This is a genomic window from Suttonella sp. R2A3 (assembly GCF_021513215.1).
Taxonomy (GTDB): domain Bacteria; phylum Pseudomonadota; class Gammaproteobacteria; order Cardiobacteriales; family Cardiobacteriaceae; genus JAHUUI01.
The window spans coordinates 1695001-1925686 of record NZ_CP090975.1 but is presented as its reverse complement, the minus strand read 5'-3'; the positions used below and the strand labels follow the sequence as shown (position 1 = coordinate 1925686).

General features: G+C 48.9%; 209 protein-coding genes, 14 tRNA genes, 2 rRNA genes, 2 pseudogenes and 1 riboswitch (2 of these 228 running past the window's edge). Of the genes and pseudogenes, 82 read left to right on the top strand and 145 right to left on the bottom strand.

Translation table 11 applies throughout. The features are described from left to right. The 3 genes in view from L0B52_RS09280 to ectA are tightly spaced (at most 38 nt apart) and all read right to left on the bottom strand, a layout consistent with a single transcriptional unit that may run on beyond the window. Positions 1-280: the 5' portion of an ectoine synthase gene (locus L0B52_RS09280; protein WP_235064435.1), read on the bottom strand. Its footprint begins 113 nt before the window's first position; only the first 280 of its 393 coding nucleotides appear in the window; its start codon is at positions 278-280; its stop codon lies beyond the left edge, outside the window. A gap of 9 nt (positions 281-289) precedes the next feature. Further along, positions 290-1540 (bottom strand): diaminobutyrate--2-oxoglutarate transaminase, encoded by a 1251-nt coding sequence (ectB, locus tag L0B52_RS09275; protein ID WP_235064434.1) that lies wholly within the window; start codon positions 1538-1540, stop codon positions 290-292. Positions 1541-1578: 38 nt separating this feature from the next. Further along, positions 1579-2079: a diaminobutyrate acetyltransferase gene (ectA, locus tag L0B52_RS09270; RefSeq protein WP_235064433.1), complete on the bottom strand. Its 501-nt coding sequence runs from the start codon at positions 2077-2079 to the stop codon at positions 1579-1581. 114 nt (positions 2080-2193) lie between these two features. On the opposite strand from ectA, the gene L0B52_RS09265 reads away from it, so the two are divergent. Then, on the top strand, positions 2194-2661 hold the full coding sequence (locus L0B52_RS09265) for a MarR family winged helix-turn-helix transcriptional regulator (RefSeq protein WP_235064432.1): 468 nt from the start codon (positions 2194-2196) through the stop codon (positions 2659-2661). A gap of 14 nt (positions 2662-2675) precedes the next feature. On the opposite strand, the gene L0B52_RS09260 is transcribed toward L0B52_RS09265, so the two are convergent. Genes L0B52_RS09260 through L0B52_RS09235 form a run of 6 tightly spaced genes read right to left on the bottom strand, consistent with a single transcriptional unit; the run spans position 2676 to position 8932 of the window. Further along, entirely contained in the window at positions 2676-3566 is an 891-nt protein-coding gene (locus L0B52_RS09260; protein ID WP_235064431.1) for an ROK family protein, read from the bottom strand. 2 nt (positions 3567-3568) lie between these two features. Continuing rightward, positions 3569-4381, bottom strand: coding sequence for a MurR/RpiR family transcriptional regulator (locus L0B52_RS09255; protein WP_235064430.1), 813 nt, complete (start codon positions 4379-4381; stop codon positions 3569-3571). Between the two features lie 46 nt (positions 4382-4427). Next, entirely contained in the window at positions 4428-6275 is a 1848-nt protein-coding gene (locus tag L0B52_RS09250; RefSeq protein ID WP_235064429.1) for a TRAP transporter large permease subunit, read from the bottom strand. Between the two features lie 57 nt (positions 6276-6332). Next, positions 6333-7313: a sialic acid TRAP transporter substrate-binding protein SiaP gene (locus tag L0B52_RS09245; protein ID WP_235064428.1), complete on the bottom strand. Its 981-nt coding sequence runs from the start codon at positions 7311-7313 to the stop codon at positions 6333-6335. A 24-nt stretch (positions 7314-7337) separates the two neighbouring features. Continuing rightward, positions 7338-8231: an N-acetylneuraminate lyase gene (locus L0B52_RS09240; RefSeq protein ID WP_235064427.1), complete on the bottom strand. Its 894-nt coding sequence runs from the start codon at positions 8229-8231 to the stop codon at positions 7338-7340. Between the two features lie 14 nt (positions 8232-8245). After that, positions 8246-8932 (bottom strand): N-acetylmannosamine-6-phosphate 2-epimerase, encoded by a 687-nt coding sequence (locus L0B52_RS09235; protein WP_235064426.1) that lies wholly within the window; start codon positions 8930-8932, stop codon positions 8246-8248. Positions 8933-9177: 245 nt separating this feature from the next. Here L0B52_RS09235 and L0B52_RS09230 point away from each other — a divergent pair, with 245 nt between their 5' ends. Then, positions 9178-10197 carry an SIS domain-containing protein gene (locus tag L0B52_RS09230; RefSeq protein WP_235064425.1) on the top strand — a complete coding sequence of 340 codons (1020 nt, stop codon included), beginning with the start codon at positions 9178-9180 and terminating at the stop codon, positions 10195-10197. 18 nt (positions 10198-10215) lie between these two features. Here the strand turns inward: L0B52_RS09230 and L0B52_RS09225 are convergent, their stop codons facing one another. From L0B52_RS09225 to L0B52_RS09210, 4 genes and pseudogenes are all read right to left on the bottom strand, one after another. Beyond that, entirely contained in the window at positions 10216-10542 is a 327-nt protein-coding gene (locus tag L0B52_RS09225) for a YqcC family protein (protein WP_235064424.1), read from the bottom strand. A gap of 83 nt (positions 10543-10625) precedes the next feature. Then, positions 10626-11861 (bottom strand): annotated as a pseudogene (gene icd / locus L0B52_RS09220) (isocitrate dehydrogenase (NADP(+))); the annotation flags it as partial. A 91-nt stretch (positions 11862-11952) separates the two neighbouring features. After that, positions 11953-13491, bottom strand: coding sequence for a DUF4139 domain-containing protein (locus L0B52_RS09215; RefSeq protein WP_235064422.1), 1539 nt, complete (start codon positions 13489-13491; stop codon positions 11953-11955). Between the two features lie 10 nt (positions 13492-13501). Further along, on the bottom strand, positions 13502-14449 hold the full coding sequence (locus tag L0B52_RS09210) for a D-2-hydroxyacid dehydrogenase (protein ID WP_235064421.1): 948 nt from the start codon (positions 14447-14449) through the stop codon (positions 13502-13504). Between the two features lie 483 nt (positions 14450-14932). Between L0B52_RS09210 and fumC the strand changes: the two genes are divergently transcribed. After that, positions 14933-16321 (top strand): class II fumarate hydratase, encoded by a 1389-nt coding sequence (fumC, locus tag L0B52_RS09205; protein WP_235064420.1) that lies wholly within the window; start codon positions 14933-14935, stop codon positions 16319-16321. Between the two features lie 102 nt (positions 16322-16423). Here fumC and L0B52_RS09200 read toward each other — a convergent pair whose 3' ends face one another. The 6 genes from L0B52_RS09200 to L0B52_RS09175 form a co-directional block, all read right to left on the bottom strand. Beyond that, positions 16424-17845 carry a hypothetical protein gene (locus L0B52_RS09200; RefSeq protein WP_235064419.1) on the bottom strand — a complete coding sequence of 474 codons (1422 nt, stop codon included), beginning with the start codon at positions 17843-17845 and terminating at the stop codon, positions 16424-16426. An 87-nt stretch (positions 17846-17932) separates the two neighbouring features. Beyond that, a complete protein-coding gene (gene truD, locus L0B52_RS09195) occupies positions 17933-18916 on the bottom strand; it encodes a tRNA pseudouridine(13) synthase TruD (protein ID WP_235064418.1) in 984 nt (327 codons plus the stop codon). After that, positions 18913-21108 (bottom strand): 3-hydroxyacyl-CoA dehydrogenase family protein, encoded by a 2196-nt coding sequence (locus tag L0B52_RS09190; RefSeq protein WP_235064417.1) that lies wholly within the window; start codon positions 21106-21108, stop codon positions 18913-18915. Before L0B52_RS09190 ends, truD begins: the two co-directional genes overlap by 4 nt. Beyond that, complete coding sequence (locus tag L0B52_RS09185) at positions 21090-23135, bottom strand: 3-hydroxyacyl-CoA dehydrogenase NAD-binding domain-containing protein (RefSeq protein ID WP_235064416.1); 2046 nt, start codon at positions 23133-23135, stop codon at positions 21090-21092. The genes L0B52_RS09190 and L0B52_RS09185 overlap by 19 nt, the downstream gene beginning before the upstream one ends. Positions 23136-23141: 6 nt before the next feature. Then, complete coding sequence (locus L0B52_RS09180) at positions 23142-24854, bottom strand: proline--tRNA ligase (protein ID WP_235064415.1); 1713 nt, start codon at positions 24852-24854, stop codon at positions 23142-23144. 18 nt (positions 24855-24872) lie between these two features. Continuing rightward, a complete protein-coding gene (locus tag L0B52_RS09175; protein ID WP_235064414.1) occupies positions 24873-25367 on the bottom strand; it encodes a hypothetical protein in 495 nt (164 codons plus the stop codon). A gap of 125 nt (positions 25368-25492) precedes the next feature. Between L0B52_RS09175 and L0B52_RS09170 the strand changes: the two genes are divergently transcribed. Beyond that, a complete protein-coding gene (locus L0B52_RS09170) occupies positions 25493-26473 on the top strand; it encodes a malate dehydrogenase (RefSeq protein WP_235064413.1) in 981 nt (326 codons plus the stop codon). 64 nt (positions 26474-26537) lie between these two features. Here the strand turns inward: L0B52_RS09170 and ruvB are convergent, their stop codons facing one another. The 8 genes from ruvB to typA form a co-directional block, all read right to left on the bottom strand. Then, entirely contained in the window at positions 26538-27545 is a 1008-nt protein-coding gene (gene ruvB, locus L0B52_RS09165) for a Holliday junction branch migration DNA helicase RuvB (protein WP_409202349.1), read from the bottom strand. Beyond that, on the bottom strand, positions 27545-28156 hold the full coding sequence (ruvA, locus tag L0B52_RS09160) for a Holliday junction branch migration protein RuvA (protein ID WP_235064411.1): 612 nt from the start codon (positions 28154-28156) through the stop codon (positions 27545-27547). The genes ruvB and ruvA overlap by 1 nt, the downstream gene beginning before the upstream one ends. Further along, complete coding sequence (ruvC, locus tag L0B52_RS09155) at positions 28156-28680, bottom strand: crossover junction endodeoxyribonuclease RuvC (protein ID WP_235064410.1); 525 nt, start codon at positions 28678-28680, stop codon at positions 28156-28158. Before ruvC ends, ruvA begins: the two co-directional genes overlap by 1 nt. Positions 28681-28682: 2 nt before the next feature. Further along, positions 28683-29417 (bottom strand): YebC/PmpR family DNA-binding transcriptional regulator, encoded by a 735-nt coding sequence (locus tag L0B52_RS09150; RefSeq protein WP_235064409.1) that lies wholly within the window; start codon positions 29415-29417, stop codon positions 28683-28685. 185 nt (positions 29418-29602) lie between these two features. Next, positions 29603-29899 carry an integration host factor subunit alpha gene (locus tag L0B52_RS09145; RefSeq protein ID WP_235064408.1) on the bottom strand — a complete coding sequence of 99 codons (297 nt, stop codon included), beginning with the start codon at positions 29897-29899 and terminating at the stop codon, positions 29603-29605. Positions 29900-29904: 5 nt separating this feature from the next. Next, entirely contained in the window at positions 29905-32265 is a 2361-nt protein-coding gene (gene pheT / locus L0B52_RS09140; protein WP_235064407.1) for a phenylalanine--tRNA ligase subunit beta, read from the bottom strand. 9 nt (positions 32266-32274) lie between these two features. Further along, positions 32275-33315, bottom strand: a complete 1041-nt coding sequence (gene pheS, locus L0B52_RS09135; protein ID WP_409202348.1) for a phenylalanine--tRNA ligase subunit alpha — start codon at positions 33313-33315, stop codon at positions 32275-32277. A 133-nt stretch (positions 33316-33448) separates the two neighbouring features. Beyond that, complete coding sequence (gene typA / locus L0B52_RS09130) at positions 33449-35266, bottom strand: translational GTPase TypA (protein ID WP_235064406.1); 1818 nt, start codon at positions 35264-35266, stop codon at positions 33449-33451. A gap of 145 nt (positions 35267-35411) precedes the next feature. Between typA and L0B52_RS09125 the strand changes: the two genes are divergently transcribed. Beyond that, positions 35412-36500 (top strand): patatin-like phospholipase family protein, encoded by a 1089-nt coding sequence (locus L0B52_RS09125; protein ID WP_235064405.1) that lies wholly within the window; start codon positions 35412-35414, stop codon positions 36498-36500. 2 nt (positions 36501-36502) lie between these two features. Here the strand turns inward: L0B52_RS09125 and L0B52_RS09120 are convergent, their stop codons facing one another. Beyond that, entirely contained in the window at positions 36503-38530 is a 2028-nt protein-coding gene (locus L0B52_RS09120; protein ID WP_235064404.1) for a hypothetical protein, read from the bottom strand. Positions 38531-38693: 163 nt separating this feature from the next. On the opposite strand from L0B52_RS09120, the gene L0B52_RS09115 reads away from it, so the two are divergent. Both L0B52_RS09115 and L0B52_RS09110 read left to right on the top strand, forming a co-directional pair. Continuing rightward, entirely contained in the window at positions 38694-39365 is a 672-nt protein-coding gene (locus L0B52_RS09115; RefSeq protein ID WP_235064403.1) for an energy-coupling factor ABC transporter permease, read from the top strand. Continuing rightward, entirely contained in the window at positions 39359-39703 is a 345-nt protein-coding gene (locus tag L0B52_RS09110; RefSeq protein ID WP_409202347.1) for a GlpM family protein, read from the top strand. Before L0B52_RS09115 ends, L0B52_RS09110 begins: the two co-directional genes overlap by 7 nt. A gap of 22 nt (positions 39704-39725) precedes the next feature. Here L0B52_RS09110 and scpB read toward each other — a convergent pair whose 3' ends face one another. The 4 genes and pseudogenes from scpB to rplM form a co-directional block, all read right to left on the bottom strand. Beyond that, positions 39726-40226, bottom strand: coding sequence for an SMC-Scp complex subunit ScpB (scpB, locus tag L0B52_RS09105; RefSeq protein ID WP_235064401.1), 501 nt, complete (start codon positions 40224-40226; stop codon positions 39726-39728). Continuing rightward, positions 40223-41011 (bottom strand): ScpA family protein, encoded by a 789-nt coding sequence (locus L0B52_RS09100; protein WP_235064400.1) that lies wholly within the window; start codon positions 41009-41011, stop codon positions 40223-40225. The genes scpB and L0B52_RS09100 overlap by 4 nt, the downstream gene beginning before the upstream one ends. 71 nt (positions 41012-41082) lie before the next feature. Continuing rightward, complete coding sequence (gene rpsI / locus L0B52_RS09095; RefSeq protein WP_235065486.1) at positions 41083-41475, bottom strand: 30S ribosomal protein S9; 393 nt, start codon at positions 41473-41475, stop codon at positions 41083-41085. Positions 41476-41481: 6 nt separating this feature from the next. Further along, positions 41482-41912, bottom strand: a pseudogene (gene rplM / locus L0B52_RS09090) (50S ribosomal protein L13). A 275-nt stretch (positions 41913-42187) separates the two neighbouring features. Here rplM and L0B52_RS09085 point away from each other — a divergent pair. From L0B52_RS09085 to L0B52_RS09065, 5 genes are all read left to right on the top strand, one after another. Beyond that, positions 42188-42754, top strand: a complete 567-nt coding sequence (locus tag L0B52_RS09085) for an inner membrane-spanning protein YciB (protein ID WP_235064399.1) — start codon at positions 42188-42190, stop codon at positions 42752-42754. Beyond that, complete coding sequence (locus L0B52_RS09080) at positions 42751-43362, top strand: NAD(P)H-dependent oxidoreductase (protein ID WP_235064398.1); 612 nt, start codon at positions 42751-42753, stop codon at positions 43360-43362. The genes L0B52_RS09085 and L0B52_RS09080 overlap by 4 nt, the downstream gene beginning before the upstream one ends. Further along, the gene (locus tag L0B52_RS09075) at positions 43355-45298 is read left to right on the top strand and encodes a monovalent cation:proton antiporter-2 (CPA2) family protein (protein ID WP_235064397.1); all 1944 of its coding nucleotides are present in this window, start codon (positions 43355-43357) and stop codon (positions 45296-45298) included. The genes L0B52_RS09080 and L0B52_RS09075 overlap by 8 nt, the downstream gene beginning before the upstream one ends. Positions 45299-45404: 106 nt before the next feature. Further along, positions 45405-45479 (top strand) — tRNA-Gly (locus L0B52_RS09070). A gap of 48 nt (positions 45480-45527) precedes the next feature. Beyond that, positions 45528-45601, top strand: a tRNA-Cys gene (locus L0B52_RS09065). Between the two features lie 43 nt (positions 45602-45644). Here the strand turns inward: L0B52_RS09065 and L0B52_RS09060 are convergent. After that, positions 45645-46562 (bottom strand): fructosamine kinase family protein, encoded by a 918-nt coding sequence (locus L0B52_RS09060; protein ID WP_235064396.1) that lies wholly within the window; start codon positions 46560-46562, stop codon positions 45645-45647. Continuing rightward, positions 46525-47607, bottom strand: coding sequence for an endonuclease/exonuclease/phosphatase family protein (locus tag L0B52_RS09055; protein ID WP_235064395.1), 1083 nt, complete (start codon positions 47605-47607; stop codon positions 46525-46527). Before L0B52_RS09055 ends, L0B52_RS09060 begins: the two co-directional genes overlap by 38 nt. 217 nt (positions 47608-47824) lie before the next feature. Between L0B52_RS09055 and L0B52_RS09050 the strand changes: the two genes are divergently transcribed. Both L0B52_RS09050 and glpK read left to right on the top strand, forming a co-directional pair. Beyond that, a complete protein-coding gene (locus L0B52_RS09050; protein WP_235064394.1) occupies positions 47825-49408 on the top strand; it encodes a glycerol-3-phosphate dehydrogenase/oxidase in 1584 nt (527 codons plus the stop codon). 5 nt (positions 49409-49413) lie between these two features. Continuing rightward, entirely contained in the window at positions 49414-50910 is a 1497-nt protein-coding gene (glpK, locus tag L0B52_RS09045) for a glycerol kinase GlpK (RefSeq protein ID WP_235064393.1), read from the top strand. 434 nt (positions 50911-51344) lie between these two features. Here the strand turns inward: glpK and L0B52_RS09040 are convergent, their stop codons facing one another. Next, the gene (locus L0B52_RS09040) at positions 51345-52532 is read right to left on the bottom strand and encodes a DNA methyltransferase (RefSeq protein ID WP_235064392.1); all 1188 of its coding nucleotides are present in this window, start codon (positions 52530-52532) and stop codon (positions 51345-51347) included. Then, the gene (locus L0B52_RS09035) at positions 52525-53319 is read right to left on the bottom strand and encodes an ApaLI family restriction endonuclease (RefSeq protein ID WP_409202346.1); all 795 of its coding nucleotides are present in this window, start codon (positions 53317-53319) and stop codon (positions 52525-52527) included. The genes L0B52_RS09040 and L0B52_RS09035 overlap by 8 nt, the downstream gene beginning before the upstream one ends. A 181-nt stretch (positions 53320-53500) precedes the next feature. Here L0B52_RS09035 and L0B52_RS09720 point away from each other — a divergent pair, with 181 nt between their 5' ends. Both L0B52_RS09720 and L0B52_RS09030 read left to right on the top strand, forming a co-directional pair. Next, entirely contained in the window at positions 53501-53797 is a 297-nt protein-coding gene (locus L0B52_RS09720; protein WP_409202345.1) for a phage integrase N-terminal SAM-like domain-containing protein, read from the top strand. Between the two features lie 4 nt (positions 53798-53801). Further along, positions 53802-54053 carry a hypothetical protein gene (locus L0B52_RS09030; protein ID WP_235064390.1) on the top strand — a complete coding sequence of 84 codons (252 nt, stop codon included), beginning with the start codon at positions 53802-53804 and terminating at the stop codon, positions 54051-54053. Between the two features lie 143 nt (positions 54054-54196). Here L0B52_RS09030 and L0B52_RS09025 read toward each other — a convergent pair whose 3' ends face one another. Beyond that, positions 54197-54619: a hypothetical protein gene (locus L0B52_RS09025; protein WP_235064389.1), complete on the bottom strand. Its 423-nt coding sequence runs from the start codon at positions 54617-54619 to the stop codon at positions 54197-54199. 81 nt (positions 54620-54700) lie between these two features. Next, positions 54701-54976: a hypothetical protein gene (locus tag L0B52_RS09020; RefSeq protein ID WP_235064388.1), complete on the bottom strand. Its 276-nt coding sequence runs from the start codon at positions 54974-54976 to the stop codon at positions 54701-54703. Between the two features lie 35 nt (positions 54977-55011). On the opposite strand from L0B52_RS09020, the gene L0B52_RS09715 reads away from it, so the two are divergent. Then, positions 55012-55302: a hypothetical protein gene (locus tag L0B52_RS09715; protein ID WP_409202294.1), complete on the top strand. Its 291-nt coding sequence runs from the start codon at positions 55012-55014 to the stop codon at positions 55300-55302. 578 nt (positions 55303-55880) lie between these two features. On the opposite strand, the gene L0B52_RS09015 is transcribed toward L0B52_RS09715, so the two are convergent. The 7 genes from L0B52_RS09015 to gltX form a co-directional block, all read right to left on the bottom strand. After that, positions 55881-55956, bottom strand: a tRNA-Asn gene (locus L0B52_RS09015). A gap of 86 nt (positions 55957-56042) precedes the next feature. Beyond that, positions 56043-57260 carry a pyridoxal phosphate-dependent aminotransferase gene (locus L0B52_RS09010; protein WP_235064387.1) on the bottom strand — a complete coding sequence of 406 codons (1218 nt, stop codon included), beginning with the start codon at positions 57258-57260 and terminating at the stop codon, positions 56043-56045. A gap of 8 nt (positions 57261-57268) precedes the next feature. Continuing rightward, positions 57269-57784: a hypothetical protein gene (locus L0B52_RS09005; protein WP_235064386.1), complete on the bottom strand. Its 516-nt coding sequence runs from the start codon at positions 57782-57784 to the stop codon at positions 57269-57271. Positions 57785-57960: 176 nt separating this feature from the next. Beyond that, a tRNA-Glu gene (locus L0B52_RS09000) sits at positions 57961-58036 on the bottom strand. 38 nt (positions 58037-58074) lie between these two features. After that, positions 58075-58149: transfer RNA gene (locus L0B52_RS08995), tRNA-Glu, on the bottom strand. A 14-nt stretch (positions 58150-58163) separates the two neighbouring features. Continuing rightward, positions 58164-58239, bottom strand: a tRNA-Ala gene (locus tag L0B52_RS08990). Between the two features lie 81 nt (positions 58240-58320). Further along, complete coding sequence (gene gltX, locus L0B52_RS08985) at positions 58321-59724, bottom strand: glutamate--tRNA ligase (protein ID WP_235064385.1); 1404 nt, start codon at positions 59722-59724, stop codon at positions 58321-58323. A 69-nt stretch (positions 59725-59793) separates the two neighbouring features. Between gltX and L0B52_RS08980 the strand changes: the two genes are divergently transcribed. The 5 genes from L0B52_RS08980 (at position 59794) to L0B52_RS08960 (ending at position 65388) form a co-directional block, all read left to right on the top strand. Continuing rightward, a complete protein-coding gene (locus tag L0B52_RS08980) occupies positions 59794-60897 on the top strand; it encodes a succinylglutamate desuccinylase/aspartoacylase family protein (RefSeq protein WP_235064384.1) in 1104 nt (367 codons plus the stop codon). A gap of 181 nt (positions 60898-61078) precedes the next feature. Next, complete coding sequence (gene glnA / locus L0B52_RS08975) at positions 61079-62488, top strand: glutamate--ammonia ligase (protein WP_235064383.1); 1410 nt, start codon at positions 61079-61081, stop codon at positions 62486-62488. A 70-nt stretch (positions 62489-62558) separates the two neighbouring features. After that, a complete protein-coding gene (locus L0B52_RS08970; RefSeq protein ID WP_235064382.1) occupies positions 62559-63590 on the top strand; it encodes a nitrogen regulation protein NR(II) in 1032 nt (343 codons plus the stop codon). Beyond that, positions 63583-64992, top strand: a complete 1410-nt coding sequence (gene ntrC / locus L0B52_RS08965) for a nitrogen regulation protein NR(I) (RefSeq protein ID WP_235064381.1) — start codon at positions 63583-63585, stop codon at positions 64990-64992. The genes L0B52_RS08970 and ntrC overlap by 8 nt, the downstream gene beginning before the upstream one ends. A gap of 87 nt (positions 64993-65079) precedes the next feature. After that, on the top strand, positions 65080-65388 hold the full coding sequence (locus tag L0B52_RS08960; protein WP_235064380.1) for a chorismate mutase: 309 nt from the start codon (positions 65080-65082) through the stop codon (positions 65386-65388). Here the strand turns inward: L0B52_RS08960 and L0B52_RS08955 are convergent. The 5 genes from L0B52_RS08955 to L0B52_RS08935 form a co-directional block, all read right to left on the bottom strand. Beyond that, entirely contained in the window at positions 65385-65693 is a 309-nt protein-coding gene (locus L0B52_RS08955) for an antibiotic biosynthesis monooxygenase (RefSeq protein WP_235064379.1), read from the bottom strand. The two genes, L0B52_RS08960 and L0B52_RS08955, sit on opposite strands and share 4 nt — an antisense overlap. A gap of 124 nt (positions 65694-65817) precedes the next feature. Continuing rightward, entirely contained in the window at positions 65818-67593 is a 1776-nt protein-coding gene (locus L0B52_RS08950) for a sodium:solute symporter family protein (protein WP_235064378.1), read from the bottom strand. Between the two features lie 5 nt (positions 67594-67598). Further along, positions 67599-67862 (bottom strand): DUF4212 domain-containing protein, encoded by a 264-nt coding sequence (locus tag L0B52_RS08945; protein WP_235064377.1) that lies wholly within the window; start codon positions 67860-67862, stop codon positions 67599-67601. Between the two features lie 248 nt (positions 67863-68110). Continuing rightward, entirely contained in the window at positions 68111-68689 is a 579-nt protein-coding gene (locus L0B52_RS08940; RefSeq protein WP_235064376.1) for a BON domain-containing protein, read from the bottom strand. A 101-nt stretch (positions 68690-68790) separates the two neighbouring features. Then, the gene (locus tag L0B52_RS08935; protein WP_235064375.1) at positions 68791-70170 is read right to left on the bottom strand and encodes a DegQ family serine endoprotease; all 1380 of its coding nucleotides are present in this window, start codon (positions 70168-70170) and stop codon (positions 68791-68793) included. 111 nt (positions 70171-70281) lie between these two features. Between L0B52_RS08935 and L0B52_RS08930 the strand changes: the two genes are divergently transcribed. The 5 genes from L0B52_RS08930 to L0B52_RS08910 all read left to right on the top strand — a co-directional run bounded on the left by L0B52_RS08930 (position 70282) and on the right by L0B52_RS08910 (position 72814). After that, positions 70282-70971, top strand: coding sequence for a response regulator transcription factor (locus tag L0B52_RS08930; RefSeq protein WP_235064374.1), 690 nt, complete (start codon positions 70282-70284; stop codon positions 70969-70971). Next, complete coding sequence (locus tag L0B52_RS08925; RefSeq protein WP_235064373.1) at positions 70949-72424, top strand: HAMP domain-containing sensor histidine kinase; 1476 nt, start codon at positions 70949-70951, stop codon at positions 72422-72424. Before L0B52_RS08930 ends, L0B52_RS08925 begins: the two co-directional genes overlap by 23 nt. 92 nt (positions 72425-72516) lie before the next feature. Next, a tRNA-Val gene (locus tag L0B52_RS08920) sits at positions 72517-72592 on the top strand. A 4-nt stretch (positions 72593-72596) separates the two neighbouring features. Then, positions 72597-72673 (top strand) — tRNA-Asp (locus tag L0B52_RS08915). A 64-nt stretch (positions 72674-72737) separates the two neighbouring features. After that, positions 72738-72814 (top strand) — tRNA-Asp (locus tag L0B52_RS08910). 444 nt (positions 72815-73258) lie between these two features. Here L0B52_RS08910 and L0B52_RS08905 read toward each other — a convergent pair. From L0B52_RS08905 to L0B52_RS08870, 8 genes are all read right to left on the bottom strand, one after another. Further along, on the bottom strand, positions 73259-73756 hold the full coding sequence (locus tag L0B52_RS08905) for an FxsA family protein (protein ID WP_235064372.1): 498 nt from the start codon (positions 73754-73756) through the stop codon (positions 73259-73261). A gap of 74 nt (positions 73757-73830) precedes the next feature. After that, positions 73831-74970 (bottom strand): ABC transporter permease, encoded by a 1140-nt coding sequence (locus tag L0B52_RS08900; protein WP_235064371.1) that lies wholly within the window; start codon positions 74968-74970, stop codon positions 73831-73833. After that, positions 74967-75893, bottom strand: coding sequence for an ABC transporter ATP-binding protein (locus L0B52_RS08895; protein WP_235064370.1), 927 nt, complete (start codon positions 75891-75893; stop codon positions 74967-74969). Before L0B52_RS08895 ends, L0B52_RS08900 begins: the two co-directional genes overlap by 4 nt. Continuing rightward, entirely contained in the window at positions 75886-76824 is a 939-nt protein-coding gene (locus tag L0B52_RS08890; protein ID WP_235064369.1) for an HlyD family secretion protein, read from the bottom strand. Before L0B52_RS08890 ends, L0B52_RS08895 begins: the two co-directional genes overlap by 8 nt. A 49-nt stretch (positions 76825-76873) precedes the next feature. Beyond that, positions 76874-77668: a ChbG/HpnK family deacetylase gene (locus L0B52_RS08885; RefSeq protein WP_235064368.1), complete on the bottom strand. Its 795-nt coding sequence runs from the start codon at positions 77666-77668 to the stop codon at positions 76874-76876. Continuing rightward, on the bottom strand, positions 77658-78044 hold the full coding sequence (locus L0B52_RS08880) for a GtrA family protein (RefSeq protein WP_235064367.1): 387 nt from the start codon (positions 78042-78044) through the stop codon (positions 77658-77660). Before L0B52_RS08880 ends, L0B52_RS08885 begins: the two co-directional genes overlap by 11 nt. Positions 78045-78047: 3 nt before the next feature. Beyond that, positions 78048-79040 carry a glycosyltransferase family 2 protein gene (locus tag L0B52_RS08875; protein ID WP_235064366.1) on the bottom strand — a complete coding sequence of 331 codons (993 nt, stop codon included), beginning with the start codon at positions 79038-79040 and terminating at the stop codon, positions 78048-78050. Then, complete coding sequence (locus tag L0B52_RS08870) at positions 79030-80679, bottom strand: glycosyltransferase family 39 protein (protein WP_235064365.1); 1650 nt, start codon at positions 80677-80679, stop codon at positions 79030-79032. Before L0B52_RS08870 ends, L0B52_RS08875 begins: the two co-directional genes overlap by 11 nt. 156 nt (positions 80680-80835) lie before the next feature. Here L0B52_RS08870 and L0B52_RS08865 point away from each other — a divergent pair, with 156 nt between their 5' ends. The 5 genes from L0B52_RS08865 to L0B52_RS08845 all read left to right on the top strand — a co-directional run bounded on the left by L0B52_RS08865 (position 80836) and on the right by L0B52_RS08845 (position 85458). Continuing rightward, on the top strand, positions 80836-81867 hold the full coding sequence (locus L0B52_RS08865) for an ABC transporter substrate-binding protein (RefSeq protein ID WP_235064364.1): 1032 nt from the start codon (positions 80836-80838) through the stop codon (positions 81865-81867). 34 nt (positions 81868-81901) lie between these two features. Continuing rightward, positions 81902-82762: a proline/glycine betaine ABC transporter permease gene (locus L0B52_RS08860; RefSeq protein WP_235064363.1), complete on the top strand. Its 861-nt coding sequence runs from the start codon at positions 81902-81904 to the stop codon at positions 82760-82762. 7 nt (positions 82763-82769) lie between these two features. Then, the gene (locus tag L0B52_RS08855; protein WP_235064362.1) at positions 82770-83978 is read left to right on the top strand and encodes a glycine betaine/L-proline ABC transporter ATP-binding protein; all 1209 of its coding nucleotides are present in this window, start codon (positions 82770-82772) and stop codon (positions 83976-83978) included. 115 nt (positions 83979-84093) lie between these two features. Further along, the gene (locus L0B52_RS08850) at positions 84094-84765 is read left to right on the top strand and encodes a Crp/Fnr family transcriptional regulator (RefSeq protein WP_235064361.1); all 672 of its coding nucleotides are present in this window, start codon (positions 84094-84096) and stop codon (positions 84763-84765) included. Positions 84766-84843: 78 nt separating this feature from the next. Then, on the top strand, positions 84844-85458 hold the full coding sequence (locus L0B52_RS08845; RefSeq protein WP_235064360.1) for a YceI family protein: 615 nt from the start codon (positions 84844-84846) through the stop codon (positions 85456-85458). A 58-nt stretch (positions 85459-85516) separates the two neighbouring features. On the opposite strand, the gene L0B52_RS08840 is transcribed toward L0B52_RS08845, so the two are convergent. Continuing rightward, positions 85517-87034 (bottom strand): sodium:alanine symporter family protein, encoded by a 1518-nt coding sequence (locus L0B52_RS08840; protein WP_235064359.1) that lies wholly within the window; start codon positions 87032-87034, stop codon positions 85517-85519. 215 nt (positions 87035-87249) lie between these two features. Between L0B52_RS08840 and L0B52_RS08835 the strand changes: the two genes are divergently transcribed. Genes L0B52_RS08835 through L0B52_RS08825 form a run of 3 tightly spaced genes read left to right on the top strand, consistent with a single transcriptional unit; the run spans position 87250 to position 89961 of the window. Further along, entirely contained in the window at positions 87250-88209 is a 960-nt protein-coding gene (locus L0B52_RS08835) for an ABC transporter substrate-binding protein (protein ID WP_235064358.1), read from the top strand. A 60-nt stretch (positions 88210-88269) separates the two neighbouring features. Further along, positions 88270-89163, top strand: a complete 894-nt coding sequence (locus L0B52_RS08830; protein WP_409202344.1) for an ABC transporter permease — start codon at positions 88270-88272, stop codon at positions 89161-89163. Positions 89164-89166: 3 nt separating this feature from the next. After that, positions 89167-89961 carry an ABC transporter ATP-binding protein gene (locus L0B52_RS08825; RefSeq protein ID WP_235064356.1) on the top strand — a complete coding sequence of 265 codons (795 nt, stop codon included), beginning with the start codon at positions 89167-89169 and terminating at the stop codon, positions 89959-89961. A gap of 75 nt (positions 89962-90036) precedes the next feature. Here L0B52_RS08825 and ilvC read toward each other — a convergent pair whose 3' ends face one another. From ilvC to metK, 14 genes are all read right to left on the bottom strand, one after another. Continuing rightward, on the bottom strand, positions 90037-91050 hold the full coding sequence (ilvC, locus tag L0B52_RS08820; RefSeq protein WP_235064355.1) for a ketol-acid reductoisomerase: 1014 nt from the start codon (positions 91048-91050) through the stop codon (positions 90037-90039). Positions 91051-91069: 19 nt separating this feature from the next. Next, entirely contained in the window at positions 91070-91576 is a 507-nt protein-coding gene (gene ilvN, locus L0B52_RS08815; protein WP_235064354.1) for an acetolactate synthase small subunit, read from the bottom strand. Beyond that, positions 91573-93324, bottom strand: a complete 1752-nt coding sequence (gene ilvB, locus L0B52_RS08810) for a biosynthetic-type acetolactate synthase large subunit (RefSeq protein WP_235064353.1) — start codon at positions 93322-93324, stop codon at positions 91573-91575. Before ilvB ends, ilvN begins: the two co-directional genes overlap by 4 nt. A 262-nt stretch (positions 93325-93586) precedes the next feature. Beyond that, positions 93587-98374, bottom strand: a complete 4788-nt coding sequence (locus tag L0B52_RS08805) for an NAD-glutamate dehydrogenase (protein WP_235064352.1) — start codon at positions 98372-98374, stop codon at positions 93587-93589. 236 nt (positions 98375-98610) lie between these two features. After that, positions 98611-99207, bottom strand: a complete 597-nt coding sequence (locus L0B52_RS08800; RefSeq protein ID WP_235064351.1) for a tol-pal system YbgF family protein — start codon at positions 99205-99207, stop codon at positions 98611-98613. 9 nt (positions 99208-99216) lie between these two features. Continuing rightward, on the bottom strand, positions 99217-99741 hold the full coding sequence (pal, locus tag L0B52_RS08795; protein WP_235064350.1) for a peptidoglycan-associated lipoprotein Pal: 525 nt from the start codon (positions 99739-99741) through the stop codon (positions 99217-99219). Positions 99742-99798: 57 nt separating this feature from the next. Continuing rightward, positions 99799-101058: a Tol-Pal system beta propeller repeat protein TolB gene (gene tolB, locus L0B52_RS08790; protein WP_235064349.1), complete on the bottom strand. Its 1260-nt coding sequence runs from the start codon at positions 101056-101058 to the stop codon at positions 99799-99801. Positions 101059-101143: 85 nt separating this feature from the next. Further along, the gene (tolA, locus tag L0B52_RS08785; RefSeq protein WP_235064348.1) at positions 101144-102169 is read right to left on the bottom strand and encodes a cell envelope integrity protein TolA; all 1026 of its coding nucleotides are present in this window, start codon (positions 102167-102169) and stop codon (positions 101144-101146) included. Next, positions 102169-102627, bottom strand: coding sequence for a biopolymer transporter ExbD (locus tag L0B52_RS08780; RefSeq protein WP_235064347.1), 459 nt, complete (start codon positions 102625-102627; stop codon positions 102169-102171). Before L0B52_RS08780 ends, tolA begins: the two co-directional genes overlap by 1 nt. Next, a complete protein-coding gene (gene tolQ / locus L0B52_RS08775) occupies positions 102624-103256 on the bottom strand; it encodes a protein TolQ (RefSeq protein ID WP_235065485.1) in 633 nt (210 codons plus the stop codon). Before tolQ ends, L0B52_RS08780 begins: the two co-directional genes overlap by 4 nt. Before the next feature lie 438 nt (positions 103257-103694). Continuing rightward, positions 103695-104666 carry an ArsA family ATPase gene (locus tag L0B52_RS08770; protein ID WP_235064346.1) on the bottom strand — a complete coding sequence of 324 codons (972 nt, stop codon included), beginning with the start codon at positions 104664-104666 and terminating at the stop codon, positions 103695-103697. Further along, on the bottom strand, positions 104666-104947 hold the full coding sequence (locus L0B52_RS08765) for a cory-CC-star protein (RefSeq protein WP_235064345.1): 282 nt from the start codon (positions 104945-104947) through the stop codon (positions 104666-104668). Before L0B52_RS08765 ends, L0B52_RS08770 begins: the two co-directional genes overlap by 1 nt. A gap of 87 nt (positions 104948-105034) precedes the next feature. Beyond that, positions 105035-106711 carry a carbon starvation protein A gene (locus L0B52_RS08760; protein ID WP_409202343.1) on the bottom strand — a complete coding sequence of 559 codons (1677 nt, stop codon included), beginning with the start codon at positions 106709-106711 and terminating at the stop codon, positions 105035-105037. 94 nt (positions 106712-106805) lie between these two features. Continuing rightward, complete coding sequence (metK, locus tag L0B52_RS08755; protein ID WP_235064343.1) at positions 106806-107948, bottom strand: methionine adenosyltransferase; 1143 nt, start codon at positions 107946-107948, stop codon at positions 106806-106808. A gap of 99 nt (positions 107949-108047) precedes the next feature. Then, positions 108048-108147: riboswitch (TPP riboswitch) on the top strand. On the opposite strand from metK, the gene L0B52_RS08750 reads away from it, so the two are divergent. The 4 genes from L0B52_RS08750 (at position 108131) to acpS (ending at position 111650) form a co-directional block, all read left to right on the top strand. After that, positions 108131-109099 carry a thiamine ABC transporter substrate binding subunit gene (locus L0B52_RS08750; protein WP_235064342.1) on the top strand — a complete coding sequence of 323 codons (969 nt, stop codon included), beginning with the start codon at positions 108131-108133 and terminating at the stop codon, positions 109097-109099. (Overlaps the previous riboswitch by 17 nt.) Before the next feature lie 57 nt (positions 109100-109156). After that, positions 109157-110659 (top strand): ABC transporter permease subunit, encoded by a 1503-nt coding sequence (locus L0B52_RS08745; RefSeq protein WP_235064341.1) that lies wholly within the window; start codon positions 109157-109159, stop codon positions 110657-110659. Beyond that, the gene (locus L0B52_RS08740; RefSeq protein WP_235064340.1) at positions 110656-111285 is read left to right on the top strand and encodes an ATP-binding cassette domain-containing protein; all 630 of its coding nucleotides are present in this window, start codon (positions 110656-110658) and stop codon (positions 111283-111285) included. Before L0B52_RS08745 ends, L0B52_RS08740 begins: the two co-directional genes overlap by 4 nt. After that, complete coding sequence (acpS, locus tag L0B52_RS08735) at positions 111282-111650, top strand: holo-ACP synthase (RefSeq protein WP_235064339.1); 369 nt, start codon at positions 111282-111284, stop codon at positions 111648-111650. Before L0B52_RS08740 ends, acpS begins: the two co-directional genes overlap by 4 nt. A gap of 68 nt (positions 111651-111718) precedes the next feature. Here acpS and L0B52_RS08730 read toward each other — a convergent pair whose 3' ends face one another. The 5 genes from L0B52_RS08730 to L0B52_RS08710 form a co-directional block, all read right to left on the bottom strand. Next, positions 111719-112180: a peptidylprolyl isomerase gene (locus tag L0B52_RS08730; RefSeq protein WP_235064338.1), complete on the bottom strand. Its 462-nt coding sequence runs from the start codon at positions 112178-112180 to the stop codon at positions 111719-111721. Between the two features lie 162 nt (positions 112181-112342). Beyond that, positions 112343-113635 carry an amino-acid N-acetyltransferase gene (argA, locus tag L0B52_RS08725; RefSeq protein WP_235064337.1) on the bottom strand — a complete coding sequence of 431 codons (1293 nt, stop codon included), beginning with the start codon at positions 113633-113635 and terminating at the stop codon, positions 112343-112345. A gap of 23 nt (positions 113636-113658) precedes the next feature. Further along, positions 113659-115008 (bottom strand): thymidine phosphorylase, encoded by a 1350-nt coding sequence (gene deoA / locus L0B52_RS08720; protein ID WP_235064336.1) that lies wholly within the window; start codon positions 115006-115008, stop codon positions 113659-113661. 9 nt (positions 115009-115017) lie between these two features. Next, entirely contained in the window at positions 115018-115761 is a 744-nt protein-coding gene (gene deoC, locus L0B52_RS08715) for a deoxyribose-phosphate aldolase (RefSeq protein WP_235064335.1), read from the bottom strand. 38 nt (positions 115762-115799) lie between these two features. Then, complete coding sequence (locus L0B52_RS08710; RefSeq protein ID WP_235064334.1) at positions 115800-117131, bottom strand: NupC/NupG family nucleoside CNT transporter; 1332 nt, start codon at positions 117129-117131, stop codon at positions 115800-115802. 82 nt (positions 117132-117213) lie between these two features. Between L0B52_RS08710 and cdd the strand changes: the two genes are divergently transcribed. Genes cdd through L0B52_RS08695 form a run of 3 tightly spaced genes read left to right on the top strand, consistent with a single transcriptional unit; the run spans position 117214 to position 119131 of the window. Then, positions 117214-118041: a cytidine deaminase gene (cdd, locus tag L0B52_RS08705; RefSeq protein WP_235064333.1), complete on the top strand. Its 828-nt coding sequence runs from the start codon at positions 117214-117216 to the stop codon at positions 118039-118041. After that, positions 118038-118301 (top strand): hypothetical protein, encoded by a 264-nt coding sequence (locus L0B52_RS08700; RefSeq protein ID WP_235064332.1) that lies wholly within the window; start codon positions 118038-118040, stop codon positions 118299-118301. The genes cdd and L0B52_RS08700 overlap by 4 nt, the downstream gene beginning before the upstream one ends. Positions 118302-118309: 8 nt before the next feature. Continuing rightward, a complete protein-coding gene (locus L0B52_RS08695; protein WP_235064331.1) occupies positions 118310-119131 on the top strand; it encodes a pyruvate, water dikinase regulatory protein in 822 nt (273 codons plus the stop codon). Between the two features lie 21 nt (positions 119132-119152). On the opposite strand, the gene L0B52_RS08690 is transcribed toward L0B52_RS08695, so the two are convergent. Beyond that, entirely contained in the window at positions 119153-121861 is a 2709-nt protein-coding gene (locus L0B52_RS08690) for a copper-translocating P-type ATPase (RefSeq protein WP_235064330.1), read from the bottom strand. Between the two features lie 104 nt (positions 121862-121965). Here L0B52_RS08690 and cueR point away from each other — a divergent pair, with 104 nt between their 5' ends. Continuing rightward, positions 121966-122364, top strand: coding sequence for a Cu(I)-responsive transcriptional regulator (cueR, locus tag L0B52_RS08685; RefSeq protein ID WP_235064329.1), 399 nt, complete (start codon positions 121966-121968; stop codon positions 122362-122364). Between the two features lie 55 nt (positions 122365-122419). Further along, positions 122420-123109 (top strand): hypothetical protein, encoded by a 690-nt coding sequence (locus tag L0B52_RS08680; protein ID WP_235064328.1) that lies wholly within the window; start codon positions 122420-122422, stop codon positions 123107-123109. 18 nt (positions 123110-123127) lie between these two features. Here L0B52_RS08680 and L0B52_RS08675 read toward each other — a convergent pair whose 3' ends face one another. The 12 genes from L0B52_RS08675 to L0B52_RS08620 form a co-directional block, all read right to left on the bottom strand. After that, positions 123128-124114 (bottom strand): alpha/beta fold hydrolase, encoded by a 987-nt coding sequence (locus tag L0B52_RS08675; protein WP_235064327.1) that lies wholly within the window; start codon positions 124112-124114, stop codon positions 123128-123130. Positions 124115-124203: 89 nt separating this feature from the next. Beyond that, a complete protein-coding gene (locus L0B52_RS08670) occupies positions 124204-125163 on the bottom strand; it encodes a KamA family radical SAM protein (protein WP_235064326.1) in 960 nt (319 codons plus the stop codon). A gap of 2 nt (positions 125164-125165) precedes the next feature. Then, the gene (locus L0B52_RS08665; RefSeq protein WP_235064325.1) at positions 125166-126605 is read right to left on the bottom strand and encodes a hypothetical protein; all 1440 of its coding nucleotides are present in this window, start codon (positions 126603-126605) and stop codon (positions 125166-125168) included. Further along, positions 126602-127516 (bottom strand): hypothetical protein, encoded by a 915-nt coding sequence (locus tag L0B52_RS08660; RefSeq protein WP_235064324.1) that lies wholly within the window; start codon positions 127514-127516, stop codon positions 126602-126604. The genes L0B52_RS08665 and L0B52_RS08660 overlap by 4 nt, the downstream gene beginning before the upstream one ends. Beyond that, positions 127516-128229 carry a DUF3108 domain-containing protein gene (locus L0B52_RS08655; RefSeq protein ID WP_235064323.1) on the bottom strand — a complete coding sequence of 238 codons (714 nt, stop codon included), beginning with the start codon at positions 128227-128229 and terminating at the stop codon, positions 127516-127518. Before L0B52_RS08655 ends, L0B52_RS08660 begins: the two co-directional genes overlap by 1 nt. Beyond that, positions 128198-128830 (bottom strand): uracil phosphoribosyltransferase, encoded by a 633-nt coding sequence (upp, locus tag L0B52_RS08650; RefSeq protein ID WP_235064322.1) that lies wholly within the window; start codon positions 128828-128830, stop codon positions 128198-128200. The genes L0B52_RS08655 and upp overlap by 32 nt, the downstream gene beginning before the upstream one ends. Next, positions 128827-129630 carry an indole-3-glycerol phosphate synthase TrpC gene (gene trpC / locus L0B52_RS08645; protein ID WP_235064321.1) on the bottom strand — a complete coding sequence of 268 codons (804 nt, stop codon included), beginning with the start codon at positions 129628-129630 and terminating at the stop codon, positions 128827-128829. Before trpC ends, upp begins: the two co-directional genes overlap by 4 nt. Positions 129631-129633: 3 nt before the next feature. Then, positions 129634-130659, bottom strand: a complete 1026-nt coding sequence (trpD, locus tag L0B52_RS08640; RefSeq protein WP_235064320.1) for an anthranilate phosphoribosyltransferase — start codon at positions 130657-130659, stop codon at positions 129634-129636. Between the two features lies 1 nt (position 130660). Beyond that, on the bottom strand, positions 130661-131236 hold the full coding sequence (locus tag L0B52_RS08635; protein ID WP_235064319.1) for a pseudouridine synthase: 576 nt from the start codon (positions 131234-131236) through the stop codon (positions 130661-130663). Continuing rightward, the gene (locus L0B52_RS08630; RefSeq protein ID WP_235064318.1) at positions 131223-131972 is read right to left on the bottom strand and encodes a ThiF family adenylyltransferase; all 750 of its coding nucleotides are present in this window, start codon (positions 131970-131972) and stop codon (positions 131223-131225) included. Before L0B52_RS08630 ends, L0B52_RS08635 begins: the two co-directional genes overlap by 14 nt. Positions 131973-131987: 15 nt before the next feature. Next, on the bottom strand, positions 131988-132740 hold the full coding sequence (locus L0B52_RS08625) for a TatD family hydrolase (protein ID WP_235064317.1): 753 nt from the start codon (positions 132738-132740) through the stop codon (positions 131988-131990). A 60-nt stretch (positions 132741-132800) separates the two neighbouring features. Beyond that, complete coding sequence (locus L0B52_RS08620; RefSeq protein ID WP_235064316.1) at positions 132801-133574, bottom strand: methyltransferase domain-containing protein; 774 nt, start codon at positions 133572-133574, stop codon at positions 132801-132803. 131 nt (positions 133575-133705) lie between these two features. On the opposite strand from L0B52_RS08620, the gene L0B52_RS08615 reads away from it, so the two are divergent. Both L0B52_RS08615 and tig read left to right on the top strand, forming a co-directional pair. Next, positions 133706-133790 (top strand) — tRNA-Leu (locus L0B52_RS08615). Between the two features lie 66 nt (positions 133791-133856). Beyond that, a complete protein-coding gene (gene tig, locus L0B52_RS08610; RefSeq protein ID WP_235064315.1) occupies positions 133857-135176 on the top strand; it encodes a trigger factor in 1320 nt (439 codons plus the stop codon). 275 nt (positions 135177-135451) lie between these two features. Here the strand turns inward: tig and L0B52_RS08605 are convergent. Together L0B52_RS08605 and L0B52_RS08600 are read right to left on the bottom strand one after the other, a co-directional pair. After that, a tRNA-Leu gene (locus tag L0B52_RS08605) sits at positions 135452-135538 on the bottom strand. 7 nt (positions 135539-135545) lie between these two features. After that, positions 135546-135621: transfer RNA gene (locus tag L0B52_RS08600), tRNA-Thr, on the bottom strand. A 97-nt stretch (positions 135622-135718) separates the two neighbouring features. Here L0B52_RS08600 and ttcA point away from each other — a divergent pair. Continuing rightward, positions 135719-136630, top strand: coding sequence for a tRNA 2-thiocytidine(32) synthetase TtcA (gene ttcA / locus L0B52_RS08595; protein ID WP_235064314.1), 912 nt, complete (start codon positions 135719-135721; stop codon positions 136628-136630). 67 nt (positions 136631-136697) lie between these two features. Further along, positions 136698-136774 (top strand) — tRNA-Arg (locus L0B52_RS08590). Between the two features lie 63 nt (positions 136775-136837). On the opposite strand, the gene gpmA is transcribed toward L0B52_RS08590, so the two are convergent. Beyond that, positions 136838-137587 (bottom strand): 2,3-diphosphoglycerate-dependent phosphoglycerate mutase, encoded by a 750-nt coding sequence (gene gpmA / locus L0B52_RS08585; RefSeq protein WP_235064313.1) that lies wholly within the window; start codon positions 137585-137587, stop codon positions 136838-136840. Between the two features lie 220 nt (positions 137588-137807). Here gpmA and L0B52_RS08580 point away from each other — a divergent pair, with 220 nt between their 5' ends. The 17 genes from L0B52_RS08580 to L0B52_RS08500 all read left to right on the top strand — a co-directional run bounded on the left by L0B52_RS08580 (position 137808) and on the right by L0B52_RS08500 (position 153634). Continuing rightward, positions 137808-139613, top strand: a complete 1806-nt coding sequence (locus tag L0B52_RS08580) for an alkaline phosphatase (protein WP_235064312.1) — start codon at positions 137808-137810, stop codon at positions 139611-139613. Between the two features lie 56 nt (positions 139614-139669). Next, positions 139670-140065: a hypothetical protein gene (locus tag L0B52_RS08575; protein WP_409202342.1), complete on the top strand. Its 396-nt coding sequence runs from the start codon at positions 139670-139672 to the stop codon at positions 140063-140065. Continuing rightward, positions 140066-140755 (top strand): ABC transporter ATP-binding protein, encoded by a 690-nt coding sequence (locus L0B52_RS08570; RefSeq protein WP_235064310.1) that lies wholly within the window; start codon positions 140066-140068, stop codon positions 140753-140755. After that, positions 140752-141957: an ABC transporter permease gene (locus L0B52_RS08565; RefSeq protein ID WP_235064309.1), complete on the top strand. Its 1206-nt coding sequence runs from the start codon at positions 140752-140754 to the stop codon at positions 141955-141957. Before L0B52_RS08570 ends, L0B52_RS08565 begins: the two co-directional genes overlap by 4 nt. A 186-nt stretch (positions 141958-142143) precedes the next feature. Next, positions 142144-143250, top strand: a complete 1107-nt coding sequence (locus tag L0B52_RS08560) for a high-affinity branched-chain amino acid ABC transporter substrate-binding protein (RefSeq protein ID WP_409202341.1) — start codon at positions 142144-142146, stop codon at positions 143248-143250. Positions 143251-143387: 137 nt separating this feature from the next. Beyond that, positions 143388-144302 (top strand): high-affinity branched-chain amino acid ABC transporter permease LivH, encoded by a 915-nt coding sequence (livH, locus tag L0B52_RS08555; protein WP_235064307.1) that lies wholly within the window; start codon positions 143388-143390, stop codon positions 144300-144302. Next, positions 144302-145525, top strand: coding sequence for a high-affinity branched-chain amino acid ABC transporter permease LivM (gene livM, locus L0B52_RS08550; RefSeq protein ID WP_235064306.1), 1224 nt, complete (start codon positions 144302-144304; stop codon positions 145523-145525). The genes livH and livM overlap by 1 nt, the downstream gene beginning before the upstream one ends. Beyond that, positions 145522-146289, top strand: a complete 768-nt coding sequence (livG, locus tag L0B52_RS08545) for a high-affinity branched-chain amino acid ABC transporter ATP-binding protein LivG (RefSeq protein WP_235064305.1) — start codon at positions 145522-145524, stop codon at positions 146287-146289. The genes livM and livG overlap by 4 nt, the downstream gene beginning before the upstream one ends. Continuing rightward, positions 146289-146990 carry an ABC transporter ATP-binding protein gene (locus L0B52_RS08540; protein ID WP_235064304.1) on the top strand — a complete coding sequence of 234 codons (702 nt, stop codon included), beginning with the start codon at positions 146289-146291 and terminating at the stop codon, positions 146988-146990. The genes livG and L0B52_RS08540 overlap by 1 nt, the downstream gene beginning before the upstream one ends. Positions 146991-147073: 83 nt before the next feature. Beyond that, positions 147074-148282 carry a tryptophan synthase subunit beta gene (trpB, locus tag L0B52_RS08535; RefSeq protein WP_235064303.1) on the top strand — a complete coding sequence of 403 codons (1209 nt, stop codon included), beginning with the start codon at positions 147074-147076 and terminating at the stop codon, positions 148280-148282. Positions 148283-148365: 83 nt separating this feature from the next. Continuing rightward, positions 148366-149079: a purine-nucleoside phosphorylase gene (gene deoD, locus L0B52_RS08530; RefSeq protein WP_235064302.1), complete on the top strand. Its 714-nt coding sequence runs from the start codon at positions 148366-148368 to the stop codon at positions 149077-149079. A gap of 160 nt (positions 149080-149239) precedes the next feature. Continuing rightward, positions 149240-150574, top strand: coding sequence for a hypothetical protein (locus L0B52_RS08525; RefSeq protein WP_235064301.1), 1335 nt, complete (start codon positions 149240-149242; stop codon positions 150572-150574). Positions 150575-150621: 47 nt separating this feature from the next. Continuing rightward, positions 150622-150948, top strand: coding sequence for a DUF4298 domain-containing protein (locus L0B52_RS08520; RefSeq protein WP_235064300.1), 327 nt, complete (start codon positions 150622-150624; stop codon positions 150946-150948). A gap of 87 nt (positions 150949-151035) precedes the next feature. Beyond that, entirely contained in the window at positions 151036-151443 is a 408-nt protein-coding gene (locus L0B52_RS08515) for a rhodanese-like domain-containing protein (RefSeq protein ID WP_235064299.1), read from the top strand. Positions 151444-151454: 11 nt separating this feature from the next. Continuing rightward, positions 151455-151712 (top strand): glutaredoxin 3, encoded by a 258-nt coding sequence (grxC, locus tag L0B52_RS08510; protein ID WP_235064298.1) that lies wholly within the window; start codon positions 151455-151457, stop codon positions 151710-151712. Between the two features lie 3 nt (positions 151713-151715). Beyond that, positions 151716-152960 (top strand): lipoprotein-releasing ABC transporter permease subunit, encoded by a 1245-nt coding sequence (locus L0B52_RS08505; protein WP_235064297.1) that lies wholly within the window; start codon positions 151716-151718, stop codon positions 152958-152960. Between the two features lie 2 nt (positions 152961-152962). Further along, a complete protein-coding gene (locus L0B52_RS08500) occupies positions 152963-153634 on the top strand; it encodes an ABC transporter ATP-binding protein (protein ID WP_235064296.1) in 672 nt (223 codons plus the stop codon). Positions 153635-153657: 23 nt separating this feature from the next. On the opposite strand, the gene L0B52_RS08495 is transcribed toward L0B52_RS08500, so the two are convergent. Next, on the bottom strand, positions 153658-154065 hold the full coding sequence (locus L0B52_RS08495) for a CrcB family protein (RefSeq protein ID WP_235064295.1): 408 nt from the start codon (positions 154063-154065) through the stop codon (positions 153658-153660). Next, positions 154062-154745 (bottom strand): N-acetylmuramoyl-L-alanine amidase, encoded by a 684-nt coding sequence (locus L0B52_RS08490; RefSeq protein ID WP_235064294.1) that lies wholly within the window; start codon positions 154743-154745, stop codon positions 154062-154064. The genes L0B52_RS08495 and L0B52_RS08490 overlap by 4 nt, the downstream gene beginning before the upstream one ends. 64 nt (positions 154746-154809) lie before the next feature. Between L0B52_RS08490 and L0B52_RS08485 the strand changes: the two genes are divergently transcribed. Next, entirely contained in the window at positions 154810-155400 is a 591-nt protein-coding gene (locus L0B52_RS08485) for a hypothetical protein (RefSeq protein ID WP_311195336.1), read from the top strand. Next, the gene (locus tag L0B52_RS09650; protein WP_311195335.1) at positions 155340-155888 is read left to right on the top strand and encodes a hypothetical protein; all 549 of its coding nucleotides are present in this window, start codon (positions 155340-155342) and stop codon (positions 155886-155888) included. Before L0B52_RS08485 ends, L0B52_RS09650 begins: the two co-directional genes overlap by 61 nt. A gap of 15 nt (positions 155889-155903) precedes the next feature. On the opposite strand, the gene rraA is transcribed toward L0B52_RS09650, so the two are convergent. The 7 genes from rraA to L0B52_RS08450 form a co-directional block, all read right to left on the bottom strand. Beyond that, on the bottom strand, positions 155904-156398 hold the full coding sequence (gene rraA, locus L0B52_RS08480) for a ribonuclease E activity regulator RraA (protein WP_235064293.1): 495 nt from the start codon (positions 156396-156398) through the stop codon (positions 155904-155906). After that, on the bottom strand, positions 156395-158134 hold the full coding sequence (gene aceK, locus L0B52_RS08475; RefSeq protein ID WP_235064292.1) for a bifunctional isocitrate dehydrogenase kinase/phosphatase: 1740 nt from the start codon (positions 158132-158134) through the stop codon (positions 156395-156397). Before aceK ends, rraA begins: the two co-directional genes overlap by 4 nt. Positions 158135-158319: 185 nt before the next feature. Then, a complete protein-coding gene (aceA, locus tag L0B52_RS08470; protein ID WP_235064291.1) occupies positions 158320-159636 on the bottom strand; it encodes an isocitrate lyase in 1317 nt (438 codons plus the stop codon). Between the two features lie 233 nt (positions 159637-159869). Then, positions 159870-160349 carry a paraquat-inducible protein A gene (locus L0B52_RS08465; protein WP_235064290.1) on the bottom strand — a complete coding sequence of 160 codons (480 nt, stop codon included), beginning with the start codon at positions 160347-160349 and terminating at the stop codon, positions 159870-159872. Next, positions 160346-160783: a DUF1249 domain-containing protein gene (locus L0B52_RS08460; RefSeq protein WP_235064289.1), complete on the bottom strand. Its 438-nt coding sequence runs from the start codon at positions 160781-160783 to the stop codon at positions 160346-160348. Before L0B52_RS08460 ends, L0B52_RS08465 begins: the two co-directional genes overlap by 4 nt. A gap of 72 nt (positions 160784-160855) precedes the next feature. After that, positions 160856-162136 (bottom strand): HlyC/CorC family transporter, encoded by a 1281-nt coding sequence (locus L0B52_RS08455; protein ID WP_235064288.1) that lies wholly within the window; start codon positions 162134-162136, stop codon positions 160856-160858. Between the two features lie 9 nt (positions 162137-162145). Further along, positions 162146-162928, bottom strand: coding sequence for an inner membrane protein YpjD (locus tag L0B52_RS08450; RefSeq protein WP_235064287.1), 783 nt, complete (start codon positions 162926-162928; stop codon positions 162146-162148). Positions 162929-163072: 144 nt separating this feature from the next. Here L0B52_RS08450 and ffh point away from each other — a divergent pair, with 144 nt between their 5' ends. From ffh to L0B52_RS08435, 3 genes are all read left to right on the top strand, one after another. Continuing rightward, a complete protein-coding gene (ffh, locus tag L0B52_RS08445) occupies positions 163073-164431 on the top strand; it encodes a signal recognition particle protein (RefSeq protein WP_235064286.1) in 1359 nt (452 codons plus the stop codon). Positions 164432-164434: 3 nt separating this feature from the next. Further along, positions 164435-165196 (top strand): ABC transporter permease, encoded by a 762-nt coding sequence (locus L0B52_RS08440; protein WP_235064285.1) that lies wholly within the window; start codon positions 164435-164437, stop codon positions 165194-165196. 95 nt (positions 165197-165291) lie between these two features. Continuing rightward, the gene (locus L0B52_RS08435; protein WP_235064284.1) at positions 165292-165834 is read left to right on the top strand and encodes a metallophosphoesterase family protein; all 543 of its coding nucleotides are present in this window, start codon (positions 165292-165294) and stop codon (positions 165832-165834) included. On the opposite strand, the gene L0B52_RS08430 is transcribed toward L0B52_RS08435, so the two are convergent. The 6 genes from L0B52_RS08430 to rplU all read right to left on the bottom strand — a co-directional run bounded on the left by L0B52_RS08430 (position 165835) and on the right by rplU (position 170677). Beyond that, positions 165835-166797: an AEC family transporter gene (locus L0B52_RS08430; RefSeq protein ID WP_235064283.1), complete on the bottom strand. Its 963-nt coding sequence runs from the start codon at positions 166795-166797 to the stop codon at positions 165835-165837. It abuts the gene before it with no gap. After that, on the bottom strand, positions 166782-167771 hold the full coding sequence (locus tag L0B52_RS08425) for a YeiH family protein (protein ID WP_235064282.1): 990 nt from the start codon (positions 167769-167771) through the stop codon (positions 166782-166784). The genes L0B52_RS08430 and L0B52_RS08425 overlap by 16 nt, the downstream gene beginning before the upstream one ends. Further along, the gene (gene proB / locus L0B52_RS08420; RefSeq protein ID WP_409202340.1) at positions 167768-168892 is read right to left on the bottom strand and encodes a glutamate 5-kinase; all 1125 of its coding nucleotides are present in this window, start codon (positions 168890-168892) and stop codon (positions 167768-167770) included. Before proB ends, L0B52_RS08425 begins: the two co-directional genes overlap by 4 nt. Then, the gene (gene cgtA / locus L0B52_RS08415; RefSeq protein WP_235064280.1) at positions 168879-169907 is read right to left on the bottom strand and encodes an Obg family GTPase CgtA; all 1029 of its coding nucleotides are present in this window, start codon (positions 169905-169907) and stop codon (positions 168879-168881) included. The genes proB and cgtA overlap by 14 nt, the downstream gene beginning before the upstream one ends. 170 nt (positions 169908-170077) lie before the next feature. Further along, complete coding sequence (gene rpmA, locus L0B52_RS08410; RefSeq protein WP_235064279.1) at positions 170078-170341, bottom strand: 50S ribosomal protein L27; 264 nt, start codon at positions 170339-170341, stop codon at positions 170078-170080. Between the two features lie 15 nt (positions 170342-170356). Then, positions 170357-170677 (bottom strand): 50S ribosomal protein L21, encoded by a 321-nt coding sequence (gene rplU / locus L0B52_RS08405; protein ID WP_235064278.1) that lies wholly within the window; start codon positions 170675-170677, stop codon positions 170357-170359. 272 nt (positions 170678-170949) lie between these two features. Here rplU and L0B52_RS08400 point away from each other — a divergent pair, with 272 nt between their 5' ends. Then, entirely contained in the window at positions 170950-172068 is a 1119-nt protein-coding gene (locus L0B52_RS08400; protein WP_235064277.1) for an aminotransferase class V-fold PLP-dependent enzyme, read from the top strand. Positions 172069-172342: 274 nt separating this feature from the next. Here L0B52_RS08400 and lysM read toward each other — a convergent pair whose 3' ends face one another. The 12 genes from lysM to hrpA form a co-directional block, all read right to left on the bottom strand. After that, positions 172343-172807 carry a peptidoglycan-binding protein LysM gene (lysM, locus tag L0B52_RS08395; protein WP_235064276.1) on the bottom strand — a complete coding sequence of 155 codons (465 nt, stop codon included), beginning with the start codon at positions 172805-172807 and terminating at the stop codon, positions 172343-172345. A gap of 81 nt (positions 172808-172888) precedes the next feature. Continuing rightward, positions 172889-174730, bottom strand: a complete 1842-nt coding sequence (gene rpoD / locus L0B52_RS08390) for an RNA polymerase sigma factor RpoD (RefSeq protein ID WP_235064275.1) — start codon at positions 174728-174730, stop codon at positions 172889-172891. Positions 174731-174781: 51 nt separating this feature from the next. Beyond that, the gene (gene dnaG / locus L0B52_RS08385) at positions 174782-176479 is read right to left on the bottom strand and encodes a DNA primase (protein WP_235064274.1); all 1698 of its coding nucleotides are present in this window, start codon (positions 176477-176479) and stop codon (positions 174782-174784) included. 75 nt (positions 176480-176554) lie between these two features. Beyond that, on the bottom strand, positions 176555-177004 hold the full coding sequence (locus tag L0B52_RS08380) for a GatB/YqeY domain-containing protein (RefSeq protein ID WP_235064273.1): 450 nt from the start codon (positions 177002-177004) through the stop codon (positions 176555-176557). 5 nt (positions 177005-177009) lie between these two features. After that, entirely contained in the window at positions 177010-177225 is a 216-nt protein-coding gene (gene rpsU, locus L0B52_RS08375) for a 30S ribosomal protein S21 (protein ID WP_235064272.1), read from the bottom strand. A 179-nt stretch (positions 177226-177404) separates the two neighbouring features. After that, complete coding sequence (locus tag L0B52_RS08370) at positions 177405-177950, bottom strand: gamma carbonic anhydrase family protein (RefSeq protein WP_235064271.1); 546 nt, start codon at positions 177948-177950, stop codon at positions 177405-177407. After that, entirely contained in the window at positions 177940-178686 is a 747-nt protein-coding gene (gene nadE, locus L0B52_RS08365) for an NAD(+) synthase (RefSeq protein ID WP_235064270.1), read from the bottom strand. Before nadE ends, L0B52_RS08370 begins: the two co-directional genes overlap by 11 nt. Before the next feature lie 192 nt (positions 178687-178878). After that, complete coding sequence (locus L0B52_RS08360) at positions 178879-180069, bottom strand: acetyl-CoA C-acyltransferase (RefSeq protein ID WP_235064269.1); 1191 nt, start codon at positions 180067-180069, stop codon at positions 178879-178881. A gap of 13 nt (positions 180070-180082) precedes the next feature. After that, positions 180083-182458 carry a 3-hydroxyacyl-CoA dehydrogenase/enoyl-CoA hydratase family protein gene (locus L0B52_RS08355; RefSeq protein WP_235064268.1) on the bottom strand — a complete coding sequence of 792 codons (2376 nt, stop codon included), beginning with the start codon at positions 182456-182458 and terminating at the stop codon, positions 180083-180085. 51 nt (positions 182459-182509) lie between these two features. Beyond that, entirely contained in the window at positions 182510-184978 is a 2469-nt protein-coding gene (locus tag L0B52_RS08350; protein ID WP_235064267.1) for an acyl-CoA dehydrogenase, read from the bottom strand. A gap of 26 nt (positions 184979-185004) precedes the next feature. Further along, positions 185005-185652, bottom strand: coding sequence for a TetR/AcrR family transcriptional regulator (locus L0B52_RS08345; protein ID WP_235064266.1), 648 nt, complete (start codon positions 185650-185652; stop codon positions 185005-185007). An 846-nt stretch (positions 185653-186498) separates the two neighbouring features. Then, positions 186499-190491, bottom strand: a complete 3993-nt coding sequence (gene hrpA / locus L0B52_RS08340; RefSeq protein ID WP_235064265.1) for an ATP-dependent RNA helicase HrpA — start codon at positions 190489-190491, stop codon at positions 186499-186501. A gap of 88 nt (positions 190492-190579) precedes the next feature. Here hrpA and L0B52_RS08335 point away from each other — a divergent pair, with 88 nt between their 5' ends. Together L0B52_RS08335 and L0B52_RS08330 are read left to right on the top strand one after the other, a co-directional pair. Then, positions 190580-191539, top strand: coding sequence for a DnaJ C-terminal domain-containing protein (locus L0B52_RS08335; RefSeq protein ID WP_235064264.1), 960 nt, complete (start codon positions 190580-190582; stop codon positions 191537-191539). A 9-nt stretch (positions 191540-191548) separates the two neighbouring features. Beyond that, positions 191549-191809, top strand: a complete 261-nt coding sequence (locus L0B52_RS08330; RefSeq protein WP_235064263.1) for a chaperone modulator CbpM — start codon at positions 191549-191551, stop codon at positions 191807-191809. On the opposite strand, the gene L0B52_RS08325 is transcribed toward L0B52_RS08330, so the two are convergent. The 9 genes from L0B52_RS08325 to rpsT all read right to left on the bottom strand — a co-directional run bounded on the left by L0B52_RS08325 (position 191810) and on the right by rpsT (position 202717). Next, entirely contained in the window at positions 191810-193099 is a 1290-nt protein-coding gene (locus L0B52_RS08325) for a valine--pyruvate transaminase (protein WP_235064262.1), read from the bottom strand. Positions 193100-193153: 54 nt separating this feature from the next. After that, positions 193154-194512: an L-serine ammonia-lyase gene (locus tag L0B52_RS08320; protein ID WP_235064261.1), complete on the bottom strand. Its 1359-nt coding sequence runs from the start codon at positions 194510-194512 to the stop codon at positions 193154-193156. Positions 194513-194635: 123 nt separating this feature from the next. Further along, positions 194636-195019: an MAPEG family protein gene (locus L0B52_RS08315; protein ID WP_235064260.1), complete on the bottom strand. Its 384-nt coding sequence runs from the start codon at positions 195017-195019 to the stop codon at positions 194636-194638. A 15-nt stretch (positions 195020-195034) separates the two neighbouring features. Continuing rightward, positions 195035-196819: an SLC13 family permease gene (locus tag L0B52_RS08310; protein WP_235064259.1), complete on the bottom strand. Its 1785-nt coding sequence runs from the start codon at positions 196817-196819 to the stop codon at positions 195035-195037. Positions 196820-196910: 91 nt separating this feature from the next. After that, the gene (locus L0B52_RS08305) at positions 196911-199028 is read right to left on the bottom strand and encodes a TRAP transporter permease (RefSeq protein WP_235064258.1); all 2118 of its coding nucleotides are present in this window, start codon (positions 199026-199028) and stop codon (positions 196911-196913) included. A gap of 192 nt (positions 199029-199220) precedes the next feature. Beyond that, entirely contained in the window at positions 199221-200222 is a 1002-nt protein-coding gene (locus tag L0B52_RS08300; RefSeq protein ID WP_235064257.1) for a TAXI family TRAP transporter solute-binding subunit, read from the bottom strand. Positions 200223-200271: 49 nt separating this feature from the next. Further along, the gene (lhgO, locus tag L0B52_RS08295; RefSeq protein ID WP_235064256.1) at positions 200272-201477 is read right to left on the bottom strand and encodes an L-2-hydroxyglutarate oxidase; all 1206 of its coding nucleotides are present in this window, start codon (positions 201475-201477) and stop codon (positions 200272-200274) included. Positions 201478-201513: 36 nt separating this feature from the next. After that, positions 201514-202341, bottom strand: a complete 828-nt coding sequence (locus tag L0B52_RS08290) for a universal stress protein (RefSeq protein WP_235064255.1) — start codon at positions 202339-202341, stop codon at positions 201514-201516. 112 nt (positions 202342-202453) lie between these two features. Further along, complete coding sequence (gene rpsT, locus L0B52_RS08285) at positions 202454-202717, bottom strand: 30S ribosomal protein S20 (protein WP_235064254.1); 264 nt, start codon at positions 202715-202717, stop codon at positions 202454-202456. A 206-nt stretch (positions 202718-202923) separates the two neighbouring features. On the opposite strand from rpsT, the gene hemL reads away from it, so the two are divergent. The 8 genes from hemL (at position 202924) to recG (ending at position 211095) form a co-directional block, all read left to right on the top strand. Next, entirely contained in the window at positions 202924-204210 is a 1287-nt protein-coding gene (gene hemL / locus L0B52_RS08280) for a glutamate-1-semialdehyde 2,1-aminomutase (protein WP_235064253.1), read from the top strand. Then, positions 204210-204854, top strand: a complete 645-nt coding sequence (gene pdxH, locus L0B52_RS08275) for a pyridoxamine 5'-phosphate oxidase (protein WP_235064252.1) — start codon at positions 204210-204212, stop codon at positions 204852-204854. Before hemL ends, pdxH begins: the two co-directional genes overlap by 1 nt. Positions 204855-204866: 12 nt before the next feature. After that, complete coding sequence (locus L0B52_RS08270) at positions 204867-205757, top strand: metFprotein (RefSeq protein ID WP_235064251.1); 891 nt, start codon at positions 204867-204869, stop codon at positions 205755-205757. Further along, the gene (locus L0B52_RS08265; protein ID WP_235064250.1) at positions 205747-206145 is read left to right on the top strand and encodes a hypothetical protein; all 399 of its coding nucleotides are present in this window, start codon (positions 205747-205749) and stop codon (positions 206143-206145) included. Before L0B52_RS08270 ends, L0B52_RS08265 begins: the two co-directional genes overlap by 11 nt. A gap of 76 nt (positions 206146-206221) precedes the next feature. Then, on the top strand, positions 206222-206449 hold the full coding sequence (gene rpoZ / locus L0B52_RS08260; protein ID WP_235064249.1) for a DNA-directed RNA polymerase subunit omega: 228 nt from the start codon (positions 206222-206224) through the stop codon (positions 206447-206449). 9 nt (positions 206450-206458) lie between these two features. Then, entirely contained in the window at positions 206459-208636 is a 2178-nt protein-coding gene (locus L0B52_RS08255; RefSeq protein WP_235064248.1) for a bifunctional (p)ppGpp synthetase/guanosine-3',5'-bis(diphosphate) 3'-pyrophosphohydrolase, read from the top strand. An 18-nt stretch (positions 208637-208654) separates the two neighbouring features. After that, complete coding sequence (locus L0B52_RS08250; protein ID WP_235064247.1) at positions 208655-209035, top strand: RidA family protein; 381 nt, start codon at positions 208655-208657, stop codon at positions 209033-209035. After that, the gene (recG, locus tag L0B52_RS08245) at positions 209035-211095 is read left to right on the top strand and encodes an ATP-dependent DNA helicase RecG (protein WP_235064246.1); all 2061 of its coding nucleotides are present in this window, start codon (positions 209035-209037) and stop codon (positions 211093-211095) included. Before L0B52_RS08250 ends, recG begins: the two co-directional genes overlap by 1 nt. A gap of 551 nt (positions 211096-211646) precedes the next feature. On the opposite strand, the gene L0B52_RS08240 is transcribed toward recG, so the two are convergent. The 6 genes from L0B52_RS08240 to tal all read right to left on the bottom strand — a co-directional run bounded on the left by L0B52_RS08240 (position 211647) and on the right by tal (position 219832). Continuing rightward, on the bottom strand, positions 211647-212546 hold the full coding sequence (locus tag L0B52_RS08240; protein ID WP_235064245.1) for an SDH family Clp fold serine proteinase: 900 nt from the start codon (positions 212544-212546) through the stop codon (positions 211647-211649). Between the two features lie 259 nt (positions 212547-212805). Beyond that, a complete protein-coding gene (gene pgsA / locus L0B52_RS08235) occupies positions 212806-213366 on the bottom strand; it encodes a CDP-diacylglycerol--glycerol-3-phosphate 3-phosphatidyltransferase (protein WP_235064244.1) in 561 nt (186 codons plus the stop codon). A 4-nt stretch (positions 213367-213370) separates the two neighbouring features. Beyond that, complete coding sequence (gene uvrC, locus L0B52_RS08230) at positions 213371-215197, bottom strand: excinuclease ABC subunit UvrC (RefSeq protein WP_235064243.1); 1827 nt, start codon at positions 215195-215197, stop codon at positions 213371-213373. Positions 215198-215206: 9 nt separating this feature from the next. Beyond that, positions 215207-215962 carry a 3-deoxy-manno-octulosonate cytidylyltransferase gene (kdsB, locus tag L0B52_RS08225; RefSeq protein WP_235064242.1) on the bottom strand — a complete coding sequence of 252 codons (756 nt, stop codon included), beginning with the start codon at positions 215960-215962 and terminating at the stop codon, positions 215207-215209. Between the two features lie 2 nt (positions 215963-215964). After that, a complete protein-coding gene (locus L0B52_RS08220) occupies positions 215965-216144 on the bottom strand; it encodes a Trm112 family protein (RefSeq protein ID WP_235064241.1) in 180 nt (59 codons plus the stop codon). Further along, positions 216137-219832, bottom strand: a complete 3696-nt coding sequence (tal, locus tag L0B52_RS08215; protein WP_235064240.1) for a transaldolase — start codon at positions 219830-219832, stop codon at positions 216137-216139. Before tal ends, L0B52_RS08220 begins: the two co-directional genes overlap by 8 nt. 294 nt (positions 219833-220126) lie before the next feature. Between tal and L0B52_RS08210 the strand changes: the two genes are divergently transcribed. Next, entirely contained in the window at positions 220127-220900 is a 774-nt protein-coding gene (locus L0B52_RS08210) for a cell division protein ZapD (RefSeq protein WP_235064239.1), read from the top strand. A gap of 33 nt (positions 220901-220933) precedes the next feature. Here the strand turns inward: L0B52_RS08210 and L0B52_RS08205 are convergent, their stop codons facing one another. From L0B52_RS08205 to L0B52_RS08165, 9 genes are all read right to left on the bottom strand, one after another. Next, the gene (locus tag L0B52_RS08205) at positions 220934-221602 is read right to left on the bottom strand and encodes a ComF family protein (protein ID WP_235064238.1); all 669 of its coding nucleotides are present in this window, start codon (positions 221600-221602) and stop codon (positions 220934-220936) included. Continuing rightward, complete coding sequence (gene glmS / locus L0B52_RS08200) at positions 221599-223437, bottom strand: glutamine--fructose-6-phosphate transaminase (isomerizing) (protein WP_235064237.1); 1839 nt, start codon at positions 223435-223437, stop codon at positions 221599-221601. Before glmS ends, L0B52_RS08205 begins: the two co-directional genes overlap by 4 nt. A 51-nt stretch (positions 223438-223488) precedes the next feature. Next, positions 223489-224361 (bottom strand): UTP--glucose-1-phosphate uridylyltransferase GalU, encoded by an 873-nt coding sequence (gene galU, locus L0B52_RS08195; RefSeq protein ID WP_235064236.1) that lies wholly within the window; start codon positions 224359-224361, stop codon positions 223489-223491. A 17-nt stretch (positions 224362-224378) separates the two neighbouring features. Then, positions 224379-225746: a DNA repair protein RadA gene (gene radA / locus L0B52_RS08190; RefSeq protein ID WP_235064235.1), complete on the bottom strand. Its 1368-nt coding sequence runs from the start codon at positions 225744-225746 to the stop codon at positions 224379-224381. Next, entirely contained in the window at positions 225739-226812 is a 1074-nt protein-coding gene (alr, locus tag L0B52_RS08185; RefSeq protein WP_235064234.1) for an alanine racemase, read from the bottom strand. Before alr ends, radA begins: the two co-directional genes overlap by 8 nt. Positions 226813-226817: 5 nt before the next feature. After that, complete coding sequence (gene dnaB, locus L0B52_RS08180) at positions 226818-228194, bottom strand: replicative DNA helicase (protein WP_235064233.1); 1377 nt, start codon at positions 228192-228194, stop codon at positions 226818-226820. Positions 228195-228321: 127 nt separating this feature from the next. Continuing rightward, positions 228322-228411 (bottom strand) — tRNA-Ser (locus L0B52_RS08175). Positions 228412-228660: 249 nt separating this feature from the next. Then, positions 228661-228776, bottom strand: a 5S ribosomal RNA gene (rrf, locus tag L0B52_RS08170). A 110-nt stretch (positions 228777-228886) separates the two neighbouring features. Beyond that, positions 228887-230686: ribosomal RNA gene (locus L0B52_RS08165) — 23S ribosomal RNA — on the bottom strand (it continues 1072 nt past the right edge of the window).

Below are 230686 nucleotides of genomic sequence, written 5' to 3'. Positions count from 1 at the left end.
TATCATACTGATCCATGATATAGAGCGTGCCCGCTTCGATGGGGTGCACTTCGCCATTGGCCACGGATTCAAGCTCACCGTTGCCACTCATGCAATAAACCGCTTGAAGATGGTGTTTGTAATGAACGTACATTTCGACACCGGCATAAACGGTGGTGATATGAAACGAGTAGCCCATTCCATCTTCTTTGAGTAGCATACGTACGCTGTCCCAGGTTTTTGTGCCAGAATGAACCTCACGACTCGTTCCTTCACATTCTTTTAACGTACGTACAATCATGTTTTCTCCTTAATCTAATACTTTCGCAAACGCTTGATCAAGAATATCCAGCCCTTCGTTGAGGACTTCGTCTTCAATCGTTAAAGGCGCTAAGAATTTCACCACGTGATCATCCGAGCCGCTGGTTTCAATAATCAATTTTTCTTCAAATGCTTTTTTACTCACCTCTGCAGCTAATTCACGCTGTTCCATAAAGGCGATACCTTGCATCATACCACGTCCACGATGTTGTAATTGATCAGGATAACGATCAACAATCGCAGCAAAACGGTCGTGAAGAATTTGCGCTTTACGGCGAGTTTCTTGCTGGAATGCATCGTCCTGCCAATACAGCTCTAACGCGCGTTTTGCAGTCACAAAGGCATGGTTATTACCACGGAATGTCCCGGTGTGCTCACCCGGGCTCCACACATCTAAGCCTTCGCCAATCAGCACAATCGCCATCGGCAAGCCATAGGCAGATAATGATTTAGACAGTGTGATCAAATCCGGCTTAATACCGAATTTTTCAAACGAGAAGAACCAGCCAGAGCGACCACAGCCTGCTTGGATGTCATCGACAATCAACAGAATGTCGTTTTCAGCACAAATGCGGTTGAGTTCTTTAAGCCATTCGCCACGTGCCGCGTTTAAGCCCCCTTCGCCTTGGATACACTCAACGATCACCGCCGCTGGTTTTTCCAGACCTGAACTGCCATCAGCGAGCATACTCTCTAAATACGCCAATGAATCCCAATCTTCTTCATGGAAGCGGTCGTACGGCATAAAAGTCACGCCAGTTTGTGGCATATTGCTTGCGGCGGTCCATTTTGGATTGGCAGAGACCGTTGCCGCACCCATAGTCGCGCCATGAAAACCGTTAGTAAACGACACAATATGCTGGCGACCGGTGACTTTACGCGCTAATTTCAGCGCTGCTTCAACCGCATTGGTGCCGGTTGGGCCGACAAACTGGAAACGATAGCTCATCTCACGCGGCTGTAAAATAATCTCATCAAACGAACGGATAAACGCTTCTTTGGCCACCGTATGCATATCCAAACCGTGGGTCACACCGTCTTCATTGATGTAATCAATCAGTGCTGGTTTAATTTTGTCGTTGTTGTGGCCGTAGTTTAATGTGCCGGCGCCGCCCAGAAAATCGATATAACGATTGCCGTCAACATCAAATAACTCTGCGTTTTTTGCACGCTTAAAAATAACATCAAAATGGCGGCAGTAGCCGCGAACATTCGACTCTAATTCTTTAAAAATACCCATAATATATCCTTAGTGTTGAAAATAAATGTGTGCGATCTTTAGAACGGGCCGATGATCAATAATTCCTCAGTATCATGACGGCCAGCGAAATGCTTATCGCGTTCAAAAAATGGTTTGTGATTGAGTTCTGTATTCAGACGGTCGGCAAGCTTGCGAAACGTTGCCCAAGATGCCTCGTTATCCGGCGTAATCGTGGTATGCAAATGCGTTGCGCCGCGTTGTTTCCCGCGAGCTATTGCCTCATCGAGAATCCGACTGGCAAGGCCTTGCCCGCGTGCCGATTTTGATACAGCAATCTGCCAAACAAAGAGTGTTTTCGGCTGTTCGGGCAAATGATACGCCGAAACAAAACCGACCACTTCGCCATCGCGCTCAGCGAGCACCGCTGAATCAGCAAAATGAGAACATTGCAGCAAATTGCAGTAGAGAGAGTTTTCATCGAGTGGCTTACACGCCGCGATGAGATCATGAACCGCCGCCCCATCTTCAACAGTGGGTTGGCGAAAGAGAATATCACCCTTGGTTGGGATATTTGACATACCCACCTCCGGTTGCGTTTATGAATTCGACAACAGTATAACAACTCAATAAGAATTTACAACACTAAATAGTTTCCTTACAATAGCTGTTATGGATAAAATTTTGCTCTCACTATGAATCGCCCGCAAACGCTGTCTAACGAAGAAACATTGCGTCGCTGTAGCACCTTATTAATTGCGCTGCGACGCATCACCCGCGCGAGTGATATTTATTCGAAAAAGCTCAGCCAACAAACAGGGCTCACCATGCCACAGATTATTCTCATGCAAGCGATCGATTTTGCGCCAGAGTGTTCTGCCGGTGAACTCTCGAATATGATTGCCCTGTCGCAGGCAACGGTAACCAATATCGTACGTCGTTTGGAATCGCGCGGTTTATTAGAGCGCGAGCGCGGCAGCGATGATAAACGAAAAGTGTTTTTACGCCTCACCAAGCAAGGCAAAACCATGCTCGATGGCGCGCCGCAAACCTTACAACAATCGTTTATTGATGCGTTTGATGCGTTGGATACCTGGGAGCAACAAATGCTGGTCAGCTCAGCGCAACGTATTGCGCAGATGATGGAATCGCCTGATCGATAGCTAAATAGGCTTTGCTAATCGTGGGTATCCGCTTGGCTTTGTAAAAACCAGCGAAGTGCGCCGATTTGCCCCGCGCGATTGCCTAACGCAGCACAACGAACAATCTCCGGCATAAACAGCGCTGAAGAGACCCGCGCAGCTAATAGACTCTGTATGCGTGGCTCTAGAATGTGGCTTTGCGCCGCCACTGCCCCACCAATAATAATCGCTTGCGGGCTGAGCAGATGAACCGCTGCCAATAGACCAGTAGTTAGCGCATCCAGCATGTGGGTTAACGCCGCCTCAGCCTGCGCCTCGCCTGCTTCAATACGCTTAAAAAACGCCTGACCATCAATCAGCTCACCGCTGCGCACTTGATAATCGCGCAGCATCGCTCGAGTTGACGCGTCTTCTTCGAGGCGACGACCGCCTGCGAGTGGAATATGACCGATTTCACCCGCGCTAAACTGATGACCGCGCCACAGCTCGCCGTTTAATAAAATCGCCCCACCTAAGCCTGTGCCAAGGGTGAGACACAGCGCAGAATCACAGCCTTGCGCGGCGCCTAACCACGCCTCGCCTAACGCCATCGCGTTAACATCGTTTTCTACCGCACACGGCAGCGCACACGCCCGCTCAACTTCTATCTTCAACGCTGTGCCGCTATAGCCGGGAATCGAAGGCCCAGCGAACACCACCTCACCACGAAACGGATCAATCACGCCCGCAGAGGAAATCGCCACGCCATCTAAGCGGTGCGTTTGTGCCACACGCTGGCACAGCGCAATCACTTGTTCGCTTATCTGCTGCTTACCGCCAACAATGGCTGTTTCTTCGCTAGGAAATACGGCTATTTCGCTGCCGTCTTCACGATAGAGCGCAGACTTTACCGTCGTGCCCCCGATATCGATACTCAATACCTGCATGGTTATCCTTTGCTTTGTTGCAACGCGTCGTAGGTCCGCTGCCAGATCGTCTCGCGCGCCGTTTTGTTACGGTTCATATAATCAGCATAAAGTATATCAAGCACCACCAATACAGGAAACTGCGGCGAAATCATCCGTCCGTATTCGAGATTGTTTTTCACTGCAAACAGCAGCACTTCATCAAACATCTTGGCAAACTGACGCCCTTCATTCGCGGTAAATAGCACGGTGGTCGCGCCTTCTTCAGCCGCAGCCTGCAAGGCATCGACGACAATCTGCGTACGCCCACTGATGCTGATGCCTATCACCAGACAGTCTTTATCGACGGTCACCACGTTCATACGCATCATGTCATCGTCAGTAATCGCCTCACAAACCAGACCAATGCGCATAAAGCGAAGCTTCATCTCGCGCGCGACCATTCCTGAGCTGCCTTTGCCGTACACATACACCCGTTTTTTATTTAATAGGTGCTCGGTTAGACGACGAATTTGCGCCATATCGACAATCGAATACGTTTTATTTAATAGCTCTTGATAGCTCGCGAGCACGGGTTGAACAAAATCCTCACGGGTTTGTTTATTAGGTCGACTATAAGCATAAACAAACTCGCGAAAGCCACGAAAGCCGCATTTTTGCGCAAAGCGGGTTAATGAGGCTTCTGAGGTGTTAAGTTGTTGCGCAACCGCTTTACTGGAGGGATCATCAAAGACAATGCCAGCGAGAAATTGTGCGGCGATATTGCGTTCGTTGCGTGTAAATTGCGCCATCCGCGCTTCGATTAATGGCTCAATACTGCGTTCAAATTGCATCATAAACCTCTGAGGTAAGCTTAAGTAAGGGATTGTGACGCAACATCACTTAATTGGCGAGTAATAAGTTCGGCAAAAATGTGACGATTTGCGGGAAGAGCGTGATCAAAATCAGCGCAACGAAGATCGGCACTAAAAACGGCAACACCCCTCTGGCCACCGTACTCACCGGCATATTGCCCACACGCGCGACCACGAACAGCGCCATTCCCATCGGCGGGGTTAAGATACCGATCATCATATTCAGCGTGGTCATCACCCCGAAGAAAATCAGATCGATATTAAAATGCTGCGCAATCGGGATTAACATCGGCAGCACCAAAAATTGCAATGCTAAGGCATCGATAAACATACCCAAAAACAGCAGCAATAAATTAATCATCAGCAGTACAATAAGCGCCGATGAGGCAACGCTCATAAACCCTTCAGCGATTTTAATCGCTACTTGTTCACGTGCGATCATATCACCAAAGAAGGTTACCGCCATCACCATCAGCACGGTCACACCACTGATCGCCATCGCCTCAACGCAGCTCTTAAACAGCTTTTCCCAGCTAAGCTCGCGGTACAGCATCCCTAAAACAATCGAATACAGCGCCGCAACGCCTGCGGCTTCAGTGGCAGTAAAATAGCCCGAGAAAATCCCACCAATGATGATAATCGGTGTTAATAGCGCCCAGAATGCGCCTTTAAATGCTTCGATACGTGCCGCACAGTTGGCTTTTTCGGCGCGTGGATAACCGCGGCGATGACAAATCCATGCGTTCATTATCATTAGCGCAACGGTTAATAGGACACCCGGGATAAACCCGGCAAGAAATAGCTCGGCAATTGATTGATTAGCGATGACACCGTAGATAATCATCGCGATACTCGGCGGTACTAACGGACCAATAATGCACGATGCCGCAGTAATCCCCCCACAAAGATCATCGTCATAACCTTCATCACGCATCGCTTTAATCTCAAGCTGCCCTAGACCACCAGCATCCGCTAACGCTGACCCAGACATCCCAGAAAACACCAGACTAGCAGAAATATTCACATGCCCCATGCCACCGGTGTAATGCCCGAGCATGGTACGTGCGAAGTTAAAAATGCGGGTGGTGATACCAGAACTGTTCATTAATATGCCGGTTAAGATAAAAAACGGCACACTGAGCAGGCTAAAGCTATTGATGCTATCAACGAGCTTTTTCGCAGCGAAATCGCCGACAATCCAACTGGTCATCGAGAAAAAGAGTACGGTGGCGATAAATAAAGACCACCCCACCGGCACCCCCAAAAACATGATCACCAACCACACACCCAAAGCGATATAGACCGCCGATTGATCGAGATCGACGTATTGACTAATGTTGAGCACAGCAAACCAACTTGGCACAAGAACCCAAATCGCCAGCAAGACCAGCACGGAAATACCATACGCTACTGCCGGAATCAGGGTGATTTTTTGCTGATAATTCTCACGCTGCGCTTGGATAAATCGCCAGAGCATCAAGATGGAACCCAGTGGCAACGCCAAATAGAGCCATTTATCCGATATATCGAGTGAGACGATGGTAAAAGAGGCTTTTTTGACCAGCACAAAACCATAATAGGTAAAGAACATGATCGAAATAAAGATCAACACTTGCACTAGGCTAAATACCCAGCGACGAATATGTTCTGAAAAAAAATGACAGACAAAATCAACCAGCACATGCTGCTGATTACGGATACCGATGGAGATCCCCAGCATCCCGACATAAACAAAAATCAAGCGTGCGGCTTCTTCGGACCAGATCAACGGCATATCGAGCAATTGTCTGGCGACGATTTGCGCGATTAATATCACAAACATCAGCAAAAATAACGAACCGCCGAGCCATTCTTCCAGTTTGTCTAAAACACGCATGATTGATCTCCACAAGATGGGTGGGCTATCTCGCCCACCCCATAAGGATGTTACGGCTTAGTGCAATGCATCAATTTCCGCAATCGCTTGTTTGCCCGCATCACCGTTTTTTTCGATAAACTCAGCATAATAAGGCTGCATCGCTTCTTTAAAGGCTGCTTGATCAGGATAGGTAATGGTCACGCCTTTTTCTTCAAAAAAGCTGATCAGCTCTTTCTCGCCATCAACAAAAAGTTGCGTATGGTAATCCGCAGCCTCTTGCGCGGCTTCTTTAACCACCGTTTGCAGCTCTTCAGGAAGCTTTTCTAAGGTTTCGTTACTCGCCAGATACAGCACATCATTCAAGATATGATTGGTCATTGCCAGGTAATCCTGAACTTCATAAAATTTCTGCGCTTGGATAGTTGATAGCGGGTTCTCTTGGCCATCAACCGAATTGGTTTGCAGCGCGAGATACACTTCAGAAAATGCCATTGGCGTTGGTGCAGCGCCGATAAATTTAGCGTATGCGAGGTTCGTTGCCGCATTAGGCACGCGCAGCTTCAAGCCTTTCATGTCTTCGATGGTGTTAATCGCACGATTTGAGGTTGTTTGACGGGTGCCGTTATACGCCTGCGAGAGAATCGTCATTCCGCGTTCGTCGTGGATCTTTTGTTGCAAGTCTTTGCCAAATGGCGTGTCGAACAGTGCTTTTTGTGCGGTTGGGTAATCGGCAATCATATAAGGCAGCGCAAATACTTCAGCCACTGGATAATAAATCTGGAAACGCGCACTTTCAGCGAAGGTAAAATCGAGCGCACCGCCGCCGGTTTGCTCCATCATCGAGCGATCATCGCCAAGCTGTGCATTTGGATAGAGCGTCACTTCGATTCGCCCATCAGAATTTTCTTGCACTTCTTTAGCAAAGAGCTCTGCGGCTTTGTATTCATTCGACGTTGTGCCGGCATTCATGCCGAATTTAAGATTGTATTCTGCGGCCAGCGCACTCATGCTAGCAAGGCCAATTAAGGTGGCAAGGGTGAGTTTATTAAGGCTCATGGTTATCTCCTTTAGGTGAAAAATCTAGGCAAGAAATTGTTGGTAAATCTCTTTGGCGCGCACGATTTGTGCCTCTGTGGCACTAGCCATTGGTTTGCGTGATAAAAATGGGCCCTGATTACAACCGGCAAGCACCAATAATTGCTTGATCGTTGGGTACAGGCCATTGTCTAAAATCGCGCTGATCAAATCGTTGCTTTGCTGTTGTATGCGCCGTGCTGCAGCAAAATCGCCAGCTTGGGCAAGATCCATAATCTCTCGTGCACGAACACCATTGACGTTATACGTTGACCCAATTGCCCCATCGACTTGATTGACCATCGCTGGTAGAAGCATTTCATCAAAACCGGAATAGATCAGATGATCTGGGTAGGCGCTGCGCAAGCGCTCGAGCAAGTAAAAATCTGCCGCAGTGAACTTGACGCCAATGATTCGTTCGTGGGCAAAAAGCTCAGCGAATTGCGCTAAGCCGATCTCAACCCCGGTTAAAAATGGAATCGAGTACACAATCATCGGTGCATCAACCGCCTCTAGAATGTCAAAGTAGTATTGCTTGACCTCAGCAAAGCTGAATTTGTAGTAAAAAGGCGTCACGGCTGAGAGCGCGTCATAGCCAAGATCTTTCGCATAGGCAGCCAAATCAATCGCCTCATAGAGGTTTGGTCCGCCGATTTGCGCGATCAACTTACCCTTATCGCCCGCCTCATCTTTGGCAATGGCAAAAATTTGCTTTTTAGTCGCCACATCGAGCATGAAGTTTTCGCCCGTTGAGCCACCGACATAGAGACCATCAACCTGCATCTGATCAAGGTTATGACGGACTACTTGTCTGAGACCAGCCTCATTAACCTGACCATCGGCATCAAAAGGTACCAATAACGCTGAAAATAAACCGGAAAGAGAAGATTTTTTAGCCATTAAGAACTCCATAATTAAAGCTGTGTCGCGGCGACAAATTGTTCAGTAATCCACTGAGGCCGAGTAATCGCCGATCCTACCACCACGCTAAATACCCCCAGCTCTAGCACACGTCGCACTTTCTCAGGGGTATTGATGTTACCTTCGGCAATGATCGGCGTTTTGAGGGTCGCCAGCGCTTTACGAATCAACGCAAAATCATCAGCTTCAATCAACTGTCCACGGCTTTCGGCGGTATAGCCGACTAACGTGGTGCCAATAAAATCAAAGCCTAACTTTTCAGCCTGTTGCATTTCGTCAATCGTCGCGCAGTCAGCCATTAATAACACCCGAGGATACTTCTCGCGAATCGCAAGGATAAACGCTTCTAATGTTTGTCCTTGTGGGCGAAGCGTGTTGCGCGCATCCAAGGCGATAATCTCCGGAATAACGCCCATCAGTTCATCGACCTCATCCATCGTCGCAGTGATAAACACCTCGCTATCGGGGTAATCGCGTTTCACAATGCCAATAATCGGTAGGTCGGTGTGTTTGCGGATTTCTGAGATATCAGCGGCAGAGTTCGCGCGAATCCCTGCAGCACCACCCTGCTCCGCAGCTAGAGCCATTCGACCCATAATAAAAGAGGAATGTAGTGGCTCATGAGGCAACGCCTGGCAAGAAACAATCAATTTGCCTTGTAACGCAGCGATACTCGTCATGAAACACTCCAAAATTCGTAGGCAAATACGCCTGTTGCAGGAAGGCTCTAGCATAAAATAATTTGAAATCAATTTCAAATTATTTTATTATTTCGGTAAATTATTTCTATTTATTGTACTACCTCACTAGGTTTAAAACAGGTGGCGGATAAAAACCAGAAAATTGTTAATTAGTGGCAACAACACGGTGTGTTGCACAGAGTTCGTTACAATAGGCATAAAATGATGATAGAGTTGAGGATGTTATGAACGAAACTTTTATGGCACGAGAAATTCGTGAAACCGCATCAGTTGTCGCGCGTCACGAAACGCATAACGACATTGCTGTTTTTGGTGAGGCGCTGCGTAACGCACCACCCGAGTTACTGCTCACCATTGCGCGCGGCACCTCCGATCATGCCGCGGAATACCTTGGCTATTTACTCATGCGTTATTGCGGTATTCCTGCGCTTTCGGTGCCCTTATCATTAAATACGATTTATCATACGCGCTGGCAGTTGCGTAACGCGCTAGCGCTCACTATCTCGCAGTCTGGTGGTAGCCCGGATTTGATCGATAGCATCAACAACCTACACGCCGCCGGATTAAACAGCGTAGCTTTGGTGAACACAATTCCCTCACCACTCGCTGAGGCGAGTAATCATGTGCTCGATATTGCCGCAGGGGTCGAACATAGCGTGGCCGCAACCAAGAGCTTCGTCGCCACCTTATCCGTTGGCCTGCGCGCGTTTAATTATTTATTTGATGATCCGCAACTCACCGAGGCTTTTAAAACGCTACCTGAAAAACTCGATGCGGCATGCGCACTTGACTGGTCAAAAGCAGTTGACACTTTAGCGGAGGTCGATCGTTTGTATGTGATTGGTCGCGGTGCTGGGCTGGCAATCGCCAAAGAAGCAGCGCTGAAATGCAAAGAAACATGCCTTATTCAAGGGGAGGCGTTTAGCGGTGCGGAAGTGAAGCACGGCCCGATGGCGTTAATGAATCCTAAGCAAGTGGTGCTCATTTTTGCACCACCCGATGACAGTCAAGCAGGACTGATTGAAACGGCGCGGCAGTTCCGTGAGATGGGCGCGAAAGTATTACTTGCAGCCGATGACTCGGTCAGCGAACGCGACTTACCACTGATTGATGCCGGGCATCCCGCACTTCAAGGGTTAACCAGCATTCAAAGCTTTTATATGATGGTTGAGGAACTTTCTGCAGTGCGCGGTATCAACACCGACCAACCACCCAACTTAAAAAAACGCACCGAAACGCGTTAAGCGCGATTAGTATTAGTACTAACGGTTAATCGTCTGGTCTAGCTGGGCGATTAGCTGAAGTAGTGCTTCGGTATTTTCTGTACAACCTCGCCAGGCTTCTTCGGCCATCGGCAACAAACCACTCTGTGTTGGTAAGGCTTCTTCCATCAGCACTAAACTGCGCATTCTTGGGATATAAAGCCATTGCAGCCACTCGCTAAAACACAAAGTATCGACACAAAACGCTTCCTTAGACGCTAAGGCTTGGGCGCTTGGTGGCGTGTCTTGCCACCAGTCCAGGTGGCGCAGCTGTGCTTCAAGCAATATTAACAACTGCTGCATCTGTTCGTGACGTGATTCAGACATAAAGCGCATCCTGTTTAATAATAAAAAAGCCCTGCAAGATACAGGGCTTTATAACGTCGCATTTCAAATGCGTGTTAGGCGTTGATTTTCGCAATCAATGCATCAGCGAACGCGCTGGTTGAGACTTCTGTTGCGCCATCCATCAGACGGGCGAAGTCGTATGTGACCGTTTTATCAGCAATGACTTTCGGATACGCGTCGTTGATTAAGTCTGCCGCTTCTTGCCAGCCCATGTATTCAAGCATCATCACGCCAGAAAGCAATAGCGAACTTGGGTTAACCTTGTTCATACCCGCATATTTTGGCGCTGTACCATGAGTCGCTTCAAACACAGCCACACCGTCACCAATATTTGCGCCAGGTGCGATACCAATCCCGCCAACTTGTGCCGCTAAGGCGTCAGATAAGTAGTCACCGTTGAGGTTCAAGGTCGCGATCACATCGTACTCTGAAGGACGCAACAACAACATTTGGAACATCGCATCAGCAATACGGTCTTTAACCACGATCTTGCCTGCTGGTGCTTTACCGTCATACTCATCCCACAGCTCGTCTTCGGTGATGATTTGATCACGGAATTCTTCCTTAGCGATTTCATAACCCCAGTTACGGAACGCGCCTTCGGTGAATTTCATGATGTTGCCTTTGTGCACTAAAGTCACGCTAGGCTTGTTGTGCTCAATCGCGTATTCGATCGCTTGACGCACCAAACGCTTGGTACCAAACGCTGATACCGGCTTAACCCCCAAACCAGCATCTTCGAAAAATGCTGCTTTGAATTCTTCACGCAGGAATTTGGCCAACTTTTTGTTCTCATCCGTGCCGGCTTTGTATTCAATGCCTGAGTAGACGTCTTCGGTGTTCTCACGGAAGATCACAACATCAATTTCTTCAGGTTTACGCATTGGTGAAGGAACGCCATCGTAATAACGCACTGGGCGTACACAGGCATACAAATCCAATTGCTGACGCAGCGCCACATTCAACGAACGGAAGCCACCGCCGACTGGCGTAGTCAAAGGGCCTTTAATCGATACAACTAATTCTTTTAACGCATCAACGGTTTCTTTCGGGAAGTAATCGCCATCGTATAAACCAGCGGCTTTTTCGCCCATATAGAGCTCACACCAATGAATTTTACGCTCGCTACCGTAGGCTTTTTCGATCGCTGCGTTCCATACACGCAAAGAAGCAGCAGTGATATCCGGACCGATACCATCACCTTCGACATAACCAACGATTGGGTTATTCGGTACACTCAATTTACCGCTTTCATAGCGAATCAACTCGCCGCCTTCAGGGCGTTGAATATGTTGCATGTTGTCTCCTTAGGTATTTGTGCAAAATCGGCGGTTATTATAATCACCGCCACTTAATAATACAATTCAGCAAGGCTTACCATTCAGTCGCTTATAACCCTTGCAAGCTCTTTTCTTTAGGGTATTCCACCTCAAACCCGCTCTCAACCGTCCAGGTCTCCCCTGCGCCGAGATCTTTTTGCCAAAGCATCAAGCCCTTAACCTCTTCCACATCACGCTGATCGGGTTGTGGTGAAAAATGCGCTTCAACGCTCACGATTTCTTGAGTAGAAACCGGTACACGACTATAAAGGCGAACCGGCTTGTCTTTCTGACCACGGTTGCTTAACTCAAAGGTCACTTCTTTCGCGATGGCATTCGATTTTGAGATAAACCCGCGACTGTCGGTATATTCAGGTGGGGTGATTTGTTTGACCTCAATCTCTGGATCAAAGCCAAAACTGTTGCGTTGTTCGTATCCTGCGCTAATCAGTTCATCTTGATAGAGCTCAGCAACCCGCACACCATCACGATATAAGCTCATCTGCCCAGGAATAAGCGATGGTCCTTCAGGCATCGTCCATTTTGCCATCAACAGCGCCTTGTCTGTGTAATACATCCAATCATAGAATGCAGAATAGACTTCTGCTTCAGCCTTATACTGCCAGTACGGCACTTGCTGCTGATTCTGACTACTGGTCAAGGTGTACGTTCCTGGCAGATCAATACGGTAATCAACGCCTTGTTGTACAGCCACAGCGGTTCGTGTGCGACTTTCCATGACCGCATCAGCGGCCATCATTGCCTTAGGTTGTGGTGCCGGGGTGGCATAATTGACACCCGCTTCTTCAGGATCGTAGGCACTAACCGTCCAAGGATACATCCCGGGCTCATCAGCATAGCCCGGTGGTGTGATCGCCAAACTCAAGCTCACCTCTTGCCAATCAACCCCGCTTTGTTGGGTAATTTCAGCGATCGCATCAATATCAATTTTGTTTGCTTCGCTATCAAGCGACCAATGACTGCGCGGCTGCCATGAGGCTTGGTGGGTTTGCTCCTGCCAGCTCATTTCTATCTCGCCAGCCTGCTCTGAAAATACATCAAACACCAAAGCTTGCGCCACCTGCAATTCATTACCGACCCATTCCTGCTCGGCTTCTAAACGCGCCAACTGACGATAAAGGTCTTCCCGTTGCCCGACTAACGCGCTGTGCGTTTTGGTGAGCGCATCAATATTTGCGTTAACCTCCGCAAGCACCCCCTCATTCTCCAAACTTGCCGCAAGCTTTGAACTCATCTGTTCATTCATATTGATGGCGTGCTTAACATCATTGAGCTGTTTCTGCACTTCTGTAATACGCTGGGTCAGATCCGAATCCTCACTTGACCAATTAGCCGCGAGTGAGACTTGTCGCAGTGTTGCACCGCTTATCTTTGGTCGAATCGAAGAAATATCACTGCTTAATGGGTTGCTGACAACAATTTGATGTCTGCCTGGTTTATCAATCGATACTGAAAGATGGCGGCTAATCATCGCGCTGTCATAATAGAGCACCGCCTTATCGACATCCGCTTCCAGCGAATATTCTTCAGCGAAAGCGCCAACTGAATAGATAGCCATCAGTGCTACGGCTAATTTTTTCTTCATCATAGATCGTTCCTTAAGGTTGGTATGAATGAATAAATTGCGTGACCTGCTCGCGAAGCATTTCCCATAATCGCGTTTGCGCGCCGAGCCCGGCCCAGGCATTATGCGGAGTAAACACCACTCGAGGATGATCCGCTATCGCGAGTAGTGGTTCATCTTCGCTTGGTGGCTCTTGGCTAAACACATCACTCGCATAACCGAATAACTGTTTATTCTCTAACGCTTCCACCACTGCTTGACTATCCACCACCCCACCGCGAGCAAGGTTAATCACCAGTGGTTTACGCTGCATTTTGCCGATCGTTTGCGCGTTGATTAACCCTTTGGTTTCCTCATTAAGTGGACAATGCAAACTCAACACATCGCTGCGTGCTAACACCTCATCAAACGCGCTATATTGGGCGTTACGCGGCGCACACCCCGGCCGTTCAGCAAGTAAAACGGTCATCGCAAAAGCGCGCGCAATCCCCGCAACTCGCCGGCCAATCTCACCCGCGCCAATGATCCCTAAGGTTTTACCTTGCAGGTCATAAAGCGCAACATCGTTTAAGCAAAATCCACCTTCTTCACGCCAACGCCCTGTATTGACCGCATCGTTGTAATAGCGCAGCGCCCGCATAGCAGAGAGCATTAACATAAACGTATGCTCAGGGACGCTCCCTTGCGCGTAGCCGGCCACATTACTTATTTCAATATTCTTCGTGGCACAGGCCTTGGCATCAACATTATCGACCCCGGTAGCTGTGACCTGGATCATTTTGAGCTTCGGTAATTGATCAATAATCGATGCTGTGATCACCACCTTATTGATCACAGCAATCTCAGCGTCTTGTAGGCGCTCAATGATTAGCGCTTCGTCCTGCTCTGTGGCCCCATAGCTTTGCCAATCGCTCACCCCATCAGGTGGTATTAAGCTCACCTCAGGGGAAAACGTTGCCGCATCTAGAAACACCGCGCGCATAATCACTCCTTCTCTGACTCAGAGTCTCAATGTAAAGTCATAACCCCAGCAACACAAGATAAACCCGCTTAATTAACCAATAAGTAAGGTCATCATACGCCCATTTTTACTTCGATAAAAAACCTTGCGAAAACAAAATGTCAGAATTTTATTGGTTTTATGCTGCAACGCAGCATAAAGATTGCCTTCTAACGCCTTATTTCTTTACCTAAAAAAACCATGGGGTTAAGTGGATAATATGCTTAGTTACGATAGCAAAAACTTTTCTCACTTTATTATTGACGCAACGCAACATTATCCCTATAATAAAAATCGACATCATCGATGTTATCTCCTCTATATCCTCCTTTGGTGGTTATTGGCCGGGTTTCCAACCCGGCTTTTTTTTGCCCAAATCCACGACATTTAATCACCTTTCACCCCCTTCTAGCGCCCTAGTTCGTTATAATGACCTTAAGTTTTTAAACGATAACGAGGTTAGATATGAGTACACGTACCGAACACGACACTATGGGCGAGATCCAGGTTGCCGAAGACGCTTATTGGGGCGCACAAACCCAGCGTAGCTTTGAGAATTTCAAAATAGGTGGCGAAACCCTGCCACAAGCGCTGATTGATGCGATGGCATTGGTGAAAAAAGCCGCTGCAACAACCAACGCTTCTTTAGGTCGCATTGAAGCCGAACAAGCCAAACTGATTGTCGCTGCCGCAGATGATGTGCTCGCTGGCAAACTCAATGGACAGTTTCCATTAGTGGTTTGGCAGACCGGCTCAGGTACGCAATCAAATATGAACATGAACGAAGTGCTCGCTAATCGCGCCAATGAAATTGCCGGTACCGGCCGCGGTGCGTATCAACCGATCCACCCAAATGATCATGTGAACCACGCGCAATCAACCAACGATTCGTTCCCTACCGCGATTCACGTGGCCGCTGCGCGCCAAATCAACAGCCTGTTGATTCCAGCAGTCTCAGCACTTCGCGATACCTTAAAAGCGAAATCAGACGAGTTTGCCGATATTGTTAAGATCGGCCGCACGCACCTACAAGACGCCACCCCACTCACCTTGGGCCAAGAGTTTTCAGGGTATGTCAGCCAGCTTGATCATGGACTCGATCGCTTGCAAGATGCGCTAAAAGGCTTATATGAACTGCCCTTAGGTGGTACAGCGGTTGGCACAGGTTTAAATAGCCACCCAGAATACGCCGATAAAGCGGCAACGGAACTCAGCAATATCACCGATCTGCCGTTTGTGAGTGCACCGAATAAATTTGAAGCACTTGCCGGTCGTGATGCTGCTGTTTATGCCTCAGGTGCACTCAAAACACTTGCTGCCAGCTTAAACAAAATCGCCAACGATATTCGCTGGCTCGCCAGCGGCCCACGTTGTGGCTTTGGCGAAATTACCATTCCAGAAAACGAACCAGGCTCATCAATCATGCCAGGTAAGGTTAACCCAACTCAATGTGAAGCGCTGACTATGGCGTGTTGTCAGGTAGTGGGTAATGACACCACCATCACCATGGCTGGTGCCTCAGGCAACTTCGAGCTCAACGTATATAAGCCTGTGATTGCCTATAATTTATTGCAATCAATTCGCCTGTTGGGTGATGCGTGTAATAGCTTTAACGAGCATTGCGCAATCGGCATTGAGCCGGTGCGCGAAAAAATCGACTTCTTCTTGCACCATTCTTTGATGCTGGTTACCGCACTTAACCGCCACATTGGCTACGAGAACGCAGCGAAAGTGGCGAAAACAGCGTATAAAAAAGACCAATCGTTGAAAGAAACTGCGGTTGAGTTAGGCTTACTCACTGCTGAAGAGTTCGATAAATACGTGCAACCACAAGATATGGTGCATCCAAAATAAGCGAATACTATCAGCAACACAAACGCCCGGTTTGACCGGGCGTTTTTTATGACGATGCTTTGATAAAAGGCTACGAGGATTTATCCTCAAGCCAAGCACGTATTAGAAACTATCTTTAAGCGCCTGTACGATGTGGCTATCTGGGTGATTAGAAAACTCAGCCAACAGTCGATCAGCGAGTTGTTTTGCCACATCATCCTGCCCTTTCAGCTGCAGTGCTTTAACTACTGAGGCATAAATCTTAACCAGCTGTGGGTGATCAGGCTGACGCTTACGGAAATCTTTCGCCAATGCCAATACCGTATCGGGTTGATTATGCGCCAAAGCCATGTCCACCAACCCAGATACATCATCAGCCGGAATTCGTGCATTATGTTCTTGAGCAATCACAAACAGATCTTCATCAACCAGCTGATAAAATCGTTCCCGTCCCTGGGCCGCCAAATGGATAATGTTGGCCTGTAGCGCATGATACTTTTGCGATTCACCGGCTACTTGATACCAAGCGTATAAACGCTCATACGCCGGAAAGTAAGCCGCAGCACGATCATCATGCCCCACATAAGGCGCCAAAAAAGCAAAGGCCTCAGCAAAACGACGCTCAGCCCGCGCACCATCCGCGCTTTTTAACGCTTGCACAAATACCTGCTTTTCTTCGGCGCTTAAATCGCGTGTATCGGCGTTATACAATAGGCGAGCATTCTGGGCTTTTAATCCTTCATCGACCTTTTCTGCGTTTGCGCTCGCAAAGAACCCGGCATAAACAACGCCGAACATCAGTAAATAATTATTTAATACCGCGCTCATCAGCATCGTCAAAAGCAGCGAACCAGCAGTGATTGTGCTCCAAAGATTTTGCACTACCCCGGCTACAATACTGACCGCAAACACCAGCAGGATCATCTTAATAAATTCATTTTTCCCTAACACACCAACCTTGGCACGCCACTGGGCAGGGGAAATCATCGCGCTGATACTGCGCTGCTCAATAAACACCAGCATTGAGGCATAGATCATATAAAACACCGCTGCAATACCTATGATCATCACGCCCATCATCAGCACGCCCGTAATTGTGCTACCTAAAATACCTACGAGTACCCGAGAGAGCATATAAACCACGCTAAATAACACCACCATCATCAACACAATGATGATCGAACCAGCGATATATTTCAGCACCCCCAGCCAGCCAATTCGCGCCACAGGCTCTAAGTGGTTAGCAGTCAAATCCCCTTCGCTAATCCGCACCGCGCTGTCTAAGGCACGCGCCATAACGAAAAGGCTCACCAAGGTGGTTAAAAAAAGCATCAGTACAAACTGACTGCCATAGTTATTAAAAATAAACAGCAGCTCATTATCATTAGGATAATTCTGTAATTCGTTCATCAAGGCACGTGAGATTTGATTGAACATCAGAAACTGAATCACGAAGGTCGCCAAAGCACCACCGAGCCAATAAACCATCGAGCCACGTTGTAATAAATACTGCCAGGTGCTTTTTAGTTTTTCGATTGCTGTCATTGCGCGTACTCCGCGAAAAAGCATCATTTTGAATGATTAACTGAATGAAGGCAAAATTTTTGCACAACCATCGCACAAACCACATCCTTAGGGTGAACTGGCATCGATCACCTGATCGAAAACGTCTTCCAATAAAGCAGTGGCAAAACTGCCACGTGGTAAGTTGAAGCTGAGCTGCAAGGTGTGCTCATCAAGCCATTGCCAACTAAGGTTCTGTGCGCGCACGGTGAGCGCACGACAATCCTGATCGCTAAAGCGCTGAAGATAGCTAACAGCGGCCTCATAGTCCGTATACGCCAACGCGCGCACCTGCTGCGCTGCACCTTCGTATTGTGCTTTGCTTTTTCCTGGCAATACGCCCGCTGGAACAATATCGCCTTCTGCTAGGCGCGTACGCAACGCCTCATCAACTTCCTCGACCATAAAGAAGCTGTTCGAGCCACACAGCATCGCATAATCGCCTACCAGCAAACTATGCGCCGTATTTTGTGTGAGACGCGTTTGTAATTCGGCATTAAACAGCAACGCACGTAATGTGGATAAGGTTTGCGCGCGTTCATCGCGTTTTTTAGGCAACTGCTCACGTGCCACCCACTTCATCGCCCGCTCAATATTGTTATGTCCGAAGCGTTGTGCACCAAAAGCATTAGCAAACCCAAGTTCAGCCGTGCGTGCAAGCTTTTCTTCCATAGCATCACGATCACCGACCACATCGCGCAAAACCAATGTAAAATCATTACTACGGTGGGTACCAATGCGTAATTTTTTCTGATGCAGCTTGCGCTCAACAATGCGCCACTGCTCACCCTGATCGGGTAATCCCTCTGCGTCTTTTGCCGGCAAGCACAGCCATTGTCGGGTGCGCGCATGGCGGTCTTTCAACCCACTGTGACTGATGAGTTTACCCGGGCATTCGAGTAATCGCGCCCATTCCCGCTTGAGAAAAGCGGTGTTCATGCCGGTTTTTTCCACGTAGCACCATAAATGCTCACCTTCACCGGTCAGGGGAAAATCCAGCACTTCAGCAACATAAAAATCCTCAGGGGTTTGTTTGATTGTGGCTCGGTTCATTCTAGTGAGTCATCCTTCGCGATTAAGCGCGCAAAATAAAGTAATTCTTCCTTAAGCAGCATGCGTAAAGAAACGGTGACATTCTGTCTTTGTCCTGAGAGCATACGCAATAAGCCACGATAAAGCTCAGGCTGCTCACTGCTTAACGCCCGCTGCATGAGTACGTCAACTTCCTGGTGGGCCAAAGTGTATTGTGCTTGGCGAGGCGTGCGCGGTTGGCGAGAGGTCAGCCAGCCATCGGCCAACTCCTTGCTCATTTTAGCCAACGCCGCAGGGTTGGCCACCACACGATCGTGAACGCGCAAAATACCCACACTGCGTGCAACATGAATATCGCTAGGCGGATGCGCGGTCACTGATTGACTGAGCACACTATGGATCTGCTCAAGATAGTGCGCCTGCCCTAAATACGGCAAACGCCGCAACCATTCAAACCACACCACACCAAGTGGTGGCAAACGATACATCGGTGCGCTCAATTTCCAGCGCACCCCAGCCTCACACAATACCTGATCGGCTTGCATCAATATAGCCGCACCAAAATCACCCAGGGTTCCGGATATCGATATCATCACCGCATGTGGATGCGTACGCAGCGCCATCAGCACTTCGTGTAACCGTTCGACCGTCTGTTCTTGTTGGTGAGCCTCACCACCGAGTGCTAAATCACTTTCCAAGCCAAATTGCTCACCGTGGTGATAAATCACCAAATACCACTGAGCAAGACGTGCTTCCTGGCAGGCGCTAAGCAATTCAGCAAGTGTTTCTTCATCAAGCGCAACGACCACAGAGTTTGGTTGCCAAATAAGCATGCGTTCGTGATACACCCAAGCGCTACTGTGGGTTTTCCGCCATAGCAAGCGCGCATCGTCGCTAAAAGCATTGTCGCGCACATCGGTTGTTACCTGCCGTCGGCTGCGCCGCGTCCAATGGCGTAACACCGGATAATCAATCGCGCCCTCGCGGTACGCGCGCTCTGTATCGGCTAAAACCTTCGCTGGTGAAAACGCCTGCAATAAGTGATACGGCGTATTTTGCCAAGAAAAACCATGGGTTAAGATATCATCTAGCGCCTGCCCTGACTGCCCACTGGTCTGGCTCACCCAAGCCATAATCTGCCAACAATCACGTAGCAAGGCGCAAACAAACTGCGCCTGAGCACACTCTAGCGCACACATTGCCGACCAATCACGCTGTTCAAAGCTAAGCAATAACGCATCATTGACACTAGCTTGCGCTAACTCATTGCCCGCTAAATCGAGCAGATAATAAGGCCGATGGCGGTAGTCATAAAAGCCTAAATAATGCGCTCGCCCTTCGCGCCCGGCAGCAAGTAACGCGCTAAGCCAACTTGGTAAAGCAATACGCTCAGCAAAATACTCTTTGTCTGCGCTTGGAATATTCAAGCTAAATTGTTGCCAGCGTGCTAAACCAATATAATCGATCATATAGCACACCCCACCAGTGGTGCGACCAATCAACATTTTGGTCAACGCCTCAACGTTCGCCCAATCAAGTTGCGCGCGCTCGGCGTGATAAAACACTGCATTCATCAGCATCATCACCAAGCGCGTGCTGACATAGTCCGGCGTATCGGGCACGCTCAGAACATGCAAGCCAAAGCGTTCGGTAAAATAACCACAGACTTGATCATGCAGGCGCTGCTCGCTGCGCTCCGTGCGCACCACTTCTAATAATCGTTGAAACCGTGGAGGGCGAAAAAAATGGGCGCCTAACAAACGTGAGCGCAGCCAAGCCGGTAACGCTTGTGAGACCGCCTTCATCGAAAGCCCTGCCGAATGCGATAAGACGACGACATCACGCGCCAACACCGGCGCAAGACGTGAGAGTAACCCCTGTTTGACCACTAAATCATCATCCAAGCACTCGATGATTAAATCATGCTCGCTAAGCAGCGCGCGATGATCGCGATAATTGCGCGCTTCAATCCAGTTCCCAGCTTCCACCCCGGTAAATGGCGAGGGTCGCATACGGTAAAGCTGCTCAATTGCCTGCTGCGCATAAAAATTAGGATCTTCAGGGTGCGGCTTATCATACAGGCGCACATGAATACCGGCGTTGGCGAACAACGCGGCAATTTGTGCGCCAAATTCGGTCGCGCCTAAAATCGCTGGACGGTAGAAGAACGCTTCTACCGTGGCTGTTTTTGCACTTACGCTTTGTCTGACCACCAAGGATCCGGGCTAAAACGTTCCCCATGTTCGGAAACTAAAGCCTCAAGGCGCTTGACCACCTCAGCGTGGCCAATCGTACGCGCAACGTTCATCGGCCCACCTCTAAATGGCGCAAAGCCGGTACCAAATACACAGCCTGCATCAACCAAATCTTCGTCTTCAACCACGCCTTCACGCAAGCACCAGGCACACGCATTCAAAAACGCCATAATCATGCGCTCTTGCAGTTTGTCTAAGGTTGCTTGATCAGCACTAACGGCATCTTTTTGTGCTTTGCCATCGACATATTCATAAAAGCCCTTACCGCTCTTACGGCCCAGATGACCGGCTGCAACCAAGCGATCGAGCTGACTTTCGCCTTCATAATCGATAAACGCACTCATCGTTCCAGCAATCGCCTGACAGACATCCAAACCAACGCTATCAGCGAGCTCAATCGGCCCCATCGGCATGCCGTAATCGAGCGCTGCTTTATCGATCGCTTCTTTAGCAACCCCTTCTTCAAGGCAAGCTAGGGCTTCAAATAAATACGGCACCAGCACGCGGTTGACTAAAAAGCCTGGCGAAGATTTGACCGGCAACGGCAAACGGCTGATCTCACCAACGTACTTGGTGGCCTTATCGAGCGTTGCTTGCGAATTTGCTGATTGATGGACAATCTCCACCAATGGCATTTTCGCTACCGGGTTAAAGAAGTGAATACCGAGTAGACGCTCAGGAGCGCTGATCCCAGCGGCAATATCTTCAAGCTTCAAACTAGAGGTGTTGGTCGCGATAATCGCTTCAGGTTTGGCTTTAGTGAGCACATCGTTGAACACGCTTTGTTTGACTTCGAGTTTTTCAACAATCGCCTCGATCACCAAATCAGCCTTATCCAAACCCCAACCGTCTTTATCTAAACGCAGGCGCATTTTTGCTTCACGGTTCGCATCTTTATCGCGCAGTTTTTTGTCAAAGAGCTTATGCGCACGTTTTGCCGCTTTTTCAAGCTGCTCTTCAGATAAGTCGCTAAGAGTGGTAAAAATGCCTTGCATCGCAGACCACGCGGCAATATCGCCACCCATTGTGCCGCCGCCGATCACATGCAAGTGACCAATCTTCTCAGCATCATTTTTCGCAAACCCTTTCAGGCGCTCTTGTAAGAAATACAGGCGAATCAGCGCATCAGATTGTGGGGTTTGACGCAAGGCAACAAACGAATCAATTTCCGCATTCGCCATTTCCTGAAAACTGCCGCCATGCTCACGCCAGAGATCGATCATCGCATACGGCGCTGGATAGTGTTCTTTTTGCACTTTTCCAGCCACATTATCTTCGATTTTCTTAGCGAGCAATTTGCGCACAGGCCCGATTGAGAGCACTTTCGACTGCCAGTTGCTTACCTGACGTGGTCCTTTTTTAATTAAGCTCAGTCCTGAGGCTTCTAACGCAGCTTTATCGGCAACCACTTTATCAACCAAACCGGCATTAAGCGCTTTAGCGCCACGCAGATTGTAGCCTTGCAGCATCAATAGCATCGCTTTGATTGGTGATAACAGACGCACCAAACGTGCGGTACCAGCAAAACCAGGATGCAAACCAAGTTTCACTTCCGGCACACCCAGCTTGGCCGCTTTGGTAATGACGCGGTAATCACAACACAGCGCCAATTCAAGCCCGCCACCTAAGCAAAATCCATCGATCAGCGCGACTTTGGCCAGCGCTAAGCGTTCAAAACGCAAGAAATAATCGTGCACTTCTTTAACCAGCGCTTTGAGTTGCTCCGGCGATTTGGTTTCTTGGATGGTGGAAATATCCGCACCCGCGATAAAGCCGTTGTCTTTACCCGATTTAAGCAGCAAACCACGATAAGATGAGGCGACTTGCTCTAATTTATTAATCACTTGTGCAAGCTCACGCAGCACCTCAGCATTCAAGCTATTCGTGCTGCTATCAGCACGGTCCAGAGTAAGGTGAAGCACCTCGTTATCAGCGTTTAACCGCCAATGCTGTAAACTCGGTTCAAACGTTAAAGATTCACTCATACTGACCTACTCCTGATTATTCATATTCACGACACGGGCAAGAATCTCATTAAGCGACACACGCTCGGATTCGGCTGCGCCACGTGTCTTAAACTCGACTTCCGCCTCTGCTAAGGTTTTATCAGAAATGACAATCCGTGCCGGAATGCCAATTAAATCCATATCGGCAAACATAAAGCCTGGTCGTTTACCGCGATCATCGAGCAAGGCGTCCACACCTGCATCGCATAATTGCTGATAGAGCTTTTCTGCTGCCTCAGCAACCGCTGGTGATTTATGTCCGTTAATCGGTAACACAGCCACCGTAAATGGCGCCAGCGCCTGTGGCCAAATGATGCCGTTATCATCGTGGTTTTGCTCAATCGCTGCCGCCACAATACGCGACACACCAATCCCATAGCAACCCATCAATGGCGTCACCGGTTTGCCGTTCTCACCGAGCACATCAAGGCCCATCGAAGCCGAATATTTATCGCCAAGCTGGAAAATATGTCCTACTTCAATACCGCGCTTAATCGACAGCTTGCTTTGCCCGTCAGGTGCAAGATCACCCGCAACCACATTACGAATATCAGCGACTTCGGCCACCGCGACATCGCGTTGCCAGTTAATATTGAAGTAGTGGTAATCGTCTTCATTGGCCCCTGCCGCAAAATCAGCAATTAACGCTGCATCGCGATCAACAATTACCGGGATATCCAGCCCAACCGGACCGAGTGAGCCAAAGCCTGCACCAACCAGCGCACGTACTTTTTCTTCGCTCGCCATGGTAAGCGGTTCAGCGACTGCCGGAAGCTGCTCTGCCTTGATCGCGTTTAGTTCATGATCACCACGCACCACTAACGCTACCACACCGCCTTCAACGCCATCAACCATCAGCGTTTTAATCGTGCGCTCGATCGGTATATCGTGCGCCGAGACCAAATCAGCAATCGTTTTTACTTGTGGGGTTGCGCGTTTTTCCATCGCTGCAGTTGGCGCAGGGCGTTCAGTCTGTGGCGCAGCGGCTTCGGCTTTCTCCATATTCGCGGCGTAGTGACCATCATCAGAAAAGACAATATCGTCTTCACCGGTGGCAGCGAGCACATGGAACTCATGCGATCCCGTTCCACCAATCGAGCCATTATCGGCAAGTACGGCACGAAAATCTAAACCTAAGCGGGTAAAAATACGGCTGTAGGCATCGTGCATTGCGTCATAGGTGCGCTGCATACAGGCTTGATCAACGTGAAACGAATACGCGTCTTTCATCAAGAATTCACGACCGCGCATGATGCCAAAGCGTGGACGGATTTCATCACGAAACTTCCACTGCACTTGATACACATTAAGCGGCAGTTGTTTATAACTGCTGACATCACGACGCACCAAATCGGTCACCACTTCTTCATGCGTTGGACCCAAACAATAATCGCGCTTATGACGGTCGACAAAACGCAGTAATTCCGGACCATAATCTTGCCAGCGTCCGGATTCTTGCCATAGGTCACCTGGTTGAACACCTGGCATGAGCAGCTCTAGCGCGCCGGCGCGGTCCATTTCCTCGCGCACAACAGTCTCTACCTTGCGCAACACTTTCAACCCAAGCGGCAGCCAAGAATACACGCCGACCGCCGTTTGGCGAATCATGCCTGCGCGCAACATTAATTGATGGCTCACCACTTCCGCTTCGGCTGGTACTTCTTTCTGAGTGCTCAGCCAATAATTCGCTAATCGCATACTTCTATTCCGTCTTAATTACTTACACACTTGCGCAGCAGTTTGTTCAGCGTTCTTTAAGCGTTGGGCCTTAACGTCCTGCGAAACCGGCACCAAATTACCCTGCGCATCGGTTTCGTAAACGACTTCGTTATTCTTAATCGTGGCAATGTCATGTTGGGCTTGTTCGCAACGCTCTGCACGGGTAATACTCCCTTCTGGCAGCGGTTTATCGCTGTCTGCTGCGCTCACTACTGAATCGTTTTCTTCGCTAGGCTCTGTGGATTGTGATTCCGGGCGCAGCGGGTGCATCGCTGCTTCATAGCTCGCACGCAAAGCGCTTTCGTCTTGGATCTCTAGACCATGTTTATCAATCATCACCACCCCGTTCATATTACGCGGCGGCATTTTTGAATAATGGGTGATGCCGTTTTCGACCCATTTATAAATCACAACCTGACCCATATCGCCATTTTGTGCTGATGCCACACCATAAGCGAATAACAGCCCTAATAACAGCATTTTTCGGGTCATGGTCCACTCCTTTTTGATTCTACACATAGGAAAACTCGCTTCATTCTACCTGAATTTGTGATTATTTTTGCTTTAAGTTTATCTGTTATACTTAACATCTTAATTTCAAAAACACAGGAGCTTCTATGACATCCCCCGTTCGTGTAACCATCACAGGCGCTGCCGGTAACATCGGCTACGCTATGGCATTTCGTATTGCCGCTGGCGATATGCTGGGACCAAATCAGCCAATTATTTTGCAATTGCTTGAAATTACCCCGGCCTTGGACGCGCTAAAAGGGGTAGTCATGGAGCTCAATGACTGCGCATTCCCACTCCTGCAAGACATCGTTGCCACAGACGACGCGAATGTCGCTTTTAAAGACTGTGATTATGCGATGTTGGTCGGTGCGCGTCCTCGTGGCCCTGGCATGGAACGTAAAGATTTGCTCGAAGCCAACGGTGCCATTTTTGGCCCGCAAGGTAAAGCGTTAAACGACCACGCCTCACGTGATGTTAAAGTGTTGGTTGTCGGTAACCCAGCCAACACCAATGCGTTAATTGCACAAGCTGCCGCCCCAGATCTTAATCCTAAAAACTTCACCGCGATGACGCGTTTGGATCATAACCGTGCGCTGAGCCAATTAGCGGAAAAAACCGACAGCCACTCAACTGATATCAAACACATGACGATTTGGGGCAACCACTCGGCCACCCAATACCCGGATATCAGCCAAGCAAGCGTTAAAGGCCAAGCGGCGACTGATATCGTCGCGCAAGATTGGTACGAAAATACCTTTATCCCGGATGTACAACAGCGTGGCGCGGCGATCATCAAAGCACGTGGCGCATCATCAGCCGCCTCTGCCGCTTCTTCAGCCATCGACCACATGCGCACTTGGGCGCTCGGTACTGAAGGTGATGATTGGGTGAGCATGGCTGTACCAGCAGACGGTTCTTACGGTATCGAGCCAGGCATCATTTACTCTTACCCTTGCCGCTGCAAAAATGGCAGTTATGAAATCGTGCAAGGCCTTGAGATTAGCGACTTTAGCCGTGAGCGCATGAATGCAACCGAACAAGAGTTACGCGAAGAACGCGCTGCGGTAGAAAAACTGCTCGGTTAATCACCAAACTCGTTAAAAAAGCCCGCTCAGGCGGGCTTTTTTATTGTCTAGAAATCAAAGAATATTATTCTGGTATCTCGACACCTAAATGGGTATATGCCCGCTCGGTTGCCACACGGCCTCGTGGTGTCCGTTGAATAAAACCATGTTGGATAAGATACGGCTCGACCACATCTTCTAGCGTACCGCGCTCTTCACCAACGCTCGCTGATAGCGTATCTAAACCAACCGGGCCACCAGCAAAATGATGGACAATCCGCTCAAGTAACCGACGGTCAAGTTCATCAAAACCCAGCGCGTCAATCGCCAACAACGCTAACGCTTCATCAGCCATCGTTTTACTAACCACACCTTGCCCACGCACTTCGGCATAATCGCGCACCCGACGCAAAAGACGATTAGCAATCCGTGGCGTGCCACGAGAGCGCTTACCGATTTCAGCCGCACCGGCTTCTTCCATATTGACCCCAAGCAGTGAGGCAGCGCGCAATACAATACGGGTCAGTTCATCGGGGTGGTAGAACTTGAGGTTCTGTGTAATCCCAAAACGGTCACGTAATGGTGCGGTGAGCAAACCACTGCGTGTGGTCGCACCGACCAAGGTAAATGGTGGTAAATCGAGTTTAACCGAACGTGCGGCCGGCCCTTCACCAATCAAGATATCAATTTGATAGTCTTCCATCGCCGGATAGAGCACTTCTTCAACCGCTGGCGAAAGACGGTGAATTTCATCAATAAAGAGCACATCGTGCGGTTCTAGATTGGTGAGAATCGCCGCTAGATCACCGGCCTTGTCAAGCACTGGCCCTGAGGTTTGGCGCAGGCTAACGCCGAGCTCAGCCGCAATAATGCCAGCAAGCGTCGTTTTTCCCAAACCGGGCGGGCCAAATAACAACACATGATCGAGCGCATCGTGACGGGCTAATGCCGCTTCGATAAAAATCGACATCTGCGCTTTCAGGTCATCTTGGCCCACATAATCGGCGAGTTTTTTCGGCCGCACCGCGCGCTCAATCGCTTGCTCTTCCTGACCTTGTCCTTCACCAGCAATCAATCTATCCGATTCAATCATCATAGTCCTCGTGGCACATGCGATTTCAACACCTCACGCAGCAGTTGGTCGGTACTGTGCACACCATCACCTAAAGCACGACGCGCTTGATCGACCATTTTCGCTGCTGCTGCTGGTTTGTAGCCGAGTGCGACCAGCGCTTCTTCGGTTTCAACCGCCGCATCATGGCCTGGTTGATCAACACTTGTATCCTCACCCACGCCAGCAAAGGTTTTACCGACCCGATCGTGCAGCTCGATCAACAAGCGTTCAGCGGTTTTTTTGCCCACACCGGGTAATTTGACTAACGCCGCGCTGTTTTGTTCACGTACCAGACGCACGAAGCTGTCCACACTAAAGCCAGACAAAATCAGCAGCGCCATTTTCGGGCCAATTCCGCTCACACGGATCAGCTCACGAAACAGCTGTCTTTGCGCTAAATCAATAAATCCAAACAGGTAATGTCCGTCTTCACGCACATTATGGTGAATAAACAGCGCACTTTCTGAGCCCTGACTGACTTGTTCAATCACAGACACTGGCACACTCACTTCATAGCCGACACCGCCGGTTTCAACAATCAAGGTATTGCCTTGTTTGACCAACACCTGACCCCGTAAATAACCTATCATCAGCCCTCCCAAGCGCTACTAACACCACCACGTTGCCGTCGATGTTGGGTTTGTAAATGATGGGCATGCGTCAGTGCAACCGCTAAAGCATCTGCGGCATCGCTTTGAATCGCCCCACTACAGTTAAGCAAGATTTTCACCATATGTTGCACCTGCAATTTATCCGCGCCACCCTGTCCGACCACCGCCTGCTTGATGCTTTTTGCCGCATATTCGCTCACCGGTAACTCAGCCAACACCGCCGCACAAATCGCCACCCCACGTGCTTGCCCGAGCTTGAGTGCGGAATTGGGGTTTTTATGCACAAAAATCGACTCAATGGCAAATTCCTGCGGCTGGTATTGCGCCACCAATTCACCGATCGCTTGATGGATCATCATCAAACGCACCGGCATCTCTTCTTTGGCCAAGCGCACACAGCCGCTATCGATATAGCGCACGGTATTACCACACAGATCAACAATCCCATAACCGGTAATTTGCGAACCCGGGTCAATACCAAGAATGCGGCGTGTGTTGTTCATCGTTAGGCGTTAAAATCCTCAGGAAAATCAGCGTTGGTATACACATTTTGCGTATCATCTAATTCTTCAAGACGATCGATCAAACGCAACACTTTCTCCGCGTCTTCAGCGGAAACTGGCGATAAATTCTCCGCACGCATCGTCACTTCGCTATCATCCGGCTCAAATCCTGCAGCAACCAGAGTTTCATAAGTCTCAGCATAAGCCTCGGGGGTGGTTAACACTTCTGCGCTGCCTTCATCGAACACCACATCATCAGCACCCCCTTCAAGGGCCGCTTCAAGGATCAGTTCTTCATCAGCAACGTCAGCGAAAAACAGCACACCACGTTCTTCAAACTGAAACGCCACCGAACCAGACGTACCTAAATTTCCGCCCGCCTTACTAAAAGCATGACGCACTTCGCCCACCGTACGGTTGCGGTTATCGCTCAAGCAATCAACCATGATCGCCACACCGCCCGGACCATAACCTTCGTAGCGGATTTCTTCCATTTGCTGCCCATCAAGCTCACCGGCACCACGCTTCACTGCGCGATCCATGGTGTCTTTAGGCATATTTTCGGCTTGGGCTTTGGTGATCGCCAAGCGCAAACGTGGATTGCTGTCGGGGTCTGAACCGCCGGCACGTGCAGCGACCGTGAGCTCACGAATCAAGCGGGTAAATACTTTGCCGCGTTTCGCATCCTCTTTGGCTTTTTTATGTTTAATATTTGCCCATTTACTGTGGCCTGCCATACATTCATTCTCCGAAATTCTAAACTGATCAATCGATGGATCGAGAGGGTGATAGCCTCGCAATCCAGCCCAATGGTGCTTTGGGGGTTGATTATAATACATTGGGCATCCACACGAAATCGCTAAGCAATTTTGCATGGATGCCCAAGCTGTGGCGTCATGCCGTATGAAGCGAGTGCGAACCCTTAAGCGCGTGGTTTACTCTCAGCCACACGTACTTTGAGTTTTTGCCCTGCTTTAAAGCTCACCACGTGACGCGCGGTAATAGGAATTTCTTCACCGGTTTTCGGGTTGCGTCCAGGACGCTGATTTTTCTCGCGTAGTTCGAAGTTACCAAACCCTGATAACTTCACTGCTTCCCCTTCAGCGAGGCAAATACGGATTTCTTCAAACAAATCATCAACGATCTGTTTTGCCTCAGGGCGCTCAACGCCAATTTGCATGATAATGGATTCAACGATATCCGCTTTTGTTAGTGTCATTCTACTTACCTTAATTCTGCGTTAAACGAGCGCTTGAATTGCGCAACAAGGTTGGCAATGATACGCTCAACTTCTTCATCTTGCAAGGTTTTATCCTTATCTTGTAGGACAATAGCCAGTGCTAAACTTTTCTTATTTTCGCCCAGTCTTTCGCCTTCATATTGGTCAAAAAAGAACTGGTCGGCGAGTAATTCACCCACTGAATCATTCACCACTTTTGCAATAGCTGCCGCAGCAACTGATTGATCAAGCACTAACGCTAAATCGCGACGTACCGATGGGTATTTATTCAATGCCTGGAAACGGCTTACCTCTGGATCTATCAGTGCTGCCGTATTAAGCTCAAATACCCAAATATCGCTGCCTTTAATCCCTAGGCTGCGGCGGAGCGCTGGGTGCAATGCACCAATACAGCCCACATACTGTCCATCAATAAACACATCTGCCCCTTTACCCGGGTGCAAATAATGCTGCTTAGTAGGCTGATAGTCGCCACGTCCATCGAGCAAGTTTTCAACCACCGCCTTAACATCATAAAAATCAATCGCGCGCGGCTCAACCGACCACTGCTCAGGGGCCTCACGACCACTCATCACCCCAGCAACGCGGGTTTCCTGCACACAATCAACCGCTTTTTCGCCTTGCGGGATAAAGACTTTACCGGTTTCAAACAAACGCAGGTCTTGCTGCTGGCGGTTGCGGTTATACGCTAAAGCATTAACCAGCCCCGGCAATAGGCTCAAGCGCATTTCAGCAAGCGTGGCGCTGATTGGGTTCTGCAGTGGGATAATCGGTGCATCGGGGAAAAATGCCTGATGACTGTCTTGATCAATAAAGCTATAGGTGATCGCTTCATAAAAACCAGCACGCAGCAATTTTTCAGTATGCGAGCTTAAGTTATTCTGTGCTTCACGCGGACGATAATCGAGCACTGGCACAACTGCTTCAACTTGATCATATCCATTAACACGCACCACTTCTTCGATCAAATCTTCTTCAATCGCCAAATCAAAGCGCCACGTCGGTGGCGTAACCGACCAACCGAACTGAACGTCGGCCACCTGACAACCTAAGCGCCGTAAAATATCAACAACTTGCGCGTCGTCATAGCTGCGACCGATGCGTTTGCCAATCGCCTCACGGCGCAGAGCAATTTTTTCTCGTTGCGGTAAGTGCTCAGCGTGCTGATCAGTAACTACCTCATACACCTCACCACCGCAAATCTCGCTAATCAACTGCGTCGCTAGCGCCATCGCCGCTTGCTGAATTGTATAATCAACCCCGCGCTCAAAACGCTGCGCACTGTCGCTGGCAAGCGCAAAGCGGCGCGCTTTACCGGCAATCACCAGCGGATCAAACCATGCGGCTTCTAAAACGATATCGCGGGTTGTCTCTGAGCAGGCACTATTAGCCCCACCCATAACGCCAGCAACCGCCAACGGTTTTTGCTCATCAGCAATCAGCAACACATCGTCTGCCAATTCAGCGCGCTGCTCGTTAAGTAATTCAAGTGTCTCGCCTGCTTTGGCAAAACGCACCACAATATTACCGTCGATTTTCGCCGCATCAAACGCATGCATCGGCGCACCAAGGCTCATCATGACATAATTTGTTACATCAACCACCGGATCATGTGGGCGAACACCCAAGCGGCGTAGGCGTTCTTGTAGCCACAGTGGCGTTTCAACCGTTAGATCAATGCCTTTAATTTGACGGGCAAGATAGACAGGGCACGCCTGTGGTACTTCATTGTGCACACTAATACTCGCCGGATTTACCCCATCAACGAGTTGTGCCAAGGTTAAATCCGCTTCTTGCTCAAGCAGCACTGCCGCCTCACGCGCCAAGCCACGCATCGAAAATCCATCGGCGCGGTTGGGGGTTAAATCAATATCTAAGATTGTGTCATTAAGGCGTAAATAGTCACGAATATCCTCACCAACGGGTGCATCAGCCGGCAAAATCATCAAGCCGCTGTGGTCTTCACTGATACCCAACTCCCGTGCTGAACAAAGCATGCCATGAGAGGCCACACCGCGCAGTTTGGATTTTTTAATTTTAAAATCACCAGGCAAATTGGCACCAATAAGTGCAGTTGGCACTTTTGCCCCTTCGGCAACATTTGGCGCGCCGCAAACAATTTGTAACAGTTCTTCTTCGCCAACATCAACCTGCGCCACGCGCAATTTATCGGCATCGGGATGCGCTTCAAGCGAACGCACTTCACCAATAACAATCTTATTAAAGGCTGGTGCGGCAGCAATAACCTCATCAACCTCTAAACCTGCCATAGTTAAGCGGTGTGCTAAAGTTTCTGCGTCACAGCTAATGCCGTATTCGGCCAACCAATCGATACTTAATCGCATACTGCTCTCCTAACGCGTTTCAGCAAATTGACGTAGAAAGCGTACGTCGTTATCAAAAAACATGCGCAGATCGTTCACACCATAGCGCAACATCGCCAAGCGTTCGATTCCCATGCCAAAGGCATAGCCTTGATAGCGCGATGCATCGATGCCGACGTTCGCGAGCACATTGGGATGCACCATGCCACAACCGAGCACTTCCAACCACTGATCAACCACGCCATCGGCGTTAGCAAAACCAATATCGACTTCAGCAGAAGGTTCGGTAAACGGGAAAAACGACGGACGAAAACGTACCGCCAAATCATCACGCTCAAAAAACGCGCGTAGAAAGTGAATCAGTGCGCCTTTTAAATCGGCAAAGGTGGTGTGTTCATCAATCACCATCCCTTCGACCTGATGAAACATCGGCGTGTGGGTTAGGTCTGAGTCGCTGCGATACACCCGTCCTGGCGCGATAAAACGTAACGGCAGTGCCTCATTTTCCAAGGTGCGAATCTGCACATTTGAAGTATGGGTACGCAGCACAGTTTGTGCGTCAAAATAAAAGGTATCTTGCATCGCGCGCGCCGGATGGTGCGCAGGGATATTCAACGCTTCAAAATTATGAAAATCATCTTCGATTTCTGGCCCTTCTTTCACCGCAAAGCCTAAACGGTCAAACCAGTCTTCAATGCGACGGCGGGTGAGCGTCACCGGATGCAAGCCACCGAGTGCGCTTTGTCTTCCTGGTAAGGTGACATCGATTTTTTCTGCTGCCAATTGCGCCGCCATTGCCGCTTCTTGTAGGGCTGTTTGTCGCGCAGTCAACGCCTGTTGTAGCTCAGTCTTGGCATCGTTGATCACTTTACCAAACAGCGGGCGCTCTGCAGGATCGGCTTTACCGAGCATCTGCATATGCTGCGCAAAAACGCCTTTTTTTGATAAATATTGATTTTTAACCGAATCCAGCTGCTCTAGCGTTTCTGCTGATTCTAAAGCCTGTAATGCTTCCTGTAATGTTTGCGCCAGCGCTTGCTCGAGCGTCGACAAAGAAGAATCGCTCACGATAATACCCAATGAACCGAAGAAAACCCTGCATCATAGCAAAATGACTATATTTTGCCTACCTAAAACCACGCAACACAGGCTAAGCCGCGCACTGTATTTCACAAAACAATACGCGACTAACACCTTGTATCAGTTATTTATTCGCGCGCTTACGTTCGTGCTCTTTGAGGAATTTTTTACGGATGCGGATTGATTTCGGGGTCACTTCAACCAATTCATCATCGTCGATGAATTCCAACGCTTGTTCGAGCGTGTTGCGAATCGGTGGCGTGAGGATTAAGTTCTCATCACTACCGGCTGCACGCATATTGGTCAGCTGCTTGGCCTTCAATGGATTAACGGTGAGATCGTTATCACGACTATGGATACCGATCACCATCCCTTCATAGACTTCCTCGCCATGACCAAGAAACAAGCGGCCGCGGTCTTGCAAGTTATACAGTGCATACGCCAGTGCCTTACCTTCTGCCATCGCAATCAACACCCCATTATGGCGCGTTTTCCCTAAGCCTTGTTTTTTCGGCGCGTAGTGGTCAAAGGTTTGGAATTTCAGCCCTGAACCAGAAGTTAGCGTCATGAACTCGGTTTGAAAACCAATCAAACCACGCGTCGGGATAATGTATTCCAAGCGCATACGCCCCTTACCATCGGGCACCATATTTTTCAGCTCAGCTTTACGCTCACCCATGCGCTCCATGACCCCACCTTGGTGGACTTCATCGATATCAAGCACCACAAATTCATAAGGTTCGTGCACTTCGCCATCGACTTCTTTGAAAATAACTTCCGGACGTGACACCCCAAGCTCGTAGCCCTCACGACGCATCGTTTCAATCAAAATCGATAAATGCAGCTCACCACGACCGGAGACTTTAAACTTATCCGGATCATCCATGTCTTGCACGCGCAACGCCACGTTATGAATCAACTCACGGTCAAGGCGCTCTTTGATTTGTCGGCTGGTAACGAATTTCCCTTCACGGCCAGCAAATGGTGAGGTATTGACCTGGAAGGTCATACTCATCGTCGGCTCATCAACACTCAAGCTTGGTAACGCTTCAACATGATTCGGGTCACACAGCGTATCGGAAATATAGAGCGGATCAATCCCGGTAAAGGAAATGATATCGCCTGCTGCGGCGCTATCGACTTCCACCTTCTCCAAACCGAGAAACTTAAAAATCTGCAGCACACGAGCGTTGCGCGTATCGCCTTCACGACCAACCACTTTCACCGGTGTGTTGGTTTTAATCGAACCACGCTCAATACGCCCTACCCCGATAACTCCGGTATAACTGGAGTAATCGAGTGAAGAAACCTGCATGCGAAACGGTTTTTCGCGATCAACTTGTGGTGGGTTCACATGCTCAACAATCGCCTCAAATAATGGCGTCATATCGCCTTCACGAATGTCTGCGTTATCGCCGGCATAACCGTTTAATCCGGAAGCATAAATGATTGGGAAATCAAGCTGCTCATCGGTTGCACCCAAGCGATCAAACAGATCAAAGGTTTCATCGAGCACCCAATCAGCGCGCGCACCTGGACGGTCGATTTTGTTGATCACCACAATCGGCTTCAAACCCAAATCAAACGCTTTTTGCGTCACAAAACGGGTTTGCGGCATCGGGCCATCCATCGCGTCAACCAACAGCAATACACAATCAACCATCGACAACACGCGTTCCACTTCACCACCGAAATCGGCGTGTCCCGGGGTATCGACAATATTAATTTGGTAATCCTGCCAACGAATCGCGGTATTTTTTGCCATGATTGTGATGCCGCGTTCGCGCTCAAGATCCATAGAGTCCATCATGCGTTCATAGACTTCCGCGCGTTCGGCCAAGGTATCGGATTGGCGAAACAACTGGTCAACCAAGGTGGTTTTACCGTGGTCAACGTGCGCCACAATGGCGATGTTGCGGATTTTAGAAACGTCGTTATTCATGCTCACAGGGCACACTCATGATAAAAAAAGGGCGCATATTATAACGATCTATTGCCTGATTGCCTACCAATAGTGTAAAAATATCGCGGTTCATTGCGCTTATTGATTCCTTTATACTAGCCTGACATCTCTATTAAAAACCACCATGGCAAACAAAGCACTGTATCTATCGGGCGGGGGTGCACGCGGCGCGTATCAAGTTGGGGTCTTAAAAGCGATTGATGAAATCCTTGGCTCTGAGCGCTCCCCCTTTGAGCTCATTTGCGGCACATCCGCTGGCGCCTTTAACGCCGCTGCGTTGGCAATGGACGCGGACAGTATGGCGCTTGCCACCGAGCATCTAGAATTTGTGTGGGCGAATTTTACTCCAGAGCAAGTCTTTCACACCCACTTTGGTCAGTTACTGCAAACCAACCTGCGCTTTTTAGGTGCGCTTATTTTTGGCGCACATGAAAATATCGCCCCCAAAGCACTGCTCAATAACCGTCCACTCAAGCTTTTGATGGCCAGACACATTGATTTCAGTAAAATTAAAAAAAACCTTGATGCTGGGCATATCAAAGCTTTTAGTATTACCGCCACCGACTACGCAAGCGGCAAATCAACCAGTTTTTTCCAAAGCCAACAACCCATCGACAACTGGCAACGCGCCAAACGCTGCGGCATCGCCCAGACCATTACCCTCAATCATTTGATGGCCTCAGCGGCGATTCCTTTTGTTTTTCCGGCGGTGCGCCTGAATGAGTCCTATTTTGGCGATGGTGCGATTCGCCAGTTTGCCCCGCTATCGACCCCCTTACACCTTGGTGCTGATCGCATTCTCACGATTGGTCTTCGCCATCCAACCGCCCGCGGCCGCACCCTAAATGAATACCCTCAGCCAGGTTTACTTACCGAATTTTTACTCGACACCCTGTTTATTGACGCGCTTGACAGCGACATCGAGCGCGCCGAACACATCAATCAATTATTGGATTTGCGTCCCGATCTCCCCCTACGTCGCATAGAAACGCTACGTATCCAGCCCAGCTGTGATTTTACCGCACTGGCACAGGACTATTTAAAAGATGCACCTTTGGTACTGCGCTATTTGATTCGCTTAACCGGTGGCAAACAAAGCCACGGCCTGCTGAGTTATTTATTATTTTATCAACCGTTCACCCGCAAACTTATCGAGCTCGGCTACCAAGACACTATGGCACAACACGAAGAAATTGAGGTATTTTTTCGTTAACCCTACTGCACTACAGCGCCTTCTGAGTTTGCAGCCGCTTTTAAGCGCGCCAGCAGATCTTCCCAGCCCACTTCATTGCCATAGCCGATGATATTAAGGTGCGGCAAAGCGCGTCCTTTAACCAAATAAAAACCGCCATCGTCACGGTTCTCGACCCCTTCAATGAACAACACCCCGTTATCTAAAATGGCGTGTATGCCTAATTTTTCATAAGGGAATTGATTAAGCACCTCAACAAATTTAGAAACCATCGCCGCACCACCACCGGCTTGTGACAGGTATTGTACCGCTTCGTGGCTGACTTTACGCTCACCCGGATCATCCAGCGGCGTCTCCAACGAGGCTTCAAAGCCAATCGGGCGCCAATCAACCAACACAACATCACCAATATACCCACTCAAACGACCACGAATTTCACCCACGTCAAACGCGCGGGTTAAGCGTTGTAAATCAATACGCTCTACATCCATATCAAAATACATCAGCGGCTGTGGTGAGCCGATTTCAGCGATTTGTAAATCGTTGAGCGAAAGCAAACCATCAAAAATATTAATATACACCGGTTCTTGTAGATAGAGATTTCGCGCACTCAAGCGCACGTCATTAAAGGATCCGGAAATATCGCCACGAAAATGTGGCCAACCCAGATATTTTGATAATGCTTCAACATCGATCGGTTCAATCTTTGCACGCAAACGGTACTCTTCTAAGCCGGCAGGTTGCAAGTCTTCCACCACCAACGCACCATCCATAATCGGCACACGCCAGGGACGCAATAAATGCCAACCTTCGTCATCCCAGAGCACATTTAACTCTGAGCTCCCCACCGGAACGCCGCGCCAGTGCCCACTCGCTATGCGCAGCGATGAAGGCATCGCGCGCGCGTCTTTGCCTAATTGCCCATCTAATCCCTTTAGCGCGAATCGATCTTGCCCATCAACTAACGAAACTTGATTGAGTAGCGCTGATAAGCTCTGCAGCTTGCCACGCCGCCAATCGAGCGAGACAAAAAACGACCCTTCTGCCGTTGCCTCAGCTAATAATGAATCGCTGACAAACGGTTGTATATAACGGCTAAATAACGCAGCCGCATCCCCATTGGCGCGTTTAACCCGCAGCTCAGTGAGCGCTTTCTCATCCAGATCATAAGCTAAAGAAAACTCTGCCTGTAAGCCACTATGATCTAGGCGCACGTCTTCAAGCTCGAGCCGATTATCAGCCCATTGCCATCGGCCATCAATCGCCAGCAGTGCGTCAGAGAAATTAAAGTACAAAGGGTTGATTAGCATTTCACCCTGGGTAAATCGCGCGCGCAGTGTTCCTGAAAAAGTATCCTGTTTACTGCGGCCGTCGATATAAAGTGTTGTGGTTACCTTTTCAACACCATACAAACCATCTTGTGAGCTTGCACTCAATGCACGCACGCCAATTTCCCCCCAAACACGCCACTGCCCGGCGCGACGCGTTAACTGAACATCAGGTACTAACGTCCCGTTTATTGGTGGGAACTCAAGCCCAGCCGCTGCCAGCCAATCATTGACCCACGCGGCCGGTAAGCGCGCACGAAGATCTGCATCCGCGTTGTTACCTGCATATTCGCCGGTTATATCTAAAGACTCACCTTTGCCACGAATATGCAGCACCAAATCCTCTGGCCAAGGGCTCGTTCCATCGAGCAAATGGACAATCTCAAACGCATCGGTTGATAACTGGAGGATTGACTCACGCCAGGTGGCACGTAAAGACAACTCATCAACCTGTAGGTTTGACTTATCGTAGCTCCCTGCCCCTTCAAGGGTAATACCCTTGAGCGTTTCATTCGCGCGCCTCAGCTGATCAAGCCCGCCAGTTAGCCGCCAATCGCGCCAGTTATCGCTCTCTAACACCAACTTCGCGTCTTGCAATGTACTACCGGCAACTTTACCGTCACCAACGTACAAGGTGATGGTGACTGCGTGCGCGGCAGTCATAAGCAAAATGAACACTAAGGTGAGCCAATATTTCATGCCCATAGTATATAGAAACATCATCAAACAGTTCAGGCAAGAAACCCAGCTTGAATCGTTTGACAGGATAATGAATGCACACAGTCAATCGATGATCGTGAGCCAGCCATGACACTTTCATCGTAATGGCTCGCAATCACCATAGGGCATCGTTATAATCAACGGAAACTTTTCGACTGCGCAAGATATGAATATTGATCCTTCGTTGATAAGCACACCGCTGCTCTACACTTTACTCACCATTTGGCTGGGGATAACGGTGTATGCTGCATTTAGCGTGCGCTGGTCAGTATTACGCGAACATCCTTACACCATCCATATTTTCTTCACCGTGTGCCTCGCACTAACGCTGCTTGCGATGATGCGGGTTGGTGTTAAACCGGGATTGAGTATTCATTTATTAGGGCTCACCGCAACCACGCTACTCATGGGCTGGCGATTAGCGCTACTTGCTGGCATGGTCGCACAATGTTTGTTGGTGATACTTGGCTATGAACCTTTGGTTGCCCTAGGTATTAATGGCCTGTGTCAGGTTTTAGCCCCGGTTGCCATCAGCTATGGACTGGCACATTTATTACACCGGTTCCTACCACATAACCCCTTTATTTTCACCCTTGGTGCCGGCTTCTTTGGTGGTTGTTTTGCTTTAGCTGCGGCACTATGGTCATCAGCGCTGTTGATGCTCGCCCTTGGTGTATATGACTGGCAAACGCTCTGGCATAAATACCTCATGTTCAGCTTTGTCGCTGTTTATCCTGAGGGATTTGTCAATGGCGTATTCATTACCTCAATGGTGGCTTTTTATCCGCGTCTGATCAGCGCGTTTGACCCACAAAGTTATTTTGGAGATTCCTGGTGAGCTTAGCGTTAAAAGCGCTTCTTGGCGCTCTGGCTGTGGTGGTTATTCAGCTCTTTAGCCAAAGCCGTTGGTTCTATCTTGCCGGCCTGGTTCCGCTCTTTCCCACCTTTGCCCTGATCAGCCATTATCTGGTCGGCAGTCAACGTGGGCCGCTCGATTTACGGACCACCGCACTATTTGGCCTATTCGCCCTCATCCCTTATGCGGTGTATTTGCTGGGTGTTTTGTTCCTCTCGACCCGCCTATCGCTTATTTGGACGCTTGGGCTGTCCTCATTGCTGTGGGTTGTCGCAGCTGCCATTTTAATTCTTCTTTGGCCACTGATCGTCGGTACTTAGCTTCAGCTTGTAGCAGGATGATTTATTCTGTCGGTTGGGGTAAATCATCAGCCGATTGTAGCGAGAAATCTTGTAAGAATTGCGTGGTGGTTGCCAACAGATCCGGGCGACCCGGCACTTCTTTTTGCCCGACCACGTGTACCCACTGCGCATCAAATAACTGACGATAGACCCCGCTACTGGTGGTCACGCCACGTACCGCATCAATTTCTGCGCGCGTGACCGGCTGGTGGTAAGCAATATAAGCAAGCGTCTCCCAAAAAGCCCGCGAATAGCGCACTGGTTGCACCTCCGCTAGCGCCGCAGCATCAGGAAAATAGGCCTCACGTAGCTGTAATCGCCAGCCGCCCTTAACCAATTTAAGTTCCATAGCGCTATCACTGTAACGCGACTCAAGCGCTTCTAGTACGCCACGAATCACTGACAGATCCGCAGCGAGTGCGTCAGCAAGCGTTTTTTCACTTAATGGTTCATCACGGGTAAACAGTAGCGCTTCAATGCGTTGTGCTAAAGGCAGACTCATGAAGCACCCACCCGAGCACGTAATGCTACCGGGGCAAACAGTACTTCTTGCTGCCATTGGATGGCTTGGCGTTTATCGAGCTCTAACATCGCCATTAGTGATACAGCTTGCCCACCACGCCCTTCTTCCTGGGTATAAAAACTGCTCAGGCTATGCCAGCCTGGGTCGCTAGTTAGCGCAGCGTTCATTGCATCCATCCGCGCGGGCAGCGACCATTGCTCTTCGACCACATCGTGTGCGCGACGGTTATTTTGTCGCTGACGCAGGCGAGACAATCCCGAAAGTAACAACGCTCTATCGGCTGGTGGCGCGATACGATGCTCAATAAGCACAGGCGCACTATGATCGCTCAACAGCGTACCATCACCAACACGTGGACAAGCAGCAAGCGCTTCAGCAGCGTTTGCATTAGCGGCATAGGCGAGTAGCTGTGCGGCGAGATCGGCACGAGGATCATCCTCAACCGCATCTTCTTCACTGACTGGTGGCATCGGCAGCATCATGCGCGCCTTAATCTCGGTCAGCGTTGCTGCCATCAACAGGTATTCCGCCACGGTTTCGATTTGTTGCGCCTTCATCGCGCTCACATACACTAAATATTGCTCGGTAACCAGCGCAACGGGAATATCCAGGATATCAATATTGTGTTTACGAATTAGATACAGCAGTAAATCCAGTGGTCCTTCAAATGCCTCAAGCAACACACGCAGCGCATCCGGTGGGATATATAAATCCTTCGGCATGTGTTCAAGCGGTTCACCAAAAACGAGGACTAACTGTTTCATCGCAATATCGTTGCTTCAGATAAACAAAAAGCCGGTGCATGACCGGCTTTTGTGTTCGGCGAGGCGAAAAATTAACGCTTCGAGAACTGAGTTGCGCGACGGGCTTTGTGCAAGCCGACTTTTTTACGCTCAACTTTACGCGCATCACGAGTCAGGAAGCCTGCTTTACGTAATGGACCACGTAGATCTTCGTTGTAAGCACGCAGCGCACGGGCGATACCGTGGCGAATCGCGCCTGCTTGACCTGAGTTACCACCGCCTTCAACAGTGATGTAGAAATCAAAGTTTTCTAACATATCAACAGTTTCGAGTGGTTGACGCACGACCATACGTGCGGTTTCGCGACCAAAATACTCATCTAATGGTTTTTGGTTAACGATGATGTTACCGCTACCACGGCGCAAGAATACACGCGCTGATGAGGTTTTACGGCGTCCGGTTGCGTAGTATTGTTCTGTCATAATCGGTCCTTAAATCTCAAGTGCGATAGGTTGTTGCGCGCTGTGCGGATGTTCGCTGCCAGCAAAGATTTTTAGCTTTTTAAGCTGTGCGCGACCCAATGGTCCACGTGGCAACATGCCTTTAACCGCAAGCTCAATGATTTTCGCAGGGTTCTTCGCCTGCATTTCATTGAAGTTTGCGCTTTTTAAGTTGCCGATATAACCAGTGTGGCGGTAATACATTTTGTCGGTACGTTTTTTACCGGTCACAGCAATTTTCTCAGCATTAACCACGATGATGTAATCACCGGTGTCAATATTTGGTGTGTACTCCGGCTTATGTTTGCCGCGTAAACGTTTAGCCACTTCGCTGGCCAAGCGACCGAGGGTTTTCCTTCGGCATCAACCACGTACCAGTCTTGTGTAATAGTACTGGGCGTGGCGGTGAAAGTTTTAGACATGTCTGTCTCTCCGAACACGAAAATTAAGGCGGGCAACTATACCGAAAACAACAAAAAAGGGCAAGAAATTTATGCTTTTCTTACCTTTGTCACTTTCTTACGTTCTCGCCACGTTGTTGGAACGATTTACTGGGGACGGCTATGATAACCGCTTTGCTTGAATAATGAAAGTCGTTAGAATAAAGAAATCAAAGGGTTTCAGCTTTCTTAAACCAGACAGACGCTTATCAGCACACAAGCCACCACCCACCATTTAGATTAAGGATTAATTCAATATGCAGGATTTTTTGCCAGTCGTCGCGTTTATAGGCGCCTATGTCATCTCACGATTGGTCGGTTATGGCGAAGAAGCGATGTATATTGCCACCGTCGCTTTAATGGTTGCCATTGTGGCGCAAATTGCTTGGCTTAAAGCCCGCAGCAAACCGATTGAAAAACGCCTGTGGCTAACCGCACTCGTCATTCTTGTCTTGGGCGCGATTACCTTGATCTTCCACAACCCGCATTTTGTGCAATTAAAACCGACGATTTTAAATGTGGTGATCGCAGCGGTATTTCTTGGCAGCCAGTGGATCGGTAAGGGCAATTTAACCAAAAAAATGCTGCACAGCGCCTTTCACATGCCCGAGCATTTATGGACGCGCTTAAATTTAGCGTGGGTCGCTTTTTTTCTGATCGAAGGTGCGATCAACGCCTGGGTGGTGTTTAACTTCTCACATGATTTCTGGGTTGGCTTTAAGTTTTGGGGCTTAATCGGGCTCACGCTCATCTTTTTAATCGCGCAGTTTGTCGTTTTACGGCGTTATTTACGCAGCGATGATGATTCACGAGCCTCAAAATGAACAACATCCTATGCCTCTTCGCCCACCCCGCCCTACACGTCTCGCGCGTGCATGCGCGCTGGAAAAAAGTCGCACAGGAGTGTGAGCATGTCACCTTGCATGATCTTTATGCGCGCTACCCCGATGAATTTATTGATGTACTGCACGAACAGGACTTATTACGCAAACACGACGTCATTTTGATGCAGTTTCCGCTGTATTGGTTTTCTTCACCAGCAATTATCAAGCATTGGCAGGATGTGGTGCTCGAATACGGGTTTGCTTTTGGCGAAGGCGAGCGTGCCTTAAAAGATAAAGTCTTTGGTGTGGTTACCTCCACCGGTGGCCGCGACTATATCTATCAGCGCGGACAAGGCTATCGTTTTGCGGTGCGTGATTACTTATTGCCGATTGAGAGCATGGCGAAGATTTGCGAAATGCGCTATATCCCGCCGTTTGTCATTCATGATAGTCACCGTATCGACGATGATGCGTTTAACTTACACACCCGCAATTACCGTTTCTATCTCGACAGCCTGGCTCAAGTTGAGCAATATTACGATAACTGGCGGGATGCGGTGAATGTGAACAGCAAGCTGTTTGAGCAAAAAGGAGCAAGTGATGAATGAGATGCTGTTCAAATTTGCCGTCATCCTGCTCGCTTCGATCGTCGTTGTACCGCTGGCAAAACTCTTTAAGCTCGGTTCTGTCTTAGGCTATTTACTCGCTGGTGTGGTGATTGGCCCATTCTTGTTGGGATTACTTGGCACAGGTGATCAACAAACATTACTGCATTTTTCTGAATTTGGCGTCGTGATGATGCTCTTCATCATCGGTCTCGAGATTAAGCCGTCATTTTTATGGCGCATGCGTACTTCAATTATGGGCCTCGGCGGCCTGCAGATGTTGCTATCGGCCTTAGCCATTGCCGCGATTGCGATGCTTTTTGGTCAGCCTTGGCGTTCTGCGTTGGTCATCGGTATGGTCTTAGGGCTTTCTTCCACCGCGATTGTCATCCAAACCCTGAGCGAAAAAGGCCTGTTAAACGGGCGCGCTGGACGCTCTGTGTTTTCCGTGTTGTTATTCCAGGATATCGCAGTTATCCCTATTTTGGCGGTGATGCCATTTCTAGCCATGAGTGGGCCACTTAATGGCGGGAAAGACTTCACAGACAAAGGCCCGCTGGTTTATTGGATGTCGCAGCAGCCAAACACTGTGCAGTTCTTGCTGATTATCATCGCCATTTCGGCAGTCATTGTCCTCGGACGACTCCTTTCAGCCTCAATCTTTCGCTGGATTGCCAAAATGGATATCCGCGACATCTTCACCGCGACCGTCTTATTCTTTGTGATTGCTGTCGCGCTGTTGATGGAAGCTGTTGGCCTTTCTGCCGCCTTGGGGACCTTTATCGCCGGCGTCATGCTTGCTGAGAGTGAATACCGCCACGAAGTTGAGCTGAGTATCGAGCCGTTTAAAAGTATCTTACTCGGACTCTTCTTTATCTCGGTCGGGGCAAGCCTCGATTTCAACCTGTTTATGGATTCGCCATTTGTTATCGCCACCTTAGTCTTTGCGTTAATCGGCGTTAAATGGGTTATCTTGTATTTTCTTGCCAAAGCGTTTCGTCATACCCAGTCACAGCGCCTGCTGTTTTCTTCGGTGTTAGCACAAGGCGGCGAATTCGCCTTTGTCCTGTTTACCTTCGCTGCTGATAATTATGTGCTCGATCAAGCACTCACCGATTTATTGGTTTTGGTAGTGATTGTCTCAATGCTCCTTACGCCGCTGATGATGCTGTTGCTTGAATTTATCGAGCGCTCTAAGCGCCTAGAAAGCCAGCCGATGACGCGTGAACCTGAAACGGTCGATGAGCATAATCAGGTGATTGTCGCCGGTTACGGACGCTTTAACCAAATCATTGCTCGCTTACTTAACGCAAATGGACACCAATGCACGATTATCGACAATAATCCAGAAGTCATCGACTTAGTTAAGCGTTTTGGGCAAAAGGTCTTTTATGGCGATGTGACGCGCCATGATCTGCTCAAAGCAGCCGGTGCGGACGAGGCAAAGCTGTTGATTATCGGGCTTAAGGATCGTGAACAGATTGATCTGCTGATTACTGTGGCACGCAAATTTTTTCCGCACTTAAAGATTATTGTTCGTGCTTTTGACCGCGTTCACGCCTACCATCTCATCGATCAAAAAGTCGATTATTTCCAGCGCGAGCAGGTTAGCTCAGCGTTAGAATTGGGCGAAAAAGCGCTGATTGAGTTGGGTTATCACCCCTACACCGCCTATCGACAAGCACGCATTTTTAAAACCTACGATGAACGCATGCTTGAAGAGCTTTATGCCACCTGGCAGGAAAACCCACACAAAGACATCAAACACAAGCCTGGTGAGCAATACATCAGCCACAGCCGTGAATTGCATGCCACACTTGAGAAAGTTATGCGCAACGACCGTTTTAACCGCAAACTGACGGTGGAGCACGATCACGCTTGGGAGCCTGTACCTGATGAACGCCTTGATAACGATGAACCGCAACACGACGACGAATAGCGGCCAATAAAACAACCATAATTGCAGCAAAAACATCGTTTAGTAAAAAAAGTCCGTAAAAGAGTTGACCCGTGTGAAAAAGAATCTATAATACGCACCTCACCAAGCGGGAATAGCTCAGTGGTAGAGCACAACCTTGCCAAGGTTGGGGTCGCGAGTTCGAATCTCGTTTCCCGCTCCAATTTCCGAAAAGCTCCTCATCGGAGCTTTTTTTGTCCAGACCGAAAACGGCTGGGTGGCAGAGTGGTTATGCAGCGGATTGCAAATCCGTGGACGCCGGTTCGATTCCGACCCCAGCCTCCATTTCCAGATGATCCTATCAAAATAACTCAGTGGCTTTCACGCCTCACCTGATCGCCTCATTAATCGCCGCGACTTGATCCGTGACCGATGATAGATAGCCTCCACCAAAAATATTTAAGTGATTGAGCAGGTGGTATAAATTATAAATACGTGCACGCAGGCCAAATCCTGGCGCAATGCTCTGAATCTGTTGATAGCCTTGATAAAACACCTCAGGAAACCCGCCAAATAATTGTGTCATCGCGATATCTGCTTCACCATGACCATAATAGACCGCTGGATCAATTAACACCCCTTCGCCTTGTGCATTAATCATCACATTACCCGACCACAAATCACCATGGATGAGCTGCGGTCGCGCGGGAGGCTGTAACAGCCGATCGAGGGTTTCAATAATCGATTCGATGTCATTCATTAGACGCGATGAGAGATAGCTTTGCGCTTGCTGCAATTGTGGCTTTAGGCGCATTTCCGCAAAAAAGCTCACCCAATCATCACACCAAGCATTGCGCTGTTGGTTTGCACCGATTGTATTATCCTCATGCCAACCAAATTGTGCCGCAGTGGTTGATTGATGCATTCGCGCTAACTGCTCACCAAAGTCAAACCAAGTCTGCTCATTAGCTTGACCACGAGTAATCTCAGTCAAAATCAAAAAAGCTTGCGTGTTATCGCGGCCTATGGCGAGCGGTTCAGCAACCGCTATGTACTTGCTTTGCGCCAGTGCGGCCAGCCCTTGGGCCTCTTGAAAGAAGTTATCGTATTCACGCGGATGATTGCGTTTCACAAAATAGCATTGTCCATTCTTCAGGCGACAGATCGCACTGTCATGAATACACCCTCCACCAACCCGCTGAAAGGTATACTCCGGCTGTTTCTCCCCACTGAGCGCTGCTAGCGCCTCATCAAGACTTGCAAAGGGATTATGTATGATGGACTCGATGGGTGATATCGGCATCATCGACTTGCTCTTTGACTTCTTCGGCGCGCGCTTTGTCTTGCGCATCCGACTGACCAATCACATTCTCATTTTCTGCTTGCGGGTGATACTGCACACGGACATAAATCGGAAAATGGTCAGAACCAATATTCGGTAAGCGTCTTATGTCACAAAGATAAAAATCATCACTGAGGAAAATATGATCCAGCGGCCAGCGCATTAGCGGCACTGATGCATGAAATGTGCTGAATTGGCCACGACCAATGCGAGGATCCAGCAGCCCACTGATGCGTTTAAACAAACGCGTTGACGCCGCCCAAGCGACATCGTTCAAATCGCCAAAGACTAACGCAGGTTCATCACGTGATTTTACTTCCTCGCCAACCAGGATCAATTCCGCATCACGCTCATCCGAACAGGGATTTTCCGTCGGACTCGGCGGCGCTGGATGTAAACAATACAAGCGTAGGCGATCGCCACTAGGCAACTCAGCATAAGCAACAATCGAGGGAATGTCATCCTCAACACGAAAGCGAATCTCGCCTTCTTTGAGCGGTAAGCGCGAGTAAAGGTGCATACCATAAAGGTTATCGAGCGGCTGAGCAATGCGATACGGATAGCTATCGTGGATGACGCTTAATTGTTCGCCCCACCAATCATCGCTTTCAAGGGTCAGGACAATATCCGGCTGATATTGATCGATGAGCGCTAACAGCTTGCCACTATCACGATTTGGCGTTAATACATTACTGCTTAACAGAGAGAGCGTTTGTTCGGGCTTATCCTGCTTAGCCTTTGCCACTTCTCGCCGCCAAAACGGCAAATACGGCACAATCCAGCTGATTTGATACGCTAAAGCCACCAGTGCAAGTACCAACAGACTATTGAGCAACCACGTGCGTTCATCAACAAACCATAGCGCAACGAATATAGCGACCATCAGCGCGACACTAATCTGCACCCGAGGAAAATCAAATCCGCGTACCGTCCAATGCCCTAAACGCAAAAGCGGCACCACGGTGGCAATAATCAATAAGGATAAAACGATTATCAACAAGACAGTCATCAAACAGCGCCTGGCTCAAATATTCATCATCAAGAATCAACGAACGATCGACAACCCAGTCAGCAGTGACACATTCAGCAGCACGTCGTTGTTCTATATGCGCCCTATCATAGCACTATCACAACCCATGATCGCAATACAGGTCAAAATCGTACTTGCTTTTTATACACCGCTTTGACTAAGGTGCTTAGTCATCAGCCTTAAATATTGATACAACATGAATAGACAAGCAATGCTCGAGCGAGTCAATCGCGAACGACACTGGGATGTGATTGTGATAGGTGGTGGCGCTAGTGGACTGGGCGCGGCGCTTGATGCGACCACCCGTGGATTTAAAACGCTACTCTTAGAATCCCATGATTTCGCCAAAGCCACCTCAAGCCGCAGTACCAAGCTGGTTCATGGCGGCGTACGTTACTTAGCGCAAGGACAAATCGATTTAGTGTTTGAAGCACTCCGTGAACGCGGACTACTGGCAAAAAACGCCGCACATTTGGTGAATAATCAGAGCTTTGTGATTCCCAACTATCGTTGGTGGGAAGGCTATTATTACCAAATCGGCCTCACCATTTACGATTGGATGGCGCGCAAATGGCGCCTAGGTAAAACCCAGCGCATAAATAAGAACAACACGCTGCAAAAGCTCCCGACCCTCAACCCAAATAAGCTCTATAGCAGTATTGTCTATCATGATGGTCAGTTTGATGATGCCCGCCTAGCGGTGAATTTAGCACAAAGCATTGTTGAGCACGATGGTTGTGCGCTGAATTATATGAAGGTAGTCAATTTGCGTTACGACGCACAAGGTCGTGTTAACGGCGTGGTTGCCGAAGACCAAATTGCTGGTCATAGCTATGAGCTGACCAGCCAAGCGGTGATTAACGCCACAGGGGTATTCACCAACTCCATTATCGCGATGGATCAACCAAACAGCCGTGATTATGTTGTACCCAGCCAAGGGATTCATTTAGTTTTTGATCGCGCATTTCTACCGGGTGAAGATGCACTGATGATCCCCAAAACCAGCGATGGCCGTGTATTATTTGCCATCCCTTGGCACGATAAAATTGTGGTGGGCACAACCGATACTCTGGTTGACAAAGCGCAGTGGGAGCCAAAGCCTTTAGCCGAAGAAGTTGATTTTATTCTGAGCAATATGGGGCAATACCTGAGCAAAAAGCCTAGCAAAGACGACGTCCTATCGGTATTTGCTGGTCTGCGTCCGCTTGCCGCACCCAAAGATAAAAGTAAAAGCACCAAGGAAGTCTCGCGTAGTCATAAAGTCTGGGTATCCAAGAGTGGCTTGGTAACGATTGCTGGCGGCAAATGGACCACTTACCGAAAAATGGCTGAAGATACGATTAACCAAGCAATCAAAGTAACCGCGTTAGACAACAAACCCTGTCAAACAGAACATCTCTCAATCCATGGTAATACGCAAAACCACGATGATAGTGTGTTAGCCATCTACGGCAGCGATAAAGCAGCGATTCATGCGCTCGCAGAAGAGCACCCACCTTACGCACAACGCATCCACGCAGACTATCCTTATTTAATAGCGCAAGTGATCTGGGCGGTGCGCGAAGAAATGGCGATGACGGTGGAAGATGTGCTGGCAAGACGTTTGCGGTTATTGTTTTTAGATGCCCGTGCCGCTATCGCCTGTGCACATAAAGTGGCGACTGTTATGGCTGATGAGCTTGGCCATAACGCGCAGTGGATTGAGCAACAAACCAGCGAATTTATTACCTTAGCCCAAGGCTATTTATTGGCTGATGATAAACACACAAGCACTGGGTAATCACTATGAATCAAAAAATGATACTCGCCCTTGATCAAGGCACCACGTCTTCGCGAGCGATTGTGTTTAATCATCGTGGCGAGATGATTCAGATGGCACAAAGGCCCTTCGAACAAATTTTCCCCAAACCGGGTTGGGTGGAACACGACGCGAATGAAATCTGGTCGTCACAAATTGCCGTTGCTGCAGAAGCGCTCGCTAAGGCAGGGATTAACGGTGAGGAAATTGCCGCCCTTGGCATCACAAACCAGCGCGAGACCACGATTGTTTGGGATAAAGAAACCGGTGAACCCATTCACAATGCGATTGTTTGGCAAGACCGTCGCACCGCCAGCTATTGCGACAGCTTAAAAGAGCAAGGCTATGGGTCAACAATTAAAGAAAAAACAGGGTTAGTGCTTGATGCGTATTTTTCCGGCACCAAGCTTAAATGGCTGCTCGATAATGTGCCAGGGGCGCGTGACAAAGCGAGTGCAGGGCAATTATGTTTTGGTACGGTTGATACATGGCTGGTATGGAAGCTCACCCAAGGTAAGGTTTTTATTACCGATGTAACGAATGCTAGCCGCACCCTACTGTTTAATATCCACACACTTGATTGGGATGACGATTTACTGGCCTTATTCGATATCCCTCGCAATATGCTACCTGAGGTCAAAGAAAGTAGCGAGGTTTATGGTCAAACCTCCACCCGCTTATTGCCTAGCAACATCCCGATTGCCGGCATAGCTGGCGATCAACAAGCCGCCCTCTTTGGTCAAATGTGTATTGAACCCGGCATGGTTAAAACCACCTACGGCACCGGCTGTTTTATGCTGATGAACACCGGCCATGAAGCGGTTTATTCCAAAAACAATCTCCTGACCACTGTAGCGTGGAAAATTAATGGCCAAACCAACTATGCGCTTGAAGGGAGCGTATTTGTTGGCGGTGCTGCCGTACAATGGCTACGCGATGGTGCACGGATTGTGCGCACCGCTGAAGGGATTAACAGCTTGGCAAAAACAGTGGAAGATAATGGTGGTGTCTACTTTGTGCCCGCGTTAACCGGCTTAGGTGCGCCGTATTGGGATCAATATGCGCGTGGCACAATTATCGGCATTACGCGTGGGACAACCGACGGACATCTCGCGCGCGCTACGCTTGAAGGCATTGCCTACCAAGTTTATGACGTGATCAAAGCGATGGAAGCCGATGCAAACAAAAAAAGCGTTGCCCTGCGTGTTGATGGTGGCGCAACCGCCAGCGATTTATTAATGCAGTTTCAGGCTGATATTTTAGGTTGTGACACGATACGGCCAAAAAACCTCGAAACCACCGCTTTAGGTGCTGCGTATCTCGCGGGCTTAGCGGTTGGTTTCTGGGACAGCATCGAAGAGATCAGCGCCCAATGGCAAATGGATCAAACTTTTATACCAGCAATGCCCCAACAAGAGACGAACCAACTTCTACACTATTGGCATAAAGCGGTGAAATGTGCGCAAGATTGGATTGAAGAATAGTAACAGCAGGGAATAATGGATTTATTGCAGGAACAAATCCTTCAGGAAGCACCAAAATCAAACTAATGGCAGATTATCATTGCTATCCAATATGGGGAGCAATGAGTGACAATAAACGCAATTTATTTATGAAGTTCAATCCTAAGCTCTTGCTATAGTTATCACACATATCCTGGATCAATATCTGCGTAATCTCTTGATTTGGCCATAGTAGCAGCAACACTGGCAGGCGTTATGATGCAGGTAGCATTATCTTAAATTTTAAGAGCCTTAGACTCTGTAAATGGTTCACTTTTTTTGTCCTTTTGCATTTAATTATGCGGCTACCATGCTGGCACAGGTATTGGTATCTACTCTTCCTTCATTTCTATCTTGTACACTCATAACACCTCAAACACCGGCGCAGCTTTGCTGCGTCCGAGTGCTTTGACTTGTTAGCTCTTTTTTACGATACCTGCTATCTGTAGGGCTGGTGAAAGAATAACTTCCAGACCTTTTATATCTATGTCAGTTTCGAATAGATCTTCGTTTAATGACGTTTTAATCAAGATAGAACGTTTTGATTTCTTAGTTTTCATAGCTTTTGATAGTAAAGAGGCAGCCTCTTCTAAAGTTTCGTTAGGCTTTTGGACTCGCACCAAAATAGGAGAGTTCTCGTATTGCTCTACGAGAATTGCATCTATTCCTTTATTTCTCTGAACTGCGTTAAATTCAATTCCCTTCAAAAGATTTAAAGCAGAAGAGTCAGCATTAACATATGAATTTCTACCCTTTTTTAAGAGGTTGGACTCAGTTTTTATCGGGTTTTCTAAGCGCTCATTGCTGAGCTCGACAGCATCGATTGACTCATCTATACCTATATAGTTTCGATTTAAGAGTTTTGACGCAACACAGGTAGTTCCACTCCCACAAAAGGGATCTAAAACAAGATCGCCATCCTCAGTAACTAATTTGATAATTTGCTGTAAAAGCAATAATGGCTTTTGAGTTGGATAACCGACTCTCTCTTTTGCTTTCGGGTTCAAATAAGGAATATCCCAAACATCATTCAGTGGAACTCCTTTTTTCTTATCGCCATTCTTGACGTTCCCAAAACTATCTTTGTCATAAACAGATTTGTTATGCTCATCCCTAGTGCGTCGTTGAAGAATCTGATCGATATTGGTTGTTTCTGAGTAGGATGTATAAATCGTATTAAACTTAAAGTTTTTTGTTTTCGAGTAAAAATAGATATTTTGATGGCTTGGCAAAAGACCTTTTTTCGAGTTTGACCATCTTTTGTATGTCCAAATAATTTCTGACTGGAAGTTGGTTACCCCAAAGACCTGATCTAAAATAGCTCGAACTATATGCTCACCGCTCTTATCGCAATGCACAAATATTGAACCTGTATCTTTTAGCAAGGAGTGCATTATTTCAATGCGCTCTTTTAAAAACTCAGCATAGCCCTTGTCGCTTCCCCAGCTATCGTCGAAACTAAACTCTTTGGTTCGCTCACGATTCATTAAGGTATGTTTTCTTTCTGTAAAAAACGGTGGGTCAAGATAAATGAGATCTATAGAGCTTTCCTCTATAGATCTCATTTCATCTAAGCAGTCACCGTTGAGAATTGTATTAATCATTAGTTACTTCTTGGTCTCGTTTATTTGCAATTTCAACCAAAATTGCTTTTAGGTCGTACCCACTAACAGCTTTTAAGTAATCCCAAGCTTCATCACCTGCATAGTACTCACCATCTACTCCTGCGTAGATGGTTTTTAGTGTTTCCTGAATTTTAATTGCCTGCTCTCTTTGAGGATAGTAAAACATCACCCGAACTGGCTTATAACCATGAGATTTAATCGCTTTAACTCTGGTATGCTCTTTAGTGATGTGATCTCCATCAGTTGTTGCATCTCGCCACTTCAATTCGACCGCATCATTCCCATTGAGGAAGTCTATTTCGAATGTCTTTGGCTTGGTTCCAATGGTGTTTTCAACCAGTGTCTTACCACCCTGACTGTTTGAGAAGAACATACATAAAGTTGCTGCCTCTTCCAGGAAAGACCCAGCATACTTATAGAGAAAACGACCTGTATTCTGATATTCATCAATCAAAACACCTTCATCATGAGGAATTCCTAAAACTCGGTATATAAGGTAATGAGAGTTGTCATCGCCTTTCATTTCTTCTTTTCGTGCAACAATTTTACTTTTTAAGTTTCCAGCATATTCGTCTGCAAGCTTGCATATCTTTTCTTTGAGTAGAGCCAAGCAATCGTCATTGGCGATTGCTTGATTAATTATTTCTCTTTCATGAGCATATACAGCATCAATAAGCTCTGACTTTTTCTTCTTCTTGATATCGATACCCAATGATGTGCAATATTCATCAAGTTCCTTTTTGTTTAGTTTTTCAACTTTCAAAATACTTCCTAAGTTAATTTGGTATTCGATCTGAGGAGCTCACAATTTATTATATACACCAATAGTATTTTATATCAAATAAATATTATATCTAAACAAGCAGAATAAAAATTTTTATATATCGTTTATGTGATATAAGAGTATAAAAGTTAAGGCTTACCACAAAATATTGGTGTAATAAAGTATATATGGCAAAAAACTCTTTGAACAAGTCAAAGATAAAATACGTGTCAAACACTATAGCATCAACACAGAAAAAACCTATGCACATTGGATTTATCATTATGTACTTTTTCATAACAAGAAGCATCCCAAAGACATGGGCAAACCAGAAATAGAAGCTTTTCTGACAAGTTTAGCCAAGCAAAGCATGGCAGCAACCACACAAAATCAAGCGCTTAACGCCATTATGTTTTTGTACAATGACATACTCGGCATATCCATGAAAGAAGCAAACAGAAACCATACTGAGAGGAGATGATTGCATGGCTTGTTTACCATCTTCAGAATATATTAATGAAATAATACAGATGCTTATAGATAGGAAAGAGTCACGTGAATCTATTTCCGCTTGGGCTATTTCAATTATTGATGATGACTTTGTTAGAGTTACCAATAAAACAGCTTGGGAAATTATACAAAATCTAGGCGCAGTAGATTTAATGGTGAGTGATGACGAATATTTTTATGATCTCGAAGATTTTAAAATATGGCAGGAAGAGCTTTTTAATGGTTAGATATATCAAATAGTAGCGCTGTAATCCAAAGGGTTCCTCGCTTATGTATGACGAGTTAAATTAGCAGCTAACGCTGCCAACACAGGCGAGCGTTAGCGAATCCAGCCCAGCAGATTTTTGCTGGGCGATTGTCGTTGGCCTTGTTAGAAATATTTAGGAAAATCGCCTTTCTCGAATTTAGGCATAACATCTTTAATTTCATTAATTCTTGAAGGGGTACAAAAGCCCTCAGCTTTCTTGCTTTGCAAATGATGAAAATCAACACCATTTAGTTCATGTATAAAATCGCTTTGCCCATACATTTTGGTCATCTGTGAAAGAACTAGCTTTTTGTCAAATTTAATACCACAAGTAATGGCTGCACCAGCTCTTGACCACACATACTGCAAATTAGCATCCCAACCCATAGCGTCTACCCCTGTAAAGCCATTTTTGTAATGATATTCATATGCTTCAGATGTAATAGAATATTGTGTCATTCCTCCTTTGCCTGAATACCCCTGGGGCGCACAACCTGATATAGCTACAACAGCAGAGATTATTGCTATCGATATAGTTTTATTCATATTACTTCTCCTATTTTTTGATTTCTAACGCCCGACTAACTTGCTATTTTACATCCATTGGTTGAGGTGCTTGTTATATTTTTACCTTGCTAATTCATAGGTGAAAATTGTTTCAACCTTAATTGTGAACTTTAGAATTAACTCATCCCAATGGTCAGGTGCCCCTAAAATATCCACATGACTTTCAGCATGCCTACGCAAGGCATTTTGGAAAGCTTCGATATCAACATTTGCGCCCAAATCAGAAACCAGATTATGCATGGCGATTGAAAAACGTTCTTGATCCAAAGGGTGAGTTGTATGCCAAGTTGGAATACCTGCCCAACTTTTAATTATTTCATAAATTTTATCTTCCATAGCTACTCCTTACTTTATTGAAGAACAAACAAAACATGGCAGCAACCACACAAAACCAAGCATTTAACGCCATTATGTTTTTGTACAATGACGTACTCGGCATATCCATGAAAGATGCAAACATCCGAGCACTCAGAAAAAACAACGAGAGCGTATACCTGTCGTGCTTACAAGAGTTACTCACACTGCGGATTTTGCACTTAGACTTTGCTTATAAAAATATCCGTATCATGGACAGCGAAAGTATTGATGATAGGCTGGTGCCTATACCCGACTTCACCTTGACGAAAGCGTGCACATTAAGACACAAACATACAAACGAATAGCGCATTAAAGACACCCAAAACTGGTAAATTATATTCATATAATGAGTTTAAAGTGGCTTTTCCAGAGCAAATTAGTAGGTAAGAATATGAAAAGCGAGAATATAGACAAAATCATTTACCTGATTAATAATCTAGATAATTGTTTGAACAAACTGTCAATTTATGACATTTCTGAGTTTAAAAAAGTAAAAAATATACTAAACATTAGAGATCCTAATGTGGCAGTTTTAAAAAAGAATTTGAATTCTGGGTTTAGACGCTTATACGAGATGGGAATATATAATGACGATGTTTCTTTCATATCCGAAGAAATTTATCAAGCTTTAAAGTAGTATCCTCCCCCACTTTTAATCGAACAATTAAATAGTAAATCTCACCCCCTTCTTCCTTAAGTAGTAAGAAATAAGATTGATAAAAAATCACGTGAAGAAGCCACTGGGTCACTATTATCCCGTATGCTATTGGCTATCCAAACTATGGAACAGCACAAATTGTTTTTAGTTTCTGATCGCGCTGTTCATTCTATGATGAAATTTTAGGCAAAAAAAAAGCTGCTATAAAAGCAGCTTTTTTGGAATTGGCTCCCGGAGACGGGCTCGAACCGCCGACCCAGTGATTAACAGTCACTTGCTCTACCGACTGAGCTATCCGGGAATCTCGTAAGAGGCGCGCATTGTAGCCGCCCCCGAGGTTATCGTCAAGCCAAAGCCTACAGAAAACCTCTTTTTTTATTCAGCTGATTATTTTTGCTGATAATTTTGTAGAAAATCTGCCAATCGTCCCAGCGCCATGCGCAAATCAGATTGATGCGGTAAAAACACCAAACGGAAATGATCCGGCTCTGGCCAGTTAAATGCCCGGCCATGGACTAATAACATATGCTTTTCACGCAACAAATCCAAAATAAATTGCTCATCGCTACGGATATTGAATTTGTCCGTATCAATTTTGACAAAATGATAAATCGCACCCTGCGCCGGTACCGTGCTTAACCCATCAATCTCACCAATCAGTGTTTGTGCCACACAGCGCTGCTCGTATAGCCTGCCACCAGGAGCCACCAGATCATTAATGCTTTGATAACCACCCAATGCAGTCTGGATTGCGTATTGCGCCGGCACATTGGCGCACAGGCGCATTGACGACAACATCTCCAGCCCTTGGATAAAACCACGTGCTGGTGCTTTATTGCCGCTTAAAATCATCCAGCCGGCGCGAAACCCAGCAGCACGGTAGTTCTTTGATAGTCCATTAAAGGTCACACATAGCGTGTCTTCAACCAAGGTTGCCGTGGGAATATGCTTGGCGCCATCGTAGACAATCTTGTCGTAGATTTCGTCAGAAAAGATCACCAGGCCATGTTGTTCAGCGAGCGCTACTAACTCGCGTAAGATCGCTTCGCTATAGACTGCACCGGTGGGATTATTCGGATTAATCAGAACAATCGCTTTAGTGCTATCGTTAATTTTTGCACGAATATCATCGATATCAGGCTGCCAACCATTACCTTCATCGCAGTAATAGTGCACCGCACGACCACCGCCTAGATGCGCAGCTGCCGTCCATAGAGGATAGTCCGGCATCGGCACCAAGACCTCATCACCGCTATTAAGCAGCGCCTGCATTACCATAACAATCAGCTCTGATACCCCATTACCGATGATAATATCGTCCACACTAACCTGTGGGATACCTAAGCGTTGGGTTTCGTGCATGATTGCCTTACGCGCGGCAAAAACACCTTTCGACTCACTATAGCCTTGAGCCTTATACAGGTTGGCAATCAAGTCCTCACGCATTTCATCGGGCGCGTCAAAACCAAATGGCGCAGGGTTGCCGATATTAAGCTTGAGGATGTTATAACCTTGACGTTCGAGGCGATTCGCCTCATCGAGCACTGGACCACGAATGTCATAGCAAACGTTTTCCAGCTTATGGGATTTATGAATTGGGCGCATGTTATTCCTTAAAAACGATAACCTACCGTCGCCATTGCGCCGGCAGCAGCAAAGAATTGTACTTCAACAAACACGCTTTGACGATAAGTGAGCCCAAGAGCAGGTAAGATAGCTGGTGCTACCCCGAGGTTATTAAAAGGAATTTTATCTTTATATTCATCTTTATAACCATGCAAAAAACCGGCTGACAAGCTGCCTCGCAACCGCCAATCACCTTCATCGATAAACCACCAATCTTTACCGAGATAAACGTATTGCGAGGGCTGACCAAAGGAATTATCAAACAAGGCCGCGCCAACAAACCAATCATCGGTGCGTACATAATCGACGCTAATCAAGCGCTGATGGTTATTGTGCTCAGGTTTCGGATCGTAATGAACGCTATAGATACTGGTGCGCAGACGAAAATCGCCATTTTGCCAGCCGCTAGATTCCAATAAATTCGGGAAAGCATTTTTTGAAAACCACTGTTCCGCTTGGGCCACAGAAGCCATCGCTAAACACAAACACAGTAAATAACGCATCGCACTCATCCTGAAATAAAAATGCATGATACTGTTTTGTAATGCGATAAGTAAAGAACAAGCTAACCAAAAATTAAGTTATCGTGAGCAACTGACGAGATAGTTAGTCAGGCATTAGAGAAGAAGCCTTATCGAATGATCAGTGATAAAGCAACTCAGTCACGCCGATGAAAAAATGGCGTCCCCAAGGGGATTCGAACCCCTGTTACCGCCGTGAAAGGGCGATGTCCTAGGCCTCTAGACGATGGGGACTTAGAGAAAGTCGTCGATCATCACACAGCGAGGATAAATGGCGTCCCCTAGGGGATTCGAACCCCTGTTACCGCCGTGAAAGGGCGATGTCCTAACCGCTAGACGAAGGGGACGCAGTATAACCTCTTGGTGGAGCTAAGCGGGATCGAACCGCTGACCTCCTGCATGCCATGCAGGCGCTCTCCCAGCTGAGCTATAGCCCCGTCGCTGTGTGCGAGGCGCGCATTTTAGCAAAAATGCGCCCAAGGTCAAACATTTATTGTGAAAAAAAAACGTTATTTGATTTAGCCTTTGTTTTCATTGATGTAATCAACAGCCTGCTGCAACCGCTTAACCACGCTATCACGCCCAGGCAAACACAGCGTTACCGCCAAATCTGGCGATGGTGCGCCGCCTGTGACCGCCAGTCTCGCCGGCTGACCGACTTTACCGAAGCCCACTTCATTATCCGTAACACACGCTTCAATCGCCCCATGAATGCTCGCTTCATCATAGTTTGCAAGTGCCTGTAAGCGCTCAGCTAAATCATTAAGCAAGTTAGCCGTTGCTTCGCCCTTAAACGCTTTTTGTGCGGCTTTTTCTGGGTATTCACTCGGGGCCTGCCCAAGCCAGCGCATATTCTCTGCCATTTCTTTGAGCGTCTTCGCCCGCTCTTGATAATGTGGAATAGCAGCCAGTATCGTTGCTTCATCCAAAGCGATATCTGCAGCTTTTAAGTGCGCTTGCAGGGGTTGAATGAGGTTTTCAGCCGTATGGCTCTTAAGATAATGTTGGTTCAACCAGCGCAGTTTTTCGGTATTAAACGCGGCGGCTGCACTGTGCACGTTAGCAATATCAAAATACTGCAGCATCTCTTCACGGCTAAAAATCTCTTGGTCACCATGCGACCACCCCAGACGCAGCAAATAATTGAGCACCGCTTCTGGTAAATAGCCTTCGTTGCGATAATCCAGCACATTGGTTGCCCCGTGGCGTTTCGATAGGCGTTTACCATCATCGCCAAGAATCATCGGTACATGGGCAAACTCCGGCACACGATAGCCGAGCGCATGGTATAGGTTGATTTGTCGCGGGGTATTATTGATGTGGTCATCGCCACGAATCACCAAGCTAATCTCTTGCTCAGCATCATCAACCACCACACAGAAATTATACGTTGGCGAGCCATCGCTACGTCGAATAATAAAATCATCCATCTCGCTATTGCTGATGCTGATCCGCCCGCGCACTTTATCGTCAAACACCACACTACCTTCTTGTGGATTCTTAAAACGCACCACAGGATCCACACCAGGCACTGGTTCGCCACCGTTGCGGTATTTACCGTTATAACGCGGCTTTTCACCGCGCGCTTTCTGCGCCTCGCGCATCGCGTCTAACTCTTCTGGCGTACACCAGCAATAATAGGCCAAGCCATCAGCAAGCATTTGCTCGATAATTCCGTCATAATGGGCAAAGCGTTGGCTTTGATAGACGACCTCACCATCATGCTCTAAACCCAGCCAAGACAAACCATCAAGAATAACCTGGGTTGAGGATTGGGTTGAGCGGGTTTGATCGGTGTCTTCGATACGCAGACGAAACGTCCCTTGATGCTGACGCGCGTGCAGCCAGCAATACAACGCCGTGCGCACCCCACCAATATGTAAATCCCCCGTTGGACTTGGCGCAAATCGAGTTGTGGTCATATTCCTTAATTCCTTGTTAATCGCGTACAATAAAGCGCGTATTGTACCGCAATCATAGGAGCACGTACCATGTGGCAAGAGACCATCGACCTACCATCGGCCTCACCCGGTAGCTATACCCGCCTTACTACCTGGCGTTATGGTAAAGAAGGCGGGCAGAAAGTGTATATTCAGGCTGCATTACACGCCGATGAATGGCCGGGATTGTTGATGCTGCACCATCTCCACGCCCAGCTTGAACAGGCAACCATTCGCGGCGAAATCGTGATTGTGCCGTATGCTAACCCCATCGGTATGCGCCAGTTTCTTGGTGGCTACCAGCTCGGACGTTTTGATTTTGACTACAGCGGTAATTTTAACCGTGGTTATCTCAACCTTGGCGAAGCTGCCCTGCCCTACCTTGATCGTGACGCCCTTGCCGCACAAGATACTGCCGCGCAAACACAAACCATCCGCAGTGCTTTTAAACAAGCACTCGATGCCTGGCAACCGCAGCTTGAAAGCGAACACCTGCGCAAAACCTTACAGCTGCTTAGCTATGACGCTGATGTGGTGATTGATGTGCACTGTGATGCTGCTGCTTGCGCACACGCCTTTACCAATGAGCGCCATCAAGAGACCGGTGAGGCGCTCGCACAAAGCCTCAACCTTGATGTATTGCTACTTGAAGACGACCCTGGTGTGATTGCCTTTGATGAGGCGTCAGCCAGTCCTTGGTGGCGTCTTGAGCGCGCATTGGACCTCAAGCTGCCCTACGCCTGTTTTTCAACTACCTTAGAACTGCGTGGCGAACGTGATGTATCAGAAACGCTAGCACAACAAGACGCTGAAGGTGTGATGCGCTTTTTACAACACATCGGTATTGTCGATGGCCCTACGCTTGCAGATAACAACACAAAAGTTGGCACGCCGCTCGCTGGCGTTGGACGCATTTTAGCCCCCCATAGTGGCTTGTTGGATTTTAAGGTAGCTGCTGGTGCACGGGTTTGCCAAGGCGATGTGGTCGCTAATCTGATTGATCTTGATGATCCTAACGCTACACCAACGCCGCTGACAGCAACGACTGACGGCATTGTCTACGCCTTGGGTCGTAATCATTTGGTGCGACCTGGTCATGTTGTGGTGCAAATTGCCGGCCAAAAAGCGATCAGCGCGGGCACACTCGCCTATTGACGCACTATATTGGTGCGATATATGATGCAAGCTGTATTATTTTGGTGCGGTTGATCAATCCACCACAATAAAACCATTGCTTTTTCAAGCCATTATATTTTGGCACATTTGCTGCTAATAAAGGGCAAGGCGCAGCCATAGGCTGAACCGTTTTACTGACATTGCAACCCAAGGAGCACCCATGACCCCTGACAACATCATCAAACGCATCGAGGAAGAAGAAATTCGTTTTGTCGATATGCGCTTTACCGACACTAAAGGTAAAGAACAGCATGTGTCGATCCTCGCTAAAGATGTCGATGAGGACTTTTTTGAAGAAGGCAAAATGTTTGACGGCTCGTCTATCGCTGGCTGGAAAGGCATTAACGAATCGGACATGATTCTCATGCCAGATCCTGAAACCGCCTTTGTTGACCCGTTCAGCGAACACAAAACGCTGGTTATCACCTGTGACATCATCGAACCAGACACCTTGCAAGGCTATGTGCGCGACCCTCGCTCACTCGCCAAACGCGCTGAAGCGTATTTACAATCTACCGGCATCGCTGATACGGCATTGTTTGGTCCTGAAAATGAATTCTTTATCTTTGATGGGGTTAAATACAAAACCAGCATCAATAAAACCAGTGTAGAAATTCTTTCCGAAGAAGGCTTTTGGAATAGCGACGCCGATTTTGACGGCACAAACCGTGGCCACCGTCCAGGACTTAAAGGCGGTTATTTCCCAGTTGCGCCTGTAGATTCACTGAACGACATCCGTGCGGATATGTGTTTGGTGCTTGAAGAGGTTGGGCAAACCGTTGAAGTACACCACCACGAAGTCGCCACAGCAGGTCAGTGTGAAATTGGGGTCAAATTTAACACCCTCACCCGTAAAGCTGATGAAGTTCAGCAGTTAAAATACGTTATTCATAACGTCGCTGACGTTTACGGCAAAACCGCGACCTTTATGCCTAAGCCATTGGTTGGCGATAACGGCTCAGGGATGCACGTGCATATGTCGCTCGCTAAAGACGGCAACAACCTGTTTAGCGGCGATGGCTACGGCGGTCTTTCTGAAACTGCGTTGTATTATATCGGTGGGGTCATCAAACACGCTCGCGCTTTGAACGCGTTTACCAACCCATCTATTAACAGCTACAAGCGCCTCGTGCCACACTTTGAAGCGCCAGTGATGCTCGCGTATTCTGCTCGTAACCGTTCGGCCTCGATTCGTGTTCCTTATATTTTCAATCCGAAAGGACGCCGTATTGAAGTACGCTTCCCGGATTCTACCGCTAACCCATACCTCGCTTTTGCTGCGTTGTTGATGGCTGGCCTAGACGGGATCAAGAACAAGATTCATCCAGGCGAGGCGATGGATAAAGATTTGTATGATCTTCCACCGGAAGAAGCCGATAACATCCCACAGGTTGCGTTTTCTCTTGAACAAGCCCTTGATGCTTTGGAAGCTGATTGTGACTTCTTGAAAGCCGGTGATGTCTTTAGCGAAGACCTGCTTGCTGGTTACATCGCGCTCAAACGCGAAGAAGTGGAAAAAATGCGCTTGCAAGTACACCCACTGGAATTCGAACTCTACTACAGCTGTTAAACAGCGATCACCGCACGCCCCGCCACACAGCGCGGGGCCTGCCCTTCTTTCTTAGCCACGGGAATCAGCGATGTCCTTTAGCGACCATCTACATGTTGCCCTCATCGTTGTCGATGACCAAACCCGTGTGCTTGATTTGAACGCCAGTGCCGAAGATCTGATTGGTAGCAGCATTTCCCATACCAGACATCAATCATTAAGCGAACACATCAAACATCCTGAAGGCTGGCCATCACTGCTTGAATTCGCCCGCCACCAGCACCAAAGCGTCATCGAACGCAACACAAGATTGGTTTTCCCTACCCAACACAAGCGCCACCGCGCAGATATTGCCTTGCGCCAAATCGACGAACAACAGTTTTTGATTGAGCTGCACCTGTTTGCCCGCGCTGATGGCATCATCCGCAGCCGAACGCTACAAATGCAGGCCGAGCATAACCAACTGCTGCTACGTAATCTTGCTCATGAAATCCGTAATCCTTTAGCCGGCATAAAAGGCGCAGCGCAGCGCGTTCGTGAACGAATTGATCCTGATAATCAGCGTTATATTGACATTATCATTACCCAAACTGACCGGCTAAACGCCCTGCTGAAAACGATGTCTGCTGAGGGCAAAACAGAAACACGTCCAGAGAACATTCATCGGGTGATTGAAGACGCGATTGCAGGGTTTAGCAGCGCCAGCGAACACCAAAATATCCATATCAGCAGGCACTACGACCCGAGCATCCCGGAAATTGCCATTGATGCTGGTCAAATCCATCAAGTGATACTCAACCTGCTCAGTAACGCGGCTAAAGCGAGCGATTACGACGGCAATATTTATCTTGGTACAGAAATCGTGCACCAATACACGATTGGCGAACGACGTCACCGCCATGCGGTGGCCATCCGTGTCCATGATCAAGGCTGCGGCATTCCTGAGTCACTTCATACCGCCATTTTTCAGCCAATGATCAGCCACTTTAACCAAGGGAGCGGCTTAGGACTCGCGATTGTGCAACATATCGTGCACCAACATCATGGCTGCCTGGAGCTCGACAGCGAGCCAGGAAAAACGTGTCTTTCGGTGATTTTACCTTTGGAGGTCTCAGATGAGTGAGCGTATTTGGGTCATTGATGATGACGATGCGATTCGCTTTATTATCGAAGACAGCCTACAAGACTGGGGCTATAAAACCCGTGCCTTTAGCAACGCTTTAGAAGCGCTCGATGCGATTGCACAGAGCCACAGTGCACCAGCGCTGATTATCAGCGATATCCGCATGCCTGGGCTTAGTGGTCTGGAATTACTTGAGCACGCGCATCGACGCTTTCCTGATCTACCCTTTATCATCACCACCGCTTACTCTGATCTCGATATCACGGTTAATGCCTACCAGCAAGGCGCGTTTGATTATCTCCCAAAACCCTTTGACCTTGAAGAACTCAAACGTCTGAGCAAACAAGCGCTACGGCCGAGCACAAAACAACCCGTCCCGCAACGACAAGAACCACAAGCGCTGAGCCGTGACATTATCGGCAATAGTCCCGCCATGCAACAGCTTTATCGCGCGATCGGGCGACTGGCAAAAACCACAGTCAATGTCCTGATCAGCGGCGAAACCGGCACAGGTAAGGAGCTGATCGCTCGAGCACTCCATAAACACAGTCCGGTAGCCAATGGTCCTTTTGTCGCGCTGAATATGGCGGCGATCCCACCAGAGCTTGCTGAAGCCGAACTTTTTGGTCACGAAAAAGGCGCATTTACTGGCGCGACCAGCACCCGCCAAGGTCGTTTTGCCCAAGCTGAGGGCGGCACCCTATTTTTAGATGAAATCGGCGACATGCCGCTGCCACTGCAAGCCAAATTATTGCGCGCACTCGCTGAGGGCAACTACTACAGCATTGGTGGGCAAACCCTGAAAACGGCTAACGTCCGCATCATCGCAGCGAGCCATAAGAATCTTAGCGAACAGGCCGATGCTGGCGCCTTTCGCGCTGACCTCTATCATCGTCTAAACGTGATTCATCTCCATCTCCCGCCCTTACGTGAACGCAGCGAAGACATCCCCGCCCTGCTCGAGTTTCATCTTGATCGTGCTGCTAAGGCGCATAATATGACGCGTAAGCAGCTTGATCGTAGCGCTTTAAGCGCACTGCAACACTACAGCTGGCCCGGTAACATCCGTGAACTGGAAAACCTCTGCCATCAGCTGACAATTCTAAGCGCCACAGAAACCATTAATGTGGCTGATTTTCAATTAGGTGAGCACACGACAAGCACTGGCCAATCTGATCCTGATACTACCGATTGGCGCACAGCACTTGTGCATGTGGTTCGCGAGACCTTGCGTGATCATCCCGGTAATACCTATCAAACGCTGCTTAAACAATTTGATGACACATTAATCCACACCACTTTGCAGCATACCGATCACCACATCAGCCATGCAGCCTCTCTGTTAGGGATTGGCCGCAACACACTGACACGCAAACGTAAAGATGCTTCTCAGCAATCCTAATGGCTGATTGTCCGCATTAAGAACTGCTCTGGTATCGCCTGTCGTTTCGCTATAGAATGTGTGCCAAATAATTAACACCAATCACTTATGACTGCCGCATTTATCCCTTCAGATGAATTACTCGCCTTGCGCGAACGTATTGATGCCCACGATCAAGAGCTCGCACACATGATGTGTCAACGTTTAGAGCTCATCATACAGGCAGCCCCCCTCAAACCACGGTTTGAAGATGTGCGCTTAGAAGACCGCATCGAGGAAATTATCGAGAAAATTACGCCTATCGCGGATCAATATGGGATTGATCGCGCTTATTTAGAAACGCTTTATCGCCTGATGATGGATGAGTCGATTGCACGCGAAGCAAAACGCTGGCAACAGATTAATGATGCACGCTAAATAAGCGCATCAAAACATTCCAAATGGGGTTTTTCCACATACATATGTCGATTGTTCGCACCACTACGATGAGACTTTTTGAAATGCTCTGAGCGTGTCCAGGCAAGGAATTTATCTTTATTTTCCCAAACAGCATAAGACGAAAATAATACATATTCACTAGGCTTGTCGCTATCTAAACGAAAAAATTTAAACTCAAGAAAGCCATCTACATCTGCCACGCGCACCTGTGCTTCTTGCCAAACATCTACGTAAGCCTCGGCATATTGTGGCTTAATCTTAAATCGGTTCATTGTAACGTACATAGCCTTTCCTTCAATAATAGATAAAAGTCATGGCATAATTTTATCATCTTTACCGTAAACAAAACCATTATCTTTTACAAAAAAGGGCCTGCTTAGCAGGCCCTTAATCGATTGTGGTGAATGTTTAGTGGTGCATATGGACAGCTTGTCCAGCGCCGCGTGGGTAACGCACGCTTTCCACTAAGTCTTGGATTTCTTTTGGTGGTGCTTTAGTTATGCTGGAAACGGCAAACGCTACAGCAAAGTTAATTGCGGCACCAATCGCACCAAAGGACGTTGGTGCAATACCAAAGAGCCAGTTTTCTGGTACGTTCTCAAATACATTCGTCTCAGGGATGAAGAACCAACCCAAGTAGAGGAAAATGTATAAGCAGGTTACGGTCAAACCGGCGGCCATCCCAAGCGTAGCACCGGTGCTATTGATTCGCTTAGAGAAGATACCCATCATCAAGGCTGGGAATATTGACGCACCAGCGATACCAAAGGCTAGCGCAACAACCTGTGCCGCAAACCCTGGTGGGTGAATACCCAATAATGTTGCCACAACAATAGCCACCGTCATCGAGATTCGCGCGGCACGTAGTTCGCCTTTCTCAGTAATATCTGGCTTGAGGGTATTTTTAATCAAGTCATGCGAAATTGCTGAGGAGATAGCGAGCAACAAGCCTGCCGCTGTAGAAAGCGCCGCGGCTAAACCACCGGCTGCAATCAGACCAATAACCCAAGATGGCAAATTAGCAATTTCCGGGTTAGCGAGTACCAAAATGTCTTTATTCACATTGAGCTCATTACCTGCCCAACCACGCGCCTCAGCCGTCGCTTTAAAGCTTTCTGAAGTGTCGTCGTAATATTGGATATCACCGTCACCATTCTTATCTTCAAAGGTGACCAGTCCAGTCACTTCCCAAGATTTCATCCATTCCGGACGCTCTGAATAATGGATCGGTTTTTCAGCGGTACCATTAGGATAGATGGTATCAACCAAGTTGATACGTGCCATCGAACCAACAGCTGGTGCTGTGGTATACAGCAAGGCGATAAACACCAACGCCCAACCCGCAGAAATACGCGCATCAGATACTTTTGGTACGGTAAAGAAGCGGATAATAACGTGTGGCAAACCTGCGGTACCAATCATCAGCGATAAGGTAAAGAGCATCATATTGAGCTTATTATCAATATCAGCAGTATACGAGCCAAACCCAAGATCTGTGATGACTTCATTGAGCTTTTGCAACACCGGCAAACCAGACTCAGTATGGGTACTAAAAAGACCCAATGCCGGAACCGGGTTACCGGTTAACTGGATGGAGATAAAGATCGCTGGAATGGTAAAGGCAATAATCAATACCACATATTGCGCAACCTGGGTGTAGGTAATCCCTTTCATGCCACCAAGTACCGCATAAAACAGTACAACCACCGCAGCAATGATCAAGCCATGCGTATTTTCCACTTCTAAGAAGCGTGAAAATGCCACGCCTGCGCCAGTCATCTGACCGATAACGTAAGTCGTTGAGGCGATAACCAAACACAATACCGCGAGCAAACGTGCGTTGCGACTATAGTAGCGTTCACCGATAAAATCAGGCACGGTAAATTTACCAAACTTACGCATATAAGGGGCAAGCAATAAAGCCAGCAGTACATAACCGCCGGTCCAGCCCATCAAAAATGCTGATGAGGCATAACCACCCATCGCCAGCAAACCTGCCATGGAAATGAACGACGCCGCACTCATCCAGTCAGCAGCGGTTGCCATCCCATTTAATACCGGGTGAACACCACCACCAGCCACATAGAACTCTTTAGTTGAACCAGCACGTGCCCAAATAGCGATCGCAAAGTACAAGGCAAATGAGCCACCAACAAAAATTAGATTAATTGCAAATTGACTCATATGACTTACTCCTCACCAACGCCAAATTTCTTATCCAGCTTATTCATACGCCAGGAATAGAAGAAAATAATGACAATGAAGGTCAAGATTGAGCCTTGCTGGGCAAACCAAAAGCCTAAATCTGTCCCGCCAATTTTAATACCGGACAACCATGGTCGAAAACCCATAGCAAACCCGTATGAACAGAGGGCCCACACTACCAGGCATGAAAGGATAATGCGCACATTAGCCTTCCAATAGCCACTAAGATCATGTTGATTTTCTGACATATAATCTCCTTAAAAATCATGAAGATAAATAACGGATATGCTATACTCCACTGCGGAAAACATTAACTGACCATTAAATAAAGCATAACATATATTAAGCATAGCATACTTTTTGGTTGCTGCAATCGTTTCGTTTGAAAAATTTTATGCGCTATGCTATTCGCTACTACCTTGTTTAGAGTCTAATAACCACGCATAAAAAAAGCAGGCAAAACCATTTGCCCGCTTTCTTGTGGATCTGTTTTCGCTTATCTTATTTCAAATAAGGTGGCGATTTGTCTGACGCCCGAAACACGTCTTGCACGTTCAGCAACCGCTTGCGCTTCTGCCTCGCTGACAATCCCCATCAAGAAACTCACCCCGTGTTCAGTCACGACTTTGACACGCGATGGGTCAAACCCTGGCACATTGACATCAAAGAGCACCGTTTTGACTTTTAAGGTTTGTTTGGCGTCATAGCTACGCTCCATAAACGTACTCGCACGACCGACGATGATTTGGTTAATCACTTCCTTAACTCCTAGATGGCGTGCGGCAAGCTGTCCGATTGCATCAGCAGTTGCTTGAGAATTCGCTTCACCGGTAAGCAGAATACGGCCATTGTAACCCGTCACATTGACATGACTATTATCATAAAGCTCGGCCTGCTTCCCGATGCTGTTGCGAATTTTCAATTCCAGGGCATTATCATCGACAATCGTCCCAGCGGTTCGCCGATCATGAACCACACCCGCGGTGGTTGCGGCGCCACCAACAAACAATACACCACAACCTTGCAAAACCAAGGCTACCAATACTGTTATAAGAACCCGATACGTCCGTTTCATGTGCGTTCCTAATTAATGAGATACTTTAATTATATAGTGCATAGCGCTGACATGCCATCACCGATAAACATTGCTCAGCGATCCACCCTGCCATCGTCACTTTATTCTTTGGTTTCCATAGGAATATAGAGCGTTTGCTCACCACGCTTAATTAGCAAAGCAACCACCTGGCCTTTAGCGCTTTTTAACCCATCATAAGCCGCGTCGCTATCGCTAACAACCTGACTACCGAGGGCAAGTAGCACATCATTAGCACGTACGCCTGCCTTATACGCCGCGCTATCCTGTTCAACGGAACGCACCAACACGCCATCTTCAACATTAAGCTGTTGCCTTTCCTGCTCGGTTAAGGCCCGCAAATTCAAACCATACGCTGATTGCCCACGGCTATCTGAGGCGTTTGCTGTACTCATATTTTCTAAATTCCCAATCGTGACCGCTAATGATTGCTTTTCTCCATCGCGCAGCACCGTCAACTCTGCCTCTTCACCGATCGGGGTTAAAGCGACTAATGGTGGTAAATCGTCGTATTTATGAATACTTTTCCCGTTATAGTTAAGGATCACATCGCCGGCGCGCAAACCTGCGGCTTTGGCCGGTGAATCAGGCTGAATTGCGGTAATTAAAGCACCTTGCGGGTTATCCATCGCAAATGATTGCGCCAATTCCTGATCAATCCCTTGAATGGCCACCCCAAGCCAACCACGCTGAACCGTGCCCCCATCACGCAACTGATCGACCACATTTTTCGCCACATTGATCGGAATCGAAAACGCCAGCCCATTAAACGCCCCACTGCGGCTATAAATCTGCGAATTAATGCCAATCACTTCTCCAGCGCTATTATAGAGTGGCCCTCCGGAATTCCCCGGATTCACCGCTGCGTCACTTTGAATAAAGGGCACATATGCGCCATTGGGCAAGCTACGGGAAACCGCACTGACAATCCCTTTGGTCGCGGTATGAGTAAAACCAAACGGTGAACCAATCGCCAACACCCAATCGCCCACTTGAACGGCATCGGAATCCCCTAAGCTCGCAACAGGCAAGCCCTCACCATCGATTTTTAACAACGCAATATCGGTGCGCTGATCAACCCCAACTACCTCAGCATCGTATTCATGGCGGTCTAAGAGCATGACTTTCACACTTTCAGCCTCATCAACCACATGTGCATTGGTCAAGATATAACCCTCTTTATCAATAATAAAGCCAGAGCCTTGCCCTGTGCGTCGATGCTCAGGAATGTTTTCAGGCATGGCAAACGGTGCACCAAAAAATCGCTCAAACAACTCCGGCGGGAATCCCGGTGGGATTTCTTGAGCCCTCGGTGAACGTGCCACATTGGTTTGCACTTCCACACTCACCACCGCATCTTTAGTTTGAGCAAAGAGCGCTGCAAAATCTGGGGCGCTATCTGCGAGCGCATTCACAGCAAACGCAGAAAACGCAAGCCCAATCGTTACTAAGGTTTTATTCATTTATTCGCCCGTTTGTTTTAAGATGACTTAGAGATTTTACAAAATGATGACCTGCGATTAGCTGAAGATAAGATTAAACCTTATTCAGTGAGCAGATTAAAAGGAGCCCTTATGCACGTACTAATCATCGAAGACGATAAAGATGTTGCCGCCTATATTGCCAAAGGTTTGAGCGAAAGTGGCTATGTTGCCGACAGCGCACACACTGGCACAGAAGGCTTAGAGATGGCACAAAACGGCCAATACGATATTTTGATCGTTGACCGCATGTTGCCCGAGCTCGAGGGTTTGGAAGTGATTTCTAAGCTACGCGCAGAAGGCCTTAGCGTGCCGGTATTAATTCTCTCAGCACTCGGTGAAGTGGACGACCGCGTGGAAGGACTTGCTGCTGGTGGTGATGATTACCTGGTTAAACCTTATGCATTTTCTGAGCTGCTCGCACGCGTTCAGGCGTTAACCCGTCGTCGTAGCAGCGACATTCAAGATCAAATGGTTCTTGAAGTGGCCGATTTACGCCTCGACCGTTTAAAGCGCAAAGTGACGCGCGACGGTAAAAAAATCAACTTACAACCGCGCGAATTTCGCCTGTTGGAATACCTGATGAGCAACGCAGGGCAAGTCGTCACCCGCACCATGCTCTTGGAAAAAGTGTGGGAATACCATTTTGATCCACAAACCAATGTGATCGACGTCCATATCTCACGCTTGCGTAGCAAAATCGATAAGGATTTCGACACGCCTTTGATTCATACTGAACGTGGTGCCGGCTATAGCTTGTATGATCCGACCAGTTATCAGTAAGTTTCTTAACGACTTAACCCGAGTAGCGAAAACCACTGCGTTTCGCTACTCGTTACTTTTTACCATCGCCTTTAGTATCCTAACCGGTATCTCGATGGTGATGATTTATCAAACGGCAGCACAAGAAATCGCCGAACAGGTTGATGCGCGCCTCTACACCGAATCATCACGCCTCAAACGAGAGATCGAATACCGTCATAATGTCGAATTTGGTCAACCTTCAGTGGGCGTTACCGAGCGCGTCGCCACTGAACCAGCAATGTCATATTGTGTGGCGCGCTTAGACAAACTCGATGCCGATCTGATTCCACAAGACAAAAATCGCTTTGTGATGTTGAACAGTAATTTCAGCGATCTTTGCGATTTTCATCGTGAATCTGTGCGTAAAAATGCCGATATTATGCGGATCATCATCACCCCTGTGGTTGATGATTATGCGCTCATTTTGAGTTACGACACCCGCAGCCAGCGCCGTTTATTGGTCAGTATGCTCAATATTGTGTATTTAGTTACCGGCTTACTGTTGATTGTGTCCTTCATTGGCTCATTTTTGATTGCGCGTAATATCATCAACTCCATCGCGCGTATCAGTCATACGGCGCGCTTAATTGTCGATGGCGACTTTTCCGAACGCATCCGCACCTCAAGCAACGATTCAGACGAACTCAACCAACTCGCGGGCAATCTCAACCATATGCTTGACCGCATCGAAAACCTGATTACCAGCCAGCGACAGGTCACCAACAATATCGCCCATGACCTGCGCAGCCCACTCAATCGCCTACGCAACCGCATGGAAGTGGCGTTAATGGATAAAAACGTCTCCTGTGATGAGTTACGCGATGTCATTGGCCAATCCGTGGATGATGCCGAAAATCTACTAAAAACCTTTAACGCCCTGCTCAATATTGCCCAGGTTGAATCGCGTGCTCGTGATGACTTCGCTGAAACGGATGTCAGCCAGATTTGTACCGATTTAGCCGAGCTCTATGAAGTGATGAGCGAAGAAGGCGAACATAGCTTTAGCAGCGATATCGCGCATGGTCTGAGCGTGATGGGTAACCGTCAATTACTCGCACAAGCGATCATCAACCTGCTCGATAACGCGGTGAAATACACCCCAGAAGGTGGCCACATTACCCTCAACGCTGCGCGAAACGACAAACAGATCGTCATCAGCGTCAGCGACAATGGTATGGGTATTCCTGATGGTAAACGTGAGGAAGTGTTAAAACGCTTTGTCCGCTTGGATAGCGCCCGTAGTACGCCCGGCAATGGTTTGGGCTTGTCATTGGTCAGTGCTGTCATTGCCTTACATGGGGGCACGATCAACTTACTCGATAACCAACCAGGGCTTCGCATCGAACTGTGGCTGCCAACCATCGAACGATACACACGACGCCACAAAAAAAGCAGCGTTTTAGCCTCCAAGAATGGCAAAAAGAAAACCTAGCAATTCATCTTGTTAGCAAAAAAAGCGTCTTTTTTTAAAAAAAGTTTGCTACAAGGGGAAAACCGCCTATAATGCTGCTCCTCACATGACGCGGGTGCTTAGCTCAGTTGGTAGAGCATCGCCCTTACAAGGCGAGGGTCAAAGGTTCGAGTCCTTTAGCACCCACCACCGCGGAGCGGTAGTTCAGTTGGTTAGAATACCTGCCTGTCACGCAGGGGGTCGCGGGTTCGAGTCCCGTCCGTTCCGCCATTTTTGTATAAAAAGCACTTCACCGAGGTGCTTTTTATTTTTTGTCTGTGATGAATAATACCGGGGAGCGGTAGTTCAGTTGGTTAGAATACCTGCCTGTCACGCAGGGGGTCGCGGGTTCGAGTCCCGTCCGTTCCGCCACTTATATCAAAGCACCTTTTATGGTGCTTTTTCTGTGATATGACAGTCACTATCGCTGCGGAGCAGTAGTTCAGTTGGTTAGACTTGGCTTAATATGGCTGCCTGTCACACAAGGGTTGCGGGTTCGAGTCCCGTCCGTTCCGCCATTTCTTATGCAAAAGCTTTCTTGAACTATTTTTACTGCGTTATTACAGTCTATATCGCTACAGAGTAGCAGTTCCGTTGGTTAGACTTGACTTAATATGGCTTCCTGTCACACAGGGGTCACGGGTTCGAGTCCCGTCCGTTCCGCCATTTTCTGATGTCACCAGACTACGAAGTCTTGTCGTTACAACGCATCAACAGATACGCCCTCTTAGCGTCATAACGTATAGCTGTTGTACCCCATACATAAAAAAGCACCAACGATGGTGCTTTCAAGGTTAACAGTGTTTGCTTGGGTGTTTAAGAATCTTTGCGTTTTGTATGATCTGTGGTGACTGTCCCCTCAATCACCCGATCGCCATATTGCGCTTGAGATTGAGCCTCGCGGCGCACTTCGCCCTCATAAACGTGTCCACCACTGCCTTGTTGCCAATTAAAACGGCCAGCCAACACTTCAGGACGAAAGATTTTCATCATCACACCACCAAAAATCTTACGTAAAGTCGGCAGTAAACACACCACCGCCAACGCATCGCTAATAAACCCAGGAATAAAGAGTAAGGTAGCGCCCATCATTTGGAACAAACCATCGCGCATTTCCGGGGCATTCATTGATTTTTGTCCTTCTTGCATACGCTGCATGAACTGCAAGCGGGTACGTTTTAATAGATATGATCCAGCGATCATTCCGAGCAGCAATAAAGCAAAGGTTGCCATCGCACCAATCGCACTCGCCACCATAATCATCACCACAAGCTCGGCAATTCCCCAAAATAAAAATAAATATAAAAATGGCACAAATGACTCCCATCAATGGTATGTAGTAAAAGATATGGAGGCTAACTCAAGAAAAACAAGACGAAAAAGTGACACTACCCTAATGTAACTTTGTAGCGCCACATCGCGATAAGCCCAGCAACCAACCAAAAAATAGCGATAGCAAGAAACGCCATACTGAGCATAGAAAAATCGGCATTTTTCAACATCACCCCGCGCACAATGCGTAAGAAATGGGTTAGTGGTAATGCTTCACCGATATACTGCGCCCAAACCGGCATCCCACGAAACGGAAACATAAAGCCCGAAAGCAGAATCGATGGCAAAAAGAAAAAGAACGTCATCTGCAGCGCCTGTAACTGTGAGGTAGCAATCGTGCTAAAGGCAAAACCCAGGGTTAAATTCGCTAAAAGAAACAGCAACAAACCACTCAATAAGATCCATACTTGGCCTACAAACGGCACCCCAAATAACCCTAATCCTACGCCTAGAATTAACAGCGTTTGCAACGCCCCTACCCCAAGATACGGGAGGATTTTTCCAAGCATGACTTCAAGTGGGCGTGCCGGCATAGCCAATAAATTCTCCATAGTGCCCCGCTCATGTTCGCGTGTCATCGTAATCGCGGTAATCATCACTCCGGTCATGGTTAAAATCACGCCAAGTAACCCTGGCACAATATGATGGCTAGTAACCCCCCGCGGATTAAACGCACTATGCACCACTACATCCACCGGAGCAACATTAACAGTAATGCCGCGCGGGTCTCTATTGTACGCAGCTAGTGCCTGCTCGATAATATATGGGAAATGCGCACTCGCCGTACTGGATGCTGAAGGATCACTAGCATCGGCTTCCAATAATAACTGCGGACGCTCACCACGTACTAAGGCACGACTAAACCCCGTGGGAATCGACAACACAAAATTCACTTCTCCCGATTGTAGTAATGCGGTGGTTTTTGTCGCATCTAATTCCTCAGCAACCACCGCAAAATAGCCTGATTGTTCCATCGCAGCGACCATGCTTCGCGTTATGTCGCTGCGCTCTTCAAAATGCACTGCCGTGGGTAAATGTTTCGGTTGGAGATTGATCGCATAACCAAATAGAATCAATTGCATCACTGGAATACCGAGCAACATCGCAAAGGTCATCCGATCACGACGCATCTGCAACACCTCTTTGCGCATAATCGCGCCAATTCGTAACAAAATACTCCACCACGCAGTAATCATCGCTGATCTCCACCGCTTTGCATCTCTAGCGCAATAAAGGCATCATCGAGTGTTGGCGCTTCCACCTGCCAAGTAAAATCCTCTGAAAAAGCAGCGAGCGCCGCATCTAATCGAGCGGCATCCTGTCCTACCACATGCAATCGCCCACCATAAAATAACGCACTATCGACTTCATCAAGACGTTGTAAAGCCGCTACAGCACCACGTTGCCCACCACCGACTTGCGTACTGCGGCCTGCCAAACCTGAATGATGAATAATCTCTGCCACGCTACCTTGGGTAAGTAAACGTCCATGCGCCAGATACACGATATGATCACAGCGCTCCGCCTCATCCATGTAATGCGTGGATACCAATACTGTCATCCCACGTTGTGAAAAGGCGTGAATTTCTTGCCAAAATTCGCGCCGCGCTTGTGGGTCAACACCAGCAGTTGGTTCATCAAGCAGCAAAAGTTTTGGCTGGTGTAAGGTCACAGCGGCCAACGCCAAACGCTGTTTCCAACCACCAGATAACCCTGCAGTCAATTCATACTGACGTTGCGTTAACCCTAAATCCTCAATCGCCTGATCCACAGCCTGACGCGGCCGTGCAAGGCCGTATAATCGCGCAACAAACTCAAGATTCTCGCGCACGCTCAAATCCGTCCAGAAACTGAAATGCTGGGTCATATAACCGGTATGGTTCTTGATCGCTCGTGACTCGTGACGAATATCAAAACCCAAGCACTGCCCTTCGCCACGATCGGCTTCGAGCAGTCCGCAAATCATCCGGATACAAGTGGTTTTTCCCGATCCATTTGGCCCCAGAAAGCCCCATACACTCCCCTTCGGTTGTGCAATACTCACATCATCAACCGCCGTTTTACCCGCAAAGTGTTTGCTCAGTCCGCGGACATCAATCGCTAATGCCATCTCACTCATAAGAAACACTCACCGGCAACCCCGGTGGGAGTGTTGCATCATTAAGGCGAGCCGCCACACGAAAAACCAATTTATTGCGCGTGGTGTTGCTATAAATCACCGGTGGGGTAAACGTTGCCTGATCGCTAATTAAACTGATACGTGCTCGCTGTGGCGGCGCGCCATCACTAGTAACGTTAATTTCTTGACCCACCCTGATATCAGGAAGGCTTTTCTGCGGCAGATAAAACACCACTTTACGTGCGTCCTCAGGCAATACTTTTAGCAAAGCCTCTCCGTCACGGACATACTCGCCGGGATGCCGATACACCGCTTCAACCCGACCCGAAAACTGGCTGATAATCTGTCGATCTGCTAACGCTTCTTCGGCTTGTTTCACAGCCACAGCAGTCGCTTGCATCTGTGCGTTTGCCGCATCGATTTGTTCGCTACGTGCCGGAAGCTCGGCGCTATCCAGCTGGGCGTCTAACGCGGCGATTTGTGCGCTTAGCGCTTGCACACGACTTTCTGCCGTCTCTGCCTGCGCGCGTGAGACAGCCTGTGCATCCGCCAAACGCCGATAGCGCTCAGCATCAGTTTTTGCCTGTGCTAATTCAGCTTCGATGGCGCGACGTTGTGCACGAATCGTTGCCAATTCCGGTGGACGCCGACCACTTTGTAAATTACGCCATTGTGCCCGGCTGGTTTCATACTGCGCTCGCGCCATCTCTAGCGCTAATTGCTGATTGGTGTCATCGAGTTGTGCGACGATTACTCCATCGCTGAGCGTCTCACCTTCTACGGCTAACAGGCGTTCTAAACGCCCTGATTGTGGAGATATAATGATGCGGTAATCGCCTTCGATGTAGCCATTAAAGCGCCCATCATCTTTTTGCTGCTCACAGCCAAGCAGCACACATAGCGTCGTGAATATCAGCAGCCATCGGCTCATAGCGACTCCCTGTATCAACAGGCTTTATCATAACGCTAATAACAATAAATCAATAGGATAATTCATCCCATCCGCAAGGTTCAATAGATTGTTCACGTAACAAATGGCGAAACCTGTCACTAGTCAACCACGCATATTCTCGCTCACGGGCTACGCGAATTTCATCATGCCAAGAGTTATCAGCCACCGCCGGATGACACATAATCAGCCCACCACAGGCAGGCATCTTGCCCAGCCAATGCCGCCAAAGCGCTTCCAAACGCAATTCGTCACCCTGAAAATCATAAACCCCTGCAAATACACTGTTATGCTCAATGCCGTGTGTTTGGCTATAACGCTGAATGGCTGGACCACCGAGACCGTGGATGATGTGCGCTTTAACCCCTGCACCAGTGATCGGCTTGGTATGACGCAAGGCAATGTTATTTTTTGGATAACGGTGGGCAAGTACCGCAAACAACGCTTCTCGAATCCCAGGGAATTGATGAACGTGCTGGTGTCCATCGATGAATCGCGGCGCATCATCAACCAAACGCTCAAAACCATCGAGCTGTTCATTGATTGATTGTTCGAGAAACGCAACCGGCAGGCGACGCAACCAGGCATCACGTATCAACTGCTTGAGCGAACACTTTTCCGTTAACAGTCCGGTAAAATCCAAGTGCAAACCGATATCCACCCGTGCAGCACGCAGCGCTTGTCGTTCAGCATCAGACAACGCACCTAAGCTCATCAAACTGGTGCTACGCACAATCCCGCCTTCAGCCAAATCGATCACCGCGCGGTTCACGGCTGGAGAGAGCCCTAAATCATCAACATTGATGATGACGCGCTTAATGGTCATGGCGAAACGCCCAGAATTTAGCAAGCACAAACGATAACAAAGTGACAATAGCGGTGGCGACAAACCATACCCACAGATAAGCAGCCTCGCCGAATAGATGTAAACCAAGTATAAAAAGCAATTGATTGAGCACAAACCCAGAAACAGCCGCCAAGAGCCAGCGTATCAAGCTCGCCCACCAACGCGTATCCATTCCTCGGAAGGTGAGTAAAAAATGGCCGAAAAAGCTCACCAAAAATGCCACACAAAATGCGCCGATATTTGCCCATACTGGTGGCCACGACAGGCCATCAACCAACCCCCACAGGCAAAGCACATGGGTCAGCGCTGCGCTCACACCGACCACGGCAAACCAGGATATTTGCTGCGCCCACATCAGCTAGTGCTCGTCTTTAGGTCGCCGTGAACTGTCATAGACTTCATCAACAACATACAGCGGGCGTTGTTTGACTTCTTCATAAATACGCCCGACATACTCACCAATCACCCCGATACAGATCAATTGCAAACCGGCAGAAAACATAATCCCTGCCGAAAGCGTTGTCCAACCAGCCACATCTCGGCCAGTAAATAACGTATCAAAGACGATAAACAGGCCATAAATAAAGGCAAGCAGCGAGACGACAATACCCATCCGCGAAATCCAGCGTAGTGGTTTGAGCGAAAAAGAGGTGATACCGACCATCGCGAGGTCAAATAAATCACGGTATTGAAATTTACTGCTTCCGTCCTGGCGTGGCGCTGCATTAAACGGCAGATACACCGTATCAAAACCCACCCAGGCATATAAACCTTTCATAAAGCGCTGGCGCTCTGGCAGCGCAAGCAGTGCATCAACCACTTTACGACGCATCAGGCGGAAATCCCCAGCATTAGCTTTTAACTGATAGCGCTGCGCGTCTTGCATAAAACGGTAAAAGCGCTTTTTGAGCCAGCGCGCAAAAAGGCGTTCCTGATCGCGCACCACTTGAACAGCCGCAACCACATCCGCACCACGCTCGTAATGGGTGATCATCTGCTCGAGCATACTCACCGGATGCTGACCGTCAGCATCCATCATAACCACTGCCTCACCTTGCGCTGCCTGCAATCCCGCGCTCAAGGCGGCTTCTTTACCAAAATTACGCGAAAAGCGCACCAACTTTAACCTGACAGTCTCAGGCAGAGTCTCTTGTAGGTCTTCAAAAGCCTCAAGCAACGCGTCTTTACTGCCATCATCGACAATCACAATCTCATGCTGGCCCTGATAGCGTTCTAACAGCGGGTAAAGCTGAGGCACAAACAGCTTTAGCGCCTCAGCATCGTTATACGCCGGGATGACGATACTGTAGGTATAGCTCAGCGCGTGTTGATTGACGGGTTCAGTTTTCATCCATCCCCACCTTTTGGTTCTTGATCTGCTCGACAGGCTCTAATGATAACGGTTTTTCACCTTCTTCAAGTGGTTTATGCAGTAGATCGGGTTGTGGTGGTGCCCAAAACACCACAACCTCAAGTTCTGGCTTTTGTAGGTAACGCCAACCTTGCGCCTGGTAGCGAATTGTTTCTTTAATAATCGGATAGCCTGCGCGTATCAACTCATGCATCACCGAGTATTGGCACCACAACACCCGACGTCTTGCCGCCACAGGGTTACCGTCATCATCGAGTGTATGACACAAAACCACACCATAACCATCACGCCAGCCTTCCTCCGGGTTAACTTGAGCCGCATCGCCTGCTGGGAATCCAGGCACGGCACGCGGATGACTGTCCATAAAAAAGGCGAGTGACGCTGTTTCCTGCCAGGTACCACCACTCCAAGTTAGTTCGGCATCCGGGTAGCGCTCATGAAAACGCGCCTCAATCGCCGCCACCATTTCCTCACGTGCCATGGTATATTTTGCGCTACCGGTCGCTGAGAGTATTAAGGTATAGAGCGTCATCACGCCGAACAACACCGCAGCAAATAGAGCCAAGCATCGTGCCAGTTTAGCTAATGAAAAATTCAGCGGTACGCTTGGTAATAACCACATCGCTAAAGCAATCGGTAAGGCAAACCAAATCGGGATCGCCCAATGCGTGGTTAAATACACACGACCAAAAATATGGAATAGCGAGGTAATCACAGCCGGCATCGCGATCATCAGTAATAACGCTCGCCATGGGATCTGCCAACGAATGGTTTGCTTAGTGGATTGGCCAATCATCCGGCGCAGCAAATAAAACGCGCCCCAAGCAAAAATCCAATAATAAATACTCGATAAATAAAACGACAACACTTTATCTAAGCGAACTCGATCATCGATTTTGGTAAATAAATACTCACTGAATGGGAAATCATTGCGCCATTCCCACACGATATGCGGCATGAGCACTAAGAAAAATACAATAAACGCCAGATACGGCGAATAACTGCGATACCAGCGACGATACGTTGGCTCGAGCACACTGATCGCGAAAAAGCTCGCTAGCAATATCCCTGAATAGTATTTCGCCAACATCGATACCGCACCCAACACGCCAAGCAATAATGTAAACAACCAACGCTCACGGTTAGTACGGCTATGTAAGGTGGCAAAAAACGCATACGCCGTCCATGGCCATAGCGATAATAAAATCGTATCGGCGTTATATTTTGCCGCGAGATGACTATACGGTGTACCGAGTAAGGCAAATAGCAGAACCAGCAGAGAGAAAAGTGCTTTGCGCCGCGCTGGCAAACCAGGCGGTAACCAAAGGCGGCCTAGAGCGACAATGCCTAGCGCACCGACCCCGGCATTAAGATAGGATAATAGGTAATAGCTCCATGTTTCCACAGGAAACACAGAAAACCACAATTTGGCAACCCAGGCGAGAAAAGGTGGGTGTTTGAACGTTCCCCAAACCCATACTTGTCCCCAAGCATAGCCTTCGACCATATCGCCGTATTTATCCATCCCCGGACGGTGTAACTCAGAAATCACCACCCACAGCACAATAAAACCTAGCCACATAAGCCAGAAAAACGTTTTGGGGTTAACTTTTTGCATCAATCCATCTATTGGTTACAACCATAAACGCATCTATTTATAGAACATAATAACCGCGCCATGATACAGCGCAAAACCAACGTTTGCAGAAAATCCGCAAAAAAAATACCAATCAACTGTGTTAATATAAACAAAGTATTAACCGGAGGTTAACTTATGTTCCCCACTATACGTTCCCTACTGCTCGGCACACTCGCCAGTTTCAGCATCTTTTCCTATGCCAACGAACCCCAGTGTGATATAGATCGCCCGATTGTTTTTGCCGGGTTTGATTGGGACTCAATCACCTTTCATAACAGCGTGGCCCGCTATATTTTAGAGCATGGCTATGGCTGCGCGACCGATGAAATCCCTGGATCAACGATTCCTTTATTTAACGGCATGAGTCGTGGCAACATTGATATTGCGATGGAAATCTGGCTGCAGTCAGTCGACGAACTATGGCGGGAAATGGAGGCCGATGGCATCGCTAAAACAATCGGTATTAACGTTGATGATGCCAAACAAGCCTTTTTCATTCCACGCTATTTAGTCGAAGGTGAGAATGCACCAGCACCTGATCTAAAAAGCGTCGCCGATTTACCGCGCTATGCCCAGTTATTTGCTGATCAGGAAGATCCTGATAAAGGTCGATTTTATAACTGCATACTCGGCTGGTCGTGTGAAAAAACCAACACCGCTAAGCTCTATGCTTACGGACTCGATAAAGATTTTGTTAATTTCCGCCCAGGCTCAGGTAACGCTGTCGCATCAGCGGTTGAATCGGCGATTTTGCGGCAAAAACCTATCCTCTTTTATTATTGGACTCCTTCATGGCTGATTGGTAAATTTAGCGATGAACTGATCATCCTCGAAGAACCCGCCTACGATGAAGCCATCTGGTCAAACCTTTTAGCGGCAACCGATAAAGACGCTGACCTCACCAAAGTCGAGTCAGCAACCGCCTATCCTGATTCTCAATTAGCGATTGGCGTCACCACCGCATTTGCGCAAAGCGCGCCGCAAACGATTGAATTTTTATCACGCTATCACACCAGCAGCGAGATTGTGTCTGAAGCGCTGGCAGATATGCGCAATAATGATACCCGCGATGAAGCCATTGCTAAGCGCTTCTTAGAGAAGTACCCCGATCTCTGGATACAATGGGTCTCGCCAGAAGTCGCAACGCGGATCAATGAGTCGCTATAACGCTTTACCAACCCTGCTTTAAGGGGAACCAACGATGGACAATTTTTTCTTCAACATTGGCGATAGCATTCGCGACTCGGTCAATGACGCGATCCGTTATCTGGTGATTAACTACGCCGATGGTTTTGAACAATTCTCGGGTTTTTTTATCACCATCTTGGTCACTATTGAACGTGCGCTGCGCTGGTTTCCCGAACCATTACTGATTGCCTTGATTATGGCGCTGGCCTTTATTGCCAGTCGTCGCTGGCTGCTGTGTTTGGGCGTTGGCTTGGGGATGTATCTGATTGGTTGCCTGGGGTTGTGGGATCAATCGCTACAAACCATTGCCATCATGCTGGTGTCGATGCTGATTGCAATTGTCATTGGCCTACCGCTCGGTATCCTCACCGCACGCAGCAATCGTTTTCGCACCGTACTCTCGCCCGTTCTGGATTTAATGCAAACCATCCCCAGTTTTGTGTATTTGATCCCCGCGGCGATGTTATTTGGCCTCGGGAAAATGCCAGCCATTCTCGCAACCGTTATTTATGCCACCCCACCACTGATCCGTTTGGTCGATTTAGGGATTCGTGGTGTCGATAAAGAAGTGGTTGAAGCGAGTCGTGCCTTTGGTGCCACACGTTGGCAAGTGCTCACCCGTGTGCAAATCCCGCTTGCGCTCCCATCGATCATGCAGGGGATCAACCAAACGATGATGATGGCTTTAGCAATGGTAGTGGTAGCTTCGATGATTGGCGCACGCGGCCTGGGCGAAACGGTTCTTTTGGGCTTACAGCGTAATGATGCCGGTCAAGGCCTGCTTGGCGGTATCGCCATTGTCATCCTCGCTATTGTCTTCGATCGGATTACCCAAGCTGCTGGTCGTCGTGCACAAGCACACCATCAATCATGAGGACATCATGAGCGTTATCGAAGTTCGTCATATCTCAAAAATCTTTGGTGCTAATCCGCGGCAAGCGTTGCGTTTAGTCGAGAATGGCACCGACAAAAAAACCTTATTAGAAGACCACCAGCATGCGCTAGGGCTTTATGATATTAATCTGACTATCGAAGCAGGTGAAATCTTTGTGATTATGGGGCTATCCGGCTCCGGAAAATCCACCTTGATTCGCCATTTTAACCGCCTAATTGACCCGACTGCTGGGCAAATTATCATCAACGGTCAAGACGTGACGGCAATGAGCACGCGCGAACTCATCGAATTTCGCCGCCACACGATGAGTATGGTATTCCAGCATTTTGGGCTCATGCCACACCGCAGCGTGCTCGATAATGTGGCTTACGGGCGGAGCGTACGCGGGGAGGATAAAAAAAGTGCCACAATAGAGGCGGAAAAATGGTTAGCTTTGGTGGGCCTGGCCGGTTTTGAAGCACAATACCCCAAACAATTATCTGGTGGGCAACAGCAACGCGTTGGCTTAGCACGGGCTTTAGCCACGGAAACAGATATTTTACTGATGGATGAGGCGTTTTCGGCACTTGATCCGCTGATTCGCTCACAAATGCAAGAGCAGCTGCTGAGCCTACAAGCACAACTTAAAAGAACGATCGTGTTTATCACCCACGACTTAGCCGAAGCATTACGTATTGGTTCGCGGATCGCCATCCTTCGTGATGGTCAGGTCGAACAAGTCGGCACCCCGGAAGATATTTTATTGCGCCCAGCTAATAATCATATCGAGGAATTTGTCAAAGACGTCAACCGCGCGAGTGTGCTTAATGCTCAGGCAGTGATGCGTCGCCCTTCGCTGTATTTCGATGACGAAAGCGTTGATGAGGCTTTAGCCATTATGCGCGACCACAGCCAGGATTGGGCGTGGGTCAAAACGGGGGATCATTGGGAAGGATTGATTACTGTGGCATTGATTGAACGTGCACGCCAAGCAAACCCACACGCCAGCCTAGCAGATATCGCGCAAAAGCCTCAATCTGTGGATGCCAATCGTAGCATTGAGCACTTACTGCCAATTGCTGTGGGCAACCAATATCCGGTGCCAGTGGTCGATGATGACGGACAGCTTAGCGGCGTCGTGCGACCAGAAGAAGTGATTTCATTACTTGAGAGCGCCTCGCCTGGCATAGCTAACGAAAAACCCGAATCAATATAGTATAATTAAACCAATTAGAAAAATAGCTTAACCTGTCTGCGTGATAGGATTGCTGTTTATTCGCTAAATAAACCTACAGCGCACACTATCGCGCAACGACTTTTTACGGATTATTATGCCAATTAGCCTTGCTCGTGAAATCGCCAAACATTATCTTTTTTCTGCGCTCAGCGACGAAGAACGCGACATCTTGCTCAAAGACGCGAGCAAAAAAAACCTTGCTGCCAACAGCTTAATTTTTCAAAAAGGCGACGCAGCGAGTACGTTTTATTTCATTATTAAAGGCGAAGTACGGATTTATTTTGCGACCCCTGATGGACGCGAAAAAACCATTCGCACCTTTTCCAAGCAACAAAGCTTTGCTGATGCGGTTATGTTTATGCACCACGATCAATATCCTGCTAACGCGGCAACCATTAGCGATTGTGAGCTGTTAGCGATCCGCATCGATACCTTTCGGCGTATTTTAGAAGATCGCCCGCGCTTGTATTCAGCGATTATCGGTCACCTCATTCAACATATCCAGATATTAAGCGGACAAGTTGAGATGCTCAGCGTCATGGATAGCAAGCAGCGCTTATTGCGACATATCAAGCAATTATTACCACCTAATTGGCAGAATAAAGCAACCTACCCCATTTCAATGAGCAAGAAAGACCTCGCCAATCATCTGGCCATGCGTCCAGAAACACTCTCGCGCACCTTGCGCCAAATCGAGGATGATGGCATTTTGATTTGGGGCAAAGATGGTGTGACCCTTATTGCGTGGCCACCACACGAACAATAAATTTTTACTCACCATATGCATTTGTGATTAAATAGACAATGAGATTAATTCTCATTAATTCATTGCTTGGAGTTTCTTATGAAAAAAATGCTTGCCGGCAGTATGGCACTGTGCACCATGGGTTCAGCACTTGCAGCTCAATGTGACTTTACCCCATCGCCTGATCAGTTCGCTTACGGTTTTACCGGCTACGGATTCCCTGATAAATCGTACGTGGTAGAAAATAACACCTTTAGCGATTTTGAACTTGCTTCTGAGTCAGGCAAGCTCCTTGGCGCAACCATCAACATTAAAACGGCTTCAGTGGATACTTCCGCTGATCCTGGCAACTGGGATAAAAGCGGCGAATGGCCAGAAGCGACGATCTTAGTGCGCAACCAAAACATCGCTACCGGGTTATTTGGTAACTTTGTTGATGGTGAAAGCATCAAAGCCGAAATTGCTGAGATTGATGGTGAGAAAGTTGTTCTCGCTGTGACCATGAATGGTGTCACGCAGAATATCGATATGCCTTATACCGTCGCTGACGGTGTGTTCAATGCCAAAGGCACTCTGGACCTCGTAGATTTTGATACTGCTGAGGCGATGGAAAAATTTGCCGCCATTTGCTCTGCTGCATGGCATCAAGGCAAAACCTGGACCGATGTTGATATTTATTTTAGCGTTCCAGTCGCTGAAAGCGCCTGCGAATAATTTTTATCACCAGCAAAAAAAGCCCCAGCGTTTGCCGGGGCTTTTTTATTGTTAGCATTTAAGGGTTATTACGCTTAATGCGTTCTTCCCAGAAGGTGGCATTTTTAATCCCTAATTTTTCAGGATCAAAAGTGAAGTGCTTCACGCCCGCTTTCTTCTGTTCTTCATAGTCTTTTAACGCACGCATCGTTGGGCGAGCTAAGAAGAACAGCGCAAGAATACCCACGATATTGAGCCATGCCATCGCGCCAACACCAATATCACCAACGTTCCAGATATAGCCAGAATTATTAATCGCGCCATAAGCGACCATAAACATAATGACTAATTTGACGATCAGTAACGCTGGGCCTTCCATGCCAATTTTAGCACTCAGGTAGGCAACGTTTACTTCAGCGATGTAGTAATACGCCAAGATGGTTGTAAAGGCAAAGAAGAAGACAGCGAGCGCAACGAAGATCTCACCCATGCCGCCATAGACTTGTGACAAGGCCATTTGGGTAAATGCTGGTGAACTGATCACCGTTGCTGCATCAACATTTTGTACCAGGAATTGTCCATCAGGCAGTGTGCCTTGGATATTATATTGCCCAGTCAAAAGGATCATTAACGCGGTTGCAGTACACACAAACAGAGTATCAACATACACTGAGAACGCTTGCACCAACCCTTGCTGACTTGGATGCTCCACCTCAGCAGCACCAGCGGCGTGTGGCCCAGTACCTTGACCAGCTTCGTTAGAATAAATACCGCGTTTAACCCCCCAACCAATAGCCGCACCAAATCCGGCCTGTGCGGTAAACGCATCAGAGAAAATCAAGCTGATCATCTCTGGTACCTTATCAAGGTTAATAAACACAATAATAAGCGCAAGAATGATGTAGCCTAAAGCCATAAATGGCACGACGACTTGCGTAAAGTTTGCAATACGTTTGATCCCACCGAAAATGATAAAACCAAGAACCAAGAGAATGATTGCTACGGCAACTAAGGTATTAACACCCACTTCACCGGCTAAGGAAGTATTAACCAGATCCCCAGGACCAAAGACTTCTGTTACCGCATTAGCAACCCCATTCGCTTGTACCCCTGGTAAAAACAGTCCACAGGCGAGAATCGATGCAATCGCGAAAACGATACCATAAAACTTCCAAAATGGACCTTTTAAGCAGCGCTCAAAATAATACGCAGGACCACCACGATATTGCCCGGTTTCTGTATCGGTGACTTTATAAATCTGCGCGAGCGTTGACTCAACATAGGCGGTGCTTGCGCCAAGGAAGGCAACAAGCCACATCCAGAAAATCGCCCCAGGACCACCAAAACCGATCGCTGCAGCAACACCGGCAATATTACCCATACCAACGCGTCCGGAAAGTGATACCGCGAGCGCCTGGAAGGATGAAATCCCTTCCTGTGAACCATGATCTTTAAACAATAAACGCCACATTTCGCCAAAATGACGAACTTGCGCAAAGCGGGTTAAGATAGAGAAAAAGAGCCCTGCCCCAAGACAGAGATAAACCAGAGCAGGGCTCCAGATAATGCCATTAAGGCTTGCGATAAAACTTTCCATACAATCCTCGTTAGTAACAAAAGCATAAGTGAATATCATTAATTCACAGTAACAATATAGCATAGCTTTTTTACCAAAAAGCAATATTTTCTTGATTATTACCACCGATTATTATCGTTTCTACTTGAGTTTTTTACAAAAAGCGTGCTTAGCTTCGCAGCGTTCTATGCTAAGATTATTTTTCCTAACCTAACCTTAAGGAGCACATCATGGGAATGAATAAAAAATTATGGTTAACCGCCGCTGCAGGCATATTGGCAAGCGCGACGACGCTGGCGGATGCTCCTTTGGTGGCCATTACTCAAATTGTGGCACATCCTGCATTAGACGCTGTCCATGAAGGTGTGGTTGATGAACTCAGCGAACAAGGCTACACCGCTGATGACAATATTCGTTATATGCATGAAAGCGCACAAGGCGATACCGCCATTGCCGCACAAATTGCCAAGAAATTTGCGGGTGAAGACCCGGCGGTGATTGTCGCGATTGCCACCCCTTCAGCACAATCTGTTGCTGCTGCAGTCCGTGGGATTCCTGTAGTTTTTACAGCCGTGACCGATCCTGTTGAAGCTAAATTGGTGGATAATCTGGACAAACCTGGTAAAAACATTACCGGGGTAACAGATGCCATTGCCCTTGATAAGCAAATTGCGATGATCCAACAAATTGTCCCAGAAGCTAAAAATATCGGCACCGTGTTTAATCCTGGCGAGGCCAATTCTGTGGCAACAAACACCAAGATTAAAGCGTTTTTTGAAGATAAAGGCCTAACCTTAGTTGAAGCACCAGCCACCAAATCTTCAGAAGTCCTTGCTGCAGCTCGTTCATTAGTCGGCAAAGCGGATGCGATTTACATCACCCTTGATAATACGGTGGTGAGCGCGATGGAAGGTGTTGTTCAAGTGGGCGAACAAAACAAACTACCGGTGTTTGCTGCTGACACCAGCTCTGTAGAACGCGGTGCGATTGCAGCCCTTGGTTTTGATTATTACGACGTTGGCCGCGCAACCGGTAAACAAGTTGCCGATATCCTCAAAGGTGCAAACCCTGGCGATATCCCAGTCGGTCACTTAGAAGAACTCAACCTATTCATTAATCCGGGTGCTGCTGCAAAAATGGGCGTAGACCTGCCGCAAGAAGTATTAGATAGCGCCGCAGAAATTGTCGGTGAATAATCTGATTTTTAATCTCCAGGGCGCTTCGGCGCCCTTCAATTTTTGGTTTAATACACTATGCTGTTGAGTGAAATTGCGTTTTACGGTGCCATAGAAACCGGCTTTATCTATGGATTAGTTGCCTTTGGCATTTACCTGTCGTTTCGTGTGCTGGATTTCCCTGATCTCACCGTAGATGGCAGCTTTCCCCTTGGCGCAGCAGTTGCCGCCGTGTGCATCATGAATGGCTGGAATCCTTGGCTAGCTACATTAACCGCAATTGTTGCCGGTATGCTGGCAGGTGCTGTCACCGCATTTCTAAACGTCAAATTGGGCATTTTGAACCTGCTGGCCTCAATTTTAGTGATGACCGCGCTCTATTCAGTCAACCTGCGCGTTATGGGACGACCAAACGTCGCTTTATTGGGTGAAGACACTATTCTCACCCCCTGGGAAGCACTGCCAGTGCCGTATTTTATTGTGCCGGTCATTTTATTTGCTATCGTCGCGCTGGCTGCTTTTGCCTTTATGTGGTGGTTTATGAAATCAGAGATCGGACTTGCGATGCGTGCAACAGGCGCCAACCCCAGTATGGCACGCGCGCAAGGGATTGCCACGAGTGCAATGATCATGCTCGGCGTTGCTGTCGCCAATGGTTTGGTTGGCTTGGCGGGTGCGCTATTTGCACAAAGCCAAGGATCAGCGGATGTCACCATGGGCGTCGGGGTGATTGTTATTGGTTTGGCCTCATTGATTGGTGGTGAAGCGCTACTGACGCCAAAAACAGTCGTTCGTGCGCTCATTGGCTGTATTCTTGGCGCGATTGTTTATCGTCTGGCGATTGCCTTAGCGCTTAACGCGGACTTTATCGGTCTCAAAGCACAAGATCTCAACTTGATCACCGCAGCCTTGGTCACCTTGGCTATTGTCCTTCCTGGGATGAAACGCAAACTAAAACTACGGACCCGTGGGTAAGCTATGATTGATGCGCAAAACCTCTTTAAAACGTTCAACCCCGGCACCCCATTAGAAAATCCTGTATTACGTGGTTTATCACTGCATTTACAGCAAGGCGAATTTGTCAGTGTGATTGGTTCCAATGGCGCGGGTAAGTCTACCTTACTCAACAGCCTAGCAGGTGAAGTGATCGTCGATTCGGGCAAGATTGAGATCGACGGCCAGGATCTGACTAAATTACCCACACACAAACGTGCGGCCAATGTCGCGCGCGTCTTCCAAGACCCACTCGCTGGCACCTGCGCGAATTTAACCATTGAGGAAAACCTCGCCTTAGCGTTTAAGCGCGGTGATAAACGCTTTTTATCGCCAGCGGTTAAGCGCAGCTATATTGGGCGATTTAAAGACAGCCTCGCGCAACTCGAACTTGGCTTGGAGAGCCGTTTACACGACCGCATGGGTTTGCTTTCTGGTGGTCAGCGTCAAGCGGTGAGCTTGCTGATGGCGAGCCTTCGTCCCTCGAGTATTTTATTGCTTGACGAACATACCGCGGCCCTTGATCCAAAAACAGCGGCATTTGTGCTGAAATTAACCGAAGACATCATCACCGAGCGTAAAATGACCACTTTGATGGTCACCCACAGTATGCGCCAGGCCCTGGATATCGGCACACGTACCATCATGCTCCACCAAGGACAAGTGGTATTTGATATCAGCGGTGAAGAGCGCGAAGGCTTAGAAGTCGCCGATCTGTTGCGCCTGTTTGAGCGCCAACGCGGCGAAGAAGTCACCGACGACGCCCTGCTGCTGTCTTAAAGCGATTATTTATTTAACGCATCAAAAAACGCCCGATCAGAAAACTGAGCGGGCGTTTTTTGATGCGCGTTTGGCTTAGTTTTTCTCTTGATCGACCAAGCGATTGGCTTTAATCCACGGCATCATCTCGCGCAATTTGCCACCGACCACTTCAATCGGGTGCTCTGCGTTCAAGCGACGGCGTGACGTCATTGATGGTGCACCAACCTGATATTCAGAAATAAACTGCTTGGCGTATTCACCATTTTGGATATTCTCTAAACACTCACGCATCGCCCATTTGCTTTCTTCGTTAATCACGCGTGGGCCGGTGACGTATTCACCAAATTCCGCGTTGTTAGAAATCGAGTAATTCATGTTGGCAATACCGCCCTCATAAATCAAATCAACGATCAGTTTTAATTCGTGCAAGCACTCGAAATACGCCATCTCTGGCGCATAACCGGCTTCAACCAAGGTTTCAAAGCCCGCTTTAATCAGCTCAACCGTGCCGCCGCATAATACCGCCTGCTCGCCGAACAAATCGGTTTCGGTTTCTTCACGGAAAGTGGTTTCGATGATCCCAGCTTTACCGCCACCATTAGCAACCGCATAGGCAAGCGCCACATCGCGAGCTTTGCCACTTTCATCTTGATGAATCGCGATCAAATGGGGCACACCGCCACCGCCTTGATAGGTCGAACGCACCGTATGACCTGGTGCTTTAGGAGCGACCATAATCACATCTAAATCCGCACGCGGCTGTACTTGACCATAGTGCACATTAAAGCCATGCGCAAAAGCCAGAGCAGCGCCTTGTTTAATATCCCCTTCAATTTGCTGATACACCGCAGCGATCGACTCATCCGGTAACAAGATCATCACCACATCAGCGCCTTTTGCCGCTTCGTTAACTTCTTTAACCGCTAAACCTGCGTTTTCGGCTTTTTTCCAGCTCGCGCCATTTTTGCGCAAACCAACGACCACATCAACGCCAGATTCATGCAAGTTATTGGCGTGTGCGTGCCCTTGCGAACCGTAGCCGATAATCGCTACTTTCTTACCTTGTAATACCGACATATCGGCGTCTTTATCGTAAAAAACCTTCATCCTAACTCCTAATAAACAATTACATATCTAAACATTTGCCCGAACCAGTAACCGCCACGCCAGTGACGCCAGTACGTGCTAATTCACGAATGATGCTTTGATCAAGCATCGCCAAAAATGCATCTAATTTGCGCGGTGAACCGGTCAGCTCAACAACCAGTGTGGTCGGACAAATATCGACCACTTTGCCACGAAAGGTATCGGCAAGCTGCATGAACGTGCTGCGGTTTTTATCATCGGCGATGATTTTCACCATCATCATTTCCCGATCAATCAACTCGTGCTCTTGGATTTCCACCAGCTTAATCACATCAATGAGCTTATTGAGCTGCTTGTTAATCTGTTCCATGATTTGGCTGTCGCAGTGCGTAACCAAGGTCAGTCTTGAGATAGAAACGTTTTGAGTTGGGGCAACGTTTAAGCTTTCGATATTAAAGCCACGCGCTGAGAATAGACCCACCACACGTGACAGGGCACCAGCTTCGTTGGCCATCAACACCGAAACGACATGTCTGCGTGCATTCATACCAACACCATCCCTTCATTAAATACCGATTTCATTTTATCGCGTCCAGCAAGCAGCATATCGGCTTGCCCACCCCCTGACGGAATCATTGGGAAGACGTTCTCGCGCGGATCCGTTTTGATATTCACAAAAACCGTTTCGTCTTTCATCGCGATCACTTCACGCAGCTTGTCTTCTAATTCGCTGGCGTGTTCGATGTTGATCCCGCGATGCCCATAGCCTTCAGCAAGCTTGGCAAAATCTGGCAAAGCGTCCATATAGCTCATCGAATAACGACGGTCGTAGAAAAACTCCTGCCACTGACGCACCATCCCCAGATACCCATTGTTTAAACAGATAATTTTGGTCGGGATGTTATATTGCAACGCGGTGGTCATTTCTTGCAGCATCATTTGAATACTGCCTTCGCCGGTAATACAGTACACATCCTCATCAGGACGTGCCAGTTTAGCGCCTAATGCAGCCGGGTAACCAAAGCCCATCGTGCCCAGTCCACCCGAATTAATCCAGCGCCGCGGTTCATGAAATCCGTAATATTGCGCTGCCCACATTTGGTGTTGGCCAACATCAGAGGTAATAATTGCCTTCCCTCCGGTCAACTCATAGAGCGTTTTGATCACCCGTTGTGGCTTAATCACTTCATCGGTCTGTTCAAAATCGAGGCATTCAATCGCACGCCATTGATCGATCTGTGACCACCAAGGCGCTACCTGCGCCTCATCAAAAGTTTTGTCTTCGGTTAAGCGCAACATCTCACTCAACACTGATTTTACCGAGCCAACGATTGGAATATCAACCTGCACATTTTTCGCAATCGATGATGGATCGATATCGATATGGATGATCTGCGCTTTCGGGCAGAATTTTTCCAACAGTCCGGTAACGCGGTCATCAAAACGCGCACCAATGGCAAACAACACATCGCAGTGATGCATCGCCATATTCGCTTCATACGTGCCATGCATGCCGAGCATGCCAACAAACTGGGGATCATTGGCTGGATAAGCACCTAAACCCATTAAGGTATTAGTCACTGGAAGATGAAGCCGGCGCGCCAGCGTAGTCATCTCATCGCTGGCATTATCAATCACCACGCCACCACCGGAATAGAGCATTGGGCGCTTGGCGCGCTTAAGCAATTTCAGCGCTTTTTTAATTTGTCCGATATGCCCATCAACGGTTGGTTGATACGAGGGAATATGCACCTCATCGCTATAGAAAAATGGTGTTTCAGCGGCTGTGACATCTTTAGGCACATCAATCAACACCGGTCCGGGGCGTCCGGTGCTTGCGATATAAAAGGCTTTTTTAATCGTTTCCGCAAGCTTGCGCACATCTTTAACCAAATAGCTGTGCTTGACGCAAGGGCGGGTAATCCCCACCGCATCGACTTCCTGAAACGCATCGTTACCAATTAATGATGAAGGGACTTGGCCCGAAAACACCACCATCGGAATAGAATCCGCATAAGCGGTAGCAATCCCGGTTACCGCATTGGTCAGCCCGGGACCAGAGGTCATTAAAGCAACACCAACTTTTCCGCTAGCGCGTGCATAACCATCGGCCGCATGCACTGCGCCCTGCTCATGGCGCGCCAACACATGCACGATATCGTTTTGTTTGAACAACACATCATAAATATGCAGCACCGCCCCACCAGGATAGCCAAAAATATACTCTGTCCCTTCAGCTTTTAATGCTTCAATGATGATTTCCGCACCATTTAAGCGGTGTTTTCGTGTTGCCATAATGTCTTAACCCCCGAAACCGACCGTAAAACCTTTAACATTACTTTGAGATCTGTGAGTGGTCAAGCTTAAAACGCGAAAAGTACCGAAAAACTTATGTTTCTCTGGCCATGGTTATTTTTTAGCGTCAGTTCCTGCAGTGTTTACACACAGAAACTGATGTATTCTTAATCTTGAACACGCTTAGCTACGCGCTGAACCGATCATGCAGTTACATGGCCCGATTCAGCGCTAGCCAAGCGGTTTGCGTGTTTTTACAGCATCAATGAACTTCGGCTAGTGCTGCAATTTCACCCAGCACAACAGACAAGGTCGCCAGATCAACATCACGTTGTTCTAACTCATTGATTGCCTGCGCTAAACGCTCAATATCATCATGGCGCGAAGCAGCCCATTCATCGATGCCAGGAGCATCTTCAGCAAGCAAGTTTTGCGCGATGCTACGCAACGTAGCATAGAAGCTGTTGAGCTGCGCGGTGCGTGCTCGACGTGCCCAATAGTCATCTGCTGGCAATTGGTTGATTTGTTTTAACAACCAGCCACCTTGCAAGCGTTGTTGCACCGCAAAATAAACTTCAGCGACCTGATTAATATCGCGTTCACTCTGCTCAGTGATCAACACCACATCAAGTGCGGCAAAGCTCAATGGCAAGGTTGCCAGCGCACGCGCATCACTTTCAGTAAGACCTAAGTTAAGCAATTTCTCGCTTTCGCTATCAATCCGTTTGGCAAATTTCTGCGCTAAGAAGCCATCGTCACCAGTCAACGCTTCTACCGCGCCACTAAAGCGCTCTACCATCACTTCAACATCGATCGGTGTATTTAAGTTGCGCAAGAACCAGAACATCGCACGCTCAAGTAACTGGCGTACGGTTAATTCCAGCTCAATCTGCTTATTGGCATCGATCTTATTGTCCATCGCTTCAATCATGCGCCAATAACGACGCACACCGAAGACTTCACGCGCCAAGGCGTAGCTGCTGGCAATTGAGGCCACACTTTCGCCGGTTTCTTCAACCGCACGGAAAACAAAGCTAATCCCCATGCGGTTGACCAGACTGTTAGTGAGATAGGTACAAATAATCTCTCTGTGCAGGCGGTGATCCGGCATGCTATCGCTAAAGCGCTCATGTAAGGTTTGTGGGAAGTAGCGTGGTAATTCACGGCGGAAATACACATTATCCGGCAGGTCAGATTCGAGTAAGTGGTCATAAACCCACATCTTCGAATACGACAGCATCACCGCCAGCTCTGGGTTGGTTAACCCTTGACCGGCTTTCTTACGCTGCTCGACTTCGGCGTCTTCAGGTAAGAATTCGATCGCACGATCCAATCGACCTTCGCGCTCAAGCTGATGCATGATGCGTACATAATCACCGATTTTCTCCGGACGATACGCGCTCACTTCAATAGTCTGCGGCTGCATATAGTTTTGACGCAACACCAAATCGCCCACTTCTTCGGTCATACTGGCGAGCAACTCATTACGCTGTTTTTGCGTCATATCGCCTTGCTCAACGATCTTATTGAGTAAGATCTTAATATTGACCTCGTGGTCAGAGCAGTTCACACCGCCTGAGTTATCGATCGCATCGGTATAGAGGCGTCCACCAGCAAGCGCGTATTCAATACGCCCACGTTGGGTCATCCCAAGGTTACCGCCTTCACCGATAACCTTCGCGCGAATATCACGGCCATCAACGCGTAGGTTATCGTTTGCACGATCACCCACTTCACCATGGCTTTCTTCGCTGTGTTTCACATACGTGCCAATACCACCATTCCAAATCAAATCGACCGGCGCTTTGAGTAGCTGATGAATCAGCTCGGTTGGGGTTAATTTATCTTCTTCAATCGCAAAGACTTCTTTCATCTCTGGGGTGATCGCAATCGATTTCTCAGTACGTGAAAACACCCCGCCGCCTTGACTGATCAAGCTCGCATCATAATCGGCCCAATTCGAGCGTGGCAAGTTAAACAAGCGATCGCGTTCTTCCCATGAACGCGCTGCATCAGGAGCAGGATCGATAAAGATATGTAAGTGGTTAAACGCTGCCTGCAAGCGGATTTTGCGTGAGCGCAACATGCCGTTACCAAACACGTCGCCGCTCATATCGCCAATACCGACCACATTAATCTCATCGCGTTCCTGGATATCTTTACCCAGCATACGGAAGTGGCGTTTTACCGATTCCCAAGCGCCGCGGGCAGTAATGCCCATCGCTTTATGGTCATAGCCCACTGAACCACCAGAAGCAAAGGCGTCATCCAGCCAGAAGCCGTATTCTGCTGCCACGCCATTGGCAATATCCGAGAAGCTCGCGGTGCCTTTATCCGCCGCGACCACCAAATACGGATCATCTTCGTCATGGCGCACCGTATCCGCTGGTGGCACAACTTTGCCTTCAACCAGGTTATCGGTGATATCGAGCATACCGCGAATAAAGGTGCGATAACATGCCTTCCCTTCTTCCATAAACGCGTCACGCCCTTCAGTTGGCGTTTTAACGATGAACCCACCTTTTGAACCAACCGGTACAATCACCGCATTTTTCACCATCTGTGCCTTAACTAGGCCTAAGATTTCGGTACGGAAGTCTTCCATACGATCCGACCAGCGCAGACCACCACGAGCGACTTTACCACCACGAAGATGCACGGCTTCAACGCGTGGAGAATAGACAAAGATCTCAAACATCGGCCGTGGTTTTGGTAGATCTTCGATTTCAGAAGCAGCAAATTTGAACGACAGGCGGTCTTTACGCGCGCCGTTTTCATCACGCTGATAGAAGTTTGTACGCAGCATTGCGTTAATCAGGTTTAAGAACCAACGCAGAATGCGGTCTTCATCAAGACTGCTGACCTGTTGTAGTTGTGCTTCAATGTCTGCACGCTGCGCCGCAACCGCCTTATCACGACCATCATCCTTCTTAGGATCCATCCGTGTGTGGAACAGTCCGATCAACGCTACCGCGATATCCGGGTTTTGATTGAGCGTTTGTTGCACGTATTCAGCAGAGAATGGTGCTCGCGCCTGCAACATATAGCGCGATAAGGCACGTAATACCACCACATCATCGACATCTAATTCGGTGGTCAACACCAGTTCATTAAAGCGATCACTTTCAACCGATCCGCGCCAAACGCGATGGAAGCCTTCTTCAAATTGCTCACGAACGACTTGCATATCTACCGCTTGTGCTTGACGCAACACCAAATCGTATTCTTGCATCCACAGCGAGCCGCCATCGCCGGTTTTAAATGAAAACGGATGGGCATTCGATACCGCCACACCAAAATTCTCCAGCATCGGCAGAACCTGCGAGAGCATGCTTGGCTCGTTAATCCCATAAAGCTTTAGATGCAGCTGATCGCTGCGCTCACCGGCTGATTGATAGAGATAGATATCTAGGTTTTGCGTTTCATTGAGCGCTGCTAAGCGTTTGGTGTCATGAATCGCGGTACGCGTTGAGTAGATATCACGATAAGCCGCCGGGATACCGTCGCTAAAGCGCTGCAATAAGCGCTTACCTTCCACTTCGCCAAGCGATTCAATCACTCCCCGCTCATAATTATCACGCCAATCACGCATCGCCATGATTAACTGCTTTTCTAACGCCGCACGATCAAATGATTTAATTTTGCCCGGCGTGGTACGCACATGCACATGCAAACGCGCATGATGGATATCGTTAAATTGGGTGTTAAATTCACACGACGCCCCACCAAAAGCCTCAAGCAAAATATTTTGAATTTTAACGCGCAGCGCAGTATTAAATTTCTCACGTGGCACATAAACCAGACATGACACAAAGCGCTGATAATGGTCAACACGCGTAAATAAACGCAGGCGCTTTTTATCTTGCAAATGCAGGATACCCATTGCCATCGGATAGAGCTCATCAATGGTCGCTTGAAAGAGATCATCACGCGGTAGCGTATTTAAAATATGCAGCATTTTTTTATACGCATGGCCATTTTCCGGGAGTTCCGCACGATCCAATACCTGGTTGGCTTTTTCGCGTAACAAAGGAATATGATCCACCGATAACTGATACGCCGAAGCGGTCAAAAGCCCGATAAAGCGGTATTCACCAATCACATTACCATCAGCATCAAAGCGTTGGATGCCTAAGAAATCCATATACGCTTTGCGGTGAATCGTTGACAGGTGGCTCGATTTTGAGAGTAATAGACCCTGTGGTTCGAGCACCATCGCTTTGAGATTAGATGGCAGCTCAGCAAAGCTCTTTGACGGACGGTCTTCATCAACCCCATCGAGCATCCCCAAGCCGGTACCGCCAACCACATGTAGCTCAACGTCGTCTTTACCTTGTGTTATGCGGTATTCACGGAAACCGAGGAAGGTAAAATTACCATCCAACATCCAATCGACAAACGCGACCATTTCATCTTGACTAAACGGACAACCTGGCAGATTTGCAGCAGCCAATTCATCACGCACCTTTGAAAGCTGCGACTGCATCGGCTGCCAATCGTCGGTGACCTTATCAAGCAACTGAATTTGTTCTAACAATGCGGTTTTGATTTGCGTTTGCTCGGCTCTCTCTTCCTGGCGATCGACCTCACAATAAATCACCGATAGGTAGCGGGCATCACTGCTGTGGGCGATATCAACATCCTGAATCTCACCGGCGTCATCACGGGTTAATTCAACGATGGTATGAAGCAAGCGATGCATCACCAGCCCTTCTGCCTCCAAGCACATTTGCAAGGTATCGACTAAAAATGGGCGATCACGCATCACCAACTCAATCACGGTATGCGGGGTGTGGAAATGATCTTCCTCAACGGTGGGATTAAACACACGCACCTGTGGCGCCTGACCATCATAACGCTGAAGCAGCGTAAAATGCGTAAGCAAATTGCCGGCCAAATCCGCATCGCTCATTTGCTCTGCTTCATCAGCGGGCAATTGGGTGAGATACGCACGCGCAAAGGCATTTAAGGCATCTTGTTGTGATGCTGAAACAAATTTCCCGGCTAGAGTAACAATCTCGCTAAAGCGTTTATCGTTTAACGTACTCATGGCTTCTCCTCTTTGTAATTATTCAATCATTCTACGGCAACGCTATTGTATTTGATTATGCTGTACAAGCTGTGCCAGCGACAATAAACGTGCGTTAAGTGTATTGATTGCCATCAAAGCTGGTTAGACTTTTGAAGGCATGAACTATCAGTGACTAACTTATCCCAAATCTGTAGGTAAGGTTCAACCCTCCCTTACGCATGCAAGGGAAGGTCTAAATAGTGGTGGTTTAATGCTTACTGACCGGCAATCGCACTCACGCCATCGCGTGCTAACACATCAGCATCCGCGCTGCGTCCTGAGGCACGTAACGATTCAATAAGCTTTTCTAGCACCATCGGTGCACGCTCGCTTTGCGGCATATCACGCAAATATTGACCGTAATAACGACTGGCCATTTGGTAGTTGCGCTGGGTGTAATGCGCATCAGCCAACCAGTAACGTGCTTCTACAGCACGCTCACCACGTCCATTTGATTGAAACGTCTCTAACACACGAATCGCACGATCAACATCACCGGCTTTGTATAATTCCACACCTTGATCAAGCCCATCTTTGCTTGAAGGTGGCGGAGCATAGCCATCAATCGCTGAATCATCGTACACCCCGCTACGACGCTCGGAAGGGATGGCGGTGACACCCGTAGGCACATTAATCCCCCCACGAGCGACTTTTTCACCGATGGCTTTTTGTTGTGTTTCCAGGGTAATCACACGATTTTGTAGATCTTGTAGCAAGGTCGTATTGGCTTGTAATTGCGTTTGCATATCGCCCGTCGCACAACCGGTAATAAGCAAAGTACTGGTGAGTCCAATCATTAATTTCTTCATCATCACACCCACTTAATAAACAATCACAACACGACGGTTACGCGCATAACTGTTTTCATCAGAACCCCAAACGGCCGGGCGCTCTTCACCATAGCTCAAAACGCGCATTTGGTTCGCATTGACGCCATTTTGCGCAAATACATCCTTAACCGAATACGCACGACGCTCACCTAAACCAATATTATATTCACGTGTGCCGCGTTCATCAGTGTGGCCTTCAAGAACCACGGCAGTTTGTGGGTTATTTTTCAAATACGCCGCATGTTGGGCAATCACATTATGCGAGCGGTTATCGATGCTGCTGCTATCAAAGGAGAAATAAATCACGCGGTCTTTCTCAGTCGCCGCTGGGCCACCAACGACATTCACGCCATAAGTTGGGTCATCGTAGAAATTGCCGTAGCTGCCGCCGCTGCCATTACCATAAGAATCGCCCTGACCACCGTAGGGATTTCCATTACCCATAGCGCCATTTTGGCCACCCTCAACTTGATACGGTTTACTACAGCCAGCGAGCACCAATGCAAATGCGGCCATAAACCAAATTGTCTTTTTTTCATCATAATCTAGTCCTTAAATCAAAATATCAGCAAATTAATTACGAGTATCCGGGCCCCAGGCTGGATCACGCAGACGACCTGCAGGATCCGCCAAGGTTAACGCTTCACCGCCCTTGTGATTAATCATCTTCAGTACGGAACGCCCGCCTTCTCGGGTAGCATAAACAATCATCTGGCCATTCGGTGCAAAGCTTGCGCCTTCATCTAAACGCCCTGAAGTCAACGCCTCAAAACGCCCGCTGGCAAGATCATATAAACCAATTTGATAACCACCGCCGGTTTGACGGGTGAGCACCAACGAATTGCCATCAGGTGAAATATCGCCATTGGCGGCAAATCCATTACCAACCACTACACGCTCGGCAGCGCCGCCATTGCGACTGATGCGATAAATTTGCGGACGCCCTGCACGATCCGAGGTGAAATACACATAACGTCCATCAGGTGAAAAAGCCGGTTCTGTATCGATCCCGGCATGCGTGGTTAAACGCATTTTGTTGCCACTGGCTAAATCGATGACATAGATATCGGGGTTATTATTGCTTGATTGTGAAAAAGCGATCGACCTGCCATCGGGAGAAAACGCAGGTGAAGAGCTGATGTCATCGCTTTGCACTAGCACACGTTTTGAACCACCGCTGATATCTTGTACAACAATCTGTGAACGGTTATCAGCGTACGTCATATAGGCAATATTTCGCCCATCTGGCGACCAGGTAGGCGAGAGAATGGGCTGATTACTACTCACTACCTCACGACGATTCGCCCCATCCATATCAGAAACCATCAGGCTATAGCGTCGAATATCGCCTTTATCTTGCTCCAAGATATAGGCGATTTTTGTCGCAAATGCGCCACGCTTACCCGTGAGTTCTTCAAGAATACGGTCGGCGATTTCATGGGCGAGCTGTCGGTCGTTATCGGCTTTAACTCGATCATTGAGCAACACCTCACGCCCAGTCACATCGCTTAATACAAACTGCGCCTCATGACTGCCTTGCATGCGGCCTAAGCTCAGGTAATCGATGTTTTTCTGACGAAACGCGTCATAATCGATTTCTTGAGGCGAATTGGGCCGCATATTCAGCGAACTGGGATCAATAGGCTGCAGCACCCCACTTTTATATAAGTCGGTGGAAATAATATAATCAATTTTTGCACCGTTATCGTCTGTAAACGGCAGGACAGCAATCGGCTGCGCGGCGCGTTGTGCACCACTCACATTAACCACCACCTGCGCTTGCAGCGGCAGGCTCATTACACACGCCGCTGCTAAAAGCCATTGTCGCATCATTTTCACTCTTCTCTCCTCATCCGTGACAGTCCCTATATGATAATGGCCTGTCGACTATAAATCATTGGATTACCGATATTTCAGGTTACGGATTAAATTTAAACAAAATCCCTTCCTTAATCACGTCATCACGTAGCGGCCGATAATCTGGTAGCGGCAAAGGTGAGGCATCGCGGACCGCGTTACGTGCCGCGATATCAAATTGTTGATAGCCACTAGAGCGTTTTACCTGCACATCTAACACGTTACCTTGTGCGTTCACATAAATCACCAGCTCTGCGTGTAAATTTGTTGGTGTATTATCGGGCAATCGATAATGGCGCTTAGTCACACGCTCAATTAACGTTTCATAAGCACTTAATGCACTATCATACACCGAACCATCGCGTGCATCTGCATCGGCTTGCAAGCTGGATTGCAAACCCTCTAAACTCGGTTCATCGGCATTCATCGCCGCGAGTTTTTCTTCTAGTTGTCGTGCTTCTTCGGCTTTCTTACGCGCAGCTTCTTCCTCTGCCTTTTTGCGTGCTGCCTCTTCAGCGGCTTTTTTCTTAGCTTCTTCTTCAGCCTTTTGACGTGCCGCTTCTTCAGCAGCTTTTTTCTTAGCTTCCTCTTCGGCCTTTTGACGCGCTGCTTCTTCGGCAGCCTTTTGTTTAGCTTCTTCTTCAGCTTTCTTCTTCGCCGCTTCTTCTGCGGCTTTTTTAGCCGCCGCAGCTTCAGCAGCTTGTTCTTTAGCGGCCTGCTCTTGCGCTTTTTGACGCGCTGCTTCTTCTGCTGCTTCACGCTTTGCCGCTTCTTCCGCTTCTTTCTGTCGACGCGCTTCTTCCTCTGCGCGACGCTTCGCCTCTTCTTCAGCACGAATAGCGGCTAAGCGCGCATCTTCTTCGGCTTGTTTTTTCGCTTCGATTTGATCAATGGTGCGTTGAAGCGTGGCGCCATCAACAAGTTGTGCCTGAATTGGCTCACCAGCAGGGTTATTCTGACCCGTAGACGGGTTAAGCATCTCGCGCCCGACCCAAAACACCGCCAGCAACAACGCAACGCCAGTAAGCAACATCAGCCAACCAGCAAGATTTTCGAGTAAATAACGAAAAAAGCGCCGCGAAGACATTAAGGCACCTCGTTTTCTAACGGATCCGTCGATAAGCCCACATTCGGGGCGCCACCTGCTTGTAAGTAGCTAATACCTGAAACAATATCGGCGTAGCGCGCACCTTGATCCCCACGTACCAATACCGGTAATGCCGGGTATTGTTTGAGTGCTTGTGCGGTAATCTCGGTAATCGCTTCTTTACCCAACGGCGCTGCCGGATCATCGGCCCAACTCAAAAACATCTGCCCAGAGTTATCAACTGTAAGCACCAACGGCAACACATCCAAATCGGCATCGTCAGGCATTTCGAGCACATCGGCTGGCGCATCAGGCAAATCAATTTCTATCGCCTGATTGATCAACGGTGCGGCGATCATAAAAATAACCAGCAACACCAACATCACATCAATATAAGGCACAACATTCATATCCGCTTTAACGCGGCGATTGCGGTTACGGCGGCGCAATTTCATCATGGCTTTGCTTTCATTTTGCTTTTTGCAGCCAAGATTTGCCGCTGCAAAATATTCGAAAATTCCTCGATAAACGCCTCGTACTCAACCGATAGACGATCCGAGTGACCAATAAAGAAATTGTACGCTAATACTGAAGGAATCGCCGCCAACAAACCAATCGCCGTAGCAATCAGCGCTTCGGCAATACCAGGAGCCACGCTGGCAATACTCGCCTGTTGCGTACCCCCTAAGGCAATAAACGAATTCATGATCCCATAAACCGTACCCAACAGCCCGATATACGGTGCGGAAGAGCCGAAGGTCGCGAGCATATTGAGGTGATTTTCCTGAGTTCGGCATTCGCGGTTCATCGCCGCTTCCATCGCGCGACGACAATTTTCAACAATCGCATCCGGCGATTCCAAATGGGTTTGTTTGAATTGTTTGAATTCACGAAACCCTTCAATAAAAATCCGCTCGACGCTTTCTGGGTCGCGCTCGAGATAGTGTTCATAGAGCTGTTGTAAATCACGACTGCGCCAGAACTGCTCATCAAACTGTTTTGATTTTGATTTTAGCCGTTCAAACTGCACCCATTTTTTGCCGGTCATAAACAACGTCAGCAAAAACATCACAAATAACAGCGCCATTAATACCTGCACAAAAATACTGGCATTGGCAATCAAATGAGGAATAGACAAACCGCTTTGCAAAGTGCTCTCCCAATCATGCTAAATGCTGCCCATTATATAGGAAGCATCGCTTAATGTGTGATGAGAGACACGCAATGAATTTACTCATTAAACGATATTTAGATGAGGGTTTTCAAACAGTCGCGTATCTGAAATACTTCACAAAACAGCAAAAGAATCTTCTACGCAAAACTTCCCTTGGCAAAACACCTTATTGAACCGCAACTTAGCTCATTGCTTAAAAAACAAGGTGTTTAGTATGAAGTAATCACTTAAACCTTAGTATTAAAAAAAGCGCCCAAAGAGCGCTTGATTATTGAGCATAATCTATTCTCTTGGCGCTTAATAAAAATGATTACCACTCATTCAGACCCATCTTAGAAGCGATATCGCCTGTTAGCTGACCCTTTGTGACCAAAAACCAGCTAACGCCTGCACACCACGTACATCATTGCTATGCAGGTGGACGTGCATTTTCTCGATATCGGCAAAATGTGCATCAATGTCCTGCAAAATCTGGCGCTGACGGTCCGCACGTTGCTGCCAAAATGCGTCATTTTGTTCGCTATCAATCACTTGATTAATAAACAACCCTGCACAGGGCAAATCCACCGAGGCAAGCTGTTGCACAGCGCGTTGCGTTTCGAGTAGCGGTAAATGCTCGGGAATCAGCACCAAGACAATTGCTGTTTGCGAGGGATCGTGCAAAATATCGCGTGCCTCGGCAAATAACGCACGCCGCTTCTCGAGCACACGCACCGCACTCCCCCAGCGGTCTTCATGGGCACTCTGCAGTGGGTTCGGAAAATCTAACGCTTCTGCCGCACCGCGTAACTTGCTTTGACGACGTTGCTGGGCAAGTAGTCCATCAGTCCACGCCTGCATCATTTCTGGCAAGCTCAATAGACGCAAAGTATGCCCCGTCGGTGCGGTATCAAAAATAATTTTGTCATAGCCTTCAGCGCGTGCATGAATCAGCTCGCGACAGATCGCTTCAAGCATCGCAGCTTCTTCCGCACCAGGGGCATGGTGCGAGAGCTTTAGAAACTCACGCAACTTGGGCATCATATCTGGGTTGGTATAAGCCGCAAGGGTACGCTCAATCTGCGCGAAATGCTGATGAATTAAACGATTGGGATCAAGCTCGATCGCCGTAAGATAATCATCAATAGTCGTGGCTTCATGCGATAATTTTGTCGCAAACGCATCACCCAAACTGTGCGCCGGATCGGTGGAAATAATCAGCGTTTTGCGCTTTTGTTGTGCAAAATGCACCGCCAAAGCCGCTGCGCTAGTGGTTTTACCCACCCCGCCTTTGCCGCCGACAAAAATCACCGAATGGGCATCAAGGGTTTGCAGGAGTCCCATTAGCAACATCCAAAATGATCAAATGGGGATTTTTCAATCCCCATACGGGTATGCCAGTCGTGGAACTGCTCAAGAAAGATCGGTTGTAATTCCAAAGCATAAAAAGCCACAGGATTAGGTACCCCTAAACTTTCAGCAAACAGCATCATCATGAATAAATCTTCTTCATCTCGCGCGGCTCGAGCAAGCGTTTGACGGTAAGGGGCATAATAGAACTCATGCAACCCATCAGAAAACGCTTGCCATTTCTCTCGCCACGCTTCAAAACTAGGTTTACTCATATAATCAGCCTTACCATTTCCAAAACTGACCTAAATTGATCCCTCCCTGCACCATTCATCAGAAAGGTGCAGGAAGGCGATCAAACATCAAGCGGCGTTATTGGCTTTTTTTGGCCACTCTTTGCGCAGCACTGAAGCACATTCTAGTGAAACCAGTATCGCGGCTACGAGAATAATCACATCGAGCACCAACAGTAGCCACTGCTCTTTAGCGTAGAAGCTTCCGAGCTGGGTGACTAAAGCCAACATGGTCATCAATAACAAGAAGACCATTGGCAACAAGGTGTACCAACTCTTAATACCACGACGCAGCAACATCACTGATACGATCAACAAAGTCAAACCTGCCATCAACTGGTTGGTTGTGCCAAACAATGGCCAGATGGTTAAACCACCAGCGCCATCGCTACCGCCAGTACCAAAGACTAACAAGACACAGATAATGACTGCAGCTAAGGTAGCAATCACACCGTTATTGAGCACAGGCAAGCGATAAATCTCACCAAATTCTTGAACGATATAGCGTTGTAAACGCACCCCAGTATCCATAGTAGTACCTGCAAAGAGCGCCGCCATAACCGTGAGCATAGTGACAGATAATTCTTTATCTAAGCCCACACCTTGGTTCATGATTTCCGCGCCACCTTGGATAAACGCACCCACGCTACCTTTACCAAAGGCGCTATAGACAGCTTCCCAATCAGCGAGCGCAGCAAAACCAGCAGTAGCAGCAATGATCGCACTTAATGCCAACATCCCTTCGCCTACGGCACCAAAATACCCGACAAAGCGAATATCGGTTTCTTTGTTAATTTGTTTGGCTGTGGTACCTGCCGATACTAAGCCGTGGAAGCCGGAAATAGCCCCACAAGCAATCGTCACAAACAACAGCGGCACAATCGAAGGCGTCCCATCTGGCAGGTTCTGATTGACCGCAGGAGCAACCACATCTGGTGCAAAGAGAAGAATAGAGACATACAACACACCCAGACCGACAAATAACTGCAGACCGTTAATATAATCACGCGGCTGAAGGAGCATCCAAACCGGTAACAGTGAGGCAATCGCTGCGTAGGTGAATAGAATAATGATCCACCAGCCAATATCACTCATGCCAAGCATTTCGCTAGGTAAAGTAATCGGCACTTTTGGCCCTAACCAGATTAAGAAATACAGCGCGACCACGCCAACAATTGACACTAGCGGTAGTGAAAGCTTATAACGATAAATCGCCTGGCCAATCATAAAGGCAACAATGAGCGCACCCCAAACAGGCACAACCGCTGATGGCGTGCTCACCATCATCCGTGCGATAACCGTACCAAAAGCGGTGTTTACCATCAGCAACAACAGGAAGATAACAATCATCAGCAAGGCACGCGCGCGCCCACCAACCACGTTACCAACAACCGCGCCCATCGATTGCCCACGATTACGCACACTCGCCCAAATCGCCGCCATATCATGAACACCAGCCATAAAGATGGTGCCTAAAATGACCCACAAAAAGGCCGGCAACCAACCCCAGATGACCGCAATCGCCGGACCGATAATCGGTGCAGCACCCGCTACAGAAGTAAAGTGGTGTCCCCACAATACGTATTTATTGGTCGGCACATAGTCCACACCATCTTGCATGGCATGCGCCGGCGTTTCAAAAGTCGGATCTAATTTAAAGATTTTATTGGCAATAAAACGTGAGTAAAAGAAAAACCCTCCCGCCATACCTGCAAGGCCGACTAACAAGAGCACTACACTATTCATCATCATCTCCCTATCTTAAAGTAATATGTATTGAATATAAACTCAGCTTATTATGCCGTAAAAATGCGATCTTTCAATCTTTTGTGAAACGCGGTTATGTTAACGCCTCCGCGCGGTCGGTTTTCTCCCAGCTAAATTCAGGCAATTCGCGACCAAAATGGCCATAAGCTGCGGTAGGTTGATAAATCGGTCGTACCAGATCGAGCATGTCGATGATCCCGTACGGGGTGAGATCAAAATTCGCACGCACCCGTTTGATGATTTCTTCATCCGCGATATGGCCAGTGCCAAAGGTATTGACCCAAATTGAGGTTGGCTCGGCAACCCCAATCGCATAAGAAATTTGCACCTCACAGCGATCAGCCAAACCAGCGGCAACCACATTTTTCGCCACATAGCGTGCCGCATAGGCCGCACTACGATCCACTTTCGATGGGTCTTTACCAGAAAATGCACCACCACCATGGTGCGCTGCGCCACCATAGGTATCAACAATAATTTTGCGTCCGGTTAAGCCACAATCGCCCACCGGCCCGCCGATGATAAATTGCCCCGTCGGATTAATGTGGTAGCGCGTTTTATCATCCAACCATTCGCTCGGCAGCACCTGATCAATAATCAGCTCGCGTACTGCTTCGCACAAATCATCTTGTTTAATATCTGGATCGTGTTGGGTGGAGAGTACGACGGTATCAATACCAACGATATTGCCGTCTTGATAGCGAAACGTGACCTGACTTTTCGCATCTGGCCGTAACCACGGCAGGACCTTTTCGCGTCGCAGTTGTGCCTGCCGCTCGACTAAACGGTGGGCGTAGGTAATTGGTGCTGGCATCAGCGTTTCGGTTTCCCGACACGCATAGCCAAACATCAACCCTTGATCGCCTGCACCTTGCGCGCGTGCCTCATCGCGATCCACGCCTTGGGCAATATCCGGCGACTGTTTACCAATCGCATTCAGCACCGCACACGTCGCACCATCAAAACCTACATCCGAGCTGGTATAGCCGATATCTTGAATGGTTTTGCGCACCAAATCTTCTAGATCAACCCAGGCACTGGTGCTCACTTCGCCAGCGACCACCACCATACCGGTTTTAATCAGCGTTTCACACGCCACGCGTGCGTGTTTATCCTGCTCTAAAATCGCGTCCAGGACGACATCAGAAATCTGATCGGCAATTTTATCAGGATGCCCTTCAGATACCGACTCAGAAGTAAAAAGGTAACTACTCATACTCAGACCCTCATGCAAATAGCGCTATAGTAGAACGCAGCAGGCAAGGATGCAAAGATTTATTGCCCGTTGCGTTTACGACGCTGTTTTTTTCAGGCATGATAATTAAAGGGGTGCTGCTTATTCTGAGCGGCTGAGAACACACCCATTAACCTGATGTAGATAATCCTACCGGAGGGAACATGAAACGCATCATCACAGCAACGATTGCGGCCTTGTCGATTCAAGCCAACGCCACCCAACTCGACATCCTAACCTACAGTTCGTTTAACTCCGACTGGGGGCCTGCGCCAAAAATTACCGCTGCATTTGAAGAAGCTTGCGACTGTACAATCAATTGGATCAGCGCCGAAGACAGCGTCATGATGCTGCGACGCTTGCAGCTTGAGGGCGAAGCGTTGGATGCGGATTTGATTATTGGCTTGGATAATCAGAGTATTGCAGAAGCCCTTGATACGGGCCTTATCGCGACACTCAACACCCCAATTTCCACCCGTTTTGGTGAAACTAAACAAGCGGTGCCTTTTGATTTTGGCTATTTAGCGTTTGTTACCCGCAAGGATGCTACCTTACCAAGTTTTGACAGCTTGAACGCACTCGCAAGCGCTGACAACACCTTTACGATTGCCGTAGAAGATCCGCGCAGCAGCAGTGTTGGCGCTTCCATGCTTGCTTGGGCAGAAAGCGAAACAACAGATGCTAAAACATTCTGGACAAACATCAAACCAAAGCTTTCTGCCGTCACCGGCGGCTGGTCGGAAGCCTATAGCTTATTTACCAATGGTGAAGTGGATATGGTGCTGAGCTACACCACCTCACCTATCTATCATCAGATCGTTGAAAACGACGACCAATATACTGCGCTGATTTTCGACCACCCACATTATGAACAAATCGAATACGCGGTGGCCTTAAAGCAAGCCGATGAGGCCGCGCTAGGTGAAGCGTTTTTACGCTATCTGACTGCCCCTGCAGTGCAAAAGGAAATTGCTTTGAGCAATTGGATGTATCCGGTTGTCGACAACGTACCCCTTCCAGATACCTTCAACAACGCACCACGCCCACAAGGGATTAATCTCGCGCCAAAAGACGTAGCGCAGAAGATGCCGAGTTGGTTAGCGACCTGGAAAAGCGTACTGCTCGCACCTTGATAACAGCTCAAACTTTCTGTTCATAGATTCGCAAAACACTCGTCGCAGCAATCATCCATGCACATTAGCGCCCATATCGCCCGCACGTTTATCGCAGGCTTATTGCTTGCCACCTTGTGGGTGGTGTGGCGTTACGCGCCGAGCGAGGCGAACTTATTTCAGCTATGGCAGGATCCATGGATTGCCCACACCATTAGCTTCAGCTTAAAACAAGCGGTTCTTTCCACCCTAATCAGCGTGGCTTGTGCGCTACCGCTACTATGGGCGGCGCTTTTTGGTCGTTGGCAATGGTTGCGCCACTTACTGCCGCTCACCACCATCATCCCAACGCTGATCTTTATCCTCGCGCTGATCCAAATCAGCCAGAGTGTCACCAGCTGGCTCGATAGCGGCTGGCGATTACGTGGTTTTCACGGCATCATCATCGCCCATGTCGCACTCAACGCGCCACTCATTGCACTACTGCTACTACCAAGCGCTGAAGCAGTTCCTGAGCACTACCGACGCCAGCGTTTGCTGCTGCGCTTACCACGCCTGACCTACCTATTTCAGGTAGTTTTACCGCTACTACGTCCCGCTCTAACGCATGCAGCTGGCTTGGTATTTATGCTGTGTTTTACCAGCTTTACCGTACTTTTAGTGCTGGGTGGTAATCCGCGTAATGCCAACCTCGAATTAGCCATTTATCAGGCGGTTAAATATGAATTCAATCTTCCTTTGGCTGCACAACTGGCACTTGTGCAAACCTTGATGTTATTGGTTTTACTCGCCTTATTACCCAGCAAAGCGCCAACGTTACGCCATCAGAGCCCGGCAATGCGCACACCCACCCTAGCGGCCACTTGTGCTGAGAGCATCGCCATTTGCATCATGCTCTTGCCGCTATTGGTCATCGCCATCAATGCGGTGGCGCATTTTAACCCACAGCCACCTATAGCACTATGGCGTGCCACCGGCAATACGTTCTTATTAGCAGCGATTGTTGCCCCATGTGCGACCGCCTTACATATTTTGCTCGCCAAAACGACCATCGGCCGGCCAATACTCAGCAAGTTCAACCGTCAGCTGATCCACGCAATTTATTTAGCGCCAGTGCTGATCTTATGTTTGGGTCTGTTTTTATTACTCAAACCTTGGACCAATGCATTTCGCCATCCATTGATCCTCAATACGCTGTTATTAATTTTGATTTGCCAACCGTATCTTTATAAACTTTCCTATCCACGCTGGATCAGCCATGGGGCGCGTTATCAACGCCTCACCCGCAACCTACACCTTTCGCCATGGCGTAGCCTTTTTCAGGTCGACCTTCCTGCGCTTACCCCACTGCTTGCCAAAGTGTGTGGTTTTGCGGGGATTATTGTTGCCGGAGAAGTCGCGATTATCAGTTTTTTCGGCGGCCATAACGTGCAAACGCTAGCCTCGTATTTAGTCGCTGAACTCGGACACTACCGACAGGCCCAGGCCTGGCAAACAACCACGGTGTTTATCCTCAGCGCTGCCCTGTTATTTATTCTGCCCCAGCTCATCGTTTGGCTATGGCAGCGGAGAAAACGATGACCCTATTAGAATGCCGCGACCTACACTATCAATTAGGTGATTTCCAGTTAACCGCGCAATTGAAGCTTGAGCAAGGTGAGCGCTATGTATTACGCGCGCCCAGCGGCAGCGGCAAAAGCACCTTCTTAGATTTAATCGCTGGTTTTATTACCCCGAGCAGCGGTGAGATACGTTACGGCGGTACGTCTTGGCAGAACAAAAAGGTTGAACAACGACCGGTGAGTTACCTTTTTCAACAACACAACCTCTTTGATCATTTAACCGTGGCGCAAAATCTAAAGCTTGCTGCGAAAGATGGCGATTTTGCTGCACTACTCGATAGCGTTTCTCTGCCTGCAAGCTATTTAAAAAAACGCCCGCATGAGCTTTCTGGCGGCGAACAACAGCGGGTAGCGCTTGCGCGAACGTTATTACTTAATCGTCCGATTGTTCTATTAGATGAACCTTTTTCAGCACTCGATGAGTGCACCCGAAAGCACGTCAGCGACCTCACCTACCGCTTACAACGCGAACACGGCTGGCTATTGCTCGCAGTTTCGCATGAGGCAGACGACATCACAGCCCTTGACGCTCAGGCGCTAACCATCGACAATCAGCACGTGATTTTTAATTCTGACCTGACATGATTGGCACCGACATTATCGATAAACGCCGTATTGCCCATAGCCTTGAAGTACACGGCGAACGCTTTGCCAACAAAGTGCTCCACCCAAAGGAATGGGACGGTTGGCTGACCAGTAAAGATCCAACCCGCTATTTAGCGATGCGTTGGGCGGCTAAAGAAGCGTTGAGTAAAGCGCTCGGCACCGGCCTGCGCTCACCCGTATTGATGCCGGCAATCTGTATCACTCATAACGAACTGGGCGCGCCCGGCTTTGCGGTCTCTGAAGCGATCGAGGCGCTGATTCAAGCACGCGGCTATTCTAAGATGCACCTAAGCCTCAGCGATGAACGTCACTATATTGTCGCTTTTGTCTTATGCGAAAAATAAAGCCATATAGAAGCCTATAAAAAAAGCCCCACATATGGTGAGGCTTTTATAGCATGAAGCTGGCGTGATTAGTTAGGCATCACAATCTGTGGGCCTTTATCTTCACCATCTTCAACGTTTTCAATATCAACGCTGAAGTGCAGGGTTTCACCAGCCAGTGGGTGGTTACCATCAATCACCACCACGTCTTCTTTGACTTCGGCGACAAAAACGGTCACAGGACCTTGTGGGGTTTCCGCTTGTAACGGCATGCCTTCTTGCAAATCAGGAATGTCTTTGAGTTGCTCGCGAGGCACTTGTTGCATCGCTTCTTCTAAACGCTCACCGTAAGCTTGTGCTGGCTCAATCACCACATCAACATGCTCACCTGCAGTTTTACCCATCAGCGCATCGTCTAAACCCGGGATGATTTCACCCGCACCAGAGGTAAACGCTAAAGCTTCACGGCCTTCTGAGCTATCGAGCACTTCGCCTTGTGGGTTAGTAAGGGTGTAATGAATACTAACTTTACGACCTTTTTCAATTTGCATAAATATCCTTGTTTCCTTGAATGATAGATAGCCGCATCAACATATTATTGATTACCCGTAGGCAATTGTGACTATCGTTATAACCAACGCGCACCCTAACACAACCCTGATTAATCACCAAATAAAGATCGGCAACGATAGTTGATTTAATCAATCACTTTTTTATAGGTATTTTAAATAAGGCCGAGAGTTGCGCTGGTAGTTATACGCCTGACGCTTCGCAATCGGCAGATCGTCGATACCAATGGCAGCAAAACCGCGTTCTTCAAACCACTGTGCAGTTTGCGTGGTGAGAATAAACAGTTTACTAATCCCTGCTTCACGCGCTTGTGCTTCCAGGGCATCAAGTAACTTATCAGCACGCTGGTTTTGCCGATAATCCGGATGCACTACCACACAGGCCAGCTCAGCGGCTGATTCCTGCGGATAAGGATAAAGCGCGGCACAACCGATAATGCTGTGGTCGCGCTCAAGTACATAAAAATGCTCAATTTCTATCTCTAGATGTTCGCGCGAACGCTTGACCAAAACACCTTGCTGCTCAAGCGGACGTATTAAATTGAGTAATCCACCGATGTCATCAATCGTTGCCTGGCGCAGGTTGTCATAATGATCACCTGTGACCATCACCCCATTACCATCACGGGTAAAGAGCTCTAAGAGCAAGGCATCTTCGTTATCGCGCTCAACTAAATGCACGCGGCGAATCCCGGATTCACAGGCAATAGCCGCCGCTTTAAGACGCTGACGCAGCCATTGCCCTTCGCCATCATAGGCGCGCGCCTGTTCAGGCGTGAGCTGTCGCGAACGTCCTTCATCGATATACGGCACAACTCCATCACTGACAAAAATCAGCTTATCTGCGCGCAACGCCTGCGCCACCGAAGCCGCAACTTCTTCAGAATTGAGGTTATACACTTCACCGGTTGGTGAATAGCCGAGCGGCGAAATCAATACCACATCACCTAGTTCAAGATGACGACGAATACCGGCCTCATCAATGCGGCGAATTTCGCCAGCAAAGGCAAAATCATGCCCATCGATAACCCCTACGGGCTTTGCGGTAATAAAGTTCCCACTTACAATCCGCACTTGTGCGTCTTGCATCGGCGAATTAACCATCCCCATCGACAGCGCCGCTTCAATACGTAAACGTAAGCCCCCGACTGCATCAAGAATTTCCGGAATCATCGCTTTGGTGGTGATGCGTTTATCATCGATGATTTGTGAATCAATATTCGCTCGCGCCAGATGCGCATCAATTTGCTGACGCGCACCGTGCACCAACACCAGATTGATGTTGAGGTTGTGCAGCAGCGCACTATCGTGGAGTAATTTCTTTAAATGCGGATGATGAATATCCCCATCAAAAGCGATGACGAACGTCTTATTACGGTGACTATGGATATACGGCGCCGCATGACGGAAAAACGATAAAAACGGATGATGGGTCATGGGCGCAGTTTCCTTAGTCGTGGTTAGGTGTAAGAAGGTGAATCATCATAGCTCACGGTTTCATAAACCGTTTCGCGCTCTTGCGGAATATCTTCGCTGATCTGAATGGCTGCCAGATAATCTTCGGCCGCGCGATCCCACGATTCTTCACTCTCTGCATGGATTGTGACGAGTGGTGTCTGACTGTCCACGCGACTACCTAACGGCAAAATCTCATCAAACCCTACGCGGTGATTGATTTTATCGGCTGCTAAACGACGCCCACCACCGAGATTGATTACCGCCACGCCAACGGCGCGCGTATCAACGTGGTTAATCACCCCGGTTTGTGGCGCAATCAATGGTTTGATAATTGCCGCACGCACTAAATGATTTTTATAAGTGTTACAAAAATCATCCGGCCCACCCTGGGCTATCACCATATGATCAAAGCGTTCTGCTGCCTTACCGTTATCGAGCACCGTTTGTAGCGAGTGCTCGGCTTCTTCGCGCGTGCTCGCCAAGCCGCTACTGACCAACAACTCAGCACTCAACGCCATGGTGATCGCTTTCAAGCGTGGATTAACCTGTTCGTTACGCAAAAAGCGCACCGCTTCAGCAACTTCAACCGCATTACCAGCGCTCGAGGCAAGCACTTCGTTCATATCCGTCAGTAATGCTGTGGTACGACAGCCGGCTTTATTCGCCACATCAACAATCGACTGCGCTAAGGCTTGTGATTGCTCGTAAGTTGGCATAAAAGCGCCATTACCTACTTTCACATCCATCACCAGGCTGTCTAAGCCTTCCGCGAGTTTTTTCGACAAAATGGAGGCAGTAATCAAGGCAACCGATTCGACAGTCGCGGTAATATCGCGGGTGGCATAAAAACGGCGATCGGCGGGTGCTAAATTACCGGTCTGTCCGATAATCGCACAGCCGACATTCTTCACGATATGACGTAACTGATCAGGCGATGGATACATATTAAACCCGGGAATCGATTCAAGCTTATCGAGCGTCCCACCGGTATGGCCTAAACCACGCCCGGAAATCATCGGCACATAACCACCACAAGCCGCAATCATCGGCGCCATCATCAATGACACCACATCGCCAACCCCACCGGTGGAATGTTTATCAACCACGGGTCCGTTTAACTTCGCAGCAGACCAATTCAGCGTATCGCCACTATCGCGCATCGCCAGCGTTAACGCTGTGCGCTCATCGAGGTTTAGATCGTTGAAAAATACCGCCATCGCCAGCGCAGCAATCTGCCCTTCGCTGACCGATTCATCGGTTATGCCTTGCACGAAAAAAGCGATTTCTTCGTCGCTTAACGTGGCGCCATCACGCTTAGAGCGAATAATTTCTTGAGCAAGAAAGCGAGCCATAAACCCTCCTTAAACCTGGTCCAATAAATCGTCGAGTAACGACGACGCACCAAAACGAAAATGCGCTGCACTCAGCCAGTCTTTGCCTAAGTGATCGATGATTAAATCAAGATAGGCATCAGCATCAGCTTTAGAACGCACGCCACCAGAAACTTTAATCCCAACGTGATCGGCAACGCCTTTAGCACTGATCGTCTCAACCAATAAATCGACTGCTTCGACAGTCGCACCGGTGGCAATTTTACCGGTTGAGGTTTTCAGAAAGTCCGCCCCAGCGTCAACAGCAATCCCTGCGGCAAGTAAAATAAATTTTTCACTTTCTAACGCGCCGGTTTCCAGGATGACCTTCACCAGCGCACCGCGTTGATGGGTTAATTCACACACTGCTTTAAGCAGCGCAGCTGGGCTCTCTTCATCGCCATCGATTAACGCTTGATAAGGGATCACCACATCAATCTCAGTCGCACCATCATCAAGCGCGCGCTTGGTTTGAGCAAGCACCGTGGCCTGATCGTCATTACCCTGCGGGAAATTAACTACTGTCGCCAGCTCAATATCTGTAGCGCCAAATTCTGCGAGTGCTTCACGCGCACAGCTCACCCACTGCGGATACACACACACCGCAGCCACATGACCGTGTGCCGTCACCGCTTTTTTGCATAAAGCACGAGTGCTGCTTTCATTGTCACTGTCATTCAGCGAGGTTAAATCGAGTAAGGGAATAATGTCTTTTGCTGCTACTGTGTTCATCATTTATATCCAAAAATGTATTAAATACCATTTTAACATTATTAACCCACGCCAAGTGCAGCAGCGCCACCAAGGCCGATAAACAAACCGGCAATTGTCGCGCTCATTAAATTCGATAGCGTACCAGCAATTAACGCATACACGCCGAGGCGCGCCACATCGCTACGACGCGAAGGCGCCATAATCGACAAACCGCCGACCAAAATCGCAATCGAGCTCAAGTTGGCAAACCCGCACAGGGCGAACGATAAAATAGCGGTGGTTTTTGCGCTTAAGGTCCCTGCCAACTCACCACTCAAATACGGCTGTAATTGCGCATAAGCAAAGAACTCATTGATCGCGAGTTTTTGCCCGAGGAAGGTTCCGGCAACTTGTGCATCCGCCCACGGGGTACCAATGATCCACGCCACCGGGGCAAAGATCCAGCCAAAGAGTTGATCAAGCGACAAGCCTTCCACACCAAACCAATTGCCGACCCCGCCGATCATGCCGTTGATTAACGCAATCAGCCCAATAAAGGCCAGCAGCATCGCACCAACATTCATCGCGATATACATCCCGGTAGTTGCGCCATTAGCGGCCGCATCAATCACATTCGCTGGCGCGTCTTCATCATCAGCAGCAAAAGTCTTCACCATGTGTTCGTTACTTTCTGGTGTCTCGGTTTCTGGGATTAATAATTTCGCAAATAATAAACCACCAGGCGCGGCCATAAACGACGCAGCGATCAAATAAGGCAGCGGCACCCCCATACCGGCATAGCCCGCGAGCACTGAACCAGCCACTGACGCTAAACCGCCACACATCACCGCGAACAACTCTGATTGGGTCATATTTTTAATAAAAGGCTTCACCACCAATGGCGCTTCGGTTTGCCCAACAAAGATGTTTGCCGCTGCTGACATCGATTCAGCACGTGAGGTGCCGAGTAATTTTTGCAAGGCACCACCAAGCATACGAATAAACCTCTGCATGATGCCCAAATAATAGAGCACAGCAATGAGCGACGAGAAAAAGATAATCAGCGGTAATACATTGAGCGCAAAAATAAAGCCGGTGCTGGCGATCGAGCCATCAGGGTCAGCAACAAATTTGCCGTCAACAAAGGTCCCGACATTAAACGAACCCAATAAATTCCCAAACAGAAAGTTCATCCCTTCACGACCGTAGTTAATCACATTACCAATCGCATCAGAGGCCGTGAGTAATGCTTGTTGCCCCCAGGGTACGTATAAAATCAGTCCGCCGATTAAGAATTGCAGGGCAAACGCCAAACCCACCGTACGCAAGCGAATGGCGCCACGGTTTTTTGACAACACCACGGCCACAAGAATCAAGACAGCCATGCCCAAAAAGCTCACCACAATACCCATAAGATAACCTTTCCAACATTTAAGAACATGGGCAGTTTATGACATAATAGCGAATTAAGGCAATTATCTTACGGATTACCCTATGCCCTCAGCGCAGTACGACACATTTATCCCCAATCACATCATCGAAACCATTTGTCAAGATCGCGACATTAACCCGATAACCTACGCACTCTCGTTACTCGATCAGTTGAAAGCTTACGCTGTTGTGCCTGTCTCACAATTTCAAGTGGCCGCCATTGCCATCGATGACGCGGGCCATTTTTATGTTGGCGTCAATCAAGAATACGCCGGTGCTGCGATGGCACAAACCGTTCACGCCGAACAAAGCGCGATCAGCCACGCTTGGATGCGTGGGGCGACGCGTATCGCGCATGTGGTGGTTAACTACCCACCCTGTGGTCATTGTCGACAATTTATGAACGAATTACGCGATGCTGATCGCCTACACGTTCACCTACCCAGCCGACAGAACACCCCATTCCCTGAATTACTCCCACAAGATTTCTCACCCGCTGATTTAGGGATGAAAACCCGCTTACTCGATCAACAACGCATACCCCTAACAGGGAATGTCAATTCGCTTCCCCCACTCAGTCAAGCGGCCATCGACGCTGCCGAACACAGTTACGCACCGTATAGTGGCGCCTATGCAGGGGTCGCGTTAGCGCTTAAATCTGGCGAAATCATCAGTGGGCGATACGCCGAAAACGCCGCGTATAACCCAAGCCTACCGCCGCTACAAGCCGCGCTGAACTTATTGCATTTACGTGGACTTGGCATCGATGAGGTCGCTGAAGGCGTATTAGCACATATCCCAAACCACGGACATGCCGCACACAGTAAAGCACTGTGGCAGGCGATCAGCAAGGCTCCTTTACACATTCTGGATGTAACAGACCCATCATGAATACTTTTCTTATCTTCCTGGCATTAACCCTTTTCTGCGGCGCTATCTTATGGTTTAGCCAATATTGGAAAAAACGGCAGGTACGCTTGCAGCAATGGCGCCTCGCACGCACCAACGCGGTACTTGAATTTGAAGATTCGCTCTATCACCTCGAGCTAGCCTACCTAAAAGGCGAAATAAATGAGAACACCTACCAAGATAAAAAGACCCATCTTGAAGTTACCCTCAACGATTTCCTCAAACAAACCGCACATCCATAGGAATCAAAATGCCACAAACCCGCCACGCTTTTTTCTTATCTGATCGTACTGGGATCACCGCAGAGAGTATGGGGGAGGCGTTGCTCAGCCAGTTCGACAGTCAATCGTTTATCCGCAGTGTGCATCCGTTTATTGATTCGCCGGAAAAAGCACATGAAATGGTCGGTTATATCAACGAAGCGGCAGAACACAGCCTGTTACGGCCGTTGGTATTTTCCAGTATCGCTAACGATTCAATCCATGCAATTATCACCGACAGCGCAGGACTGCATTTAAGCTTTTTTGCCGCGTTTATTAATGATTTAGAAAAAGAATTAGGCACCGTGGCCAAGCGCAGCCCGGGCCATATCCATGGTATTAACGATACCGAACGCTATGATGCGCGCATGGAAGCGGTTAACTTCTCACTCAACCACGACGATGGGATCAGCGATAAAAACTTAAAAGACGCTGATGTAATTTTGATGGGCGTATCGCGCAGCGGCAAAACCCCCACTTGTTTGTACCTCGCACTGCAATACGGGATTCGCGCTGCCAACTATCCGCTCACCCCAGAGGATTTAGAGCAATTCGGCCTGCCGCGCATGCTCAAACCTTTTAAGAACAAACTCTATGGGCTGACGATCGATCCAGAGCGCTTACACCACATTCGCTCTGAACGGCTTCCGGATTCTGACTATGCCAGTCTCAGTAATTGTCAGCGGGAAGTACGCGATGCCGAGCGTTTAATGCGCCAACACCGCATCGCCCACACCAACACCACCCATAAATCGGTTGAAGAGCTCGCGGCAAACATCATCCAGAATAATCGTCTCAAGCGGCGCTCATAACGCAGTTTACGTGAATCAGTCTTATTGTTTATCCGCCATTGGCGAGCGAAATAGGCGCAAACGGTTAGCGTTGCTCACCACCGTAATCGACGATAACGCCATCGCGCCTCCAGCGATGACCGGGCTTAATAACACCCCAAGCAATGGATAAAGCACCCCAGCGGCAATCGGAATCCCTAAGCTGTTATAAATGAATGCACCAAATAGGTTGCCCTTCATATTACGCAGGGTTGCACGTGAGAGCGCGAGCGCATCGACCACGCCCACCACGCTGTGGCGCATTAAGGTAAATTGTGCGCTTTCAATTGCCACATCATTGCCACCACCCATTGCCATCCCGACTTCTGCTTGGGCAAGCGCTGGTCCATCATTAATCCCATCACCAACCATCGCCACCGAGTGCCCTTCTGCTTGCAGGCGTTTAATCACCTGCGCTTTACCCTCAGGCAAAACACCAGCGATCACTTCATCAATCCCCAGCTGCTTGGCAATCGCTTGCGCAGTAGCTTCGATATCACCACTAAGCATCACCACCCGCAGACCCATATCATGCAGCACGTGAACAGCACGTGTAGAATCCTCACGTAACGGATCATTAATCCCGATCACACCCAATAACGCGCCACCTCGCGCCACATACACCGGCGTTTGTCCAAGGGAGGACATCTCCTTGACGCGCTCTTGCAGTTTTTCAACATCCACTCCGACCTGCATCATCATCGCCGCATTGCCTAAGGCAACCACCTCACCATCAAGCATCGCTTGAATGCCTTTGCCAGACTCAGCTTGAAATGCCTCAATGCTCGCTAACGCCAAGCCTTCATCTTCGGCAGCGTTGATAATCGCTTGTGCAAAAGGATGTTCTGAAGCTTGTTCTAAACTGGCAGCGAGCGCAAGTAAGGCTTGTGTGTCACCATTTGTTGCAGTTTGTGTAACCACTTGCGGGCTACCCACAGTAAGCGTGCCGGTTTTATCGAGCACTACGGTATCGATAGAGGCGCCGAGTTGTAGTGCTGCTGCATCACGAACCAACACCCCAAGATCAGCCGCGCGCCCAACGCCAATCGTCACCGACAGTGGGGTTGCTAAACCCAGTGCACAAGGACAGGCAATAATCAACACGCTCACCGCACTAATCAAGGCGTACATCATCTTCGGCTCTGGTCCCCACAGCCACCACGCAACAGCAGTCAGCAAAGCAATAACCATCACCAACGGCACAAACACTGCCGAGATTCTATCGGCTAAATGCGCCAGTGCCGGTTTAGAGGTTTGCGCTTGACGCACCAAGCTAATAATGCGCGCCAAAGTGGTTTCGCTACCAATATGTGTCGCGCGAAAGACCAGCGTCCCACTTTGATTGATTGTGCCAGCGTAAACATCATCACCGATCTCTTTAGCAACGGCTATCGGCTCACCGGTTAACATCGACTCATCAAGATAGCTCTGCCCTTCGCAAACCTCACCATCAACGGCCACTTTCATTCCGGGTTTTAAACGCAGCATCATGCCTGCTGTAACAGAAGATAATGGCACTTCTTTTTCACCACCATGGTCAATCACCAGCGCGGTTTGTGGTTGCAAATCCATCAAACGATCAAGCGCTCTTGACGTATGTGAGCGGGCACGGCTTTCAATCGCATGCCCGAGCGTCACCAATCCTAGAATCATCGCTGTCGCTTCAAAATACACATGCCGCGCACCTTCAGGAAACCCATCTGGAGCAATCACGACTGCCATCGAATACAACCAGGCCGCGCCTGTACCCAAAGCAATCAAGCTATCCATCGTGGCCCGACTATGCTTGAGCGCTTGCCAGGCACCAATAAAATAATGCCGTCCTACGGTCATTAACAATAATAGGGTTAGGCCACCAATCATACCCCACACCCATTGTTGAGTAGGGCTATTAACAACCATAGAGCCTCCAAATATACCCCAAAGCATCAATGGAGCACCCAGTGATAAGGCGAGCCACGCACCGCGTTTATCACGAGCGTACTGAATCGTTTGTTTCTCTTGTAAACGCTGGCGACGGGTTTGCGCATCATCACTATGCTCAGCACCATAACCTGCTTCTTTTACGGCTTCCTCGACTGCTTGAGTCGAAAAATCACCACTAACGGCTGCGCTGCGCTCGGCTAAATTCACCCGCACATCACTAACCCCTGATACACCTGCAATCGCCTTTTCAACTGATGACACACAGCTCGCACACGTCATACCGTCTAAAAGAAAATATTGATAGCGATCATCTTTAAGCAACGGCACATCCGATGACGCTGAGGCAGCAACACTCTGGAAATCACTTTCCGATCCCTCCATTTGCCCGTCTTGGGCGATCGTTGCTTCATAGCCCAACGATTCAATAAGTGTAATCATCACTGCAGGTTCTGACGATGTTTCTACGCTTAAATGCGTGGTATCAGCTGTATAAGTAATAACATCATCACGCGCAGAAAGCGCTTCCTCAACCTTAGCCACACAGCGTCCACACGACAATCCCTCAAGGTTAAAGTGATACTGTTTAGACTCAGCAACCCAATACCCTAAACCTTCGATCACCGCGACCACGGCCTCGCGCGTCACCGAACCGCTCACACTCACGCGTATTTTACTCACTTGCACATCATGGGCATCTGATAAAGCTTCTAAGCCTTCACGTAATTTGCGCACGCATTTACCGCAGCTAAGCCCACTGACAGCTAATGTTATGGTCGGTTGAGTCATCGGTTTCCTCGACAGTCGATAAAATCGGTTAAGCAAATATCACTCACTGGTTTGCTTGAGTGTTGTAGGATAAACCTTCCTGTTATGTCAAGGTCAAGCGAACAATGAATATTAAAGAAGTCAGTCAGCACAGTGGTTTAAGCGCTAAGACCATCCGCTATTATGAAGCACAAGGTATCATCACACCACCTGCTCGCAGTGCAAATAACTACCGTGAATACGCAGAAAACCATATTAATGAGCTGATTATCATCAAGCGCGCGAAAATGGTTGGTTTTAGCTTGGCTGAAGCGAGTGAGTTATTAGTGCTTTCCTCTGATCCCAAGCGGTGTAGCGCAGCAGTAAAAGCAAAAACTGAGCTAAAAATTGCTGAAATTGACGCGCAAATTGCTGAACTTAATGCGATGCGCCACACATTGAACGCACTCAGCACACAATGCCCTGGTGATAACAAACCCGACTGCCCTATTTTGGAAGCGCTGCAAAGCGATAATGGATTGTAAAGTTAAACCAACCTCGTACAATAGGCGCAACGTATTGCCTTGTTAGGATCAGTCAATGAACACCATAGAGCTATTGGGTAAAAAAGCTTTATCTGTCGCATTCGCCCACGATTATTACGCCTGGGCTGAAGAACAATTAAAATATGAGCACAACAGCCTCGCCTTACAGCGCCTTGCTGATGAATGGACCATACAGCAATTAAGTGCTGATGAGATTGAGGATTTTTTCCAACAGGCACTCAATGATTTAGCCAAGTCTGAACCCGGCGAACGCCAAGTGTTATTCGATTATGCTGAATATCTGTGCACGCAAATACTCGATAATAAGCTGATGCCGAAAGCCGGCATATCGTTGCTTGAAGATTTTGTTTCCTTGCGCGATCGCTATCCACTGTTTTCAGTATGGTCATTTTTGTGTATTGATATTTGGTCGCCCCATACTGAGGATCAAATCTACGTCAATACCGGCCTCACTTCAGAAAATAGCGATGCGTATATTCGCGACATATGCCGACAATTTATCACCCTGCTACACACCGACTTACCTGAAGATTTTTTCACTAAACGCCTGTGTGTGGAATGCCTGAATCGATACGCACCACCGACTGCGGAAAAATACAGCGAAGAAGAGGCGCGACCAAATGCCGCACAATGCCCGCATTGCCAAAGCGAACAGACGTTCAGTATGAATGATTACCTTGGACGTAAACACCACCTTGAACACACCGCAGCAATAGCACATTGAGCGTCATCATTAAGCGATTCAACGCTTATCGAGTTCTTGCGCCTCTTGTAGATGCTGAGTAAACAACGCTGCGAGCTGATCAACCAGCGCTTGCGGGATATCATGCCCCATCCCTTCGATTAACACCAAGCGTGCTTGAGGGATCGCGCGCTCAAGGTTTTTACCATGAGAAGGTGGGATTAGACGGTCTTCACGACCATGCACGACCAGCGTGGGTTGTTTTATATGCGTATTCAATTTACGCAGTGAACCGGTTGCGAGCACCGCCATCATATGTCGCGTGCTGCCTTGTGGGTAGTATTTACGCTGATGCAATAATTGCACACGCCTTTGGGCTTCTTCGGCATCATAATGCGCTCCTGCTAAACGTTCGATCGTTGCCAAAGTATGCGCCATCGCGGCATCATGATCTTTTTTATCCGGTGCGCGCGCTAACATCGAGAGCATCTGTTTGTAATGAGGCAGGCGTGACCAGGCTTGATTGTTGCTGCTAGAAAGTAACCCCAAACTCAATACTTGCTGCGGATAGTTAGCCGCTAAAATTTGCCCAATCATACCGCCCATCGACATACCAATCACATGGCAACGCGTAATGTTGAGTACGGCAAGCAGTTGATGCACATCTTCAGCCATATCGTATAAATCGTAAGGCACATCTTGTTGTGATAAGCCCAGTTTAAATCCTGCGGCTAAGCGCAACTGTCGAGATAGGCGCTGATTACGCTCGGTGAGTGTTTTTTTGTGTTTGTATTTACTCGATTTGCCGCTATCGCGATGATCAAAACGCAATACCTGAAACCCTGCATCAATCAACGCCTGACAAAAATCGTTCGGCCAAACGAGCATTTGTGCGCCTAAGCCCATGATCAGCAACACACACGGCGCATCAGGATCGCCGCCGATTTCCACGGCAAATTTATATTTTGGCGTGCGCACCTTTAGCGCCTGCATAAAGGGTGCGTATTTAGACGGTTTGCGGTTTTTTATGCCAGGTGTTTTGCCCATCGTAAACATACTTAAGAAAAACCTTATTGTCACAACCGATTGTGTCAGCGGTATGACAGCATTTGGTGTTACGTTGAGCCATAAGGTGGTTAGAAAATACCGGCCAGTTTCAGTTGTGCGCGTTGACTAGCGGTGAGATCAGTGACCGGAACTTTACCGCCACCGCCCGGGATTTCTACAATATAACGCGGCACCGCAATCCCTGACAGGGTTGCACGTAACGCACGATAAAGCGTCAACCCCTCATCAAGGCTCAGACGAAAATGCTGTGTGCCACGCGCCAAATCGAGATGGTGTAAGTAATACGGCATCACCCCAACATCGAGTAAACCATTAAACAACGCCGCCAAACTCTCGAGATCGACATTAACCCCACGTAGCAACACAGTCTGTGAGCACAGCATCACATCCGCCGCACGTAAAGCGTTGATTACCCGCACCGCTTCTTCGCTCAATTCATTGATGTGATTAATATGCAACACCACAACCACACGCGGCGTTAACCATCCCAATAATTCGAGTAAATCAGTATTCACACGCTGCGGATCAACCACAGGAATACGTGTATGGATGCGAACCCGGCGAATATGGCCGATGGTATTGAGCGGTTCTAAGAATTTACGCAATTGCGCAAGCGGCAGGTGAAGCGGATCACCACCGCTTAAAATGACTTCTTCAATCCCCGTATCGGCAGCAATATAGGCAAGCGTGGCTTCACGCTCTTCCCGCGTTAATGCATGGCCTTTGCGGCCGATATGTTCTTTGCGAAAACAAAAGCGACAATAGACCGCACAAGTTGGCGCCATCGTCCATAACACCCGGTTTGGATAACGATGCACCAATCCATTCAGTGGTGAATGCGCTTCATCACCAATTGGGTCGCTCAATTCAGTTTCACATACATTGAGTTCGCGAACATCCGGCATAAACTGCGCCGCTAGTGGGTCTTGCGTTGGATCAGCGTTGTGCATTTGTGTGCGCATCGTTGATGTGACTGCACTTTGATACTGCGCGAGTACCGCATTAAGTTTTGCCTGCTTATCACTCATGCTTACGGTGCGCGATCAGAGAGCGTTAGTACGTAGACGGTATCACCACGTTGGTTACGAAAAACCGTTTGGGTGCTAAGGCGGTCAATAATCGCTGCTGGTTGTTGTTTACGGCCAACTTGATAGAGCAATACATCACCATGGGCAAAATCTGCTGGTAAACGGTCTTGATTGATTCGCACATACTGCGCACTTTGCCCGGCAATTGGCGACTCACCGACATAAAACAGCGACGCATAATGATTGCTCCAAATCTTCCCTGGAGCATTATCCGCTGCCCATAACCCAGCATCACGTAAATAATCCTGCGAGGGACCAAACTGGATAATACTCGCGATCGCATAAGCAACCAACAACCACACAGTGAGTAGTCGGTGTTGTGGCGCGATACGTTGTGCGCGCCAGCGTTGGTAGAGATGAAAAACTGCTGACGCGCTCATCCACAAGATGAGCATGGTAATCGGTGTGTAGAGCAAATCGTTGTGTAAATGCCCAAGATAAAGCAGTGACAACGCGCCAACCAGTGCAGCAAACCCAAGGTTATAAGCAAAAAATAGCCAGACGCGACCAGGAAGCACTGCACTATAGCGGTGGCGCATCGCAAACCACACCACCAACAAAATCAAAAAACCGGCGTTTTTTAGCGCATTAATCACCACCAACACTAAAGCAATCACAAATGCGTCATAGCCAGCCAAATCAAAGCCACGATCGCCGCTGATAAACAGCGATATATCCGACATCGCGCGCTCAATACGTTGTGTCATTTCTTGAAATTGCAGGAACACTTGCTGATGAATCAGCGGGACGAGCATAATCAATAGCGCTGCGAGCAGATAATACACAATCAAAAATTTACCGCGCTCAATCCCACGTTGCCACCAACGACCCGTACCTGGCCAAAACAGAAAACACAGTGGTAAACCCAAGACCCAAAGCCAGGTCCAAGGCTCAATCAATGCCGCGATCCATAAACACGCCGCCCACAATAAAAAGGCGCGATAAAGGTGGTGCTGATAGTAGCGTAAGAACCAATAAATGCTTAGCGTCCACAGCACAATCACGATCTGCATCATGCTGATATCTAAGCGGACGCTCTTAAATTCCGGGTTAAAATTGAGCAGCAAAAAGAGAAAAAATGTGGTTGTAATCCCTAAGCCAATTTGTAGCGCAACCCGAGTAAATAGCCATAATGAGAGGGTTGATAAGCTATTGGCAAATAAAAACCCCAACCACGTTTTGACATTCGGCGACCAGCTTTGTGGTAATGCACGGTAGAGTTGTTGCAAGGCCGGTAATTCAAAGGTCTGCCCATGACTGAACCACACTAGCAAGCCGGTGATAAATGCCAGCGACGCAACAATGATTTGCAGGGATTTCGAATTCTCTAAGGGTCGCCAAGCAAGGATTTGCTGACCCCACTGATGCAAAAACTGGCTCACTTACGCCGCACCATAAAATCATCTTTAACCCGCCCCTTAAAATGCAAGAGTCTTGCGAGCTCTTCGGCAAGGACATTCGGTGCGTAGTTTTTTTCCACATAACGCATGGATTTCTCGACCAGTAGCGCCATCACATCAGGATCACTGCCTTCACGCATCAAGGTTTGCACCTCCTCAAGATTATCAGCCACCAAACAGCCTGAGCGAAATATCCAACGCTCATTCGATGTGTGAATAAAACTTTTCGGCACAACCACCACACTACCCTTCACCAACGCTTCAATAAGCAGGTGTTCGCGCAGCATGGCTTCAGCGTAAATCAATAGAATATCGCCGTAGTTGACTTCATTACGGATATAACGACGTAGCTGAGCTTCTTCATGGCAGGATTGATAAACAAAGTGGTTACTTTGCGCAAACAAACGTGCTTTATGCTTACCCGGCATACGCCCTAGCGCGTGGCACACCGCACCTTGCGTGTTGGTTTTTATCGGTTGGCGTTCTTGGAACACCACCGGACGCACGCGATAGGCATCAATACCTAGCGAGGTGTAATAACGAAAAGAGTCTTTATCGCAACCAATCCAGCGCGCCCAAGGATATTGCTGAAAAAAGCGCTGAGTTTCTTCAAGCACCACCTCAGGTTCATACTGCATACTCAACAGGACAAAATGCTCAATATCGCTAAATTGTTCGAGCCAAATATGCGCTTGTTCGTGACTTGAGCTAAAAAAGATCACATGGTCGTAGGTGGGTTCGCGACGCAAAATCCTGATGCGGCGTTGCTCATCCTTCACCGCATCGCTATTAAGCTCGATATGATCACACGTTCCGACTAAGCTTCGAAATGATGCTAAGAAAACGCCGAAGTAGCGCGGAACCAGGTCAACACTCACCAATAAAACTTTCATTAGAGTGCGCGATAATCAATCAATTTAAGATGAAAACGCGGTTTATCGTCCTTGATTTGCGTGAGTTTAACCAAACGCAATGGGTTATCCGCAAAATAAATCTGGGTTTGTCGGTTACCGCTGACTTGGCGAAACACCCGCACATCAATCACCGCACCAGAAGGATCTTCCCATTTCTCATGTGGCATTTCTTCAACACTATAGCTACGAACTTTATCTTCGCTAACCAAAACATACTTTGCAGCCAACTGATTGTTTTCATCATCAAGCAGGCTTTGAATGACCAGTGAGAGGGTATCTAGCGGATGACTGCCCTCGTCGTATTTCAAAATGGTTTCTTCGTTACCAATTTGCGCAGCGATTTCATGGCGGTTGGGACGAAAATCATACACCAACCGGTATTCGGCATCACCTTCCATACTGCGTTGGTAGCGCTGGGGCTGTATTTTCCCATTATTTAGCAACCCTTTAACCGATTCCCTAATCACCCCAAAACCCAGCATTTTAGCCGCCAATGAGGGCTTAGCCACCGTATCAATACGGTAGGTATTATCGGTCAAGATGACGTCGTGGCGCATTTGGCCCGCACCAACGCCGCGCACCGACACATCATACATTGCACTGTAGTTCCCGAGCGCAAACCCGGCACTACTCAAACAACACAACAAAGCTGTTAGTAGTTTATAGCGTCCCATACAATCGATCTCCCGCATCCCCCAATCCTGGGCGAATATACGCATGATTATCCAGTTCCCGGTCGACAGCCGCAGTATAAATCGGCACATCCGGATGCGCTTTTACCAGCGCATCAATCCCTTCTGGCGCGGCCAACAGACAAATAAAGCGAATGTCTTTTGCACCTAAGGATTTAACTTGCGAAATACTCTCAATCGCCGAAAATCCCGTGGCTAACATGGGATCAACCACTAAGGTAATACGCTCACCCATCGCTTTGGGCAGCTTGCAATAATAAGCGCGGGGACGATGGGTTTCTTCATCGCGTTCCATCCCCACATAGCCCACTTTCGCGGCTGGCAATAATTTAAGCACCCCATCGAGCAAACCATTACCTGCGCGCAAAATACTGATAATACAGGTTTTGCGCCCATGTAAATCTTTACTGGTCATTTTCTCTAATGGCGTATCAATTGTGCAATCTTTGAGCGGAAAATCGCGCGAGGCTTCATAGCCAAGCAATAAGCCGATTTCACTCGCTACCGCACGAAATTCCATGGTGGTGGTCTCTTTACGACGTAAGGTAGTCAGTTTGTGTTGTACTAATGGGTGATCGATAATGTGTACCGATGAATTCATGGGGCCGCTCCGGTTAATAAATGGTTTAATTCTGTGCCAGGATGGTCGTGCTCCATCAATGCACTACCAACAAGGTAGGCATAAATCCCGGCGTTTTTCAGGCGAATAATATCTTGATTGGTGCTAATACCGCTCTCGCTAATCATAAATAGATGCTCAGGCAAGTGCGCAGCCAGCTCAATCGAGGTGTTTAAATCAACGCTAAAATCGTGCAAATTACGGTTATTTACGCCAATACAATCAATGGGCAGAGCAAGCGCACGATCAAATTCTTCCCGATTATGAACCTCTACCAGCACATCCATCCCTAAATCATGCGCAATCCGGGTGTAATCATGGAGCTGCGCGTCGTCTAAAATACTTGCGATTAACAACACACAATCTGCCTCAAGCGCGCGTGACTCGATGATCTGGTATTCATCAATCATAAAATCTTTGCGCAAAATAGGCACCTGCACCGCTTCATGGATGCGCCGTAAGTAGTCATCATTGCCTTGGAAAAACCGCTCATCAGTGAGCACTGACAAACAACAGGCGCCATTTTGAACATAGCCTGTGGCGATTTCAAGTGGTTCGAAATATTTAGCGATCACCCCGCGACTCGGCGAGGCTTTTTTGACTTCAGCAATCACCGCACATTCGGTTTGTGTTATTTGCTGGCGTAGGACGTTCATAAAGCCACGTGGCAATTCTTTAAACGCACCGATCATCTCACACAAATACGACTGACTACGCACGCTTTTACGTGCCGCCACTTCTTCGCGTTTTACCGCAACAATTTCCTGTAAAATACTCGTCATAGCTCACACTCCTTTGTGTGCAGTAAACGAAACAATCTCCGCTAATTTTTGTGCCGCCAGCCCTTGGTCAAGAACGCTATAGGCCAATGCCACACCTTCTGCCAAATCGACAACTTTACCCGCCACATAAAAAATCGCCGCAGCATTGAGTGCGAGCATATCACGCCCCACTTTGGGTCCACCACCAGCAAAAATCGCATTAATCAGTGCTAAAGATTCTTGAGCACTCCCCACCTCAATCTCACGGTGATGGTCGTGCGCCATATTGAGCGCGAGTGGTGAAACTTCATATTCTTTAATCGAACCATCGGCGCATAATTCGGCAACATCGTTACGGTGGGTCACGCTGAATTCATCGAGGCCATTATGTGAATGCACCACCAACACGCGTTTTGCCCCTAGTGCACGGCTGACTTCTGCCATCGGACGCAGCCACGCTTTCGAAAAAACGCCCAATACCTGGTGTTTCACCCCGGCCGGATTAGACAGCGGCCCTAAAACATTAAACACTGTCCGTACACCAAGCGCACGCCGCACCGGCACAACATGGCGCATCGCCTGATGATAAGCTTGAGCAAACATAAAACCAAAACCGGTTTCGCGCACGCACGCCGCCACATCTTCAGGGGCAATATCCAAAACAACGCCGGCTTCGCGCAACACATCTGCACTTCCTGAAGCGCTACTCGCAGCGATATTGCCATGCTTGGCAATTTTCACTCCACCAGCTGCAGCAATAATCGCACTCGCCGTTGAGACATTAAATAGATTGGCACCATCACCACCCGTACCAACCGGATCAACCAGTATTTCCGAACCATCTATATCGATGGTTTTCGCCAATTCGCGCATGACTTTAGCAGCAGCACTCACTTCAGCAACGGTTTCGCCTTTTGCCGTCAATGCAATCAGAAATGCGCCTACCGCTGCCGGATCAGCTTCACCCGTCATCATCTGTGAGACTGCTGCCTGCATCATCTCTGGCGGCACATCTTTTCGTTCAACAAGCAAAGCCAGCGCATCTTTCATGCTAAACCCCATCGATATATTTATACGTCCCTAATGATAATGCACCCAAGTGGGTACTGCCAACTTGAATGCGCACTAATCGTAAAGTTGGATAGCCTACTGCGGCCGTCATCCGTCGCACTTGTCGGTTGCGCCCCTCACGAATGGTAATCGCCAACCACGCCGTCGGGATATCTTTACGAAAGCGTACCGGCGGATCACGCGGCCATAATGTCGGTTCGGCAATCAAACGTACTTGCGCCGGCAAGGTCATGCCATCTTTGAGCAATACGCCTTTTCTCAACTGATCGAGCGCTGCCTCATCGGGTTCACGCTCAACCTGCACCCAATACGTTTTTGCCAATTTAAATTGTGGATCGGCGATACGCGCCTGCAGCCCACCATCATCGGTGAGAACAACCAGGCCTTCACTATCGCGATCAAGCCGCCCAGCCGGATAGACACCTGGCACATCGACATAATCCTTTAATGTCGCACGTCCTTGCCCATCAGAAAACTGACAGAGCACCCCATAAGGTTTGTTGACCACCAACAGCTTTTTACCAGACTTAGGCCTGAGCAGCTTAACTTTGCTCATGATTATCTGGTTCCGCAAGTGCATGCAAAATATGCCCAGCCATCATCAAGCCAAACAGGCCGGGCATGTAAGAGACCGTGCCGTTGACCGCACGCGCACGCCCCGGTTCTGCACCAGCAATCGGTTGGTGTGGTAACGGTTGGCGACGGGGCTCGTCAGAAAACACTACAGGATAGCGCAAATTCGCACCTAATAATTTTAATGATTTACGCAACTCACGCGCGAGCGGACATCCGCTGGTTTGATTGAGCGTTTTGATTTTCGCTTGCCGCACATCGACACGATTGCCTGCACCCATTGCAGATATCACCGAAATCTCTCGGCGTTGCGCCGCATCAACCAATGCCGCTTTACACGCGATTGAATCAATACAATCCGCGAGAAAATCTATCTGCCCTAAAGGCTCGAGTAACCGGTCAGAGCCATCAGCGCGCAAAAATTCCTGTAAAACAACCAGCTTAATCTCCGGGTTAATATCGCGCAGCCGCGCTGTCATCACTTCGGTTTTGCGCATCCCGAGGGTGCTATTGAGCGCTAACAATTGACGGTTCAGGTTCGACGGGGAGATCACATCATGATCAAGCAGGATCATTTTACCGATACCACCTCTTGCTAACGCTTCAGCACAGTAACCACCAACGCCACCAAGCCCTGCGACCATCACCGTTGACTCACGCAGCCGCTCGAGCGCTTCGGTGCCTAAAACTATTTCAGTACGTGCTTGTGCGGTTGGCATAGTGCTTCCTTTTTATTATGAGTTAAAAAAATGTTGCGCATTGTCTGTTGTTGCTTGAGCAATTGTTTGTGGGTCAACACCGCGCAGTTCAGCGAGCGTTGCGCAAACGCTCACCACATTGGCTGGTTCATTGCGTTCACCCTGTTTGCCACAGAGTGGTTGATCTGGCGCATCGGTTTCGAGTAGTAAACGATCCAGTGGCGCTTGAGAGATTTGACGGCGCAAACGTCGTGCACGTGAATACGTGAGTGTGCCGCCAACGCCAATCATCCCACCTAGATCAAAAATGCGCGCCAGCTGCTGATCCGAGCCGCTAAAGGCATGGATAACAAAACGCACGCCTTGATAACCCGCCAAAATTTGAATAACTTGTTCAAGCGCTGCGTGTGCGTGAATAATCAACGACAATGCTAAACCCTGTGCAAGCGTAATTTGCGCACGAAAATAATCTTCCTGCTGCGACAGATTATCAAATCGCCCATCCAAACCGACTTCCCCAATTGCGACTGCTGAATGTGACTCCAGCCAGGCAGCGAGCGCGTCAATATCGCTACGCTGATGCTGATCAGTAAAAACCGGATGTAAGCCATACGCCGGCCACACGCCATAATCTTCCTGCATCCTCGCCACAGCTGACCAATTATGCTGCGCCACAGCAGGCACCACCATCTGCGTTACACCAGCGGCATTCGCACGCGCAAACACCACGTCACGATCTTCATCGAAGATCGCAAAATCAAGGTGGCAGTGGCTATCAATTAGAGTCATAGGTGAATCATCAGGTTCGGCGAGCGCAAGGCGCACAGTATAAGCAGGCCATAACCAAGGTCAAGAGTGCTTAGCGTGGCATTCATGGATATAACGCGCGACCGGTAAGTAGCAAGCCTGCTGTGACATCGTTAATTCATGCGCAATGATGTCATCTAACGGTTGACGCTCACGATCACGCGGTTTCATATAATCATAAAAACATCGCACCCCAGAAATGCATTGCGCATCAGCAAACCCTAAAGACTCGAGCCAATGCACCACTTCCGTCTGTTTGCGTGGATACTTTGGCGTCAGTTTAGCGGCGTTAGCTGAGTGCAAACCATCAGCGAGATACTCAAAATTCGCAAAGACGTGCTGGATAAAATTCAGCGCATCATAGTTGTAATACATTAAGGACAACACACCATCGTCGGCTAATGCGCGATAGCATTGCGCAAGTAATCCCGCACCATCGCTCACCCATTCGAGCACCGCATGACAACACACCACATCAAAATCAAGCTGCTCTGGGTAAGTATCAGCATTGAGCGCATCGCCACGGCGCACAGTGAGCTGCTCACTAACCCCGGCTGCTTCTGCCATCGTTCTTGCTTCGCTTAATAATTCTTCAGAGCTGTCAATCAGGGTGACTTCATGGCCTGCGCTTAAAAACCACAACGCCATATGCCCCGCGCCGCCACCAATATCGAGCACCCGTAAACGCCGATCGCCATCACGCAAAGCCGCAAGGTCGCGTTGCAACACGGCCAGGCGGATCTGCCCCTTAGCACGGGTATAGATGTTCTTTAAAAAATGCGAGCCAATACGGTCAAAATGGGCAGGATGCGACATAGGCCAACTTCGGGGTTAAAAAGACTTAGTATAATTGATGTCTGCGGTGGGCAAAAATGGGGTTGATTTTTTAAAACACGCTATAACTTGCCAGCGGCCAAGCTTTGTGCTTTAATACGCGCCCTGAATTTGCGAGAGTGGCGGAATTGGTAGACGCGCTGGATTTAGGTTCCAGTGGGGCAACCCGTGAGAGTTCGAGTCTCTCCTTTCGCACCATATATGCGCCTCAGGGCGCTTTTTTTTTGACAGACAGGCGAAACCTGAAATTATACTGAGGAAATTATGCAATCATCGGTAGAACATACAGAAGGACTAAAGCACAAGCTGACGGTTGAAGTCCCAGCAGAACGAGTAAACGAAGCGGTTGATAAGCGTTTGAAAGAGCTGCGTCCGCGTGTACGACTTGACGGCTTCCGTCCGGGTAAAGTCCCACCCCAGGTTATTAAGCAAAAATATGGCGCTAGCGTTCGTCAGGAAGTGCTCAGCGAAGTCATTGAATCGGCTTACCGCGATGCGATGAAAGACAGTGAGCATGCGCCTGTTGCCCCACCAGAAATCAACGTCGTTTCTGGATTTGCCGCCAACGAGCCTGTGAAATTTGAAGCGTTGTTTGAGGTTATGCCAGAAGTCAGCGTCAACGGCCTTGATGCACTCGATATCACTTTGCCACAAAGCGAAGTCCAAGACAGCGATATTGATGAAATGTTGCTGACCTTGCGTCGTCAGCAAGCAACCTTCAACGAAAAAACCGCAGGCGCTGAAGATAGCGACCGTGTGACCATTGATTTTGTTGGCAAGCTTGACGGTGAAGCCTTTGATGGCGGCAGCGGCGAGGACGTCAAAGTCACTATCGGCAGCGGACAAATGCTCCCGGATTTTGAGGAAGGCTTAAAAGGCGCGAAAGCAGGCGAAGAAGTTTCTTTTGATGTGAACTTCCCTGAAGACTACCAAAGCGAAGATTTAGCAGGTAAAACCACACAGTTCACCGCGAATGTTAAAAACGTCGAACAAATGGTTCTCCCTGAAGTCGATGAAGCCTTTATCAAGAACTTTGGCATTGATGCGAAAGATCAAGAAACCTTCACCAAAGAAGTACGCAAAAATATGGCGCGTGAGTTGGAAAATGCCCTACGTCGTATTAAGCGCGAGCGTATGTTCGATGCTATCTTAGAGCAAAACGGTGAGCAAGAAGTTGCTGAAGGCCAAGTGCAGCAAGAAATCGAACAAATGGCGCGCAACATGAACCTTGAGCAGCAAATTCCAGACGCTGAACAGCGCAACAAACTCGCACAACAAGTCTTTGATGCGCCTGCGCGTCGTCGCGTTCGCTTAGGTCTATTGCTCGGTAAACTGTTTGAAGAGCGCAAGGTTGAGCTTGACCAAGCACGTGTCGATGAGCGTTTAGACGCGATCGCGAGCACCTATGAAGATCCACAGGAAGTTCGTGATTATTATGCGAACAACCAGCAGGCGAAAGTCAGCTTAGAATCTGCTGTTTTGGAAGAACAACTCGTTGACGAGCTTTATGAACAAGCTAAAGTCAGCTATGAAGATAAAACCTTCCAAGAAGTGATGGCAATTAACCAACAGTTACAACACTGATTAATCACCATCCACAGAGCCCTCAGTATGAACTGGGGGCTTTTTTTATGCCTAGCGAAAAATATGACAAGCGCCAACTTTGTTTGGCCAACAGAAGCGTCGTATTGAGACATCACGCAATATGATATCCAGTAGGGGATAAATAAATTTGGGGTGTTGTTTAACTGATGATCGCCAGAATGACGTCTAAGAAACAAGATCTACGCCTCAGGTGTCCCTTACTGCTTATCTTGTTTTGGAATTTATATATAATACAGTTAGTTATATTGTTTTTATGGTGCCCAGAAGAAGACTCGAACTTCCACAACCGTGAGGTTACTAGCACCTGAAGCTAGCGCGTCTACCAATTCCGCCATCTGGGCTAAAAAATGGAGCCGGAGACAGGAGTTGAACCCGCGACCCACTGATTACAAGTCAGTTGCTCTACCAACTGAGCTACTCCGGCTTTGTCTTGAAACAAGAGCGGCTATTCTAGCCAAATTCACGTCGCTGTCAAGCAATGCGCGTAATTTTTTCTTTGCGCCACAGTCAATCTTGATAAGATGCGCGCCACAGCATTTTTATTGAGGCATACCATGAGCGTTACCCTACGCAAATTACAAAAACGTTTACGCAAATATACTGGCCAAGCGATCGAAGATTACCGCATGATCGAAGACGGCGATCGGGTGATGGTTTGCTTATCTGGTGGTAAAGACTCTTACGCGATGCTCGATTTGTTATTGTCCTTACAGCGCAGCGCACCGGTTGATTTTTCGCTCACCGCAGTCAACCTCGATCAAAAACAACCCGGCTTCCCCGAGCATATCCTGCCCGAGTATTTAGAATCAATCGGTGTGGATTATCACATCATCGAAAGCGACACCTATTCTGTGGTCACCGATAAAATCGAGCCAGGAAACACCATGTGTTCATTATGCTCGCGTCTGCGCCGTGGCCACCTATATTCGTATGCTAAAGCGCATGGTATGACCAAAATCGCCCTCGGCCACCACCGCTTTGACATTATGGAAACGTTTTTTCTCAACCTATTTCATGGCGGGCAACTCAAAGCAATGCCACCGAAACTACAAAGCGACGATGGCGAACATATTGTCATCCGCCCGCTTGCCTATTGCGATGAGCGCGATATCGCCAAATACGCTGAATGGAAGCAATTTCCGATCATCCCTTGTAACTTGTGTGGTTCACAAGATGGCTTGCAGCGCCAAGTGGTGAAAGAGATGCTGCTTAGCTGGGAACAATCACACCCTCAACGACTCAACAGCCTGTTTGCTGCGCTGTGTAACGTGCGCCCATCACACCTGCTTGATCGCACGCTTTATGATTTTGCCAATTTGGGTAGTGATGGAACAGATGTTTCATGGCTGGTTAGTGAGCCTCGTGAGCCGGTAAACACCCCGACAAAGTCACAAGAACAACCCCTTATTTTTCACCCTCAAACAAATAATTAGCAAATAATGTTCACGAACACTTGACGACACCGCATGAAATACGCATAATGCGCACCTCTTGAGCAACGCGCCCGTAGCTCAGCTGGATAGAGTACCTGGCTACGAACCAGGCGGTCGGAGGTTCGAATCCTTCCGGGCGCGCCAAATTAGAAAAACCCGCTGATTGATCAGCGGGTTTTTTATTATCTAGCGTATGTAAACTAAGATTTAGTCTTTCTTACCTTGGTTGGCCACCGCTTCCATGAGTTTCGCCACTTCTTCTGGGCTGCCTAAAAATTCCCGTTTAATTGGACGAAGGTTGTCATCGAGTTCATAAACAATCGGCACACCGGTTGGGATATTGAATTCGAGAATATCGGCATCGCTCATGTCATCCAAGTATTTCACCAACGCGCGCAAGCTATTACCGTGCGCAACCACTAAAGGCGTTTTTCCTTCTCGTAACGCCGGCACAATACGGTCTTGCCAATACGGTAATACCCGCTCGATGGTCAGCTTTAAGCTTTCCGCACGCGGCAATAACGCTCGATCAAGCTTGGCATAGCGTGGATCGTTTTCTGGCAGGCGCTCATCGCCTTCTTCGAGTGCTGGTGGCGGTGTGTCAAAACTGCGTCGCCAGATTTTGACTTGCTCTTCACCGTGTTTTTCAGCCGTTTCAGCTTTATTAAGCCCTTGCAGTGCGCCGTAGTGGCGTTCATTAAGACGGAAACTGCGCTCAACTGGCAGATACATCAAACCCATTTCATCGAGCGCAATCCACATCGTGCGAATCGCACGCGTGAGCACCGAGGTAAACACGGTATCAATATTCAAATTGGCTGCTTTGAGTTGCGCACCCGCCCGCCGCGCTTCTTCACGCCCTTTATCGGTGAGATCGACATCATGCCAACCGGTAAACCGGTTCTGCAGGTTCCATTCGCTTTGCCCGTGACGTAATAAGATTAGCTTATAACTCATTATTTTCTCCCATTTATAACGTTCTTTATCATAACAAATATAACGGTATATCGAAAAGCATAAGCAGCACGCCATCTTGTTTATAAAGATAAGCTGATTATACTTATTTTATGTTTAAAATCCGTATGTTAAATAAAAGTATTAATTAAAAATTTTGACATATTTTGGCAACACTGCCCCGCGACAATAGCTCTCGCATTATCATCACTTGGAGACCCCAATGCGTTTATCTTCTCTTGCTGTCATCATCAGCGCAGCATTAGCTGCACAAGCACAAGCCGCGACTATTTTCCCCCTTGACCGCGCAACCATCCTTGCTGGTTCCTATTTTGATGTTAAGGTGGAATTCGACCAGGAAATCAAGCCAGAAGACGTTAACATCAGCGTCAATGGTCAACCACTGCAAGATACCCTTAAAGGCGATTATCAGTTTATCGCCCAAGAAAACGGCACACCAGCATCGACTGTATGGCTGCGCAATGTAGCAATTAAAGAGGCTGGTGATTACACCTTAAGCGTGAGTGAAGGCGATAAAGAAAGCAAAGTCAGCTGGAGCGTATTTGCCAGCCCACAAGAACAAAAAGCGAAAAATATCATTTTCTTTGTTGGTGATGGCATGAGCGTTGCCAACCGTACTGGCGCACGAATTTTGTCAAAAGGCGTTTATGAAGGTAAAGCCAATGGCAGATTAGCGATGGATCAAATGCCGTATATGGCGATGATTGGTACCTCTTCTCAAGACACTATCGCCTCTGATTCAGCCAACACCATGAGTGCATACTTAACTGGTCATAAATCGGCGGTCAATGCCATGGGTGTCTATCTAAGTCGTTCAGAAGATAACCTTGATCACCCACGCCAGGAACCACTAGGGTTGCTGGTACGTCGTGTCCCGGGAATGAAGTTCGGCGTGGTTAGTGATGCAGAAGTAGAAGACGCTACACCGGGCGCCATGGTCGCACAAACGCGTCGTCGAGGCGATAAAGATAAAATTGTTGGCATGTTCTATAACGCGCAGCCGGATGTATTGCTTGGTGGTGGCTCAGCATATTTCTTGCCACAAACCACACCGGGATCCAAACGTAAAGATGATACCGACTTCATCCAGAAATTCACCGATGCCGGTTATCAGGTTGTCACCAATAATAGCGAATTAACCAGCATTGGCGCAGATACCACAAAATTACTCGGTCTATTCAACACCGGCAATATGGATGGCGTTTATGATCGCCGTTTTGCCAAAAATGAAGTCACCGCTAAATTCCCCGACCAGCCCGATTTGACCACCATGACACAAACCGCGCTGGACGTTTTATCGAAAGATAACGAGCAAGGGTTCGTTTTAGTCGTAGAATCGGCACGTATTGATAAAGACTCTCATCCTTTGGATTGGGAACGCTCATTCATGAATACCATCATGCTTGATCAATCTATAGCGATTGCCCAGGAATTCGCTGAAAAAAATCCTGATACGATGATTGTCGTGACTGCTGACCACACCCACGGTATTGGCATTATTGGCACAGTTGATGACGAGAAAGAAGGCGAAATGCGCGATAAAGTCGGGACATACGACGAAGCTGGTTATCCAAACTATACGGACGCCGATGGCGACGGTTATCCTGATGATCTGAATGTCAGCAAACGCCTCGCCGTGTTTTACAACAACTTCCCGGATCATTACGAAACCTATCGTCCAAAACTTGATGGCGTATTCGTACCGGCAGTGAAAAACGAGAACGGTCAATATGCTGCTAATGAACAATACAAAGATGCGCCCGGCGCACAACTGCGCATTGGCAACCTGCCCAAAGATGCCGATAGTGGTGTGCATGCCGTTGATGATGTCATCCTCACCGCGCAGGGACCAGGTGCCGAGAACTATCATGGCTATATGGAAAACACCGATTCGTTCAAAGTCATCACCGATGCTTTGGCGCTATCGAACCGCTTACAAGACGAATCTAGTCAGATTCCTGAAGATAGCGTAGATTTCACACCACCATCCAGCAAGGCCGCCCAATAATGGCGTGGTATCATGCACAACATCTCAGAACGCGCTTCGGCGCGTTCTTATTTTTTATGTTTTTGATACCCATAGCCACTGCAAAAACCATCATTGATTTTAATCAGTTATACGGTAGCTTTTCACCGCTAGGACTGGAATTCTCTGACAGAGTAAAAGAGAACGTCGGTAAAGAAGTGGTTATTAAAGGCTTTATGGCGCCACCACTTAAAGCCGAGGCGCAGTTCTTTGTGCTTACCAAAATGCCCATGAGCATTTGCCCGTTTTGTTCCACCGATGCAGACTGGCCAACAGACATTGTAGTGATCTATTTAAAAAAGAAACAAACGTTTACCCAATACAATCAACAAATTGAAGTAGAGGGTCGGTTAGAAACCGGTTCTTGGACTGATCCCGACACAGGTTTCGTCAGCCAGTTGCGATTGCGCGACGCTACATTCACTGCGCTATAAATGAAGCTTAAGGTAAACCAACTACGTGTGCAGGTCGCTAGACAAACCCAGCCTATTCTGGATATTGAGCACCTGTCTTTAGCTCAAGGCGAGCACTTAGCGATTAGCGGCGCATCCGGCAGCGGTAAAACAACGCTAATTCACCATCTCTGTGGTTTAGCGCGCGGTCAGGCTGGGAGTGTATGGTGGGATAATGATGATATTCATCGTCTCAGCCCCACAGCCTGCGACCGCTGGCGTGGCGAGCATCTCGGACTCATCATGCAAAATTTCTACCTCATCGATTCACTCTCTGCACTGGACAATGTGTTATTACCCAGCGCATTACGCCATTTCCGTCTCGAATCCACAGTACGCCAATACGCACTGAGCTTACTAGAACAACTCGGCATTAAAAATCCCAGACAGCGTACCGCCGACCATTCTCGCGGCGAAATGCAGCGTATCGCCATTGCTCGAGCCCTGCTCGGCAAGCCACGTGTATTGATTGCGGATGAACCCACTGCCAGCTTAGACGCAGAAAACGGCGCACAAGTGGCGGCTTTACTGCATGAATTCAGCACATCCTGTGGCGCGACATTCCTCTGCGTGACCCATGATACCGTTTTACAACAACATTTTAGTCACCATATTACACTGGCACATGGTCGTATGATTGAAACAACGCTCAATCATGAGGATCACACGTGACCGCGTTACGCTTATTTACCGCCAGCTTACGCCAACACCCGTGGGGCAGTGCGTTTATTGTCTTACTCATCGCCGCAACGACAGCGCTATCGATGGCCGTTAGTCTCCAAGAACGTGCCTTACGCGAAGGCAGCGCACGCGCCGCTGATCAATTCGATTTAGTTATTGGTGCACCAGGTAGCGAGATTCAACTAGTCCTGTCTAGTGTTTTCTTACAAGCCAGTGATTTGAGTTTGCTCACCCCAACACAAATTGACAACATTGCAAAAAATCCATTGGCATCATGGAGTTCACCCATCGTTTTTGGCGATTATTATCAAGAGCGCCCTATTGTTGGCGTTAATCACGATTTGCTCAGTCTTGATGGTAAACGACGCGCTGAATCCGGACGCTTTTTTACACATCATAATGAAGCTGTAGTCGGCGCACGTAGCGGCCTAAAGATCGGTGATACCATCACCCCGATACACGGTAACCTTGGTGATGCGGATCATCTCACCCACGAGGTCTCTAGTTACACTGTGGTCGGCGTATTACCAGTGGATGGCAGCGTATGGGATCAAGCGATACTTGTGCCGATAGAGAGCGTATGGCTGATGCACGCGATGGATGATAACCCGCACAGCCATCTACGGTGGCAGGAGCCCATCGGTGGCATAGAACCACAAGGCGCACCAGCAGTCATCGTCAAGCCGCAAAGCGTAGCTGGTGCGTATCAACTGCGCAGCCAATATCGCGGTAACGGTACACAAGCGGTATTTCCGGGTGAGGTTCTGGTGCGGCTCTATAGTACATTAGGCGATGCAAAAAAATTACTCAGTGGTATCGCCATTATCACACAGCTACTGGTTGCCCTCGCTGTGTCGGTCATTATTGCGATTTACTTACAGCAACAGCAACGCCAAATTGCCGCATTACGCGCATTTGGCGCACCACGCAACCGAATCTTTTTGCTGATATGGGGCGCATTGCTGATGCTCATTAGTATCGCCATTATTCTCGGCGCTATTGGTGGTTATGCGCTTGCTGCTTTTGCCTCAAATGCCATTAGCGCACAAAACGGATTCATCTTACCGGTTCAATTTAATACCGAAGACATGCGTTTTCTCGCCATCCTTTTTATTATCGGTGCTATTGCCTTACTCATTCCTTCCCTATACCACTATCGTCGTGCGCCTGCCGAGATTTTGCGTGATACATAGCGAGTATTTATACAATTTTGCGTATCCGCACACTAAGTGAGATCCACAAATACCCTGTTGGCTAAAAGTACGCACAGAATTTTCTTATACGATACAAATTCTTCTTGACAGCTTATAGAAATTAAGTCATGGTTATTAACTATTAGACATGTTTTCATTTTCCCCAACAAACAGGAGTCATCTATGATGAAGAAAACCTTGCTGAGCCTCGCTATGGCCGCCATCATGCCCGCAGCTATGGCCGCAGATACTGTCACGATTGCGTTAGCTGGCCCGACGACTGGACCGGTGACCCAATACGGCACCATGCAAAACACCGGTGCTAAAATGGCAATTGAGCAGCTCAATGCGAAAGGCGGCATGAATGGCGCAGAAATCAAATTTGAGATTTACGATGACGCCTGTGAGCCAAAACAAGCGGTTTCGGTAGCTAACCAGATCATCAATGACGGTGTACAATTCGTAGTCGGTCACTTATGCTCATCATCAACCCTGCCAGCGGCAGAAATTTACGATGAAGAAGGCATCATCATGGTGACTCCGGCCTCAACAGCCCCAGAATTAACCGAAAAAGGCTACACCACGATCTTCCGCACCATCGGTACCGATGCACAAAGCGCACCAACCAGTGCCAATTACATCGCTGATGTCATCAAGCCTGAAAATATTGCGTTGTTGCACGACAAACAGCAATACGGCCAAGGCCTCGCTGAAGGCGTTGATAAAGTACTGCGTGAGCGTGGTATCGAACCAGTGATCCTCGAAGGCGTTAACCAAGGTCAGACCGACTTTGCAGCACTCATTACCAAGCTAAAAAGTGCCAACGTTGATTTCGTCTATTGGGGCGGTTATCACCCTGAGTTAGGCCTGATTATCCGTCAAGGCGCTGATCAAGGCTTCACCCCAACCTATATGGGTGCAGATGGTATCGACAACCCGGATCTGTTCGCTATTGCTGGCGATGCGGCTAACGGTATTCTCGCAACTGTACCGAAGAACTTTGCCGAAGACCCAGCAAACGCTGATCTCGTTGCGGCCTTCGAAGAAAAAGGCGATGACGTGAGTGGTCCGTTTGTCTTACCAGGCTACACCGCAGTCCAAGTGATGGTCGATGCTGCTAATAGCGTCGGTAATAACGACGATTTAGACGCGATTGCTGATGCGATTCGCAGCAATGAATTCAACACCCCAATTGGTACCATCAGCTACCAGGAAAACGGGGATTTGAAAGACTTCCAGTCGGTTATTTACGAACTGCAAGCTGATGGCAGCCGTAAATTAGTGACCGAATAAGCACGGGCGTGTCGATAATCACTCGCTAAACCTATCCTTAGCCCTCTGATTGAGGGTTAAGGATTTTTTAAGATAGAAACACTCATTTTTTAACTGGCGGCGTGGCACCCCACGCCGTTTTTAACCCAGCAATTGTTATGTACGATCTTCCTCAACAAATCATTAATGGCGTTACGCTAGGCAGCATTTATGCGTTGATTGCCATTGGCTATACCATGGTCTACGGCATCATCGGCCTGATTAACTTTGCCCACGGCGAAGTCTATATGATTGGCGCCTACACCGGCATTGTCGCCATCGTCGGCCTGCCAATGCTTGGCATCACTGGTCTGCCGATTATTCTTATTCTTGCCTTTATTATTGCCATGGTGGTGACCAGTGGTTATGGCTATATGGTTGAGGCGGTGGCGTATAAGCCGTTACGTAACAGCCCACGCCTGGTACCGCTGATTTCTGCCATTGGTATGTCTATTTTCTTGCAGAACTATGTCGCTAACGGGCAAAGCAATAAAAACATCGCCCTGCAACCGATTGTCAGCCAACGCTGGGAGCTCTTTAGCAGCGAACATATGAGCTTTTCTATTTCCGCGCTGCAAATCATTATTATCGTAGTCACAATCCTTGCGATGATTGCGCTAAATATTTTTATCCAGAATTCAAAGATGGGGCGTGCCTGTCGTGCCTGCGCGCAAGACCTCGGCATGGCGCGTTTACTCGGCATTGACGCCAATAAAATTATCGCCTTAACCTTTGTCATTGGTGCAGCGCTCGCCGCGATTGCCGGCGTTTTAGTTGCGCTCTATTATGGCGTTGTCACCCCGTACATCGGCTTTATCGCCGGACTGAAAGCCTTTACTGCAGCCGTTCTTGGTGGGATTGGCTCTATTCCCGGCGCGATGCTCGGAGGACTACTACTGGGCTTAACCGAAAGCTTCACCTCCGCCTATTTTTCCACTGAATACAAAGATGTGGTCGCATTTTCCTTGCTGATTTTAGTCTTGCTCTTTCGCCCTACCGGTATTCTTGGCAAACCTGAAGTGGAGAAAGTCTGATGCGTCCAGTGCTTAAACAAGCCATCATCATGGCTGTCGTCACATTTTTTATCACCTTACCGATTCTTGGGGTCAAAATTGAGCAAAGCGCTAATGGATTGAGCCTAACCGGTTCATGGATGCATAGTGTGTATGCCGCACTGGCGGTATTTATCGTCAACCTTTGCTTACCGGTACTGCGCTTATCCAAGCGCGTTAACCCGCGCTTTCAACCCTCACGCTATTTAGAGAGCCACCGCGGCTGGGTGCTTGCTGTGCTGATTGTTATTGGTTGTTTAGTGCCTTTTTTGGGCTCTCGCGCCACCATCGATATTGCCACCCTGGCGCTGATTTATGTCCTGCTTGGCTTAGGATTAAATGTCGTGGTTGGTTTTGCTGGCTTACTCGATCTTGGCTATGTCGGCTTTTATGCGGTCGGCGCCTATACCTACGCGTTGATTGCGAGCCATTATGGCATCAGCTTCTGGTGGGTCCTGCCGATTGCTGCGGTTTTATCCGGGATTGTCGGTATTTTGCTCGGCTTCCCGGTGTTGCGCTTACGTGGGGATTATCTCGCGATTGTGACCCTGGGCTTTGGTGAGATTATTCGTATTATGCTCAATAACCTCGACCAATACACCAACGGCCCGCTGGGCATCAGCTCGATTCCCGCGCCTAATCTATTCAATATCGTCTTTACCCGGCGTGCTGAGGAAGGGCAAACACCGTTTCATGAATGGCTCGGGATCAGCTACAGCTCTGAATATCGGTTGATTTTTTTGTATGTGATTATTTTTGCGCTGTGTCTGATTGCCCTATGGGTGATTAACCGCTTGGTGCGGATGCCGGTTGGACGCGCCTGGGAAGCGCTGCGCGAGGATGAGATCGCCTGCCGTTCCTTAGGACTTAACCCCACCACGGTAAAACTTTCCGCTTTTGCTATTGGTGCACTCTTTGCCGGGGTCGCCGGGGCGTTTTTTGCCGCAAAACAAGGCTTTATCAACCCTGAATCATTTACCTTTATCGAATCAGCGATTGTGCTGGCAATTGTGGTGCTTGGTGGCATGGGTTCGCAAATCGGCGTGATCTTAGCCGCTATTGCACTAACGATCATTCCGGAATTGGCGCGTGAATTTTCAGAATACCGCATGCTGATTTTTGGTGCGGTGATGGTGCTGATGATGGTTTGGCGACCACAAGGTTTGATCCCCGCACAGCGGCCGAAAATGGAGCTGCCAGAATGAAATCACTACTCTCTGTAAACGACCTGCGTATGGTCTTTGGTGGCTTGGTAGCGGTCGATGCCGTAACCTTCCACCTCTATCAAGATGAAATCTCTTCAATTATCGGCCCTAATGGCGCAGGTAAAACCACCGTATTTAACTGCATCAGCGGCTTTTATAAACCCAGCGGTGGTACAGTCACCTTAGATAGCGAAGACATCACCGGTAAACCGAGTCATGTGATTGCGCAAAAAGGCCTCACGCGAACGTTTCAAAATATCCGCTTATTTAAGGATATGACGGTGTTGGAAAACCTGTTAATCGCTCGTCATCACAACCTCAATAAAGGGTATTTTGCGGGCATTTTTGGTAGTGGTAATTACCGACGTAGCGAAAATAAGGCCAAGCAACTTGCTGCACAATGGTTAGAATTTTTTAGCCTTAGACAATACGCCAATCATGAGGCCGGCAATCTCGCTTATGGACAGCAACGTCGCCTGGAAATCGCACGCTGCATGATGACCGAGCCTAAGGTACTGATTTTGGACGAGCCCGCTGCCGGACTTAACCCGAATGAAACCGTCGAGCTGGTTAACTTGATTCGCCGCCTGCGTGATGAATTCCGCATCAGTGTATTACTCATTGAGCACGATATGTCGCTGGTTATGCCACTTTCAGAGCAGATTATGGTGATGGAATACGGTCGCCCGATTGCCATCGGCAGCCCTGAAGATATCCGCAACAACCCTGATGTCATCAGAGCTTATTTGGGAGAAGAAGCCTAATGTTACGCATCGACAACCTTCACACCCACTACGGACAAATTGAAGCGCTCAAAGGCATCTCACTCCACGTTGAACAAGGCGAGATTGTTACCTTGATTGGCGCAAACGGTGCTGGAAAATCCACCCTGCTCAACACCATTTGTGGCTCACCTCAGGCGAGCAGCGGCACAATTACCTATGAAGAACAAGACATCACTACCCAACCGACCCATTTGATCAGTCAATCGGGTATTGCTTTAGTGCCCGAAGGACGGCGGGTTTTTTCTGGACTAACGGTTGAGGAGAACCTTGAGCTGGGTGGCTTTCATCAAAGCGCTAGCGACAACCGCCAGCAGATGCGCCATGTCTACGACCTGTTTCCTCGCTTAAACGAACGCCGCAAACAGCGCGCTGGAACGCTGTCTGGTGGCGAACAGCAGATGCTGGCGATTGGTCGTGGCTTGATGATGCGTCCACGCTTATTGCTGCTTGATGAACCCTCGCTTGGTCTCGCCCCACTGATTATCAAACAAATTTTCACGATTATCGAAGACATTCGCGCTGCCGGCATCACCATCTTTTTGGTCGAGCAAAACGCCCACCGCGCCCTGCAAATCGCCGATCGTGGCTATGTATTGGAAATTGGTAACATTATTTTATCCGACAGCGGCGCCAACTTACTGACTTCAGAGCGTGTCAAAGCCGCTTACCTCGGTGGGTAATATCGTTTTAAGATGCACACGATAAATACATCTTACCGTTAAACACACAACGTTTCATCGCGCACATAACAAGGAACAAATTTATGATTAAAGAAGGCCTCTCAGCACAAATCATCCCCGATAGCCAAGGCTTTTTTGGCGCGCATGGCGGCAAAATCGAACACCCTGATTTAGCCAAAGCGATGGATGAAGTCAGCGCTGGTTTTCAAGCGATGATTGCTGATCCCACGTTTATTGACGAGCTCAAACTGCTGCAAAAAACCTACGTCGGTCGCCCGAGCCCGATTTATCATGCACGCACCCTCTCACAGAATGGTGCACAGATTTATCTCAAGCGCGAAGACCTCAACCACACTGGCGCGCATAAAATCAATCACTGCCTCGGTGAAGTGCTGCTTGCGAAAAAACTCGGCAAACGTAAAGTGATCGCAGAAACCGGCGCCGGACAACATGGGGTAGCCTTAGCAACTGCTGCCGCTTTGCTCGGTTTAGAATGCGAAATCCACATGGGCGTGGTTGATATCGAAAAAGAGCATCCTAATGTCTCGCGAATGAAGATTTTAGGGGCTAAAATTGTTCCGGTATCGATGGGGGCAGGAACACTTAAAGAAGCGGTTGACAGCGCATTTGGCGCCTATATGGAACAGTTTGAGGATAGCTTGTTCGCCATTGGCTCAGTCGTTGGTCCGAGCCCTTATCCGGAAATGGTCGCTTATTTTCAGTCGATTGTCGGACATGAAGCGCGCGAACAATTCGACCAAGCCTATGGTGGGCAACCCGATGAAGTGATCGCTTGTGTGGGCGGCGGATCCAACGCGATTGGTTTATTTAATGCCTTCATGGATGATGCGCATGTGGCTTTGGTGGGTGTTGAGCCGGCCGGTGAAGGATTAGACACCGATCGCCATGCCGCCACCCTCACCCTCGGAAAACCCGGAATTATCCAAGGATTCCACTGCTACTTTTTACAAGATGCTGACGGCAATCCGGCGCCCGTACACTCAATCGCCTCAGGGCTCGATTACCCGGGTGTCGGCCCACAGCATTGCCATTTGAAAGACATCGGACGCGCACGCTATGAAACAGCCACGGATAAAGAAACACTGGCCGCGTTTCTCACCTTAGCACGCAGCGAAGGCATTATTCCGGCGCTGGAAAGCGCACACGCCATAGCATATGCGATCAAACGCGCTGCCGAGCTCGATAGCGACAAACGCTTATTGATTAATTTGTCCGGGCGCGGCGATAAAGATTTAGATTATGCAATTGAACGCTTAGGTAGCAATTTATAACGCGCTTTTTTGCTTGTATACTGCGCTTTTAGGGCAGCTAATCCTGCCCGTTGATGATTAATTGTTTCATTCGGAGTATCACCATGACCCCACACATCAACGCAGCCAATGACGCTTTTGCACAAACCGTCCTTATGCCTGGCGACCCATTGCGCGCAAAATTTATCGCCGAAACCTATTTAGAGCAGGTTGAGCAAGTCACCGATGTACGCAATATGCTCGGGTTCACCGGCCTCTATCAAGGCAAAAAAATCTCTGTGATGGGACACGGCATGGGGATTCCTTCATGCTCAATTTACGCCACTGAACTGATTAAAGATTATGGGGTTAAAAATATTTTCCGTGTCGGTTCGTGTGGGGCGGTACTTGATGAGGTTAATGTGCGCGATATTGTGATTGGTATGGGTGCGTGTACCGATTCTAAGGTCAACCGTATGCGTTTTCGCGATCATGATTTCGCAGCGATTGCCGATTTTGATCTCACCCGAGCGTTGGTTGATGCTGCTAAAGCGCGAAACCTCAACGCTAAAGTGGGCAACCTGTTTTCTGCCGATTTATTTTATAGCCCCGATCCTGAGATGATTGAGGTGATGAAAGCGTACCGGATTTTAGGGGTTGAGATGGAAGCGGCCGGTATTTATGGGGTGGCTGCTGAATTTGGCGCGCGTGCCGCCACCATTTGTACTGTTTCTGATCATATCACCAAAGGGGAAGCGACCAGCGCCGAAGAGCGGCAAACCAGCTTTAATGATATGATGATTGTAGCGCTTGATGCGGCGTATCAGGTAACGGATTAACCTCGATACACCCTTCCTGTCAGCGTGTGGTCTGTTTTAATCCGCACGCTGATCAGTACCACGCTTTTTTGACAACTTTGGCATAAAACAAATGGATTTGATTAGGGTAGAACACAGCAATAACATATTACGGTGTCTTAAAACTGGGCTGCAAGCGACTTTGAGCTGCCACCACTCCGGACTATTACTCACATTATTAGCCGAGTGCAGCCAACACAATGGTTCAGTCAGCGCAGAAGCATTAACCACCGCCATCCAGCAACACCAACCCACCTTTCGCCTACACCGCAACCAAATGTTGCGCCTTGCGCAAGACCTTGATCAGGCTTTTAGCGCATTACAATTAAACGTTGCCATCCTGCCACGCAAACAGCGCCGTTCAACAGGCCCTTGGACATTATCGTCTCCGGTGACCCTACAGAAAAACGACCGCCATACAAGCACGCATTCCTCAGCCGAAAAAAGCCACTATTTTTATTACCCGGAGCAACAGGCAGCCTATCAACCCTCCGTACTGTGTCAGTTTCTCTCACATTTTTTAAGCGCAGATGTGTTTTTGCGCGATGGTCACCTCAATGAAGCGCTTGAACATCTCTCAGCTTGTGAAACCTTCCCTACCCGTCCGATGCTTGACGCGATCATTGATTTTCGCCGTATTCGTCTCCTGCATTATTTAGGCCGCAGCGATGAAACCCAAGCCACCATCCATAAAATACTCGACTATGCCGCACAAACCTACGATCAGAGCGTAACGAATTTAGCGTATTATTGGTTAGCGAACACACAATACGGCCGTGCACCGGCACTCAATTATGCCGCCTTGCTTGAAACGATGCCCAAACCGCAAAGCTTCGATCATCCTGATAATGTATCAATAATGTACTGGCACAACTTACAAGCCCTTCTGCTGCGTCGCAAAATATTATCAGACCCTGAACAATATGCCTGGTGTCATGAGCAGGCGCTATATCATTTTGAAGAGGCTATTTTTAGCGCTATTCGCATTAACAACAGCGATCGGCTGATGGATTTCATCGCCAATATGGCGCTGCATTTACAAGAATTATTGCCGCTGGGTTTAACCAACGAACAAGATGTGTTTTCCTGCTACCAACTGCTGATTAATTTTGAAGATAAATTCCATTGTGGCGATCATTCTGTTTGGGATCATATCTACTTTACCGAATTCTATTTCTCACTCAGCAAAGATCAACGCAATGAATTACAAAACAAAATTTCTCTGGTAGGTATGGACCCGAGCAATGAGCGCTTCTACACCAATACCCTAGAAAAATTAAAACGCTGTGGCGATAATCGTCAACGGGCGATTTTCCTCATGTGGTATCGAGCGTTTGCCTGCGAACAACTCAGTAAAGCTAAAGTGCGTGAAATTAGCAATACACTGGTCAAGCTGATTAATGCCCAACCGGCTTATTTTCGCAAAGCACTCCGCGCAGAAGGCTACGCTGAGCATCTAAATCAGCTATCACTTTAGCGAGTAATCAACGATAATACAGCGCATTAACGCATTATGGGGGTCTTATGAACGATCAAGCCTTTAACACTTTATTAGAAATGCAGCGCCTATACACCGAGCTCACTCAGGATGCTGTGGAACTCCGTGCTTTTGTTGAAACCTTAGAGCGCATTGATCAGCGCTACCAGGCGTTAAGCACGTTTTATCAAGATCACTGGTTAGCGCTAGTTGAATCCGACTGTTTAAGCGAGGCACAACAACATGCGCTTGACGAAGCCGTTGCTCCGAACACTTACTCGATTCTTGGTGAAGACACGATTTGGAACACGATCAGCGAGATTCATCAAAACTACCTCACCCTGCTAAAATCCCTCGCGCAAAAAATATCTTAAAGCCTTGTTCATCTAACCGCTTATATAATTTTAGGCAGGTTTTCGCTATAATCCGCGCTTTGTAGTTTATTCACGGACCCGACAATCATGTCATTTAGCCAATTTGCTCAGGAAAACCTGATTTTATTTTTAATTCTCGCTGCAGCGATTATCGCGATTATTGTTTATGAGCTGCGCAACAAAAGCGCCTCCGGCAAGTCGCTCTCGCCTCTACAAACTGCCCAACAAGCCAACCAAGGCGCAAGCCTCATCGATACTCGCCCAGCAGCAGAGTTTAAAAATGGCCATATTGCTGGGGCTAAAAACATCCCCGCCGAGCAATTTGCGGAAAAAATGAAACTCAAAAAAGACAAAGCGATCATTTTAGTGTGCAAAACGGGGATTGCTGTGCGCAATCAAGCAAAGTGGTTGCATCAAAACGGCTACAGCGACGTCAGCATCTTATCTGGCGGTATGGATGCCTGGATCCAAGAAAATTTACCGACAGTTAAGTAAGCGAGGTCGTTATGAAACCAGTCACTATGTACATCAAGCCTACCTGTCCGTATTGCCAGAACGCCCATTTTCTTCTTGAAGACAAAGGCGTCCATTACACCGCAATTAATCTCCTACAGCAGCCAGAACGCCGTGATGAAATGATTGAGCGCAGCAATGGCCGCACCACCGTGCCACAGGTATTTATTGGTGACACTCATGTCGGCGGTTTTGACGAATTAGAAGCCTTGAACGATTCTGGTGAGCTCGATCAACTGCTGGCTGAATAAACCATGAATGCACTCCCGGCAAAGATTGGCTTACGCTACGCTTATGCGCGGCGTGGCAGCTCATTTATTGGTTTAAACGCCATCTTAGCCATTATTGGCATCACCATCGGTATTGCTGCACTCATCGTTGTGTTATCAGTGATGAACGGCGTAGTCTCACAAGTACGCGATAAAATGCTCTCAATGACGGCCCATGCCTCTATCCGGCCAAGCTTTGCTACAACCATGCCTGCTGGCTTTGATCCAACGCCTTACTTGAGCGATGAGCAGCATATTGTTTCTTTTGCACCGATCGTTCAAGGTCAAGGGTTGATTGGCGATGGTCGATCGTTCCAAGGCGTATTGTTACAAGGCGTGGACCCTGAGCAACAAAGCGGCGTTTCCGAAACCTTTGCTGAAGTACCGCAAGAAGTGCGTGAACAGCTCACCCCAGGAAGTTTTAATTTGATCCTAGGCTCAGAACTGGTCACCAAAATTGGCGCTGAAGTTGGTGATAAGATCACGATTATCGTACCAGAGGTCACCGCCTCAGCGGCCGGCTTGATGCCGCGGTTGAAACGCTTTACCTTAATCGGGACTTTTCACAGCGGCCACATCCAGTTTGATAGCAGTCTTGCGCTAACCAATATACAAGACGCGGGCAAACTATTGCGCCTGCCGCCGCAACCGAGCAGCTATGTGATCATGCTCGATGATCCTTTAAAAGCACCACTGGTGCGCGGACGCTTACAAAGCAAGCTGCCTGGCAATGTGTATGCCAGCGACTGGAGTTTGGATCAGTCGGTATATTTCAGCACCGTACAAACTGAGAAAAACGCGATGTTCATCATTTTATGCCTGATCATCCTGGTCGCTGCGTTTGGTCTGCTGTCATCGATGTATATGGTGGTGAATGAAAAACGCCGCGATATTGCGATTTTGCGCACTATGGGCATGACGCGCAACAACATCCGCCGGCTGTTTCTCACCCAAGGGATGATTTTTGGCGGGATTGGTACGCTGCTTGGTGTCTCGCTTGGGGTAATCATTTCGCTCAATATCCCAGCGATTATGGATTTCTTACAGCGCCAAACCGGCTACGCCTTGCCAAAAACGATGTATCTCATTGAGGAGCTCAGTGCGAAAATTGATCCTAATGTGATTATTGGCGTCAGCGCGGTTGCCCTGATCCTCACCCTGTTATTCTCGGTGATACCGGCGCACCTTGCCGCTAAAACCGAACCAGCACGCGCCTTGAGCCAGGAGTAAGCATGAGCGAGTACATTCTTCAGGCTGAGGGATTAAATTTTGCCTATGAGCAACTGCCGATCCTAAACGATCTTTCGCTGCAGGTTCGTGCTGGCGAAAGTCTCGCGATTGTTGGCGCGTCTGGCTCAGGAAAAAGCACCCTGCTGCATATTCTTGCTGGACTAGATATACCACAAAGTGGTGAGGTTTCGGTGTGTGGTGAACGGATCAATGGCGCCAGCGACCGTAAACGCACCCAGCTGCGTAATCGACTGATGGGCTTTGTGTATCAATTCCATCACCTGCTGCCAGAGTTTAGCGCCCATGAAAACGTCGCCATGCCATTACTCATTCGTGGCACACGCCGTAAAGACGCATTAAAAGCTGCTGAGAAGCTGCTTGATCGCGTTGGATTGTGTGAGCGAATGACGCACCTGCCGAGTGAACTTTCTGGTGGTGAGCGTCAGCGTACGGCGATTGCGCGCGCCTTGGTCAATCAACCGAGCTGCTTACTCGCTGATGAACCAACCGGTAACCTTGATCAGGACAGCGCAACCGCTGCATTTGCCTTAATGCAGGAAATCATTGCTGAGCAACAAGGGGCGCTGATTATTGTCACCCACGATCTAGAACTCGCGGCAAAAATGGATCGTTGTCATCATTTAGTGCGTGGTCAATTGGTCGACCAAGACTAAGCGGCCTCATGCGAACAGGCAGATTATTTAAGCCCAGAAAACGTACTGATCAGCCATTGACCGCTCGCCAGCCCTGCAAAGCACAGGATAAAGCCACCAATGAGTTGCGTTGCTAAATGGGTGAAGGCCAAAGCGAACGCACCTTTTTGCCAAAGCATCAGTGCATCTAGGGTAAAGGTTGAGTAGGTAGTGAAGCTGCCCAAAAACCCGGTGAGTAACAGCAGCGTCCATGCAGGATGTGGCTTATATTGCAGTAATAGCGCGCTAATCATGCCGATGGCAAAGCAACCAATCAGATTAATACTCAGTGTCGCCCAAAAGGTTTCCCGGTAGAGGTTAGCTACCAGCCACAGCGTCAGCCCATAACGTGCCAATGCACCTAAAGCCCCACCAAAAGCCACCGCGCTGAGTACGAGTGGAACACTCATCATAACTCCTTCTCTGATTGCAGATAGTATTGCACGGCTTGGGCTAATCCGTCCATGCGTTGAGCTAATCTATCAGGATCATTTAACCACGCCATATCGTGCTTGTTATTCATCATCCCTAATTCAACCAGTATCGCTGGACATGCGGTGTTGTGTAACACTTGGAAATTACGCCGTTCAATTTTTGCAAAATAGCGCCATTGTGCGTCATGTAAATAATTCATCATCTGTGCACTCACGCGCTCGGCGTGTTCACGATAGCGTGTTAGGCGCTTAGGGTTCACATCTTCAGGCAACGTTTGTTTGATCCCACGATCATTGAGACTAAAGAATCGCATACCCCCGGAGGTGGTTTGTGAATCGGTAAACGTGTCGACATGCAAACTAATAAACAACCCACCCGGGCAATGCCTCGTGGCACGCGCCACACGCTCAGATAACGGCAGGGTTTGATCCCCTTGTCGGGCTTGGTAGGCATAAATACCGCGCAGCTCCAGTGCTTCAGCTAAAGCAACACTCGCCGCGAAGGTCAGATCTTTTTCAAATACCATATCTTCTTGCCAGAAGCCGGTTGCGCCAGCATCATTCCCACCATGACCTGCATCAATCACCACCTGTGTCAGTCCTATACGACCAACCAACACAGCGGTTAATATCAATGTGAGCCTCGCAAAACGCAGCATATTTCCCTTCATAGACGCTAAATTGATATTATGGTGCGCTTAAGTATCAGACGCAAACACAACCATGCAGATTTATTTAGTCGGCGGTGCGGTACGCGATCGATTACTCGGTTTGGCGGTGAAAGATCGCGACTTTGTGGTGGTCGGTGCTACACCAGCACAACTTCTCGCCCAAGGGTTTCGCTCAGTAGGACACGATTTCCCCGTCTTCTTACACCCTAAAACTGGTGAAGAGTATGCCCTTGCGCGTATGGAGCGTAAAACAGCGCGTGGTCATCAAGGGTTTGCCTTTGCTTATAGCTCTGAGGTCAGCCTTGAAGAAGATTTACAGCGCCGTGATCTCACCATCAATGCGATTGCTGAAGATGAAAATGGCGCACTAACCGACCCTTATGGCGGGATTAATGATATCGAGCACCGCATCTTGCGCCACGTGAGCCCGGCATTCTCTGAAGACCCGCTACGGGTATTGCGTCTATTGCGTTTTTACGCACGCTTTGCCCCACTCGGCTTTAGTATTGCTCCTGAAACACTCACCCTAGCTAAAGAGATGGTCGCGCGCGGTGAATTGAGCGAGTTAACCGCTGAACGGGTATGGGGGAATGCGAAAAAGCGCTTAACACCGATGAGCCATGGCATTTTTTCACAACTCTAGCAGAGATTGATGCACTAAACGTCTTACTCGCTGAGACCACACCAAACGCTGCCACACAACAACAGATGCAGCACAGCCTGCAAACCGCAAGCAAACACAGCGCGCGGATCGCACCACGTTTAGCAGCGTGGCTACTGCCATGTTCTGATTGTGCTGCGGCGATATCACACGTGTTACCACTACCGAATCCAGTGAAATATTGGATTAAACTGCTCGCTAGCCACGCACATACCGTGCGCAACTGGTCTGAAGCGACAGCGAGTGATAAATGGGCGGTGTTAAAACACAGCGGTAGCCTGCGTCAGGATGGTGATTTAGCCGAACTCCTAAGCGTCCTCGGTATTGAAGATCCGCAGTACACGACGGTTATTCGTGCCATGCAGGCTTGCCACGCCCTAGACATCCAGAGCCTACAGCAGCAAGGATTTAGCGGTAATGAACTCGGTCAGGCGATTAAGCAAGCGCAAATCGCCCTATTGAGTTGGTAAGATGACGCTAGCCAATCAATCGCTGTGCAACGCACGCTCAGCGAAAATAATCCCATCGCTATCGGCGTAGCAGTAATCGCCTGATTTAACCTGCACCCCAGCAAAATGCAGCGCGACACCACGCTGCCCTTCATTACGCTTTTCAGTTTTTAGTGGATGCGTGCCCAGTGCTTTCACGCCAATCGGTAACGTATTAATAATCGCACTATCACGAATCAGCCCATAGACAATCACACCAACCCAGCCGCCATCAACTGCTTGCTGTGCTAAATTATCGCCTAAATGCGCGCGACGCATTGACGCACCAGCATCAACCACCAACACCCGTCCATCGCCGTTTTTCTCGGCTAAAATCGATTTCACGACTGAATTGTCTTCGTAACATTTCACCGTTTCAATCACACCATGAAAGGCAATATTTTGGCCAAAGCTGTGCCAAATCGGCTCACAAATTTGCACTTCCCGCTCAAAATCATCACACAAATCAGCGGTGGCAATGATAGTACTCATAAGGATTCTCCTGTCGGGATAGAAAAGCGACGGCGGTCATCGTAGGGATAAACATCCAATAATTCGCCATCGTTGATGCGGTTTTGCACGTCTTGCCAATAGTCCGCACGCATCAAATGCGGGAAATCTTTGCTGAACGTGTGGCGTAAGGTTTCTGTGTTGAGCAAGAAGCTGCGAAATTCTTCGGGAAAAACGTCATTCTCACCAATCGAATACCAAGGCTCACTGGCCATCTCTTGCTCGGGTGTGCGCGGCGGCGGGATGCGGCGAAAACGGCATTCTTCAATCGGCACGATCTCGTCGTAATCATAAAACACAATCCGCTCATGGCGCGTCACACCAAAATTTTTCAGCAATAAATCACCGGGGAAAATCCCCGCGGCGGCAATTTCTTCAATCGCTTTGCCATAATCTTTGAGGATTTTCGCGCTGTGTTCGGTGTCTAAATCGCGTAGATAGAGGTTGAGTGGCGTCATGCGTCGCTCGATATAAAGGTGGTTGATGACGATCTTATCGTCTTCGTGAATAATATTCTCCGCACACGTCGCTTCAATCTTCTCAAGTAATTCATCATTAAATCGGTCTCGAGGAAATGCCACGTAGGAAAATTGCCAGGTATCGGCCATACGCCCAACGCGATCGAGTTGTTTAATCAGGTGATAGCGCTGTTTGACCAAGGCATGAGTGACTTTTTTATTGGGGTGGAATTTGTCTTTAATGATCTTAAACACATAAGGGTAGGATGGCAGCGTAAACACCATCATCACCATCCCTTCTTCACCAGGTGCGATAATAAAGGAATCGCTGGAATGGCGCAGATGGTATAAAAAAGCGCGATAGAATTCGTTTTTACCCTGCTTATGAAAACCAATCGCGGTATACAAATCGGCTAAGTTTTTCGTGGGTAAAATGCTTTGCATGAACTGCACCAACACCGACGGCACTGGAAAATCGACCTTAAAATAGGCGCGGGTAAAGCTAAAAATATGTGACACATCGTCAGGATTGGTCAGCACCGCATCCACATAACACTCGCCCTGCGCATTTTGTAACACCGCGATTACCAGCGGCGTTTTACGTGCATTATTGAGAATCCGCCCGACCACATACGCACCTTTATTGCGATAAAAAATCGGGGTTAAAATTTGTAGCTGCAAATGACTGCTGTGGTGTTTTTGTTCTAAGGTTAAGTCAACCACCGAGGCAATATTGGCGATATCGCGTTCAATATCGGCAAAAGGCAAATCGAGCGGCAATTCCTCAAGCAGGCGACGAATTTCTTCGTTCATCCCGGTTTGTTCGGGGTAATACGCACGATAATCGGGCTGCTCGCATTCGATATGCTGGGTGTTAATTGCTTGATGAAAAAAGATATATTGGTTGTTGTAGTAGCGGCGGTTAAAGAGTTTACAAAACACCGAATTAAAAAAACTTTCTGCCAGCTCTGGCTGTAAATGGTTGTAAAGGAGGTTGATGTAATGGCGCTTCACCTTCGGCCATAAGGTTTCATCAAGCTCGTTGATATCCTCTTCTTCTCTAAGAATATTCACACATTCTCTAACGCGCTCGTCGTATAAATCGACCTGCTCACGGGCATCTTGCTTGGCCGCCAACCAACTTTGGTCGTGAAAATGTTGTGCAGCGCGACGGTTGTACTCAGTAAAGATACGGTGGTGGCGATCAAAGCCACTTAACAGCACATGAGCAATATGTTCGGCACATTGTTGTATTGGCATAAAATGACCCGGTTTTACTAAGGCAAAAGCCCACACGCGGCGGGCTTTGCTCTGTTGCTATTTATCGATGAACTCATGCAGAGGGAAGGAACAGTCCGGCAAATGATGATCTCTCACAGCCATCGACTGATCGATGCTGGCTTGATACTGCCTATGCCCCACGCATTGCATGCTAAGCCTCATCCTTAGAACTGCGCTTCTTCGGTTGAACCCGTTAACGCGGTGACCGATGATTGACCACCTTGGATCACCGTGGTGACGTCATCAAAGTAGCCTGCGCCAACTTCTTGCTGATGCGAAGCAAAGGTATAGCCACGTTCAGCGGCGGCAAATTCTGGCTGCTGCACTTTTTCCACATAGTGCTTCATCCCTTCACCACGTGCGTAGTGATAAGCCAAGTCGAACATGTTGTACCACATATTATGGATACCAGCGAGGGTAATAAACTGGTATTTATAGCCCATTTTTGACAGTTCTTCCTGGAACTTAGCGATCGTCGCATCATCTAAGTTTTTCTTCCAGTTAAACGATGGTGAGCAGTTATACGCCAAGATTTGATCTGGGTATTTTGCATGGATCGCGTCAGCAAACTTTTTCGCTTCTTCCAAGTCAGGGGTCGCGGTTTCACACCACACCATATCGGCGTAAGGCGCATACGCCAGTCCGCGTGAAATCGCCTGATCGATGCCGGCGCGTGTGCGGAAAAACCCTTCGCTTGAGCGCTCGCCGGTAATAAAGTCAGCATCATAAGGGTCAGCATCTGAAGTTAACAAATCCGCTGCATTAGCATCGGTTCGCGCTAAAACGATGGTTGGCACACCCATCACATCCGCAGCCAAACGCGCAGCAATCAGTTTTTGCACTGCCTCCTGGGTTGGCACCAATACTTTACCACCCATATGACCACATTTTTTCACCGCAGCGAGCTGGTCTTCAAAGTGCGCGCCAGCCGCACCGGCGTTAATCATGTTTTTCATCAATTCAAAGGCATTTAACACCCCGCCAAAGCCCGCTTCCGCATCAGCAACAATCGGTAAGAAATAATCTGTGGCATCTTCACCTTTAATCTTGCCGTCGACCTGCGCTTTCCATTGGATCTCATCAGCGCGCTTAAAGGTATTGTTAATCCGGCGCACCACGGTTGGTACTGAATCATAAGGATAGAGCGATTGGTCCGGATACATGGTTTCGCCCGTATTAGCATCTGCCGCCACCTGCCAACCCGATAAATAAATCGCTTCAATACCGGCTTTGGCCTGTTGCATCGCCTGACCACCAGTGAGCGCGCCCATGCAATTTACATAGCCTTTCTTCGACTCGCCATTAACCAAAGCCCACAGCTTTTCCGCGCCACGGCGCGCAATCGTATGTTCTGGCTGAACTGAGCCGCGCAAACGTACCACGTCTTCCGCGCTATAAGGGCGTTCTACCCCTTTCCAGCGTGGGTTTTCTGCCCAATCTTTCTTCAATTCATCGACTTGCTGTTGGAAACTTTTGCTCATAATGGCACTCCCGAAGTTAAGGATAATAATCAAGACAGTAAATGGCTGATGCTGTATTGCTGACATCAAGCGCTTTGCTGTTGGGTTTCATCATAAAACGGGTGTTTGTCAAGTGCAATATCAAAAGCAATGCTTATTATTATGCGATGTATAAACTGAATTTATAACTAAACAATGAGCGATACTTTGTATTGATTAAGCGAACGCCCTCTTTCAGCAGGTGCTGGATTGTTCTAGCCGTGAATACGCTGCGCGATATCACGTTCGATTAAGATCCCGCTAATCATCGAGATAATCACCGCGGCTGAAAACCAATAAATACCGTGGTGAATGGTGACTTCGACCAAGTAACCGAGCTTCACAATCATCAGCATCAACGCCACCACAAACACATCGAGCATCGAGAATTTCGCCAAGCGGCTCAAGGTTTTCTGCCAATGCACGAGTGCGTTAGGAATCGCTGGGTAATAATAGAGATAAGCGGCCATACCGATGAATTTCACCAGTGGAAAGATCACACTAAACGTGAGTAAAATCAGCCCTAAACCGAAAGTTTTATCAGCGAGCAGTGCGCCAATACCCGATAAGATACTGAACTCATTACTCACTACCACCATTTTTGACACCGTCATCATCGGCATCACCAGCCCTAAGATCAGCGTGATCACCCCTACTGCAATCATCACCAGCATGATGATCCGCCAACGGCTCATTGATGGACCTTGTGGTTGGGTAGATCGTAAAAAGCGCGTGACTCATTAAGCTTGTAGCCGTGACGACGGCAATAATCCAGCCATTCAGCCAGCGCACGGTTATGGCGTAGTTTCACCGCTTTACACGCATTGACTGCAAGCAGCGTTTCAATTCTCGCTTCAACCAAACGCGCATCGTGATAGACACGAATACAATGATCGGGCGCCAGGCTGTGTTCACCACGCTCTGGAAAATGGTGCGCCAAGAGCCATTCGCTGGTATAGGCATGTTGTGCCGTACAGCGCACATAAACCTCACGCCGCTCAGGCGCTTCAAGCACATGCCAACACTCAGTTTTTGGGGTGCGCGGCAAAAGCAAACGAAACAGGGTATAGTTCTGTTCGTAGAGTGCTTGTAATGAAGCGTTGTCGTGCATAAAACGAGGGTGTTGCATGAGTCTCGCGGTTTTTAAGTATGCGTTTATTGTGCGGATGAACGTAGCACTTTGCAAGTCAGGCGCGTTTGCTCAAACCTCGCGATCACCTAAATCATCGACGACATGCACTTCAGCCTGCCCGACAACCCCATCAATAAAATCAATCACTTGCACCGTACAGCCATTGAATTGCACCTCTGTGCCAGCTTCTGGGAAGTTACCGAGCGTTTCAATGATCAGCCCGGAAAGCGTATTCGGACCATCTAGCGGTAACTTCAGCCCTAATTCACGATTAATTTGCCGTAAACTCATGCTGCCTTCAACATGGTAAATCTGATCGCGGTGATGGACGATTTCCGGACTCTCATCGTCATGATCCGACACCAGATCGCCGACAATATGGGTCAAAATATCTTCTAAGGTAATCAGGCCTTGAATATCGCCATATTCATCAACCACCAGCGCACTACGCGCGCGATGCTGTTGAAAATGAAACAATTGTGCGCGCAACGGTGTCCCTTCCGGTACATACAAACACGGCCGCAACGCCTGCATCAGCGATGGCTTATCAAGGCGTTTTTCATGAAACAGCCAGATAATGTCGCGCAAATGCAGCATGCCTTCCATACGGTCTAAATTATCCCGATAAGCAACCAAGCGCCCGTGGCGGCTGTTGGTGATCTGTTTGATAATTTCATCCCAAGGGTCGTTCAAATCGACGCCTTCAAGCTCGTTACGCGGCACCATCGCCTCATCAACCGAAATATCTTCCAGCTCCAGCACGCCCATCAGCATATCCTGACGTTCTGGTGAGATTGATTGTGTGGATGACGATAAGACGATCGTTTTTAGCTCTTCGTTGGTAATCAATTCATCGCCACCGGTCACCGAGCGCACTCCAAACGGACGCAAAATCAACAACACTAAAATATTGATCATCGCCACCAGCGGATAAAGCAGCTTCACCAAAAAACGCAACACCCAAGACGCTGGGAAAGCAATGCGCTGCGGAGAAATAGCCGCTAAGGTTTTCGGCGCGACTTCGGAGAAAATGAGCACGACGATCGTTAAGATAATCGTTGCCAGCAAAACGCCCACATCACCTAACAAACGAATGCCAATAATCGTTGCTAAAGATGTGGCGACGATATTGACAAAATTATTGCCCAAGAGGATCGTGCCGAGCAAGCGATCCGGACGCTTTAACAAATGCAGCGCACGTTGCGCCCCACGATGACCTTCTTCTGCAAGGTGCTTTGTTTTATAACGGTTAAGCGACATCATCGCTGTTTCAGAAGAGGAAAAGAATGCTGAAATTAATAAACAAATAATCAGAAAGAATACCAGTATCCCTATGGGAACGTGATCCACGAAAACTCCTTAACGCACAATAAATTGCAAAATGATATTGCTGATCACATAACCTGTCAGCAGTAGCCCGTAGCCGAGAAAATTGATATACACCACACGCATGCCGCGCTGATGCATGATGAAATAGACAAAACACAACCAGCCATAAACGACCCAGGCGAGGATGGTAAACAGCGTTTTATGCCATAAGTGCTGGGCGAACAGGTCTTCGACAAATAGCCAGCCGGAAAACAGCGACAGCGACAGCAGTAAAAAGCCGATGACTGAAAACCAAACCATCATTCGCTCAAAACCAATCAACGCCATCGGATTATGCCGACTAAGCTGGCGCTGTTTTAAGCGATGGAACATCCAACCATAAAGCAGCGCATTAATGAGCGCCACCGAAAGTACCGTCCAGGCGGCAATTGAGCTCAAGATATGCCAGAGCATGCCTTGGTCAAGATTGGCCATAAACGCTTTTTGCGTGGGAAAGAGCAGCGGCAGAACAATCAGCAAGGCATTGAGTAAACAGATCATCACCCCGGCCAGCGCGACATTCGCGCGCCACAGCCAGATCACCGATAAACACGCCACTGCCCAACCATAAATTGACAGCACATTAACAATCGACAGGTTGATCGCTTCACCTTCGCCAACCTGACCAATCAGCACCAACGCATGGCCTTGGCAGGCGAGCACCATCAAACCCAACGCCCATAATGGATTAAAGCGCGCACGCGAGGTTCGCCAAAAAGCGTGTGCGGCAAGCAAGTACACAATTGAAATGGCGATCGGCAGCCAAAGCTGCATGAAGTTATCCTGTATTAAAGTCAAAGTTAAGCCGTTATAATACACCAAAAACCAATGCGAACGTTTGCAAAACATACAAACTTAAGTCGCGCTCTGGGCGCTAAATATTTTGCAACGCGCAACAATCCGTAGAAGGACATCATTATGTTTGAACAATTAAGTGATCGCCTACAAGGGACGATCAAAAAGCTCAAAGGGCAAAGCCGCATCACTGAGGATAACATTAGCGACGCTTTACGCGAAGTGCGTATGGCATTAATTGAAGCCGATGTCGCGATCAGTGTGGTTAAAGACATTATTACCGCGATTAAAGAACACGCCATTGGCCAAGAAGTTGGACAAAAGCTCTCGCCAGATCAAGCGTTTCTGAAAATCGTTAAAAATGAACTGACTCGCGCGATGGGTGAGGAAAACAGTGCGCTTAATCTCGCCAGTCAACCACCAGCGGTTATCCTGATGGCTGGTTTGCAGGGTTCTGGTAAAACCACCTCTGCCGCCAAACTCGCAAAAAAACTCATTCATGAGAAAAAGAAAGTTGCCGTGGTCAGCGCTGATGTGTATCGTCCAGCGGCGATTCAGCAGCTCGAAACCCTAGCAGGACAGGTCAACGCAACCTTTATTCCATCAAGTACCGACGAAGCACCTGAATCGATTGCTGCACGCGCACTCGATATCGCAAAAAAACAATTTTTTGATGTGTTGATTGTCGATACCGCGGGTCGCCTGCATATCGATCAAAAGCTGATGGGCGAAATCCAGACCATCCATCAGGCAGTCAACCCAATTGAGACTTTATTTGTCGTTGATGCAATGACCGGTCAAGACGCGGCTAATACCGCGAAAGCCTTCCATGAAGCGCTGCCGCTGACGGGTATTGTGTTGACCAAAATCGATGGGGATGCACGTGGCGGTGCAGCGCTATCTATTCGCCATATTACTGGTAAACCGATTAAATTCTTAGGGGTTGGTGAAAAAACCGACGCTTTAGAAGCGTTTCATCCTGAGCGTATTGCCTCGCGCATTTTAGGCATGGGCGATATGCTCGGTCTGATTGAAGACATCGAGCAGCAAGTCGATGCGAAAAAAGCGCAACGTTTAGCCAAAAAATTTGTTCGTGGCAAAGCGTTTGATTTAGAAGATTTTCGCGAACAATTACAACAAATGCGCAATGTTGATTTAGATAAGATGCTCGAAAAAATCCCAGGAATGAAAAATATTCCTGCAGAGCTAAAAAACCAGCATTTATCGCCGAAAAAAATCGCCCAACAGGAAGCGATTATTCTTTCGATGACCCCACAAGAGCGACGCTTCCCTGATTTGATCAAGGGTTCACGCAAACGCCGAATTGCTGCGGGTTGCGGTCTCGACGTGCCAGCGGTCAACCGTCTACTCAAGCAGTTTAAAGAAATGCAGCGCCAGATGAAGAAGATGAAAGGCGGCAAAATGAAAAATATGATGCGTGGTATGCCACCAATGGGTGGCGGTGGGATGCCGTTTAAATAAACCATGCAAACGCACGCTTTTACCACCCTACTGCGCAAAGAAATCCGCCGTTTTACCCGCCTATGGACGCAAACTTTGCTGCCTTCGGCGGTAACCTCTACCCTGTATTTTTTGATTTTCGGGGAGCTGATCGGTCAGCGCATTGGCAGTTTTGAAGGCTTTCCTTATGCAAGCTTTATCGCGCCGGGGCTGATTATGATGACGGTGATTAACAACACCTATGGCAATGTCGTCTCCTCATTTTATAGCGCACGCTTTAGCAATTCGGTAGAAGAATTACTGATTTCACCAATGCCTAACGCGATGATTTTAGCAGGCTATGTTAGCGCCGGCGTCTTACGCGGGATCATTGTTGGCGCCTTAGTGACGCTGGTGGCGATGTTTTTCACCGATATTTATATCACCCATTGGTGGGTCACCCTCTGCGTACTCCTGCTCACTGCGATTGCTTTTTCCCTAGGCGGGTTTGTTAATGCGATTTTTGCGCGCGGCTTTGATGATGCAGCGATTGTCCCAACCTTTGTACTAACGCCGCTGACCTATCTTGGTGGCGTCTTTTACTCGATCACCGTGTTGCCAGAGTTCTGGCAAGGCGTTTCACAGCTCAATCCTATTTTGTATATGGTCAACGGGTTTCGCTATGGTTTTTTGGGCATCAGCGATGTACCACTCTGGCAAACCATCGGTTTTCTTATTACGCTGTGTATCGGACTTACCATCTGGGCGCTACATCTGATGGATTCCCCCGGACGCCTGCGTAAATAATCTACTCACTAGCACAGGATTTACGCCACTCTGGCAACGGTTAGTCAAAACAAGCGTGTTATGATGGGTGCATTACTGAACAACAAGGCTTAGACGTGCGTTATTTTTTTACTGCGGACACCCATTTTTTTCACCGCAATATCATTCAATACAGCGAACGTCCCTTCCGCGATGTTCACAGCATGAATCAAGCGATGATCGCACAATGGAATGCTTTGGTCGGCAAAGAAGACCGTGTGTATCATTTGGGCGATGTGTCTTTTGGCGGGCTTGCCGAAACCTTTCGTTTACTGGCCGAACTTAATGGTGAGTTGTGTCTGGTCGCCGGCAATCATGATGATGAATTGATTGCTGATCCCTACTTGCGTGAGCGCTTTCACTGGATCAAGCCCTATCATGAAGAAAGAATTGAAGGCCATGATGTGGTGATGTTTCATTACCCAATCGCACAATGGCGCGGTGCACAGCGTGGCAGTTGGCAATTGCATGGCCACACCCATGGTAATGTCAATATCTCAGGCGCTGCAATGGATGTAGGCATTGACGCACACCCACAATTTAGCTTGTGGTCATGGTCAGAGATCAAAGCGCGGCTTTGTGATGTCCGTGCGCTTCCTTACCCAAGAAAAGCGCGCTAGCTATATCCACCCTAAGACTTGAAATAAAGCAATCACCGGCGCCATCAGCACCAGTGATCCAGCGGTGGTAATCGCGATAATATTCGCGGCTGCGACATCATTACCCCCCATTGCTTTGGCCATCACATAACCGGCGGTTGCAGCAGGTGCAGCGCCAAGAATAAACAAAATACCCAGATCCTGCCCACGCAAGCCAAATAGCGCCCCGAGCACGACAAACAACAGCGGCGATAAGAACATCCGCCCGGCGCTTGCCGAATACGCCATGCGATCAGCCCCCAACACGCCACGTGGATTGAACGTCGCACCGATACACAAGAGCGCCAGCGGTAGCGTCACCCGAATGGCATAATCTCCGAAGCGTTGTACCATCTCTGGAATGGGTATCGAGAACATTTTCACCACAGCCGCCGCCAATATGGCAATCACCAATGGATTACGCAATATCCGCGCCAGCCATACCGTCCAATGCAGTTTTTGCCCGTCAACCTGAGTCAAGGTAAAGACCGCTAAAATATTGAGCAGCAAAGCAATACTGCCGGCAGCAATCGCACCAACCGTTTGCCCATAGTCTCCATAGACCGCACCGCATAACGCCAGGCCGATAATCGCCAAATTACCGCGAAACACCCCTTGTACAAACACCCCACGATCGGCTGCGCTTGCGTAACGCCCTTTTGCCCACCAAGAAGCGAGAAAATAAAGCCCTAAAACCCCCAGATAACCACTGGCGATCACCCGCCATTGTGAGGCAATACTAACCTCAGAACCGGTAATACTAAAAAAGAGCAGCCCCGGTAAGGCGTAACGATAGACCAGCTGGTTAAGCCCCATGACTAGGTTGTGTTCCAGCTCACCGCGTCGTTTTAACCACCAGCCAAAAGCGATCAGCCCGAGAATGGGCGTCAGGATATTCGCTGATACCCCTAACGCCAGCCAGAATGCTTCTAGACCAGTAGCCAAGTCAGTAATCCCCCACCAATGACCAGCCACGCAAACAAACTCAGCGCTAAGGCAAAGGGTGCAGCGCCCACACCAGCCATTTCTTTAAAGCGCGTGGTCAAACCGAGTGCGGCCATAGCCATAGTCAGTAAGAGCGTGTCTATCCACACCAGAGCATCGACCAACCACTGCGGTAGAATGCCTAGTGAATGCACCCCTATCATTACTAAAAACCACAGCGCAAACCACGGCACCGCAATATGGCGCTTTTTGGCGTCATGTCCATCAGCGCGTGCTAGCATCCACGATAAAAACAGTAAAAATGGCGCCAGCAACATCACGCGCGTCATTTTGGTTAACACTGCCGTATCAGCAACTTCCGGTGAAACCACACCGCCTGCAGCGACGACTTGCGCCACCTCATGCACCGACGCCCCGATATACACACCAAACACATCGGCTGAAAACGGCAACCAACCCAGCGAATACATCAGCGGATACACCAACATCGCAATCGTGCCAAACAGCACCACAGTCGCCACCGCGACAGATACCTTATATGCGGGCGATTTAAGCAGTGGTTCAACCGCAAGTACCGCTGCAGCGCCACAAATCGACGCCCCAGCACCGATCAACATCGCACTATCGCGGTCCAAACCAAACAGCCGACGTCCCAACCACAGCGCTAACATAAACGTTGAAAAGACCATGATTACATCAAGCAATAAGACCGCCGCGCCTAAATGCGCCACCTCAGCAAAGGTCAGGCGAAACCCATAGAGGATGATTGCCAAGCGCAAAATACGCGATTTGGCCAGCGTCACCCCAGCCTCACAGCGCGTGGCATAACGTGGATAGAAGGTATTACCTAACACCATACCCACAACAATCGCCAGCAATAGTGGACTGAGTGAATGACCAATAATCGGCGCAGCAATCATCGAACCAATCGCTAAGACGCTAACTAAAATCAATCCTTCTGCATATTGCTTCATAACACCACCAAATTATCACGATGAATCAGCGCCTGACCATGAACAAGCTTATCGCTGAGCTCATGGCTGTGTTTGCCAAGCAAAGCAGAAGCGTCTTCAGCGTTATAATTAATCAATCCTCTAGCGACCGCATGACCTTCTTGATCCACGCATTCAACCAACGCGCCACGGGCAAAATCACCACGCACTGAGCGCACGCCAACCGCGAGTAAACTCTTCCCGCCTCGACGCAGTGCGCTAACTGCGCCATCATCCAAACAGAGCGTTCCTTGCACCTGCAATTGACTACCCAACCACTGCTTACGCGCCTGCTGCGGATTAGCGGGCGCGACAAAACAGGTACCGATTGATTCGCCGTGAGCAAGGCGCTCAATCACCCGAGGCTCACGACCATGGGCGAGTAACGAATGGGTGCCAGAATGTGCGGCTTTTTGTGCAGCGAGCACTTTTGTATACATCCCCCCGGAACCCAACGCACCACCACGTTTACCTGCCATCGACAGCAACGCGGGATCATTGGCCGCTGCTTGCTCTATCAATTTGGCATCGGCATGCTCACCCGGGTGTTTATCATACATACCTTGTTGATCGGTTAGCATCAGATACGCACCTGCGCCAGTGATATTCGCCACCATTGCGCCAAGGTTATCGTTATCGCCAAAGCGAATTTCTTCATAAGACACCGTGTCGTTTTCATTGACCACCGGCACAATCCCTAAACGGCACATCGCCTGCAAACTCGAGCGAATATTGAGGTAGCGTTTACGGTCAGCGGCGTCATCATGGGTGAGCAACACTTGGGCAACGGTAATCCCGTGGGCGGCGAAGGCTTCTTGCCAGGCATGGCTCAAGCGCATTTGCCCTACCGCAGCGGCAGTTTGTAACGCGCTTAGCTCTGTAGGACGCTCTGTCCAGCCAAGCTGATGCATACCGACTGCAATCGCACCTGATGAGACCACGACAATCTGTTTACCAGCTTGTTGTAGTGCGGCCATCTGCGCGGTCCAATCACGAAGCGCTTCTGCATCGATATCTGCCCCACCACCGGTGAGCATCGCACTGCCAATTTTGATCACCCAGCGCTCGCAATCAGCGAGTATCGCACGCTCAAAAGTCGGCATCGTCATCCATCTGCTCCAGCGTTTGCATAATGTCGTGACACAAGGTTTCTGTGCCAATCCCGGCTTGAGCTGAAATTCGATACACCGGACCTTGCCAATCAATAGCCCTCACAATTTCTTGCGCTTTCGCCTGCTGATCTTCTTCGCTCATCGTATCCATTTTATTGAGCACCAACCAGCGCGGTTTATCGGCAAAGATATCGTTATATTTTGTCAGCTCTTCGCTCACCTGGGCAAAATCCGCCACCGGATCCCCCGAATCACTCATCGGCGAACAGTCGAGCATGTGTAAAAGCAGGCGGGTGCGCGATAGATGCTTGAGAAATTGATGCCCCAAGCCAGCACCTTCTGCTGCCCCCTCAATCAACCCCGGGATATCGGCCATCACAAAACTCTGCAGCATGCCAACCCGCACCACGCCTAAATTAGGATAGAGTGTGGTAAACGGATAATTGGCAATTTTCGGTTTTGCCGCTGAGACCCGACTAATTAACGTCGATTTACCGGCATTCGGCATCCCGAGCAAGCCTACATCAGCGAGTAATTTGAGCTCTAAGCGCAGCTCACGCTCCTCACCCATCGACCCCGGCTTCGATTGCCGCGGCGCACGATTAGTCGAACTTTTATAGCGGGTGTTACCCAAGCCATGGAACCCGCCCTGCGCCACAAGCAAGGTCTCACCATCAGCGGTCAAATCGCCAATCAGCTCATCGGTTTCCTCAACAAAAACCTGGGTACCAACCGGCACATCAATAAATAAATCTTCACCGCTTTTACCGCGTTTATTACGCCCTTCACCCGGCTGACCGTTTTCAGCCTGAAATTGACGGACAAAGCGGAAATCGGCCAGCGTATTCGCGCCATCGATCGCACGTAGGTAAACGCTACCACCATCACCACCGTCGCCGCCATCAGGGCCGCCAAACTCCACATATTTTTCGCGACGAAAACTCACCACGCCATTACCGCCTTTTCCGGCACGAACGTTAATCAACGCTTCATCAACAAACTTCATGGTATTCTCCGTTCATCGCCAGTAGTCTCTCTTGGCGTTAGTGTGTGTATTGTATTTTATAGGGATTGTTTCGGGCAACGTATTGCGCGTTCGTTAAGGCAAAAGCGCTTGCACCCCAAAAACAAAAACCCCGCTCGCAGGCGGGGTTCTTATCGCATCGCCGCCGAAGCTTAAGCTTCTACTGGCTCGATGCTGACAAAGGTACGGTTTTTTGGTCCGCGGGTTGAAAACACCACTTTGCCATCTTTCTTAGCAAACAAGGTGTGATCGCGTCCTAAACCGACGTTGTCACCCGCGTTAAATGGGGTGCCACGTTGGCGTACGAGGATGCTGCCTGCGCTGACTTGTTCGCCGCCGAAACACTTAACGCCCAAACGCTTGGACTGTGAATCGCGACCGTTACGACTGGAACCCCCAGCTTTCTTATGTGCCATGACTCGTCTCCTTAATTACTTTTGACCGTCGATCGCATCAATCACTACTTCAGTGTAGTTCTGACGGTGACCTTGTCGCTTCATAGAATGTTTACGACGACGGAATTTAATGATTTTGACTTTTTCCCCACGACCGTGCTCGGTAATGGTCGCGCTCACGGCTTTACCTTCTAAATAAGGCGCACCAACGCTAACTTCGTTTTCCCCTGCTGCGATCAACAATACCTTATCAAAAGAAATGCTGTCGCCAGCCTCACCTTTGAGAGTTTCCACGCGCAAACGTTGCCCTGGCTTTACTTTATATTGTTTACCGCCGGTTTCGATAACTGCAAACATGATTTTCTCCAAAAAACAGACGCATCGCGCGCCCAGACTCATAAAAGAGGGCGAATCATACAGCGATTACGTGATAAATGCAAGGCATATTTTGACGAAAACGCCATCTAGTGAATACCTTACTTAAGCGCTTTAATACAACTTCTGCTAAAGCTTAGCATCTAATCATACCTAATCTGGCAACTTCTTGAAAGCAATGAATGAATAAGGCTTGTTCATCTTTGCGCCCATGGTTATGATGAGTCAATCATTAGCTAATGTAAGGACTTACCATGCCATCAAATCATCTTGCTGAATATTCGGTTGTGTATACCGAGCGCGGCTTAAACCATATGTCGGTTGCTTTCCAACAAGTCATGTGCGACCTGAACCAGATTTTAACCGCCACCTATCAAGCCGAACAAGCGGTGATTATCCCTGGCGGCGGCAGTTACGCGATGGAATCGGTGGCAAGGCAAATAGCACGTGATAAAAAAATCCTTATTTTGCGCAACGGCTGGTTTAGCTATCGCTGGACTCAAATCCTCGAGCGTGGCGCGATCAGTCACGATATCGATGTCCTCACCGCTTATCCCGAAGATCCAGCCAACCTACAATCTACGTGGCAACCCCACCCTTTAGAAGATGTGCTCAGCTATATCAGCGAGCATAAACCTGATCTTATTTTTGCCCCACATATCGAAACCTCCTCTGGCATTCGCTTGCCTGAAGAATATATCCGCGCTGTAGCTAAAGCAGCGCATGATAATAATGGCTTATTCGTACTCGATTGTATTGCCTCGGGTGCGAACTGGGTCAATATGCAACAAACCGGGGTGGATATTTTGATCTCTGCGCCACAAAAAGGCTGGAGCGCACCGCCATGCGCCGGTTTTGTTATGCTCAGCGAGCGTGGCAATCAAGCCATCGATAACAGCGAAAGTGATTCTTTCAGCAACGACCTCAAACAATGGCGCACGATCATGCGCGCCTACCTCGATGGCGGCCATGCTTACCACGCAACCATGCCAACCAATGCCTTAGCGCAATGTCGTGATGAAATGCAGGCAGCGGTTGATTATGGCCTAAACAAGCTATCTGAAGCACAAATTGAGCTAGGCACACAAATCCGCAACACCTTGGTTGAGGCTGGCTATCCTTGCGTCGCAGCAGACGGCTGGCAAGCTAATGGCGTGATCGTCTGTCATACCACACGTGATGATTTTCACAATGGCAGCGCATTTAAGAACCAGGGCATGCAAATCGCCGGCGGTGTACCACTGGCCTGTAACGAACCCGAAGGATTTAAAACCTTCCGTATTGGTTTGTTTGGACTCGACAAATGGCAAAATGTCGCTTCGTGTGTTGAAAAATTTAAGAGCACATTAGAACAAATAAATATCGAATCATAATAAAATTGTTATCAATAAAATAAATGGGTATAATGAGTTCAGTCCGTAAGCCGGTCTCGCTGCGGATATTTCATGGCATCTTATACTTAGAGGCGAGCTATGACTCAAAACCAACAACCCATTCCGAAGAATGTGAAAATCTTCATGGTGATCTTGGCATTATTTATGCCGATCTTTCTCGCGCTACCATTTTTATTCTGGTAACGCCCATCTATGAGCGCATAAAAAAAAACGCTGCCAAGGCAGCGTTTTTTAGTTCAGATGCATAAGTTGCTTATACTGGAATGCGCAGCTTCTGCCCCGGATAAATGCGATCCGGACTATTTAACATCGGCTTATTCGCTTCAAAAATTTTCATGTACTGATTAGAGCTACCATAGTAGTTTTTTGCGATCGCAGAAAGCGTTTCACCACTTTGTACATCATGAAAACGCGCCGCTTGCGCCGCTTGTCCGGCAACACTCAATTCGTTCTCAACGCCAGCAACACCTTTAATATTGCCTGCTGCTAACGCTGCTTTTTCACAGGCGTCTTGATTCGGTGCATCGCCATTAAGCGTCACCACAGCATCTTGCGCTGAAAAGGCGACTTTTAAGTTCTCAATGCCTAAATTTTTCTCTTCGATATACTCACAAATCGCATTCGCCGCTTTTTGTGACGGATCTTGCTCAGCAATCTGCTGTTGTTTCTTTTCGATGACGTTTTCGCCAGCGTCTTTCAAAAAATCAAACATACCCATAGCATCACTCCTTTGGTTAATCTATCCCTGATTAAGCTTAACAGAAATTTTACCCAAGCGAGCAAATTCTGTTAGCAACCATTAATCGGTTAAAAAGCTCTTCAACAGCTCTGAGCGGTTTGGATGGCGCAATTTACGCAATGCTTTCGCCTCAATCTGTCGAATACGTTCACGGGTCACATCAAACTGACGCCCAACTTCTTCCAAGGTATGGTCAGTATTCATATCGATACCAAAACGCATACGCAGCACACGCTCTTCACGCGGGGTTAATGAGGCCAGCACATCGTTAGTCGCTTCGCTCAAGCCACGTGTGGTCGCGGCATCAAGTGGCGACATCACGTTGGCGTCCTCGATGAAATCACCAAGATGCGAATCTTCATCATCACCGATTGGTGTTTCCATCGAAATCGGCTCTTTAGCAATCTTCAACACCTTACGGATTTTATCTTCCGGCATTTCCATTGCTTCGGCCAGCTCTTCCGGACTTGGATCACGGCCATTTTTTTGCACCAGACTGCGCGAAATACGGTTCAGCTTATTGATCGTTTCAATCATATGTACTGGAATACGAATAGTCCGCGCCTGATCAGCAATCGAACGCGTAATCGCCTGACGAATCCACCAAGTCGCATATGTTGAAAACTTAAAACCACGGCGGTATTCAAATTTATCAACCGCTTTCATCAAGCCGATATTACCTTCTTGAATCAAATCCAAGAACTGCAAACCACGGTTGGTGTATTTTTTCGCAATCGAGATCACCAAACGCAGGTTCGCCTCGACCATTTCTTCTTTAGCACGTTTTGCCTGCATCTTACCGATGGTCAGCTGACGGTAAATTTCTTTGAGCTGGCTGATGGTCATACCGAAACGCTCTTCAACCTCTTGCAGTTTTTCCTGCTCGGCTTGCACTTCAACAATCATCGTCTTCAAACGCTCAGCGTATTTACGACGCATCTTGCTCTGCTTGACCACCCAATCCAAATCGGTCTCCTGACCCGGGAAATCGCGAATAAAGCTTTTCCGCGGCATGCCTGCACGATCAATCACCCAGCGCATTAAGCGGCGCTCAATCCCTTTGATTTCTTCAATCGGATCTTCGAGGCGCTCTTCCATGAGATCAATCGTGCGCTGTGGGAACGAAAAAGCTTCCATGTGCACACGAATTTCATCATGCAATCCTTTGTTCTTTTTGCTATCGAGCTTTTGTCCTTTTTTCAGTGCGGATTGCAGCTTCTTAAAGATGCTAGAAAGCTCCACCATTTTCACTTGTGCTTCGGCTAACGCTTCTTCGGCGCTGTTCGGCGCTGGTGGTGCATTGTTATCATCATCGTCGTCATCAGCATCAACGTCTGCATCCTCATCGTCGCTGCTATCGTCGTGTTGATTGTCTTGCTCAGCGTACGGGTCACCATAACCATTGACCAAATCAGCCAACTTACCTTCGCCCGCTTCAATTTTCGCGAATTCATCAACCAACGCAGCAATCGCTGGCGGAAATTCTGCCAAAGTCATTTGTACGGTGTTGAGCCCTGCTTCAATGCGCTTGGCGATCGCAATCTCACCTTCACGGGTGAGCAAATCGACCGCACCCATTTCGCGCATATACATCCGCACAGGATCAGTGGTACGGCCAATTTCGCTTTCATTGAGAAAAACGTTTGCCGGGACGTCTTCTTCATCTTCGCTGCTGACCACATCATCGCCTTCTTCCGGCGCGCTATCGAGAACATCAATCCCCATCTCACCAAATAAGTGGGTTAATTCCTCAAGCTTCTCACCTTCAAGCACATGCTCTGGCAGCGCTTCGCTGATGTCTTCGTAGGTCAAAAAACCCTGCTCGCGACCGCGCTCAATGAGTTCCTTTATTTCTTCTTGTACATCATCTTCTTCATCGGGTACACGATCATAATCGCTCATGGTTCATCCTTTATTTCAAAACACACATCGGCTATACATACTGATATGCGGTTAGCCACCAAATTTTTCAAGTCTTGCCTGTTGATCAATCATTCGTTGACTCATCATGCGCAGACTATCCTGCCATTCCACGTGCAAAGTATCTGCCGGCAGACGCGCTAAAGCATCGCATTGCGCGCGCATCTCCTCCAGCACACCTTCACGAATAAATAATTGCTCAAGCGTTTCTTGCGCCTGATCTTGCGTTGTTGCCTGTACGCTATAACATGCCTTAATCGTTAGCGGTAAGCTAGCGGCCAATTGCGCTGAATAATCCGCTAACCGCACTTCCAGCGCCCACTGAGGATAAGCAAATAACAACGCAGCAAGACGCTGATCCATCGGCTGCGGCGCACTCGCCCTAACATATTCCGCATGACGTCGTGGCTTCGCGCTGAATGTTGTTGTTCTCGCCTCATCAGCTTCATTCAGCGCACGGCTCGAAAGCTGAAAATGCTTACCCAACTCATCAGCTAATAATTCGCGATACGCCCCGCCAGGTAAATACCCCAACCACTGCTTGGCTAACGCCGCCACTTCCGCACCCGCCTCAACGGTTGAGCGCTCACCCTTTTGCGCCTCAAGCAAACGAATTAAAAACTGCGACGGCGTCAAACTGCTATCGAGCAACGCCTGCACCGCAGCAACCCCATCTCGTTCAATCAACGAATCCGGATCTTCACCATCCGGCATAAACACAAACCGCCATTGATGCTTTTCATCGTGTAAACGCAGCACCGCCTCTAACGCTTTTTCTGCCGCTTTTTGCCCGGCGCTGTCGCCATCAAAAGAGAAATACACCTTTTTACTGCGTTTTTTTAGCTGCTGGATATGCGAATCGCCAATCGCAGTGCCTAGTGCGGCGACCGCTTGCTCCATGCCATGTTGCGAGAGCTTGACCACATCCATATAGCCTTCAGTCACCATCAGCGGTACATCGCGTTGTCCATGTTGCAGCGCCTCATAAAGCCCGTAAAGCTCATGACGCTTATTAAACCATTCGCTTTCCGATGAGTTTAAGTATTTAGGTTGTGCATCGCCCATCGCCCGTGCACCAAAGGCAATCACTTGTCCACGCGGATTACGGATCGGGAAAATAATCCGGTCACGAAACCAGTCATAATGTCGTCCGTCTTTCTCACCAATCAGGCCGGTCGCTTGCAACACCTCATGACTAAAACGTCCACCCAAAGCCGCAAGCAACGCATTACCCGATGGTGCGTAGCCGATTTGAAAGCGCGTAAGGATAGACTTAGTCAAATTCCGATCGCGCAAATATGCTCTGGCAGCGCTCGCCTCATCGTTGAATAACGCTTGATGAAAAAATTCAGCAGCAGCGGCCAAGGCACTCAACCCTAAATCATGGCGCGCGTGATCACGAGGAGGATGCTGGCTATGCGAGTGTTGCTCATAAACCACTTCCATGCCGTTAAACTGTGCCAGCGTTTCAACCGCCTCAACGAAGGTTAACTGGTCGTGATCCATGAGAAAACGGATGGCATCACCGCTTCTTTTGCAGCTAAAACAATGATAAAACGATTCGGCCTCATTCACTGAGAAAGACGGCGTTTTATCGTCATGAAATGGGCAACTGGCAAAATGGTTTTTGCCAGATCGACTACGGAAATCGAGACGAGTCCCTATCAAAGCCACCAAGTCGGTGCGTGCGCTGAGTTCTCGAATAAACGACGCTGCAATAGATTGACTCATTTCTCTCCGTGTTTCGCACAAACCCAAAAACGCCGCCCAAAGGCAGCGTCTGTCGTATTCAGTTGTCCAAACTCGCTAGCTTTGCAGTTTAGAGCGCAGATATTGGCTAACTTGTGCCATATCCGCCCGACCTTCAAGCTGCGGTTTTAAGGTAGCCATTAGCGGCCCCATCGATGACATTGCCTGTGGCAAACCTGAATCAGCTAATGCTTTATCCACTGCTGCGTGCATCGCTTCCTCGCTCATTGCCTCAGGCAAAAAGCGCTGGATAACGACAATTTCTGCCTCTTCAATGCTTGCTAAGTCTTCACGACCCGCATCATGATACTGCTTGGCAGCGTCTTGGCGCTGCTTAACCTGGCGTACACATTCGCGTGTGGCAATTTCATCGTCAACGGTAATCCGCTGATCGACCTCAATTTGCTTAAACGCCGCGTTCAACATACGCAGCGTTTTTAATTCGTCGCGATTTTTATCACGCATCGTGGTCTTAATCGCCGCGTTGAGGTCGTCACGAATAGCCATGGCGATTAGTACAAACGCTCGAAACGACCGCGTTCTTTCTTCAAGCGACGAGCATTACGCTTAACTGCTGCAGCCAATTTACGCTTACGTTCTTGGGTCGGCTTTTCATAGAATTCGCGGCTACGTACTTCTGCCAATACACCAGCTTTCTCGCAAGAGCGCTTAAAACGGCGCAGGGCAATATCAAAAGGTTCGTTATCGCGTACTTTTACACTTGGCATTCAATATCCTCTAAATAATGAAAAGGGGTTGGAAAGCGGCGTATTTTAATCACCCACAAAAAAAAAGCAAACTTTTACAAGGTTTTTGCACAAAAAACCTCGCATAAAAATCAAAAATCCTGTCTGATAAGCGTTAGTGATCGTCTGTTTATCTTAAATACTGACCACCTGATCATCACTTAAGCGCAATCTTCGCTGTAACGCTGATAATCTTCGGCCAGCGTCACGTAATGCGCCGCGCTGTAGCGCAAAAATTCACGTTCTTCATCGCTTAATTCGCGCATTGGCTTAGCCGGGTTACCCGCATACAACCAGCCTGAAGCTAATCGCTTACCGGGTGGAACCAAACTGCCCGCAGCAATCAACACCTCATCTTCAACCACCGCACCATCAAGCACGGTCGCGTTCATCCCGACCAACACACAGTCCCCAATCGTGCACGCGTGAATTACTGCGCTGTGGCCTACTGTCACATCTTCGCCAATCTGTGTATCGCGACCTTGTGGGATGTACTCACTGGCGTGCGTCACATGCACCACCGCACCATCTTGAATATTCGTACGCGCGCCGACGCTGATTTTACCCACATCGCCACGCAAAACCGCCATTGGCCACACACTGACTGATTCAGCGAGGCTCACCTGGCCAACCACTAACGCCTGCACATCCACCCAAGCCGACGGCGCAAGCTGCGGCCGATAGTCTCGATAGCACTTAATACTCATCGGGCGACAACGGCGTGCGTGGCATTTCGCGCTTATGATAGGAACGGTCATGCCAAAATGCGATACGTTCTTCGGCAGCCTCACTCACCGATTCACCGCGTAAAAACGCATCCAAATCTTGGTAAGTCACGCCCATTTCACCTTCGTCAGTCTGACCTTGCCATAGTCCAGCACTCGGCGGTTTATTGATAACGCCTTCTGGTACACCAAGATAGCGCGCCAATTCATACACCTGTTCTTTGCGTAAATGCGTCATCGGCACAACATCCGCCGCGCCGTCGCCGTATTTGGTGAAATAACCGGTGTACCACTCTGCCGCGTTATCCGTACCGACCACTACTGCGCGGCGGCTTTGCGCCACGGTATATAAGGTAATCATACGCAGTCTAGCCTGTAGGTTCCCACGCAAGACATTCACCCGCTTTTCTTCATCACCGAGCAAGGGCGCGACTGAGGCCATCACCGCCTCATACATCGGGGCAATCGAAACCACATCACCACTCAAGCCGGCATGATCAAGCACTGAGCGCGCATAATCTTCATCAGCATCGCTACTGACCGAGCTAGGCAGCATTAACGTCGTTACTGGTGCGCCGGTTTTCGCTAATAAGTGCGCAACCACCGCCGAATCGACGCCCCCACTAACGCCGAGCACATAGCCATCCATTTTGTAAAAATCACGCCGCTCACGCTCCAGCCAATCGACCAGATAATCGACATACTTTGCTACATCCATCTTCATCTCCTGTTAGCGAATCTTCGCCAATCAAACCCAAACCACTTTTATACCATCTCAGTATTTAATAGTCGAGAAAATCACCTTCAGCATTTCTCAATACCACAACAGCAAAACACATACCCAGCAACGCTCGCCCAAAACAACAAAGCCCCACCAAAAGGTGAGGCTTTGCCTGTGTTCGAACGAGGGTTAAAAGACCTCAAACACACCGGCAGCGCCCATACCGCTACCGATACACATAGTCACCATGCCGTAGCCAGATTGGCCTTGTTGGCGCATACCATGAATGAGACTCGCGGTGCGAATCGCACCGGTTGCCCCCAGTGGATGTCCTAAGGCAATCGCGCCACCGTTTGGATTGACCCGCGCTGGATCCAAATCCAGATCACGCATCACCGCAACCGACTGCGCAGCGAAGGCTTCGTTGAGCTCAATCCATTGAAGATCATTCTGCGCAATCCCGGCTTGTCGACACGCTGCAGGAATCGCTTCTTTTGGACCGATCCCCATCACTGCCGGACGCACCCCTTTAACAGCAAAAGTGCAATAACGCGCCAGTGGCGTCAGATTGAGCTCTTTAAGCACTTTTTCTGAAACCAATAATACCGCACCCGCCCCATCAGACATTTGTGAGCTATTACCGGCAGTCACTGAACCTTTAACATCAAACACTGGACGCAACCCAGAAAGCACATCCATAGTCGTGCCAGAACGTGGACCCTCATCAACACTGAGTGTTTTACGTACCGTACGCACTTCACCGCTGGCCAAATCAGGCTGACGATAAGTCACCTCAATCGGGCTGATTTCATCGGCAAAGCGGTTTTCTTCTTGCGCCTGTAACGCACGACGGTGTGATTCTACGGAAAAAGCATCTTGATCTTCGCGTGACACCTGCCACTCTTTAGCAACGTTTTCTGCGGTTGTGCCCATCCCGTAGGCGAGCGCCACATGATCGTCATCAAAAATACTCGGATTCAGCGAGACTTTATTACCCATCATCGGCACCATCGACATCGATTCTGCCCCTGAGGCGATCATCACATCGGCTTCACCTAAGCGAATGCGGTCAGCAGCAATCTGTACCGCATTCAACCCAGAAGCACACCAGCGGTTCACGGTAAGGCCAGGCACACTATCAGGCAACCCCGCGAGCTGTGCGCCGTAACGTGCGATATTCAGCCCTTGCTCGGCTTCAGGAAACGCACAACCGGTGATCACATCGCTAATCTGCGCCGGATCAATACTTGGTGCTTGGGCAAGCACAGACTGGATCACATGCACCAATAAATCATCAGGACGGACATTTTTAAACATGCCGCGTGGCGCTTTACCGACTGGGGTACGCGTAGCAGCAACAATATAAACATTTTGACTCATACTTTTTCTCCGATTAGTTGCGCAACGGTTTACCGGTTTTCAGCATGTGCTGAATACGCTCGTGGGTTTTCGAGTTAGCGACTAACTTCATAAAGCCCTCGTGTTCAATGCGCAATAGCCAATCTTCATTAACTTTTGTGCCCTCATCAACATCACCACCGGTCATAATCCCGGCAATAGTGCTGGCGATTTCGTAGTCGTATTCACTGATCATGTGCCCAGCAAGCATATTGGTCAGCTGACCTTTGAAGGTAGCTGCTGTGCTGCGTCCGCCGACTTTAAACGGTTTACTTACTGGCGGACGATAGGCGCTTGCCAACGCACCGGCTTGTTTGAGCGCAACATAAAGCAGCTCGTAGCCGTTAAACACCACCACATCGCTGTCTTTCAGATAACCCAGCTCTTGGGCATTAACCGCGCTGGTGCTGACTTTCGCAGTGGCAATCGTCATGAAGCGATCGCGTAAAGCGGCTGCGTAGTTACCATGCGCATGCTTTGCTGCGCGCATGGCGAACTCTTTCGTACCCGCACCACCTGGCAATAAGCCCACACCGACTTCCACCAAACCAATGTAGCTCTCAAGAGCTGCGACCACACGATCTGAATGCATCAAGAATTCACAGCCGCCACCAAGCGCTAAGCCTTGGGCAGCAGCAACCACCGGTACACCACTGTTACGGATACGCATCGAGGTGCGCTGGAAGTCTTTAGCAAACTGGGTTGCTGCACTTAAGTTGCCGGAAAGCACGTCTTCTTGTACTGAAGCCAAATCCGCCCCGGCTGAGAATGGCCCTTCAGCGCCTTGCCAGATCACCAAGCCATCATACTCAGCCTCTGCCAAATCAATCGCTGCCATCAAATCTTTGAGCAGTGTGTGACTACAGGTACGCATTTTGGTTTTAAATGACGCAACCAATAAGCCCTCAGCGGCGGCATGATCTAAGGTAAAGGTGCGCAAAGTGTCGGTTTCAGTGACCGTATGGCCGAGCCCACCTTGTGCTTCACCATAAACCAGCGCTGGCACAATTTGTCGTGCATAAACGGGCAAATCACTACGTGGCAAGAAGCGATCATTTGCCGCGTCATAAGAGCCTTTCGGGCTATGAACGCCGTCGATTTTTTCTACCCAAGCTGGAAGAGCGGCATCAGCAAGCGCTTTACCGTCAGCAATATCTTCGCTGATCCAAGAGGCAACTTGTGACCAACCTGCTTTTTGCCAGGTCTCAAACGGACCTTCGTCCCAGCCAAAGCCCCAACGTAACGCCAAATCGATATCGCGTGCACAGTGGGCAATATCAGCGAGATGATACGCCGCGTAATGGAAGGTATCACGCAGACACGCCCAAATAAATTGCGCCTGCGGATGATCACTGGCGCGTAATGCCGCCAAACGCGCACCAGCATCTTTATTTTTCAGAATAGCCACCACATCTGCGTCAGCCTTGCCATCTGCTGGCACATACTCGCCGCTTTCAGGGTTAAATTGGCTGATTTTTTTGCCTTCCTTCTTGTAGAAGCCCGCGCCGGATTTCTGACCTAGAGCGCCGTTATCAATCAATTTTTGCAAATAGTCAGGCATCACATAATGGGCGTGCCACGGATCGTCTTGCAAACGCTCTTTCTTAGTGTTCACCACATGCGCCATGGTGTCCAGACCGACCACATCAGCAGTACGGAAGGTCGCTGATTTCGGGCGACCCAACAGGCGACCAGTGAGCTGATCGACCACATCAAAACCTAATCCGAAGGCTTGCGCGTGTTTTACAGCGGCCAGCATGGCAAACACACCCACGCGGTTGGCGATAAAGTTTGGCGTATTGCGCGCGCGAACCACGCCTTTACCTAAGCGAGAAACCAAAAATGTTTCCAGGCGATCGAGCACCTCTGCTTGTGTTCCTTTACAAGGAATCAGCTCGACTAAATGCATGTAGCGCGGTGGGTTAAAGAAATGCACCCCGCAAAAACGCGGACGCGCACTTTTAGGAACCGCTTCGGCCAGCTCTTGAATCGACAGACCAGATGTGTTGGTCGCTAAAATCGCATCATCACGTAAAGCTGGGGCAATACGCTCGTATAAATCGCGCTTCCACTCGAGCTTTTCAGCAATCGCTTCGATCACTAAATCACAGTCTTTTAGCTGCTCTAAATCATCTTCGTAGTTACACGCGGTGATTAGCCCTTCAACGCCAGCTTCGGCAAATGGTGCGGGTTTGAGCTTACTCAAACGCTTGAGTGCTTTATTAACAATCGCGTTACGATCATCGCCTTCTTTAGCGACCAAATCGAATAATTTAACCGGGTAGTGCGCATTCGCAAAATGTGCGGCAATTTGTGCGCCCATCACACCCGCGCCTAATACAGCAACCGTGCGAATCGGTTTATGACTCATAATAAACTCCTTAGAAGATGGCCCGCAGAGCGCGGGCCATGATTGAAACGATTAACGAGAGAGGAAGACCACGCGGTCAAATAATTCTTTGTCGTAATCTTCAAGCTGCATGTCGAAATCATCGACCACGATATTCAAACGCATCAGCTCACGCGCCTCGCGCGCTGCATCACGCTCTTCAGCGCTGATCAAGCCTTTCTCCACGGCCTCATCCAAACGAACATCCGGATAGTAAGAGGTTAGCTCACCGTTACGCTCTGCTTTACGGATGGTTTTTTCCGTTTCTTCGGTCGCGCGGATCGCTTTTAACGCTGGCATCAACGCCGCTGTTGGCTCATTGATGTTACGCGGGTCGGCTTTTGAAACGTACACATAACGCGTCAAACGCTCCATCGCTGGGCCAAATTCCATCATCGTCCGCGTCACTTTAGTGCCTAGGCGATCAGAAGGTTCTTTACAACGGCGACCTAATGGGAACACCACTACTTTGAGCACCCATGCGAACGGACGTGCGGGTAAGTTATCAATAAAGCCAGCAAGCGCATCTTCAGCGTCAAACAGCGCTTTTTCTACTGCCCACTGCGCAAATGGCAAATCACTGTCTGGCGAACCATCGCGCTGGAAGCGCTTGAGTACTGCTGAGGCAATATAGAGGTTAGAAAAGGCATCGCCCAAACGCGCCGAGAGTTTCTCACGGAATTTCAGTGAGCCACCCAGGCTAACCATCGCGATCTCACCGGTAAAGGCAAACGCAGCTGACAGACGGTTGATCTGGCGATAATATTTCGCCATTTTGCCCGCATGTGATGGCGCACTGGTAAACGCACCATTGGTCACCCCGAGCACAAGACTACGCACTTTATTACGTCCAACTTGCTTGATGTGTCCAGCAAGTGCTTTGTCAAAGCGGTCAAGATCGTTCTCACCAACTGCATAAATTTCTTCGAGTACATAACGGTGACAACGGAATGCCCCTTGGCCAAAGATCATCATCGAACGGGTAAGGATATTCGCGCCTTCAACCGTGATCGCCACAGGAATCGCGTTATACGCCGAAGCCAAATAATTCCGCGGACCGGTTACTACCGCACGACCGCCGTGGATATCCATCGCGTCGTTGATGCAATAACGCATCCGCTCGGTGTTGTGGTATTTCAGGATGGCAGAGATGACTGACGGCTTCTCACCGCTATCCAAGCCAACCATCGCTAAATCCTGCGCTGATTCCATTTGGTAGGTATAGCCGCCAATGCGCGCTAACGCCTCGTCAACCCCTTCAAATTTACCAATTGGCAAACCGAACTGGTGACGCACGCCAGAATAAGCAGCCGTGGTATAGCTACATGCTTTACCTGCAGCGACAGACAGTGCTGGCAATGAAATACAACGGCCTACTGATAGACATTCCATCAGCATCCGCCAGCCTTGACCAGCGAACTCTTGACCGCCAATGATCCACTCGACTGGGAAGAAAACGTCTTTACCCCACACCGGGCCATTCATAAATGGTGAGTTGTTTGGATAGTGGCGACGTTCGTGCAACAGCCCTTCTGTACCTTTAGGCAACAGCGCACAGGTGATACCGATATCTTCTTTATCGCCTAACAGTTTGTTTGGATCTTTGAGTTTAAACGCCAAACCAAAGACAGTTGCCAATGGCCCTAAAGTCATCCAGCGTTTTTCAAACGATACGCGAATACCGAGTACATCTTCATGTTTTTCACCGGTGCGAGGATCGGTATAGCTACCGCGCTCTACCACACCAAAATCCGGGATCGCACCCGCATCAGAACCTGCATATGGGCTGGTCAATGCAAAGCAAGGAATGTCTTCGCCTTTCGCCAAACGCGGTAAATAATAATCTTGCTGCTCTTTGGTACCATAATGTTGCAGCAATTCGCCTGGGCCTAATGAGTTTGGCACCATAACAGTGACTGCGGCTGTACCACAACGACTCGCCACTTTACCAACTACTTTCGCGTGCGCATAGTTAGAGAATTCAAGCCCACCAAATTTCTTTTTGATGATCATCGCGAAAAAGCCATTTTCACGAATAAATTGCCAAACTTCTGGTGGTAAATCACGGCGTTTATGCACGATATCCCAATCATCAAGCATCTCACAAAGCTCTTCAACCGGACCATCTAAAAACGCTTGTTCTTCTTCGCTTAATTTAGGATCAGCAAAATTACTTAATTTTTCCCAATCGGGTTTGCCAGAATAAACTTCTGCGTCCCACCAAACGGTACCCGCGTCAATCGCTTCACGCTCAGTTTCTGAAAGCTCTGGTAGTACTTTTTTGAAAAAAGCCAGCGCAGGCTTACTGACAATGTTTTTACGTAGCGAAGGGATGCCGGCAATCGCACACACAGCAAACGCCAGCAAAAACACCAGCCAATGGGCATGAACAAGCGCTAGCGCTAAAGCAACGCCAACCGCCCACAGCCATACAGGCGCACTAAAATATGCTAACGCGCCGACAATGACTAGAAAGCATACAATACCAATGATCCAGGACATAAGAAGTTCTCCTTAAATTGATAACATTAAACAGGATTAGGCGCCGAAACGGCACCTGTAAGAAATGGCATTAATTGACGGGCAATCAATTCCGGATCTCGAGCAGAGCCAGCCTCACCAGGCAACATCAATTTAAAAATATCGTTACCGGCAAAAGCATGAAAAATGAGGCTGAACATAAAATGAATCCGCCATTGCAAGGTTTGATCACTATAATCAGGCAACAATGGCTTTAACGCGGCAAGCAAACTACCAATCAGGCTTTCCGATTCGCTAGTCATCGTGTCGCGTACCAAACGATGATTGTCGACCAGCATCCGCGAAATCAAACGCACAAAAATGAGCCCTTGTTTGTCGGGTTGATTGGCCAGACTGAGCGCAGGTTTCAACAACACACGCACCACATCCTCAACACCATAGCGACTATTTAGCGTCTGCAACGTTTCCACTTCACGCGTACACTCATGTAAATACGGTGCAAACCGACGGACAAAAACCGCTTTAATCAGCGCTTCTTTCCCACCAAAGTGATAGTTAATCGCCGCCAGATTCACGTTCGCATCAGTGGTGATGTTACGCAGCGATGTGCTTTCAAAACCATGTTCGACAAACAATTTTTCCGCACTTGCAAAAATACGGTTCATTGTCTGCGTGGATTGTGATTCGTTGGTCATGCTCTTCCTCATATTTCAATCATACGTTTAATTTAGTGCTTGGTCAATTAATAATCTATCCTTATTATCGTTTGACCTTGATTTTATTATAAACGCCCGCTTGAAAAATTGAAACACTGACAGGAATTAGCGATATTACAGAGACTAACCGCACAATGACTATATAAAAGATGGGGGTTTTAGATGACCTCAGCCAAGAATCGATCCTTAAATTTTCTGGTTTTTGCTCACCACCCTTCTTAGAGCGAAAATTTGGCGGTGATGTTTTTAGAAAATGGAATACACCCTCAGTGTATAGAGTGTTGGTAAAGTTCCTGAGGCGGCTCAATCCAGGCTATGGCAGTCAAGCAGTAGACACACCTTCAGCGAGATCAACTTACAACGGCGAGCGAGCATGCTTTTTTGCTCTATAAATAAAAAATTCATTAATCAGCAACACAGCGGATGTACAAAAGAACATCATAATATAAGGTTCAATTGCAGAAGATGATCCATCGAATACTCTTGCCCCAATAGTGATGAGAAAATAAACACTAAATATCACTAGATTGAGTAGAAACGCGAGGATCTTATGGCGATAGCATAGCCACCTGATGAATGAAGCAAGAAGTAAAGCAGGATAAACCCTAAAAACACGATGATGCCTACATAAGGAATACTCCAACTATTCGCCAACATCATAAAAAAACCGTCCTTAGCGATAGAGCCAAAAACGATAACAGACTGGAGCAACGAACCAAAGATCAAAAGACTTAAAGATAATCTCCACAAGTAAAAACCCCACGATTTTCTTTCACTTAGGAGTTGTTGCAATGTATGGTTTGTCATAGTTAACTCCCATTTTCATCAAAAAAAAGCAGCGAGCGCTTTCTCGGAAACTTTGCCTTTTGTGCCGATTTCCTGAGCGAAGGTTTGGATGCGGTATTCTTCTAGCGTGTAAAAATAGCCAATCAGCGCGATTTGTTGCTTGGCCTGCTTGCACGACTCATGAGGGCGATCGATATTAAGTGACGTCAGCCAGGCGTTCAGCTTATCATCCCACGGCGAGATACTCTGTTGGCGACTGGCGTCTTTAAGCGGTTCACGTTCGAGTTTATCCAAGCGCACGTTGATGGCTTTGAGATAGCGCGCCACATCCGGTAGTCGCGCAGCTGGTGTTTGGCGAATAAACCCAGGGAAAACCAGGCGCTCAAGCTGCGACTGAATATCGGTTTTGGCGCTTTTATGCTTCACACGACGCAGGCGCTCGTTAATCCGACTGTACTCAGCCAGCAAATCAGCGAGTTGGCGCGCTAATTCGTTAGCACTACGCACTAAATGTTGCTCACCATCAGCCAATACTTTGGCAAAAGCTTGTTTGCTGCGTGGCGCCTCACCAGGCAAACACACTCGCTCAATGAGCGCTTGAATAATATCATCGAGTAAGTGGGTGTCGTTGCTGATTTTGCGGTAGTGCAGGCTCATGGTGGTGAACTGCGGTAAATTTTTCTTTAAATACTTAATCTGACTGTGGAGCTTTTGTTTGAGTAATGCACGCACGCCTTCGCGGTGTGCTACCTCAGCACGTTCAGGATCGTCATGTAAGCGCAGATACACCGACTCACCGTCAACGCTTAGTGCCGGATAACCGATGATACCGCCTTTCATCCGTTCTTGAGTCGGCAACTTATCCCATTGCCATTCATGAATCTCTGTGTCGCTATCAGCCAAAGTGCTACGGCTGCGGCGATTAAACTGCTGCGCTGCCCGTTCACCTAGTTCTTCTTGCAGTAACGCTAAATCACGCCCTTCTCCTAACGAACGCTTATTGGCGTCAATCACGCGATAATTCATCCGGTAATGGGCGTCAATTTTCGCCTCATCAAACGCGTCATCCGGGATATTAACCCCTTTGATCTGCGCAATATGACGACGTATCGCCTCTACCAGCCCTTCATCACCCTGATCTTCGTTTAACCGCTCATGCACAGCACGGGCAAAATCAGGTATTGGCACCAACTGTCGCCGCCACAGTTTTGGCAGGCGCCGCATCAAAGCGGCAATCTTTTCTTCAAGCATCGCTGGCACAAGGCGTTCAAAAGTGCGCTCATCAAGCGCGTTTAATGCCGTAATCGGCACCAACACGGTGATCCCATCAGCGTGCCCACCCGGATCAAAGGCATATTCGAGCGCCAATTTATGACCATGCACGTGCAGGTATTCCGGGTAATCTTGCTTGCTTAACGCTGAATCGTCGAGCAATAAATCGCTGTCTTGCATGCGCAGAGACGACTCGCCGTTTTTCTTCACCCACTGCTCAAAACTGACCACACTATGCACCGACTCCGGCAGGCGCTGAAAATAAAAATCCGCCATCGCCTGCTCATCGATAATAATGCCTCGGCTACGCGTTTTTTCCTCCCTAACTTCCAGCTCTGCGAGTAACGCTCGATTCGCCTCAATCGCTTTAACACGGGTACGGATCTCACCGGTGACCAACGCTTCTTGGACAAAAATCTCATGCGCCAATGCGGCGTCTTGACCGGCAAAAGGCTTTTGACGTTCCGCAACAATCGGCAACCCGTAAAGCAACACCGATTCATGCGCCATCACATTCCCGGCCTTTTTCGACCAATGGGGGTTGGCGTATTGGGTTTTGGTGAGGTGTGCAGCGAGCGTTTCTAATTCATGCAACTCAATCGGCGCGCACGTGCGTGCAAAGGTACGATTGATTTCAACGATATTGGCGGCCATCACTGCTTGGGGTTTGTTTTTTGCCAACACACTACCGGGGAATATCACAAATTTACGCCCGCGCGGCCCGCTATAATCGCTATTTTGCTCATCCCACAGCCCGACTTGATCGAGCAAACCGCTCAACAGACTGCGGTGCAAGGTCTCTAAATGCGGATTATCATAGCCAAGGCTGCCTTTAGTGCCTTCAGCAATTTCTGTGAGTGCGTTACGCGGTTGCGGCGGTTTGAGTTCGTTCACGCGCAGTTTTTGTTGGTGAACCTCGCGCAATAATTGATTCACCAGCTCACGCCATTCACGCATGCGTAACGCATTAAGAAAGTAGCTTTTGCACCAACCGCGCAGCTTGTTGTTCGACAGTTTACGGCGTGCGCGTTGATAAGCAGCAAACAGGTTGAGCAGGCTTTGAAAATCGCTTTTTTTATCGACAAACACCGCCTGGCGCATATCGGCTTGCGCCTCCTGCCCAAAGGGGCGCTCACGCGGGTCTTGAATCGACAGCGCTGCTAAGACAATCAGCGCTTCGTGGAGGCAACCATTAGTTTCCGCGGCAAAGACCATCCGTGCAAATCTCGGGTCAATCGGCAATTGCGCCATCCGCTTGCCCAACGGCGTGAGTCGATTCCCTTCGTCCACCGCTTTGAGTTCAAACAACAGCCGATAGCCATCGTTGATTTGTCGCTGGTCTGGTGGGTCAACAAACGGAAAATCTGCCACCTCGCCCAATCGCAAGGTCAGCATTTGCAAGATCACCGCCGCGAGGTTGGTGCGTAAAATTTCTGGCTCGGTAAATTCAGGGCGTGCGTTAAAGTCTTCTTCTGTGTAGAGACGAATACACACCCCAGCGCTCACCCGCCCACAGCGCCCAGCCCGTTGGTTGGCGCTGGCTTGTGAAATCGCCTCAATCGGCAGGCGCTGGGTTTTCGTGCGCAGCGAATAGCGGCTGATGCGCGCGGTTCCTGTATCAATCACATATTTAATCCGCGGCACAGTGAGCGAGGTTTCTGCCACATTGGTCGCCAACACAATCCGCCGTCGTGCTTTGGGGTGAAATACCGCTTGTTGGTCGGCAAGCGACAAACGGCCGAATAGCGGCAAGATATCGCTATCGCGCAGCTCCGCCTGATTAAGCGCTTTGGCCGTTTCACGAATATCGCGTTCGGTGGGTAAGAACACCAACACATCGCCACGCCCTTCGCTATCTAATTCATCGACTGCATCGACAATCGCGCGACTCATGTCGCTATCTGGCTCTGGTTCGCGATAACGAATACTCACCGGATACGTGCGCCCTGACACATTAATTTGTGGCGCATGATTAAAATGGGTGGCAAATTTATCAGCATCGATCGTCGCCGAGGTGATGATGAGTTTAAGATCAGGGCGCTTGGTGAGCAGTTGATGCAAATAACCGAGTAAAAAATCGATATTCAAACTGCGCTCATGCGCCTCATCAACGATAATCACTTCATAACGCGATAAAAACGGATCACTCAGCGTTTCGGCAAGTAGCATCCCATCGGTCATCAGCTTAATGACCGTATCGTCGCTGGTTTTTTCATCAAAACGTACTTGATAACCGACCACACCACCGAGCGGAACACTCAACTCTTCAGCAATGCGCGCAGCCACTGAGCGTGCAGCGATCTGTCGTGGCTGAGTATGACCAATCAATCCACGTGCGCCCAGGCCCAAATCAAGACACAGCTGCGGAAGCTGCGTGGTTTTACCCGAGCCGGTTTCGCCGCTGATAATCACCACCTGATTGTCAGCGATTAACCGTTTAAGCGTGTCTTTTTCAGCCAACACCGGTAAATCTGCATCGAGTGATGGTTTAGGTAAGGTGTTTAGTCTTTTTTGATATGTAGCGTGTGAGCGCTCATAGAGCGCGTCAAATTTTGCTTGCATACGATCAACGGGCTGCCCGCGCTGTTGGCGCTGAGCAATACGGTCGCTTAACGAGGCTAAGCCGTGGCGATCAGTGGATAAAACAGTGTCTAAATCTGGATTCATGCGCGGTATTATCGCGCTTTTTGCACGAATCGCAACTGTCCATGACGATTGAACAGGCTCAATTTTATCGATACAAAGCTGATCAAAACTCACATAAATGTAATCAGCAGAAAGTATTCTCTGACTGGCGAAGTGCTACGATAGTTCTCTAATGAACCTAAGTAAAAAAAGGACGAGGTTTATGGCGCAAGAAACGTATTATGACATACTCGGGGTGAGCAAAAATGCCGATGACACCGAGATCAAAAAAGCCTACCGCAAGCTGGTGCGCAAATATCATCCCGATGTCAGCAAAGAAGCTGACGCCGACGAGATGACCAGCAAAATCAACCAGGCGTATAACGTACTTAAAAATAAAGAACGGCGTGCAGAGTACGACGAGCAGCTCAACAACCCATTTACCGGTGGTCGCGCGACTGGTCAACAGCATGGGTTTGACGAAGCAGATTTTAGTCAGTTTGGTGGTGCTGGTGGTTATCAATTCCGCCGCGAAGACTTTGGCGATGGTGCGCCTTTTGGTAGTGGCGATTTCCGCTTTGACGATATTTTTTCAGCCTTTGGTCGTGCTGGCGCGCGCCAACAAAGCCATGGATCGATGCGCGGTGAAGACCAGCACGCTGAGCTTTCTGTCGATATCGATGCCGCCTATCATGGCGCAAAACGCAGCTTGACCCTTAATGTACCCACCATCGATGCGCAAGGGCGGCTCAGCCAAACGCAGAAAACCTTAAACGTCACCATCCCCAAAGGGATTAGCGAAGGTCAGCAAATCCGCCTGGCCGGCCAAGGATTACCCGGTATGGGTGGTGGCAAAAATGGCGATTTATTCCTAAAAATCCGTTTTCATACCCACGACCATCTCTATGTCGATAACGCAAAAGACGTACACATGCGTTTTGACGCCCGACCCTGGCAAGCAGCACTCGGTGAGAAGGTCACCATAGACACACCGGCCGGCAAGTTAGCGGTTACGCTACCCAATGCCAGTCAGCAAGGGCAGAAAATCCGTTTAAAAGGCAAAGGGATTCCGGCAAAAATTCCAGGTGATCTTTATATCCATATTCATATCACTATGCCGCCGGTGCAAAACGATGCGGACAAAGCCGCTTGGCAGCGTCTTGCTGAACATTACGGCGCGTAAGGAGGGAACATGAACCAAGATATTTATCTGAATTTTAGCGAAATACTCAACGCCACCGACTGTGAAGCAGAATGGGTGTTGAGTTTGATTGAAGAATCGGTGATTATTGTTGATGGCGAGCCACAAAACGCGACCTATAGCGGCGCGCAACTCACCTTGCTACGCCGCGCACAGCGCATCCGCCGCGATTTTGATGCCAGCGCACCGGCCACCGCACTGATTTTAGAATTGCTCGACGAGTTAGAAGCCCTGCGTCGTAAAAACCAATAATCAGGCAGCCCCTGCCCCTTCTGCATAGGCTTCACGCACTGCTTCAGCAATCGCCGCGATGCCGCTAGTGAGTACTTCATCGGGCTGAGCAATACTCATACGAATACATTGGTGCGCGTGCGCATAATCATCGGTATCGATGCCGGGGAAGAAGTATTCGCCGGGGATAATCACCGTATTGTTCGCTTTAAGCCGCTGATAAAGGGTCATCGTGTTAACCGGTAAATCAGGAAACCACAGCCAGAGGAAAATCGCCCCTTCAGGTTTATGAATACGCAACGGCGTATCGCCAAATGCTTCTTTGAGCAGGCGCACCGCCAAATCCGCTTTGCGTTGATAAAACGGACGAATACTTTGCTCAGAGAGCTCCAGCAAGCGATCGTCTTCAAGAAGCGGCGTAGCAATCGCCGCCCCAAAGCGGGTTGGCGCCAAATTAATGATCGCATTGAGCGCGCTAATCGCTGAAATCACTTTCTCATCAGCAAGCACAATCCCACATCGCACACCCGGCAGGCCAATTTTCGACAAACTCAAACACAAAATGGTTTGTGCGTCCCAACGTAACGTCGCCTCGCTAAAAATGATATTCGGAAACGGCATGCCGTAGGCGTTATCGACAATTAGCGGCACATCATAAGCCTCAGCAATACGGCGTAAATGCGCCATTTCTTCATCAGTGAGCACATTACCGGTAGGGTTAGTTGGCCGTGAGCAGCAAATCGCGCCAATCCGTCCGGCAAGCAAATCCGGATGATTTTCTAACGCTGAAAAATCGACGCGGTATTTGAAAAAACCGCCTTCACCCTGATGGGTGACTTCTTCAATACGCGGCTTGACCGCACTAAAATGCGCCCCACCCACCTGCACATCGCTATAGCCGATATATTCCGGGGCGAGCGGTAGTAGAATATTTTTCCGCGCGCCGTCTTGATACTCACCAGCAAAGAGATTGAATAAATAGAAAAAGGCATTTTGCGAACCATTGGTTAACGCAATATTCTTACGCGTGATGCCCCAGCCGTAATGACGGTTAAAAAACGCCACTAACGCGTCAATAAACCGAGCATCACCTTGAGGGTTAGAATAATTCCCCATATTCTCCAGCGCGGAAGCACCAAGACGCTCGTAGCCAGATAAAAAAGCGTCATTAACTGCCTCAATGGAAGCCGGATTACCGCCACCAAGCATATTAACTGGTTCTGCGCTTTTTAACGCATCGCCTAAATCATCCATTAACTGCAAAATACCGCTTTTTTGCGTAAAGCGATCACCAAACTGGGAAAACTCCATCACACTTGCCTTCTAATAAACACTTATGCGCTATGTTACCGATAAATCGCGCGATTAACACGGCACATGTTTTGCTAAGCCACCCGTCGAGGTTTCGCGGTATTTCACATGCATGTCTTTGCCGGTTTCGTACATCGTTTTAATCACTTCATCAAGGGAAACAGCTGATTTTGAGCTGCGCAGCATCGCCATCCGCGAGGCATTAATCGCCTTAATCGAGGATACCGCGTTGCGCTCAATACACGGCACCTGCACCAAACCACTCAATGGATCACAGGTCAACCCCAAATGGTGTTCCATAGCGATTTCTGCCGCCACACATACTTGTACCGCCGTGCCGCCCATAATATCGGTCAGCCCGCCGGCTGCCATCGAACACGCCACGCCGACTTCACCTTGGCAACCCACTTCCGCCCCGGAAATCGAGGCGTTCATTTTATACAAGCTGCCAATCGCGCTGCAGGCGAGGAAATAACGCAGCGTGGTGTCCTCATCCAGCGGCTGAATATATTTATTGTAGTAAGAAAGCACCGCCGGAACGATACCGCACGCCCCGTTGGTTGGCGCGGTCACCACCCGTCCCCCGGCCGCATTTTCTTCATTGACCGCAAAAGCGATCATATTCACCCAATCAATAAGCTTCATCGGGTCGTTGGTCTGTTCGTTAGATTGTAAGCGCTGTTTTAGCTGTGGCGCGCGCCGCGGCAGGCGCAGCTTACCCGGCAACACCCCTTCATGATTCAGCCCACGTTCAATACACCCCTGCATCACTGACCAAATCTCATTACTGTACGCACGAATATCGTATTCACTATGCAGCGCACATTCATTGCGCAGCATCAAGGTCGATAAGCGGATATGATGCTCGTCACAATGCGCAAGTAGATCATCAGCATACTGATAAGGATACGGCACATGGGTTTCGCCCGCTTCCGGTTCGTGGCCAAAATGCGCTTCGTCAACGATAAAACCGCCACCAATCGAATAATACACTTCGCTCAGTATGAGCTTATCATCGGCATACGCTTCAAGGCGTAAACCATTTTCGTGTAGCGGCAGGTTTTCTTTATGGAATGTAAAATCCTGTTCGTAATCAAAATCCACACTCAGCGTGCTATCAACCGCGATGCGTTTTTCTTGTTTGATCCGTTCAATCATCTCCGGCATCGCATCGGTATCAACGGTATTCGGCTCACACCCGGCCAGCCCAGCGATAATCGCCCCATCCGTACCATGACCCCGCCCGGTGTAGGAAAGCGAGCCATAGACATGCGCACGAAACCGTGTGATGTCATAAAGCAGCCCTTTTTCGCGCAACAAATCTTGGAATGCTTTGCCGGCTCTCATCGGCCCAACGGTATGCGAGCTCGATGGCCCAACCCCAATTTTAAACATATCGTATATGCTGATCATCTCTGCCTCTCACGCTGTTATCTTTATAGGAATAGCGGCTTTTACTTGCCTTGCCTTAGTATAAGCTGATAACGCAGCAGAAACCACCAACGCTGATGATCAAAGTGTCACACACGCGGTATTTTAGATCGCTGCGCCAAACAGGATCAAAATAAAGAGCAAACCCAAGCCCCAGCTGAGCGAGCGCCATTTTGCTCGATCGGTGATGTAACACCAAATATAAATCGCGCGACTAAGCACAAACAGCGCGGCAAACAGGTTAATCGTTGCGGTTGCCGCATTACCGGAGAATTGCGCCAGTAAAACGACAAAGATAAACGCTGGCAGAATCTCAAAACTGTTTTGCTGCGCCGCATTTGCCCGCGCCGCTACCCCTTCAGCTCGAGCAAAAAAGCCGCGTGTATCGCGGTTATCACGCGCACTAAACCCACCCTGCCATTTGCCATAACCAGCACACAACCAGGGCAAGAATAGCGCCACTAACACACACCAATCAGCAAAAATCATCGCTCCCTCCTTAGATTAAACAGGAAATTGCCACAAAATCACAGGAATGGTCACCAGCATCACCAACAACGACAGCGGCAACCCCATCCGCCAATAATCACCGAATTGGTAACCGCCGGGCGACATCACTAAGGTGTTCGATTGATGGCCAATCGGGGTTAAAAATGCTGAAGATGACGCTACAGCAACTCCCATCAATAACGCCTCTGGTTGGTAATTCATCCCTTCAGCGAGTTTAAGCGCAATCGGTGCAGCTAAAATTACTGCCGCCGCATTATTGATCACATTGGTTAGCAGCATGATCGCGCTCATCAGCACCACCAGCATCATAGCTGGTGATAAATGACCAGCTACGGATAAAATCCCCTGGGCGATCAAATCCGAACCGCCCGTACTTTGCAACGCCATCCCAACCGGCAGCATCGCTGCCAATAAAACAATCACCGGCATATCAATACTTTTATAAAACTCACCTGGCTGAATAATGCGCGTGAGCACCATCGTCACTGCGGCGGCCGACAAAGCCACTGCTGCTGAAAGTACACCAAAAGTGGTTAATGCTAACGCAATAAAAAAGATCGCGCTGGCGAGCGCCACTTTTTGTGGCTTACCAATACTGATGCTGCGTGAAGCTAAAGGCAAACAGCCGAGTTCACGCAGCGTATTTGGCAGGCGATTGGCGCGACCTTGCACCAATAATATATCGCCTTGAATAAAGCGAATACGGCTCAAGCGTTGACGCAGGCGCTGACCACGGCGCGCGACCGCGAGCACATTCATGCCATAAACTTCGCGCACGCCCAGCCGCGTGAGTGAGCTGCCAACGAGCAACGAATCCGGCGTGACAATCACTTCCGCCATTTTCACTTGAGCACGTTTTGCCGCCTCATCTTCTTCATGCGGCACTTGTTCAGCAAGCACCACACCGGTTACGGTGATTAGCGTATTTAAACTCTCCGGGCTCGCCTCAACCATCAAAATATCGCCTTCGTGCAAGACTTCAAACGTTGACGGCAAAGGACGGCGAATATTGCCACGAATCAGCGCCACCACGCTGATATCGGCTTCATCTTCAACCGCTTTAATCAGATCGTGCAGCGTGCGGTCGTCGTAATCACACCCCTCCGGCAACACAACCTCAGTTAAATAGCTCTCGATCTTAAATAAGTCTTCTTCGCTGCTCACTTCACTACGTTGCGGAATCAGCCGCCAGCCAATCAGCGAAATAAACACCACCCCGACAACGGTTGCCGCCACACCCACTGGCGTAAAATCGAACATCGCAAACGGTTCACCGGTTGCTTGCTGCATAAAGCCGGTAATAATAATATTCGGCGGCGTACCAATCATCGTCTGCATACCACCAAGCAAGGAACCAAAAGCAATCGGCATCAACAGCAGACTCGGCGAACGCTCCGATTTGCGCGCTAACCAGATCGCGACCGGCATGATCAGCGCCAAAGCGCCGACGTTATTCATAAAAGCCGAACAGACGGCAACCAAAGATGTCAGAGTAAAAATCTGCACCAGCAAATTATCCCCTACTTTAGTCACCAAGCGTGCTAAAACATCCACCACACCAGCGCTACTCGCCGCATAAGAGAGCACCAACACCGCTGCCACAGTAATCACCGCCGGATGACCAAAACCTGAAAAGACTTCTCCGGCTGGAACAACGCCCGTTGCCGCACCAATTAGCAGCGCCAACAAGGCGACAAAATCATAGCGCAAACGCCCCCAAACGAACATCGCCAGCGACGCTAAAATAATAAGAAAAACAATCCCCTGGTCTACGGTCATGCACTACCTGTCTCTTTCTCTACCCGTTGTGTGCTACACACAGCAAACGCTTAGTGTAGCAAACCAACCATCGTATCGGCGAAAAAACCACCTAAGTTAATGAGGGTTTTTGTCCTAGGCGAAACTGCAAAATAAACAGCACCACAAAAGCGGCTAAACCGACAATCCGCGCAATATCATTCGGCCAAAGCATCGCCACCCCACAAGCAGCAAGTAGTGCGCGATAAATCCAGCCAATGCGGCGCTCCATTGCCCCTTGCATCGCAGCAGCCAAGGCATAAACACCAAAACAACCGAAGGTAAAGATCAACAAACTCGCCACCCAATCGCCTGACAAAAATGGGGTATAGGCAAAAAGCACCGGCATGATGTACATCCCCTTAGCCAATTTCCAGCTTTCAAAACCAGTGGCCATCGGCGGCGTTTTCGCAATCGTCGCTGCGGTAAATGACGCCAAACACACTGGTGGTGTCACATTGGAATCTTGCGATAGCCAAAAGACAATCATATGCGCAGAAAGTAGCGCCGTTTGCGCCACTGTCGGATCAACAGCCTGATCACGCAGCATAAAACGCAGTTCTTCGGGCACACTATCAAAAAGCGTCTGCGCTTCAGCGATCGGCATCGGCGCACTAATGGCGCTCGCTATCGAAGGATCAGCGAGCATTAATAAAGGCGCAACGCTTTCTGGCAGCGCCCCATCAGCAATCATCTGCACCAATTGACTATCAAGCATCATCGCAGTCAGCGCTGGCGCTGATAAGGTCGCGAGCACAATATAAGCGGCAGTAACCGGAAGCCCCATTCCTAAAATCAATGACGCCAGCGCAACCAACACAATCGCGACCAATAAATTCCCATCAGCCCAACTGCTGATCATCAGGGAAAACGTATTACCAATCCCGGTGGTGGAGATCACATTAACGATTAAACCCACTGCGCACAGCAACACGCCCATCATCACCATATTTTTACTGCCATTGATCAGCGCTTCAAGACACGCCGACAGCCCCATCTTGGTTTTGGTTAACCAGCTCGCTGCGATAATCGTCATAATACCGATGACTGCCGCATAGGTTGGCGTATAGCCTTTAATTAACAGCGTAATCAGCACCACAATCGGGATAATAAAGCTCGCCCCTTGGTCTTTTAAGGTTTGTGAGAGCGGTTTGACATTCGCTTCACTCACCGGTTTCAACCCTTGTTTTTTCGCCTCAATGCGCACAAACATCGCCACCGACAGAAAATACAAGATGGCGGGTAAGAACGCGACTGCGACAATGTGTTCATAAGGAATCAGCGTATAGCTCGCCATGACAAACGCGCCAGCGCCCATAATCGGCGGCATGATTTGTCCACCGGTAGACGCAGACGCCTCCACACCAGCAGCGAATTTCGACGGAAAACCCGCGCGCTGCATCAAGGGAATCGTAATCACCCCGGTTGAGGCAGTATTAGCCACTGCTGAACCGGAAATTGTCCCGGTCAGACCTGAGGCGATTACTGCCACCCAGCCAGGTCCACCAATAAAGCGCCCTGCGATACCGCGCGCCAAATCCACGACAAAATCGCCCGCACCAGAGCGCAGTAAAAAAGCGCCAAAGATGATAAACAGGAATACATAGGTGCTGGAAATTGAGGCAATCGAGCCAAAGAGCGCATCATCACCATAAATCGAGCGGAACAACACCGTTTCTGGTGAAAGACCGGCAAAACGAAACACGCCGGGTAAAAGCTCACCCAACCAACTGATATAAGACACCGATAGCACAATCAATATCGGGATCACCCAACCGGTAGTGCGTCGGGTCAGCTCGAGGGTGCCGAGCAGTAAAATCACCGCAAACACCCAATCAAGGGTTGAAAACATCGCTTCTTGCGCACTTTGGCGCACATACACCTGATCTTCAATCCCCATAAACCAGGCAGCCGCAACAACCATACCCAAACCGAGCATCAAATCCAGCCATTGACTACGCCAACGATAATTCACCACATGCAGTGGGTAATACATCACCGCAAGTGCGGCAAAGCCGATGAAATGAATGATATTGCGCTGCAGCTCAGAAACCAGCGGATAAAACGCATTGGTGATGCTAAAAATCGCCAAGATTAGCGCTATGGTGTTAAACGCGATTAGCAGTACACGCGAAAGATGGTGATTACCGCTATCGGCAATCAAAAACGGGTTGGTCGCATTGGAGGTCATAAGGTGTCCAGAGTCAGTCTAAGCGGGAGCATTTGCTGACATTCCTCATTGAAAAACAGCGAAAAATGTCTTGATTAAGGAAAAAGTGGGTTATCGCTCCCTCTCGTTAAAGAGGGAGGTTAATAGTGAATGGTGTCTATCGGTCTCTTCACCAAAAGATGAACGTAACCTTTCAAACCAATAGGAAGTTAATTAATCAACCAACAAGCGTTCTGGGATCTCGATGCCTTGTTCTTGATAATAGCGGGCAGCGCCAGGATGCAATGGCAACGGCAAACCAGCAATCGCTTTTTCTAGCGCCATCGCTTTGGTTGCTGAATGGATACCCTGTAAGAACGGCAAATTTTCATAAATCGCTTTGGTAATCAGATAGACATCTTCCTCAGATACATCAACCGAGGTCGCGAGCAAGTTTGGCTGGGCAATGGTTTGCACATCACGATCAACCGAAACATACGTACCCTTAGGGATCACATAACGGGTCCACAGATCGCGCCCATCATCCATCGCGGCGATTTGTTCATCGGTAACATCCAAAATAGCCGCTTTATCGCCAACCGCTGCAAACAGCTTGGTTACAGCACCAGCTGGTGCCCCCGCAGGAATCGAAGCGCCAGCGACTTGACCGTTTTGCAACGCATCTGCGCTTGGGCCATAACCGCCATACATCAATTCAAAATCTTTATTGATGTCGATACCTAGGCCTGCAAAAAGCACCTCATTGGAACCGATCGTGCCCGAGTTGCGTTTGCCGAGCGCCATACGCTCACCTTTCACCGCCTCATAATCACTGACCGTGCCACTATCAACTTTGCTGCCGTCAATCAAGAAATGTTCCACGTTTTGCCAAAGCATCGACACCGAACGCAGCTTTTCCTGCTTACCCGCCTCCGCCATTGGGCCTTCGCCTTGCCAGGCGTAGTAGCCGTACAGACCTTGAAGAATTGCAAACTGCGCTTCATCGTTGGCCAGCAGGCGGATATTTTCATCCGAGCCAGCTGAGCTGATTGCTGAAACACTCAAGCCATGTTCCGGCTGCAATTTAACCTTAGTCAGCGTCGACAGCGCAACCCCAACTGGGTAATACGTGCCACCAGTCGATGCCGTTGCCAAAATGTATTCATGGTCTTCAGCCTGGGCCGCACTCATGCTCATCACCGCTGCAGCGGCAAGGGTTAATAGGGATTTTTTCATCGTTCTCTCCGTTGGTGGTAAAACTTGGACGTTACCAAGCTTTCATTAATTATAGATAATGTTTTTGTGTTTTGTCCAGCGTGGCGATTATGCGCTCGGCAATCGGCATCGCTGAGGTCGCTGCTGGTGATGGCGCATTGCAGACATGCAAACTGCGCGGGGTGTGACGCCAAAGAAAATCTTCAATCAGCTCGCCGGCATCCGATACAGCCTGCGCGCGAACCCCTGATGGGTAAGGTTGTAAATCCTCTAGTCCAATGCTTGGGCAGTATTTCTGCACCGCGCGCAAATAACGAGCACGAAACCACGAATCGCCTTGCTCTTTCAAACCATGGCGCCAGTTTTTCGCTAACACACGGCGAATCCCACGGTGGGTGATCATCTGCCATAAATCCCCTAAATCGATATCACGTTTTCGATACCCTTCTCGCGCCATCGCCAGCACAGCATTCGGTCCAACCGTGACCGATCCATCGATCATCCGCGTTAAATGCACCCCTAAAAATGGCACCCCCGGCTCAGGAATCGGATAGATCAGATGGTGAACAATATCGTTGTGTTTGGCGGGTAGCTGATAGTATTCACCACGAAACGGACAAATGACAAAATCCGGCTTTTGCCCCATCATCGCCAGAACGCGATCAGCCTGCAAGCCCGCACAAGCAATCATAAATTGTGCGTTGATCTCACGTGCCTCTGTCTGCACGCCAACCCCATCTTTGCGCTCATTAATCGCGATCACTTCGCTATTAAAGAACACCTCACCGCCGCCCGCACAAAACACCTCGACCATCTCTTCGGTAATCGCCGCATAAGAAACAATACCGGTTGACGGCACATGAACGGCTGCAAGTCCTACAATATTAGGCTCGCGTTCGCGTAATTCATCAGCGGACCACCAGCTACGCTCTAAGCCATTTTCCGCGCAGCGTTCGTATAACCCTTCCATGCGCGCAACTTCCGCTTCGTTACTCGCCACTAACAGCTTTCCACACACGCTATAATCAATAGCGTGCGCATCACAAAACGCTTTGGTCGCCGCATTACCGGCGCGACACAGCTCAGCTTTCAGACTCCCGGGTGGATAATAAACGCCGGCGTGAATCACCCCACTGTTGTGTCCGGTTTGATGCGCCGCAGCATGCGCGGCTTTATCGAGCACAACAATCCGCCGATCTGGAAAGCGGCGCTGTGCCGCGAGCGCCGTCGCCATGCCGACAATTCCAGCGCCAATAATCACCAAATCAACGTTCATTAGCTCGCTCTGGTCTGTGTCGCATCGGGGTGACCTTTAATGCATAATCAGCAAAGGCACCTGACTGGTAGCAATCATCGTCAGCGTTTTGCTGCCTAAGAAAAACCGTCGCATGGTGCTATGGGCGAACGCGCCGATCACCATCATGTCGATGTTATGCTGTTGCTGATAGTCGTTTAACACCTGACAGGCATTACCCTGCAGCAGCGCGGTATGAATCTTGCCACCGGTATTGGCCAAAATATCGGCCGCTTCACGCAACACATCCTGGCGCGCCTCGCTATCATCGCCGACCATCACCAGATGCATATCCAGACCATGCAAAATCGGCCCTTCGCTGATTTTTTTAATCAGGTTCAGCGCGGTTTCACGACCATCGTAGGCAATCATCACAGACTTTGGTGGGTGAAAAGCGCCGGTGGTGAGCAAAATAGGCAATGTCACACGTCTTGAGACGCTTTCAACGTGCGAGCCCAGCGTATCAGCCTGGCTTCGTTTGTTTTCATGACGGCCTAAAATAATCAACGACGCATCATGAGAGAAATCCATCAATGCTGGCAACAACGCGGCATGGCGCTGTTGAATATCAACCTCTTCAATCCCAGCTTCTAATGCGGTTTGTGCGGCATCTTTGAGCAGCAATAAGCCGTGTTCATACGAGAGGCGATAACGCTTGGCATCGAGCGCTGCAAGCTGCGCTTCTATATCATTTTTACGCGATTTGTTTGGCTTTTTTGGGGCCGATTCTTCTAACGCATGAATAAAGCGAATGCCTTCTTTTCGGCGCCCTGCCGCCCAAATCGCGGCTGCAGTGACAGGGGCTTGCTGAGCAGAATTATCAAGTGCTGCGAGGATATAGTTCATAAGCGAAGCGCCCCTTAAATCTTGTACATGAATCTAGCATCATGACAAAAAATAACCATTCGGGCAATAAAAAACCCGCCGAGCGGCGGGTTGGTCAAGCAATCAGCGAGTATTAGGCCATTGCTTTAATTTTAGCGCTGATGCGGCTTTTTAAACGCGCGGCTTTATTCTTATGAATAAGGTTTTTTTGCGCTGCGCGGTCAAGTAAGCTGCTCGCGTAATTAAATGCGCTTTGTGCGCTGTCTTTATCGTTTGCTTCAACAGCACGCAACACTTTTTTTACAGCGGTACGCATGCTTGAACGCTGGCTGGCGTTACGCGCGCGGGCTTTTTCCGCTTGTTTGACGCGCTTTCTAGCTTGTACGGTATTGGCCAAAATGGACTCCTGTTTCAATCAATTCTTAAGGGATTAAAGACGATAAGCGCATCGCTTGTCTCATCGCCGTGGTTATTCAAGGGCGCGGATAATGCACGAAAACCTTGCGTTTGTCAATGTTTTCTTACGATTAACCCCTTTATACGCTAAACTATTTTATATTAGAATGAAAACATTTATAACTAATTACCCCCTGAGGTTCGATTATGACAATTTCTGAACGCGCATTCGCGCAAGCGCAACAGTTCATTCCCGGCGGTGTGAACTCACCGGTTCGTGCATTTGCCTCAGTCGGCGGCACACCCCGCTTTATCGCCCACGCAGAAGGCGCTTATATTACCGACGTTGATGGGCGGCGTTATGTCGATTATGTCGGCTCATTTGGCCCGATGATTTGTGGGCACAACCACCCAGCGATTCGCCAAGCGGTGATTGACGCAGCATCCCACGGCTTAAGTTTTGGTGCACCGACCGAAGCAGAAACGGTGCTTGCTGAACAAATCGTCAAGCGCGTGCCATCGGTTGAGAAGGTCCGGATGTGTAACTCGGGCACAGAGGCCACGATGAGCGCGATCCGCTTGGCGCGCGCGTTTACCGGCCGTGATGATATTTTAAAATTTGCCGGCTGCTATCATGGCCATTCCGACGGTTTATTAGTCGCTGCGGGCTCAGGCGCGCTCACCCTTGGCGTACCTAACTCACCGGGCGTACCCAAAGCTTATGCGCAGCATACCCTCACCGCGGCCTACAACGATATGAACGCGCTAGAGCACGCATTTCGTGAGCACGGTGAGCGCCTGGCTGCGGTGATTGTTGAACCGATTGCCGGCAATATGAACTGTGTTCCCCCAACAAAAGCTTACTTGGACGCCCTACGCCGCCTGTGTGATGATTATGGCGTGGTGTTGATTTTCGACGAAGTGATGACCGGTTTTCGCGTCGCACGCAGCGGCGCACAAGAGCTTTACGGTATCACCCCGGATTTAACCACCTTTGGTAAAGTGATCGGCGGCGGCATGCCAGTTGGCGCTTTTGGTGGCAAAGCTGAGATTATGGATAAACTCGCCCCACTTGGCGGCGTGTATCAAGCCGGAACGTTATCCGGTAACCCAGTAGCGATGGCGGCTGGGATCGCCAACCTGCAGCTCACCGACGATCATGCATTTTACAGCCAGCTCGCACAAACCACCCAAACCCTTGCTGAGGGCATTGCCCAAGCGGCTAAAAAACACAACATCCCGTTAGTGGTTAATCAGGTGTGTGGGATGCTCGGCTTTTTCTTCACCGACGCCGAAGAAGTGAGCAATTTTGCTGCGGTACAAGCGTGTGATACCGAGCGCTACGCACAATTTTTCCATGCGATGCTCGATGAAGGCGTGTATCTTGCACCTTCGGCTTTTGAGACGCTGTTTGTTTCCTCAGCACACGGTGATGCAGAAATCGCGCTAACCTTAAGCGCGTTTGATAAAGCCTTAGCGAGCCTAGCGGCCTAATGGATATTGGTCATATCCGTAAAGATTTTGCCGATCACGCGCCACTCACGCGTGAGGCAATCGCTGACGATCCTTTCGATCAATTCACGCGCTGGTTTGATGAAGCGCTTGCCAGCGCTATGCCTGAAGCGAATGCCTTTGTGCTGGCAACTGCCACCGCCCAAGGGCAGTCGTCACAACGTACGGTCTTGTTAAAATATTACGACCCTCAAGGTTTTGTGTTTTACACCAACACCGAAAGCCGTAAAGCCAAAGAGATTGCCGCCAATCCGCAAGTATCGATGCTTTTTCCTTGGTATGGCTTGCAGCGGCAAGTAAAAATTGAGGGCCATATTGAGCCAATCAGCCGTGAGCAAACCTTGCGCTATTTTCTCAGTCGTCCGAAAGACAGTCAGCTTGGCGCTTGGGCATCACGACAAAGCAGTGTGATTAATTCGCGCCAACTTTTGCGCCAACAATGGGCTAAAATGAAAGAAAAATTCCGTGATGGCGAAGTACCGCTGCCCGATTTTTGGGGTGGTTACCGAATCGAGCCACACGCGATAGAATTTTGGCAAGGTCAACCAAGCCGCCTGCACGACCGTTTTCTCTACCGTCGTGATCAAGCGCAAACCGACTGGCTGATTGAACGCCTGGCACCATAAGAGGGAATCATTATGAGCGTGGAAAAATCTGATATTCAAGCGTTAGTTCGCGATTTTTCCATTGAAACAACGCCGAAATCTGCGGTAAATGTGGGTGATTTCGGCCATTGGCTTGCCCCGCAAACCCGCGTTTATGTCACTTTTTTGCCTAGTTCCCCCTTAGATGCAACGCTTGAAACCAGCATCATATTAAAAGCCCAAGGTATGAATCCTGTACCGCATCTTGCGGTCCGCAGCATCGAAAGCGAGGCACAACTGCATTATGCTTTAGGCCGCTTAGCAGATGCGAAGGTCGATAACATCTTATTAATCGCTGGCGCGGTACGTAATGCAAAAGGCCCCTACACCAGCGTGCAAAAGGTTTTACAAAGCAATATCTTAAACGAATACCCAATTAGCAGTATTGGCTTCGCCGGCCATCCTGAAGGCAGCCCGGATATTCCACCGGCGGAAGTCGATTATGCCGAAGCGATCAAACGCGCTTATGCGCTCAATCATCCGCGCGAATATCATTTGGTTTCGCAGTTTGTTTTTGACGCCAAACCGGTAATTGCCTGGCAGGAGCGCTTAAATGAACGTAATATTGTCTTTCCGCTGCACGTCGGTGTACCGGGGCTCGCCACGATTAAAACCTTAATCAAACACGCAAAAGCGTGTGGCGTCGGTCCTTCGATGATGTTTTTAATCAAAAGTGGCCACGGCATTCGTCATTTAATGGGCATCTCGACCCCAGATAAACTCATCTACGATCTCGCCGCGTACAATCGCGAGCATCCAGAAACCTCATTAATTAAGCAACTGCATTTTTACCCGCTTGGTGGCTTCCAACAAACTGTAGAATGGATCAAAGCGATCGAGCAGGGACAATTTACACTCACAGAAACAGGTTTTTATGTTCACTAAACCCCTTTTTATCCTCAGCGCCAGCACGCTGATCACACTCACTGCTTGCGCCCCTCAAGTCGCCTTAGACGGCCTCCCAGAACTCGATCATGGCGAACAACAGCGCTGGATGTATCATTGCACAGAAGGCACTTTGCCGGTGGAATATGCCAACCGCAACAACCAATACACCGCCCTGCTGAGCCCAGATGAAAGCGGCGAGAAAGTCTTTGATATTACACTTAGCGGCAACAGCGTGATCGCCGATTGGTCACCGTGGCAATGGATCAGCAAAGATGGTCAGTCTTTCGACTTAATTAATGGTGAAGAGACGGTGTTAAGCCAATGTTACGCGGTTAACCGACAAGAAAAAGGCAATATCACGTTAAATCTCGGTTTAGGCGACTAGAACTTAGCGAAAAACGCGTGCCGCACCGCCTATTTTTTGCTAAAATAAACGGTTCGACTGACTATTGAGGTGAATTATGGCACGGGTTACCGTAGAAGATTGTTTAACCGCAGAAAACAACCGTTTTCGTTTGGTGCTGGCGGCGTCAAAACGCGCACGCCAAATTAGTTTAGGGCATCAGCCGATGGTTGAAGAAGACAAAGATAAACCAACCGTTATCGCGCTACGCGAAATTGAAGAAGGCAAAACCAGTATTGCCGCCATTCTCAAAGCCGAAACAGAGCAACCAGCGCCCGAACTATAAGGACGTCTCGTGGCTAAGGCAGCGCAGCATGATTTTGATTCCTCTTCGCTATTTACCGAGCGAAATGGCCGTGATGCGCTGATTGAGGCATACCAAGAACTGGCAGAAACTGCCAGCTATTTATCGCCCAAAGAGCAACAAGAATTACAACGCTGCGCTGAATATGGCGCTTGGGCGCATGAAGGGCAAAACCGTCAATCTGGCGAACCTTATTTTACTCACCCTATCCAAGTGTGCCGCATTCTCGCGGTGCAGCGCTTTGATATGCCGATTTTACAAGGCGCGTTATTACACGATGTGTTAGAGGACACAGCGGTCACCACCCCAGAAATGGCAGAAGCTTTTGGCGATGAGGTGACTGCTTTGGTCGATGGCGTGAGCAAATTAGAGCGCTTAAAAGACCAAGGCGCCAAGGAAGTTCAAGCTGAGAGCTTCAAGAAAATGTTTGTCGCCACCACCAACGATCCGCGCGTCATCATCATCAAACTCGCCGATCGCTTGCACAATATGCAAACCCTTGGTGCGTTAAGACCCGACAAACGCATCCGCAAAGCGAAAGAAACACTTAATATCTATGCCTCGATCGCTGGTCGCTTGGGGTTGTTTTATTTCCGCATTCAATTAGAAGATCTGGCGTTTTCTCATTTATATCCTTGGCGCTACGCGGTGCTGAAAAAGAATTATCTTGAGCGCTATAGCCGCAATGACGTGGTTGACCAGGTACGCAGCGACCTAAAACCTTTGTTGAAAAAAATTGGCATCAAAGCGTCAATCAGCAAACGGCAACGCCATCTTTGGGGGCTATATCAGCGCATGCTGCGCAAGAACAACAGCTTCAAACAAGCCTGCCAAACGATTCCCATCCGTGTGATTACCGATAGCGAGGACAGCTGTTACCGTGTCCTTGGACAATTGCACAGCGTCTATCGCCCGGTCACCAAAAAATTTGAAGATTTCATCGCAGCGCCGAAGAGCAATGGCTATCGCTCGCTGCATATCAGCGTATTGATGGCGAATAACGACATGCTCAACGTGCAAATTCGCAGCAAAGACATGCACGCGCTCGCCGAAACCGGGATCATTGCTATTTGGCATCAGCACATGAAGAACCGCTCAATCGTTGAAGAATCACATAATGTGCAGGCCGAGCAATATATGCGTGATTGGTTATTCCGTCTTAAAGACGTGCAAAACATCACCCACGATCCGATGGAATTCTACGACGCGATCACGAAAGAACTCTCGCAAAGTGATATCTACGCCTACAGCCCGAAAGGTAAGATCTACGATTTGCCACGTGGCGCGACACCGGTTGATTTTGCCTACGCCGTTCACACCAAACTCGGCGATGAATGTATCGCGGCTGAAGTCAATGGTAAGCCTTGGCCGCTGTTTAAGCCATTAAAACCCGCGCAAACGGTCAAAATTATTCGTCAAGAAGGTTCGAAACCCCAGGCTGGCTGGCTGAGATTCGTGGCCACTGCTAAAGCAAGAGCAGCGATTCGCTACCATATTCGCCATTTGGCCGAACAAGAAGCTTATGCTTTAGGTGAACGCTTGCTCGATATCGCACTGCGCCGCTTAGGCAGCTCTATCGAACAACTTCCGGATAGTACTCTTGAAGCCTACGCACAAAGCCAACAAACCGATCGTGAAACCTTGCTGTCTGATATTGGCCACGATCGCCGCCAACCTGTGCTCATTGCTTCTGCGCTGATGGGTGAGCAGCTAAACACCGACAACCAGCAGCAAATACTCAAAGTCGAAAGCGCGCTCGATAGCGCCATTCATTTCGATGATTGCTGTTATCCTCTACCGCATGAGCCGATTTTAGGGCATTTCAAGCCGGGGCTTGGCATCAAAATCCATCGCCGAGATTGTGTGCAAGCGCAAAATTCTGATCTCAACGATTGGGTTCGCGTTGCCTGGGCGGAAGAAACTAAAGGGCTTTTTGCTGCAGGATTGAGCATCTTGCTTGAAGATCGCCCGCGCATGCTCGCCGCCATCACAGCGGTCATGGGGGATTTGGGCAGTAACATCATTGATTTCCATATTGAGATGGCCGACCACGACAAAAATAAACGGCTCATCAAATGCTTTATTGAAGTTCGCGACCGCGATCATCTGGCTGTGATCATCAAGCAGCTACGCCTCCTTAATGGCATCACAACGATCAAACGCTTATAACGCTTAATGGAGGACTCTATGAGCAAAACCATCATCCATACCGATCAAGCCCCTGAAGCCATTGGCCCATATTCACAAGCCGTTCGAGTGGGCGATTTACTCTTTGTCTCCGGACAGATTCCGCTCGATCCTAAAACCATGAACCTGGTTGAAGGCTTTAGCGCACAAGTCAGTCAGGTTTTTAATAATTTGGAAGCGATTTGCCGCGAAGCCGGTGGCGATTTAAGCAACATCATCAAGCTCAATATTTATCTCACTAATTTAAGCCATTTTGCGACCCTTAATGAGATCATGAGCGAGCGTTTTAGCGCGCCCTACCCGGCACGCGCTGCCGTAGAAGTATCGGCACTACCTAAAGGTGCTGCTGTAGAAATGGAAGCGGTGGTCGCGCTCGGCTAATGAACGGGGCTACGCCACTAAGCGAAGCGCTCAGCATCAGCGATAAAGCGGCGGCGAATTTCGCTAAAGCCGGCGTCGAAACCCTAGCGCATGCGTGGTTTTATCTGCCAAGACGCTATGAAAACCGCGCGCAAATTACCCCAATCAGTGGATTCAGCGATGGCGCCACGGTGCAAACTGTCGCCCAAGTGGTCAACGCGGAAGTCATCGCCCGACGCAAACGTATGCTCGTGGTGACGTTACGCGATGAGGCAGGCGCATTATGTCGCCTGCGTTTTTTCCGCTTTTACCCCAATCAATTGCGCCAATTTAGCGAAGGTCGGCGTGGGATTTTTTACGGCAAGGCCGTAGCAAGCGATTATGGCTACGAATTGCACCACCCGGAAATCCAATGGTTAGCCGAGGGTGAGCAGCCCGTGTTACCCGAAGGCTACACCCCCATTTACCCAACCATCAAAGGCATTAGTCAAAAACAGTGGCGTAACCTGATCGATAAAGCATTAACTCTAGCCGAACAATGCTTACCGCGTAAAGATGCACTCAGCGAGCAAGGCTTGCCGGATTTATTGAGCGCATTAACCGCCTTGCATCAACCCGATGTCACGATGACTTTAGCCGATTTAAGCGACCCACGCCACCCCGCGCACAAACGCCTGATTACCGAAGAGCTCTGCGCGCACCGCTTATCGGTTTTGCACGCTCGCGCGCAGTTACGCAGCAAAGTTGCAGCCAAACTCCCTGCTGATGACAGGTTGCAAAATACCTTACTCGAGCAACTCCCTTTTAAGATGACTAGCGCACAGCAGCGCGTGAGCGCAGAAATTGCCGCAGATTTAGCGCGCGATGTACCGATGATGCGTTTGGTACAAGGCGATGTTGGTAGCGGCAAAACCTTAGTTGCCTTACTCGCCTGCCTACAATGCGTGACAGCCGGCTATCAAGCGGTGCTAATGGCGCCCACCGAGCTTCTTGCTGAACAACACGCCACCAACCTGACGCGCTTACTCGGCGACTTACCGATTTCGGTTGGCTTATTGGTGAGCAAAACCCCTGCTGCAGAGAAAAAAGCCCGTTTAGCCGCGATTGCCAACGGCGAATTGCAGATTATTGTTGGCACCCACGCCCTTTTCCAACAGCAAGTCAGCTACCACGCACTAGGGTTACTCGTGATCGATGAACAGCACCGCTTTGGGGTTCATCAGCGCTTAGCACTGCAACAAAAATCGCATGAACAACATGCCGCCCACCAACTAGTGCTCACTGCTACCCCAATTCCGCGCACGCTGGCAATGAGCCAATACGGCGAACTCGATGTTTCAGTCATTGACGCCCTCCCTACCGGGCGCAAACCGATCACCACCGCAGTGATTAGCAACACTAAGCGTAGTGATGTGATTGCTCGGGTGGGCGCAGTCTGTCGTGAAGGACAGCAAGCGTACTGGGTCTGTCCGCTGATTGAAGAATCTGAAGTGATTGAATGCGAAAACGCGGAAGCCACCGCAGCACAACTACAAGCTGAATTACCCGATATCCGCGTGGCGCTCCTACATGGCCGAATGAATAGCCAACAGCGCCAAGAGGTGATGGCGGACTTTGTGGCGGGTAACGTACAGCTATTGGTCGCGACAACTGTGATTGAAGTCGGCGTCGATGTCGGCAACGCGACGCTGATGATCATCGAGAATGCCGAACGCTTTGGCCTAGCACAACTGCACCAGCTGCGCGGCCGCGTTGGCCGTAGCGATTTAGCATCTTTTTGCTTGCTGATGTATCAAGCACCACTCGGTGAGATCGCCAAACGTCGCCTGAACATCATGCGCGAAAGCAACGATGGTTTTGTGATCGCTGAAGAAGATTTAAACATCCGCGGCGCAGGTGAACTGCTCGGCGTGCGCCAAACTGGCGACGCACTGTTTCGCATCGCCGATTTAGAACGCGATCAAGACCTGCTTCCCAGCGTACACCGCCTCTGCGACAGCTGGCAACAGACCCAACACCCAATCATCAATGAACTCCTCAACCGCTGGTTATCTGGCCGCGAACAATACCTCCGCGCCTAAAGCCTGTTAACTGTAATCAAGCAACCTCCTTCTAAATCCATCCCTATTTAGTTTTCTGTTATACACTTAGCCTTTTTAAATTCCTTACTCCTGTGTAAAAGAAGTGCGATTTTAGGGAAAAGGCCTGTGTGTCAGTGGCGGATTTAACCATAAATTTTCAAGGCGCTACAACACTGTAGAAATAGTGATAATCCAGTAGGCGCGAGTAAAATAGCACCAAAATAACTTTTATTTTTACAATTGACTTTGTTTAAAATATAGTTGTGTATAAATACGTATAAAAAAGACCATGATATTCCTAGTAGGAACACCTGTACTTATTATTGATGAAAGTCCTTCGCTTTGAACACTAACACATCAGCATACTTTAGCTCATCCGAGCGATTTGACTTGTTATGTGCGCTACGGATTGAGTCCGAGATTTTTGTATATTTCGTGTTAACTGTTTATCTGCTTGCGACTGAACTAGCATTGCCATCTCTTGGGCTCGACTATTCTGACATTTCAACAATCCCTCCATTTTTTCCAGTAATTCCTGACTCATCAGCTGTTCAATCTTCATTTATATCACCTTTCTGTATATCTTGTTGTTCTTCAACTGCATTAGTATTTTCAACAAAGTCCACCAAATTTAACACCATAGGAGATTGTGGGTATGGAACATTTGGTAATAAACACAATGCCCACTCATACAGTTCTACGGTACTTTCATCAGGTGCCTCAACCTCGCTAAATAATGTAGATGCTTCTTTCCGATCTATTACAAAGCTGTGAGAAGGATATCCACTAATCAACTTGATAAGTGAATCAGGTTTTAATGAATTAGTAACGCTGTTTAATCTTTCGCCATAGTCATATGCAATTTGCATTGCCCTTTGATGCTCCCCTAGAGTTACTGGGTCTATTTTAGATGACATTGGTGAAATAAAGCCACTAGCAAGTTTAGTTGCAATATCAGCCGCCAATTTTGTTCTTAGTCTACTCCCGTCTCGTATATCCATGAGATAGCGCCGAAAGGCTCCTAGAACCTGATTTTCCAGTGCATTCAGCGCTTGAATTATATCCAGCCCTGACATACTTTCAAAAATTTCATCAGGTTTTGATAGTTGAATATCAAGTGGACCCAGTTCACCCCGATCACCAAATATCAATTTATTTGCCCCGATGCAAATAAGTGTACCCGCAGATTTACATATATCAGGAATTAATATTTCAACTTCGTGAAAATGATGTTTTAACGCTCTTGCAATTCTATAACCCGGATCAGGATCACCACCATATGTAATCAATACAAGACAGACTTTCTTTTTCTTTTCTTCAATACGTTCTAGTGCGCCAGATAATTTCTGATATCCTTCTCTCGAAATTCCGCCATAGTACAGAATTACATGTCCATCGTATTTATCTAATGTTTTTTTTGTGATCATTAACTTATTTTTTTTCGATAACATCTAATAGCTTATTCACGCATATAACTAATATCTTAGTGAGAAATTTTTGAGCTTATAAATGCAATCTATAGATTTCATTCTGAACCTTCCTTAAGAATGTTATTTACTTCCAGAAGAATAAGCATGCAAATTGTCCTTATTGAACTAGTACATAACTGTTAATCAGTTCTATAAGTATGGATGCCAATAAGTTGAAATTATCACAAGCTGGGAAAATGGGCAAGCACAGATTCCTCAGCTATATTCGCCAATACATGCATTATTTCAAATAAGCCAGCGCAGCAGCGGTGTATTTCCACATTGACAGCACGGTAAGCACGGCGGCAATCAGCATCAGCACCTGGCCAATTTGCCAAATTGGGAAACCGAGAAAATCGTCTTGATAGATTAAAAAGCCGAGCGCGAACATTTGCGCGGTGGTTTTCCATTTGCCGATGTTCGATACAGCAACGATATTGCGTAAATTGAGCGCTGCCATCCATTCGCGTAGCGCAGAAATCCAGATTTCACGACCAATAACAATCAGGGTACAGATCATCAGCCACCATTCAGGTCGACTTTGAAGCACGACAATCAGCACCGCGGCAACCATCAGCTTATCTGCGACCGGATCGAGAAAGGCCCCAAGTGGGCTCGATTCTTTGTTACGTCTCGCCAGGTAGCCATCGAAATAATCAGTGATACACGCCAACGCATAAACAATCAGCGCCGGCCATTTTCCCAGCACATCCGGATGCACATAAAACAGGAAAATAAACAACGGAATCATCACTATTCGCGCTTTGGTCAGCTTCATGGCGAGGCCGGGCATCGTGAGCATGGTGTTATCCTTGATCGTGTAAACTGTCGTAAATCTCTTGGGCTAAGGTTGCGCTAATCCCCGGCACACGCGCTAAATCATCAACGCTTGCCTGCTCAACCATTGTCAGCCCCCCAAAGTATTTTAACAGCGCTTGCCGCCTTTTGGCACCAATTCCCGGAATTTGCTCTAATCTTGAGCGGCGGCTTTGTTTGGCTCTGGCCTGACGATGCCCACCGATGGCAAAACGGTGCGCTTCGTCGCGAATTTGTACAATCAGCTGCATCGCCTGACTATCGGGCGGTAACATCCGCGGATTTGGCTCATCAGGGAACCAAAACTGCTCCAAACCGGCTTTACGCCCCTGCCCTTTTGCCACGCCGATTAGTAAAATATCGCTAATCCCTAAATCGTTAAACACGTCCATCGCCTGACGCAGCTGACCTTTGCCGCCATCAATCAACACCACATCAGGGCGCTTCGCGGCGTCCCCTGTGGCTTGCATCTTGCTATAACGACGGCTGACCACTTGGCGCATCGCCGCAAAATCATCACCGGGGGTGATGTCTTTGATGTTATAGCGGCGGTAATCGCTTTTTAGCGCACCGCGCTGGTCAAACACCACACACGAAGCGACGGTTTGCGCGCCTTGGGTGTGGCTGATGTCAAAGCATTCGATCCGCTCAGGCGTCGGGTCAAGGGCAAACGCCTCAGCGAGCGCGTCAAAGCGCTGTTGCATCGCCATATTCGCGGCCAATTTCAGCGCTAGCGATTGCTTGGCGTTATCTTCGGCCATCTCTAACCATTTACGCCGTGTATCCCGCGGTTTATCGGTTAAGCTGACTTTATGCTCAGATTGCACGCTCAAAAATTCGGCCAGCACTGGCGCTTCGCGCAGCTTGGTGTTTATCAACACTTGCTTTGGCGCGCGGCGCTGATGATAAAACTGAGTGATAAAGGCAGAGAGAATATCTTGTGGGGTTGAAGCTTCAGGGAGCTTCGGAAAGTACGCCTGTGCGGTGACGTTATGCCCGTCGCGGTAAAACATCACTTGCACACACGCCGCACCATATGCGGTCGCGACCGCCAGCACATCAACATCCGCCTCACCTGAGACCATATGCTGCTTCATCGTCACTTTGCGCAGCTCCACCAGCTGATCACGCAACATCGCAGCTTGTTCATAGGCTTGCGCTTCAGATGCCTCGCTCATCGCCTGGGTCAGCTCATCGAGCAAGCGTTCGCTACGGCCGTTTAAGAATTCACGGGTATGGCGTACCGTTTCTGCATACGCTTCATCATCGATATAGCCGACACACGGCGCATAGCAGCGCTCAATCTGATACTGCAAACACGGTCGGCTACGATTGGCAAAATAACTATCCTCGCATTGGCGCACGCGAAACACTTTTTGCAACACATCCATCGCATAACGCGCCGCCTGCGCATTAGGATACGGGCCAAAATATTCCCCTTCTTTGCGTGCGCCGCGATGAAAAGACAGGCGTGGAAAACGGTGTACGCTGAGGTGAATATAGGGATAAGATTTATCATCACGCAACAAGATATTAAACCGCGGACGATGCGCTTTGATTAAATTGCCTTCGAGAATCAGCGCTTCGGTTTCGCTTTGGGTGATCGTGGTATCAATATCGACCACGCGTTCCATTAACGCTTGGGTTTTTACCGACAAACCACTGCTGCGAAAATAGCTCGACAGGCGTTTGCGCAGGTTTTTCGCCTTACCCACATAAAGCACTTTGCCCTCATCGTCTCGCATCTGGTACACACCAGGCAGCGTCGAGACATGGCTTAAAAAAACATTGGCATCAAAGCGACGCTTGCTATTCATCGGCGCACCTTAACGTGCGCTGGCGAGTACCGCTTCAACGCGTTGGATATCTTCTTCGCAATCCACACCCGGCGGAGGCACTTCATCAACCACACCCACAGCCACATCGATACCGTGTTCGATAAAACGCAGTTGTTCGAGTTTTTCTGCTTGTTCTAACGGGGTTTTACACAGGCTGGGATAGCGCTTAAGCACGCTCACGCGATACGCGTAAATGCCAATATGGCGTAAATACGGAAAATCGCCGCTCACCCCATCAGCATCACGCACATACGGAATCGCGCTGCGACTGAAATACAGCGCGCGGCCTTGCCGATCACACACCACCTTAACCGCGGTCGCCGCAGCGGGTGAATGCGCTGCGTCAAATGGCGCGGCAAGCGTTGCCACGCCTGCCCATGGAGCAGCAGCTAATGTTTCTGCCACTCGCGCGATGAGCGCAGGCGGCAGCAACGGTTCATCGCCCTGCACATTCACGACAATTTGCTCATCATCCCAGGCTTCGTTAGTCACCACTTCGCTTAAGCGCTCGCTGCCATTGTCGTGATCTTCACGTGTGGCTGCCAAGCTAACGTCCACGCCATCGAGCGCTGCTGCAATCCGTGTATCGTCATAAGCGACCCACACCGGCAAACCGCTTTTTAACGCTTGTAAGGCAGTGCGACGAATCATCGGCACACCAGCAATCTCGCGTAAAGGCTTACCCGGCAAGCGACTGGCGGCAAAACGCGCCGGAATGACCACCACCGCGTCCGTCTTATCCATAGCTAACTTTCCTGAGACGACAGCGCTTCGCCATATTCAGCGAGCAACAGTGCGATTCCGTTTTCTAACGGGTAGCGATACGCCCCATCAGCGGTATAAAGGAAGTCTGGCTCAGCATCGCGTTGCACCAGCGACTGCCCAGTGATTGGGCAGCGCAAGGTGGCAAGGAGTTGCTTATTCATCGTTATTTGCCGTTTCTTCTACCGGCTGCAATGAATCGATTTTTTTCTGCAAAGAGGCGAGCAAATCAGCAAATGCTGCTTCAAATTGCGCCACACCTTCGCGTTCTAAATCAGCGGTAATTAACGCCACATCAACCCCAGCATCGGCTACCGCTTGCATGACTTCAGGCGCTTTGTCGATATCGCGCAATAGCGTGTTCGCTGCTTTACCATGATCTTTAAATGCCGCGTAAGTGGCAGGTGGAACGGTATTGACCGTATCCGCGCCAATTAATTGGTCGACATAGCGTACATCCGAATAGTTCGGGTTTTTCGTACCGGTAGAGGCCCACAACAAACGCTGCACTGCTGCGCCTTTCTGCGCAAGCACCAACCAATCATCATGGCTGATGCGCTCAAGATAATACGCATAAGCCAATTGTGCATTAGCGATCGCGGCGCGACCACGCAAGCCAGCGTGTTCCTCGCCTAACGCATCATCGACTTTGCTATCGACACGGCTAACGAAGAAGCTTGCTACCGAACGCACCATATCAATCGACTTCCCATCAGCCACACGCTGCTTCAAGCCGTCAATGTAGGCCTCAAGCACTGCCTGATAACGCGCTACCGAGAATAACAAGGTGACGTTGATGTTCAGCCCAGCAGCGGTGAGTGCACTAATTGCTTGCAAACCTGCTTCAGTCCCCGGCACTTTAATCATCACATTCTCACGCGCCACGCGCTTATGCAGCGCTAACGCTTCGGCCACGGTCTTATCCGCATCGTGTGCGATATCTGGGGAAACTTCCAAGGAAACCATACCATCGGTACCATCGGTTTTCTCATACACCGGTTTCATCTGATCACAGGCTTGCTGAATATCCTCAATCGCGAGCGCAAAGAACGCCTCACGCGGATCCGCTTCATTAGCCGCCAACCAGGCTTTTAAGCCGGCATCGTAGGCATCCCCATCGCTCATCGCTTTTTGGAAAATCGCCGGGTTAGAAGTGACCCCGCGCAAATCGTCTGCTTTGATCATCGCAGTTAATTCACCATCGGCCAGCATGCGGCGATGGATATTATCAAACCAGATACTTTGTCCCAAGCCAGGTAACGCCGTTAATGGGTTTTCTGAAGCTTTAGCGGTGACTGTTTTAGCGGGTTGTTTATCACTCGCTGGCGCAGGTTTGGCGTCTAACTTAGCCTCAGGTTTAGCTTCTGATTGAGTGTCCGCGCTTTGATTCACCTTTGGCGCTTCCGTTTTTTCAACCTTTGCTGCTTGCGCTTTAGGCTTCTCGGCTTGTGCGGTTTCAGCAGGTTTGTCCTCGGCCTTTGCTGCTACGTCCTTCTTCGGTGCATCATTGAGCATCGCGACCATTCCTGGCGCATCCTGTTTCACTGGTGGCTGTTCAGGGCGTGGCTTTTCTTGCTTCTGTGCCTTTGCTGGCTGCTGCTCTACAGCAGCTTGCTCGTTTCCTAAGCCATCCTCAGGCGCGGCCTGATAATCGGCTTTGCCTTGACCACGCACCGCATGGATATCACGAGGACGCCCTTTACGCACTTCGCGTCCGTTGATTTCGCTCGGCGGATTCGTGAGCTCTTCAATGCTTGGATTCACTTCGTCTTTGGCCGCTTCTTGGGCAGCAGCTTTGCGATTCTGTCGACGCTCTTGTTGATTGTCTTGCTTGCGCTGCTGCTGTTTATTGCGACCATTTTGTTGGTCATCACGGTTTTTGCCATTCTGCGCCTGTTTATTCGACGATTTGTCGTTTTTCTGCGCGTCTTTCTGGCCTTTATCGTCGTTTTGTGATTTTTGCTGACGGCCTTGATCCTGGCGATTATCTTGACGGTTGTCCTGGCGGTTATCGTCGCGGTTTTTCTGACGATTATTGCGCGAACGACCACCATTGCGTGAACGGTTATTGTTGCGCGATTGACGTTCTTGGTTGTTTGATTGTTCGTCTGCGAGTTCTTTCGCTGCCGCTTGTTTATCTGAAACCACATCGTCTTTGAATAACGCCACCACTTTCGAAAACAGCGCGGATAAGCCTTTTTTGCTCGTCGCATCTGGTTTGCTTTGCGCCGCCACAGGCAATGGTACTTTCGGTACCACCCCTTGCACAGCGGCCTGCTCACGCACTGGCTGCGTATTTTGCGCATCACTTTCTTCGGCGCTTTCTTTTTGTACCGGCAGACGATAGCTTGGCGTATTCGCTAAATCTTCGCCCACCTCATCATCGCGTAAACGCGTGATATGGTAGTCCGGCGTGTGTAAATTGGCGTTCGGCATTAACACCACTTCGACATTATTACGCTGCTCGATCTGACGCACCGCGGCGCGTTTTTCATTAAGCAAATACGTAGCAATGCTCACCGGCAATTCGCCGGTAATACGTTGGGTACGGTCTTTCATCGCCTCTTCTTCAATCAGACGCAACAAAGACAGCGCCATCGACTGAATGCCACGAATGCTGCCTTGGCCTTTACAGCGTGGGCACACGCGATGACTCGCCTCATCAATTGACGGACGCAGGCGCTGACGTGATAGTTCGAGCAAACCAAAGCGCGAAATCCGCCCGATTTGCACGCGTGCACGGTCAATTTGTGTGGCGTCATACAAACGCTGCTCCACATCTTTACGATTGCGTGAGGCGTTCATATCGATAAAATCGATCACCAACAAGCCGCCCAAATCGCGCAAACGCATTTGTCGGGCAATCTCATCAGCCGCTTCAAGGTTGGTTTGGTACGCGGTTTCCTCGATGTCGCCACCTTTGGTTGAGCGCGATGAGTTAATATCAATCGACACCAACGCTTCGGTGTAGTCAATCACCAATTCGCCACCGCTCGGCAACTGCACATTACGCTGATACGCCGATTCGATTTGCCCTTCGATTTGATAGCGGGTGAATAGAGGAATGCTGTCTTGATAAAGCTTAAGCTTGTGCACATTGCTCGGCATGACCAGATTCATAAAATCAGCGGCCTGCTGATAGACGCGCTCATCATCAATCAGAATTTGACCGATATCCGGACGCAGATAATCTCGCAAAGCGCGCACGATAATATTGCTTTCTTGGTAAATCAGGCGTTGTGGCGTGGCTTTGTCGTATTCTTCAGAAATCGCGTCCCACAATTGCAACAGGAAATCGAGATCCCATTGCAGCTCTTCTTGTGAACGCCCGACACCAGCGGTGCGCACAATAACACCCACATTGTCCGGCACATCAAGTTGATCGAGTGTATCACGCAGTTCTTTACGGTCATCGCCTTGGATACGGCGTGAGACACCACCGGCGCGTGGATTGTTTGGCATTAGCACCAAAAAACGTCCAGCGAGTGAAATATAAGTGGTTAACGCAGCGCCTTTGCTGCCGCGCTCTTCTTTATCGATCTGCACCAGCACTTCCTGGCCCACTTCAATCATATCTTTGAAGCTAGGCTGATGATCGCTGGCGTTCGTTGAACCGGTTAGATATTCCTTGCTGATTTCCTTAAACGGTAGAAAACCATGGCGTTGTGAGCCGTAGTCGACAAAAACAGCCTCTAAAGATGGCTCGATACGCGTAATTTTCCCTTTGTAAATATTGGCTTTTTTCTGGGTTGAGTACAGCGTTTCGATATCGAGATCGTAGAGTTGTTGTCCGTCGACAAGCGCCACGCGCAGCTCTTCTTGCTGCGTGGCATTGATTAACATTCTTTTCATTATAAAAATTTCCTTGTAAAACGCCCGCATCGGCTATCCGCCAACCGGGCACGTATCGTGATAAAAAGACACAAAAATTACCAGACAGCGTTCGATAACCGAACACGACCGGCAAGAAAAAAGTGGGATGGTGAAACGAAATAATGCGTTTATCATCTTTGGCAAAAGCCTTTATAGTTAAGGCGCTAACTATATCAATTTAGGTACGTTCTTGCAATCAGCAAATAGTCGATAATGACATGTTACGCATAAGCAGTTATGCTAGTAATCCATGTCAGACAACCCAATTCTCTAATGCCCGCACTATCTATTTTTGAGCAGCCATTAAATGAACGTATTCGTTTATGTATGCGTTTAGAATCGATGTTTAGACAAATGGAGCAATTCCACCGCGCCACCGACTATTACGAGATTCAATTGTTTCTTGATGCCTTATTTGACGTACTGGACTTCTTACACCGCTACGAAATTCGCTCAGAGCTGATTAAAGAGTTGCACCGCTATAAAAATGTGGTCGAATGTGGCGAATGCGAAGATTATCACCCCTGTGATTGTTCAGAAAAAACGATTTTGGATGAAATCACCAGTAATATCCAATCTGCCCACCAAATCAATTTAAATATTATCAGCGCATTACGCGAAAACGAACTTTTTAACAGCCTGCGCCAACGCAGCTTTCTAAAAAGCGGCAATTGCTTGTTTGAAGTACCGGCTTATCAGCATTGGTTGGCCAAAAGTGAAGCAGACAAGAGCGCTTTTTTGCTTGATTGTTATGAGCGTTTTCTACCGATTAAAAAATCGGTAGATTTAATTTTGCATTTAGTGCGCTCAGGCAGCGAGCAAACTCACCAATCGAGCGAAGATGCGATGTTTTTACAAACTCTTGATCATCACCGCACCTACCAAATGATCCGCATCCATATCCCCCAAGAGTTGGGTGTATTCCCAAGAATCAGCGGCGACAAACACCGCTTTTCAATTCGCTTTATGAAGCAAGATGAACCTGACCAGCGCGCCAAACAAATCAACACCCCGGTTACGTTTGACCTGCAAATTTGCGCGGTTTAAGCGAATGAACGTGGTATAGGGATAACTCGCCAATTATCGCGCTGCCACCACCAACACACCAATCCAATCCGCGCCACCTTCGCGTAACGCTCGTGCAGCCGCGCTAGCTGTAGCGCCTGAAGTCAATACATCGTCAACTAAGAGCACACGTCCTGACAGCTTCTGTCTCGCACGGAACGCACCCGCAATATTGCGCCGCCGCGCACTGTCGCTATCAAGCGTTGATTGTGGTGGCCGGCTGGCTTTAATGAGCGCCTGTTTTAATAAAGGCACACCATGGGCTTTGGCAATCGCTGAGCCTAAATAATGGGTTTGGTTAAAGCCGCGTTGGACCAAGCGCCGCTTAGCAATCGGCATCGGCACCACATAATCAAGCGCTTCAATGGACCAGGAAAGTGCTTTTGCCCACTCAGCATATTGCGCTAACGCTGCGCGCTGAAAGCCATATTTCGCCGCCAACAACACTGAGCGCACCGGCTCTTGGTAGCGATAGCCAATAAAAAGTTGATCAAATGGTGGCGGATGGGCCAAGCAGCGTCCACAAGGGATTGTGGGATCGGCCACAGCACTCGCGCACGTTGGGCAGTGCAAGCCAATAGGACGCAATTGCGCCGCGCAGGAACGACACAACCATTGTTCGTCCGCGATATCCTGACACACCACACAATGGCGCCGGAAATATGCGGACAAATGTTGAATCATTCCACTGTGACGGCTTTCGCGAGGTTGCGTGGTTTATCGACATCTGTGCCACGCGCCAGCGCGGTATGATAGGCAAGCAACTGAGCGGCCACCACGTGGACAATCGGTGAGAGCACCCCCACATGACGTGGTGTGCGAATCACGCTGATTCCTTCGCTGGCGGTAATATCGCTATCATCATCGCTAAACACATACAGCTTGCCGCCACGTGCCCCCACTTCTTGCATATTCGCTTTCACTTTATCGAGCAAGGCATCATTAGGCGCAATCACCACCACCGGCATATTTTCATCGACCAGCGCCAGCGGCCCATGCTTGAGCTCACCAGCAGGATACGCTTCAGCGTGAATATAGGTGATTTCTTTGAGTTTTAACGCGCCTTCTAAGGCAATCGGATAATGGATACCACGCCCTAAGAATAAGGCATGATCGCGCTTAGCAAATGCCTGCGCCCACGCCGTAATTTGCGGTTCCAGATTGAGCGCGTGTTGCACACTGCCTGGTAGGTGGCGCAGTGCTTCAAGATAATTCGTGGTTGCTTCTTCATCAACCAAACCGCGTAATTTCCCCAAGCACACCGCCAAACCAAAGAGCGCCACCAATTGAGTGGTAAACGCTTTGGTTGATGCAACGCCAATTTCTGCACCAGCACGGGTATAAAATACCAAATCGCTGGCTCGAGGTAATGCTGATTCCATCACATTACAAATCGACAGACTATAACGGTGTCCCTGCGCTTTAGCGTATTTGAGCGCTTCCATGGTATCGAGCGTTTCACCAGATTGAGAGATCGTGATCACCAACACATCCGGATCAGCAATCACCGGACGGTAGCGGTATTCACTGGCAATCTCGACATCGCAAGGCAGTTTAGCAATACTTTCTAACCAATATTTTGCGGTCATCGCAGCGTAATAAGACGTTCCGCAGGCAAGTATTTTAATGCCCTTGGTACGGCGCAAAATTGCTTCTGCTTGCTCACCAAAAATGGCTGGTGAGAACATATCATCAATCAGCGCTTCAGCCGTATCAGCCACCGCTCTTGGCTGCTCATGGATTTCTTTTTGCATAAAATGGCTGTATGGGCCAAGCTCTAATGAAGCCAATGACAGCGCCGAACGCTGCTCAGCGCGACTAACCGGCTGACCATCACTATCGCATAAATCAGCAACTCCAGAGGCGGTTAAGCGTACTACATCCCCGTCTTCAAGATAAATCACTCGCCGCGTTTCAGCGATCACCGCTGAAACATCAGAAGCGATAAAGGTATCCTCTTCGCCTAAGGCCACCAACAAAGGACAGCCCATCCGTGCCGCAACCAGCTCGTTTGGTTTGTCCGCTGCAATCACCCCAATCGCGTAGGCGCCATGAAAACGCGCGCAAGCTGCGCGCACAGCCGTCATTAAGTCATGATTATTTTGGTATTCTGCGTGGATCGCATGCGCAATCACTTCGGTATCGGTTTGCGATTCAAAGGTATAACCCAAAGCGCTTAGGCGCTCGCGCTCGGATTCAAAATTCTCGATGATACCGTTGTGTACCACAGCGATCAATTCACCCGAAACATGCGGGTGGGCATTTGGCTCATTAACCCCACCATGGGTTGCCCAGCGTGTATGACCAATACCAAGTAGCCCTTGCGTGTTCGCCTCACGTGCGGCTTCTGCCATCTGTGCGACACGCCCTACACGACGCACGCGGTCAATCGCATTATCGGCTTTGAGTACTGCAATACCGGAAGAATCGTAGCCGCGATACTCCAAACGCTGCAAACCAGCGGTGAGAAAATCAACGACGTTATTTTTCGCGCGTATTGCGCCGACAATGCCACACATAGTTATTCCTTGACTAAATCATTACATTTAAGCGATTCACAGCTTGGTTAATCAACGCTGCGCTAAATACTCAGCAAAGCCTTCTCCCAGCTCAGGATGGCGCAAGCCCATTTCAACATTCGCCTGTAAATAGCCAAGTTTATCACCACAATCATAACGCGTGCCTTCATAGCGATAGGCAAGCAGCGTTTTTTCTTTAACCAACGCTTCAATCGCATCGGTTAGCTGGATCTCACCACCCGCACCTGGCTTGGTATCGGCTAGAATCCCCATAATTTGTCCAGGTAAAATATAGCGCCCAATCACTGCCTCACGCGATGGTGCGTCCGCCGGATCGGGTTTCTCAACGATCGCCTCAACCGTGCACACTTGTTCATTAATCCGCGCGCCTTCGGTGATGATCCCATAGCGCTTGGTGTGTTCCTGTGGGACTTCCTGCACCCCGAGCACGCCCTGCTGGTGCTTGTTATACACTTCAACCATTTGCTGCATCACCGGCTTACCGTCGTTATACAACAAATCATCAGCAAGCAATACCGCAAACGGGCGATCGCGCACAATTGGTCGTGCACAGAGCACCGCGTGGCCTAAACCTAACGCCAATTCCTGACGGATATACACCACTTGCATATCGCCAGGCTTAATCTCGCGAACGATTTTGAGAAACTCATCCTTACCGCGTTGTTCGAGTTCGTTTTCCAGTTCATAAGCGACATCATAATGCTCGGTAATCGACCATTTATTACGCCCGGTGACAAAAACCATTGTGCGAATCCCGGCCGCATACGCCTCTTCAACTGCATATTGAATCAGCGGCTTGTCCACCACCGGCAGCATCTCTTTCGGGCTGGCTTTGGTGACCGGCAAAAAGCGCGTACCGAATCCGGCAACCGGAAAAACGGCAATATTAATCGTTTCTGTCATCTTCCTCGTCTCCTTATTCAGGAAAATAGTGCATCGAGCGCGTCGCTTAAAGTGCTCGCCGCTTGAATAGTTAAACCGCGCATTTTAGCACGAGGCGCATTGGCTTGCGGCAAGATCACCCGTTTAAAGCCATGTTGGGCCGCTGCCTTGATCCGCGCCTCACCATTTGCTACCGGCCGCAGCTCTCCGGCCAAGCCCACCTCGCCAAAAACAACCATATCTGGGGCAATCGCTCGATTACGCAAACTCGAACACACCGCGGCAATCACTGCAAGGTCAGTCGCCGTTTCGCTAATTTTCAAACCGCCAACAATATTGGCAAACACATTCATATCGCCAGTAGCAATGCCAGCGTGACGGTTGAGCACAGCGAGCAACATCGCCAGTCGTCCACTATCTAAACCCAGCGTAACCCGTCGCGCATAGCCGCTCGTCGCCTCATCAACTAATGCCTGTACTTCCACGAGCAGCGCACGACTGCCTTCCCATACCGGCACAATCACACTGCCGTTTTGCTGTTCTTCAGGACGGGCAAGAAAAATCGCCGAAGGATTATTCACCGGCTTCAACCCCTGCTCTAGCATCGCAAACATGCCAAGCTCATTCACCGGACCAAAGCGGTTTTTCACCGCACGCAACATACGGAAGCGACTCCCGGCCTCACTTTCAAAATAAAGCACTGTATCGACCATATGCTCGAGTACACGCGGACCAGCAATCGCCCCTTCTTTGGTCACATGTCCGATGAGAAAAATCGTTGTACCGGTGGTTTTTGCATAACGCACCAACTGCGCCGCACTCTCACGCAGCTGACTCACCGCACCTGGCGCGGCGCTTAAGCCTTCGCTGTAGAGCGTTTGGATCGAGTCAACCACCAAAACATCGGGCTTTTCAGCCGCTGCGGTGGCCAAAATTTTCTCCACCTGGGTTTCGCTATAGAGCACAATCTCTTCGCGTGGCAGGCCTAAGCGTTCCGCGCGTAGGCCAATTTGACTCGGTGATTCCTCACCGCTGACATACAAGCATTGCTGGGTTTTCGCCACTTGCGCCACCATTTGCAGCAACAAGGTGGATTTACCGATCCCAGGATCGCCACCAATTAACACCACGCTGCCACGCACTAAACCACCACCTAACACACGATCAAGTTCGCTAATTCCACAAGGATGCACCGCTTCGCTAACCAGATCCACCTCATGCAAGCGTTGCACATTGCCTGCCGCCACACCAGCATAACCACCACCTTTAGCGCCAGGGCCACTGGCAACCGGTACGGCCTCTTCTTCAATACAGTTCCACTGCCCACATTCATGGCATTGCCCCTGCCATTTGGGATAGACCGCCTGGCACTGTTGGCAAACAAAGCGTGATTTAACTTTAGCCATCGACCACCTCAGTATGCGGGCGTGAAGTGAGCATCGTCGTCATCGTATAAGGGATAGTGCCTGCTTGTTCAGCGACAGCTTCCACCGCGTGCCCATCACCAAAAATCACCACCTCATCACCCACAGCCGCCTGATCTTCGCCCAGCCAGACCAACGCCATATCCATCGTCACCCGTCCAACCAGCGGATAAAGCTGCCCATTGATCCGCACGAACACCGCACCACTGGTGATCTTACGTGGAAATCCATCACCATAGCCCAAAGCAATCGTCGCTAAGCGCCCGGTTTTGCTCGCACGAAACGCACAACCATAACCGGCATATTCGCCTGCTTGTAGCGTTCGGATTGTGAGAATTTTGCTACGCAACGTCATCACCGCTCGCAGACCATGGTCTGCCGCAGTAGTGCCTGCCATCGGCGACATACCATAAAGCGCCAAACCGGGACGCACCACATCAGCATGGGTGTGCGGCAGACGCAATAAAGCAGCGGAATTTGCTGCACAACGCTGCCAGCCAGAAGGTAACGCGATCGCACTAAATTGCGCCCACTGTTGCTCACTATAATCATTATCGGGTTCATCGGCACAGGCAAAATGTGTGGCGAGCCCAAGCCAGTCAATATGTTTGAGTGCCTGTGCCGCAGCGATCGCTTCAGCTGCTTCACGCGCTTGGAACCCTAGTCGGCTCATCCCGCTATCAATTTTCAACCACGCCGAAAGATGATATTGTGGCTGCTCTGCCAACCAAGCAAGTTGGGTTTGATTATGAACGATCACGGTTAACGCCTCGCGAACGCACACAGCCAGCTCATCAGGTGAAAACACCCCTTCAAGCAGGGTAATCGGCTGTTTAACCCCTAATGCGCGCAGCTCTAGGGCTTCTTCGATGCATGCCACGCCAAATTGCTTGGCCTCACTTAATGCTGGCAACACCGCCTCAACACCGTGACCATAGGCATTAGCTTTAATCACCGCCATCACCTGCGCATTGCCAGCGATTGTTTGTAAATGTGCCAGATTATGGCGCAACGCACTTAGATCAATAACTTTAACCAAAGGCCGCATTCGCGCTATTCCCCATCATCATGTTGATAAAGGTGATAATCCGGCGACAAGTTATCAAAACAGGTGTATTGCCCAATAAAGGCGAGGTGTACTGTACCGATTGGCCCGTTACGCTGCTTACCAATGATAATCTCTGCAATCCCCTGTTGTTTGCTGTTTTCGTCATAGACTTCATCACGATAAACAAACATGATCACATCCGCATCCTGCTCAATCGCCCCTGATTCACGAATATCCGACATAATCGGGCGCTTATTGGGGCGCGATTCGAGTGAACGGTTAAGCTGAGACAGAGCAATCACCGGCACATCAAGCTCTTTCGCGAGCAACTTCAAAGCACGCGAAATATCGGAAATTTGCGTCGCCCGGTTCTCTGAAGAATCCGGCAGCTGCATCAACTGCAGATAATCGATTACCACCAGTCCCAACTGCCCTTCATCGCGCTGCAGACGACGGCAGCGTGCGCGCAGTTCTGTGGGCGATAAGTTTGAGCTGTCGTCAATAAAAATCGGTGCATGACTGATTTGGCTAGCCACCGAGGCCATCTTATCCAGCATCTGGCTATCCATTTTACCCACCCGCAGCTTCGATGACTCAATCTTGCCTAACGAGGCCATCATACGCAGCACCAATGAACGTGCCGGCATCTCAAGGGCAAAGATCGCGACCGGCTTATTGGTTTCTAGCGCGACGTTTTCCGCAATATTCATCGCAAAGGTGGTTTTCCCCATCGACGGGCGTCCGGCAACAATCACCAAATCCCCCGGCTGCAAACCCGCGGTTTGTTCGTCTAAATCAGTAAAGCCTGTTGGAATCCCGGTTACCGGATTCCCGCCACGCTTGGCAAGCTCCATAACATACGTCACCGTTTCCGCGGCCACATTTTTTATCGGTTGGAAGCCCTCACGATCGTTTTTCTCAAACTGATCGGCAATCGCGAACACACGCTGTTCAGCGTTGTCGAGCAAGGTTTTAACATCCCGTCCCTCCGGGAAATAGGCACTGTTGGCAATCTCGCCTGAAGTGGCAATTAATTGTCGAAGTACCGCGCGCTCACGCACGATATCAGCATAAGCGACCACATTAATCGCACTCGGAGTCTCTATGCCCAGCTCGCGCAAATATTCAAGGCCACCAGCGGTTTCCAGCTCATCATGGATGCGCAACGCCTCAGGAATCGTCACCACATCAAATGGCTGCCCCTTATTGGCTAAAGACACCATCGCTTTAAAGATCACACGATGGTTTTGATAGAAGAAATCGCTCGCTTGTACGCGATCAGCAACCCGTTCCCAAGCTTCATTATCGATCAGCAAGCCGCCAATAACTGCTTGTTCCGCCTCGCGCGATTTCGGCGATTCCTTAACCCGTTGTTCGTCCACTTAACGCCTCAATATCATACAAAGGCTCATTATATCGTTATCAACGACGAACATCATCTTCGATCTAAGAAAATCGCACAGATCAGCAGGCAATAAAAAAGCTGCCTTAAAAGCAGCCGAATAGAAGTGGCGGAGGGACAGGGATTCGAACCCTGGAAGGGCGTTAACCCTTGCCGGTTTTCAAGACCGGTGCATTCAACCGCTCTGCCATCCCTCCGCGAATTGAAGGGGCGTATCATACGTGTTTTAGCCCGCCCTGTCTAGCTTTTTAAGCACGAAAACAACGCTCTCAATCCTTAATATTAATTCGCTAAAGAAAAGAGTATTTTAGCGAACCATTATTGCTACTGATTGAAGTATCACCTATTAAACAATTCTTACGAAACCACGGTAAAAGGCACAGTAAATATCTTTATCTCAGGCATTAAAAAAGCCCCTAGTATTGCTACTAGGGGCTTGTGTTAAACCCTGATGGTGACCTACTCTCACATGGGGAGACCCCACACTACCATCGGCGATGCTGCGTTTCACTACTGAGTTCGGCATGGATTCAGGTGGGACCACAGCTCTATGGCCATCAGGAAAACCGGTTGTCAGTACTGGATATAGAGCCTTAGCTCCGTTTTCCCATCCAGTACTCAAGAAACATTCAATATCTCTTCTAAATCGTCTTAAGATAACTTGAGCGTTGTATGATCAAGCCTCACGGTCAATTAGTATCGCTTAGCTTCATGTGTTACCACACTTCCACAGGCGACCTATCAACGTCGTCGTCTTCAACGGACCTTGAGAACGCTTATAGCGTTAGGGAGATCTTATCTTAGGAGGGGCTTCCCGCTTAGATGCTTTCAGCGGTTATCCCTTCCGAACATAGCTACCCGGCAATGCAATTGGCATCACAACCGGTACACCAGAGGTTCGTCCATTCCGGTCCTCTCGTACTAAGAACAGCTTCCTTCAAATCTCCAACGCCCACGGCAGATAGGGACCGAACTGTCTCACGACGTTCTGAACCCAGCTCGCGTACCACTTTAAATGGCGAACAGCCATACCCTTGGGACCTGCTACAGCCCCAGGATGTGATGAGCCGACATCGAGGTGCCAAACTCCTCCGTCGATATGGACTCTTGGGAGGAATCAGCCTGTTATCCCCGGAGTACCTTTTATCCGTTGAGCGATGGCCCTTCCATTCGGAACCACCGGATCACTAAGACCTACTTTCGTATCTGCTCGACTTGTATGTCTCGCAGTTAAGCGGGCTTCTGCCTTTGCACTCTTGGTGCGATTTCCGACCGCACCGAGCCCACCTTCGCACTCCTCCGTTACTCTTTAGGAGGAGACCGCCCCAGTCAAACTACCCACCAGACACTGTCTGCAATCCCGTTTCAGGACCTACGTTAGAACATCAACATTACCAGGGTGGTATTTCAAGGATGGCTCCACCAAAACTAGCGTCTCGGTTTCATAGCCTCCCACCTATCCTATACAAGTAAGGTCAATGTTCAGTGTCAAGCTGTAGTGAAGGTTCACGGGGTCTTTCCGTCTTGCCGCGGGTACACAGCATCTTCACTGCGATTTCAACTTCACTGAGTCTCGGGTAGAGACAGCGCCGCCATCGTTACGCCATTCGTGCAGGTCGGAACTTACCCGACAAGGAATTTCGCTACCTTAGGACCGTTATAGTTACGGCCGCCGTTTACCGGGGCTTCAATCAAGAGCTCTCACCCCATCATTTAACCTTCCGGCACCGGGCAGGCGTCACACCGTATACGTCCACTTACGTGTTTGCACAGTGCTGTGTTTTTGATAAACAGTCGCAGCGGCCTATTCTCTGCGACCCTCCAATGCTTACGGAGCAAGTCCTTCACATCAAAGGGCATACCTTCTCCCGAAGTTACGGTATCATTTTGCCGAGTTCCTTTACCCGAGTTCTCTCAAGCACCTTAGAATTCTCATCCCACCCACCTGTGTCGGTTTGGGGTACGGTTGTCAATAACCTGAAGCTTAGAGGCTTTTCCTGGAAGCATAGCATCAACTACTTCGTCTCCGTAGAGACTCGTCATCACGCCTCAGCCTTAAGATCCCGGATTTGCCTAAGATCTCAGCCTACACGCTTAAACACACATCCAACAGTGTGATAGTCTAGCTTTCTCCGTCCCCCCATCGCAGTTATTAACAGTACAGGAATATTAACCTGTTTCCCATCGACTACGCGTTTCCGCCTCGCCTTAGGGGCCGACTTACCCTGCGCCGATTAGCGTTGCGCAGGAAACCTTGGGTTTTCGGTGTGCGGGTTTTTCACCCGCATTATCGTTACTCATGTCAGCATTCGCACTTGTGATACCTCCAGCATGCTTCTCAACACACCTTCATCAGCCTACACAACGCTCCCCTACCATGCGTGTAAACACGCATCCGCAGCTTCGGTATATGATTTAGCCCCGGTAAATCTTCCGCGCAGGACGACTCGACTAGTGAGCTATTACGCTTTC

Coding starts and splice junctions, on each gene's coding strand:
- ectB (WP_235064434.1), bottom strand. CDS start 1,540: ATGGGTATTTTTAAAGAATTAGAGTCGAATGTTCGCGGCTACTGCCGC.
- ectA (WP_235064433.1), bottom strand. CDS start 2,079: ATGTCAAATATCCCAACCAAGGGTGATATTCTCTTTCGCCAACCCACT.
- L0B52_RS09265 (WP_235064432.1), top strand. CDS start 2,194: ATGAATCGCCCGCAAACGCTGTCTAACGAAGAAACATTGCGTCGCTGT.
- L0B52_RS09260 (WP_235064431.1), bottom strand. CDS start 3,566: ATGCAGGTATTGAGTATCGATATCGGGGGCACGACGGTAAAGTCTGCG.
- L0B52_RS09255 (WP_235064430.1), bottom strand. CDS start 4,381: ATGATGCAATTTGAACGCAGTATTGAGCCATTAATCGAAGCGCGGATG.
- L0B52_RS09250 (WP_235064429.1), bottom strand. CDS start 6,275: ATGCGTGTTTTAGACAAACTGGAAGAATGGCTCGGCGGTTCGTTATTT.
- L0B52_RS09245 (WP_235064428.1), bottom strand. CDS start 7,313: ATGAGCCTTAATAAACTCACCCTTGCCACCTTAATTGGCCTTGCTAGC.
- L0B52_RS09240 (WP_235064427.1), bottom strand. CDS start 8,231: ATGGCTAAAAAATCTTCTCTTTCCGGTTTATTTTCAGCGTTATTGGTA.
- L0B52_RS09235 (WP_235064426.1), bottom strand. CDS start 8,932: ATGACGAGTATCGCTGCGTTACAAGGCAAATTGATTGTTTCTTGCCAG.
- L0B52_RS09230 (WP_235064425.1), top strand. CDS start 9,178: ATGAACGAAACTTTTATGGCACGAGAAATTCGTGAAACCGCATCAGTT.
- L0B52_RS09225 (WP_235064424.1), bottom strand. CDS start 10,542: ATGTCTGAATCACGTCACGAACAGATGCAGCAGTTGTTAATATTGCTT.
- L0B52_RS09215 (WP_235064422.1), bottom strand. CDS start 13,491: ATGATGAAGAAAAAATTAGCCGTAGCACTGATGGCTATCTATTCAGTT.
- L0B52_RS09210 (WP_235064421.1), bottom strand. CDS start 14,449: ATGCGCGCGGTGTTTCTAGATGCGGCAACGTTTTCCCCTGAGGTGAGC.
- fumC (WP_235064420.1), top strand. CDS start 14,933: ATGAGTACACGTACCGAACACGACACTATGGGCGAGATCCAGGTTGCC.
- L0B52_RS09200 (WP_235064419.1), bottom strand. CDS start 17,845: ATGACAGCAATCGAAAAACTAAAAAGCACCTGGCAGTATTTATTACAA.
- truD (WP_235064418.1), bottom strand. CDS start 18,916: ATGAACCGAGCCACAATCAAACAAACCCCTGAGGATTTTTATGTTGCT.
- L0B52_RS09185 (WP_235064416.1), bottom strand. CDS start 23,135: ATGAGTGAATCTTTAACGTTTGAACCGAGTTTACAGCATTGGCGGTTA.
- L0B52_RS09180 (WP_235064415.1), bottom strand. CDS start 24,854: ATGCGATTAGCGAATTATTGGCTGAGCACTCAGAAAGAAGTACCAGCC.
- L0B52_RS09175 (WP_235064414.1), bottom strand. CDS start 25,367: ATGACCCGAAAAATGCTGTTATTAGGGCTGTTATTCGCTTATGGTGTG.
- L0B52_RS09170 (WP_235064413.1), top strand. CDS start 25,493: ATGACATCCCCCGTTCGTGTAACCATCACAGGCGCTGCCGGTAACATC.
- ruvB (WP_409202349.1), bottom strand. CDS start 27,545: ATGATTGAATCGGATAGATTGATTGCTGGTGAAGGACAAGGTCAGGAA.
- ruvA (WP_235064411.1), bottom strand. CDS start 28,156: ATGATAGGTTATTTACGGGGTCAGGTGTTGGTCAAACAAGGCAATACC.
- ruvC (WP_235064410.1), bottom strand. CDS start 28,680: ATGAACAACACACGCCGCATTCTTGGTATTGACCCGGGTTCGCAAATT.
- L0B52_RS09150 (WP_235064409.1), bottom strand. CDS start 29,417: ATGGCAGGCCACAGTAAATGGGCAAATATTAAACATAAAAAAGCCAAA.
- L0B52_RS09145 (WP_235064408.1), bottom strand. CDS start 29,899: ATGACACTAACAAAAGCGGATATCGTTGAATCCATTATCATGCAAATT.
- pheT (WP_235064407.1), bottom strand. CDS start 32,265: ATGCGATTAAGTATCGATTGGTTGGCCGAATACGGCATTAGCTGTGAC.
- typA (WP_235064406.1), bottom strand. CDS start 35,266: ATGAATAACGACGTTTCTAAAATCCGCAACATCGCCATTGTGGCGCAC.
- L0B52_RS09125 (WP_235064405.1), top strand. CDS start 35,412: ATGGCAAACAAAGCACTGTATCTATCGGGCGGGGGTGCACGCGGCGCG.
- L0B52_RS09120 (WP_235064404.1), bottom strand. CDS start 38,530: ATGATGTTTCTATATACTATGGGCATGAAATATTGGCTCACCTTAGTG.
- L0B52_RS09115 (WP_235064403.1), top strand. CDS start 38,694: ATGAATATTGATCCTTCGTTGATAAGCACACCGCTGCTCTACACTTTA.
- scpB (WP_235064401.1), bottom strand. CDS start 40,226: ATGAGTCTGCCTTTAGCACAACGCATTGAAGCGCTACTGTTTACCCGT.
- L0B52_RS09100 (WP_235064400.1), bottom strand. CDS start 41,011: ATGAAACAGTTAGTCCTCGTTTTTGGTGAACCGCTTGAACACATGCCG.
- L0B52_RS09085 (WP_235064399.1), top strand. CDS start 42,188: ATGCAGGATTTTTTGCCAGTCGTCGCGTTTATAGGCGCCTATGTCATC.
- L0B52_RS09080 (WP_235064398.1), top strand. CDS start 42,751: ATGAACAACATCCTATGCCTCTTCGCCCACCCCGCCCTACACGTCTCG.
- L0B52_RS09075 (WP_235064397.1), top strand. CDS start 43,355: ATGAATGAGATGCTGTTCAAATTTGCCGTCATCCTGCTCGCTTCGATC.
- L0B52_RS09060 (WP_235064396.1), bottom strand. CDS start 46,562: ATGATGCCGATATCACCCATCGAGTCCATCATACATAATCCCTTTGCA.
- L0B52_RS09055 (WP_235064395.1), bottom strand. CDS start 47,607: ATGACTGTCTTGTTGATAATCGTTTTATCCTTATTGATTATTGCCACC.
- L0B52_RS09050 (WP_235064394.1), top strand. CDS start 47,825: ATGAATAGACAAGCAATGCTCGAGCGAGTCAATCGCGAACGACACTGG.
- glpK (WP_235064393.1), top strand. CDS start 49,414: ATGAATCAAAAAATGATACTCGCCCTTGATCAAGGCACCACGTCTTCG.
- L0B52_RS09040 (WP_235064392.1), bottom strand. CDS start 52,532: ATGATTAATACAATTCTCAACGGTGACTGCTTAGATGAAATGAGATCT.
- L0B52_RS09030 (WP_235064390.1), top strand. CDS start 53,802: ATGGCTTGTTTACCATCTTCAGAATATATTAATGAAATAATACAGATG.
- L0B52_RS09025 (WP_235064389.1), bottom strand. CDS start 54,619: ATGAATAAAACTATATCGATAGCAATAATCTCTGCTGTTGTAGCTATA.
- L0B52_RS09020 (WP_235064388.1), bottom strand. CDS start 54,976: ATGGAAGATAAAATTTATGAAATAATTAAAAGTTGGGCAGGTATTCCA.
- L0B52_RS09715 (WP_409202294.1), top strand. CDS start 55,012: ATGGCAGCAACCACACAAAACCAAGCATTTAACGCCATTATGTTTTTG.
- L0B52_RS09010 (WP_235064387.1), bottom strand. CDS start 57,260: ATGCGCCCAATTCATAAATCCCATAAGCTGGAAAACGTTTGCTATGAC.
- L0B52_RS09005 (WP_235064386.1), bottom strand. CDS start 57,784: ATGCGTTATTTACTGTGTTTGTGTTTAGCGATGGCTTCTGTGGCCCAA.
- gltX (WP_235064385.1), bottom strand. CDS start 59,724: ATGACCACAACTCGATTTGCGCCAAGTCCAACGGGGGATTTACATATT.
- L0B52_RS08980 (WP_235064384.1), top strand. CDS start 59,794: ATGTGGCAAGAGACCATCGACCTACCATCGGCCTCACCCGGTAGCTAT.
- glnA (WP_235064383.1), top strand. CDS start 61,079: ATGACCCCTGACAACATCATCAAACGCATCGAGGAAGAAGAAATTCGT.
- L0B52_RS08970 (WP_235064382.1), top strand. CDS start 62,559: ATGTCCTTTAGCGACCATCTACATGTTGCCCTCATCGTTGTCGATGAC.
- ntrC (WP_235064381.1), top strand. CDS start 63,583: ATGAGTGAGCGTATTTGGGTCATTGATGATGACGATGCGATTCGCTTT.
- L0B52_RS08960 (WP_235064380.1), top strand. CDS start 65,080: ATGACTGCCGCATTTATCCCTTCAGATGAATTACTCGCCTTGCGCGAA.
- L0B52_RS08955 (WP_235064379.1), bottom strand. CDS start 65,693: ATGTACGTTACAATGAACCGATTTAAGATTAAGCCACAATATGCCGAG.
- L0B52_RS08950 (WP_235064378.1), bottom strand. CDS start 67,593: ATGAGTCAATTTGCAATTAATCTAATTTTTGTTGGTGGCTCATTTGCC.
- L0B52_RS08945 (WP_235064377.1), bottom strand. CDS start 67,862: ATGTCAGAAAATCAACATGATCTTAGTGGCTATTGGAAGGCTAATGTG.
- L0B52_RS08940 (WP_235064376.1), bottom strand. CDS start 68,689: ATGAAACGGACGTATCGGGTTCTTATAACAGTATTGGTAGCCTTGGTT.
- L0B52_RS08935 (WP_235064375.1), bottom strand. CDS start 70,170: ATGAATAAAACCTTAGTAACGATTGGGCTTGCGTTTTCTGCGTTTGCT.
- L0B52_RS08930 (WP_235064374.1), top strand. CDS start 70,282: ATGCACGTACTAATCATCGAAGACGATAAAGATGTTGCCGCCTATATT.
- L0B52_RS08925 (WP_235064373.1), top strand. CDS start 70,949: ATGATCCGACCAGTTATCAGTAAGTTTCTTAACGACTTAACCCGAGTA.
- L0B52_RS08900 (WP_235064371.1), bottom strand. CDS start 74,970: ATGATTACTGCGTGGTGGAGTATTTTGTTACGAATTGGCGCGATTATG.
- L0B52_RS08895 (WP_235064370.1), bottom strand. CDS start 75,893: ATGAGTGAGATGGCATTAGCGATTGATGTCCGCGGACTGAGCAAACAC.
- L0B52_RS08890 (WP_235064369.1), bottom strand. CDS start 76,824: ATGAGCCGATGGCTGCTGATATTCACGACGCTATGTGTGCTGCTTGGC.
- L0B52_RS08885 (WP_235064368.1), bottom strand. CDS start 77,668: ATGACCATTAAGCGCGTCATCATCAATGTTGATGATTTAGGGCTCTCT.
- L0B52_RS08880 (WP_235064367.1), bottom strand. CDS start 78,044: ATGTGGGCGCAGCAAATATCCTGGTTTGCCGTGGTCGGTGTGAGCGCA.
- L0B52_RS08875 (WP_235064366.1), bottom strand. CDS start 79,040: ATGAAAACTGAACCCGTCAATCAACACGCGCTGAGCTATACCTACAGT.
- L0B52_RS08870 (WP_235064365.1), bottom strand. CDS start 80,679: ATGCAAAAAGTTAACCCCAAAACGTTTTTCTGGCTTATGTGGCTAGGT.
- L0B52_RS08865 (WP_235064364.1), top strand. CDS start 80,836: ATGTTCCCCACTATACGTTCCCTACTGCTCGGCACACTCGCCAGTTTC.
- L0B52_RS08860 (WP_235064363.1), top strand. CDS start 81,902: ATGGACAATTTTTTCTTCAACATTGGCGATAGCATTCGCGACTCGGTC.
- L0B52_RS08855 (WP_235064362.1), top strand. CDS start 82,770: ATGAGCGTTATCGAAGTTCGTCATATCTCAAAAATCTTTGGTGCTAAT.
- L0B52_RS08850 (WP_235064361.1), top strand. CDS start 84,094: ATGCCAATTAGCCTTGCTCGTGAAATCGCCAAACATTATCTTTTTTCT.
- L0B52_RS08845 (WP_235064360.1), top strand. CDS start 84,844: ATGAAAAAAATGCTTGCCGGCAGTATGGCACTGTGCACCATGGGTTCA.
- L0B52_RS08840 (WP_235064359.1), bottom strand. CDS start 87,034: ATGGAAAGTTTTATCGCAAGCCTTAATGGCATTATCTGGAGCCCTGCT.
- L0B52_RS08835 (WP_235064358.1), top strand. CDS start 87,250: ATGAATAAAAAATTATGGTTAACCGCCGCTGCAGGCATATTGGCAAGC.
- L0B52_RS08825 (WP_235064356.1), top strand. CDS start 89,167: ATGATTGATGCGCAAAACCTCTTTAAAACGTTCAACCCCGGCACCCCA.
- ilvC (WP_235064355.1), bottom strand. CDS start 91,050: ATGAAGGTTTTTTACGATAAAGACGCCGATATGTCGGTATTACAAGGT.
- ilvN (WP_235064354.1), bottom strand. CDS start 91,576: ATGAATGCACGCAGACATGTCGTTTCGGTGTTGATGGCCAACGAAGCT.
- ilvB (WP_235064353.1), bottom strand. CDS start 93,324: ATGGCAACACGAAAACACCGCTTAAATGGTGCGGAAATCATCATTGAA.
- L0B52_RS08805 (WP_235064352.1), bottom strand. CDS start 98,374: ATGAGTACGTTAAACGATAAACGCTTTAGCGAGATTGTTACTCTAGCC.
- L0B52_RS08800 (WP_235064351.1), bottom strand. CDS start 99,207: ATGATGAAGAAATTAATGATTGGACTCACCAGTACTTTGCTTATTACC.
- pal (WP_235064350.1), bottom strand. CDS start 99,741: ATGGCCGCATTTGCATTGGTGCTCGCTGGCTGTAGTAAACCGTATCAA.
- tolB (WP_235064349.1), bottom strand. CDS start 101,058: ATGATGCGACAATGGCTTTTAGCAGCGGCGTGTGTAATGAGCCTGCCG.
- tolA (WP_235064348.1), bottom strand. CDS start 102,169: ATGTCTTCGCGGCGCTTTTTTCGTTATTTACTCGAAAATCTTGCTGGT.
- L0B52_RS08780 (WP_235064347.1), bottom strand. CDS start 102,627: ATGATGAAATTGCGCCGCCGTAACCGCAATCGCCGCGTTAAAGCGGAT.
- tolQ (WP_235065485.1), bottom strand. CDS start 103,256: ATGGCGCTGTTATTTGTGATGTTTTTGCTGACGTTGTTTATGACCGGC.
- L0B52_RS08770 (WP_235064346.1), bottom strand. CDS start 104,666: ATGGGACTCCTGCAAACCCTTGATGCCCATTCGGTGATTTTTGTCGGC.
- L0B52_RS08765 (WP_235064345.1), bottom strand. CDS start 104,947: ATGAGTAAACCTAGTTTTGAAGCGTGGCGAGAGAAATGGCAAGCGTTT.
- L0B52_RS08760 (WP_409202343.1), bottom strand. CDS start 106,711: ATGAATAGTGTAGTGCTCTTGTTAGTCGGCCTTGCAGGTATGGCGGGA.
- metK (WP_235064343.1), bottom strand. CDS start 107,948: ATGAGTAGTTACCTTTTTACTTCTGAGTCGGTATCTGAAGGGCATCCT.
- L0B52_RS08750 (WP_235064342.1), top strand. CDS start 108,131: ATGAAACGCATCATCACAGCAACGATTGCGGCCTTGTCGATTCAAGCC.
- L0B52_RS08745 (WP_235064341.1), top strand. CDS start 109,157: ATGCACATTAGCGCCCATATCGCCCGCACGTTTATCGCAGGCTTATTG.
- L0B52_RS08740 (WP_235064340.1), top strand. CDS start 110,656: ATGACCCTATTAGAATGCCGCGACCTACACTATCAATTAGGTGATTTC.
- acpS (WP_235064339.1), top strand. CDS start 111,282: ATGATTGGCACCGACATTATCGATAAACGCCGTATTGCCCATAGCCTT.
- L0B52_RS08730 (WP_235064338.1), bottom strand. CDS start 112,180: ATGCAAATTGAAAAAGGTCGTAAAGTTAGTATTCATTACACCCTTACT.
- argA (WP_235064337.1), bottom strand. CDS start 113,635: ATGACCCATCATCCGTTTTTATCGTTTTTCCGTCATGCGGCGCCGTAT.
- deoA (WP_235064336.1), bottom strand. CDS start 115,008: ATGGCTCGCTTTCTTGCTCAAGAAATTATTCGCTCTAAGCGTGATGGC.
- deoC (WP_235064335.1), bottom strand. CDS start 115,761: ATGATGAACACAGTAGCAGCAAAAGACATTATTCCCTTACTCGATTTA.
- L0B52_RS08710 (WP_235064334.1), bottom strand. CDS start 117,131: ATGGGTATTGTGGTGAGCTTTTTGGGCATGGCTGTCTTGATTCTTGTG.
- cdd (WP_235064333.1), top strand. CDS start 117,214: ATGCCCTCAGCGCAGTACGACACATTTATCCCCAATCACATCATCGAA.
- L0B52_RS08700 (WP_235064332.1), top strand. CDS start 118,038: ATGAATACTTTTCTTATCTTCCTGGCATTAACCCTTTTCTGCGGCGCT.
- L0B52_RS08695 (WP_235064331.1), top strand. CDS start 118,310: ATGCCACAAACCCGCCACGCTTTTTTCTTATCTGATCGTACTGGGATC.
- L0B52_RS08690 (WP_235064330.1), bottom strand. CDS start 121,861: ATGACTCAACCGACCATAACATTAGCTGTCAGTGGGCTTAGCTGCGGT.
- cueR (WP_235064329.1), top strand. CDS start 121,966: ATGAATATTAAAGAAGTCAGTCAGCACAGTGGTTTAAGCGCTAAGACC.
- L0B52_RS08680 (WP_235064328.1), top strand. CDS start 122,420: ATGAACACCATAGAGCTATTGGGTAAAAAAGCTTTATCTGTCGCATTC.
- L0B52_RS08675 (WP_235064327.1), bottom strand. CDS start 124,114: ATGGGCAAAACACCTGGCATAAAAAACCGCAAACCGTCTAAATACGCA.
- L0B52_RS08670 (WP_235064326.1), bottom strand. CDS start 125,163: ATGAGTGATAAGCAGGCAAAACTTAATGCGGTACTCGCGCAGTATCAA.
- L0B52_RS08660 (WP_235064324.1), bottom strand. CDS start 127,516: ATGAAAGTTTTATTGGTGAGTGTTGACCTGGTTCCGCGCTACTTCGGC.
- L0B52_RS08655 (WP_235064323.1), bottom strand. CDS start 128,229: ATGCGGGAGATCGATTGTATGGGACGCTATAAACTACTAACAGCTTTG.
- upp (WP_235064322.1), bottom strand. CDS start 128,830: ATGAATTCATCGGTACACATTATCGATCACCCATTAGTACAACACAAA.
- trpC (WP_235064321.1), bottom strand. CDS start 129,630: ATGACGAGTATTTTACAGGAAATTGTTGCGGTAAAACGCGAAGAAGTG.
- trpD (WP_235064320.1), bottom strand. CDS start 130,659: ATGAAAGATGCGCTGGCTTTGCTTGTTGAACGAAAAGATGTGCCGCCA.
- L0B52_RS08635 (WP_235064319.1), bottom strand. CDS start 131,236: ATGAGCAAAGTTAAGCTGCTCAGGCCTAAGTCTGGTAAAAAGCTGTTG.
- L0B52_RS08630 (WP_235064318.1), bottom strand. CDS start 131,972: ATGCCAACCGCACAAGCACGTACTGAAATAGTTTTAGGCACCGAAGCG.
- L0B52_RS08625 (WP_235064317.1), bottom strand. CDS start 132,740: ATGACTCTAATTGATAGCCACTGCCACCTTGATTTTGCGATCTTCGAT.
- L0B52_RS08620 (WP_235064316.1), bottom strand. CDS start 133,574: ATGTCGCATCCTGCCCATTTTGACCGTATTGGCTCGCATTTTTTAAAG.
- tig (WP_235064315.1), top strand. CDS start 133,857: ATGCAATCATCGGTAGAACATACAGAAGGACTAAAGCACAAGCTGACG.
- ttcA (WP_235064314.1), top strand. CDS start 135,719: ATGCGCGCCACAGCATTTTTATTGAGGCATACCATGAGCGTTACCCTA.
- gpmA (WP_235064313.1), bottom strand. CDS start 137,587: ATGAGTTATAAGCTAATCTTATTACGTCACGGGCAAAGCGAATGGAAC.
- L0B52_RS08580 (WP_235064312.1), top strand. CDS start 137,808: ATGCGTTTATCTTCTCTTGCTGTCATCATCAGCGCAGCATTAGCTGCA.
- L0B52_RS08575 (WP_409202342.1), top strand. CDS start 139,670: ATGTTTTTGATACCCATAGCCACTGCAAAAACCATCATTGATTTTAAT.
- L0B52_RS08570 (WP_235064310.1), top strand. CDS start 140,066: ATGAAGCTTAAGGTAAACCAACTACGTGTGCAGGTCGCTAGACAAACC.
- L0B52_RS08560 (WP_409202341.1), top strand. CDS start 142,144: ATGAAGAAAACCTTGCTGAGCCTCGCTATGGCCGCCATCATGCCCGCA.
- livH (WP_235064307.1), top strand. CDS start 143,388: ATGTACGATCTTCCTCAACAAATCATTAATGGCGTTACGCTAGGCAGC.
- livM (WP_235064306.1), top strand. CDS start 144,302: ATGCGTCCAGTGCTTAAACAAGCCATCATCATGGCTGTCGTCACATTT.
- livG (WP_235064305.1), top strand. CDS start 145,522: ATGAAATCACTACTCTCTGTAAACGACCTGCGTATGGTCTTTGGTGGC.
- L0B52_RS08540 (WP_235064304.1), top strand. CDS start 146,289: ATGTTACGCATCGACAACCTTCACACCCACTACGGACAAATTGAAGCG.
- trpB (WP_235064303.1), top strand. CDS start 147,074: ATGATTAAAGAAGGCCTCTCAGCACAAATCATCCCCGATAGCCAAGGC.
- deoD (WP_235064302.1), top strand. CDS start 148,366: ATGACCCCACACATCAACGCAGCCAATGACGCTTTTGCACAAACCGTC.
- L0B52_RS08520 (WP_235064300.1), top strand. CDS start 150,622: ATGAACGATCAAGCCTTTAACACTTTATTAGAAATGCAGCGCCTATAC.
- L0B52_RS08515 (WP_235064299.1), top strand. CDS start 151,036: ATGTCATTTAGCCAATTTGCTCAGGAAAACCTGATTTTATTTTTAATT.
- grxC (WP_235064298.1), top strand. CDS start 151,455: ATGAAACCAGTCACTATGTACATCAAGCCTACCTGTCCGTATTGCCAG.
- L0B52_RS08505 (WP_235064297.1), top strand. CDS start 151,716: ATGAATGCACTCCCGGCAAAGATTGGCTTACGCTACGCTTATGCGCGG.
- L0B52_RS08500 (WP_235064296.1), top strand. CDS start 152,963: ATGAGCGAGTACATTCTTCAGGCTGAGGGATTAAATTTTGCCTATGAG.
- L0B52_RS08495 (WP_235064295.1), bottom strand. CDS start 154,065: ATGATGAGTGTTCCACTCGTACTCAGCGCGGTGGCTTTTGGTGGGGCT.
- L0B52_RS08490 (WP_235064294.1), bottom strand. CDS start 154,745: ATGCTGCGTTTTGCGAGGCTCACATTGATATTAACCGCTGTGTTGGTT.
- L0B52_RS08485 (WP_311195336.1), top strand. CDS start 154,810: ATGCAGATTTATTTAGTCGGCGGTGCGGTACGCGATCGATTACTCGGT.
- L0B52_RS09650 (WP_311195335.1), top strand. CDS start 155,340: ATGGGGGAATGCGAAAAAGCGCTTAACACCGATGAGCCATGGCATTTT.
- rraA (WP_235064293.1), bottom strand. CDS start 156,398: ATGAGTACTATCATTGCCACCGCTGATTTGTGTGATGATTTTGAGCGG.
- aceK (WP_235064292.1), bottom strand. CDS start 158,134: ATGCCAATACAACAATGTGCCGAACATATTGCTCATGTGCTGTTAAGT.
- aceA (WP_235064291.1), bottom strand. CDS start 159,636: ATGAGCAAAAGTTTCCAACAGCAAGTCGATGAATTGAAGAAAGATTGG.
- L0B52_RS08465 (WP_235064290.1), bottom strand. CDS start 160,349: ATGAGCCGTTGGCGGATCATCATGCTGGTGATGATTGCAGTAGGGGTG.
- L0B52_RS08460 (WP_235064289.1), bottom strand. CDS start 160,783: ATGCAACACCCTCGTTTTATGCACGACAACGCTTCATTACAAGCACTC.
- L0B52_RS08450 (WP_235064287.1), bottom strand. CDS start 162,928: ATGCAGCTTTGGCTGCCGATCGCCATTTCAATTGTGTACTTGCTTGCC.
- ffh (WP_235064286.1), top strand. CDS start 163,073: ATGTTTGAACAATTAAGTGATCGCCTACAAGGGACGATCAAAAAGCTC.
- L0B52_RS08440 (WP_235064285.1), top strand. CDS start 164,435: ATGCAAACGCACGCTTTTACCACCCTACTGCGCAAAGAAATCCGCCGT.
- L0B52_RS08425 (WP_235064282.1), bottom strand. CDS start 167,771: ATGAAGCAATATGCAGAAGGATTGATTTTAGTTAGCGTCTTAGCGATT.
- proB (WP_409202340.1), bottom strand. CDS start 168,892: ATGCCGACTTTTGAGCGTGCGATACTCGCTGATTGCGAGCGCTGGGTG.
- cgtA (WP_235064280.1), bottom strand. CDS start 169,907: ATGAAGTTTGTTGATGAAGCGTTGATTAACGTTCGTGCCGGAAAAGGC.
- rpmA (WP_235064279.1), bottom strand. CDS start 170,341: ATGGCACATAAGAAAGCTGGGGGTTCCAGTCGTAACGGTCGCGATTCA.
- rplU (WP_235064278.1), bottom strand. CDS start 170,677: ATGTTTGCAGTTATCGAAACCGGCGGTAAACAATATAAAGTAAAGCCA.
- L0B52_RS08400 (WP_235064277.1), top strand. CDS start 170,950: ATGCCATCAAATCATCTTGCTGAATATTCGGTTGTGTATACCGAGCGC.
- lysM (WP_235064276.1), bottom strand. CDS start 172,807: ATGGGTATGTTTGATTTTTTGAAAGACGCTGGCGAAAACGTCATCGAA.
- rpoD (WP_235064275.1), bottom strand. CDS start 174,730: ATGAGCGATTATGATCGTGTACCCGATGAAGAAGATGATGTACAAGAA.
- dnaG (WP_235064274.1), bottom strand. CDS start 176,479: ATGAGTCAATCTATTGCAGCGTCGTTTATTCGAGAACTCAGCGCACGC.
- L0B52_RS08380 (WP_235064273.1), bottom strand. CDS start 177,004: ATGGCTATTCGTGACGACCTCAACGCGGCGATTAAGACCACGATGCGT.
- rpsU (WP_235064272.1), bottom strand. CDS start 177,225: ATGCCAAGTGTAAAAGTACGCGATAACGAACCTTTTGATATTGCCCTG.
- L0B52_RS08370 (WP_235064271.1), bottom strand. CDS start 177,950: ATGAGTATTAAGTGCTATCGAGACTATCGGCCGCAGCTTGCGCCGTCG.
- nadE (WP_235064270.1), bottom strand. CDS start 178,686: ATGGATGTAGCAAAGTATGTCGATTATCTGGTCGATTGGCTGGAGCGT.
- L0B52_RS08360 (WP_235064269.1), bottom strand. CDS start 180,069: ATGAGTCAAAATGTTTATATTGTTGCTGCTACGCGTACCCCAGTCGGT.
- L0B52_RS08355 (WP_235064268.1), bottom strand. CDS start 182,458: ATGAGTCATAAACCGATTCGCACGGTTGCTGTATTAGGCGCGGGTGTG.
- L0B52_RS08350 (WP_235064267.1), bottom strand. CDS start 184,978: ATGTCCTGGATCATTGGTATTGTATGCTTTCTAGTCATTGTCGGCGCG.
- L0B52_RS08345 (WP_235064266.1), bottom strand. CDS start 185,652: ATGACCAACGAATCACAATCCACGCAGACAATGAACCGTATTTTTGCA.
- L0B52_RS08335 (WP_235064264.1), top strand. CDS start 190,580: ATGGCGCAAGAAACGTATTATGACATACTCGGGGTGAGCAAAAATGCC.
- L0B52_RS08330 (WP_235064263.1), top strand. CDS start 191,549: ATGAACCAAGATATTTATCTGAATTTTAGCGAAATACTCAACGCCACC.
- L0B52_RS08325 (WP_235064262.1), bottom strand. CDS start 193,099: ATGGAGTTTTCCCAGTTTGGTGATCGCTTTACGCAAAAAAGCGGTATT.
- L0B52_RS08320 (WP_235064261.1), bottom strand. CDS start 194,512: ATGATCAGCATATACGATATGTTTAAAATTGGGGTTGGGCCATCGAGC.
- L0B52_RS08315 (WP_235064260.1), bottom strand. CDS start 195,019: ATGATTTTTGCTGATTGGTGTGTGTTAGTGGCGCTATTCTTGCCCTGG.
- L0B52_RS08310 (WP_235064259.1), bottom strand. CDS start 196,819: ATGACCGTAGACCAGGGGATTGTTTTTCTTATTATTTTAGCGTCGCTG.
- L0B52_RS08305 (WP_235064258.1), bottom strand. CDS start 199,028: ATGACCTCCAATGCGACCAACCCGTTTTTGATTGCCGATAGCGGTAAT.
- L0B52_RS08300 (WP_235064257.1), bottom strand. CDS start 200,222: ATGAAAAAATCCCTATTAACCCTTGCCGCTGCAGCGGTGATGAGCATG.
- lhgO (WP_235064256.1), bottom strand. CDS start 201,477: ATGAACGTTGATTTGGTGATTATTGGCGCTGGAATTGTCGGCATGGCG.
- L0B52_RS08290 (WP_235064255.1), bottom strand. CDS start 202,341: ATGAACTATATCCTCGCAGCACTTGATAATTCTGCTCAGCAAGCCCCT.
- hemL (WP_235064253.1), top strand. CDS start 202,924: ATGACAATTTCTGAACGCGCATTCGCGCAAGCGCAACAGTTCATTCCC.
- pdxH (WP_235064252.1), top strand. CDS start 204,210: ATGGATATTGGTCATATCCGTAAAGATTTTGCCGATCACGCGCCACTC.
- L0B52_RS08270 (WP_235064251.1), top strand. CDS start 204,867: ATGAGCGTGGAAAAATCTGATATTCAAGCGTTAGTTCGCGATTTTTCC.
- L0B52_RS08265 (WP_235064250.1), top strand. CDS start 205,747: ATGTTCACTAAACCCCTTTTTATCCTCAGCGCCAGCACGCTGATCACA.
- rpoZ (WP_235064249.1), top strand. CDS start 206,222: ATGGCACGGGTTACCGTAGAAGATTGTTTAACCGCAGAAAACAACCGT.
- L0B52_RS08250 (WP_235064247.1), top strand. CDS start 208,655: ATGAGCAAAACCATCATCCATACCGATCAAGCCCCTGAAGCCATTGGC.
- recG (WP_235064246.1), top strand. CDS start 209,035: ATGAACGGGGCTACGCCACTAAGCGAAGCGCTCAGCATCAGCGATAAA.
- L0B52_RS08240 (WP_235064245.1), bottom strand. CDS start 212,546: ATGTTATCGAAAAAAAATAAGTTAATGATCACAAAAAAAACATTAGAT.
- pgsA (WP_235064244.1), bottom strand. CDS start 213,366: ATGCTCACGATGCCCGGCCTCGCCATGAAGCTGACCAAAGCGCGAATA.
- uvrC (WP_235064243.1), bottom strand. CDS start 215,197: ATGAATAGCAAGCGTCGCTTTGATGCCAATGTTTTTTTAAGCCATGTC.
- kdsB (WP_235064242.1), bottom strand. CDS start 215,962: ATGGATAAGACGGACGCGGTGGTGGTCATTCCGGCGCGTTTTGCCGCC.
- L0B52_RS08220 (WP_235064241.1), bottom strand. CDS start 216,144: ATGAATAAGCAACTCCTTGCCACCTTGCGCTGCCCAATCACTGGGCAG.
- tal (WP_235064240.1), bottom strand. CDS start 219,832: ATGAAAAGAATGTTAATCAATGCCACGCAGCAAGAAGAGCTGCGCGTG.
- L0B52_RS08210 (WP_235064239.1), top strand. CDS start 220,127: ATGCCCGCACTATCTATTTTTGAGCAGCCATTAAATGAACGTATTCGT.
- L0B52_RS08205 (WP_235064238.1), bottom strand. CDS start 221,602: ATGATTCAACATTTGTCCGCATATTTCCGGCGCCATTGTGTGGTGTGT.
- glmS (WP_235064237.1), bottom strand. CDS start 223,437: ATGTGTGGCATTGTCGGCGCAATACGCGCGAAAAATAACGTCGTTGAT.
- galU (WP_235064236.1), bottom strand. CDS start 224,361: ATGACAGAAACGATTAATATTGCCGTTTTTCCGGTTGCCGGATTCGGT.
- radA (WP_235064235.1), bottom strand. CDS start 225,746: ATGGCTAAAGTTAAATCACGCTTTGTTTGCCAACAGTGCCAGGCGGTC.
- alr (WP_235064234.1), bottom strand. CDS start 226,812: ATGCGGCCTTTGGTTAAAGTTATTGATCTAAGTGCGTTGCGCCATAAT.